Source organism: Neorhizobium sp. T6_25 (assembly GCF_002968555.1).
Taxonomy (GTDB): domain Bacteria; phylum Pseudomonadota; class Alphaproteobacteria; order Rhizobiales; family Rhizobiaceae; genus Neorhizobium.
The window spans coordinates 1-228360 of sequence record NZ_PVBL01000008.1 but is presented as its reverse complement, the minus strand read 5'-3'; the positions used below and the strand labels follow the sequence as shown (position 1 = coordinate 228360).

The 228360-nt window shown below is 62.5% G+C and carries 217 protein-coding genes, 2 tRNA genes, 1 pseudogene and 1 riboswitch (1 of these 221 only partly in view); of the genes and pseudogenes, 109 read left to right on the top strand and 111 right to left on the bottom strand.

What is annotated here, in order from left to right:
* From C5L10_RS13740 to C5L10_RS13715, 6 genes are all read left to right on the top strand, one after another.
* A protein-coding gene (locus C5L10_RS13740; protein ID WP_105430117.1) for a DUF930 domain-containing protein crosses the window boundary here: on the top strand, positions 1–150 show its end. 981 nt of this gene lie to the left of the window's left edge; only the last 150 of its 1131 coding nucleotides appear in the window; its start codon lies off the left edge, out of view; the stop codon is at positions 148–150.
* A 102-nt stretch (positions 151–252) separates the two neighbouring features.
* Positions 253–1293, top strand: a complete 1041-nt coding sequence (locus C5L10_RS13735) for a zinc-dependent alcohol dehydrogenase family protein (protein ID WP_105400562.1) — start codon at positions 253–255, stop codon at positions 1291–1293.
* 115 nt (positions 1294–1408) lie between these two features.
* Positions 1409–1807: a DUF427 domain-containing protein gene (locus C5L10_RS13730; protein ID WP_105430116.1), complete on the top strand. Its 399-nt coding sequence runs from the start codon at positions 1409–1411 to the stop codon at positions 1805–1807.
* A gap of 149 nt (positions 1808–1956) precedes the next feature.
* Complete coding sequence (locus C5L10_RS13725; protein ID WP_105430115.1) at positions 1957–2310, top strand: DUF1428 domain-containing protein; 354 nt, start codon at positions 1957–1959, stop codon at positions 2308–2310.
* Positions 2311–2391: 81 nt separating this feature from the next.
* Entirely contained in the window at positions 2392–2814 is a 423-nt protein-coding gene (locus C5L10_RS13720; protein ID WP_105430114.1) for a secondary thiamine-phosphate synthase enzyme YjbQ, read from the top strand.
* A gap of 154 nt (positions 2815–2968) precedes the next feature.
* Positions 2969–3325, top strand: a complete 357-nt coding sequence (locus C5L10_RS13715) for a hypothetical protein (protein ID WP_105430113.1) — start codon at positions 2969–2971, stop codon at positions 3323–3325.
* A 166-nt stretch (positions 3326–3491) separates the two neighbouring features.
* On the opposite strand, the gene C5L10_RS13710 is transcribed toward C5L10_RS13715, so the two are convergent.
* A complete protein-coding gene (locus C5L10_RS13710; RefSeq protein WP_105430112.1) occupies positions 3492–4241 on the bottom strand; it encodes an SIMPL domain-containing protein in 750 nt (249 codons plus the stop codon).
* A 240-nt stretch (positions 4242–4481) separates the two neighbouring features.
* Between C5L10_RS13710 and C5L10_RS13705 the strand changes: the two genes are divergently transcribed.
* Positions 4482–4557: transfer RNA gene (locus tag C5L10_RS13705), tRNA-Ile, on the top strand.
* 24 nt (positions 4558–4581) lie between these two features.
* Here C5L10_RS13705 and C5L10_RS13700 read toward each other — a convergent pair.
* The gene (locus C5L10_RS13700; RefSeq protein ID WP_105430111.1) at positions 4582–5718 is read right to left on the bottom strand and encodes an acyltransferase; all 1137 of its coding nucleotides are present in this window, start codon (positions 5716–5718) and stop codon (positions 4582–4584) included.
* Between the two features lie 201 nt (positions 5719–5919).
* Between C5L10_RS13700 and C5L10_RS13695 the strand changes: the two genes are divergently transcribed.
* From C5L10_RS13695 to C5L10_RS13640, 12 genes are all read left to right on the top strand, one after another.
* Positions 5920–6270 carry a helix-turn-helix transcriptional regulator gene (locus C5L10_RS13695; protein WP_105430169.1) on the top strand — a complete coding sequence of 117 codons (351 nt, stop codon included), beginning with the start codon at positions 5920–5922 and terminating at the stop codon, positions 6268–6270.
* 105 nt (positions 6271–6375) lie between these two features.
* Entirely contained in the window at positions 6376–6885 is a 510-nt protein-coding gene (locus tag C5L10_RS13690; RefSeq protein WP_105430110.1) for an arsenate reductase ArsC, read from the top strand.
* Complete coding sequence (locus C5L10_RS13685; RefSeq protein WP_105430109.1) at positions 6882–7586, top strand: MIP/aquaporin family protein; 705 nt, start codon at positions 6882–6884, stop codon at positions 7584–7586. Before C5L10_RS13690 ends, C5L10_RS13685 begins: the two co-directional genes overlap by 4 nt.
* Before the next feature lie 2 nt (positions 7587–7588).
* A complete protein-coding gene (arsC, locus tag C5L10_RS13680; RefSeq protein WP_205837051.1) occupies positions 7589–8014 on the top strand; it encodes an arsenate reductase (glutaredoxin) in 426 nt (141 codons plus the stop codon).
* Between the two features lie 98 nt (positions 8015–8112).
* Positions 8113–8433 carry a helix-turn-helix transcriptional regulator gene (locus C5L10_RS13675; protein WP_105430108.1) on the top strand — a complete coding sequence of 107 codons (321 nt, stop codon included), beginning with the start codon at positions 8113–8115 and terminating at the stop codon, positions 8431–8433.
* A gap of 56 nt (positions 8434–8489) precedes the next feature.
* Positions 8490–9884, top strand: a complete 1395-nt coding sequence (locus tag C5L10_RS13670; RefSeq protein WP_105430107.1) for an NAD(P)-binding domain-containing protein — start codon at positions 8490–8492, stop codon at positions 9882–9884.
* Positions 9881–11104 carry an arsenite efflux MFS transporter ArsK gene (gene arsK, locus C5L10_RS13665; RefSeq protein ID WP_105430106.1) on the top strand — a complete coding sequence of 408 codons (1224 nt, stop codon included), beginning with the start codon at positions 9881–9883 and terminating at the stop codon, positions 11102–11104. Before C5L10_RS13670 ends, arsK begins: the two co-directional genes overlap by 4 nt.
* Before the next feature lie 134 nt (positions 11105–11238).
* Complete coding sequence (coxB, locus tag C5L10_RS13660; RefSeq protein WP_105430167.1) at positions 11239–12306, top strand: cytochrome c oxidase subunit II; 1068 nt, start codon at positions 11239–11241, stop codon at positions 12304–12306.
* The gene (ctaD, locus tag C5L10_RS13655; RefSeq protein WP_105430105.1) at positions 12303–14819 is read left to right on the top strand and encodes a cytochrome c oxidase subunit I; all 2517 of its coding nucleotides are present in this window, start codon (positions 12303–12305) and stop codon (positions 14817–14819) included. Before coxB ends, ctaD begins: the two co-directional genes overlap by 4 nt.
* Entirely contained in the window at positions 14816–15199 is a 384-nt protein-coding gene (locus C5L10_RS13650; RefSeq protein WP_105430104.1) for a hypothetical protein, read from the top strand. The genes ctaD and C5L10_RS13650 overlap by 4 nt, the downstream gene beginning before the upstream one ends.
* Positions 15196–15819, top strand: coding sequence for a cytochrome c oxidase assembly protein (locus C5L10_RS13645; protein ID WP_105430103.1), 624 nt, complete (start codon positions 15196–15198; stop codon positions 15817–15819). Before C5L10_RS13650 ends, C5L10_RS13645 begins: the two co-directional genes overlap by 4 nt.
* A gap of 228 nt (positions 15820–16047) precedes the next feature.
* On the top strand, positions 16048–18102 hold the full coding sequence (locus tag C5L10_RS13640; RefSeq protein ID WP_105430102.1) for a response regulator: 2055 nt from the start codon (positions 16048–16050) through the stop codon (positions 18100–18102).
* 22 nt (positions 18103–18124) lie between these two features.
* Here C5L10_RS13640 and rfbA read toward each other — a convergent pair whose 3' ends face one another.
* The 5 genes from rfbA to C5L10_RS13615 form a co-directional block, all read right to left on the bottom strand.
* Positions 18125–19030 (bottom strand): glucose-1-phosphate thymidylyltransferase RfbA, encoded by a 906-nt coding sequence (gene rfbA, locus C5L10_RS13635; RefSeq protein ID WP_105430101.1) that lies wholly within the window; start codon positions 19028–19030, stop codon positions 18125–18127.
* A 4-nt stretch (positions 19031–19034) separates the two neighbouring features.
* Positions 19035–19964, bottom strand: a complete 930-nt coding sequence (gene rfbD / locus C5L10_RS13630; protein WP_105430100.1) for a dTDP-4-dehydrorhamnose reductase — start codon at positions 19962–19964, stop codon at positions 19035–19037.
* Positions 19961–21019, bottom strand: a complete 1059-nt coding sequence (rfbB, locus tag C5L10_RS13625) for a dTDP-glucose 4,6-dehydratase (RefSeq protein WP_105430099.1) — start codon at positions 21017–21019, stop codon at positions 19961–19963. The genes rfbD and rfbB overlap by 4 nt, the downstream gene beginning before the upstream one ends.
* Positions 21020–21046: 27 nt before the next feature.
* Positions 21047–21643, bottom strand: coding sequence for a dTDP-4-dehydrorhamnose 3,5-epimerase (gene rfbC, locus C5L10_RS13620; RefSeq protein ID WP_105430098.1), 597 nt, complete (start codon positions 21641–21643; stop codon positions 21047–21049).
* 233 nt (positions 21644–21876) lie between these two features.
* A complete protein-coding gene (locus C5L10_RS13615) occupies positions 21877–22803 on the bottom strand; it encodes an acyl-CoA desaturase (RefSeq protein WP_371411938.1) in 927 nt (308 codons plus the stop codon).
* Positions 22804–22967: 164 nt separating this feature from the next.
* Here C5L10_RS13615 and C5L10_RS13610 point away from each other — a divergent pair, with 164 nt between their 5' ends.
* Together C5L10_RS13610 and C5L10_RS13605 are read left to right on the top strand one after the other, a co-directional pair.
* Complete coding sequence (locus tag C5L10_RS13610; RefSeq protein ID WP_371411939.1) at positions 22968–23327, top strand: metalloregulator ArsR/SmtB family transcription factor; 360 nt, start codon at positions 22968–22970, stop codon at positions 23325–23327.
* Between the two features lie 17 nt (positions 23328–23344).
* Positions 23345–23665 (top strand): annotated as a pseudogene (locus C5L10_RS13605) (integrase core domain-containing protein); the annotation flags it as partial.
* Positions 23666–23702: 37 nt separating this feature from the next.
* On the opposite strand, the gene C5L10_RS13600 reads toward C5L10_RS13605, so the two are convergent.
* Both C5L10_RS13600 and C5L10_RS13595 read right to left on the bottom strand, forming a co-directional pair.
* A tRNA-Gln gene (locus C5L10_RS13600) sits at positions 23703–23776 on the bottom strand.
* Positions 23777–23944: 168 nt separating this feature from the next.
* Complete coding sequence (locus C5L10_RS13595) at positions 23945–25837, bottom strand: PBP1A family penicillin-binding protein (protein WP_105430165.1); 1893 nt, start codon at positions 25835–25837, stop codon at positions 23945–23947.
* A 650-nt stretch (positions 25838–26487) separates the two neighbouring features.
* On the opposite strand from C5L10_RS13595, the gene C5L10_RS13590 reads away from it, so the two are divergent.
* Positions 26488–26742, top strand: a complete 255-nt coding sequence (locus tag C5L10_RS13590; protein ID WP_105430096.1) for a DUF982 domain-containing protein — start codon at positions 26488–26490, stop codon at positions 26740–26742.
* 49 nt (positions 26743–26791) lie between these two features.
* Here C5L10_RS13590 and C5L10_RS13585 read toward each other — a convergent pair whose 3' ends face one another.
* Both C5L10_RS13585 and C5L10_RS13580 read right to left on the bottom strand, forming a co-directional pair.
* Entirely contained in the window at positions 26792–27877 is a 1086-nt protein-coding gene (locus tag C5L10_RS13585) for an ornithine cyclodeaminase (RefSeq protein ID WP_105430164.1), read from the bottom strand.
* A gap of 73 nt (positions 27878–27950) precedes the next feature.
* A complete protein-coding gene (locus C5L10_RS13580) occupies positions 27951–28187 on the bottom strand; it encodes a BrnA antitoxin family protein (RefSeq protein ID WP_105430163.1) in 237 nt (78 codons plus the stop codon).
* Positions 28188–28504: 317 nt separating this feature from the next.
* Here C5L10_RS13580 and C5L10_RS13575 point away from each other — a divergent pair, with 317 nt between their 5' ends.
* From C5L10_RS13575 to C5L10_RS13485, 19 genes are all read left to right on the top strand, one after another.
* Positions 28505–28891, top strand: coding sequence for a RidA family protein (locus C5L10_RS13575; protein ID WP_046668564.1), 387 nt, complete (start codon positions 28505–28507; stop codon positions 28889–28891).
* A gap of 148 nt (positions 28892–29039) precedes the next feature.
* Positions 29040–29186 carry a DUF1127 domain-containing protein gene (locus C5L10_RS13570; protein ID WP_080951260.1) on the top strand — a complete coding sequence of 49 codons (147 nt, stop codon included), beginning with the start codon at positions 29040–29042 and terminating at the stop codon, positions 29184–29186.
* Between the two features lie 734 nt (positions 29187–29920).
* On the top strand, positions 29921–30649 hold the full coding sequence (gene minC / locus C5L10_RS13565; RefSeq protein WP_105430095.1) for a septum site-determining protein MinC: 729 nt from the start codon (positions 29921–29923) through the stop codon (positions 30647–30649).
* A gap of 31 nt (positions 30650–30680) precedes the next feature.
* Entirely contained in the window at positions 30681–31496 is an 816-nt protein-coding gene (minD, locus tag C5L10_RS13560; protein WP_046668566.1) for a septum site-determining protein MinD, read from the top strand.
* Positions 31493–31753 (top strand): cell division topological specificity factor MinE, encoded by a 261-nt coding sequence (gene minE, locus C5L10_RS13555; protein WP_046625576.1) that lies wholly within the window; start codon positions 31493–31495, stop codon positions 31751–31753. The genes minD and minE overlap by 4 nt, the downstream gene beginning before the upstream one ends.
* 151 nt (positions 31754–31904) lie before the next feature.
* On the top strand, positions 31905–32888 hold the full coding sequence (locus C5L10_RS13550; protein ID WP_172717023.1) for a LysR family transcriptional regulator: 984 nt from the start codon (positions 31905–31907) through the stop codon (positions 32886–32888).
* Between the two features lie 141 nt (positions 32889–33029).
* Positions 33030–34544 carry a class I adenylate-forming enzyme family protein gene (locus tag C5L10_RS13545; RefSeq protein WP_105430093.1) on the top strand — a complete coding sequence of 505 codons (1515 nt, stop codon included), beginning with the start codon at positions 33030–33032 and terminating at the stop codon, positions 34542–34544.
* 22 nt (positions 34545–34566) lie between these two features.
* Complete coding sequence (locus tag C5L10_RS13540; RefSeq protein WP_105430162.1) at positions 34567–35382, top strand: creatininase family protein; 816 nt, start codon at positions 34567–34569, stop codon at positions 35380–35382.
* A 4-nt stretch (positions 35383–35386) separates the two neighbouring features.
* Entirely contained in the window at positions 35387–37018 is a 1632-nt protein-coding gene (locus C5L10_RS13535; RefSeq protein ID WP_245447996.1) for a CocE/NonD family hydrolase, read from the top strand.
* Positions 37008–38033 (top strand): ABC transporter ATP-binding protein, encoded by a 1026-nt coding sequence (locus C5L10_RS13530; RefSeq protein WP_105430092.1) that lies wholly within the window; start codon positions 37008–37010, stop codon positions 38031–38033. Before C5L10_RS13535 ends, C5L10_RS13530 begins: the two co-directional genes overlap by 11 nt.
* A 22-nt stretch (positions 38034–38055) precedes the next feature.
* Positions 38056–39105, top strand: coding sequence for a PotD/PotF family extracellular solute-binding protein (locus C5L10_RS13525; protein ID WP_046603953.1), 1050 nt, complete (start codon positions 38056–38058; stop codon positions 39103–39105).
* Positions 39102–40790 carry an ABC transporter permease subunit gene (locus C5L10_RS13520; RefSeq protein ID WP_105430091.1) on the top strand — a complete coding sequence of 563 codons (1689 nt, stop codon included), beginning with the start codon at positions 39102–39104 and terminating at the stop codon, positions 40788–40790. Before C5L10_RS13525 ends, C5L10_RS13520 begins: the two co-directional genes overlap by 4 nt.
* A gap of 63 nt (positions 40791–40853) precedes the next feature.
* A riboswitch (TPP riboswitch) is annotated at positions 40854–40957 on the top strand.
* Positions 40958–41092: 135 nt separating this feature from the next.
* Positions 41093–41875 carry an ABC transporter permease gene (locus C5L10_RS13515; protein WP_105430090.1) on the top strand — a complete coding sequence of 261 codons (783 nt, stop codon included), beginning with the start codon at positions 41093–41095 and terminating at the stop codon, positions 41873–41875.
* A complete protein-coding gene (locus tag C5L10_RS13510) occupies positions 41872–42816 on the top strand; it encodes an ABC transporter substrate-binding protein (protein ID WP_172717022.1) in 945 nt (314 codons plus the stop codon). Before C5L10_RS13515 ends, C5L10_RS13510 begins: the two co-directional genes overlap by 4 nt.
* Before the next feature lie 97 nt (positions 42817–42913).
* On the top strand, positions 42914–43816 hold the full coding sequence (locus tag C5L10_RS13505) for a hypothetical protein (protein WP_105430089.1): 903 nt from the start codon (positions 42914–42916) through the stop codon (positions 43814–43816).
* A 68-nt stretch (positions 43817–43884) separates the two neighbouring features.
* Positions 43885–44856, top strand: coding sequence for a quinolinate synthase NadA (nadA, locus tag C5L10_RS13500; RefSeq protein WP_105430088.1), 972 nt, complete (start codon positions 43885–43887; stop codon positions 44854–44856).
* Positions 44853–46394 (top strand): L-aspartate oxidase, encoded by a 1542-nt coding sequence (locus tag C5L10_RS13495; RefSeq protein ID WP_105430087.1) that lies wholly within the window; start codon positions 44853–44855, stop codon positions 46392–46394. The genes nadA and C5L10_RS13495 overlap by 4 nt, the downstream gene beginning before the upstream one ends.
* A 1-nt stretch (position 46395) precedes the next feature.
* Positions 46396–47253 (top strand): carboxylating nicotinate-nucleotide diphosphorylase, encoded by an 858-nt coding sequence (nadC, locus tag C5L10_RS13490; protein ID WP_105430086.1) that lies wholly within the window; start codon positions 46396–46398, stop codon positions 47251–47253.
* 87 nt (positions 47254–47340) lie between these two features.
* A complete protein-coding gene (locus C5L10_RS13485; protein ID WP_105430085.1) occupies positions 47341–48738 on the top strand; it encodes a M20/M25/M40 family metallo-hydrolase in 1398 nt (465 codons plus the stop codon).
* Between the two features lie 15 nt (positions 48739–48753).
* Here the strand turns inward: C5L10_RS13485 and C5L10_RS13480 are convergent, their stop codons facing one another.
* Positions 48754–50556 (bottom strand): adenine deaminase, encoded by a 1803-nt coding sequence (locus tag C5L10_RS13480; protein ID WP_105430084.1) that lies wholly within the window; start codon positions 50554–50556, stop codon positions 48754–48756.
* Between C5L10_RS13480 and C5L10_RS33635 the strand changes: the two genes are divergently transcribed.
* Together C5L10_RS33635 and fdxA are read left to right on the top strand one after the other, a co-directional pair.
* A complete protein-coding gene (locus C5L10_RS33635; protein WP_172717021.1) occupies positions 50555–50716 on the top strand; it encodes a hypothetical protein in 162 nt (53 codons plus the stop codon). The genes C5L10_RS13480 and C5L10_RS33635 overlap by 2 nt on opposite strands.
* 32 nt (positions 50717–50748) lie before the next feature.
* Complete coding sequence (fdxA, locus tag C5L10_RS13475; RefSeq protein WP_105430083.1) at positions 50749–51087, top strand: ferredoxin; 339 nt, start codon at positions 50749–50751, stop codon at positions 51085–51087.
* Here fdxA and C5L10_RS13470 read toward each other — a convergent pair.
* The 8 genes from C5L10_RS13470 to C5L10_RS13435 are packed head-to-tail and all read right to left on the bottom strand — an operon-like array spanning position 51084 to position 59468.
* A complete protein-coding gene (locus C5L10_RS13470) occupies positions 51084–52487 on the bottom strand; it encodes an amidohydrolase family protein (RefSeq protein WP_245447995.1) in 1404 nt (467 codons plus the stop codon). The genes fdxA and C5L10_RS13470 overlap by 4 nt on opposite strands.
* Positions 52484–53407: a LysR family transcriptional regulator gene (locus tag C5L10_RS13465; protein WP_105430158.1), complete on the bottom strand. Its 924-nt coding sequence runs from the start codon at positions 53405–53407 to the stop codon at positions 52484–52486. The genes C5L10_RS13470 and C5L10_RS13465 overlap by 4 nt, the downstream gene beginning before the upstream one ends.
* Positions 53408–53442: 35 nt before the next feature.
* Entirely contained in the window at positions 53443–54219 is a 777-nt protein-coding gene (locus C5L10_RS13460; protein WP_105430082.1) for an enoyl-CoA hydratase-related protein, read from the bottom strand.
* Positions 54216–55373 (bottom strand): CaiB/BaiF CoA-transferase family protein, encoded by a 1158-nt coding sequence (locus tag C5L10_RS13455; RefSeq protein WP_105430081.1) that lies wholly within the window; start codon positions 55371–55373, stop codon positions 54216–54218. The genes C5L10_RS13460 and C5L10_RS13455 overlap by 4 nt, the downstream gene beginning before the upstream one ends.
* The gene (locus C5L10_RS13450) at positions 55370–56728 is read right to left on the bottom strand and encodes an FAD-dependent oxidoreductase (RefSeq protein WP_105430080.1); all 1359 of its coding nucleotides are present in this window, start codon (positions 56726–56728) and stop codon (positions 55370–55372) included. Before C5L10_RS13450 ends, C5L10_RS13455 begins: the two co-directional genes overlap by 4 nt.
* Positions 56729–56782: 54 nt before the next feature.
* Positions 56783–57616: an ABC transporter permease gene (locus C5L10_RS13445; RefSeq protein WP_205837050.1), complete on the bottom strand. Its 834-nt coding sequence runs from the start codon at positions 57614–57616 to the stop codon at positions 56783–56785.
* Positions 57613–58407 carry an ABC transporter ATP-binding protein gene (locus tag C5L10_RS13440; protein WP_245447993.1) on the bottom strand — a complete coding sequence of 265 codons (795 nt, stop codon included), beginning with the start codon at positions 58405–58407 and terminating at the stop codon, positions 57613–57615. The genes C5L10_RS13445 and C5L10_RS13440 overlap by 4 nt, the downstream gene beginning before the upstream one ends.
* Before the next feature lie 26 nt (positions 58408–58433).
* On the bottom strand, positions 58434–59468 hold the full coding sequence (locus tag C5L10_RS13435; RefSeq protein WP_105430077.1) for an ABC transporter substrate-binding protein: 1035 nt from the start codon (positions 59466–59468) through the stop codon (positions 58434–58436).
* Between the two features lie 365 nt (positions 59469–59833).
* On the opposite strand from C5L10_RS13435, the gene C5L10_RS13430 reads away from it, so the two are divergent.
* Entirely contained in the window at positions 59834–60262 is a 429-nt protein-coding gene (locus C5L10_RS13430; protein ID WP_046633205.1) for a helix-turn-helix domain-containing protein, read from the top strand.
* 15 nt (positions 60263–60277) lie between these two features.
* Here C5L10_RS13430 and C5L10_RS13425 read toward each other — a convergent pair whose 3' ends face one another.
* The 14 genes from C5L10_RS13425 to C5L10_RS13370 all read right to left on the bottom strand — a co-directional run bounded on the left by C5L10_RS13425 (position 60278) and on the right by C5L10_RS13370 (position 74117).
* A complete protein-coding gene (locus C5L10_RS13425) occupies positions 60278–60526 on the bottom strand; it encodes a hypothetical protein (RefSeq protein WP_105430076.1) in 249 nt (82 codons plus the stop codon).
* The gene (locus tag C5L10_RS13420) at positions 60523–61263 is read right to left on the bottom strand and encodes a TfuA-like protein (protein ID WP_105430075.1); all 741 of its coding nucleotides are present in this window, start codon (positions 61261–61263) and stop codon (positions 60523–60525) included. Before C5L10_RS13420 ends, C5L10_RS13425 begins: the two co-directional genes overlap by 4 nt.
* Positions 61260–62531, bottom strand: coding sequence for a YcaO-like family protein (locus C5L10_RS13415; protein ID WP_172717020.1), 1272 nt, complete (start codon positions 62529–62531; stop codon positions 61260–61262). Before C5L10_RS13415 ends, C5L10_RS13420 begins: the two co-directional genes overlap by 4 nt.
* A 271-nt stretch (positions 62532–62802) precedes the next feature.
* Positions 62803–62958 (bottom strand): hypothetical protein, encoded by a 156-nt coding sequence (locus C5L10_RS33630; RefSeq protein ID WP_172717019.1) that lies wholly within the window; start codon positions 62956–62958, stop codon positions 62803–62805.
* 94 nt (positions 62959–63052) lie between these two features.
* Positions 63053–64993, bottom strand: a complete 1941-nt coding sequence (locus tag C5L10_RS13410) for a BTAD domain-containing putative transcriptional regulator (RefSeq protein ID WP_105430073.1) — start codon at positions 64991–64993, stop codon at positions 63053–63055.
* A gap of 247 nt (positions 64994–65240) precedes the next feature.
* Complete coding sequence (locus C5L10_RS33625; RefSeq protein WP_172717018.1) at positions 65241–65390, bottom strand: hypothetical protein; 150 nt, start codon at positions 65388–65390, stop codon at positions 65241–65243.
* Between the two features lie 177 nt (positions 65391–65567).
* Positions 65568–66431, bottom strand: coding sequence for a carbohydrate ABC transporter permease (locus C5L10_RS13405; RefSeq protein WP_105430072.1), 864 nt, complete (start codon positions 66429–66431; stop codon positions 65568–65570).
* Positions 66428–67348, bottom strand: coding sequence for a carbohydrate ABC transporter permease (locus tag C5L10_RS13400; RefSeq protein ID WP_046633215.1), 921 nt, complete (start codon positions 67346–67348; stop codon positions 66428–66430). The genes C5L10_RS13405 and C5L10_RS13400 overlap by 4 nt, the downstream gene beginning before the upstream one ends.
* A 61-nt stretch (positions 67349–67409) precedes the next feature.
* Positions 67410–68648, bottom strand: a complete 1239-nt coding sequence (locus C5L10_RS13395) for an extracellular solute-binding protein (RefSeq protein ID WP_105430071.1) — start codon at positions 68646–68648, stop codon at positions 67410–67412.
* Between the two features lie 44 nt (positions 68649–68692).
* Positions 68693–69763 (bottom strand): ABC transporter ATP-binding protein, encoded by a 1071-nt coding sequence (locus C5L10_RS13390; RefSeq protein WP_105430070.1) that lies wholly within the window; start codon positions 69761–69763, stop codon positions 68693–68695.
* A gap of 18 nt (positions 69764–69781) precedes the next feature.
* Positions 69782–70399, bottom strand: a complete 618-nt coding sequence (locus C5L10_RS13385; RefSeq protein ID WP_105430069.1) for an HAD family hydrolase — start codon at positions 70397–70399, stop codon at positions 69782–69784.
* A 703-nt stretch (positions 70400–71102) separates the two neighbouring features.
* Positions 71103–71882, bottom strand: coding sequence for an ATP-binding cassette domain-containing protein (locus C5L10_RS13380; RefSeq protein WP_046668590.1), 780 nt, complete (start codon positions 71880–71882; stop codon positions 71103–71105).
* A gap of 2 nt (positions 71883–71884) precedes the next feature.
* The gene (locus C5L10_RS13375; RefSeq protein WP_046668591.1) at positions 71885–72949 is read right to left on the bottom strand and encodes an ABC transporter permease; all 1065 of its coding nucleotides are present in this window, start codon (positions 72947–72949) and stop codon (positions 71885–71887) included.
* Positions 72950–73091: 142 nt separating this feature from the next.
* Complete coding sequence (locus tag C5L10_RS13370; RefSeq protein WP_046603982.1) at positions 73092–74117, bottom strand: sugar ABC transporter substrate-binding protein; 1026 nt, start codon at positions 74115–74117, stop codon at positions 73092–73094.
* A 329-nt stretch (positions 74118–74446) separates the two neighbouring features.
* On the opposite strand from C5L10_RS13370, the gene C5L10_RS13365 reads away from it, so the two are divergent.
* Positions 74447–75691 carry an ROK family transcriptional regulator gene (locus C5L10_RS13365; RefSeq protein ID WP_105430068.1) on the top strand — a complete coding sequence of 415 codons (1245 nt, stop codon included), beginning with the start codon at positions 74447–74449 and terminating at the stop codon, positions 75689–75691.
* A gap of 27 nt (positions 75692–75718) precedes the next feature.
* On the opposite strand, the gene C5L10_RS13360 is transcribed toward C5L10_RS13365, so the two are convergent.
* Together C5L10_RS13360 and araD are read right to left on the bottom strand one after the other, a co-directional pair.
* On the bottom strand, positions 75719–76444 hold the full coding sequence (locus C5L10_RS13360) for a ribonuclease activity regulator RraA (protein WP_105430067.1): 726 nt from the start codon (positions 76442–76444) through the stop codon (positions 75719–75721).
* A 24-nt stretch (positions 76445–76468) separates the two neighbouring features.
* Positions 76469–78199, bottom strand: a complete 1731-nt coding sequence (gene araD / locus C5L10_RS13355) for an L-arabinonate dehydratase (protein WP_105430066.1) — start codon at positions 78197–78199, stop codon at positions 76469–76471.
* A 164-nt stretch (positions 78200–78363) separates the two neighbouring features.
* Here araD and C5L10_RS13350 point away from each other — a divergent pair, with 164 nt between their 5' ends.
* The 5 genes from C5L10_RS13350 (at position 78364) to C5L10_RS13330 (ending at position 83078) form a co-directional block, all read left to right on the top strand.
* Entirely contained in the window at positions 78364–79041 is a 678-nt protein-coding gene (locus C5L10_RS13350) for a GntR family transcriptional regulator (protein WP_105430065.1), read from the top strand.
* 190 nt (positions 79042–79231) lie between these two features.
* Positions 79232–80143, top strand: a complete 912-nt coding sequence (locus C5L10_RS13345) for an ABC transporter substrate-binding protein (RefSeq protein WP_105430064.1) — start codon at positions 79232–79234, stop codon at positions 80141–80143.
* Positions 80144–80236: 93 nt separating this feature from the next.
* Positions 80237–81403, top strand: a complete 1167-nt coding sequence (locus C5L10_RS13340; protein WP_105430063.1) for an ABC transporter permease — start codon at positions 80237–80239, stop codon at positions 81401–81403.
* Positions 81400–82338 carry an ABC transporter ATP-binding protein gene (locus C5L10_RS13335; RefSeq protein ID WP_046668598.1) on the top strand — a complete coding sequence of 313 codons (939 nt, stop codon included), beginning with the start codon at positions 81400–81402 and terminating at the stop codon, positions 82336–82338. The genes C5L10_RS13340 and C5L10_RS13335 overlap by 4 nt, the downstream gene beginning before the upstream one ends.
* A complete protein-coding gene (locus tag C5L10_RS13330) occupies positions 82335–83078 on the top strand; it encodes an ABC transporter permease (RefSeq protein ID WP_105430062.1) in 744 nt (247 codons plus the stop codon). The genes C5L10_RS13335 and C5L10_RS13330 overlap by 4 nt, the downstream gene beginning before the upstream one ends.
* On the opposite strand, the gene C5L10_RS13325 is transcribed toward C5L10_RS13330, so the two are convergent.
* From C5L10_RS13325 to murA, 10 genes are all read right to left on the bottom strand, one after another.
* Positions 83075–83995: a DMT family transporter gene (locus C5L10_RS13325; protein WP_105430061.1), complete on the bottom strand. Its 921-nt coding sequence runs from the start codon at positions 83993–83995 to the stop codon at positions 83075–83077. The genes C5L10_RS13330 and C5L10_RS13325 overlap by 4 nt on opposite strands.
* Before the next feature lie 49 nt (positions 83996–84044).
* Positions 84045–85160 carry an anhydro-N-acetylmuramic acid kinase gene (locus C5L10_RS13320; RefSeq protein ID WP_105430060.1) on the bottom strand — a complete coding sequence of 372 codons (1116 nt, stop codon included), beginning with the start codon at positions 85158–85160 and terminating at the stop codon, positions 84045–84047.
* A 10-nt stretch (positions 85161–85170) separates the two neighbouring features.
* Positions 85171–86196, bottom strand: coding sequence for a serine hydrolase (locus tag C5L10_RS13315; protein WP_105430059.1), 1026 nt, complete (start codon positions 86194–86196; stop codon positions 85171–85173).
* Between the two features lie 12 nt (positions 86197–86208).
* Positions 86209–87954: an ABC transporter ATP-binding protein gene (locus C5L10_RS13310; RefSeq protein ID WP_105430058.1), complete on the bottom strand. Its 1746-nt coding sequence runs from the start codon at positions 87952–87954 to the stop codon at positions 86209–86211.
* Positions 87951–88790, bottom strand: coding sequence for an ABC transporter permease (locus C5L10_RS13305; RefSeq protein ID WP_205837049.1), 840 nt, complete (start codon positions 88788–88790; stop codon positions 87951–87953). Before C5L10_RS13305 ends, C5L10_RS13310 begins: the two co-directional genes overlap by 4 nt.
* Positions 88790–89752, bottom strand: coding sequence for an ABC transporter permease (locus C5L10_RS13300; RefSeq protein ID WP_046668605.1), 963 nt, complete (start codon positions 89750–89752; stop codon positions 88790–88792). Before C5L10_RS13300 ends, C5L10_RS13305 begins: the two co-directional genes overlap by 1 nt.
* 41 nt (positions 89753–89793) lie before the next feature.
* Entirely contained in the window at positions 89794–91314 is a 1521-nt protein-coding gene (locus tag C5L10_RS13295) for an ABC transporter substrate-binding protein (RefSeq protein ID WP_105430056.1), read from the bottom strand.
* 78 nt (positions 91315–91392) lie between these two features.
* Positions 91393–92316 carry an N-acetylmuramic acid 6-phosphate etherase gene (murQ, locus tag C5L10_RS13290; protein WP_046633822.1) on the bottom strand — a complete coding sequence of 308 codons (924 nt, stop codon included), beginning with the start codon at positions 92314–92316 and terminating at the stop codon, positions 91393–91395.
* Positions 92317–92499: 183 nt separating this feature from the next.
* On the bottom strand, positions 92500–93384 hold the full coding sequence (locus C5L10_RS13285; RefSeq protein ID WP_105430055.1) for an N-acetylglucosamine kinase: 885 nt from the start codon (positions 93382–93384) through the stop codon (positions 92500–92502).
* Entirely contained in the window at positions 93381–94637 is a 1257-nt protein-coding gene (murA, locus tag C5L10_RS13280; RefSeq protein WP_105430054.1) for a UDP-N-acetylglucosamine 1-carboxyvinyltransferase, read from the bottom strand. The genes C5L10_RS13285 and murA overlap by 4 nt, the downstream gene beginning before the upstream one ends.
* Before the next feature lie 228 nt (positions 94638–94865).
* Here murA and C5L10_RS13275 point away from each other — a divergent pair, with 228 nt between their 5' ends.
* Positions 94866–95717 (top strand): MurR/RpiR family transcriptional regulator, encoded by an 852-nt coding sequence (locus C5L10_RS13275; RefSeq protein WP_038543847.1) that lies wholly within the window; start codon positions 94866–94868, stop codon positions 95715–95717.
* A gap of 9 nt (positions 95718–95726) precedes the next feature.
* Here C5L10_RS13275 and C5L10_RS13270 read toward each other — a convergent pair whose 3' ends face one another.
* The 5 genes from C5L10_RS13270 to C5L10_RS33620 form a co-directional block, all read right to left on the bottom strand.
* The gene (locus C5L10_RS13270) at positions 95727–96377 is read right to left on the bottom strand and encodes a class I SAM-dependent methyltransferase (protein ID WP_105430053.1); all 651 of its coding nucleotides are present in this window, start codon (positions 96375–96377) and stop codon (positions 95727–95729) included.
* A 94-nt stretch (positions 96378–96471) separates the two neighbouring features.
* Positions 96472–97092: a 2-dehydro-3-deoxy-6-phosphogalactonate aldolase gene (locus C5L10_RS13265; protein ID WP_105430052.1), complete on the bottom strand. Its 621-nt coding sequence runs from the start codon at positions 97090–97092 to the stop codon at positions 96472–96474.
* A gap of 12 nt (positions 97093–97104) precedes the next feature.
* Positions 97105–98034, bottom strand: a complete 930-nt coding sequence (locus tag C5L10_RS13260) for a 2-dehydro-3-deoxygalactonokinase (RefSeq protein WP_105430051.1) — start codon at positions 98032–98034, stop codon at positions 97105–97107.
* A gap of 2 nt (positions 98035–98036) precedes the next feature.
* Complete coding sequence (locus tag C5L10_RS13255; protein WP_105430050.1) at positions 98037–98960, bottom strand: 2-dehydro-3-deoxygalactonokinase; 924 nt, start codon at positions 98958–98960, stop codon at positions 98037–98039.
* A gap of 12 nt (positions 98961–98972) precedes the next feature.
* The gene (locus tag C5L10_RS33620; RefSeq protein WP_172717017.1) at positions 98973–100124 is read right to left on the bottom strand and encodes a mandelate racemase/muconate lactonizing enzyme family protein; all 1152 of its coding nucleotides are present in this window, start codon (positions 100122–100124) and stop codon (positions 98973–98975) included.
* 142 nt (positions 100125–100266) lie between these two features.
* Here C5L10_RS33620 and C5L10_RS13235 point away from each other — a divergent pair, with 142 nt between their 5' ends.
* The 8 genes from C5L10_RS13235 (at position 100267) to C5L10_RS13200 (ending at position 109317) form a co-directional block, all read left to right on the top strand.
* A complete protein-coding gene (locus C5L10_RS13235; protein ID WP_172717016.1) occupies positions 100267–101991 on the top strand; it encodes an SMP-30/gluconolactonase/LRE family protein in 1725 nt (574 codons plus the stop codon).
* Between the two features lie 17 nt (positions 101992–102008).
* A complete protein-coding gene (locus tag C5L10_RS13230; protein WP_105430046.1) occupies positions 102009–103103 on the top strand; it encodes an ABC transporter ATP-binding protein in 1095 nt (364 codons plus the stop codon).
* On the top strand, positions 103100–103906 hold the full coding sequence (locus C5L10_RS13225; protein ID WP_105430045.1) for an SDR family NAD(P)-dependent oxidoreductase: 807 nt from the start codon (positions 103100–103102) through the stop codon (positions 103904–103906). The genes C5L10_RS13230 and C5L10_RS13225 overlap by 4 nt, the downstream gene beginning before the upstream one ends.
* A gap of 85 nt (positions 103907–103991) precedes the next feature.
* Positions 103992–105263, top strand: a complete 1272-nt coding sequence (locus C5L10_RS13220) for an ABC transporter substrate-binding protein (protein WP_105430044.1) — start codon at positions 103992–103994, stop codon at positions 105261–105263.
* A 183-nt stretch (positions 105264–105446) separates the two neighbouring features.
* Complete coding sequence (locus C5L10_RS13215) at positions 105447–106379, top strand: carbohydrate ABC transporter permease (protein ID WP_105400640.1); 933 nt, start codon at positions 105447–105449, stop codon at positions 106377–106379.
* A gap of 1 nt (position 106380) precedes the next feature.
* A complete protein-coding gene (locus C5L10_RS13210; RefSeq protein WP_105430042.1) occupies positions 106381–107217 on the top strand; it encodes a carbohydrate ABC transporter permease in 837 nt (278 codons plus the stop codon).
* Entirely contained in the window at positions 107214–108125 is a 912-nt protein-coding gene (locus C5L10_RS13205) for a dihydrodipicolinate synthase family protein (RefSeq protein ID WP_105430041.1), read from the top strand. Before C5L10_RS13210 ends, C5L10_RS13205 begins: the two co-directional genes overlap by 4 nt.
* A gap of 10 nt (positions 108126–108135) precedes the next feature.
* The gene (locus C5L10_RS13200) at positions 108136–109317 is read left to right on the top strand and encodes a mandelate racemase/muconate lactonizing enzyme family protein (protein ID WP_105430040.1); all 1182 of its coding nucleotides are present in this window, start codon (positions 108136–108138) and stop codon (positions 109315–109317) included.
* Between the two features lie 66 nt (positions 109318–109383).
* Here the strand turns inward: C5L10_RS13200 and C5L10_RS13195 are convergent, their stop codons facing one another.
* Complete coding sequence (locus tag C5L10_RS13195; RefSeq protein ID WP_105430039.1) at positions 109384–110043, bottom strand: SGNH/GDSL hydrolase family protein; 660 nt, start codon at positions 110041–110043, stop codon at positions 109384–109386.
* 107 nt (positions 110044–110150) lie between these two features.
* On the opposite strand from C5L10_RS13195, the gene C5L10_RS13190 reads away from it, so the two are divergent.
* From C5L10_RS13190 to msrA, 8 genes are all read left to right on the top strand, one after another.
* Positions 110151–111182: a LacI family DNA-binding transcriptional regulator gene (locus C5L10_RS13190; protein ID WP_105430038.1), complete on the top strand. Its 1032-nt coding sequence runs from the start codon at positions 110151–110153 to the stop codon at positions 111180–111182.
* Between the two features lie 14 nt (positions 111183–111196).
* Positions 111197–112798, top strand: a complete 1602-nt coding sequence (locus C5L10_RS13185; protein WP_105430157.1) for an FAD-dependent oxidoreductase — start codon at positions 111197–111199, stop codon at positions 112796–112798.
* A gap of 49 nt (positions 112799–112847) precedes the next feature.
* On the top strand, positions 112848–114131 hold the full coding sequence (locus tag C5L10_RS13180) for a sugar ABC transporter substrate-binding protein (protein ID WP_105430037.1): 1284 nt from the start codon (positions 112848–112850) through the stop codon (positions 114129–114131).
* A gap of 11 nt (positions 114132–114142) precedes the next feature.
* Positions 114143–115075 carry a carbohydrate ABC transporter permease gene (locus tag C5L10_RS13175; protein WP_105430036.1) on the top strand — a complete coding sequence of 311 codons (933 nt, stop codon included), beginning with the start codon at positions 114143–114145 and terminating at the stop codon, positions 115073–115075.
* The gene (locus C5L10_RS13170; RefSeq protein WP_105430035.1) at positions 115065–115907 is read left to right on the top strand and encodes a carbohydrate ABC transporter permease; all 843 of its coding nucleotides are present in this window, start codon (positions 115065–115067) and stop codon (positions 115905–115907) included. Before C5L10_RS13175 ends, C5L10_RS13170 begins: the two co-directional genes overlap by 11 nt.
* A gap of 49 nt (positions 115908–115956) precedes the next feature.
* Complete coding sequence (locus C5L10_RS13165) at positions 115957–117009, top strand: ABC transporter ATP-binding protein (protein WP_105430034.1); 1053 nt, start codon at positions 115957–115959, stop codon at positions 117007–117009.
* An 8-nt stretch (positions 117010–117017) separates the two neighbouring features.
* A complete protein-coding gene (locus C5L10_RS13160; RefSeq protein WP_105430033.1) occupies positions 117018–117710 on the top strand; it encodes a hypothetical protein in 693 nt (230 codons plus the stop codon).
* Between the two features lie 74 nt (positions 117711–117784).
* Positions 117785–118306, top strand: a complete 522-nt coding sequence (msrA, locus tag C5L10_RS13155) for a peptide-methionine (S)-S-oxide reductase MsrA (RefSeq protein WP_046625719.1) — start codon at positions 117785–117787, stop codon at positions 118304–118306.
* A gap of 60 nt (positions 118307–118366) precedes the next feature.
* Here the strand turns inward: msrA and C5L10_RS13150 are convergent, their stop codons facing one another.
* The 8 genes from C5L10_RS13150 to C5L10_RS13115 all read right to left on the bottom strand — a co-directional run bounded on the left by C5L10_RS13150 (position 118367) and on the right by C5L10_RS13115 (position 126551).
* Positions 118367–119800, bottom strand: coding sequence for an aldehyde dehydrogenase family protein (locus C5L10_RS13150; RefSeq protein ID WP_105430032.1), 1434 nt, complete (start codon positions 119798–119800; stop codon positions 118367–118369).
* A gap of 69 nt (positions 119801–119869) precedes the next feature.
* Positions 119870–121150 carry a TRAP transporter large permease gene (locus tag C5L10_RS13145; protein WP_105430031.1) on the bottom strand — a complete coding sequence of 427 codons (1281 nt, stop codon included), beginning with the start codon at positions 121148–121150 and terminating at the stop codon, positions 119870–119872.
* Positions 121150–121671, bottom strand: coding sequence for a TRAP transporter small permease (locus tag C5L10_RS13140; RefSeq protein ID WP_105416586.1), 522 nt, complete (start codon positions 121669–121671; stop codon positions 121150–121152). Before C5L10_RS13140 ends, C5L10_RS13145 begins: the two co-directional genes overlap by 1 nt.
* A gap of 84 nt (positions 121672–121755) precedes the next feature.
* Positions 121756–122727, bottom strand: a complete 972-nt coding sequence (locus C5L10_RS13135; protein ID WP_037083453.1) for a TRAP transporter substrate-binding protein — start codon at positions 122725–122727, stop codon at positions 121756–121758.
* A gap of 82 nt (positions 122728–122809) precedes the next feature.
* Positions 122810–123676 carry an amidohydrolase family protein gene (locus tag C5L10_RS13130; protein WP_105430030.1) on the bottom strand — a complete coding sequence of 289 codons (867 nt, stop codon included), beginning with the start codon at positions 123674–123676 and terminating at the stop codon, positions 122810–122812.
* Positions 123676–124812, bottom strand: a complete 1137-nt coding sequence (locus C5L10_RS13125) for a mandelate racemase/muconate lactonizing enzyme family protein (protein ID WP_105430029.1) — start codon at positions 124810–124812, stop codon at positions 123676–123678. Before C5L10_RS13125 ends, C5L10_RS13130 begins: the two co-directional genes overlap by 1 nt.
* Before the next feature lie 3 nt (positions 124813–124815).
* Entirely contained in the window at positions 124816–125721 is a 906-nt protein-coding gene (gene kdgD / locus C5L10_RS13120; protein ID WP_105430156.1) for a 5-dehydro-4-deoxyglucarate dehydratase, read from the bottom strand.
* 77 nt (positions 125722–125798) lie between these two features.
* Positions 125799–126551 carry a FadR/GntR family transcriptional regulator gene (locus C5L10_RS13115; protein WP_105400657.1) on the bottom strand — a complete coding sequence of 251 codons (753 nt, stop codon included), beginning with the start codon at positions 126549–126551 and terminating at the stop codon, positions 125799–125801.
* A 205-nt stretch (positions 126552–126756) separates the two neighbouring features.
* Here C5L10_RS13115 and C5L10_RS13110 point away from each other — a divergent pair, with 205 nt between their 5' ends.
* Positions 126757–127551 carry an NAD(P)-dependent oxidoreductase gene (locus C5L10_RS13110; RefSeq protein WP_105424188.1) on the top strand — a complete coding sequence of 265 codons (795 nt, stop codon included), beginning with the start codon at positions 126757–126759 and terminating at the stop codon, positions 127549–127551.
* A 99-nt stretch (positions 127552–127650) separates the two neighbouring features.
* Entirely contained in the window at positions 127651–128622 is a 972-nt protein-coding gene (locus C5L10_RS13105) for a S1C family serine protease (RefSeq protein WP_105430028.1), read from the top strand.
* A 37-nt stretch (positions 128623–128659) separates the two neighbouring features.
* Here the strand turns inward: C5L10_RS13105 and C5L10_RS13100 are convergent, their stop codons facing one another.
* From C5L10_RS13100 to C5L10_RS13070, 7 genes are all read right to left on the bottom strand, one after another.
* On the bottom strand, positions 128660–129412 hold the full coding sequence (locus tag C5L10_RS13100; RefSeq protein ID WP_105430027.1) for a tyrosine-protein phosphatase: 753 nt from the start codon (positions 129410–129412) through the stop codon (positions 128660–128662).
* 1 nt (position 129413) lies between these two features.
* A complete protein-coding gene (locus C5L10_RS13095; protein WP_105430026.1) occupies positions 129414–130277 on the bottom strand; it encodes a carbohydrate ABC transporter permease in 864 nt (287 codons plus the stop codon).
* Positions 130267–131217, bottom strand: coding sequence for a carbohydrate ABC transporter permease (locus C5L10_RS13090; protein ID WP_105430025.1), 951 nt, complete (start codon positions 131215–131217; stop codon positions 130267–130269). The genes C5L10_RS13095 and C5L10_RS13090 overlap by 11 nt, the downstream gene beginning before the upstream one ends.
* A gap of 81 nt (positions 131218–131298) precedes the next feature.
* Positions 131299–132606, bottom strand: a complete 1308-nt coding sequence (locus C5L10_RS13085; RefSeq protein WP_105430024.1) for an ABC transporter substrate-binding protein — start codon at positions 132604–132606, stop codon at positions 131299–131301.
* Positions 132607–132628: 22 nt separating this feature from the next.
* Positions 132629–133471, bottom strand: coding sequence for a metallophosphoesterase (locus tag C5L10_RS13080; RefSeq protein WP_105430023.1), 843 nt, complete (start codon positions 133469–133471; stop codon positions 132629–132631).
* 95 nt (positions 133472–133566) lie between these two features.
* Positions 133567–134202 carry a TetR family transcriptional regulator gene (locus C5L10_RS13075; RefSeq protein WP_105430022.1) on the bottom strand — a complete coding sequence of 212 codons (636 nt, stop codon included), beginning with the start codon at positions 134200–134202 and terminating at the stop codon, positions 133567–133569.
* Positions 134203–134268: 66 nt separating this feature from the next.
* Positions 134269–134586: a hypothetical protein gene (locus C5L10_RS13070; protein ID WP_046633313.1), complete on the bottom strand. Its 318-nt coding sequence runs from the start codon at positions 134584–134586 to the stop codon at positions 134269–134271.
* 213 nt (positions 134587–134799) lie between these two features.
* Between C5L10_RS13070 and C5L10_RS13065 the strand changes: the two genes are divergently transcribed.
* On the top strand, positions 134800–135384 hold the full coding sequence (locus C5L10_RS13065) for a DUF922 domain-containing Zn-dependent protease (protein WP_046633315.1): 585 nt from the start codon (positions 134800–134802) through the stop codon (positions 135382–135384).
* Between the two features lie 51 nt (positions 135385–135435).
* Here the strand turns inward: C5L10_RS13065 and C5L10_RS13060 are convergent, their stop codons facing one another.
* Positions 135436–136341, bottom strand: coding sequence for a DMT family transporter (locus tag C5L10_RS13060; protein WP_105430021.1), 906 nt, complete (start codon positions 136339–136341; stop codon positions 135436–135438).
* A 103-nt stretch (positions 136342–136444) separates the two neighbouring features.
* Between C5L10_RS13060 and C5L10_RS13055 the strand changes: the two genes are divergently transcribed.
* Positions 136445–137374, top strand: coding sequence for a LysR substrate-binding domain-containing protein (locus C5L10_RS13055; protein ID WP_105430020.1), 930 nt, complete (start codon positions 136445–136447; stop codon positions 137372–137374).
* Between the two features lie 67 nt (positions 137375–137441).
* Positions 137442–137759 carry a hypothetical protein gene (locus tag C5L10_RS13050; RefSeq protein WP_105430019.1) on the top strand — a complete coding sequence of 106 codons (318 nt, stop codon included), beginning with the start codon at positions 137442–137444 and terminating at the stop codon, positions 137757–137759.
* A gap of 51 nt (positions 137760–137810) precedes the next feature.
* Here the strand turns inward: C5L10_RS13050 and C5L10_RS13045 are convergent, their stop codons facing one another.
* The 5 genes from C5L10_RS13045 to C5L10_RS13025 form a co-directional block, all read right to left on the bottom strand.
* Positions 137811–138695, bottom strand: a complete 885-nt coding sequence (locus tag C5L10_RS13045) for a polysaccharide deacetylase (protein WP_105430018.1) — start codon at positions 138693–138695, stop codon at positions 137811–137813.
* A 16-nt stretch (positions 138696–138711) separates the two neighbouring features.
* On the bottom strand, positions 138712–140427 hold the full coding sequence (locus tag C5L10_RS13040) for an ABC transporter ATP-binding protein (protein WP_105430017.1): 1716 nt from the start codon (positions 140425–140427) through the stop codon (positions 138712–138714).
* Positions 140424–141299: an ABC transporter permease gene (locus tag C5L10_RS13035; protein ID WP_046667477.1), complete on the bottom strand. Its 876-nt coding sequence runs from the start codon at positions 141297–141299 to the stop codon at positions 140424–140426. The genes C5L10_RS13040 and C5L10_RS13035 overlap by 4 nt, the downstream gene beginning before the upstream one ends.
* Entirely contained in the window at positions 141299–142270 is a 972-nt protein-coding gene (locus C5L10_RS13030; RefSeq protein WP_105430016.1) for an ABC transporter permease, read from the bottom strand. Before C5L10_RS13030 ends, C5L10_RS13035 begins: the two co-directional genes overlap by 1 nt.
* Positions 142271–142346: 76 nt before the next feature.
* The gene (locus C5L10_RS13025; RefSeq protein WP_105430015.1) at positions 142347–143048 is read right to left on the bottom strand and encodes a creatininase family protein; all 702 of its coding nucleotides are present in this window, start codon (positions 143046–143048) and stop codon (positions 142347–142349) included.
* Between the two features lie 204 nt (positions 143049–143252).
* On the opposite strand from C5L10_RS13025, the gene C5L10_RS13020 reads away from it, so the two are divergent.
* The 3 genes from C5L10_RS13020 (at position 143253) to C5L10_RS13010 (ending at position 146438) form a co-directional block, all read left to right on the top strand.
* Positions 143253–143813, top strand: a complete 561-nt coding sequence (locus C5L10_RS13020; RefSeq protein ID WP_046633332.1) for a MarR family winged helix-turn-helix transcriptional regulator — start codon at positions 143253–143255, stop codon at positions 143811–143813.
* On the top strand, positions 143810–145402 hold the full coding sequence (locus C5L10_RS13015) for an ABC transporter substrate-binding protein (RefSeq protein ID WP_105430014.1): 1593 nt from the start codon (positions 143810–143812) through the stop codon (positions 145400–145402). The genes C5L10_RS13020 and C5L10_RS13015 overlap by 4 nt, the downstream gene beginning before the upstream one ends.
* Before the next feature lie 85 nt (positions 145403–145487).
* Positions 145488–146438: an isoaspartyl peptidase/L-asparaginase family protein gene (locus C5L10_RS13010; RefSeq protein WP_105430013.1), complete on the top strand. Its 951-nt coding sequence runs from the start codon at positions 145488–145490 to the stop codon at positions 146436–146438.
* Between the two features lie 72 nt (positions 146439–146510).
* Here C5L10_RS13010 and hppD read toward each other — a convergent pair whose 3' ends face one another.
* On the bottom strand, positions 146511–147626 hold the full coding sequence (hppD, locus tag C5L10_RS13005; protein ID WP_105430012.1) for a 4-hydroxyphenylpyruvate dioxygenase: 1116 nt from the start codon (positions 147624–147626) through the stop codon (positions 146511–146513).
* A 124-nt stretch (positions 147627–147750) separates the two neighbouring features.
* Here hppD and C5L10_RS13000 point away from each other — a divergent pair, with 124 nt between their 5' ends.
* Complete coding sequence (locus C5L10_RS13000; protein WP_105430011.1) at positions 147751–148275, top strand: Lrp/AsnC family transcriptional regulator; 525 nt, start codon at positions 147751–147753, stop codon at positions 148273–148275.
* Here C5L10_RS13000 and C5L10_RS12995 read toward each other — a convergent pair.
* Positions 148226–148702: a MarR family winged helix-turn-helix transcriptional regulator gene (locus tag C5L10_RS12995; protein ID WP_105430010.1), complete on the bottom strand. Its 477-nt coding sequence runs from the start codon at positions 148700–148702 to the stop codon at positions 148226–148228. The two genes, C5L10_RS13000 and C5L10_RS12995, sit on opposite strands and share 50 nt — an antisense overlap.
* 145 nt (positions 148703–148847) lie before the next feature.
* On the opposite strand from C5L10_RS12995, the gene hmgA reads away from it, so the two are divergent.
* The 3 genes from hmgA (at position 148848) to maiA (ending at position 151884) form a co-directional block, all read left to right on the top strand.
* Positions 148848–150146 (top strand): homogentisate 1,2-dioxygenase, encoded by a 1299-nt coding sequence (hmgA, locus tag C5L10_RS12990; RefSeq protein WP_245447998.1) that lies wholly within the window; start codon positions 148848–148850, stop codon positions 150144–150146.
* 86 nt (positions 150147–150232) lie between these two features.
* A complete protein-coding gene (locus tag C5L10_RS12985; protein ID WP_105430009.1) occupies positions 150233–151252 on the top strand; it encodes a fumarylacetoacetate hydrolase family protein in 1020 nt (339 codons plus the stop codon).
* Positions 151249–151884, top strand: coding sequence for a maleylacetoacetate isomerase (gene maiA, locus C5L10_RS12980; RefSeq protein ID WP_105430008.1), 636 nt, complete (start codon positions 151249–151251; stop codon positions 151882–151884). The genes C5L10_RS12985 and maiA overlap by 4 nt, the downstream gene beginning before the upstream one ends.
* Here maiA and C5L10_RS12975 read toward each other — a convergent pair.
* On the bottom strand, positions 151881–152519 hold the full coding sequence (locus C5L10_RS12975; protein WP_046608629.1) for a TetR family transcriptional regulator: 639 nt from the start codon (positions 152517–152519) through the stop codon (positions 151881–151883). The genes maiA and C5L10_RS12975 overlap by 4 nt on opposite strands.
* Positions 152520–152814: 295 nt before the next feature.
* On the opposite strand from C5L10_RS12975, the gene C5L10_RS12970 reads away from it, so the two are divergent.
* The 5 genes from C5L10_RS12970 to C5L10_RS12950 all read left to right on the top strand — a co-directional run bounded on the left by C5L10_RS12970 (position 152815) and on the right by C5L10_RS12950 (position 157990).
* Positions 152815–153378, top strand: a complete 564-nt coding sequence (locus tag C5L10_RS12970; RefSeq protein ID WP_046667488.1) for a TRAP transporter small permease — start codon at positions 152815–152817, stop codon at positions 153376–153378.
* Positions 153379–153388: 10 nt separating this feature from the next.
* Positions 153389–154669: a TRAP transporter large permease gene (locus C5L10_RS12965; RefSeq protein ID WP_046633353.1), complete on the top strand. Its 1281-nt coding sequence runs from the start codon at positions 153389–153391 to the stop codon at positions 154667–154669.
* 69 nt (positions 154670–154738) lie between these two features.
* Positions 154739–155752, top strand: a complete 1014-nt coding sequence (locus tag C5L10_RS12960; protein ID WP_105430007.1) for a TRAP transporter substrate-binding protein — start codon at positions 154739–154741, stop codon at positions 155750–155752.
* Positions 155753–155813: 61 nt separating this feature from the next.
* A complete protein-coding gene (locus C5L10_RS12955; RefSeq protein WP_105430006.1) occupies positions 155814–156674 on the top strand; it encodes a shikimate dehydrogenase in 861 nt (286 codons plus the stop codon).
* A 167-nt stretch (positions 156675–156841) separates the two neighbouring features.
* Positions 156842–157990 (top strand): M20 family metallopeptidase, encoded by a 1149-nt coding sequence (locus C5L10_RS12950; protein ID WP_105430005.1) that lies wholly within the window; start codon positions 156842–156844, stop codon positions 157988–157990.
* Positions 157991–157996: 6 nt separating this feature from the next.
* Here the strand turns inward: C5L10_RS12950 and C5L10_RS12945 are convergent, their stop codons facing one another.
* From C5L10_RS12945 to ytfQ, 5 genes are all read right to left on the bottom strand, one after another.
* On the bottom strand, positions 157997–158740 hold the full coding sequence (locus tag C5L10_RS12945) for a FadR/GntR family transcriptional regulator (protein ID WP_105430004.1): 744 nt from the start codon (positions 158738–158740) through the stop codon (positions 157997–157999).
* The gene (gene yjfF, locus C5L10_RS12940; protein ID WP_105430003.1) at positions 158741–159727 is read right to left on the bottom strand and encodes a galactofuranose ABC transporter, permease protein YjfF; all 987 of its coding nucleotides are present in this window, start codon (positions 159725–159727) and stop codon (positions 158741–158743) included. It abuts the gene before it with no gap.
* On the bottom strand, positions 159724–160773 hold the full coding sequence (locus C5L10_RS12935) for an ABC transporter permease (protein WP_105430002.1): 1050 nt from the start codon (positions 160771–160773) through the stop codon (positions 159724–159726). The genes yjfF and C5L10_RS12935 overlap by 4 nt, the downstream gene beginning before the upstream one ends.
* Positions 160770–162296: a sugar ABC transporter ATP-binding protein gene (locus tag C5L10_RS12930; protein ID WP_105430001.1), complete on the bottom strand. Its 1527-nt coding sequence runs from the start codon at positions 162294–162296 to the stop codon at positions 160770–160772. Before C5L10_RS12930 ends, C5L10_RS12935 begins: the two co-directional genes overlap by 4 nt.
* Before the next feature lie 107 nt (positions 162297–162403).
* Positions 162404–163363: a galactofuranose ABC transporter, galactofuranose-binding protein YtfQ gene (ytfQ, locus tag C5L10_RS12925; RefSeq protein WP_046608637.1), complete on the bottom strand. Its 960-nt coding sequence runs from the start codon at positions 163361–163363 to the stop codon at positions 162404–162406.
* A 328-nt stretch (positions 163364–163691) separates the two neighbouring features.
* Here ytfQ and araD1 point away from each other — a divergent pair, with 328 nt between their 5' ends.
* The 6 genes from araD1 (at position 163692) to mmsB (ending at position 171418) form a co-directional block, all read left to right on the top strand.
* Positions 163692–164684: an AraD1 family protein gene (araD1, locus tag C5L10_RS12920; protein WP_105430000.1), complete on the top strand. Its 993-nt coding sequence runs from the start codon at positions 163692–163694 to the stop codon at positions 164682–164684.
* Positions 164685–164691: 7 nt separating this feature from the next.
* Complete coding sequence (locus C5L10_RS12915) at positions 164692–165618, top strand: Gfo/Idh/MocA family protein (protein ID WP_105429999.1); 927 nt, start codon at positions 164692–164694, stop codon at positions 165616–165618.
* 2 nt (positions 165619–165620) lie between these two features.
* The gene (locus C5L10_RS12910) at positions 165621–167465 is read left to right on the top strand and encodes an IlvD/Edd family dehydratase (protein ID WP_105430154.1); all 1845 of its coding nucleotides are present in this window, start codon (positions 165621–165623) and stop codon (positions 167463–167465) included.
* Positions 167466–167580: 115 nt separating this feature from the next.
* Positions 167581–168612 (top strand): multiple monosaccharide ABC transporter substrate-binding protein, encoded by a 1032-nt coding sequence (gene chvE / locus C5L10_RS12905; RefSeq protein ID WP_245282809.1) that lies wholly within the window; start codon positions 167581–167583, stop codon positions 168610–168612.
* A gap of 56 nt (positions 168613–168668) precedes the next feature.
* Positions 168669–170228 carry a multiple monosaccharide ABC transporter ATP-binding protein gene (mmsA, locus tag C5L10_RS12900; RefSeq protein WP_105429998.1) on the top strand — a complete coding sequence of 520 codons (1560 nt, stop codon included), beginning with the start codon at positions 168669–168671 and terminating at the stop codon, positions 170226–170228.
* Positions 170228–171418 (top strand): multiple monosaccharide ABC transporter permease, encoded by a 1191-nt coding sequence (gene mmsB / locus C5L10_RS12895; protein WP_105429997.1) that lies wholly within the window; start codon positions 170228–170230, stop codon positions 171416–171418. The genes mmsA and mmsB overlap by 1 nt, the downstream gene beginning before the upstream one ends.
* Positions 171419–171554: 136 nt before the next feature.
* Here the strand turns inward: mmsB and C5L10_RS12890 are convergent, their stop codons facing one another.
* Positions 171555–173453: an ABC transporter ATP-binding protein gene (locus tag C5L10_RS12890; RefSeq protein WP_105429996.1), complete on the bottom strand. Its 1899-nt coding sequence runs from the start codon at positions 173451–173453 to the stop codon at positions 171555–171557.
* Between the two features lie 10 nt (positions 173454–173463).
* Positions 173464–175317: an ABC transporter ATP-binding protein gene (locus C5L10_RS12885; protein ID WP_205837048.1), complete on the bottom strand. Its 1854-nt coding sequence runs from the start codon at positions 175315–175317 to the stop codon at positions 173464–173466.
* A gap of 342 nt (positions 175318–175659) precedes the next feature.
* On the opposite strand from C5L10_RS12885, the gene C5L10_RS12880 reads away from it, so the two are divergent.
* A complete protein-coding gene (locus C5L10_RS12880) occupies positions 175660–177216 on the top strand; it encodes a VOC family protein (protein ID WP_105429995.1) in 1557 nt (518 codons plus the stop codon).
* On the opposite strand, the gene C5L10_RS12875 is transcribed toward C5L10_RS12880, so the two are convergent.
* From C5L10_RS12875 to C5L10_RS12845, 7 genes are all read right to left on the bottom strand, one after another.
* A complete protein-coding gene (locus C5L10_RS12875; RefSeq protein WP_105429994.1) occupies positions 177217–178308 on the bottom strand; it encodes an alanine--glyoxylate aminotransferase family protein in 1092 nt (363 codons plus the stop codon).
* Positions 178298–179095, bottom strand: a complete 798-nt coding sequence (locus tag C5L10_RS12870; protein ID WP_105429993.1) for an ABC transporter ATP-binding protein — start codon at positions 179093–179095, stop codon at positions 178298–178300. Before C5L10_RS12870 ends, C5L10_RS12875 begins: the two co-directional genes overlap by 11 nt.
* Positions 179092–179874 carry an ABC transporter ATP-binding protein gene (locus C5L10_RS12865; protein WP_105429992.1) on the bottom strand — a complete coding sequence of 261 codons (783 nt, stop codon included), beginning with the start codon at positions 179872–179874 and terminating at the stop codon, positions 179092–179094. The genes C5L10_RS12870 and C5L10_RS12865 overlap by 4 nt, the downstream gene beginning before the upstream one ends.
* The gene (locus C5L10_RS12860) at positions 179871–180701 is read right to left on the bottom strand and encodes an ABC transporter permease (protein WP_105429991.1); all 831 of its coding nucleotides are present in this window, start codon (positions 180699–180701) and stop codon (positions 179871–179873) included. The genes C5L10_RS12865 and C5L10_RS12860 overlap by 4 nt, the downstream gene beginning before the upstream one ends.
* A 10-nt stretch (positions 180702–180711) precedes the next feature.
* Entirely contained in the window at positions 180712–181701 is a 990-nt protein-coding gene (locus tag C5L10_RS12855) for an ABC transporter permease (RefSeq protein WP_105429990.1), read from the bottom strand.
* Between the two features lie 40 nt (positions 181702–181741).
* Complete coding sequence (locus C5L10_RS12850; RefSeq protein ID WP_105429989.1) at positions 181742–183346, bottom strand: ABC transporter substrate-binding protein; 1605 nt, start codon at positions 183344–183346, stop codon at positions 181742–181744.
* A gap of 147 nt (positions 183347–183493) precedes the next feature.
* Entirely contained in the window at positions 183494–184066 is a 573-nt protein-coding gene (locus tag C5L10_RS12845) for a TetR/AcrR family transcriptional regulator (protein WP_105429988.1), read from the bottom strand.
* Positions 184067–184155: 89 nt separating this feature from the next.
* Between C5L10_RS12845 and fabF the strand changes: the two genes are divergently transcribed.
* Both fabF and C5L10_RS12835 read left to right on the top strand, forming a co-directional pair.
* Positions 184156–185445, top strand: a complete 1290-nt coding sequence (gene fabF, locus C5L10_RS12840; RefSeq protein ID WP_105429987.1) for a beta-ketoacyl-ACP synthase II — start codon at positions 184156–184158, stop codon at positions 185443–185445.
* 11 nt (positions 185446–185456) lie between these two features.
* Entirely contained in the window at positions 185457–186638 is a 1182-nt protein-coding gene (locus tag C5L10_RS12835; protein WP_105429986.1) for a thiolase family protein, read from the top strand.
* A gap of 81 nt (positions 186639–186719) precedes the next feature.
* On the opposite strand, the gene C5L10_RS12830 is transcribed toward C5L10_RS12835, so the two are convergent.
* From C5L10_RS12830 to C5L10_RS12800, 7 genes are all read right to left on the bottom strand, one after another.
* Positions 186720–187739: an extracellular solute-binding protein gene (locus tag C5L10_RS12830; RefSeq protein ID WP_105429985.1), complete on the bottom strand. Its 1020-nt coding sequence runs from the start codon at positions 187737–187739 to the stop codon at positions 186720–186722.
* 34 nt (positions 187740–187773) lie between these two features.
* Positions 187774–188187, bottom strand: a complete 414-nt coding sequence (locus C5L10_RS12825; protein WP_037083330.1) for a Rieske (2Fe-2S) protein — start codon at positions 188185–188187, stop codon at positions 187774–187776.
* A 2-nt stretch (positions 188188–188189) separates the two neighbouring features.
* Positions 188190–189296 (bottom strand): amidohydrolase family protein, encoded by a 1107-nt coding sequence (locus C5L10_RS12820; RefSeq protein ID WP_105429984.1) that lies wholly within the window; start codon positions 189294–189296, stop codon positions 188190–188192.
* Positions 189293–190417 (bottom strand): amidohydrolase family protein, encoded by a 1125-nt coding sequence (locus C5L10_RS12815; protein ID WP_105429983.1) that lies wholly within the window; start codon positions 190415–190417, stop codon positions 189293–189295. The genes C5L10_RS12820 and C5L10_RS12815 overlap by 4 nt, the downstream gene beginning before the upstream one ends.
* A gap of 16 nt (positions 190418–190433) precedes the next feature.
* Positions 190434–191555, bottom strand: a complete 1122-nt coding sequence (locus C5L10_RS12810; protein ID WP_105429982.1) for an amidohydrolase family protein — start codon at positions 191553–191555, stop codon at positions 190434–190436.
* A 3-nt stretch (positions 191556–191558) separates the two neighbouring features.
* Positions 191559–192638, bottom strand: a complete 1080-nt coding sequence (locus C5L10_RS12805) for an amidohydrolase family protein (RefSeq protein ID WP_105429981.1) — start codon at positions 192636–192638, stop codon at positions 191559–191561.
* 236 nt (positions 192639–192874) lie between these two features.
* On the bottom strand, positions 192875–193780 hold the full coding sequence (locus tag C5L10_RS12800; protein WP_046633401.1) for a LysR family transcriptional regulator: 906 nt from the start codon (positions 193778–193780) through the stop codon (positions 192875–192877).
* Positions 193781–194294: 514 nt separating this feature from the next.
* Between C5L10_RS12800 and C5L10_RS12795 the strand changes: the two genes are divergently transcribed.
* The 5 genes from C5L10_RS12795 (at position 194295) to C5L10_RS12775 (ending at position 201174) form a co-directional block, all read left to right on the top strand.
* Positions 194295–195374, top strand: coding sequence for an ABC transporter substrate-binding protein (locus C5L10_RS12795; protein ID WP_172717015.1), 1080 nt, complete (start codon positions 194295–194297; stop codon positions 195372–195374).
* A 74-nt stretch (positions 195375–195448) separates the two neighbouring features.
* Positions 195449–197215, top strand: a complete 1767-nt coding sequence (locus tag C5L10_RS12790) for an iron ABC transporter permease (RefSeq protein WP_245447992.1) — start codon at positions 195449–195451, stop codon at positions 197213–197215.
* 87 nt (positions 197216–197302) lie between these two features.
* Positions 197303–198397 carry an ABC transporter ATP-binding protein gene (locus tag C5L10_RS12785; RefSeq protein ID WP_105429979.1) on the top strand — a complete coding sequence of 365 codons (1095 nt, stop codon included), beginning with the start codon at positions 197303–197305 and terminating at the stop codon, positions 198395–198397.
* 135 nt (positions 198398–198532) lie between these two features.
* Positions 198533–199348, top strand: coding sequence for a GntR family transcriptional regulator (locus C5L10_RS12780; RefSeq protein ID WP_105429978.1), 816 nt, complete (start codon positions 198533–198535; stop codon positions 199346–199348).
* Positions 199349–199767: 419 nt separating this feature from the next.
* Positions 199768–201174 carry an aminomethyltransferase family protein gene (locus C5L10_RS12775; RefSeq protein WP_038543673.1) on the top strand — a complete coding sequence of 469 codons (1407 nt, stop codon included), beginning with the start codon at positions 199768–199770 and terminating at the stop codon, positions 201172–201174.
* A gap of 87 nt (positions 201175–201261) precedes the next feature.
* Here C5L10_RS12775 and C5L10_RS12770 read toward each other — a convergent pair whose 3' ends face one another.
* Positions 201262–202650: an FAD-binding oxidoreductase gene (locus C5L10_RS12770; RefSeq protein ID WP_105429977.1), complete on the bottom strand. Its 1389-nt coding sequence runs from the start codon at positions 202648–202650 to the stop codon at positions 201262–201264.
* A gap of 445 nt (positions 202651–203095) precedes the next feature.
* Between C5L10_RS12770 and C5L10_RS12765 the strand changes: the two genes are divergently transcribed.
* The 5 genes from C5L10_RS12765 to C5L10_RS12745 all read left to right on the top strand — a co-directional run bounded on the left by C5L10_RS12765 (position 203096) and on the right by C5L10_RS12745 (position 206714).
* Complete coding sequence (locus tag C5L10_RS12765; RefSeq protein ID WP_105429976.1) at positions 203096–203275, top strand: hypothetical protein; 180 nt, start codon at positions 203096–203098, stop codon at positions 203273–203275.
* An 88-nt stretch (positions 203276–203363) separates the two neighbouring features.
* Positions 203364–204383: a TRAP transporter substrate-binding protein gene (locus tag C5L10_RS12760; protein WP_105429975.1), complete on the top strand. Its 1020-nt coding sequence runs from the start codon at positions 203364–203366 to the stop codon at positions 204381–204383.
* Between the two features lie 74 nt (positions 204384–204457).
* Positions 204458–204958 carry a TRAP transporter small permease gene (locus tag C5L10_RS12755; RefSeq protein ID WP_105429974.1) on the top strand — a complete coding sequence of 167 codons (501 nt, stop codon included), beginning with the start codon at positions 204458–204460 and terminating at the stop codon, positions 204956–204958.
* A complete protein-coding gene (locus C5L10_RS12750; RefSeq protein WP_105429973.1) occupies positions 204955–206250 on the top strand; it encodes a TRAP transporter large permease in 1296 nt (431 codons plus the stop codon). The genes C5L10_RS12755 and C5L10_RS12750 overlap by 4 nt, the downstream gene beginning before the upstream one ends.
* A 5-nt stretch (positions 206251–206255) precedes the next feature.
* Positions 206256–206714: a DUF3237 domain-containing protein gene (locus C5L10_RS12745; protein ID WP_105429972.1), complete on the top strand. Its 459-nt coding sequence runs from the start codon at positions 206256–206258 to the stop codon at positions 206712–206714.
* A gap of 74 nt (positions 206715–206788) precedes the next feature.
* Here the strand turns inward: C5L10_RS12745 and mdlC are convergent, their stop codons facing one another.
* Complete coding sequence (gene mdlC / locus C5L10_RS34825; protein ID WP_205837047.1) at positions 206789–209872, bottom strand: benzoylformate decarboxylase; 3084 nt, start codon at positions 209870–209872, stop codon at positions 206789–206791.
* Between the two features lie 138 nt (positions 209873–210010).
* Between mdlC and C5L10_RS12730 the strand changes: the two genes are divergently transcribed.
* On the top strand, positions 210011–210910 hold the full coding sequence (locus tag C5L10_RS12730; protein ID WP_172717014.1) for a LysR family transcriptional regulator: 900 nt from the start codon (positions 210011–210013) through the stop codon (positions 210908–210910).
* A 20-nt stretch (positions 210911–210930) separates the two neighbouring features.
* Here the strand turns inward: C5L10_RS12730 and C5L10_RS12725 are convergent, their stop codons facing one another.
* The 9 genes from C5L10_RS12725 to C5L10_RS12685 all read right to left on the bottom strand — a co-directional run bounded on the left by C5L10_RS12725 (position 210931) and on the right by C5L10_RS12685 (position 219581).
* Entirely contained in the window at positions 210931–211116 is a 186-nt protein-coding gene (locus C5L10_RS12725) for a hypothetical protein (protein ID WP_105429970.1), read from the bottom strand.
* Between the two features lie 100 nt (positions 211117–211216).
* On the bottom strand, positions 211217–213055 hold the full coding sequence (atzF, locus tag C5L10_RS12720; RefSeq protein ID WP_105429969.1) for an allophanate hydrolase: 1839 nt from the start codon (positions 213053–213055) through the stop codon (positions 211217–211219).
* The gene (locus tag C5L10_RS12715; RefSeq protein WP_038587764.1) at positions 213052–213405 is read right to left on the bottom strand and encodes a cupin domain-containing protein; all 354 of its coding nucleotides are present in this window, start codon (positions 213403–213405) and stop codon (positions 213052–213054) included. Before C5L10_RS12715 ends, atzF begins: the two co-directional genes overlap by 4 nt.
* Positions 213398–214081, bottom strand: coding sequence for a cysteine hydrolase family protein (locus C5L10_RS12710; RefSeq protein ID WP_105429968.1), 684 nt, complete (start codon positions 214079–214081; stop codon positions 213398–213400). Before C5L10_RS12710 ends, C5L10_RS12715 begins: the two co-directional genes overlap by 8 nt.
* The gene (locus tag C5L10_RS12705; RefSeq protein WP_105429967.1) at positions 214081–215634 is read right to left on the bottom strand and encodes an ABC transporter ATP-binding protein; all 1554 of its coding nucleotides are present in this window, start codon (positions 215632–215634) and stop codon (positions 214081–214083) included. The genes C5L10_RS12710 and C5L10_RS12705 overlap by 1 nt, the downstream gene beginning before the upstream one ends.
* Positions 215631–216347, bottom strand: a complete 717-nt coding sequence (locus C5L10_RS12700) for a cysteine hydrolase family protein (RefSeq protein WP_105429966.1) — start codon at positions 216345–216347, stop codon at positions 215631–215633. The genes C5L10_RS12705 and C5L10_RS12700 overlap by 4 nt, the downstream gene beginning before the upstream one ends.
* Positions 216348–216373: 26 nt before the next feature.
* Entirely contained in the window at positions 216374–217300 is a 927-nt protein-coding gene (locus tag C5L10_RS12695; RefSeq protein ID WP_105429965.1) for an ABC transporter permease, read from the bottom strand.
* The gene (locus C5L10_RS12690; protein WP_105429964.1) at positions 217300–218430 is read right to left on the bottom strand and encodes an ABC transporter permease; all 1131 of its coding nucleotides are present in this window, start codon (positions 218428–218430) and stop codon (positions 217300–217302) included. Before C5L10_RS12690 ends, C5L10_RS12695 begins: the two co-directional genes overlap by 1 nt.
* 23 nt (positions 218431–218453) lie before the next feature.
* Positions 218454–219581 (bottom strand): BMP family ABC transporter substrate-binding protein, encoded by a 1128-nt coding sequence (locus C5L10_RS12685; RefSeq protein ID WP_046667531.1) that lies wholly within the window; start codon positions 219579–219581, stop codon positions 218454–218456.
* 339 nt (positions 219582–219920) lie between these two features.
* On the opposite strand from C5L10_RS12685, the gene C5L10_RS12680 reads away from it, so the two are divergent.
* Positions 219921–220595 (top strand): GntR family transcriptional regulator, encoded by a 675-nt coding sequence (locus tag C5L10_RS12680; RefSeq protein ID WP_105429963.1) that lies wholly within the window; start codon positions 219921–219923, stop codon positions 220593–220595.
* Positions 220596–220842: 247 nt separating this feature from the next.
* On the opposite strand, the gene C5L10_RS12675 is transcribed toward C5L10_RS12680, so the two are convergent.
* From C5L10_RS12675 to C5L10_RS12665, 3 genes are all read right to left on the bottom strand, one after another.
* On the bottom strand, positions 220843–221430 hold the full coding sequence (locus C5L10_RS12675; RefSeq protein ID WP_105429962.1) for a hypothetical protein: 588 nt from the start codon (positions 221428–221430) through the stop codon (positions 220843–220845).
* 293 nt (positions 221431–221723) lie between these two features.
* Positions 221724–223169 carry a M81 family metallopeptidase gene (locus C5L10_RS12670; RefSeq protein ID WP_105429961.1) on the bottom strand — a complete coding sequence of 482 codons (1446 nt, stop codon included), beginning with the start codon at positions 223167–223169 and terminating at the stop codon, positions 221724–221726.
* A gap of 9 nt (positions 223170–223178) precedes the next feature.
* Positions 223179–224321, bottom strand: coding sequence for an ROK family transcriptional regulator (locus C5L10_RS12665; protein WP_245447991.1), 1143 nt, complete (start codon positions 224319–224321; stop codon positions 223179–223181).
* Between the two features lie 135 nt (positions 224322–224456).
* Here C5L10_RS12665 and C5L10_RS12660 point away from each other — a divergent pair, with 135 nt between their 5' ends.
* The 4 genes from C5L10_RS12660 to C5L10_RS12645 form a co-directional block, all read left to right on the top strand.
* Positions 224457–225992 (top strand): ABC transporter substrate-binding protein, encoded by a 1536-nt coding sequence (locus tag C5L10_RS12660; protein WP_105429960.1) that lies wholly within the window; start codon positions 224457–224459, stop codon positions 225990–225992.
* Positions 225993–226078: 86 nt separating this feature from the next.
* A complete protein-coding gene (locus C5L10_RS12655; protein WP_105430149.1) occupies positions 226079–226999 on the top strand; it encodes an ABC transporter permease in 921 nt (306 codons plus the stop codon).
* Positions 226999–227865: an ABC transporter permease gene (locus C5L10_RS12650; RefSeq protein WP_105429959.1), complete on the top strand. Its 867-nt coding sequence runs from the start codon at positions 226999–227001 to the stop codon at positions 227863–227865. The genes C5L10_RS12655 and C5L10_RS12650 overlap by 1 nt, the downstream gene beginning before the upstream one ends.
* Positions 227862–228360: ROK family protein (locus tag C5L10_RS12645; RefSeq protein ID WP_172717013.1), on the top strand; the 499-nt coding region annotated here is incomplete at its 3' end. The genes C5L10_RS12650 and C5L10_RS12645, both read left to right, overlap by 4 nt.

The following is a 228360-nucleotide window of genomic DNA, read 5'->3' as shown; positions in this document are numbered from 1 at the left end:
AATGTTGGCTTTTCCGCTAACAATCAATGGTATGACTTGAGCTTTCGCTGCGTGATCGATGAGGGTGCTACCAAGGTTGTGTCCTTTGCTTTCAAGGTAGGCGCTCCAGTTCCGCGAAGCCAATGGCGTGCACGCGGGTTCCCGGAATGACTATCGGCTGATCCGCAAATGTGACTTGGGTAGGGTTTCACCCTTGGTTGACCCGCGAGCCGCGTCGACTATGCTGCGGCCACATTCAAGATGAGGCCTGCCATGAAAGCCATGTTTTACGATGCCTTTGAAAAGGCGCCGGAAATCCGCAATGTCCCCGATCCGGAGCCGACATTTGACGGTGTCGTGGTCAAGGTCGGCGCGAGCGGGCTCTGCCGCAGCGACTGGCATGGCTGGATGGGGCATGACCCGGATATAAAGCTGCCGCATGTGCCGGGACATGAACTGGCCGGCAAGGTGGTGGCGACCGGCAAGGGCGTCATGCGCTTCAAGATCGGCGACCGGGTGACGGTGCCGTTCGTCTCGGGCTGCGGCCATTGTTCGGAATGCCATTCCGGCAACCAGCAGGTCTGCCCCAACCAGTTCCAGCCGGGCTTTACCCATTGGGGTTCGTTTGCGGAATATGTGGCGATCGATTATGCCGATACCAACCTCGTGCACCTGCCCGAGGAGATCGACGATGCGACGGCGGCGAGCCTCGGCTGCCGGTTCGCCACCTCCTTCCGCGCGGTTGCTGACCAGGCCCGCACCGGGCCTGGCGATTGGGTCGCGGTGCATGGCTGCGGCGGCGTCGGCCTGTCGGCGATCATGATCGCCACGGCGCTTGGAGCGAACGCGATCGGCATCGATCTTTCCGAAGACAAGCTTGCATTCGCCCGCCAATGCGGTGCGGTCGCAACCATCAATGCGAGCACGGTTGCCGATGTGGTCGAGGCGGTTCGCGAGATCACCGGGGGTGGCGCGCATGTGTCGATCGATGCGCTCGGCCATCCGGTCACCTGCTTCAATTCGATCAAGAACCTCCGCCGCCGCGGCCGGCACGTGCAGGTCGGGCTGATGCTCGGCGAGCATGCCACGCCCTCGATCCCGATGGCCCAGGTAATCGGCCATGAGCTTGAAATCTACGGCAGCCACGGCATGCAGGCCTGGCGCTACGACGCCATGCTCGCCATGCTGAAGGCCGGCAAGATGAAGCCGCAGCAGCTGATCGCCAAACGGATCAGCCTCGAAGAAGCGGTGCCGGGGCTGATGACGCTCGACAGATCCGAAACGCCCGGCATCAGCGTGATCACCACGTTCTGACGGGCGACGCGGCGATTGTTCGCCGTCGATGGCCGGAGCATTCCGCTTCGGCCGCTTGGTGGCAGTTTGGGGCGCCCTATATCCGACACATGCGTCGAACCCGAAAGGACGAACCATGAATGTCAGGGCACAGAAAATTCCAGGGCCGGATCACCCGATTGCCGTTGCGCACAATCCGGCGCGGGTGGTGGTGAAGCTCGGCGGCAAGGTGATCGCCGACAGCGTCAATTCGCTCACCTTGCGCGAGTCCTCCTATCCGCCGGTCCATTATATCCCGCGCAAGGATGTGGATATGTCGCTCCTGGAGCGGACCGACCACCAGAGCTATTGCCCGTATAAGGGAGAGGCTTCCTATTTCAGTATTCCGGCTGGCGGCGAGCGTTCCAGGAATGCCGTCTGGTCCTACGAAAGCCCTTACGAAGCCATCTCCGGAATCAAGGAGCATGTCGCCTTCTATCCGGACCGGGTCGACTCCATCGAGGAGCTTGGCGCGCCTGAAGCGGGTCAGTTCTGACAGGTGGATGGGGCGGTCGAGCGTGTGCTTGCCGCCCTTCGGAGCTTTGCGGGTGAAAGCCCTGGAGGGTAAGAAAAAGCCGGCGTACTTGTCGGCTTTGCTTTCCCTCCCACGTCCTTGGGGTGTTGACCCAACCAAGGAGGAAAATCATGCCCTATGTCGACGGGTTTATTCTTGCCGTGCCCAAGGCCAATCTCGAACGCTACAAGGACATGGCGCGCCTTGCCGGCGCCGTGTGGATGGAAAACGGCGCGTTGTCCTATGTGGAATGCTTGGGCGACGACGTGCCCTATGGAGAGCTCACCTCCTTTCCGCGGGCGGTGCAGGCGAAGGAGGACGAGATCGTCATCTTCTCCTGGATCACCTACGAAAGCCGGGCCCGCCGGGACGAGATCAATGCGAGGGTGATGAAGGACGAGCGGTTCTCCGGAAACGAGTGGACGCAGGTCTTCGACGGCAAACGGATGATCTTCGGCGGCTTCGAGCCGTTCCTGACATTGTAGCCGGCCGGTGATAGGAGTGCGGTCTCCCTGCCGGTGCTTCTATTTCTGTTGCCGGCACCTTCGCCGACAAAGGACACGCCCATGCCCCAGACCGTGATCTCGATTTCCACAAGCGGCCAGGGGCTCTACGAATTCACCGACGCGGCGCAGGACTTTTTGCGCCGCACGCAGGTGGGCGAGGGGTTGCTCACCGTGTTCGTGCGTCATACGTCCTGCTCCCTGATCATCCAGGAAAATGCCGATCCGGATGTCTGCCGCGACCTGAAGACCTTCTTCTCCCGGCTGGTGCCGCCGACCACCGATCCCGACATGCGCTGGGTCACCCACACGACCGAAGGGCCAGACGACATGCCGGCGCATATCAAGGCGGCGCTGACCGCCGTTTCGCTCGGCATTCCCGTCAGGGACGGACGGTTGGCGCTCGGCACCTGGCAAGGCATCTACCTCTTCGAACATCGCGATCATCCGCATGTCCGCCAGGTCGTGCTGCATCTTTCGCCGTGACCTTTTGGCTAGGAGCGACAGATGAATACCGGCTGAATGACCGGTTAGGATGTTGTTCAGACCCCTTGGGCTAGGGTCGCGCCAATCGCTCGGAAAGGCGAGAGCAACAACCTTTGGGGCCGCAGAACCTGGCCCGGATTTCGGAGAACATTCTATGACCAGCATGATCGTCAAAGCCGGCGTCGCCGCCCTCATCGCGTTCACCGGCCTTTCCGCAACGGCCCCGACGGCTGCTGCCGCCGGCTCGGACTTCGCCATCCAGGTGCAGTATCGCGACCGTGATCGCGATTGGCGTCCGGATCGCGGCGGTGATCGTGACTGGCGTCCGGATCGCGGTCCGCGCGGTTGCTCTCCCTGGCTGGCAGAAGAAAAGGCAAGCCGGATGGGCCTGCGCCGCGCCCGCGTCGTGGATGCCGGCCGCCGCGTCGTGATCGTTGCCGGCTTCGGCCGCCGCGGCCCCGACCGCATCGTCTTCGCCAACGAGCGCGGCTGCCCGGTCATTCGCCGCTAGGCTTACCCGAAGACCCCTTCCGTCTCCATCGCCCGTTGACGGAGGACAAGCGCCCCCACCAGGTCTGACGATCTGGTGGGGGCGTTTTATTTTTTGCCTTATTTGCGGGCGAGGGAGGGCCGGGCGCCATTGGGGAGGGCGTCCGGCTTTGTTCAACAGCCCGTAATTATTGCTCGAGGGCAAAGGTGACGTTGACGGTCACCGTATAGGTGTTTTCGCCGCCGGCGACCGGAACCGCTTCGGCGGCCATGTCCTTGGCCATCGCCATGCGCATCATCTGCTGGGGTACGGGGCGCATGGAGTTCTCGCTGATTTCCAGGATCCGGCCAAGCTTGACGCCGGCCGCGTCCGTCAGCGTCCTTGCCTTGGCGAGCGCCTCGGCGACCGCCTTCTTGCGCGCCTCGGTCATCACGTCGTCGGGCTTGTCGTTGGTAAAGGCGATCTGGCCGCCCTGGTTGACGCCGAGTTTCACCGAGCGGTCGATGAGGCCGCCGAGCTTTTGGAGATCGCGGACCTTGAGGGTGAGCGTGTTGGACACCTCATAGCCGATCACCTGCGGCGGCTCGATGACGCCACCCTTCGGATCGGGGTGGCGGTATTGCGGATAGATCGAGAAATTGCTGGTCTGAATATCGCGATCGGCGATGCCGTCGCTCTTTATGGCCGAAAGCACATCCTTCATGGCGGCGCTGCTGGCCGAAAGTGCGGCTTCCGCGGTCTTGCCGTTGCGAACCACCGAGAGCGTCAGGACGGCCATGTCGGGCGCCACCGAGGCCTGGCCCTCGCCGAGCACATTGATGACCGGTTCGCGGGGGCGGATATCCTGGGCCAGGACCTGGCCCGCGGAAGAGACGGCGACCGCACCGGCAAATGCGGCTGCAAGGACGAGACGTGACGACGAAAGCGCAACGCGCATGGATGTTCTCTCCGATCTGTCAGGGCGGGGGAATGCTGTTCCTGGACCCGCCCGTCATGTTCCGTCTGCCGCGCGAACCCGCCGAAACGGGAATCGGCTCGGCCTGTTCGCGCCAGACGAGCCTACCTGCCGGTTGATTGTGAAGCTATTGCGGCAACGGCTTGTAGCATCTCGTGAATTGCGTTAGAGCGGACCTCGATGTGACGGCGGACCATTGCGCCCCACTTCTGCCGGATCGGCGGGCCTGTAGCTCAATGGTTAGAGCCGGCGGCTCATAACCGCTTGGTTGGGGGTTCGAGTCCCTCCGGGCCCACCATTTTATTGAATTTCCAAGGGTGGGCTAGGCGGCTGCCATCGCGCGCTTGCGAGTTAGGGCTTTACCTAGCGCCTGACCGGGGATCTCAATCCATCTGTATCCAATCGCAGCAATCAGATATGTGACCGGCACGGTGATCGCCAGCGCGGTAGCCCATCGGGCCGGGTTTGACATCGGATGGTTCGCGATAAGATACGCGATAACTGGTTGCATCACGAGAAGGTGGGCGAGGTAGGCGCCAAACGAGAGCTCGCCGAGCAGATGGAAGAACCTGTTCCCAAGTAAGCTACTGATCTTCGACAGCGGCGGCCTGAGTGGTTGCCACACCACACGATGATGAAGGAGAAGGAAGAACACTCCGACAATCGCCAGCCGCGCACCGTGATGTATTACGCCCATTGCGCCGCCGATCGGGATCAACATAAGCGCCGCCGACAGAGCGGCGGCTAACCAGACACGCTTCGCGTCCGCGCCGAGAACACTTGCCATCAAAATTCCGACCGCGAAGACATGCATCTTCAAAGGCAAGAATGCAGGCATTGGGAAGCGATATCCAAGCGCATAGGAAATCACCGCAGCAGCCAGACCGGCGAACACAACAGCACCCATGCCCACAAAGAGGTTCAAACGTTTGATGACGAGCATCACAAACGGAAGCACGAAATAGAACTGCATTTCGAGGCCGATACTCCAATCAGGGAGCGCAGTTCGATATGCATATCCCGGTATGGCGCCGAACGCGAATGTCAGATGCGCCACCCAATTCCAGAAGCTTTGATCGAGGTAACGCCCTGCCGGCTGCACCGGAACAGAGTTGTAAGCGTCGATCATTACCCGCGCTTCGTAGATCGCGGGGCCGAGGGCCATCGCAAAAATCAGCATGATGTAATAGAGCGGCGCGATCCTAAAAAAGCGGCGCAGCCAAAATGTTCGCCACGTGGATGGTAGCTCCCATGGTTCCTTCGCTTCCCGCAGCCGATAATGAAACACCATCAAGAAGCCAGAAAGGACAATGAAGAGATCTACGCCAAGGTCCGGATCACCGATTAAAGGCACCCGGAACCGGGTCAACAGGTGCGCATGACCTATCAAAACCCATAGCGCCGCGATACCTCGCAATCCATCCAGGCACTCAATGCGGTTTGGCGCAGTTTCGGTCATTAGGTTGCCTCCGATCGAAATGCAGTATTCGTGCACCATCTAGACGATTACAGCAACCGGATGATCCAACGAGTGTGAGAGTTAAGATCACAGGGTACTTGCGGATTTTGGTTATGCCAGGACGCCACCACCGGTGGTCCTCTTGCAAACACCGCCTCACTGGAGTATCCCTGATTCAATATTTCAAGGATTGTATGAATGTTGAATCAACAGCAAGCTCTGGGGGCGTTTGGTGCTCTCTCGCAAGAAACGCGACTGCACATTGTCCGGATGCTGGTCGTCGCCGGCCCCGAGGGCATGGCCGCAGGTTTGATTGCTGAGCGGGCAGGGGTGTCGCCGTCCAATATTTCGTTTCATCTCAAGGAGCTCGAACACTCGGGCCTGATCCTCCAGCAGCGTGAATCGCGCTCGATCATTTACAGGGCGAATATCGAGGTCCTGGGCGATTTGGTGCGCTTCCTGATGGAGGACTGCTGTGCCGGCCATCCGGAAATTTGCGCTCCCGCCGTGGAGGTTGCCGCCTGCTGCGCTCCCGCTGCGGTGAAGGCATGACGGCTCGAAATCGCCCGTGCCGTCGTCCTTGGCGATCGGTCCGGAGCATCTGAAGCGGAAAACAGAAACGAGCCAGTCGGAACAACGTCACCAGGGACAATCGTCATGTCTGATCGCACCTACAACGTCCTCTTTCTCTGCACCGGGAACTCCGCCCGTTCCATCATCGCGGAGGCCGTCCTCAACAGGGTCGGCCAGGGCAGGTTCAAGGCCTATTCGGCCGGCTCCCAGCCGAAAGGCGAGGTCCATCCTTACACGCTACAGCTCCTGAAGACCCTGAACCACGATACCAGCTTCGCCCGCTCGAAGAACTGGGAGGAGTTCGCGGCTCCGGGCGCTCCGCAGATGGACTTCGTGTTTACCGTCTGCGACAACGCCGCCAACGAGGCGCGCCCGGTTTGGCCGGGCCAGCCGATGACTGCCCACTGGGGCGTTCCCGATCCCGCCGCCGCCGAGGGGACCGAAGCCGAAAAGCACTTCGCTTTCGATGACACATACAGGATGCTCAACAACCGCCTCTCGATCTTCACCAGTCTGCCGATGACAAGCCTCGACAAGCTGGCACTCCAGAAACGGCTGGACGAGATCGGCCGCAATTCCCAGAAGGCCGAATGAGCGTGGCCGTCGATCTTGGACGCCGTCTGGTCGCGGAGGCCCTCGGCACCGCAATCCTCGTCGCAACCGTCGTCGGTTCGGGCATCATGGCGGATCGCCTCACCGACGATACGGCCATGTCCCTGCTGGGCAATACGATACCGACCGGAGCAATCCTGTTCGTGCTGATCACGATCCTCGGTCCGATCTCGGGCGCGCACTTCAATCCCGTCGTGACAATGGTTTTCGCCGTGCGTCGGGAGTTGAAGGTCTCTGCGGTTGCTCCGTACATCCTGGCACAGATAGCGGGCGGCGTGTCCGGAACGATGGTCGCTCATGCGATGTTCGACCTTTCGCTCCTCCAAATGTCTGGAACGATCCGTACGGGATCGGCTCAATGGATCGCGGAAGCGGTCGCGACTTTCGGTTTGCTGCTGACCATTCTCGGCGGCTTGCGCTTCAGGGTCGATGCAATCCCTCTGCTGGTGGGTCTCTATATAACGGCAGCCTACTGGTTCACCGCATCCACATCCTTCGCCAATCCGGCGGTCGCCATTGCACGGAGCATCACCGATACTTTCTCCGGCATTCGCCCCACCGATCTGCCGGGTTTCATCGTTGCCCAGATCCTCGGAGCGCTCGTCGCCGCCGCTCTGGCTGGATGGCTATTTGCCGAGCGCCGCAACGAAGTTCCCCCTATCATTGCTCAAGGAGCCGACTGATCATGGACGTCACCATCTATCACAACCCCGCCTGCGGGACCTCCCGGAATACTCTGGAGCTGATCCAGCACGCCGGCGTCGAGCCAACGGTAATCGAGTATCTGAAAAACCCGCCGACCCGCGAGCAGCTCGTCCGGATGATCGCTGACGCCGGATTGACCGTCCGCCAGGCGATCCGGGAAAAGGGTACACCCTACATGGAACTTGGCCTCGACAATCCGGAGCTGACCGACGACCAGCTTCTCGACGCGATGCTGAAGGACCCGATCCTGATCAATCGCCCGTTCGTCGTCACGCCGATGGGTACGCGCCTGTCGAGGCCGTCCGAGCTGGTCCTAGATGTCCTGCCTGCGGACGCGTTCAAGGGGCCGTTCACAAAGGAAGACGGCGAACGCGTCCTCGACGACGAAGGAAAGCGTATTGCCTGAAACCTTTCCTGCAGGGTCAAGCTGCAATCGATCTGACATATTTCGATGATTGTGGAAATAGCCTTGACCACTACGGCTTTCACCGCTACCCTATTTCCATGAACATCGAAAAAGCCGCATCTCAGCTGGAAGCCCTCGGCAACGTCACCCGCCTCCAGATCTACCGTGCCCTGGTTCGCGCGGGCGAGGAAGGTCTTCCCGTGGGGCGTCTTCAGGAGAAGCTCGAGATCCCGGGGTCAACCCTCTCCCACCATCTGAAGCGTCTGGTTGACACCGGGCTGGTCGTTCAGGACCGCCAGGCGACGACGCTGATCTGTACCGCCAACTACAACCACATGAATGCGCTGATCGGCTACCTCGTCGACGAGTGCTGCGCCGACCAGGGATGCGACGGGCCAAGGTCCAAGGTCGTTGCCTGATTGCATTTTTTTACATGCTAATTTCGAAGTTTCCAGAAATATAGGTGGAGATCAAAATGAGGTCGAATGACATGTTTCCCGTTGCGGTAGTCGGCGCAGGCCCGGTCGGGCTGGCGGCGGCGGCAAGGCTGCTTGAAGCTGGCATGACGCCGGTCATTTTCGAAAGGGGAAATTCCGTCGGGACCGCGCTTCTTGAGTGGGGCCACGTCCGGGTGTTCTCGCCCTGGAAGTACAATATCGATGACGCCGCTCGGCGACTGCTGGAGAGCAACGCCTGGGCCGTTCCTTCGCCTGACTACCTGCCGACCGGGCGTGAGATCGTCGATGACTACCTGCTGCCTCTGTCGCGCGTTCCGGCCATCGAGCAGGCGATAAAGCTCGGCGCGACCGTCACGGCCATCGCCCGCCGGGGCCTGGACAAGATTTCCTCCGGGGGCCGTTCGGAGGCGCCGTTCGCAATCCGATACCGGGACGGCGAGGGAGAACACGAGGTCGTCGCGCGGGCAGTGATCGATGCCTCCGGCACATGGACACAACCGAACCCGATGGGCGTAAACGGCATTCCGGTTCTTGGCGAGAGCGCAGGTGGGCCGGTTTCCTACGGCATTCCGGATGTTATCGGGGCTAGGCATTCGGACTTCGTGGGCAAGCGTACGCTCGTGGTGGGAAGCGGCCATTCGGCGATCTATGTCGCCCTTGCGCTGCTGGAGCTTCAGCAGGCCAACCCGTCTACCGAAATCCACTGGGCGCTTCGCAATCACGGCGTCGCCAAGCTGCTGGGCGGCGGGTTGAACGACCAGCTGCCAGAGCGGGGCGCCCTCGGTCTTGCTGCGAAGAAGGCGATGGACGCGGGAAAGCTCAAGATGCTCACGTCCTTTTCGGCAAGCGGCATCACCAGGAGAAATGACAAGGTCGTCGTGACCGCGATGGCCGATGGGGAGGCGATCGAACTGGAGTTGGATCAGGTCGTCGTCGCTACCGGGTTTCGCCCAGACTTCTCGTTCCTGAGGGAGCTGCGGCTGAGCGTCGATCCGGCGGTCGAGGCGCCGCCGGCACTGGCTCCTCTTATCGACCCGAACCTTCATTCCTGTGGCACCGTCCGCCCGCACGGGGTCGACGAGCTGTCGCATCCGGAAAAGGACTTCTACATCGTGGGATCGAAGTCTTACGGCCGGGCACCGACCTTCCTGATGAGGACCGGTTACGAGCAGGTGCGGTCTGTCGTCGCGGAACTTGCTGGTGATCATGCCGCCGCGCGACGTGTCGAACTCGTGCTTCCCGACACAGGCGTCTGCGCCGCTACTCCCCGGATCTCGACGTCTTCGGGATGTTGCGGAGGTCCGGCCCCTGATACGGTAGATGCATGTTGTGTCGCTGACGCCGAAGCCAAATCCGAAGGCAGGATTGGCTGCGGCTGCGGCCAGACAACGGTCGAGACCGAGCACGCATGATGCCCAACGAACAGAAGTTGCCGCTCTGGGCCCTGATTGGCCTTGGAGCCTCGCAGAACATCGGCTACGGCACACTTTATTATGCCTTCAGTATTCTGGTTCCGGAGATTGCCCGCGACGTCGGGCGATCGGAACAGTGGGTGTTCGGAGCGTTTTCGATCGCATTGCTGGCCGGCAGCCTCGCCGCTCCGCTTTTGGGAACCCTTGCCGACCGGATTGGCGCGGGACGCCTGATGGCCGCAGGGTCGCTGCTGGCCGCCGCCTGCCTGGTGATGATGTCCGTTTCGTCGGGGCCGCTGACCTTTGCCGTTTCGCTGGCGCTGACGGAAGTGGTTTCCGTTGCGGTCCTCTACGCGACGGCTTTCACCGCCATCGTGCAGGCGGGAGGAAAGAAGGCCCAGACCTCGATCGTTCACCTGACACTGATGGCCGGGTTCGCGTCGTCGATGTTCTGGCCCCTGACTTCCTGGATGCACGGTTTCCTGTCGTGGCGTGAAATCTACATGGTCTTCGCGGCCATGAACCTGGCCGTCTGCTTTCCCGTCCACCTCGCCCTGGCGCGTCTGACGACCAGTGCCGTGTCCGCGTCCAAAGCGACATCTCCGACGGCCGCGCCGGCCCGCGCAGTTGCAAACAGGAACCTGCTGTTCTTCCTGATGTTGTTCGGCTTCGCCATCGAAGGATATGCGTTGTCCGCCATCCTCGTTCACATGGTCCCGCTGACCCAGGCGCTGGGTATGGGAGCCGCGGGCCTCGTCGTCGCCTCTCTGTTCGGCCCTTCGCAGGTGGCCAGTCGCCTGATCAACCTGGTCTTCGGCCGCGAGTTGCCGCAAAGATGGCTGGCGGTGATCGCCACGGCGCTGATCCCGTCCGGCCTGGCGATCCTCATGTTGACGACGCCATCCGTCCCCGGTGCCATCCTGTTCGCCGTCTGCTTCGGACTTGGTTCCGGATTGACAAGCATCGTGAGCGGTACCCTGCCGCTGGAGTTGTTCGGCAAGGCCGGCTACGGCAGCCGCATGGGGTGGGTGACGTCGGCCAAGCAGATGATGTCCGCCGTCGCTCCGCTCGCGATGTCGATCTTGCTGGCGGGCATAGGTGTCGTGCCATCGATCTGGTGGACAGTCGTGATCGGGACGATTGCGGCCGCAGCGTTTCTGGGAATTGTCATGACAATCCAGCTGGGTTCACGGGCGTCCATCCCGGAGGCCTCCGGTTGATGATTCCTGGCCCTGCGCCAAGGGCCGGGGATTTCGGTTAGGCCCGCTCCGTTTTTACTCGGAACAAAGCCATGGGTCGTGCGTTCCGGCCCAATGTCTGGCTGACGGCCGATGGCGCGATGGGTGCTTGCCGAATGGATGATGACCGCTTGACCGGCGCTGGCCGGCCAATCCGATCAGGACGAGACATCGGCCGGGACGGCATTTCGGGCAGCTATCGGCCGGCAATTCGGGCAACCACCTTCATTCCTCTTCTCTTGCCGCTCCTGGCGTCGTGTTCCGGCGTCCAGTCGGCGCTCGATCCGGCTGGCCGCGAGGCGAGCGAAGTCGCCAACCTGTTTTTCGTCATGCTGATCGGCGGCTTGGTCATCTGGGCGGGTGTCGTCGGCCTGCTGTTCCATGCGGCGCGCAAGCGCAGACCCTATTCGGAAAAGGAGGCGGGGCAGATCATCCTCTGGGGTGGGGCCGTTTTCCCGACGGTATCCCTCGCAGCCCTGCTTTCTTATGCCGTCTGGCTGATGCCCAACATCCGGCCTTGGTTCGGTGAGGGTGTGGGCGTTGGCCGTGTGGAGGTGACAGGCGAGCAGTTCTGGTGGCGGGTGCGCTATCTCGACGAGGGCGGCGCGGTCGCTTTCGAAACGGCCAATGAGGTGCGCGTACCGGTCGGGGAGCGCGTCGTCTTCTTGCTGAATTCGCCCGATGTCATCCATTCCTTCTGGATACCGGTGCTCGGCGGCAAGATGGACATGATACCTGGTCGTGAAAACCGCCTGACGCTGCAGGCGGAAAAGCCCGGTACCTATCGGGGCGTCTGCGCCGAGTTCTGCGGTGCCAGCCACGCGTTGATGGCTTTCACCGTCCATGCGATGGAACCGGAGGCGTACGAGGCTTGGGTCGCTGCGCGTCGCCAAGCGTCCGGCGGACAGGATAAAGAGGGATTGGCGCTCTTCCTTCGCCACGGTTGTGCCGCCTGCCACGCCATTTCCGGTACGGAGGCGAGGGGGACGATCGGTCCCGATCTGACCGCTTTCGGCGAGCGCGGTTCTGTGGGAGCGGGCACGCTTCCCAATGGAGAGGAGCAAGTCGCCCGCTTCATACGCGATCCCGGCAAGGTCAAGCCGGAGGCCCGCATGCCGCACTTCTCCATGTTGGAGGAGGCGGAGATCGAGCGGATAGCTGCCTACCTGAAGGGGCTCAGATGACCAAGGAGCTCGGCAATTTTTCGCCGGAAGAGCGGGCGGCGCAGGAGGAACGGCTCCGCAAGGTATGGGAGACGCCGAAGGGGATCCGCTACTGGACGTCTGTCAACAACAGCGAGATCGGGCTGTGGTACGGCGTCACCGCCTTTGCCTTCATGCTGTTCGCCGGCCTGCTCGGGCTCTTGATGCGCCTGCAACTGGCGGTGCCGCAGAACGACTTCATCTCTGCCGAACTCTTCAACCAGGCGTTCACGCTGCATGGCACGGTGATGATGTTCCTGTTCGCGGTGCCGATCTTCGAAGCCGTTGCGATCTTCCTGCTGCCGTCGATGCTGGGCGCCCGGGAGCTGCCGTTCCCGCGATTGTCCGCCTTCGGCTTCTGGAGTTTTCTGATCGGCGGCGTCTTCGTTTGCGGGTCGATCTTCTTCAACGCCGCGCCGAACGCCGGCTGGTTCATGTATCCGCCGCTTGCGACCGACGACGAATATGCCGGTATCGGTGCGGATATCTGGCTGCTCGGCCTCTCGTTCATCGAGGTGGCGTCGATCGCCGCTGCAGTCGAGATCATCGTGGGCATCATGAAATGCCGGGCGCCCGGCATGCGCGTCAACCTGATGCCGATGTTCGCCTGGTACCTGCTGATCGTCGCGGGCATGATCCTGTTCGCCTTTCCGCCGCTGATTGCCGGCGACATCCTGTTCGAGATGGAGCGGATGTTCGACTGGCCGTTCTTCGACGCGAGGCGAGGCGGCGATCCGCTGCTTTGGCAGCACCTGTTCTGGATCTTCGGCCACCCGGAAGTCTACATCATCTTCCTGCCCGCGATCGCGCTGATGGCGATGATCGTGCCGACCTTTTCGCAGCGGCCGATCGTCGGTTATTCCTGGATCGTGCTGGCCGCCGTCGGCACGGGTTTCTTGAGCTTCGGGCTCTGGGTGCACCACATGTTCGCAACCGGCCTGCCGCAGATCTCGCTCGCCTTCTTTTCGGCGGCGTCGGAGGCGGTGGCGATCCCGACCGGGGTGCAGATCTTCGTGTTCATCGCCACCATGCTCGCCGGCCGGGTGATCTTTTCGGTACCGATGCTGTTCGGGGCAGGCGGGCTGATCATCTTCGTGATCGGCGGGCTGACGGGCGTCATGGTGGCGCTCGTACCGTTCGACTGGCAGGCGCATGATACCTATTTCGTCGTCGCCCACCTGCACTACGTGCTGATCGGCGGCATGCTGTTTCCGGTCGTCGCCGGCATCTATTACTACTTTCCGTTCGTAACGGGCAGGAAGCTCAGCGATGCCTGGGGCAGGGCGGCTTTCTGGCTGATGTTTGCCGGTTTCAACACCGCCTTCTTCCCCATGCACTTCTCCGGCCTGCGCGGGATGCCGCGACGGGTCTTCACCTATCCGGAAGATATTGGCTGGGACTGGTTCAACCTCATCTCGACCATCGGCGCCTTCGTCTTCGCCGCCGGTGTCGCGACCTTCGTCATCGACATCTTTCGCCCGAAACAGCAACCGGAAGGGCGCGATCTCAACCCCTGGAATTCCGGGACGCTCGAATGGACCAATGATCCGGCGGAAAGCTGGGGCATGCGCTCGGTACCGATCATCACCAGCCGATACCCGCTCTGGGACCAGCCGAACCTGCAAGCGGATATCGAGGCCGGGCGCTTCTATCTGCCGGACGCCAAGTCCGGCAAGCGCGAGACGCTGGTGACCTCCGTTCTGGACGCGAAGCCGATCCTGTGCCTGCGGGTCGGCGGTGTCTCCTACGTGACGATCATCGCGGCAATCGCGCTCGGCGGCGTGTTCATAGCCCTGACCTTCAAATTGTGGATCACCACGATCGTCTTTGCGATCATCACCTTCATGGCTGTCATTCACTGGCTCTGGAACGGAACAGCGCCGATCCCGGAGGCACCGGAGATCGATGTCGGGCTAGGCGAGAAACTGCCGATCTATGTCTCCGGCCCGGCTTCGGTCGGTTGGTGGGCGATGTTCATCACCATGGTCGGCGACGGCACGGCGTTCGCGAGCCTGATCTTCGGCTATTTCTTCTACTGGACCATCCATGACGACTTCACCACGATCGCCAATGGACCGGGCGTCCTGTGGCCGATGGCGGCGCTGGTGCTTTACGTCATCGCCTGGGTGCTGACGCTGCTGGCGCGCGAACTCAACGAGAAGGGCCCAACGGGTGCGCGGCTGGCGCTCATCGCCGCCTTTGCCGTTTCGATCGCGGCCTCGTTTGCAGGCCTTGCCGGTCCCTATCTGCACGGCATGGACCCGACCTCACATGTCTATCCGGCCATCGTCTGGATCGTCGCAATCTGGACAGTGACGCATGGCATAGTCGGCGCGATCATGCAGGGCTATTGTCTCGCGCGCAGCATCGCCGGACGGATGACTGCGGAATACGACCAGGATATCCGCAACGTGGCACTCTACTGGCACTTCATGGCCTTTACCGCCGTCGTCACCTTCGCGGTCCTCGGCCTGTTTCCTTTGGTGAACACATGAAGAGCTTCATTCCGCGCGAGGTTGAGACCCTCTGGACCCTGTTCACCGCCCCGACCGTCTGGGCGCTGCATTTCCTTGTCTGTTACGCGACGGTGGCAGTCTTCTGCGCCAAGGGCCTCGCCTCCGAGATATCGTTCGATACGGTGCGGGTCGGGCTCGGCGTGGTAACGGTGCTGGCGCTGGCGATGATCGTGCTGTCGGCCTGGCTTGCCTGGCGGCAATGGGGTTTCGGCTCCGACGACCCGCCGCACGACGAGGCTACCCGCAACGCCCGGACCTTGTTCCAAGGGTTCGCGACGCTGCTGCTGTCAGGCCTGAGCTTTGCCGCCGTCCTCTACATGGCCATTCCGATGATCTTCATCGCGGGGTGCCAGCCATGAGGAAGACGGCGCTGATCACCGGCGTTATTCTACTGTTTGTCCTGTGGACCGTCCTCCCACTTGCCGACCGGGCGTCCTTCACGGTGCACATGATTGCCCATATGGGCGTCGTGGCGGGTGCTGCGCCGTTGATTGCGATCGGCCTTTCCGGAATGCGCTTCGACTTTTTGTCCAACCTGCCCTGGTTTACGCCGCTCACCGCTTCGCTGATCGAATTATTCGCCGTGTGGATCTGGCATATTCCCGCCCTCCGGGCCCTGTCCGAAACCTGGTCTCTCATTGCTGTGCTGGAGCAACTCATCTTTCTCGGCGCAGGTCTCGCTCTCTGGCTCTCCTGCCTCGGTGGAGCGACGACGGGCAGGGAGGAGCGGCGGCTTGCCGGAACATTCGGTCTGCTCTTTACCTCCATGCACATGACGCTGCTTGGCGCGCTGTTGGCGCTTTCGCCGCGTTCGCTTTACGGCGATGGCGAAGTGAGTTGCCTCGGCGTGATTTTGTCCGCTGCGGTGGACCAGCAGGCCGGTGGCGTTGTCATGCTTTTGGTCGGCGCCGCAGTCTATTTGGCCGGTGGCGTGGCGCTGTTGGCCCGCACGCTGAACGCGCCGCTGCCGGATCGGTGAGTCGGGGCGTAGAGATGGACGTCTTCCCGCTCTGTCGAGCCGTCGTCGTGCGTGGAAAAGGAGAAGGAAAGCGCAGCCGGCGGTTGGCATTGCTGTGGGAATGACGCTGATCGGTGCAATCTCCCCAGCTATTTGGCGCGACCCTGGCCCTCCGGCCGAAGTTGGCGTTGCAAGTTTCAGGCTCCGGCCTATTTGATGGAGCGTGGACAACGGATATCGGAGTGTCAGTTGAATCAAGCCAGGCCAGCGCTCCTCCTCGTCACTGCGTCGCTGATCCCGCTCATCATTCTCGCCGCCGTGATGGGTAGGTTCTTCATTCAGGAACAGCAGAACGCGCTCGACGCCGACATTCGCAGCAAAGCGACGATCATGGCCGCGACGCTTCAGCGGGAGCTTAAAAGTCAGATTCAGCTTCTGTCCGTCGTTGCGGATTCGCCCCGGCTCGATCCGCCGATCCCCCGTTCCGCCTTCGCCGAGACCGCTCGGCGCCTGCGCGAAAGGGTGCCTGAATGGGAGCAGATTCGGATATCGGACGAGAAAGGCGAGGTCGTGCTGTCCTCGCCGGCGCTCGACGGTGCGGCCGAGAAACAGGTCGTGGATGTGGAGAGCCACCGGACCCTGGTTCGCACGGGCGCCGCTGTGATCGGCAATGTTTCAATCGGGCCTCGCGGGCAGGCGGCCTTCGCCGTGAGGGTTCCGATCCAGAGGAACGACAAACTGCGAGCCATTCTGTCGGTCGTCATCCGCCCGACGATCGTGACAAACCTCCTCTACGCCAATGGGCTCCCGGAAAGCTGGGCGGCCTGGATCGTCGACGGCCAGGATCGCCTTGTCGCTTCCACCGGCGCTCCCGCGCTTGCCGGCAATGCTGCAAGCGAGTTCGCAAGCTTTTCCGGAACGGATTTTGGCCTGGCGACGCTCAAGAACGGGCTGGAGGTACGGGTTGCCGAAGTAGCACTTGGGGAAACCCCGTGGCGGGTGAGGGTGGGCCTGCCGGTTGCGGAATACGACAGGCTGGCACGCAAGGCGACATTGCTGCTCGCGGCAGCCAGCTGTTTCACGCTGCTGCTCTCGGGTTCGGCTGCATTTCTCTTCCACCGAGAAATTCGCGCAAGGAACCGCGAACGCGAAAGCATCGCCAACTGGCAGCGCATGGATGCGCTTGGAAAGCTGACGGGCCAGGCAGCGCATGATTTCAACAACCTGCTCATGGTGTTTCAATCGGGTGTCGAGGGCATCAAGAGGAGGCGGAACGACGAGCAGCGGGTGACCCAGCTCCTTTCGCACATGAGCGAGGGAGTAACGAGAGGAAAGGCGATCACGCAACGACTGCTGTCGTTCTCGAGGCGCTCCAATCAGGGCGCCGGACATGTCGAGCTGGACATCAAACTCGCCGAATTGAGACCGCTGCTGCGGCAGGCCATCGATGACACGATCGTCATGGCCATCAATGTTCCGGACGACATCTGGCCCGTTCACGTCGATCCCGCGGGATTGGAAAACGCGCTGATCAATTTCCTTACCAATGCGCGCGAGGCAATGGGCAGCGGTGGTCAAGTGACGATTTCGGCAAGGAATGTCCTCGATGGCGCTGCGGAAGATCCGACGCTTCAAGGACAGTTCGTTGCCTTGACGATCGCAGACACCGGAACAGGCGTCGCATCCGAGCATCTGGGGCGGGTGTTCGAGCCATTTTTTTCCACGAAGAAGAACGGCGGACCGGGGCTCGGGCTAACCCAGGTCCACAGTTTCGCCAAGGGCAACGGCGGTGCCGTAAGGGTCGCGAGCGTGGCCGGCCATGGCAGCGCCTTCACGCTGCTTCTTCCCCGGTCGAACGAGCAGCGCGTTGCGCGCGAGCCCGCAAAGCCGGCGGTAAATCTTCCGGCCAGGCTTCTGATCGTGGACGATACCCCATCCTCTCTGGAATCGGTGCGCCTGGCCCTGGAAGGACTTGTTTCCACGATCTTCGTGGCGACAGGCGGCATCGAGGCAATCGAGGTTCTGGAACGTCACCCCGATATCGAGGCGGTGATCAGCGACATCATGATGCCGGGAATGTCCGGCATCGAGCTTGCCGAGGAGATACGCCGGAAGAACTCGCACCTGCCGGTTGTTCTGATGACCGGCTACAGCGACAAGCTGGAGGCCGGCACGGAGGTCGGCTGTCCGGTTGTGGCAAAACCGTTCAAGATCGAAGACCTGGCCGCTTCACTGGAGGCGGCGAAAACATCGACGGAACAGTCGACAAACGTCGTGCGCCTGGAGATCCCGGCGAAAAACTGACGGGCGTCGACGACGCTTCAGTCTACCCGACCAAGCTGAGCGGCTTATGGACCTGCGACGGAATGGGATCCAGAAGCCCGGTTAGATATCGCCCATAGGCGCTCTTCCCATATTGCTTGGCGAGGCATTCGAGCTGATCAGCGTCGATAAAGTTCTGGTGATAGGCAATCTCCTCGGGGCAGGAAATCTTGAACCCTTGTCGGCGTTCAAGCGTCGATACGAATTCGGATGCTTCAAGGAGGCTGTCGGGCGTGCCGGTGTCGAGCCAGGCATAACCGCGCCCCATCATCTCGACATGGAGCTTCCCGCGATCGAGATAGGCCCTGTTGACGTCGGTAATCTCCAGTTCGCCTCTGGCGGACGGCCTCAGGTTGGCCGCGATCTCGATGACGTCCTTGTCATAGAAATAGAGGCCTGTGACGGCCCAGCTGGAGCGGGGGTGTTCCGGTTTCTCTTCGATCGAAGCTGCCTTCATCTGCTTGTCGAACTCGACCACGCCGTAACGCTGCGGGTCGTTGACGTGGTAGGCAAAAACCGTGGCGCCGCTCTCGCGCGCCATCGCGCTTTTGAAGAGGTCGGTGATGCCATGGCCGAAGAAGATGTTGTCGCCCAGGACCAGGCAGGACGAATTGGAGCCGATGAAATCGGCGCCGATAATATAGGCTTGCGCAAGACCGTCAGGCGAGGGCTGTTCCGCATAGGATAACGAGAGGCCCCATTTGGAACCGTCGCCCAACAGCTGCTGGAAATTCGGCATGTCCTTTGGCGTCGATATGATCAGGATGTCGCGGATTCCCGCGAGCATCAGCGTCGACAGCGGATAATAGATCATCGGCTTGTCATAGATCGGCATGAGCTGTTTTGACAGCACCTGCGTCATCGGGTGTAACCGCGTGCCGCTGCCGCCGGCGAGAATAATCCCCTTCATCCACTCACCTCCCGTATTCTCTGTTTTCAAGGTCAACCGGCTGCAGAACGCGCCTGACGACGTTTGCCACTGAGCCCCGCCAATCGGGCATGACGATGCCGTGGCGCCTGTACAACTTCGAGCAGTCCAGCTGTGAATTGGCCGGTCGCCGAGCCGGCGTCGGATAGGCGCTGGTGGGGATGCGGACGACCCTTGCCGAAGGCCCGCCATTCGCGCCCGAAATTCTGAAGATCTCGTCTGCGAAGTCCGCCCAAGTCGCCGCGCCCGTCCCCGCCATATGAAAGACGCCGCGCAAGGCAGGATTGTTCGAAGCCAGCAGGTTTTGCCCGACCACCATGATGGCCTCGGCGATATCGGTTGCCGAGGTCGGGTTGCCGATCTGATCGTCGACGACCTGCACCTCTTCCCTTGTCTCGGCGGCCTTCAGCATCGTGCGCAGGAAGTTCCGGCTGAACGGGCTGTAGATCCAGGCGGTGCGAAGGATGGCATGATCTTCGGTTGCTGCAGCGACGTTCCGCTCACCCACCAATTTGTCGCGGCCATAGACGCCAAGCGGTGCGACCAGATCGGATTCGACATAAGGGGAAAGCTTGCTGCCGTCGAAGACATAGTCTGTGGACAGATGAACGATCGGGACCTGCAGCGTTTTTGCGACCCGCGCCAGTTCCGCCGGGCCTGCAGCGTTGACGGCAAAAGCCGTTGCCCTGTCGATTTCGGCCTGATCGACACCTGTGAAGGCAGCCGCGGAGACGATCAGGTCGGGACGAGCGGCCTCGACGGTCGCCGCGATGGTCTCCGGGCTGGCCAGATCGAGTTCAGGGCGGCCGAGCGGAATAATCTCGACCTCGTTTTGCCCGATCGCGTTTTCGATGAGGGATTGGACGACCTGTCCCTTAAGCCCGGTTACCACGTATCGCCTGGGTTCGCGCATCATCCAGCCCCGGCCTTGAGGAGCCCGAGGCGGCTGCCGTCGTATCCCTTTCGGAGCGGCGCCCACCACCATTCGCTATCGAGATACCAGCGCACCGTCTTTTCGATGCCGGTCTCGAAGCTCTCCTTTGCCCTCCAGCCCAGTTCCGTTTCGAGCTTGGTCGCGTCGATCGCATAACGTTCATCATGCCCGGGCCGGTCGGCGACGAACTGGATCAGGTTTTCATGGGGGCGTCCCATTGCCTGCAGATCGTCGAGGATCGCGCAGATCCGCTTCACGACGTCGATATTGCTGCGCTCGTTCCGGCCTCCGACATTGTAGGTTTCTCCAACCCTGCCTCGCTCGGCGATGAGATCCAGCGCCCGAGCGTGATCCTCCACATAAAGCCAGTCGCGGATGTTGGTCCCGTTTCCATAAACCGGCAGGGGCTTGCCCTCCAGCGCGTTCAGGATAGTCAGCGGAATGAGTTTTTCGGGGAAGTGGTAAGGCCCGTAATTGTTCGAGCAGTTGGAGACGATGACCGGCATGCCGTAAGTTCGGGCCCATGCCTTGGCGAGATGGTCCGATGCTGCTTTCGATGCCGAATAGGGCGAGCTCGGATCGTAGGGCGTTGTTTCCGAGAACGCCCCCTCCGCTCCGAGGGAACCGTAGACCTCGTCGGTCGAGACATGCAGGAAGCGGAAGCGGCTTCGGTCCTGGGGAAGAAGTGCCTGCCAATATGCTCGTGCGCATTCGAGCATGGTGAAAGAGCCGAGTATGTTGGTTTCAACGAATTGCCGTGCGCCGAGGATGGAGCGGTCGACATGGCTTTCGGCTGCCAGATGCATCACCCGGTCAGGCCTGAACGTCGACATCGCGGAAGCAATCGCGGCGGCATCGCATATGTCGATCTTGAGAAACCGGTAGGACGGCTTGCCCTCGACCGACCTCAGCGAGCTCAACGTGCCGGCATAGGTCAGTTTGTCGATGTTGAGGACCTCGTATCCCTTTTCGAGCACGAGGTGGCGGATTACCGCCGATCCGATGAAACCTGCCCCACCCGTTACAAGCACGCGCATGCTGTCGACTACCCCTAAAAATTCTGATCACAGGCTGCGGCTGCGTTTGCCGAATTCGTCGTTGACGGCGTAAATAAAGTTGGATTGAAGCTCGGAGAGCTTAGGCTGCCCCGGGTCCTTCTCAGACAGGATTGCCTTGTCTGCGGCGACTGGCCATTCGATCCCAAGCTCCGGATCGTTCCAAAGCAGGCCGCGTTCGTGTTCGGCGCTGTAATAGTCAGTCACTTTGTAGGTGATGATCGTATCCGCCGTCAGCGTGCAAAACCCATGGGCGAAACCCGGCGGCAGCCAAAGCTGGAGGGCATTTTCGGCCGACAGTTCCACCGCCACGAACTTCCCGTAGGTCGGCGATCCGATACGGATATCAACCGCCACATCCAGGAGCGCGCCGCTCGAACACGACACGAGTTTACCTTGTGCATGAGGATGGATCTGAAAGTGCAGACCACGAACAGTTCCCGCCTCTGACGAGTAAGACCGGTTGTCCTGAACAAACGTGAAAGAACCGACTTCTGATTCAAAGAGGCTCTTCCGAAACGTTTCCATGAAATAGCCTCGAGGATCGCCGATTTTCTTCGACGCTAAAAGAAGTACATCTTCAATGATCGTACTCTCGAAGCGCACAAATCCCTCACGATCCTGAAATTCCGGCTATCAAGTTATAAAGCCATACTGATATTCTGAGCGCAATTCGGATGCGGCTCATCAGATGGGCGATGGGATAGTCAATTAGCGGTAGGCTGAGGGCTACGCCCCGTTCTCCTGGTTACCCGGAGGATTGCTGTTCTCATCAGAACAATGAGGCTCGCAGCCAGTTCTGATTTGGCCGAGTGTATCCTCAGCCAAGGCGGCTAAATCTAGGCTCCTGCTTCAGGCACGCGTTGCAGCCCGTCGCGAGCCTGCGTGTTCTCGGGCAGCTTCACCTCGTCGGCGAGTCCGAGTGCCATGAGAGCCTTGATGAAGGTCCAGCCGAGGTCGATCTGGCCATCTTCTAGGCCGAGGCGTGCGGATTGTGGGAAAGCGTGGTGATTGCCATGGAAGGCTTCGCCAAATGTGATCAGCCCGTAGGCGGGCAAATTGTAGCCCTGGACCGCAACGTCCTTGACGCTCCAACCCTGATGGCCACGGCGGTGAGCGAAGTGGCCGATCAGCCAATGGCCGGTAAGCGAGACAGAGACGCGCACCGCGATCCCCCATACCACCCAGTTCCAGCCGCCGATGGCGAAGAAGAGTACGGCCCATGGCAACTGTTGCGCCATCCACGTTCGTTCGAGGAATTGGTAGAACCGGTCCCCGCTGACAGCTTTCTCCATGACGAAGGTGGGCGGATGTTGCAGTTTCACCGCACAATGCATCTGCCACCAGGCATCGACGAGGAACGAGCGGCGATGGGCATGTAGCGGGTGGCAATCGCGCTGACGCTGTGCCCAGTCGCGGATGTCGTGCGCATAGATCATGCCGAACGGCCCGGCCATGCCGACCAGCGTGCCCAGATAGACAAGAATGTATTCTACCGCCTTGCTGGTATGAAACGAGCGATGAATGAGCAGGCGATGCATGCCAACCGAATGACCGGCGCAGATGGTGATTGCCGTGGAGATCACGAAGAGTGCTAAGGCGTCCCAGCTGAAAGTCAGCGGGCCGAGAGCCGATGCGATCAATGTCAGCATGCCGGTCCAGATCGATTTCTCCGGCACCCAAACCACTTCGCCATCGGTAGCGCTGCTTTTAGGTGCGGAAATCATGCGTTCGGTAGAAAGGGTCTGCTTCGCTACAGTAGACATTGCCAATTCCAGGCTTTGCGTCGCCCACGCCTTGCAAAGCCGCAGACGGAGAGATATTTAGTTAATAAGCTAAATACTTATTCCTCAATTTAGGCATTTAGGCAATGACCTAAATGGTTATGTTTCCGAGGTTGGTCGTGGTGGAGCAGAAGTCGAACGAGCCAATGGAAGAAGCGTTGAGCTCGAATGGTTCGTTACAGAGCGTCTTCGAGGCACTGGCCTCAGCGCCGCGCCGGCGCATCCTGGCCTATCTGGCACATACGTCGCTGACCGCGGGAGAAATCGCGTCGCGCTTCGACATGTCTAAGCCTTCGATCTCCCAGCATCTCGGCGTGCTGGAGAATGCCGGCCTGATCGCCAAGAAGCGACAAGGCCAGTTCATCCACTATTCGATCGTCCCCAACAATCTCGCCAACACGCTGAACGGCTTCGTGCAAGAAGTCTGCCCAATCGCGCGCCCCATCAAGAGGGAAAGCCGAGAGATCGCAGATGCAAAGACCGGTCCGGAGGAAGGAAGCGAGTAGCGCCGGCGCGTTTTTCCAGGATAAAAGCGGATCCGGGATTTCCGAAGCTCGGCGAGGGCCGCCACGAACGCATGCATCTGACATTGAAGCTGGAAACCACCAAGCCGGCCGGCGCCAATTTCCTGCAGCAGCAGGCCCGCTTTGACGACTTCGTGGAGGAATTCAACACAGAGCGGCCGCACCAAGCCCTTGACATGGCTTGCCCGGCAGAGCGCTACCGTATCTGGCTCGCAAGCTTCATGGACTACGATCTGGGATACTTCGATGACGAGACACGCAGGCTCGAACCACCGCAGAACCCTTTCGGCTCAAAAGTGTTACCTATGTCTCAGGAATAAACCGTAACCCATGTGTCCAGGACGGACCACAATTAATTGGCTGGGGCGCCTGGATTCGAACCAGGGATGACGGTACCAAAAACCGTTGCCTTACCGCTTGGCGACGCCCCACCATGATGGCGGCGATGGTGCCGCTCAGGGAATGCGAGTTGCTCTAGCAAAGCTTCATTCGCCGGGCAATCACAGAGCGGTCGTTTTTTGTTAAATCTCATACTTTCGTGCGGCTCTGGAAATTTACTCGAGGGCGGTGGGCCGTCGCTCTGCGCCCTCGAGTGCCGTTCACCTTTCGCAAAGCCTGCGCTCACCGCGAAAAGGTTGATAGGTGCAGTCGGAGGCACGGAAAGATCGGTAGCTGCGGGAGCAGGCGTTGATGTTGCAGGAGGGCGCGGTCCCCGGCTCGCCTGCCGCCAGCCCCTTGTCCAGATCGAAATCAGGAGCGGGCTCGGCCATCGCCGCGCGGATGAAGTCCCGCCAGATCCGAGCCGGAAGCGAGCCGCCCGTCACGCCTTTCATCGGCGTGTCGTCGTCATTCCCGACCCAGACGCCGACGACCAGCGGCTCGGTGAAACCGACAAACCAGGCATCGCGATTGTTCTGGCTGGTGCCTGTCTTGCCGGCGGCGAACGTGCCGGGATCTGCGTCGCGGCCCGTGCCGCGTTCGACGACGAGCTGCAGCAGGCCAAGGAGGTCGGACTGGTAGGGTGACAGATCGATCGAAGGCGCTGTCTTTTTGCCCACCCTGAAGGCCTGCGATTGGCCCGCCGCCTGAAAATCGATAATGCCCCAAGGTTCGACCGGTGCTTTCCCGAGACGAACCGATGCATAGGCGCTGGTGAGATCGAGGAGATTGGTCTCAGAAGTGCCGAGCGCGAGGGATGGCGTCGGCGCGAGCGGCGTGTCGATGCCGAGTTCCTTGGCGGCCGCGATGACGTTGTCGAGCCCGACTTCCTGCGCCAGGGCGACGGTTGCGGCATTCAACGACCGGGCGAAAGCTTCCGCCAATGTCACCCAGCCCCGGTAACCGCCGCCGGAGTTTTCGGGCGACCAGCCGTCGATCTCGATCGGGGCGTCGAGGACGCGGTCGGAAAGGGTCAGTCCTTTTTTCAAGGCCGCGTAATAAACGAACAGCTTGAACGTGGAGCCGGGCTGTCGCATCGCCGTGACGGCGCGGTTGAACTGGCTCGTCTTGTAGTCGCGCCCGCCGACCATGGCGACGACCGCGCCTTCGGGTGTCATCGCCACCAGCGCCGCCTGGCTTGCACCGAGCGTCTTTCCGTCTTCGCCCAGAGCCTGTGCAACAACCCTTTCGGCAATGCGCTGCAGGCGGGGCACGAGCGTGGTGCGGACCGTCGTCGATCCCGGCGAGGTGCCGGCGATCTCGCTTGCCTGCGGCGATATCCAATCGGCAAACCAGCTTCCCGAGCGGGGCGTCGGTGTGGTCGGGCGAAGTTTGCCGAACTTCGCCTTGGCGGCCGCGGCTTCGTCGGGCGTCAGCTTGCCATTGGCGACCATTGCGGCAAGCACCGTCGCCGTTCGCTGGCGGGCGCCTTCGAAATTGGCGATGGGGTTCAGCTGGCTCGGCGCCTTCAGGAGACCGGCGAGCATGGCAGACTCCGAGACGTCGAGGTCTCCGATGTCCTTGTTGAAGTAGATCCGCGCGGCGGCCGGCATTCCGGTAGCACCGGAACCGAGGTAAGTCGCGTTTAGATACCGTGTCAGGATTTCATGCTTGCCGAGCTTCCATTCGAGCCAGAATGCAACGACCACCTCCTGGATCTTCCGCTTCAGCGTTCGGTCGCTTTCCAGATATTGCACCTTGATCAGTTGCTGGGTGATCGTGCTTCCGCCCTGGGCGACAGAGCCCGCCTGAAAATTCCGGATCAGCGCACGGCCGATACCCTTCGGATCGATACCGTAATGGCTCATGAACCGCCTGTCCTCGATCGACAGGACAGCCTGGATGAGGGACTGCGGAAATTGATCGTAAGCGGCATACGGCCCCTGATAGGGACCCTGACGGACAAGCGGCGCGCCATCCGCCGTTTCCAGGACGATGACCGGCTTCAGCGTGCCGGCGGCAATCTCCCGCCATGGCACGTCCTTCAATGCCCATGTCAGAACGCCCGCCATGACAAGGACGCAGGCGAAGGATGCGAGTGCGGCAACCGTCATCCACGACCACCGCCTGGACGGCCGGTCCTGCGGTGAAAAGCGCCGCCGATGCCGCCAGGCCTTTATTTGGGAAAGGGCTTTGCTGCGGAAGGCTGAAAAGCGCTCCGCCGTTCCGGATGTCGGATTTGGTTCTTGCTCTTTCGGCCTTGCGTATTTCTCCCGAAGAGCGGCAGCGGCGTTCCTTATCCAGAGGGAGGCTGATTGCCAGGACGTTCCGAGATCGTGGCGGAGCGCGGCCAGCAATTCACGGATGGCCCGTCCGCTTTGCCCGAAAGCCGGAGCGGAATTGTCGCCCGCTTTCGGCTCGTCCGGAGGTTTGCCCGGATGCGAGCGTTCGTCGGGACGGTCGTCCGTTTCCGGCGCGCCTTCCGGTACCGCCTCTCTGTCAGTCACGCGCGCAGGCTCGCTGGGGGCATGTTCATCCGGGTTCTTGGAGCTGTCCTCAGGGCGGGTCATTCACTGCGTGGCTGTTGGATTTTGAAAAGGGAACTAGTGCATCATAGCGCAAAAGGAAGATGCTGTGGCGCCCGTCGGTGGTCACAAGCAGTGACGCTCTACTCCCAATGAGGTAAGTCAGGTCAAATAGATAGGCGGCGGAAGCCGTGCCACACTCCGATCTGCAAGGTTTGGCATGCAGGCGGAGGAAATGCATGAAAAAACGGGTGAAAAGCGATCCGAACTGGCCGGAGCCGGTGGTCGTAGCGGTCGGGCGACGGTCTCCGGAGATTATTCGAACGCCTGCGGAGGCCTTGATCTATCTCACCAACAAATGGCCGGCGGCGCGCAACGAACGCTACAGAGCGGCGACCGAGGTCTGCTCCGCGGCGCTGCGCAGACAGATAGACGCGTCGGCTGCACGTGAGACGTTTCTATCCGCCGCGCTCGAGGCGGGAATGCTCCAATAAGCCTGCTGGGCGTGACCGGCATGAAATCCGGTGCGCCCGCGTCGCATGGTTATCCGTTCGGGATCGAGTTCCGCATCGTGGCTTTCCGCGAGACTTCGCGCCGGAGCAGCATGCCGAAGAGGTCGCGCGGCTCGTCGGGGTCTGCGAGGAGGTCGAGATTTTCATAAAGGCCGGTGCCGGCGAGTTTGTCGCGGATATAACGAAGCGCCGAAAAATCCTCGGTCGCAAAACCGACGCTGTCGAACAGCGTCACCTGAGCGCTGCCCGTCCTGCCTGTCGTTAGACCGGAAATCACCTGCCAGAGTTCGGTGACAGGATAGTCCGCCGGCATTTGCTGGATTTCGCCTTCGACGCGGGTCTGCGGCGGATATTCAACGAAGATGTCCGAGCGCAGCAGGATATCCTTGTGAAGCTCGGTCTTGCCGGGGCAGTCGCCTCCGACGGCATTGATGTGGACACCCGGTCCGACCATGTTGTCGGTGAGGATGGTGGCGTTCTGCTTGTCTGCCGTCGCGGTGGTGATCACATGGGCACCCTCGACGGCCTCCTGAGAGGACTGGCATCGGATGATTTCAAAGCCCATCCCGGAAAGATTTTTGGCGCATCGTTCCGTGGCATGCGGGTCGATATCGTAGAGCCGCAGCTTATTGATACCGACCAGTGCCTTGAAGGCGATCGCCTGGAACTCGCTCTGCGCGCCATTGCCGATGATCGCCATGCAATCGGCGCCTTCCGGCACCAGATATTTGGCCGCCACGGCAGAGGTCGCCGCGGTGCGCAGTGCCGTCAGGATGGTCATCTCCGAAATGAGGAGCGGATAGCCGCTGTCGACATCGGAGAGCACCCCGAAGGCCGTCACGGTCTGGCGGCCGGTGCGGGTATTCTTGGGGTGACCGTTGACATATTTGAAGCCATAGAGCGTGCCGTCGCTGGTCGGCATCAGCTCGATCACGCCTTCCTGCGAGTGGGAGGCGATACGCGGCACCTTGTCGAACGCCTCCCAACGGCGGAAATCCGCCTCGATATAGGCCGAAAGCTCCGTGAGGAAATTTTCCACGCCGACGTTCAGGACGAGGTCCATCATGTTCTCGACGCTGATGAACGGCACGATGTTCAGGTTTGGCAAAGCTGGCATGGTCGGCTCCTTAGAAGAGATCATATACTTTTCAGGCAACGCACGCCATGCATGCCATAGCAGCCCCCGTCACTCACCCCTTGTCGTTCATCGCTTCACGGAGCGCATCGTTGATGCGATCCTGCCAGCCGGGGCCGTCCTCCTGAAAATAGGCGAGCACGTCGCTGTCGAGCTTCAGGGACACAAGTTCCTTGACGTTCGGCGGCGCGCGCCGCTCGACCGCGGGAGCGGGGGTGGTCTTCTTGGCCGGCGCAAACAGGGCCTCTGCGGCATCGAGCGGATTGACGGGCCGGCGCGGGGGACGTGTCATGATCATCTCCGTAGAAAGGGAAGGGATCCGTCGCAGTTGTTTCTGCCTGCAGACGCGGCTCCCGCCTCGAACTATCAGCAAGCATGGCGAAATAGCAACCGCCGAGCAGGGAACGACCCGCCGGTGCTCGGTCCCGATGCCGGCCGAGACCTTGACGATCGAACCGGGTGGCGTCTATCTCGCTCCGAAAGCTCATTCCCGTCATTCGAACACATCAGCGGAGGACGCGCTTCATATCCCGATCCTCTTCGGTTCGGGCAGCCCCGCGGCACGTGTGCACCATCTCGTTCACCGTTCAAAAACAGTACAGGCTTGTCATGATCCAGGACTTCTCTTCCATCATCCAGCGTTTCGGTGTCGGCAGCCGTGGAAGTTCGGCTGTCGTGCACCAAGGCACCGGCTATTTCGCGGTAACGCCCCAGTCGCCCTATGACGGGGATCTGAGCGTTGCTGAGCAGACCCGGCAGTTGTTGGCCAAGGCTGAAGCGCGGCTTGCCGAGATCGGCAGCGCCAAGCAGGGCCTGATCTTCTGCGCCATCATGCTCGCCGACATGGACGGTTATGCCGAAATGAACGAGGTCTGGGACGCCTGGGTTTCGGGAATGGCTCCGCCCGCCCGGGCCTGTTTCGAGGCGCGGCTCGCCAATCCCGCCCTCAAGGTCGAGATGATCATGGTGTGCGCTGCGGTATCGGCCGAGGCGTAGTCTCAGGATCGATGCACATTATGCATGGGTGACCTGAAGTATTGTTGCTTTTCCAGGCAGTTGCGAGCGCCTATATCACGGTCATCGAACGACGCCGGAGCCAAGTACGGATGCTGACGTCAGACAGTCTCAGGAAAGGGACCCGATCATGAACGTAGCACGCTCTTTCAACAACTGGCGCAAGTATCGCCAGACCGTCTCAGAACTCGGCCGCATGACCAGCCGCGAACTGCAGGACCTCGGCATCGACCGCGCCGACATCCGCAACGTCGCCCGCGCAGCCAGCGCTCGCTGACCGCAATATCTCTGCCGGATTTTGCATGACGCCCGCCATTGCCGCGGGCGTTTTTGCGTCCAACACCTGCCGTGGTCCTGGTCTCTTCCGGCTCCACGTTCCGGTATGCGTTTTTCGTATAGCTGCACTGCAACATAATGGGTATCAATCGAGCCGGACGGGTGTATAGTCATACTTATCGAAGCGATGCACCTCCTCCCGCAGAGCTTCGTGTTATCAGGCGGCCCACTCCTCCTCCCAGGGACGTCTGTAGGAACGGCGGCACTCCTCCTCCCAGCCGCTGTTCGGTTCTTTTCGGAAAGCCTGCCGCACCTCCTCCCGCGGCAGGCTTTTTCGTTTTGGGGCTGAGGTTTTCCGAAATTCAAGTTGCGCACGTTCGGTCGCGTCCGCCCGGTGCGGTATCCGGCGACGCCTGCCGGAAACGTCCTTCGAGTCGCAGGAAGCCGCCCTGCGGTTTCTCATGGCGAGACCGAATCCCATGTAGCGGCCCAGAATCACAGCCGTTACCGAACCACCAGAAGAGATGGTTCGTATGCTGCGCGCGGTCGTTTTGGCGTGCCCTTTTCTTCTCGCGCCCTGCATTTTCCTCATCGCGAAGCCGATGTCCGCCGAGGCGAGCTTGATGGAGAGGAAGATCGTAACGATCGGTTAAAACCAGGCTCTTTGCGGGGCATCCGTTTACCCTTTGTTAACCATGTCGGCGCTAGAAATCAGTCAACGATTTCTTTACGCAGATGACCAAAATGCTAACAGACGCTCGCTCTATCCGCATCAAGGGCCGCTCTTTTCTGGCGGTTGTCCTCGCCCCTGATCTTCCCTTCGACGACTGGCTCATCCGGCTGGATGACCTTGCGGCACGTTCCGCGGGTTTCTTTCTGGGCCGGCCTGTCGTGCTCGACGTGACCGATCTGCCGATCGACCGCGCCCAGCTGAAGGATCTCATCACCGAATTGGCCGGACGCAACGTCAATATCATGGGCATCGAGGGCGGTCGTCCTTCGATCCTCGGTCCCGGCATGCCTCCGGCACTTAAAGGTGGCCGGCCGGTCTCAGACGAGGCCGTCGCAAAGGAGCCGATCATCGATCTGCGCAACGGCGAGCCGAAGCCGGTCGCGCCGGAGGTTCGGTCCGCGTTGCAGTCGATTGTCATCCGTGAGCCGGTCCGTTCCGGCCAGTCGGTCATCTTTCCGGAAGGCGACGTGACGATCATCGGCTCGGTCGCTTCCGGTGCCGAAATTATCGCCGGCGGATCGGTGCATATCTACGGGACCCTGCGTGGCCGGGCCATGGCGGGATCGCTTGGAAACGCGTCGGCGCGCATCTTCTGCCGCAAGCTCGAAGCCGAGCTGGTGGCAATCGACGGCATCTACAAGATGGCGGAAGACATGGCCCCGGGCCTTCGCGGACAGTCAGTCCAGCTTTGGCTTGAAGGGGATTCGATCATTGCAGAGAAACTTATTTGAGCCGAAGCCGGCCAGCAAACAGGAGAGCAAGATGGGGAAAGTCATCGTAGTCACTTCAGGCAAGGGCGGGGTTGGCAAGACGACCTCGACTGCCGCATTGGGAGCGGCTCTGGCGCAGCGAAACGAACGGGTTGTAGTCGTCGATTTTGACGTCGGGCTGCGCAACCTCGACCTGGTGATGGGTGCCGAGCGCAGGGTCGTTTACGACCTGATCAACGTCATTCAGGGTGAAGCCAAGCTCACGCAGGCGCTGATCCGCGACAAGCGGCTGGAGACGCTGTACCTGCTGCCGGCCTCGCAGACGCGCGACAAGGACAATCTGACACCCGAGGGTGTGGAGCGGGTCATTACCGAGCTGAAGCGGGTGTTCGACTGGGTCATCTGCGACAGCCCGGCCGGGATCGAAAGCGGCGCCACGCTCGCCATGCGCCACGCCGACATGGCGGTGGTGGTTACCAATCCGGAAGTCTCGTCGGTTCGCGACTCGGACCGTATCATCGGCCTGCTCGACTCGAAGACGATGAAGGCAGAGCGCGGCGAGCGTATGGAGAAGCACCTGCTTCTGACGCGCTACGACGCCAACCGCGCGGAGCGGGGCGACATGCTGAAGGTCGAGGACGTGCTGGAAATCCTGTCCATCCCGTTGCTCGGCATCATCCCGGAGAGCATGGACGTGCTGCGTGCCTCCAATATCGGTTCGCCCGTCACTCTGGCAGACGCCCGCAGCGCTCCGGCCATGGCCTATTTCGATGCCGCACGCCGGCTTGCAGGAGAAGTTCTGCCGATCACGATCCCCGGGGAAAAGCGGGGGATATTCGGCAAGATCTTCGCACGGAGGGCCGCATGACTATATTCAATCTTTTCCGCAAACAGCGCTCCGCTCCGACTGCGCGTGAACGCCTGCAAGTGCTTCTCGCCCACGAGCGCTCGTCGAGCGGCTCGGACCTCGTATCCTTGCTTCGCGAGGAGATTCTTGCGGTGATCGCCAAGCATGTGCAGGTCGACAGCGACAAGGTGCAGGTCAAGATGGACCGTGACGAGAACGTCACGATCCTCGAGATCGACGTCGAGATTCCGTTGGGTGCCGTCAGCCAGGCGGCCTGAGCCGGCAGACTCCACCGGGTCATGAGTTTCGAAACGCGGACAATCCGGTTGTCCGCGTTTCGTGTTTCGCGCCTGCTTGCGCGAACGAAGACGGCCTGCTTGGCACGTCGCTTGCTTCGTAAAACGGTTGCCCCTGCAAAAGGAAACGGCCGTGTACGCGAACATAAATCCCTCCATCGACGTCAGGTTGCTGCGCACCACCTATCTGCTGCTGAGGGAGCGCAATGTCTCCAAAGTCGCGGTGCTGCTCGGACACAGCCAGCCGGCGGTCAGCGCCTGCCTGAAGAAGGCGCGGGAAATCTTCTCCGATCCGCTTCTGGTGCGCAGCGGCCAGAAACTGGTGCTCACCGAGCGCGGCGAAGAGGTGATGACCTCGATCGCGGCCATGCTCGAAGGTCTGCTGGACACGCTGAACCGCAGCAGCCAGTTCGATCCCGGCATGGTCCACAGCCGGATGCGGATCGCCGCGGTCAATTGTTTCGGCACCTTCCTCATTCCGCCGATCGCCACCAGCATCCGGCGCGAAGCGCCCGGCATATCGGTCGACTTTTTTGCGCCCTCCGAGCAGAGCGATCTCATCGAGGATCTGGGGTCTGGTCGGGTGGACATGGTAATCGGCAACTGGCCGGCGCCGCAGCAGAGCCTGAAGTCGAGCACGCTCCTGCATTGCGAGATTGCCTGCGTGGTCCAGAAGTCGACCCCCCTGGCGAGGCGCGGCCGCCTTCTTCTCGAGGACTATCTCGATGCTGACCACGTCTCGCCGACGCCGGGCTCGAATGCGGTCTACAGCCCGATCGATGGGCGACTCGCGCAGCTCGGGATGCGCCGCCGCATCGCCATGTCTGTTCCCGAATACGCGCTGATCCCGGCAATTCTTGCCGAAACCGACCTGATCTTTACGACGGCGCGACCCTATGCCGAATATATCGTCGCGAATGCTCCGGCCAACCATCTGCAACTCGTCGAGGCACCGAGGGAATTCGACCAGATGAACCTCTACCTTCTATGGCACGAGCGGGCCCATAACAGCGGCGCCAACCGGTGGCTGCGCAATGTCATCCGCACCGTCGCGCGGCGCTTCGACCAGACGCTTCATCCGGTTCCGTCCGAAATGCCGCTGCGGGCGGTGTCCTGAGCCGATCGAGTATAAGCAAACGGATATACCCGCTATCGACGGTCGCGGCATTCACCCGCGGACAAAATTTGCCCATGCTGCAGGCAGGATTTACATCTGCCAAAGAATTGAGCAGGCAGATTTAGCGCCGGGGAATTTCGAATGCTGATGCACACACTTCTCGTGGATGGCGCCAATCGCGATCCAGACCACGCTTGTTTCCACTGGGTCGATCGCGACAGGAGCCTGACCTATGCCGGGGCAGTCGAAGCGATGGAGCGCGCTGCGGGCGCATTGCATAGTCTCGGGGTCAGGCCCGGCGACCGAGTGACGATCTTTGCCCACAATGGCATGGACTACCTGACGACGATGCTGGGCTGCTGGCGGCTCGGGGCGATTTCAGCTCTCGTAAACGTCAAGTTCGCCGACGAACTTGCCTATTATTTCGGCGATCACCAGCCGACTGCGGTCGTTTATACCCATGACAAACATGAACAGGTCAGCGCCGCGGCCGCCGGCGTGCCGACGGTCCGGGCATTGATCTGCATGGACGGGCCGCAGCCGGGCGCTCACTCTCTGCCGGAATTGATGGCGGCTGCCCTGCCGGTGCCCGCCGATCCGGGCAACGAAGATGCGATTGCCCATCTTTCCTATACGTCCGGGACTACCGGCAAACCGAAGGGCGCCTGCCTCAAGCATGAGCCGACGGTGAGGGCGACCCGCTGCATCGCCGAGCGGCTGCAGATCACTGCGGACGACGTTTCGTTCGGCCCAAGCGCCTTGTCGAGCTCCTATCAACTAGTGGGAAATCTTCTGCCGCAGCTGTCGCGCGGCGCGGCGATCAACGTGATGGGCCGTTGGACGCAGGAGGCCGGTTTCGATGCACTCGAAGCTCGCGGGGCGACCATGCTGATCGCCAATCCGCCTATCCTGACCGATGTGCTCAACGAGGCCGCCATCCGCGGCCATGCACCGGCGAAGCTGCGCATGAGCATGTCGGGCGGCGGACCGGTTCCACCGGTTCTCAAGGCCGGCTGGCTGGAAAAGCTGACGCTGCCATTGGTCGAAAGCTACGGCCAGTCCGAGCTGGGCGGTTTCGTGGCGCTCGGTTTCCCGAAGCTCGATAGCGCCGACATCGAGACCCGTCGTGCAGGCATGCCGCTGCCGGACAAGGAGGTGCGCATCCTCAATTCCGACGGTTCCGAACTTCCCTGCGGTTCGGTCGGCGAGATTGCGCTTCGCGGCGGTTTCATGTGGGGTTACTGGGGCAAGCCCGAAAAGACCGCCGAGACGTTGCGTGGCGGCTGGCTGTGGACCGGTGATATCGGCACGATCGACCGGCACGGCTTTGTCACCATGATGGGACGTCGCTCCGAGCTTCTCGAGGTCGGCGGCAAGACCTGGTATCCGCGCGATGTGGAAGAGGCGCTATCGACGGTCGCCGGCATCGAGCAGGCGGCAGTGGTCGGCGTCCCGGATCCGACCATGAAGACGCGGCCGGTCGCCTTCGTGCAGGCCGCCGCGCCCATCGACGGGGAGGCCGCCAAGGCGCAGATCGCAGCGACGCTTCCCTACGACCTCTCCGTGATGACGGTGATCTCGCTCGCAGAGCTGCCCATGACCCCCACCGGCAAGATCGCCAAGGCGGAGCTGGCGGCACGCGCCGCCGCGGCCTGACACTGAAACCGAGGATATGTCGATGAAGCTGAAATCGCATTGGTGGTGGGATCATACCGCAAAGGACTTCTCCGAGTTCGAGATGGAGAGGTTCGTTGCGATCCTGCCGATCGCCGCCGTCGAGCAGCACGGGCCACACCTTCCGGTCCGCGTCGATGCCGCGATCAATGCCGGCGTCGTCGCCCGCACGGTCGAGCTGATGGAAGACGACCTGCCGGTTCTGGTGCTGCCGATGATGCCTGTCGGCAAGTCGGTCGAGCACACCGCCTATCCGGGGACACTGACCTTCAACTACGACACGCTCGCCAAAATGTGGTTCGAGCTCGGAGAGAGCGTCCATCGCGCCGGCTGCCGCAAGATCATCTTCGTCAATTCGCATGGCGGCCAGCCGCAGGTGATGGACATCGTCTGCCGCGAGCTGCGCATCAAGCTCGACATGTTCGCCGTCAGCGCCTGGGCGAGTGCCGGCGCTGATTTCTCCGACCTGTTCAGCGCCCACGAGATGAAGCACGGCATTCACGGCGGCGAAGCGGAGACCAGCGCGATGCTGCATCTGCATTGCGAGCTGATCGACATGCAGTACGCCGAGGATTTCGTGCCCGTCTCCGTGGAGCTCGAAGCGGCCGGCGGGTTGCTGATGCCGGAAGGTCGGATCGGTTACGGCTGGCAGACCCAGGACGTGCAGCCCTCCGGCGCCTGCGGCAATGCGGCTGCAGGCGATGCCGAACGCGGCCGGCTCTATGTCGAGCGCAGCGCCGCCAATCTCCTGAAGCTGATCAGGGAAGTGCTGGATTTCCCGCTCGACCGGATCACTTCCAAAACCATGTACAAGGGGTGATGGCTTGACGATCCCACGCGCACCATACGGCGTTGCAGGCCCCGAAAGGGGCGAGCTTCTGCTCGATGATGGCGTCGTGCTGGTGTCGGATATCTATCGTCCGCAAGGGGAGGGCAGGTTCCCGGTGCTGCTGATGCGCCAACCCTATGGACGTGCCATTGCCTCGACATTGGTGCTCGCGCACCCCTCCTGGTACGCCGCGCATGGCTATATCGTGGTGATCCAGGATGTGCGCGGCTGCGGCGATTCCGGCGGCCTCTTCGAGGCCTTCGTCAGCGAGGTCGCGGATGGGGCTCGCACGCTGGAATGGGCGGCCAAATTGCCCGGAAGCAACGGCAAGCTCGGTCTCTACGGCTTCAGTTACCAGGCGGTGACACAATATTTTGCCATTGCCGGCAAGGGAAGTGTGCGGCCGGATGCGATTGCGCCTGCCATGGGCTCCTGGATGCCACGCGACGACTGGGCCTATGAGGGCGACGCCTTCCGGCTCGGGCTCAATGCCGGCTGGGCGGCGCAGATGGCGCGGCTGACGGCGGCGCGGCGGGAGGATGCCGGGACCTTTTCTGCCCTCGGCGGCGCGGCAGATGATGTGGCCCTTCGAGACCTGCTCGTCTCCCGGTCCGACATATCGCATCTCGCCAAATGGGTGGCGGACGAGAGCGACTATTGGGACGCGGTTTCACCCGGCGGGCTGCTGGCCGACGATCTCCTCGATATTCCGGTTCTCCATACCGGTGGCTGGGCCGACTTCTTGCTTCATGGAACCTGGGCCGCCGATGCAGCCTTTCGGCGGAAACATCCGGAGAGTTCACATCTGGTGATCGGCCCTTGGGCGCATGCGCCGTGGAACCGGGCATGCGGTGCCACCGACATGGGGCAGGGGGCGGAATTCTCGGTCGATCGCGCCCAATTGACCTTCTTCGATTTCTATCTCAAGGGGCTTGGCGCGCGGCCGCAGCCGGTGCGGCTGTTCGACATGGGGCGGCGCTGCTGGCTCCATCTCGCCGTCTGCCCGGCGGCCGGCGAAACCGCTTTCTTCCTCTCCTCGTCGGGTCTCGGCGCTGCCATGGTCAGCGACGGTAGCCTTTCGACGGAGAGCGGCTTGGCGTCTCGCGATACATTCGTCCACGACCCCACGCGCCCGACGGCGCTTGTCGGTGGTCATCTCGGGACGCCGGCCGGTTTTGCCGATCGCAGCGGCCACGACAACCGCGCCGACGTTGCCGTCTACACAAGCGCGCCCTTCGAAGCGGCGAGGTCCTATATCGGGAAAGCCTTTGCCGAGATCGAGGTCGAGACGCAGTCCGAAGGTTTCGATCTCTGCGCGACATTGTCGCTCGTCAGCCCGTCTGGAGAGGCGAGGGTGCTCAGTACCGCTTATGCCCGCCTCGTCGGCGGCCGGCGGATTTTGGCACGCGTCAGCCTGCGCCCGGTCTGCGTCACCGTGCTGGAAGGTTTCGCGTTGCGGCTTTCGCTGCAGGGCGCCGGCGTGCCGGTCTTCGAAGTTCATCCCGGCGACGGGCCGTTCGCGTCCGTGCCCGAAATGGCGCGGCGACCGATCACCATTTCCATCTGCCATGGCGGGACGACGCGTTCCCGCCTGATCATGCCCGAGGCTCTCGACCATGTCGCATAAGCACTACCTGACGCTCGACAATATCACGGCCACCTACGGCGATTCCGTCGCCGTCAGCGGCCTCACGATCGAGGTCGCCAAGGGCGAGCTTCTGTCGCTGCTCGGGCCGTCCGGCTGCGGCAAGACGACGACGCTCCGGATGATCGCCGGTTTCGTACAGCCGTCGGAAGGGCGCGTCATCCTCAACGGCGAGGACATCAGCAAGCGGCCCGTCCATACACGCAATATCGGCGTCGTCTTCCAGTCCTACGCGCTGTTCCCGCACCTGACGGCGCTCGACAATGTCGGTTTCGGCCTGCGCATGCGCCATGTCGGCAAGGCGGAATGCCGCGCCCGCGCTGCCGCGGCACTCGATACGGTCGGGCTCGGGGCCTATTACGACCGTTATCCCGGCCAGCTTTCCGGCGGCCAGCAGCAGCGCGTGGCGCTTGCCCGTGCGCTGGTGATCGAGCCGGATGTGCTCCTCCTCGACGAGCCGCTTTCCAATCTCGACGCCCATCTGCGCGCCGACATGCGCACCGAAATCCGCACGCTGCAGCAGCGGCTTGGCATCACCACCGTCTTCGTCACCCATGACCAGCAGGAAGCGCTTGCGATGTCGGACCGCGTCGCGGTGATGAACAAGGGCCTGCTGGCCGAGATCGGCACGCCGGTCGCATTGTGCGACCGGCCGCATTCGCCATTTACCGCCTCCTTCCTCGGCGCCCGCACGGTGATCGAGGGGAAGACTGAGAACGGTCTGTTCTCCGCTCCGGGGCTCACCTGTGAGGGCGCACCTTCCGGCGCTACCCGCCTCGTTCTGCGTGCGTCGCGGCTCAGGCTCTCGGACGGGCCAGGGCCGCTCAATGTCTCTGGCACGCTCGTCAATGCAGCCTTCCTCGGCGACACCTACGAAGCCGATATCCAATCCGCATGCGGCACGATCCGCCTGATCGTGCCTTCGGATATGCCGCCTCCGCCCCTCGGGACGCCGTGCAGCATCCAGACCCAGCCGGGTGGCGCCACATTCATCTGACCGAAAAAAGGGGAACCAAGACATGAACGTCTCGCGTCGTACATTCAACAAGCTCATCGCCGGTGCCGGTCTCGCCGCACCGTTCCACATCATCCGTCCCGCATCCGCGCAGGAGCCCAAGAAGGGCGACGAACTGGTCGTCGGCATCTGGGGCGGCGCGCAGGAAAAGATCGTCAGGGAACATGTCGAGAAGCCGCTCGTCGAGAAATACGGCTGCAAGATCAGCTACGTTCTCGGCGGTACCGGCGACCGCCGTGCCCGCGCCTATGCCGAGCGCGGCCGTCCGAGCTTCGACGTCCTCTACCTGAACATCTTCGAAAGCCGCCAGGCCGTGAAGGACGGCGTGACCCAGGCGCCGACGCCCGCCGTCAAGAACTTCGAGGCGCTCTATCCGAGTGCGCGAAAGGGCGGCTACGGCGTTGCCTTCAACCCCTGCACGATCGTCTACGACAAGACCAAGGCGTCGAAGCCGATCACCTCCTGGAAGGACATGTGGAACCCGGAATGGAAGGGCCGCATCGCCTGGCCGGATGGTCTGGGCGCCGAAGGCATTTCCGCGCTGATGATGGCCGCCCGCGTCTGGGGCGGAGACGAGAAGAACGCCGACATCGCCTTCGAAAAGGTCAAGGAACTGAAGCCGTTCGCAGCGATCCAGGGCAGCCAGGCGCAGCTCTTCGAGATGTTCGACCAGAAGCTCGCCGATCTTTCGGTCGAATTCGGCAGCTTCACCCAGTCTTATGTCGAAACGCGCAATCCCAATATAGCGATCGCCAAGCCAGTCGAGGGGCAGGCGCTTTCGATGAACGTCGCCTGCATCACCGAAGGCACGAAGAACCAGAAGCTCGCCGAGGAATGGATCAACCTGCACCTCTCCGAACCCTGCATGCTCGCCTACGCGCGCCAGATCTACTACTCGCCGACCGTCAGCAACATCACGGTCCCGGACGACATCAAGTCTAAGCTCGTGCTCGGCGATGCCGATGTCGCCAAGCTCGTCGACTTCGATTGGGACGTGATCAATGCCAGCCGGGCCAAATGGCAGGCGAAATACGATCGGGAGATCGCGGGATGAACCGTTGGATCGGACCGGCGCTTGCAGCGCCGGTCAGCCTTTGGCTGCTTCTGTCCTTCGCGGCGCCGATGTTCGTGGTACTCGTGCTCTCCCTGCACGAGTATCCCGATCCTTTCGGCCCGCTGTTCATAACGCCGTCGATCGCGCAGTTTCGGGATATCGTCTCGGACGGCTTCTATTTCGGCGTGGTCTCCGAAACCATCCTGCTCGGCCTCGGAGTGACCGTCATCACCGCGCTTCTCGGTTATCCGCTCGCTCACTGGCTGGCGCGGATGCCGGCAAAATACCGCGCGGCCGCGTTCGCCGTCATCCTCATTCCGCTGCTGACCAATGTCGTGGTGCGCTCGCTCGGCATCATTCTCCTGCTGGCACCCGAAGGGCTGATCAATTCGGTCACCGGCCTCATCGGAATTCCGCCGGCGAGATACATGCTGTTCACCCACGGCGCGGTCGCCGTCGCATTGGCGCAGGTCTTCCTGCCGTTCATGGTGCTGGCGCTCTACGACAACCTGCAGAACACTTCGCCGCGCGTTCATGAGGCGGCGCAGAGCCTTGGCGCTTCCCCCGCGGTCCGGTTCCTCACCGTCGACCTGCCGCTGTCGCTGCCCGGCCTTCGCTCCGGGGCCGTCATCGTTTTCCTGATGGCGACCACGGCCTACGTTTCCGCCTCGCTGCTCGGCGGAAAGAAGGTCTGGACCACCGGCATGCTGGTGCTGCAGGAGGCGATCAAGAACCTCAATGCGCCGCTTGCCGCAGCACTTGCGATCATCATGACCGTCACCGGTCTCGCGTTTGCGGCGCTCTGCGCCTACTCGCTCAATCGCCTGATGCCGTGGCTGAAGGGCAAGCCCAGCAATCCCTGGAGCATTCCGCGTTGGCTGGTGCCGATCATCAACATTTTCGGGCCGATCGTCTCGAAGCTGCTGCTCGCCACCTCGCTGCTGCTCCTGCTGCTGCCGTTGGTGCTCGTGTGCATCCAGAGTTTCAACGACGTGCCGCAGGCGACCGCATCCGGCTTCCGCGGCTTCACGCTGAAATGGTACGAAGCGGTGTTCTTCGCCGGAACCTATGCGGACGCCTTCTGGGTGTCGGTGAAGCTCGCCGTCACCTCGATGCTGGTGGCGCTTTCGCTCTCGCTGCCGGCAGCTTTCGCGCTCGCCCGTTATCCGTTCAAGGGCCGTTCTGCGCTTCTGACGTTCTGGTTGCTACCGATGTCGCTGCCGCATGTGGCGATCGGCGTCGGCATGCTCAGGCTGCTGCAGATCTACCTGATCATCCCGCCCTTCCTCGGCCTCGTGGCGATCCACGTGATCGTCATCCTGCCGTTTGCGATCACGCTTCTGACCACCTCGGTCATGGGGCTCGACCAGGCGCAGGAAGAGGCGGCGGCGAGCCTCGGGGCAAGCCCGGCGCGGCGGTTCTTCCTGATCATCATGCCGGGCCTGGCGCCGGGACTGTTTGCGGCCGGCATCGTCGGCTTCCTCCTGAGCTTCGGCGAGGTGACGGTGACGAGTTTCCTGACCACCGCCCGCCTGACGACGCTTCCGGTCCGCATCTACTCCGAATCGACCTTCAGCCTGGAGCCGACCGCGCATGCGATCTCCGCCGTGCTGATCGTCTTCACGGTCATTGCGCTGGTGCTGGTGGGCAGGGTGGTTCGCCTCGACAGGCTCTACGCACGCTGAATTGGAAACGGTAGCGGGCTGGCCGGCCCGCTTGACAGGCATACTGAAAACCGACAGTTATCGTCCTATTCCGAGGGGAGCATCTTGACGATGCTGAGATGGCGCTGAGCCGGACCCTTGAACCTGATCCGGGTCATGCCGGCGTAGGAACGGAAATAGGCGTCATCCGACGATACTTTCTCTTCTCCGCTTCACCTGGGTCTCCGTGATTGACTGATCTGGAGATCGACCGATGACATCCATTCTTCCCGTTGTCCCGAGAGGGTGTCCGGTCCCGGCGTGCAGGTTCGGCGCGTAGCATCATGCGCGCGTCCCATGCGGTCATCGGCCTCGTCCTGCTTGTCGCCCTCTGGCAAGCGGGCGTCTGGCTGTTTGCTCCGCCTCGCTACATTCTGCCGTCTCCGATTGCCGTCGCTTCCGCCTTCGGGCGGCAGCCGGGTTTCCTGCTGCAGAACAGCCTCGTCACGCTGACGGAAATCGCGCTGGGCCTCGCGATCGGCGCAGGCCTCGGCATCGCCACGGCCTTCGGCGTCGCCGCGTTGCCGCGGCTTGGTCGTCTCGTCTGGCCGATGGTGCTGATCCTGCAGGCCTTTCCCGTCTTCGTGCTGGCGCCGATCCTGGTTCTCTGGCTGGGTTTCGGCCTCGCCTCGAAAGTGGCGATGACGACGATCATCATCTTCTTTCCGGTCGCCTCCGCCTTTGCCGACGGTCTTCGCCGCACCGACCAGGAAATCCTCGACGCCGTCTCGCTGGAGGGCGCGAACCACTGGCAGACGCTGGTGTCGATGCGCGTGCCGCTGGCGATCCCGAGCCTGGTCTCAGGGCTCCGGGTTGCTGCCCCGCTTGCGCCGCTTGGGGCCGTGGTCGGCGAATGGGTGGGCGCGTCCGGCGGGCTCGGCTTCGTGATGGTCCAGGCCAATGCCCGCATGCAGACCGACACGGTGTTCGCGGCGATGACCATACTGGCAATCCTCACTCTTATTCTAAGGCTTCTTATCGACCGGCTGACCGCCGGGCTCGCCCCGTGGGCCAGCGAAGCCGACCCTTCATCTTCATCCGCATCAGGGAGTTCCGTCCGATCATGATCCGTATCCTCACTGCGTCCTTCATCGCGCTGGCCAGCCTTGCCACCCCGATCTCTGCGCAGGCCGCCGACAAGCTCAGCGTGCTGCTCGAATGGTTCGTCAATCCGGACCACGCACCGATGGTCATCGCCAAGCAGCGCGGGCTGTTTGCCGATGCCAATCTCGACGTCGAGCTTATCCCGCCGTCCGATGCCTCCGCGGTGCCGCGGCTGGTTTCGGCCGGCCAGGCGGATATCGGCATCCACTACCAGCCCAATCTCTATCTCGACCATGAGGCGGGCCTGCCGCTCGTGCGGTTCGGCACGCTGGTCGAGACGCCCTTGAACACGGTCACGGTTCTGGCGGACGGGCCGATCAAGAGCCTCAAGGACCTGAAGGGCAAGAAGGTCGGCTTTTCCGTCACCGGCTTCGAGGATGCGATGCTGAAGCGCATGCTGGCCTCCGAAGGGCTTTCGAACGCTGACGTGGAACTGATCAACGTCAATTTTTCGCTGTCACCGTCGCTGATCGGCGGCAAGGTGGATGCGACGCTCGGCGGGTTCCGCAATTTCGAGCTGACCCAGATGAAGATCGAGGGCCATCCGGGTCGCTCGTTTTTCCCGGAAGAGCACGGGGTTCCGGCCTATGACGAGCTGATCTTCGTCACCCGCCGCGATTCTGCCGCCGACAACCGGCTGCCGCGCTTTCTGCACGCCGTCGAGCAGGCTTCGATCTACATCACCAACCATCCGCAGGAGGCTTGGCAGCTGTTTGTCAAGGCCTATCCCAACCTCGACGATGAGTTGAACCGCACCGCGTTCTTCGACACGCTGCCGCGCTTTGCCAAGCGTCCGGCCGCACTCGACCAAGGCCGTTACCAGCGCTTCGCCGCCTTCATGCAGGAAATGGGACTGATCAAGACCGTGCCGCCGATCGGGGACCTCGCGGTCGAAATCAAGTAGGCCAAGCTGCTGATATTGTTTGATTTGAGCGCCGGGGTTCGCGTAACGTGATTTCCATGCCAGATAGGCATCGCACGTTACGTACCCCGGAGTTTGCTTGACCATCGGACTTGCCCATGCGGAACTGATCGCGGTTCTGTCCGCCGTCACCGGCGACGAGCCGCGCGTGATGACGGTTCGCTCCGGCGATGCGCTGCCATCCGGGCCCTTCGAGTTTGGGCACAGGAGCCTGCAGGCCGGGCTTCGCGAATGGGTGGGGGATCAGACGGGCCATCCGCTCGGTTATCTCGAACAGCTCTATACCTTCGCCGACCGCGACCGGACCCATGAGGATGCCGAGGGGCGGACGATCTCGATCAGTTATCTCGGCCTTGTCCGCGAGCAGGCCGCGCCCGGTGCCGGAAAACCCGGTTGGCATGGCTGGTACGAATATTTCCCCTGGGAAGACCATCGCGGGGGGAGGCCAGAGATTCTGGCCGCCATCACCGGCCGCCTGCAGGATTGGGTTGCGGCGGAAACTGCGCGGCGCGAACACCGCCGGCGCCGCGTCGATTTTGCCTTCGGCCTCGACGGCGCCGCCTGGAACGAGGATCTCGGCCTGCAGCGTTACGAACTGATGTACGAGGCGGGGCTCGTTGCCGAGGCGGGCTGCTCGCCGGCCAAAAGTTTCGGGCGTTCGATGTTTGCCGACCACCGCCGCATCCTGGCGACCGGGATCGCGCGGCTGCGCGCCAAGATCAAGTACCGCCCGGTGGTCTTCGAATTGATGCCGGAGAGTTTTACGCTGTCGCAGTTGCAGCGCACCGTCGAGGCACTGGCTGGCCTGACGCTGCACAAGCCGAATTTCCGCCGGCTGATCGACCAGCAGGAGCTGATCGAGGAAACCGGCGAGGCGACCAGCGAAACCGGCGGGAGACCGGCCAAGCTTTTCCGCTACCGCCATGCGGTCCTCGAAGAGCGCGCGCTTTCCGGTTCGAAACTTCCGCTTTCACGTAATTGACATAAACTCTAAACGAGAATATGTCTCTGCGCCGGATATACTCACTTCGAGTATAAAAGGAGCAGCTGATGAATTCTCCGCTTTCGGTTTCCCAGCTTTACGATCGTGTCAGCCGTGTCATCCCCAAGGCCGAGTGGATGAGCTACGAGGCGGATGTCGCAGCGATCCTTGAGTTGAAGCGCACTCGCAACGCCGTCATCCTCGCTCACAATTACCAAACGCCGGAAATCTTCCATGGCGTCGCGGATATCGTCGGTGACAGTCTGGCGCTCGCCCGCAAGGCGATCGAGGTGGATGCGGATGTCATCGTGCTCGCCGGCGTGCATTTCATGGCGGAGACGGCAAAGCTGCTCAACCCCGGAAAGACCGTGCTGATCCCTGACATGGAGGCGGGCTGTTCGCTGGCGGATTCGATCACGCCCGAGGACATCGCGCTGCTGCGGCAGGCGCATCCGGGCGTGCCGATCATCACCTACGTGAACACTTCGGCGGCGGTGAAGGCGGCATCCGATATTTGCTGCACCTCCGGCAATGCCAAGCAGGTGGTGGAATCGCTCGGCGTTCCGAAAGTGCTGATGATCCCGGACGAATACCTGGCGCAGAACGTGGCGCGGGAAACCAATGTCGAGATCATCGCCTGGCACGGCCATTGCGAGGTGCACGAGCTGTTCAATGCGCAGGACGTCCGCGATCTGCGCGAGGCGCATCCGGGCGTCGTGGTACTGGCGCATCCGGAATGCCCGCCGGAGGTGGTGGCCGAGGCCGATTTTGCCGGTTCGACTGCCGTCATGTCCGATTATGTCGGCCAAAAGAAGCCGGCTCGCGTCGTGCTTCTGACGGAGTGCTCGATGAGTGACAATGTCGCCGTGCATCATCCGGATGTGGAATTCGTGCGGCCCTGCAATCTCTGCCCGCACATGAAGCGCATCACGCTGTCCAACATCCGCAAGGCGCTGGAGGAAAACCGGCACGAGGTGACTGTCGATCCGTCGATCGCGGTTGCCGCCCGCCGCGCGGTCGAGAGGATGCTCGCCATATGACCGAGATCCTCGACCATCTCGCCGGCCGTGTCGCGATCGTCGGCAGCGGTCTGGCGGGGCTGGTGACGGCGTTGACCTTGGCGCCGCAGCCCGTCGTGCTGATCACCCGCGCCGCCCTGGGTGCGGAAACGTCGAGTGCCTGGGCGCAGGGCGGCATTGCCGCAAGCTTGGGCGCTGACGACAGCGCGGACCTGCATCTGGCGGATACGCTTGCCGCCGGTGACGGACTTTGTGATCCGGCAGTCGCCGATTCGATCCTGAAGGAAGCTCCGAACGCCATCGCCATCCTGGAAAAATTCGGCGTGCGTTTCGACCGGGCAGAGGACGGTTCGCTTTCGCTCGGCCTAGAGGCCGCCCATTCGCGCCGCCGTATCGTGCATGTGGCGGGCGACGGATCGGGTGCGGCGATCGTCCGGGCTCTGGTCGAGGCCGTTTCCAGGACACCGTCGGTCACGGTGCTTGATGGTGTCGAGGTTCGTCGGCTTTTGACGAATGGCGACGCAGTGCCCGGCCTGCTCTGCGCGGCGGCCGCCGGCGCGGTTATCTTGCCGACCGCGCGGGTGGTTCTGGCGACCGGCGGTCTCGGCGGGTTGTATGACGCGACCACCAACCCCACCGGCAATTTCGGTCAGGGCGTGATGCTTGCGGCACGGGCGGGCGCGCTGCTTGCGGATATGGAATTCGTGCAGTTCCACCCGACGGCACTGGATTCGCAGCGCCGGCCGCTGGCGCTGGTCAGCGAGGCGGTGCGCGGCGAGGGCGCGGTGCTGGTCAACGAAAGGGGCGAGCGTTTTCTCGCCCGCGAACCGGGCGCGGAACTTGCCGCGCGCGATATAGTGGCGCGTGCCATCAGTGCCGAGATCGCCCGCGGCGGACGCGTCTTTCTCGATGCGCGGCCGGCGCTCGGAAGCGGGTTTTCACGCCGCTTCCCGGCGATCGACGCGCTCTGCCGGGAAGCGAGCGTCGATCCGAATTCCGACCTCATCCCGGTTCGTCCCGCTGTTCATTACCACATGGGCGGGGTAGCGACGGACGCAAATGGCCGCAGTTCTGTCCCGGGTCTCTGGGTGGTCGGCGAGGCGGCTTCGACCGGTCTCCACGGCGCCAACCGGCTGGCCAGCAACTCGCTTCTGGAAGCGGCCGTGATGGGCATGCGGGCCGCGCGGGATCTCTCGGCGACCTCTGCCGGAACGATTCATCAGATCGCCGATGCCGAATTGCCGGTGCCGGCGGATATTTCCGCCGTGCGGCCGATCGTGTCGCGACATCTCGGCGTCCTCAGAAACGCCGGTGCCATTCATGGTGCGATCGCAAGCCTGTTGCCGCTCGTCGAAAGCGAAGGATCGGCCGCCGATCCGGCGATCGTGGCGCTGCTGATCGCCGTCTTCGCGTCGCTGCGACAGGAATCCCGCGGCGCGCATGCCCGCACCGATTTCCCGTTGAAGCTTGCCTATGCGGAACGGCGGCAGTTGCGCCTTGCCGATGCGCTGGACATCGCCCGCGCGACCGCTTCCCATCCCCTTGCCCGGAGTGCCTGACATGATCCTTGCCGCCCTTCCGCGACTTCTCGTCGAACCGCCTGTGCGCGCTGCACTTCTGGAAGACCTCGGCCTTGCCGGCGACGTCACGTCCACGGCGGTCATTCCGGCTGGTCATCGCTCGACCGTTGTCATGGCGGCTCGTAAAGCCGGGGTCATCGCTGGGCTGGATGCGGCCGAGCTCGCCTTCCAGCTCGTCGATCCGAAGATCGTCATGACGCGCCACGTAGAAGATGGCGGGGCGGTGAAGCCCGGCGATGTGATCGCCACGATCGAAGGCCCGTCCCGCGGGCTTCTGACCGGCGAGCGAACGGCACTGAATTTCCTGGGCCATCTCTCCGGCATCGCCAGCGTCACGGCCGGCATCGTTGCGGCGATCGCGGGCACCAGGGCCTCCGTCGTCTGCACCCGCAAGACGACGCCGGGGCTTCGGGCGCTGGAGAAATACGCGGTACGCGCCGGCGGCGGCATGAACCATCGTTTTGCGCTCTATGACGCCGTGCTGATCAAGGACAATCATGTGGCGATCGCCGGCGGCATAACCGAAGCCATCGGCCGCGCCAAGGCGGGTGTCGGGCATATGGTCAAGATCGAGGTGGAGGTGGATACGCTCGACCAGCTTCACGAAGCCATGCAGGTCGGTGTCGATGCGGTGTTGCTCGACAACATGACCCCGGAGCAGCTTCGCGAAGCGGTCGGCATCGTCGCCGGCCGGGCGATCACCGAGGCGTCAGGCGGGATCACGCCGGCGACGGCCGCCGCCGTGGCCGCATCGGGCGTCGACCTGCTCTCCGTCGGCTGGATCACCCACAGCGCACCGACGCTGGATATCGGGCTCGATTTCCGGTCTGCAAATTAGGCGACCGACAGCGCCAGAGGCTTCCGGTGTCGTTGAAAACAATGGTACATCCTTGATCCGGAACACCGGACGGGCAAGGAGTGCAAGATGCCGAGAATACCCGAAGACCAGATCGACGCCGTGCTGGCTCTTGTCGATGCGGATATCGACGAGAGCCTCGCACGCCTCTTCGACCTGATCCGTATTCCGAGCATTTCGACCGACCCCGGCTATCGCGATCAGTGCAAGGCGGCGGCCGAGTGGCTTAGCCGCGACCTCGCCTCGTTCGGGTTCGATGCGTCCGTCAGGCCGACGACCGGCCATCCGATGGTCGTCGCGCACCAGAAGGATGCGGCCGGGCCGCATCTGCTGTTCTACGGACATTACGACGTGCAGCCGGTCGATCCGCTGGCGCTCTGGACCAGCGATCCGTTCGAGCCGCGGCTGGAGCCGTTGCCGAACGGCGATACCGCGATCGTCGCGCGCGGCGCCTCAGACGACAAGGGGCAGATGATGACCTTCGTCGAAGCCTGCCGCGACTGGAAGGCGGTGACCGGCAAGCTGCCGGTGCAGGTCAGCATCCTTTTCGAAGGCGAGGAGGAGGCAGGCAGCCCGAGCCTCGCGCCGTTCCTCGATGCCACCGCGGAAGAGCTGAAGGCCGACATGGTCTATGTCTGCGATACCGACATGTGGGACCGCGAGACGCCGGCCGTCACCACCATGCTGCGCGGGCTCTACAGCACCGAGGTCGAGATTACCTGCGCCGACCGGGACCTGCATTCCGGCATGTTCGGCAATGCCGCCCGCAACGCGCTGCAGGTACTATCGGATGTCGTGGCGAGCCTCAGGACGCCGGACGGCGGCGTGGCGGTCAAGGGTTTCTACGATGGCGTCAAGGAACTGCCGGAGGCGATCAAGGCGCAGTGGCAGCGGCTGCCGTTCGACGAGAAGGGTTTTCTTGCCGATATCGGGCTCGCGATCCCGGCGGGCGAGGCGGGCCGGTCCATCCTCGAACAGGTCTGGGCGCGGCCGAGCTGCGAGATCAACGGCATGAGCGGCGGCTATACCGGCGAAGGTTTCAAGACAGTCATCCCGGCCAAGGCGACCGCCAAGATCTCGTTTCGGCTGGTCGATGGCCAGGTTCCGGAGAAGATCCGCGATGCCTTCAAGGCGCATGTTCAGGCGCGCATCCCGGCGGATTGTTCGGTGACGTTCAATGATTTTGGCCTGGCGCCGGCGACCGTCATGCCGATCGAAAGCCCGTTCCTGACGAAGACGCTTGCGGCGCTTTCCACCGAATGGGAATGCGAGGCCGCACTTGCCGGGACCGGCGGCTCGATCCCGATCATCGGTGAGTTCAAGCGCCGGCTCGGCTGTGACGCGCTGCTTGTCGGCTTCGCCCGCTTCGACAACCGCGTTCACAGCCCGAACGAGAAATACGACCTGTCGAGCTTCCACAAGGGCATCCGCTCCTGGGTCCGCATTCTTGCCGAGCTTGCTGAGTGATCCTGCCGCCGCCGCTCAGGCTTTTTCGAAGAGCGGCGAGATCATCATTTCCGGCACGAGCACAAGTCCCTTGTCGGTGATGCGGATTTCCGGGATGACCGACAGCGGGATGAGGTTGAAGCCCATATAGGCGATGGTGCAGCCGGCCTTTTCCCATTCGAGCTTGAGGGCCTTCACCTCGTCTGCGACCTCGTGGACGCGTTTGTCGGAGAGCAGGCCGGCGATCGGCAGCGGCACCATTGCGGTGACCTTGCCGTCCATGACGACGCAGACGCCGCCCTGTTTTTCCTCGATCGCATCCAGCGCCAACTGCATGTCGAGCTCATTCGTGCCGGCGACGATGATGTTGTGGCTGTCATGACCGACGGAGGAGGCGACGGCGCCCTTTTTCAGGCCGAAACCGTTCAGCAGCCCGTGCGCGACATTGCCGGACGATTTGCCGTGCCGCTCGACGACGGTGACGAAGCAGAGGTCGTGGCGGTCGAAATGCGCCTGCCAGTGGTCGGCAGGTTCGAGCGTCACAGTCACATGGCCGAGCGTGATGCCGGGAAGCTCGGTGCGGATCGTATGGGTAACGACGGTATCAACGGGAAGGTCGGGTGCCAGTTTCAGGTTCTTCGGCAGCTTGACTGTATGGTAGGCGGCTTCCGGATAACGATAGGGTTTTGAAAGCGCTTCACCCAGGATTGGCGTAATCTTGCGGTTGTCGACCACCAGTTCGCCGCCGTACCAGGTGCTGACCGGTTTCAGGTCGTCGGTCAGAAGCACGAGGTCCGCTCTCCGTCCGCCCCCCATGCCGCCGATCTCGCCTTCCATGCCGAAACGGGTCGCGCCGTGCAGCGAGCCCATCGCCCAGGCCTGTTCCGGCGCCATGCCGGCCTTGACCGCTTCGCGCGTCACCCAGTCGAGCCCGAAGGCGAGCAGGTCCTCGGCGTCGCGATCGTCGGTGCAGACGGCGACGCGTTTATGCGAGGCGCCGAGTTCGGTGATCGTCTTAATCGCATGCGGCAGGGAATGCCAAGGCGTTGTCGGCGGACCGCCGCGCAGGAAGAGCCAGACGCCCGCTTCGAGCAGGTCGTCGGCGATGTCGCGGTCGATCGCCTCATGGGTATCGGTGACGCCGGACGCGGCATAGGCCGCGACGAATTCCCGGCCGTAGACGTGGCCGGAAACCGGCCGGCCGCGCTGGAGCGCTGCGGCAAGGATCGCATGGCTGCGCTCGTCGCCCATGGCGACGGGGACGAAATCCATCTTTTCGCCGAGCGCCACCGCTTCCGGCCATTTGTCGAAGAGCGCGGCGATCTTGGCGGGCGTCAGGTCGCCGCCGGCGGTTTCGAGCTGCGGCGAGGTGGCTGGCACGGTGCTCGGCACGGTGAGGAAGATCGACAGCGGTGCCTGGCGCGCATCTTCCAGCATCGCCTCGACGCCCGCGACGTCCATGACATTGCCGATCTCGTGGCTGTCGCAGAAGATCGTCGTCGTCCCATTGAGGAGTGCCGCCTCGGCATAGGCGCAGGCGGTCACCATCGAGGATTCGATATGGATATGCGGATCGACGAGTCCGGGCGCGATGATGCGGCCTTTGGCGTCGTAGAGCCTTGCGGTTCCATTCCTGTAGCTGCCGGCCGGCTTCACGGCGGCGATACGGCCACCCGAGACCCAGACCTCGCGACCGTCGAGAATGCGCTCCGAATAGGTGGACAGCACGCGCGCACCCTGGATGACCAGATCGGGGTCGCGACGGGCCGAGGCGACATCGGCGAGACGGCGGGTCATGGTTGACAGGGGCTGGACGGAGAACCGGGTGAGGGCGGTCATGAAAACCTCATTTCAAGGACTGAAAAGAACTGGCGGGATTGTAGGGAAAGCCGCCAGAGCAAGTAAGCATCAATCGGGAGAGAAACATCCGAGCGTTGCCGAAATTCGAACTCTTGCGGCGAAATATGCTGCTTTTCAGCAACGCCAAGGTTTGGGATAGTGCTGGGGATGCAATGAGAGGCAAACGATCAGATGGCCTATATCATCAGCGAACCCTGTATCGACGTGAAGGACGGCGCCTGCACCGCGGCATGTCCCGTCGACTGCATCTACGAGGGCGGGCGGATGTTCTATATCCATCCGGACGAATGCATCAATTGTGGCCTCTGTCTCTCCATCTGTCCGGTCGATGCCATCGCCTACGACGAGGAGGCGACCGAAGCGCAGATGGCGTTCATCCCGGTCAATCGGGATTATTTCGGAGCCGAGGTCACCGGGCTGGGATCACCCGGCGGCTGGGACAAAAGTCGGACGCGGAACATCGATCACCCGGTGGTGACATCGGCGCCCGTGCGCGAGGCGGCTCACTAAGTGTTGCTCCAGCTTCCATAATAGGCGCGGGTGGCGGCGCTCAGCTTGCCGCATCTTTCCCGCTCGATGGTCAGGCGCGGCAGGTCGGCCTTGGCCTGGGCCAGCAGTTCCTTTCGGGCCGCATCGAAATCGACGTTCACAAGCCTGCCGTCCCGCATGATCGGCCGGCCGGCGACATAGACCGCCTTGGCATGCGCGGCTGACATGCGGTTGAGGAGCACCTCTGCCTCGTCGAGATCGTCGAAGACGCTGTCGGCGATCAGGGCTTCGTAGTCGACGACCGTAAAGTCCTCGCCGAGCGGGGCGTTGACGACGCTCGCGCCGGTTTTGATTGCCGCGTCGAATATATCGGTAGCCGTAAAGCTTCGTTCGAGCTCTCGTCCGCCATGCAGGAAATAGAGAAGCCGCATCTCGCGCCAGAGATCCTGGTCGTCGTCGAAGGCGCTGCCGTCCAGCCCGATGCCGAAGCGCAGGCCGCGTTTGACGGCATCCGCCAGCGGCGCGGTGCCGGAGCGCAGGCGCAGATTGGCGGAGGGATTGGAGACGAGCTGGACGCCGCGTTCGGCCAGTAATTCGTATTCGTCCGGCCGGAGCTGCACGCCGTGTGCAACGGCAAGGCGCGGCGAGAGGAAGCCGATGTCGTCGAGATAACGGACGATGCCCTGTGGAAAGCGGCGGTCCAGCCATGCCCTTTGCCGCGGGCTTTCGAGCAGATGCATGTGGATGCGGCGGTTGTTGGCGGCGGAGGCCTCGGCGATCGTTTCGAGCAAGGCGTTCGAGCACCATTGCGGGCCAATTGGGCCGTATTGAACGTCGACTAGCGGATTGGAATTGGCCGCGGCAACGGCATCGGCGGCGGCGAGCTGATCGCGGAACGGAGCATAGCGTGGGGCGAGGGGAGAAAGAGCCTCCCAGTCCGCCGGGCTCAGGAATGGCTTCAGCCTTTCGGGACCGCCGTCATAGGCCCAGGCGTCGTGGTCGAGAAGCGGGCAGGAGAGGCCGAGCCGGATTCCAACATCCTTTGCGGCGCGGATCACCTCCAGGGCCTCGTCGACCATGCGGGCCGCATTGAGGGAATTGTGGCAGTGGATGGTCGCGGCGACGCCCGTCTTTGCGAGGCGCCCGAAGGCCACGAGGGCTTCGAGATAGGCATCGGTACGAGGGCGCAGCCGCATGGTCGGAATCCAGGTTTCCAGCGCATCGTCGAGGCTGCCGAAATCGAGCGTGCGGATGCCGTAGCCATGGTCATGGGCGTTGACCGGCATCGGCATGAGAAGATCGCCGGGGACGAGGGGGATGGCGGAGGCCAGAATGGGAAGGGCGGTCTGCATCGCCTCGCCGCGCACGGCCTTTTGATGGCCGGGGTGCTGCAGGAAGCACTTGTCTTCGTTCGATGTCACCGCCTGATGACCTCCGCAATCTGGTTGCTGAATTTTTCGAGATCGACGCTGAGTGCCTCGATGACTGCCTCCGTAGCGTGGGTGAGCTGACGGTTGTGGGGCGCGACGATGCCGACCTCCATGTTCTGCAGGCGGGAGCCTGCGATCGGCAGGGCGACTACATCGCCGGCTTTCAGCTCTTTCAGGAGGCCGAGCGGCGTGAAGAAGGCGACGCCTTCGCCGGACAGGATCAGCGGCTTCAGCATCATCTGGTTGTTGGTGGCGACAAGCGTGCGGCCGACGCGGTCGAGCGAGGCGAGTTCGACGGCAATCATCGAGCTCATCACCTCGTTGTCGAGCTGCAACAGCAGCTTGAACTGAGCGCATTCCTGCAGAGTGGCGCTTTTCTGGCGGGCCAGCGGATGGTGTTTTGCGACCATCACCATCAGCGGCATGCGCACGCCGTGGACCAGCTTGATGTCGTGCGGCCGGGCGAGGTCGAAAGTGATGCCGATATCGCAGTCGCCGTCGGCGACGAAATGAAAAATGTTGTTGAAGTTGTCGGCGCGGATGCGGAAATCGACGGCCGGGTTCTTGTGGTGAAAGCCGGCGACGAATTCCGGCATGAACTGGACGGCCAGGCTGTCGAGGCAGGCGATGTGGACGCGGCCGGTGCGTTTGCCCTGCAGGTCGCCGAGATCCGATTTCATGATCTCATAGTGATGAATAGTCTCCTTGGCGTGCTTCAGCACCACCTTGCCGGCGGAGGTGAGGCGGAGGCCATCGGAGAACCGTTCGAACAGCGGCGTGCCGAGCTCGTCCTCAAGCTTGCGGATTTGACGGCTGACGGCGGAGGTCGCCACATGCAGCTCTTCGGAGGCCTTTCGGATCGAGCCGGCGCGCGCGACTTCGACGAAATATTTCAGGATACTGGCGTGCATATTCATCCCCCAAGATCCTGAAATTCATACCATACCTACCGGCCCTGCCAAACCGGAGCGCGCTTTTCGCGGAAGGCCGTCACACCTTCGACGGCGTCCTCGCTCTGCAGCGCACGGATGAGCGCGGGGGTGCGCAATCCCTGAGCTTCCGAGGGGCTGAGATGGCCGGTGCGGTTGACCGTCTGCTTGATCGCCTTCAGCGACAGCGGGGCACAGGCGACGATATCACCCACCCATCTGTCGACGGCTGCATCAAGCGCATCGAAGGGCACGGTCTCGTTGACGATGCCGAAGCCCTGCATTTCGGCGGCGGTAAACTGCCGGCCGGTCAGCATCACGGCCATGGCAAGGTTGTACGGGATTTTCCGCTGCAGGAGCACCATGCCACCGTCGAGCGGCATGCGGCCGACGCGCGCTTCCGGCAGCCCGAATTTCGCGGTGTCGGCGGCGATCACGATGTCGCAGCCGAGCACCATCTCGAAGCCGCCGCCGAGCGCGTAGCCGTTGACGCGGGCGATCACCGGCACGTCCAGCGATTTGCGGAAGGCGAGGCCGCCGAACCCGTTGCTGCGGCTTTCCGCCCAGTATTCCAGACCGCTCTTGGTGGCGCCGCCCTTGAGGTCGGCGCCGGTGCAGAAGGCTTTCTGGCCGCTACCGGTTAGGACCACGCAGGAAATGTCGTCGCGGGATTCGATCTCCGACCAGATCGCGTCGAGTTCCCTTTCGGTCGCGGCATCGACGGCGTTCATGCGGTCCGGACGGTCGAGCGTGACCCGCGCTACCCGGTTCTCGACGGAAAATCCGACGGTCATGCCGCGTCTCCGCGGCGCGCGTCTAAGGAGGCGAGGATTTCAGCATTGTGCTGACCGAGGCTCGGCGGTGCGATGCGCACCGAGACGGGTGCCGCGGACATGTCGATGGGAGACCCGATGAGGCGGATCGGCCCGGCGGCCGTTTCACCCGCTTCGAGGATCATCTTGTTGATGACCGTCTGCGGGTCCTGCAGCGCTTCGGCGAGGTTGCGCACCGGCGCGCAGAGGATATCGACCTCCTCCAGGCGCTTCAGCCAATGGGCATTGCTGTTCCTGGCAAAGTTCGCGCGGAAGATCTCCTGCAGTTCCGGGCGATGCGCCATCTGGGAATCGAAGTCCTTGTAGCGCGGCTGGGCGGAGAGATCCTCGATTTCGAGCGCGTTGCAGATGTCCTGCAGCGGGTTCTGCTTGAAGGCGCCGACCATGACGATCGCGCCGTCAGTCGTGTCGAAGACGCCGGTCAACGGGAAGGCGCCCCAGTTCAGGTCCTTCTCGCGCATCATGTGCGCGGCACCTTCCTGCATCTGCATGGCGAGCATGGAATTGTAGAGGCTGACGGCAACCTGCTGGCCTTCACCGGTCTTTTCCCGATGCAGCAGCGCCAGCAGGATGCCCTGGACGAGGTGCATGCCGGCGGAATAGTCAGCGAGCGGTGTGGCGTAGATCGAGGTCGGATGGGCGCTGTCGGACTTGCGGCGCATGACGCCGGAAAGCGCCTGGGCGAGAATATCCTGGCCGCCCTTGTGCTGGTAGGGGCCGGTGAGGCCGAAGCCGGTGCCGACGGCGTAGATCAGCCGCTTGTTGATCTTCTTCAGGTCGTCGTAGCCGAAGCCCATGCGTTCCATCACGCCGGGGCGGAAGTTGTTGACCACCACGTCGGCGCCCGCGATCAGGGCGAGCACGGCGTCGCGGGCTTCGGTGAGCTTCAGGTCGAGCGCCAGGCTCTTCTTGTTGCGGTTCAGCGAGCAGAAGACCGGGTTGTTGAGGCCGTCCGGATCGGAGCCGAGCGACCAGCGCGACAGGTCGCCGATCTTGGCCTTCTCGATCTTGATGACTTCGGCGCCGTAGTCGGCGAGCGTCTGGGTGCAGCAGGGTCCGAGCATGACCTGCGTGAAATCGATCACGCGGATGCCGTCGAGGGGTAGAGAATTCATTCCGCAGCCTCCAGGAATGTTGCATTGTCGGAGGGCACGTCGCCGGGATCGGCACCCTGGGCCCGCATCTGTTTCTGGATAGCCCGAACATCGGCTTTCCGTACGGTGGTTCCGGCATTGAGCGCCACGACGGCGGCAACGCCTGCGGCCTCGCCCATCGCCATGCAGGGCGGGATTTCGCGGCTCGACTTCTGCGCCTGCGGTGTCGCCGAGTAGTGACGTCCGGCGACGATCAGCTGGTCGACCTCGCGCGGCAGCATCGAGCGGTAGGGCGTGTAATAGTCGCGGCCGCGGCAGACGGTGTCGGAGAAGTGGATGCGGTTCATCACATCGTCCTTGGTGACCACGTATTCGCCTTCGAGAAGTCGCGTCTGGCGCACGCCGGTCTGGGGCGCGAAATCGACCACATAGGCCTTCTCGAAGCCGGGCATCTTTTCACGGGTGAAATCGAGCAGGCGGGCGATACGGTTGCGGCCTTCGATTTCCGCCTTGGTGAGGTCCTCGGTCTTGAGGCCGGAGAGGTTCGGCATATGCGGGCAGTTGAGCCAGACGACGCCGGGCAGCGGGGTCTTCAGCCACCAGAAGGACCAGCAGCCGCCGATCAGGCGTTTTGCCTCGTGGTCGATCTTCTTGAAGGCTTCCGGCTCCTCGAATTCGAAACGCTCGGCAGCGTCCGTATCGACGCCGCCCCAGCGGGAGACGGTGGTCAGGATGAAGTTGGATTCCACATGCGAGGCGCCGGCGGATGCCGCGACATCGAGGTCGCCTGTCGTGTCGATGACGACGTCGCCGAGGATCGCTTCCATGCCGGACTTGGTCTGGCAGATGACGCCCTTGATGGTCTTGCCTTCCATGATCGCGGAGGAGAACCAGCTGTGGGTCCGAAGCTTGACGCCGGCTTCGGTCAGCACGTCATAGGAGGCACGCTTGAAACCGTCCGGATCGAAAGCGGCGGAAAAGCAGATCGGGTGCGGCATGGACTGGGTGTGGAAATCGAACAGGCCCCAGCGCGCCCAGCGCCGCCAGGCCTCCGGCGTCTCGCGGATGTCGAGTTCGCGGTCGCGGCCGGTCGGGGTGACGCAAAGGTCCCATTTCTTCATCCGCTCGATCATCTCCATGCAGATGCCCTGCACGGTGATTTCGAGGTTGTTGATCATGTCGTCGAGCACCAGGACCATGCCGCCGGCGGCGAGACCGCCGACATAGGGGTAGCGCTCGAGGAGGGTCACCTTGGCGCCATTGCGGGCTGCGGACACGGCGGCGGAAATGCCCGCCGGCCCCCCACCGACGACGACCACATCGGAACGGTCGACCACTGCGACGTTGCGCGCCGCCTGAAGAATTGTCTGTTGCATTGGTTCAAACTCCCAAAAAGTTGGGCTGAGGACGGTTGGCTCGGTGTGTTGGGCTCAGTGCGATCCGGCCGGCTTCCAGCGGATCATCCGGGCTTCGATCACCGAGACGATGAAGAACAGGACGACGGCAAGGACCGCAGCGATCACGACGGTTGCGTAGAGCAGGGGCGACCGGAAATTGTAGGTCGCCTCGATGATCAGAGCGCCGAGGCCGAAGCTCGAGCCGATCCATTCGGCGACGATGGCGCCCATGACGCTGCTGGTCGCGGCAATCTTCAGCGCCGCAAACAGGAACGGCATCGAACTCGGTAGCCGCACCTTCCAGAGGATTTCCGTGTTGCTGGCAGACAGCACCCGCATCAGGTCGAGCATGGCGGGGCTGGCGGATTTCAGGCCCTGGACCATGTTGACCAAAGTCGGGAAGAAGCAGATCAGCCCGGCGATGATGATCTTTGGTGCAAGCCCGTTGCCGAAGATCAGGACGAGGATCGGGGCGAGCGCAATGATCGGGATCGCCTTGATGAACACGGCGATCGGATAGAAGGCCTTTTCCGCCGTCGCGCTGTGGACGAACCAGATCGCCAGAAGGATGGCGACGAGATTGCCGAAGACGAAGCCGAGGAATGCCTCGAGGATCGTCGGCAGCATGTTGGTCCAGAGGATCCCGGCGTTGTCGCGGAAGGCATAGGCGACGTCGACCGGGCTCGGGGCCATGAAGGTCGGTATCTTGAAGAACCAGACGACGAACTGCCAGAGGACCACGAGCCCGACGGCGGCTGCGATCGCCGGCATATGTTTGACGAGCACGCCGGCTGTCGCATCGAGAAGCGCGATCTTGCGATCGGGGGCGGCGGCCGTCTTGGTGGTGGAGGAAACGACGTGGCTCACAGGCATTCCTCCAGAAGGCGGCGCAGATGCGCGGTGACGCCGATGAACTCGACGGTGTCACGCACGGCAAGCGAACGCGGGAAGGGGAGATCGACCTTCATGAACTCCTTGACGCGGCCCGGATGGGCCTGAAGCATCAGCACGTTCTGGCCGAGGAAGGCTGCTTCCGGGATCGAATGGGTAACGAACAGGATCGTCGTTCCGGTTTCCTGCCAGACGCGCAGCAGTTCCTCGTTCAGACGGTCGCGGGTGATTTCGTCGAGCGCCCCGAAAGGCTCGTCCATCAGAAGGATGCGCGGCCGCGTGATCAGCGCCCGGGCGATCGCCACGCGCTGGCGCATGCCGCCCGAGAGCTCGTGAGGGAGCGAATTTTCGCGCCCCTTCAGCCCAACCATGGCCAGCAGCTCATGCGGGTCCGCATGGTCGCCGGTTTGGGCGTGTTTTCCGACTTCCAGCGGCAGGCGGACATTGTCGAGTACGTTCCGCCAGGGAAGCAGCGTCGCATCCTGGAAAACGAAGGCGAAGTCGCGGCTCTGGCGAGCCTCCTGCGGGCTCCGACCAAAGACGGAAATCGAACCGTCGCTGATGTGGACGAGATCCGCCACGCATCTGAGCAGGGTCGATTTTCCGCAGCCGGAGGGGCCGAGCATGGTGACGAAGGCGCCTTCCGGTATGTCCACGGAAACATCGGAAAGGGCCGTGAATTCGTTGTTCCTGTCGCCGAACCGGACGGAGAGGTTTCGGATCGAAACCGCCGTGGCTGCCGGTTCTGTCAGGGGAACGTTCGGCATCAACTTCGCCGTTCCTAACATGGCTATCACCCCACCTGTTTGCGGATGTCGCTGGTGGCTTCGAGGATGGAGAAGTTCGCGACGTCGTCGACCGTCGGAACCGTCCCCTTGAACTGCTTGAGATCGGCATAGGCCTTGATCTGCGCCGCCCAGTTTTCACGCGACATGGTACCCCAGCCCGATGCCTTGGTGGTGGCGCCGAAGGAGAAGTCGACGCACGGGACCACGGCCTTCATTTCGCTTGCCTTGTCGAGGATCGGATAGGCCTCGCAGAGCATCTCGACCGCTTCCTTCTGGTTGTTGCGGACATAACCCCAGCCCTTGGCGGCGGCGCGGGTGAAACGTTCGAGAACATCGGAGTGTTTGGCGATCTGGTCGTCGGTCGTGTAGTAGACGTTGGCATAAAGCTGCAGGCCGCTGTCCCAGAGCATCATGTCGACCCGGTTGTCGCCAAGCACATCGAGAGCATTGACGTTGGTCAGCCAGCCGGTGACTGCATCGGCCTGGCCGGTGATCAGCTGGTTCATGTCCGAACCCATGTTGACCATCTTGACCTGGTCCTCGGCGATGCCGTTCTGGGCGAGAAGCGCGCGCAGCAGGATGAAGGCGGTCGGCTGGGTGGCGATCGTCTTGCCGATCATGTCCTTCGGGGTCTTGATTGCCTTGTTCTTCAGCGAGAAATAGGTGAAGGGGTGCTTCTGGTAGCCGGACAGGAAGGCCTTGACCGGCAGGCCTGCCGAACGCGCCAGCATGACGGATGGGCTGGAGGAAATCTGGCCGGTTGCGGACTGGCCGGATGCGACGCCCGCGACGCCATCGACGCTCGGTCCGCCGGGGACGATTTCAAGCTCGATGCCCTGTTCCTGGAAAAAACCCTTCTTCATGGCGGCGACTTCACCGAGCAGGCCGTTGGAAGCAAGCCAGCCGAGCTGCATCCGCACCTTGGCCACATCCTTGGCGTTGCCGGCTCGGATCCCGAGGAAGCTGGAGGTGGCGGCAAGCCCACCCAAGGCCGCGGCATTGGAGATAAAGCGGCGGCGATTCAGTGTGAAATTAGACATAGCGTTCCCCTGTTGGCCGTTTGGCCTGATACATTTTCGCTTGACTTCGCCGGTCTCAGTTGCCGGATTGAGGAGAGGATGGCGCAATGTCGCGTTCTAATAAAGAACAATAATTCGCATATTTGGTTGCCGAAAAGGCAACGCAGGATTCGCGGCGATTCCATGGAGTTGGCAATCGTCAAGTATGTCGCCCGAGCCGAAGCCTCGATATAGGGCCGAAGACTTCGCAAAGGCCTGATTCATGGTGAACGTTTACTTAATTATCCACTCAAGATAGAAAATGCTTGCAGGGGTACTCGGCAACCTATCGATGATAGGATACAAATAACACCTATGTATCCTAGCGCCGGAGAGATGGTCCTGCAGTGAGCAAAGCACCGAATGCCGCCGACAGAGAGGTTGGAAAGCGGATCCGCCTCTACAGGCGAGAGAAAAAACTTACCCAGCCGCAACTTGCCCACCACGTGGGCATCACGTCTCAGCAGCTTCAGAAATATGAAAACGGCATCAACCGGATTGCAGTTGGCAAGCTGGTGGAGATCGCAACTGCGCTGAAGGTCGAGATGGTGGCGTTCTTCGACCGCATCCCGACAGTCGAGCCGTCGAACGACAACCAGCTCGAAGACCCGCAATTCGATTTCACGCATGAAGCGCTGCTGATGAGCATGGCATTCATGAGCATTACGAAGCCGGTTTTGCGCAAACGCATACTGGAACTGGTTCAGGCGGTTGCCACCAAGGAATTCGAGGCGGAAGCGCTTTTTGCCGAGATCGAAAGACAACCGGCCCAGTGATCGGTCCCTGACGATTTAAGGCCTGGGACCGTCCTCATCGAGGGCCAGCTTCGTCTTGCTGCGGAATATCGCATTCAGCTTCACGCTCCGCTCGTTTTCGGGGCTGACGCCTTCCCAATCGAGCGAGAGTTGAAGAAGTGCCATGTTCGTCAGGTGGACGACCGTGGAGAGCTGAAGCGATTCCGCTTCCTTGTTGACCGCAGAAAGCATGCGGAACAGGCGGGCGTATTCATCGCTGGCGACGTCATTTGCGAGATCAATCATTTCATGGATCCTTGCGCCGAGTCGACCTCGTCGCGCAGTTTTTCCCAATGGGCGGTCTGTGCGAACGTCCATTTGGAGTGTTTGTTGGTACTGCTGATGCCGTTTAGCCAGACGAGGACGGCTCTCGCATCCTCACGCTTCAATTCCACCTGGTGGCGTTTGATGTCGTGAAGGATCACTGCACTGCGCTGAGGATCGTTGAAATCGCATCGTTCGAGAATGGCCTGATAGGTCCGCTCGGTGTAGTGCATGAAATTGGCGGCGAGGAAAAATCTCTCCCGCTCGGCAGCCGAGATGAGCCCCATCCGCCCAAGCTTGCGGATTGTCGCCTCGTAGTCGACGCGCGGCACCGAGAGAGGCATCCAGCCGAGCTCCTCGGGGCCATGGATCAGTGCGACAGCTTCGTCGTCGATCAACCGGCCGGCGGCATAATCGGAATATATCCTGCCGATGCCGACCATTCCGAATGCCTCGCATTCGGCGGCGCGCAATGCTCCCATGCTCGCGCCGCCGCCGACGGAGACGTCGCAGCTCAGCGCATAGAGAATCTCCTTGTGCCATACGGAGGCGGACTCGCCGAAATAACCGTCGATCAGCGCGATCGCCTTGGCGCCGTCCTCGACCGCCTTCAGAATATCGCCGCGCGCCGCAGGCCCGCGGAAGGTCAGCGAGGGAAATCGTTGCTTCATCTGGCGGGTCGAAGACCCGAGGCTTGGTCCGACAAAAACGACTTTCAATGCCGTGACCTCCTTATGGCGTTTGCAGCACGGATACCGAGCTGCAAATATTGGCCTGAAAGTTCAACTTCCAAGCCGGGAACGACGACGCGGACGACCGAAACAGGGAGCCCGGCATCCTGCATGGGAACCGCAACGACCTGCCGGATGCCGGCAAGCTTCAGCCGACCAAGGATGTGATCGATCGTGCCGTTGATGGAGTGGCGGGTTGCGTCAAGCTCGCGATACTGGACCGGGCGCCTGTCCAGCGACGACAGGGCGACCAGGCGGCTGAGAGCGTTGTCCCCCCGCATATGCTGATAGATGCGGGGCGAAAAGTCGTCGCGGCTGCCGGCAATAGCAGTCAGGCGGCTCTGCGCAGCCTCGGTGATGGCGCGCAGCATTGCGCGTACCGGATCGGGATGGCAGCCGCAGCCGCCGCAGATCTGGCTCCAGCGCGGATCTGACCGCTTGGCCATGGAGTCCGGGATCAGCACCGCCAGGAATGCCGGAACCTGGAGATCCGTCGTCATGTCGAGGAGGAGGAGCTGTATGCCCGCATTGCGAAGGCGGCTGACCATGAGGTCGAGCACGGCATCCTCGACGCTGGTGGGATCGACGAGGCAGGCGTCCAGTTCCTGCTCGGATTTGAGCTGGACAAGGGTCCAGGCATCGCGCTCGACGAGTTCGCACAGCCCGTGCAGGAGTGCCTCGGCATGGGTGTTTCCGGATGCGAGGCCGTCGCTGGACTGCTCGAACCCGGCCGGCCGTTCGCCTCGGTGATCCATTCCGGCCAGCCACCACGGCACCATGACCTGATTGCCGGAGAGGATGTCGAGGCCCGTGACCCAGGGTATCTGGCCGTCGCCGATTTCGGATGGCACGCATCGTGCGGTCGAATGAAGGTCGATCATCCCCGCTGCGGAGCCCGCAACGTCGTTGACGGTCGCCCAGGTGAGCGATGCCGGTTCGATTTCCGCGACCCGCGTCTCCAAGGCCTCCATGGCGGCCGAGGTGCGCGCCGCATCGGCATCCACGCCTTTGCCCTGGAAAACGGAAAGAGTGTGGCTGTTCGGCCGTGTCGCAAAGGCGACGGGAATGCCGACCCGGTCGAGGCCGGTCAGGAAGCCGACCCGGGTAATGCCGAGATCCCGGAAAAACGGGCTGATCGCGTCGAAGGTTTCCGCCGGCGAGACGCGCCGATCATGATACGTGCTGAAACCCTGCTCCCGCTGCGTCAGGGAGGCTGCGAATGTCTGGATCGTCTGTGTCGATGACTGGATCTGCATCATCATTTCCGGCGGCCGAATTTCAAGGGACCCTGACCTCGAACGAGATTGGGCGGGCGACTGCCGGGTCTGCAAAAGCGGTTGCGGTGCCGAACTCATGCCGTCGAATCGTCCTCTCCAAGGGTCTCTAGTGCAGAAGAAACCAAAGGCACCGTGACTTGGGCGTGACAGGCTTGTTTAGCGGGCTTGTGTGGCTATTTGAACGATCTTTTGCTGGCCGGCTCGTGGTCAAGCCCAAGGCAGCCGTCGGCCCCTTGGGCTTCCAGGCTCATTACTGGTATCTCATGGCATGCGTGACCTGAGAGAGCGCGTTCGGCGCAATTTCGGTCCGGCCGCCAAGTACGGCTTCGGCAGCGGCGGAAAACCGCAGCGTCGGGGCAGAGGCAGTGGTTTCAACCGGCTTGGAGGTCTTGAACTTCGTTTCCATGCTTTCTCTCCGCTAATAGGCAGCGTGTGCTGCGTGCATAGAGAAAGGACCACATCGGGTGTTATTCCAGCGTGACAGGCATTTTCACGCCTGTTTACGGCAGCCCGGCGAGCCGGAGGCCATGAATGAGAAGCTCGGCATGGGCCGGGTTGCGGTCCGGCACGAAGTAACGGATGTCCTCGCTGCGGAAGTCCGGGAAATTTTCCCTGACGATCGCGGCATATTTACGCGCGGCGGGCATGTCGCCAGCCATCGCGTGACTGGCGGCAAGCAACCGCGCGGTGGCGTGCTTGGTGCGGACCGGGTCGATAGTATCGATCGCTTTCGAATATTCCTGGCGCACGTAATAGGTGGAGCCGAGGATCCAGTAGTAATGATCCGGTGGCAGCGGGTTCAGCTTGAAGGCCGCGAGCCCGAGATCGAGAGCCTTATCCAGGTCGCCCGCATGCGACAGCGCGTCCGAATAATCGACCAACACGTCAGCATCGCTCGGATTGAGGTTCTGAGCCTCCTGAAAAAGATCCAGGCTTTCATCGAAACGCCGACGATAAAGCGAGATGAAGCCCAGCTCGCGGAAGGCACGACCGCTGCCGGGATCGAGATCGCGGGATGCCCGCGCGGATTGATTGGCCACATCCAGCAACTCATTGTCCTTCATGCCGCGAACCAGCCATTCCATGCCCAGCGAGCGTGAAATTCCGGCATGCGCCGGCGAAAAACTGTCACACCGCCTGACCGCCGATTTGAACCATTTGCGCGCCTGGCGCAGATGCTGCAGGTCGGTGCCGGACAGATAGCGCTTTCCCTCGAGATAGAGGCGGTAGGCCGAGGGATCGACGTCATCGAGGGACCTGGCGATTTCATGCCGTTCGATGACATCGGTCAGCGACATCGAAATACGCCGCGCCAGCTGGCTGAAAGACGCTCTCATCTGCTGGACGTCGAGCGGCAGGTTGATGGCCCAGAGCACCTCGCCGGTGCCGACCCTCGTCAGCCTGCAGGTCGCAAAAATCTCGTCGCCTTCGCCCTGGATCGTCACGAAGACGGAATAGTCGAACTGAAGGTCGCTAAGGGCCGATTGGCCCTGATTTGGATTGGTGGATCGATTGAGCAGTTCAAAGCTCGTATGGGCGGCGATGATCTTGAAGACACGCTGATGGCTGAGGCCGATCGTGACGTCTTCCAAAAGAGCCCTGCCGAGGCGCTGGACCAACGCATCCTGGACGATCGTCTCGGGGGGAAGGATAACCACGCGCGGCTGTGCCGGCATGACACCCTTTGGGCGTTCCTCCGCTTCGGGCGTGCGGTCGGAGCCGGGGCGGCTGAGGATGCCGAGTTCGTGGGCGAGCCCAATCGTCTCCGGTGTGGGGGGCGTACCGTAATCGGCCCTGAGCTGGTCCCGGCATCGGCTATAGGCCTGGCGGGCGGCGGCGAAGTCACCATGGGCGACATGATACTTCATCAACGCTCGCGCGGCGCCTTCATGGGAAGCATCCAGCTCGATCAGGCGGTTGGCAAGCAAGGGCAGTGACGGGGACTGCCGGTGGGACGATATCGCCAGCAGGCTTTCGATGTGGCTCGATCGCCAGTCCCCGACCTTGCGCCGTGCGTCCAACAACCAGTCTTCCGCGCCGCCGGTCGGAGCCTCCACGGCTTCGAGCAGTTCGCCTCGAACGAGGTCCCAGTCCTCTTCCCTTAGGGGGCCAGGCTCCATCAGCGCGAGGAGATCGATGTCGGACCGATCGCAATCAAGCCTCAGCGCTTCTTCGTCGGTCACAAGGATGGCAGGGGCATCCGCACCGACAGCCTTGGCGATGCGTGCCAAAAGCTGACGCAGGCTGTTTGCGCGCTTCTCCGCGTCGTGGGAAGGCCAGAGAAGTCGCCGTATCGTTTCGCGGTCGACCGTCAATCTGGGTGCCATCGCAACGACGGCAAAGAGAAAATACGCCTTTTCCGGCAACGCGATGCTCGCGCCGTCCAACTCAAGCGAAGGGCGACCGAGCAACCGGATTTTGAGCGTCGTATTTTCGAGCATTCTGTTGTTGTTCGGAACTACGAGTTGTTGTCAGAAATATGTATCGATAAGGGGACTGTATGTACATGCATTTCTTGAGACTGTTGGAATAGTAAGATACAGCTATCGCGAGCTTCGTCAAACCGGCTTTTATCGCATTGGTCGAATCGTGTTCCTATTCCCTCTTCAGTTGAAGGTGGCGCAGTGGAAGCAATACCGAAAACGGCGTATCCCAAATACCCGCGCCGGTTCAGCCAGGAAACCGGTATTACGTCGGGTTTCCAAGGAATTGGAAATACCCCCAGGCGAGAACAAGGCACACGATCACGGCTGCAACGACCGCCAACTTGCGCAGCAGCGGATTCGGCTCTCGCGGCGGTGGTTCCGGGCGTCGGAATTTGATGATGTTGTCGTTCATGGATCTGCTTTTACCGCTGAACGTCTTGAACCGCTATGGGGTTGCGATTGTTTTGTGGTGTTGTGGGTGCGATCAGCGTCCGAGACGGGCATAACAGCACGTCGATCCGCACTCAACTTACCATACTCTCGGCAATCCCTTCGTTCACACGCCATTCCGGCGCGGTCCTTTGCCGGCCTACTTCACCGCGCCCGCCGTCATGCCGTTGATGAACTGGCGCGACAGGATGATGTAGACGATGATGATCGGAGCCGAGGAGAGCAGAAGTCCCGCAAACAGCACGCCCCAATCGGTCGTATATTCGCCCATGAAGGTCGTCAGACCCTGCGGCAGGGTCTTCAGGTCGTCCTTCTGGATGAAGATCAGCGGGAAGAAGAAGTCGTTCCAGATCGGCACGACGTTCTGGATGCCGGCGATCACCATGGCAGGCCTGACCAGCGGCAGCATGATAGACCACATGATCCGCGGCTCGCTGGCACCGTCCATGCGGGCCGCGTCCTCCAGCTCGTTCGGAAGCGTGGCGATGAAGCCGGTCATGATGAAGACGGTGGTCGGCAGGCCCATAGCCACATAGATGACGATCAGCGACAGCTGGGTATTGAGGATGCCGAGATCACGCATCAGGATGAAGAGCGGGATGATCGCGAGCTTCAGGGGAAGCGTCAGCCCGGCCAGGAAGAACATCAGCACGAAACTCGAGCCCCGGAACTTGTAGCGACCGATCGCATAGGCCGCCATCGTCCCGAGCGTCAGGATCACGACGATGGACGCACCGGTGACGATCACCGAATTCAGGAAATAGCGCAGGAAGTTGGTCTGGCTCCAGATCTTGGTGATGTTGGCGACGTTGGAAAAATCCGGGATCGAGAATGGCGACTGGAAGATGTGCGCATTCGTCTTGAACGCCGCAAACAGCATGATGACGATGGGAGCGAGCATCACCACTGTGTTCAGGATCAGGATGATCTGGATCAGCCCATCCTTGCCGAGCGTGGCGAGCATGCCGCGCCGATCGTAATAGCTTTGCGAAGCGGTGCTCATAACTGGATTTCCCTGGCCCGCAGCTTGAAGGTGATGACGCCGGCGACAAGGGCGATGAAGACGAAGATCAACACGGCAAGCGCGCTGCCGGCGCCGAAATCCTGACCCGAGCCGGATTGGTCACCGAAGGCGGTGCGATAGAAATAGAGTCCGAGGACGTCCGTCGCCTTATGTGGCGAGCCATCGACACCGACCATGATGTAAGGCAGTTCGAACCAGTTGAACGAGCCCACGAAAAGCAGCGTGAAGACGACGGTTGCGCTGGGCGCCACCAGCGGCCAGACGACCTTGCGGATCTTCACCCATTCGCTTTCGGTCTCCATGCGCACTGCATCCAGGATTTCGCTCGGGATTCGCTGCATCCCGGCGAGGAAAACGAGGGTCGGGAAGCCGACCATGTGCCAGGCATTGGCGATGATCAGTGCCCAGAGCGCCGTCGTACCCTGGCCGAGCCAGGGCTGGGCAAGCCCACCGAGGCCGGTGCCGCGCAGCGAGATGTTCACGACGCCAAAGAGCGGGTGCAGAAAGAGTTTCCAGAGGAAGCCGACGATGATGGTCGACAGTACGACCGGAAGGAAAACTGCGATCCGATGGAAGGCGGCGCCCGGGAGTTCGCGCCACAGGCAGTAGGCGAGCACGAAACCGACGCCGTTCTGCAACACCATCAGCGCGAAGAAAACCAGCACGTTGTGCGTGAATGCATTCAACGTCCAGTCCGCATAGGGCTGTGTGAACAGGACCCTGTAGAAATTTGCGAAGCCGACGAACTCGCCCCGCGCCAACCCGTGCCATTGGAAGAAGGCATAAGCAAATGCGGAGATGATGGGATAGACGACGAACAGGGCGACGAAGGCGAGCGGCGGCACGATCAGCGCCGTGATCCATAGACGTCGCGCCACGAGAGGCGATCCGGGCATCACAATTCTCTTTGGTTGGAAAATATGGGGAACGGCCGCTGTCCGGCCGCTCCCCTTTCGATTATTTCTTGAACGGTGCGTACCAGGCGGCGAGGCCGGTCGTCAGGTTCTTGCCGACCTCTTCAGGGGTTGCCTTACCGCCGAACAGCTTCTGGATTTCGCCCTGCAGCAGGACGGAACCGGACGGTTCACCGTACCGGAAATGCACCAGCATGATGTAGGGGATGGAGTGCTTGTTGAGTTCGGCGACTTCAGCCAGCAGCGGGTCCTTGAAGTTTACGCCCGGCACAGCCGAGATATTGTTCAGGTCGTCGGCGAACATCTGGCCAAATTCCTGGCTGGCGAGGAAGTTGACGAACTTCAGCGCCGCTTCCTTCTTGGTGGTCTTGGCGTTGACCGCATAACCACCATCGAAATATTGGGCGACCAGCTTTTCGTCACCGGCCTTCAGGCCCGGCATCGCAAAGATGCCCATTTTGATTGCTGGGTTCTGCTTCTTGAAGTTCGAAAGCTCGTAGGAGCCACCGACGAACATGCCGGCCATGCCGGATGCGAAGAGTTGCTGCGACGAAGCGTAGTCGAGACCGATAAAGCCGTCAGGGAAATATTTGGTGATTTCCTTGAGCTTGGTGAGCGCCTCGATGTAACGCTTGTCTGTGAAATCGGCTTTGCCGGCCATCAGATCGTCATAGAAGCCCCGGCCCATCACGGTGGAGGCGATGCCGCCGACCATGACCTCGTTCTGCCAGGCCGTCGCCGTGCCGTTGCCGAACGGCATAATGCCGGCCGCCTTCAGCTTTTCGGAAGCCTTGACGAGTTCGTCAAAGGTTTCCGGCTCCTTTAGACCATTCTTGTCGAAGATGTCCTTGTTGTAGATCACCAGCATCGTCTGGCTGGCGAAGGGCACCGCGTAGGTGATCTTGCTCGAGCGGACGGTCTCAGCGGCGACGGCGGCCGGTGCGAATTTCTCAAGCGCGGGAACGTTGGTCTTGTCGAGCGGCAGCAGATAGCCGGCGTTCGCGACGTTTTCCAGGCCGCCATAGGCACGGGCAAACATCAGGTCCGGTCCCGAACCGCCGGCAAGGGCGGTCGACAGGATGGTGTTGTAGTTCGTCGCTTCGAACGTCTCGAACTTGACGGTGATGCCCGGGTTCTTCGTCTCGAAAGCGGAGATAAATTTCTGGTACTGGGCCTTATCTTCCTGGCGCCAGCTCCAGAAGGTCAATTCCTGCGCCATTGCCGGCAAAGCCGTCGCCAGGGCTCCGAGCGCTATTATCGTGCTGCTAACTAGCTTTTTCATCTGGTTCCATCCTCTTGGTATTTATTAGGAGACGAAAAGTGCTCTCAGGCCGCCAACCTCTCCCTCGTTGCGCGGCTGAAATAGTGGATTTGCTCCGAAGCGACCGTGATGACGACCGGCGTATCTGGAGGCAGGTCGACCGAGGCCGAGGACCGGATGCCGACTAGCGTGCCGTCGCCGAGGCGCACATATACATACGTGTTCTCGCCCAGATATTCGGTGTAGACGACGCTGCCTTTAAAGCCCTCGGTACTCACGTCCGTGGAGATCGTCATCGCATCCGGCCGGACGCCGATGACCAGATCCCGTTCGTCGGAATGGGGGAGGCGGAAGGCGCTGACCGCACCTGATCCGGCGAGCGCCAGATGATTGCCGTTTCGCTCGACATCGAGAAGCGACATGCGTGGCGAGCCGATGAAGGTCGCAACGAACGTGTTCGCCGGCCTCTCGTAGAGTTCTCGCGGGCTGCCGAACTGCTCCACGTTGCCATTGTTCATGACGACGATCCGGTCGGCAAGCGTCATGGCTTCGACCTGGTCGTGGGTGACGTATATGGTGGTGCCGCCGATTTCCCGGTGGAGCCTTGCGATTTCCAGGCGTACGTCGGAGCGTAGCGCCGCATCCAGGTTGGAAAGCGGCTCGTCGAGAAGCAGGACTTTGGGCTTTCTGACCAGCGCGCGGCCGATCGCGACGCGCTGGCGCTGGCCGCCGGAAAGCTCGCGGGGCTTGCGCTTCAACAGCGGGTCGAGCCGCAGCATCTTGGAGGCTTCGTCGATGCGCTTTTCGACTTCGTCCTTTTCGAGGCCCATCAGCCGTGCGCCAAAAGCCATGTTCTCGTAGACATCCATATGCGGATAGAGAGCATAGGACTGGAAGACCATGGCGATGCCGCGGCGTGAGGGAGCGACGTCGTTCATCCGGCGGTCGTCGAGGTGAAACTCACCGGAGCTGATCGTGTCGAGGCCGGCGATCAATCGCAGCAGCGTGGATTTTCCGCATCCCGACGGGCCGACGAAAACGACGAACTCCCTGTCGGAAATCTCGAGGTCGATCCCGTGCAGCACGTCGACGGATTTGAAGCTTTTCTTGATGCCGCTGAGGGTCATTCGAGCCATGCCGAAACTCCGTACTCGTCAATTCAAAGTCTGCTCGGCGGCGAGCGCCATGAGCAATTTAGCCGTTTCAACCGAATCGCGATGGACGATGCAATGCTGCCATCCGACTTCGCGAGCCGACAGGACATTTTCCTCTATGTCGTCGATGAAGAAGACGTCCTTTTCCGAACATCCTTCCGCCTGCGATACTGACTCAAAAATCACGCGGTCCGGTTTCTCAAGGCCCATTTCATGGGAAAGGTATTCGCGGTCGAAATAACCGGCGCCCAGAAGGTTCTCGCTGATATGGCGCCAATGGATCGCCTGATTGTTGCTGAGGCAAACGACGCGATGGTTTTCCCGGAGCCTGCGGACAAACGCGATGAACTCATGAAAACCTTCGGCAACATAGGCATGCTCGGCTTCGTAGATGCTTTCGTGCGGCACATCGAATACCCTAGTCAGCGCCTGCACGTAGTCGCTTTCCGTGGACCGCCCGAGGCGGAAATCGCGGAAGATCGCTTCCGGAACGTCGCCGTACCGTAGGGAAGGGCCTGCACCGCCAGGTTTCGAAACCGCGCGGTCGCGGGAAGCCGGATCGAGCTTCACGAATACTCCGCCAATATCAAAAATGAAGAGTTTTTCGCGTTTCTTCATGAGCCGGTTCCAGCACCACTCCCCACCCCTTAAGTGTTAACAACCTATTAGATAATTCCGTCCTGTCAATTAAGTATGGAATTTTTTATTCGTATCGAATGTTTTCAACAAGCTGGCGCCGCCTTCGCTTCATTTCGATGGCGGATCTACTATGGGGATTGGTGCGGGATGTAATGAGTTACAGGCGATAAGGCCTTAGAAATACGCCTGATCTGCGGGTGGGCCGGTCATCCGGCGACAGCGATGTCGCGAAGCATAATGGAATATAAAATTCGTCTTATTTTCGCTGTTGGGAATTTTCTATCGTAATCGTTTTGGTCACATGGGTCGCCGATCGAACGACCGGCGGGAAGACCGATATCGTTCGGGTGATCGGCGTCATCCTTCGATGCAGTCAAGAATGGCAGGAGGTTGATTGTGTTGAGGACCGGCGCTGCTCGGATATTACCGGCAGGAAGGTCGCCTGGTGTTTGTGGCAGACGTCGGGGTTGAGAATGCCTATACCATGCCTGGACCCAGTACAGTCGGGCCGGCCGGGGGAACGGCTGCTCCTCAAGGTCCGCAGCACAATGCTGTCGTATTCCACCGCGAGCGGCCCGCGGTGGGAGAGGGTGACGAGATATAATAAGTTATCCGATCGCCTGTATCTCTTGGACCAGGCGACCGGAGGACGGCTCCGACCGGAGCTTGATCGGGGCGATCGTTACGCCGCGACGGGCTGGGCGGGGGCCTTGGCGCCGGTCATGAAGGCGACCGCGTCGGACATCGTGTATTCCTTCGGATCGATCACGGTCAGCCGTCGTCCAAGCCGATGAATATGAATTCGGTCGGCCACTTCGAACACATGCGGCATGTTGTGCGAGATGAGCACGATCGGGATGCCGCGCGAGCGCACGTCGAGGATGAGTTCCAGAACTTTCCGGCTTTCCTTGACGCCGAGCGCGGCGGTTGGTTCGTCGAGAATGATGACCTTGGAGCCGAACGCTGCGGCACGTGCCACGGCGACGCCCTGGCGCTGGCCGCCCGACAGGGTCTCGACGGCCTGGTTGATGTTCTGGATCGTCATCAGCCCGAGTTCCGTAAGCTTGTCTCGCGCCTGCTTTTCCATCGTCGGCCGGTCGAGCATGCGGAACCACTGTCCGAGCACGCCCCGCTTGCGGATTTCGCGACCGAGAAACATGTTGTCGGCGATCGAGAGCGCGGGGGAGAGCGCGAGGTTCTGGTAGACGGTTTCGATGCCGGCGTCGCGGGCTTCGAGCGGCGACTTGAAATTCACCGGCCGGCCTTCGAGCGTGATCTCGCCCTCGTCGGGCCGTACCGCGCCGGAGATCGCCTTGATTAGCGAGGACTTGCCGGCGCCGTTGTCGCCGATGACGGCGAGGATTTCGCCGGGGTAGAGATCGAAGTCGGCGTTGTCGAGAGCAGTGACGCGTCCGTAACGCTTGACCAGGCCGCGGGCTGTGAGAATGGGTTCGACGCTCATGATTACACCGAGACCTTTCTGATCCACTGATCGATTGCGACGGCAGCGATGATGAGCCAGCCGGTCAGCATGACTTTCCATTGGGGATCGGCGCCGAGCATGTTGAGACCCATTGACATGACGCCGACGAGCATGGCGCCGAACAGCGTGCCGAGGATGGAACCGCGGCCGCCGAAGAGCGAGATGCCGCCGATCACCGTGGCGGTGATCGCTTGAAGGTTGAAGTCGGTCACAGCCGAGGAAGGCGAGATCGAGCCGTTGCGGCCGATCGATACCCAGGCGGCGAAGGCGGCGATGACCCCCGCGATCGTATAGACGCTGAGCAGAACCTTGCGGGTCTGGATGCCGGAGAGTTTTGCAGCTTCCGGGTCGTCACCGACGGCGTAGACATGCCTTCCCCAGGCCGTATGGTTGAGGATGTACCAGAGCACCGCCACCAGCAGGACCATGGCGATGACGCCAAGCGTCAGGATGGCGCTGCCTATCCTGAAATTGAGCGCGAAGAGATGGAGGAGCGGGGCCTTTTCGTCCACGTCGGTGTCGCGGATCGTCTCATTGGCGGAATAGATGAAATTCGTCGCCATGATGATGTTCCAGGAGCCGAGCGTCACGATGAACGGCGGCAGCCGCATGACTGCAACAAGGAACCCGTTGAAAAAGCCGCAGGCGCCGCCGGTGATCAGGCCAACGAGGATCGCGATGCCGGTGGGCATGCCGTAGGTCACGGCGAAATTGCCCATGATGACAGCCGATATCACCATCACCACCCCGATCGAGAGATCGATGCCGGCGGTGAGGATGATCAGGGTCTGGGCAGCGCCGAGAATGCCGACCACCGCGATTTGCTGGAGGATCAGCGTCAGCGTGTAGGACGAGAAGAACCGCCCGCCGATGGCGACGCCGAAGATGATGATGGACAGGATCAGCACGATCAGCGGCACGGCAGCAGGTGTCGAGTGCAGAAAATGCTGCGCGCGTTTTAAGAGAGAGACGTCCTGGCTCTCGAACGAGGCAACGCTCTTGTCGCTGCCGTCGAGAACACGCTCGAATTCCTGGGTTTCGCTCATGTTTCCTCCTCCGCGCGCCGAATGCGCAGGAACCGTCCGTTGAGTTTGACCGGTCTTCGCCGGTTGTTCCCCAGCGGTGTATCATTGGGTCGAAAATGGCCGGGGATATCAACCCCGGCCGGGATGGGCTAAATGGTGAGGATCAACCCCAGCACTTGGCCGTACCTTCCTTGACGTCGATCGACTTGACGCCGGGGACCGGCTTGTCGGTGACGAGCGCAACGCCGGTGTCGAAGAAGGACTTGCCTTCGGTCGGCTTCGGCTTTTCCTTGGTGTCGGCGAACTTCTTGATCGCCTCGATGCCGAGCGATGCCATCAGCAGCGGATATTGCTGCGAGGTGGCGCCGATCACGCCTTCCTTGACCGACTTGACGCCCGGGCAACCGCCGTCCACCGAGACGATCAACACGTTCTTTTCCATGCCGACGGCCTTCAGTGCCTGGTAGGCGCCGACGGCGGAGGGCTCGTTGATCGTGTGGATGACGTTGATGCCGGAATTCTTCTGGAGAAGATTTTCCATGGCCTTGCGGCCGCCTTCCTCGTTGCCATTGGTCACGTCGTGGCCGACGATGCGCTTGTCGGTTTCGTCACCGATCTTGTCTGGGTTCTTCGGATCGATGCCAAAGCCGATCATGAAGCCCTGGTCGCGCAGCACGTCGACCGTCGGCTGATCCGGGGTCAGATCAAGGAAGCCGACCTTGGCATCCTTGGCCTTGTCGCCCATGGTTTCCTTTGCCCACTGGCCGATCAGCTTGCCGGCGAGAAGGTTGTCGGTCGCGAACGTGGCATCGGCGGCACTGATCGGATCGAGCGGGGTGTCGAGCGCGATGACCAGAACGCCGGCGTCGCGGGCCTTCTTGACGGTCGGCACGATGCCCTTGGTGTCGGATGCGGTGATCAGAATGCCCTTGGCGCCGTCGGCGACGCAGCTTTCGATGGCTGCAACCTGGCTTTCGCTGTCACCGTCGATCTTGCCGGCATAGGATTTCAGCGTCACGCCGAGTTCCTTGGCCTTGGCCGTCGCACCTTCCTTCATCTTGACGAAGAAGGGGTTGGTGTCGGTCTTGGTGATCAGGCAGGCGGATACGCCTGCGGCCTCCGCAGGAGCGGAAAACGCAACGCCCAGGACAAGGGCGCCGAATGCGGCGGACAATACGGATTTCTTCATGGTCTCCTCCCAGAGTTAAGACTTGTCCGCCATGCGGACCAACGTTCACGCGTAATAAATGGGCACCGGTGCCACCGAGTTCGACAGGCGTCTCCTCCAAGCCGTCCTGTGCCCTTACACCCTAATTAAGAACGAGTTGAAATAGCCTGTCAATAATTAATTCCGATTGAATTATTTATTTCTCGTGCCATAGTTTGCCGAAGTGGAGGTTCAGAATCTGGCGATCTGTGTGCGGTGTACCTTGGGGTTTAACTCGGGATATCAGAGGGATACCCTTCATTCCCGAATGAGGTGCTTCCGTCGATTCCACGCTTCTGGGAGGAAGAGCCATGTCAGTTTCAGATAGCGTGGCGCAAGGCCATGCGCTGCTGGGCAATTTCACCGGCGGCTCAAATCAGGTGCGGGTCAGGGCCTATAACGAGCGGCTCGTGCTTTCGCTGGTGCGGCTGAACGGCTCCATGTCGAAGGCGGATATCACCCGGCGCAGCGGGCTTTCGGCCCAGACCGTCTCGGTCATCATGCGGGCGCTCGAAAAGGACGGCCTTCTGTTGCGCGGTGAACCGGTGCGCGGCCGGGTGGGGCAGCCTTCGGTGCCGATGCGTCTCAATCCGGACGCGGTCTATTCGTTTGGCGTGAAGATCGGCCGGCGTAGCGCCGACCTGGTCCTGATGGATTTCGTCGGGCGCATCCGGCTGCAATATCACGAATCCTACGCCTATCCGCTTCCCGGAAAGATCATCGAGATCATCACGTCCGGCATTGCGCGGCTCGAAGGCCAGCTGACCGAGGTGCAGCGCGGCCGCATCGCCGGGATCGGCATCGCCGCGCCATTCGAACTCTGGAACTGGGCCGAGGAGGTGGGTGCGCCGCAAGGGGCGATGGAGGTCTGGCGCGGGTTCGATCTGCAGGCGGAAATCGCAGGCAAGGTCCAGCACGCGGTCTATCTGCAGAACGACGCGACAAGCGCCTGCGGCGCCGAACTGGTATTCGGCGTTGGCCCCTCCTATCCGGATTTCGTGTATTTCTTCATCGGATCGTTCATCGGCGGCGGGATCGTTCTGAATTCGGCGATCTTTTCCGGCCGGACCGGGACCGCGGGCGCTGTCGGGCCGCTTCCCGTGCGAAGCGGCGATGGCGAGACACGCCAATTGCTCGACATCGCCTCGATCTTCGTTCTCGAGAATCTCCTGAAAGAGCGGAACCTCGATCCACAGCCGCTCTGGTATTCCGCAGACGACTGGATCGATTTCGGCGAGCCGCTCGATCTGTGGATCCGGCAAACCGCGGATGCGCTTGCCCAGGCGATCGTTGCGGCAGCCTCGATCATCGATTTCGGCGCGGCCGTGATCGACGGCGGCTTTCCGGCCTGGGTCAGGCAACGGATCGTCGCCTCGACCATCGAAGCGGTGACGCGGCTCGACCTTCAGGGTGTCATCATTCCCGATATCATCGAGGGAATGGTCGGCTCCCAGGCGCGGGCGATCGGCGGGGCGAGCCTGCCGATCTTTGCCAAATACCTGTCCGACCAGAACGTGCTTTTCAAGGACCTGCGCGAAACGGCGGCAGGTTCATAGGCAGTTGGATATCGGCCAGGCGTCGCCTCAGCGGCCCTTGGCCTGACGCCAGCGGGCGAAGTCGGCTTTGCTCTCTTCCTTCGTCGCCGGGTAGAGGCCGATGATCGAGCGGCCGTTCAGGACTTCCTCGGTCACGAAATCCTCAAACGCAGTCATTTCGATCACCTCATCGGCGATTTCGTCGGCGATATGCGCCGGGATGATGACCACTCCCTCGTTGTCGCCGACCACCACGTCGCCCGGCCAGACGGCGACGTCGCCACAACCGATGGGTACGTTGATGTCGAGTGCCTGGTGCAGGGTGAGGTTGGTCGGGGCGGAGGGGCGGTTGTGGTAGGCGCGGATGCCGAGTTCGGCGATCTCCGGACTATCGCGAAAACCGCCATCGGTGACGACGCCGGCGACACCGCGCACCATCAGGCGCGATACGAGAATAGAGCCGGCGGAGGCCGCGCGGGGATCCTTGCGGCTGTCCATGACCATGACATGGCCGGGTGGGCACTGCTCGACGGCGGCGCGCTGCGGATGCTCCGGGTTCTGAAACACCGAGAGCGGGTTCAGGTCTTCGCGCGCCGGGATGTAGCGCAGCGTGAAGGCCTGGCCGACCATGTTCTTAGGTTTCTGGGAAAGCGGCCGGACATCCTGGATGAACTGGTTGCGCAGGCCGCGCTTGAAGAGCGCGGTGCAGATCGTCGCGCAGCTGACGCCCGCGTATTTCTGGCGTGTGGTGTCGGAAAGAATGTAATCGGTCATAGGGTTCCACTCAGACATGTCGGGTCAGAAAATCTCGGGCTCGCCGGCGGTGGCGCCGAACTCCCGTTCGAGAAAGTCGAAGTCGCAGCCTTCGTTGGCCTGCTTGATGTGCTTGGTAAACATCCAGCCGTAACCGCGTTCGTATTTGTCGGCAGGCGCCACCCATTCGGCGCGGCGCCTGGCGAGCGTGGCTTCGTCCACCAGCATATCGATCGAGCGGTTCGGCAGGTCGACGCGGATGATATCGCCGGTGCGTACCAGCGATAGCGGGCCGCCGATATGGGCTTCAGGCGCCACGTGCAGGATACAGGCGCCGTAGCTCGTGCCGGACATGCGGGCATCGGAAATGCGCAGCATGTCGCGGAAACCTTGTTTCAGGATCTTCTTCGGGATCGGCAGCATGCCCCATTCCGGCATGCCGGGACCGCCTTTGGGTCCGGCGTTGCGCAGAATCAGCACGTGATCGGCGGTGACGTCGAGGTCCTCGCGGTCGATCATCGCCTTCATTTCCGGATAACTGTCGAAGACGAGGGCAGGGCCTTCGTGGACCCGCAGCCGCGGCTCGCAGGCGGAAGGCTTCATGACGCAGCCGTCCGGCGCGAGGTTGCCCTTGAGGACCGCCAGCGATCCCTCATGATAGATCGGGTTCGACAAGGGGCGGATGACGTCGCTGTTGTAGACTTCGGCGCCTTTCAGCGTCTCGCCGAGTGGGAAACCGCTGACGGTCATGGCGTCGAGTTTCAGGAGGTCCTTGATCTCCGACATCAGCGCGCGCAGGCCGCCGGCGTAATAGAAGTCTTCCATCAGGTATTTGTCACCCGACGGGCGGATGTTGGCGACGACAGGTGTCGTGCGGCCTGCCTTGTCGAGATCGTCGAGCGTCAGCGGCACGCCGGCACGGCGAGCCATCGACAGGAGATGTACGACCGCATTGGTGGAACAGCCTGTCGCCATGGCGACCGTCGTTGCATTGTGGACAGCATCCGGGGTGATGATCTTGTCAGGCGTCAACTCGTCCCAGACCATTTCGACGATCCGGCGGCCGCAGCGCGTGCTCATCCGTATGTGGTTGACGTCGGCGGCGGGAATGGAACTGGCACCGGGGAGGGTGAGGCCGAGCGCTTCGGCGATGGCGGTCATGGTGCTTGCGGTGCCGAAAGTCATGCAATGGCCGTAGGAGCGGGCAATGCCTTCCTCGACGCCGGTCCATTGTTCTTCGGAAATCGTGCCGGCGCGGCGCTCGTCCCAGTATTTCCAGGCATCCGAGCCGGAGCCCAACCATTCGCCCTTGTAGTTGCCGCGCAGCATCGGGCCGGCGGGCAGGAAGATCATCGGGAAACCGGCGCTGATGGCGCCCATGACGAGGGCAGGGGTGGTCTTGTCGCAGCCGCCCATCAGCACTGCCCCGTCGACTGGATGGGCGCGCAAAAGTTCCTCGGCCTCCATGGCGAGGAAGTTGCGATAGAGCATCGATGTTGGCTTCAGCGCACTTTCCGACAGCGACTGGACCGGCAGTTCGACCGGGAAGCCGCCCGCCTGCAGCACGCCGCGCTTCACGTGTTCGACGCGATCCCTGAAATGGGCGTGGCAGGCGTTGAGGTCGGACCAGGTATTGAGGATGGCGATGATCGGCTTCTTGCCCCAATCCTTCTCGTCATAACCCATCTGCATCATGCGGGAGCGGTGTCCCGACGAACGGAGATCATCCGGCGCGAACCAACGGGCGCTACGGAGATCGGCTGCTTCCTTAGTCATGCTTGCTCTTCCAGAAATCCTGCCATCGTTCCGGGATCGATTCTGTTGCGATCCCAGGGACGGAGCTCCTCCCGCCCGACGCCAACTTAAACACGCTCGTTTTAAATTGATATATCAAATTTCAGCTGCTAGATCGGCGAAAGGAATTAAGGTGGAGGACGCGGATGGGAAGCGACAACGCGCTTCTGCCAGTGGCGCCGGTTTTTCTGAAAAGCCTGCGCGACCACGTTTACGGGCTGGTACGCGATGCCATACTTTCCGGGCGGCTGAAGAGCGGCGAGAAGCTGAACGAGCGCCATCTGGCCGGCCAGCTCGGCATAAGCACGACACCGCTGAAGGAGGCTTTGCGCGTGCTTGAGGCCGAAGGGCTGGTACGGTCGGAGCCTCGCCGCGGGATTTATGTCACCTTCAATGCCGGCCAGGCGGAAGAGATGATGCTGGCGCGTGCAGCACTCGAGAGCATGATTGCTCGCCAGGCCGCCAAGCGGGCGAAGGATGAGGACGTGGCCCTGATGCGCGAGCTCATCGTCGAGATGCGGGCCGGCCTCGAGACGGTGGACGTGCTGCAGCTCATCGCTCTCAACGAGCGCTTCCACAACGTCATCCATGAAGCATCCGGTTGCGGCTATCTGCGTCGCCTGCAGGGCGGCCAGAGCATCTACACTCATACCGCCCGTCTCAGCGTGCTGTCGGAAGAGCGGGAGCGCTTTCTGGCGGTCGAGGAGCATGAGGCCATTGCCCATGCGATCGCTGACCGCGATCCCGATCTCGCCGAGCGCCTGATGCGAGATCACGTCATTCGCTCGGGCGAGAAACATCTGATCCGCGTGTCTCAAGCGTGAAGTCAGCAGCGGCCACAGATCTTATGAGCTAGGTCGATCGGCGTGTAAAAATGCACCGCACAAAATATTGCCCGGCGCGCCCTTCCAGAACTCGCACATTCCACAAGTCGCCCTACATAAGGTTGGCTTTTATGTGTTCCAAGCCAAGTCAAACGAGGTGGTGACTGGCGATCCGGAGGGAAATTCTGTCATGTCTTTGAAAAAGAAGCTTTTAGGCCTAGCATTCGCGCTTGGTGTTTCGGCCACCATGGCGAGTGCCCAGGTCGTCGTCTCGTCCAAGATCGATACCGAAGGCGGCGTGCTGGGCAATATCATCCTTGCCATGCTGAAGGCGAACAACATCCAGGCTACCGATCGCATCCAGCTCGGAGCGACGCCGGTCGTGCGCAAGGCGATGACCGCCGGCGAAATCGACATCTATCCGGAATATACCGGCAACGGCGCCTTCTTCTTCGAGAAGGGCGACGATCCGGCCTGGAAGGACCCGAAAAAAGCCTATGAAGCGGTCAAGAAGCTCGATTACGACGCCAACAAGATCGTCTGGCTGACGCCGTCTTCGGCCAATAACACCTGGGCGATCGCGGTGCGCAAGGACGTTGCCGATGCCAACAAGCTGAAGACGCTGACCGACTTCGGCAAATATGTCGCCGGCGGCGGCAAGATCGTGCTGGCGGCCTCCTCCGAATTCGTCAATTCGGCCGCCGCCTTGCCGGCCTTCCAGACCACCTACGGCTTCAAGCTGAAGCCCGACCAGCTGATCACGCTCTCGGGCGGCGATACGGCGGCAACCATCGGTGCGGCCGCCAATCAGACCAACAATGCCAATGCCGCCATGGTCTACGGTACCGATGGCGGTATCGCGCCCTCCGGGCTCGTTGTTCTCGAAGACGACAAGGGCGTCCAGCCGGTCTACCAGCCGACTCCGATCATCCGCGAAGAGGTGCTCAAGAAGAACCCGACCATCGAGGCGGTGCTGAAGCCGGTCTTCGCCAAGCTCGATCTCGTCACGCTGCAGGACCTCAACGGTCGCGTGCAGGTGGGTGGCGAACCGGCCAAGGCGGTTGCCGAGGATTTTCTCAAGAAAAACGGCTTCCTGAAGTAATTCCTTTTTGGACCGGTTTCGTGTCAACATGGGCCGGGCGCTCCAGCGTCCGGCTTTTTCATCGGTCGCAGGTTGCTTATAGGCAGGGACGGTTTGAGAGTTCAGTTCGATAAGCTCGGCGTCGTCATCACCCTTCTCGCCGCCTACGGCGCGCTCTGGGCGTCGTTTGCGACGCTCAAGCCCAATCGGATCGTACAGGGCCAGGCGGAGGCGATGCTTCAGTCACTGCCGGCTTGGGCGGGCTGGGGCCTTGTCGTGGTTCTGGTTCTTGCAACCGCCGCTGCGCTCTTTCGCACTTCCCCTTGGATAAAGCTGCTTGCAGCCGTCGCGGCGCTCGCGGCGCTGACACTTTCGATCGGCTACGCCGCGACATTCCTGACGCCGGCCGGCAATACCTATGCCCGCGTCTCGCCCGCCTCGGGCTTCTGGATACTGCTGTTCGCCTTTGCGCTTCTGGCTGCCGATGCGATCACGCGGCTCGATCCGCCGCCGGCGGTGCGGGTGCTGTTTCTGGTCCTGGCCGCGGCGGCGATTGGCACGCTGCTGATGTCGGGAAGCTGGAACGGGCTGTCGATCATGAAGGAATATTCCGGCCGCGCCGACGTCTTCTGGGTCGAGGCGGGCAAACATGTGGAACTGGCGCTTGGCTCGCTGTTTGCTGCCGTCCTGGTGGGGTTGCCGCTCGGCATCCTCTGTCATCGCGTGGCGCCGCTGAGGGATGGCGTACTCAACACGCTGAACCTCGTTCAGACCATCCCGTCGATCGCGCTTTTCGGCCTGTTGATCGCGCCGCTCGGCTGGGTCGCCGTCAATGTGCCGGGCGCTGCGGCGATCGGCATCCGCGGCATCGGGGGAGCGCCGGCCTTTGTCGCGCTGTTTCTCTATTCGCTGCTGCCTGTCGTCGCCAACACCGTTGTCGGGCTTGCGGGCGTGCCGCGCGCGGCAAACGACGCCGCCCGCGGCATCGGCATGACCGGTCGGCAGCGGCTGTTCAAGATCGAGTTCCCGCTGGCGCTGCCGGTGATCCTGACCGCGATCCGCATCGTGCTCGTCCAGAATATCGGCATGGCGACGATTGCCGCGCTGATCGGCGGCGGCGGTTTCGGCGTCTTCGTCTTCCAGGGTATCGGCCAGACCGCCATGGACCTTGTCCTGCTCGGCGCCGTGCCGACTGTGGCGCTCGCCTTTGCCTCGGCCGTCGTCCTCGACGCGCTGATCGAAATGAACTCCCGCGTCCCCAACGGAGCCAGATCCGCATGATCGAGATCGACGCCATCACCAAGCGCTACGACGGTATCGCCGTCGTCGACAATGTCTCGATGGTGATCGAGCCGCGCACCGTCACGGTCGTCGTCGGCACGTCCGGTTCGGGCAAGACGACGCTGATCCGGATGATCAACCGGCTGGTGGAAGCGACCGAAGGGGCCATCCGGCTCGATGGCGAGGACAACCGGTCCATACCGGGCTACGAGTTGCGGCGCCGGATCGGCTACGCAATTCAGGGCCATGGGCTTTTCCCGCATCGGACGGTGGCCCAGAACATAGCGACGGTGCCAGGCCTGCTCGGCTGGACCAAGGCCCGCACCGACGCAAAGGTCGAGGAACTGCTGACGCTCTTCCAGCTCGAGCCGAAGACGTTCGGGCCACGTTATCCGCACGAACTCTCCGGCGGCCAGCAGCAGCGCGTCGGGGTGGCACGGGCGCTTGCCGCCGAACCGAACGTGCTGTTGATGGACGAGCCCTTCGGGGCGCTCGATCCGATCATCCGGGCCAAGGCGCAGGAGGACCTGCTGGCGATCCAGAGATATTTCGGCACGACGATCGTGCTCGTCACCCATGACATGAACGAGGCTTTCCATCTCGCTGACAAGATTGCCGTGATGGACAAGGGCAGGGTGGTGCAATACGGGCCGCCTGCCGAACTCGTCCGTGCTCCGGCCACGCCCTTCGTCGAGACGCTGATTGGCGATGCGGAACGGCCGTTCCGGCTGCTTTCGATCGCCAAGACCGGAGCGGCGGCGGAGCCCGGCGAGGCGGAGGGCGAGCCGATCCGCGAGGACAGAAGCCAGCAGGAAGCGCTTGCCGATCTCATCTGGAGCGGCAGGGATGCGCTTCCGGTCATCTCCAGGAGCGGTGCTCCGATGGGGCGGGTGACGCTTGACGCGATCCTCAAGCGCGCCGCGAGGCCGCGATGAGGGCTTGGGTGCCGACCATCCTGCGCAGCCTTCTGCTTCTCGTGCTGATCGCCTTCCTGGTATCACCGGGCAGTTTCGAGCCGCTGCTGAAGCCGCTCGTGCAGCCGAACGCGCCGGCGATCTACAATCAGGGTAGCCTGCTCAGCCTGACGCTACTGCATCTGCGGACGGTCTTGATCGCGACATTGGCGGCGACGATCATCGCCGTGCTGCTGGCGATCCTCGTCACCCGGCCGTTCGGGGCGGAGTTCCTGGCGCTTTCCCGCAGCCTCGTCAATATCGGCCAGACGTTTCCGCCGGTTGCGGTTCTGGCGCTTGCCGTCCCGGCTGTCGGCTTCGGCGAGAAGCCGACGCTGATCGCGCTGTTTCTCTATGGGCTTCTGCCGATCTTTGAAAATACGCTGACCGCGCTCACCAATCTGCCGCGATCGGTGATGGAGGCGGCGCGTGGTTCCGGCATGACACCTCTCCAGCGGCTCATTCAGGTCGAGCTGCCGCTCTCCTTGCCGGTGGTCGTCGCCGGCATCAGGCTTTCGGTGGTGATCAGTCTCGCCACGGCCACGATCGGTTCGACGGTCGCGGCAAAGACCCTCGGCGAAGTGATCATTGCCGGACTGCAGTCCAACAACCTCGCCTTCGTGCTGCAGGGCGGACTGATCGTCGGCGCGCTGGCCGTGTTGATCTATGATGGGCTCTCGGCGATTGAAGCCATGATCGCCCGCCGGACGGGTACCGCCTAGCCGTGGCTGGAATCGGTCGGCACGACCGGTTCGACATCCTGTTTCAGGTTGCCGCGATGGAAGATGAACAGTCCGGCGATGACGATGATGCCGGCGCCTGTCAACGTCTGGACATCCGGGAAATCGCCGAAGAAAATCCAGCCGAGCACGATCGCCCAGAGCAGCAGCGTATATTGCAGCGGCGCCAGCACCGAGGCGGGCGCCAGTTTCAGCGAGCGGGTGATCAGCAGATGCGCGCAGCAGGAGACGATGCCGAGCAGCAGAAGGGCAAGCAGCTCGCCGGTATTGAACGGGCTCCAGTTGCCCACGGTTAGAAACGCACCGGCCACGAGGCAGGCTAGCGTCTGCCAGGTGACGAGCGTCGCATCCGGGGTCGAGCGCAGCGTGCGGTTCAGCACCAGCGTCAGCGCGAAGGAAAGACTGCCGATCAGCCCGAAGATCGAGGGCAATGACAGCATTTCCGAGGAGGGACGAAGGGCGATCACCACACCGATGAAGCCGATCAGGACGGCGAGCCAGCGCCGCCACCCGATGCGCTCGCCGAGCAGGAAATGCGACAGGGCCGCCACATAGATCGGCCCGGCCATGTAAAAGGTCATGACGTCGGCGAGCGGCATGTAGGCGACGGCGGCGTAGAAGAGGCCGGTGTCTGCGGTCGCCAGAACGATGCGCAGCACATGCAGCGATGGCTTCTCGACCTTGTAGAGCGCCGAAATCGGCTGGCGGGCGAGCATCGGGCCGAGCACGAAAAAGGCGCCGATCGACCGGATCAGCAGAACCTGACCGACCGAAAAGCTCGCCACCAGCCATTTGCCCATGGCATCGTTGAGGGCAAACATGAAATCGCCGAGCAGCATCAGCAGTATGCCTGCCAGTACCGCATTGCCCGCTATCGCCGAGGCCGCTCTCTTGTTCATGCTGCGCGAGCGCTCCCGACTCTGATCCTGCAATTTCGAAAGCCGGGACTTACCCGGCGAGCCTGCCACCTTGCAAGGGCCTTGGTGCACCGGTGGTTGTGGGAAAACTGATCGGCAGGCCGCGCAACACGCGAACCGCCAGGAACGCGAAGCACTCGGCCTCGACCGCGTCGCCCCGCCAGCCGAGCGTATCGGCGGAAACGGCCTTCACGCCGGCACGGCTTTCGAGCATCGACATGATCGTCGGGTTGTGACGGCCGCCGCCGCTGACGATCAGCCGTTTCGGCCGGTGCGGCAGCAGGTCGAGCGCCTTGCCGACCGCAGATGCGGTGAAGGCCGAAAGGGTTGCTGCGCCGGTGGCGTCGTCGAGACCGTCCGCCATGGCAGCGGTGAAATCGAAACGATCGAGCGATTTCGGGTAGGGCGCCGTGAGATAGGGATGATCGAGAAGCTTTGCGAGGCGTTCCTCGTCGACCTTGCCGGAGGCGCCGAGCGCCCCGTTGCGGTCCATCTCGCCAAGGCCGCGTGCCTTGATGAAGTCGTTGAGCGGCGCATTGGCCGGGCCGGTGTCGAAGGCGATCATCAGGTCCTTGCCGTCCCACCAGGTGACGTTGGCGACACCGCCGAGATTGAGCACGGCCGTATCGCCGCCGGTATCGACGCCGCGCAGCAGAGCCGAATGATAGGCAGCGGCAAGCGGCGCGCCCTGGCCGCCGGCCCGCACGTCCGCCGAGCGGAAGTCGTAGGCGACCTTGGTGCCGAGGATCGAGGCCATCAGCTCGCCATCGCCAAGTTGGCGGGTGTCGCCGAGCCTGTCTTTGGTGGGTGCCCGGTGCAGCACACTCTGGCCGTGGAAACCGACGATGCCGATATCGGCCATGGTCAGCCCCGTGCTTTCGACCAGTTCACTGACGGCGTAGGACTGCGCCGTTGTCAGCGCCTGTTCGGCCTCGCGGAAGATTGCCGGATCGGGTCCTTCGAAATTCCAGACGCGGGCCTGAGCGAGCGTTTCCTCCAGGAGGGTGCGGATTTCCGGCGGGTAGGGGGCGAGCGTATAGGCGCCAAACGTGTCGATCGTCTCGCCGTCCGTCTTCAGGAGCGCCACGTCGATATTGCCGTCGAGGACGGTTCCGGTCATCAGGCCGACAGCCCAGATTGGCTCCATGATCAGCTCCTCAGGTTTGGTTGACGAGATTGCAGACCGCCTGCCGCAGGGCCAAGATGCCGCTGTCGAAATGGCGGGTCGGATGGATGCGGTTGGTGAGCAGGGTCACGGCACGACCCTTGTCGAAGTCGATCAGCAGACTTGTGCCGGTAAAGCCGGTATGGCCGATCGTTCCGGGACCGCACAGGCTTCCGCCCCACCAGTCGGTAAAGGGATGCTCCCAGCCATGGGTGCGGCGATTGGAGAGCGGCGCGCGCATCAGCGCTATCGCATTCCTGGACGCCCCGGTGCCGTCGAGCAGGCTTTCGGCGAAATCCAGAACCGACTTTACCGTGCCGAACAGGCCCGCGTGGCCGGAACCCTGCAGCGCCGAGCAATTTTCGTCGTGCGCTTCGCCCGACAGGATCCGCTGCCGCCAGGCGCAGTCTTCGGTCGCGGCCGATTGTTCCGGATCGGCGGACCAGGCGAAGCCCGGACCGGGATCGAGGTCGCGGATCGTCTTCTTCGCCAGCCGTTCGAGCGCGAAACCGAGCAGGATGAAGTTGATGTCGGAATAGACCAGCGGACCGGCTTTCCATTCCCGCTGCAGGATGAAGGCGCGCAGCAGATCCGGATCGCGGCCATACGTATAGATGGGCTCCACGCCCGGAAACGGCGTCTGGTGGCCGAGGCATTGGCGGAAGGTGACCTTCCGCTCCCAGGCCTCAACGTTGTATTGGCGCAGGTCCGGCAGCAGCGAGGTGAGCGGCGCGTCGAGATCGATCGTGCCGTCGTCGGCGAGCTTCAGGATGCGCGTCGTGGTGAAGATCACCTTGGTGAGCGAGGCGAGATCGAACCAGGTGTCCTCGGTCATCGGACGTTCAATCGGAACGACTTGCGCCGAGCCGGTCGCGCGGGTCATGCGCCCGTGTTTCAGGTCGACGATGCCGAGCACGCCGCCCGGAATGCGCCTGTCGGCGATGGACTGTTCGAGCGGGGCGAAGGCCCGCTCGAACACGGCGACAAGTTCGGGACTGGCGGAAGCTTTGTCTTTCATGTCGTTACATCCTCAGGCTTCCGTCCGCGCCCGGTGATCCGGTCCACAGGACTGCCATTCGGCGGGCGGCGGCTCGAAACCCGGTGGTCGAACCAGAGACGGGACCTGGCGCGTATCGAGTTCGAAATGTTGGTTGCGGCGCTCGATGCTCGGCACGGCGGAAATCAGCCGCTTGGTGTAGGAATGCCGCGGGTTGGACAGAACTGAGGCAGCATTGCCGATCTCGACGATCTGACCCGCATAAAGCACCGCGATGCGATGGGCGATACGTTCGACGACCGCCATGTCGTGCGAAACGAAAAGATAGGCGAGACCGTATTCGTGCTGCAGATCGACCAGCAGTTCCAGCACCTTGGCCTGCACCGAGACGTCTAGCGCCGAAACCGCCTCGTCGAGCACGACGATCGACGGATTGAGCATCAGCGCGCGGGCGATGCAGAGGCGCTGGCGCTGGCCGCCGGAGAACTCGTGCGGGTAGCGCAGGAGGCTGTTTTCGGGCAGGCCGACCCGCTTCAGCAGTGCCACCATTTTTGCCCGCGTTTCCGCGTCGATCCGGCCGCCGGCGGCGATCACCGGTTCCGCAAGGATGCTGTCGATCCGCAGGCGCGGATTGAGCGAGGCGTAAGGGTTCTGGAAGACCATCTGCACGGAGGGATCGCTTCCGTCGACGATCGTCCCGTTGTTTGCGGAGAAGCTGCCGCGGGTGGGCTTCACAAGCCCCAAGATGGCGCGGGCGGTGGTCGACTTGCCGGAGCCGCTTTCGCCGACGATCGCCAGCGTTTCGCCCGGCATCAGGTCGAAGCCGACATTCTCGACCGCATGGACCGAGCCAGGCGAACGGCTGAGAATCCTGCCGGCGACCTTGAAGCGCACGGTCAATCCATCGACCTTCAGCGCGGGCACGATCGCCTCGGATTCTTGGCGGCTGAAATCGGAACGGGCGGCGCGGCCGGATTCGAAATGCGGCACGGCGCTGAGCAGATGCTGGGTATAGGGGTGTTTCGGCTGGTCGAGGACGTCGCCGAGCGGTCCCTGCTCGACCGCTTCGCCGGCCTGCATGACCATGACCTTGTCGGCAATGCCGGCGACGAGGCCGATGTCATGGGTGATGAAGATCATCCCCATGTCGGTCTCACGCTTCAATTCGCCGAGCAGCGCCATGATCTGCGCCTGGACGGTGACGTCGAGCGCGGTCGTTGGCTCGTCGGCGATCAGCAGGCGCGGATTGCAGGCAAGCGCCATGGCGATCATGACGCGCTGGAGCATGCCGCCGGAAAGCTGGTTCGGCGTGTATTTGAGGCGCCGCGCGGCATCCGGGATGCGCACCCGATCGAGCGCGTCCTTGGCGGCAGCCGTCGCCTGACGCCCGGTCAGCCCGCGATGCAGGCGAAACGATTCCTCGATCTGGCGGCCGATCGTCAGCACAGGGTTGAGCGAGGTCATCGGTTCCTGGAAGATCATGCCGATCTCGGAACCGCGGATTTTTTCGAGCACCGGCTCTTCAGCTTTTGTGATGTCGAGCACGCTGCCATCGGCTCGTTTCAGGGTGATCGAACCGCCGATGATCCGGCCGCCGCCGAAATCGACGAGACGGTTGATGGAGAGCGCCGTGACTGATTTGCCGGAGCCGCTTTCGCCGACGATCGCCAGCGTCTCGCCGGCGTCGAGGTCGAAGCTGACGCCCTTGACGATCTCGTTCTGCTTCGGATCACGCCCGAAGCCGACCCGGAGACCGGATACCGAGAGAAGCGATGTCATGGCGCGGACCTCCGCGTCTTGGGGTCGAGAATATCGCGCAAGGCGTCACCGAGCAGGTTGAAGCCGAGAATGCTGATCATGATGGCGACGGCCGGGAAGATCAGCAGCCAGGGCGCGTTTTCCATCAGGTTACGGCTGTCGGCGAGCATCAGGCCAAGCGAGGAGGCCGGCGGCTGGGTGCCAAGGCCGAGGAAGCTCAGGCCGGCCTCGGTCAGCAGCGACCAGGCGAGCGCCAGCGTCACCTGAACGGTCAGTGGTGCCACGAGATTGAGGAGCAGGTGCCGGGTCAGGATATACCTACGGCTGGAGCCGAAGGTGCGGGCGGCATCGACGAATTCGCGAGCCTTGATCGAGAGCGCCGGGCCGCGCACCACGCGGGTAAAGATCGGCGTGTAGACGATGGCGATCGCAGCCACGCTCGTCCAGGTGCCGGGGCCGACAACGGCGATGATCAGGAGCGCGAGCAGGATAGCCGGGAAAGCAAGCAGCACGTCCATGATGCGCATGACGAGGCCATCCCAGGCCTTGCCGAACCAGGCGGCGGTCAGGCCGAGCACGGTTCCGGCGAGCGTCGCCAGCGCCACCGAGCAGAAGGCGACGAGGAAGGACTGGCCGATGCCGTTCATCAGCCGGCTGGCGACATCGCGGCCGAACAGGTCCGTGCCCATCCAGTAGGCCGCGTTCGGCGCATGCAGCCTGTCGATGCGGAACTGCTGCAGCGGATTGTGAGGTGTGATGCCGGACATGCCGAGCAGCGCGACGACCACATAGATCACGACGATCGTACCGCCGATCCTGCCGCTGGAATGGCTGAAAATTGCGCGCAGCATCGACATCAGTTGCCCTCACCGAGCCGGATGCGCGGATCAAGCGTCACATAGGCGAGATCGACGAGCAGGTTGACCACCATGAAGTTGAAGGCAATGAACAGCACGCAGCCCTGCACCAGCGCATAATCGCGCTGCAGGATCGCTTCGAGCACCAGTCGGCCGAGGCCGGGCAGGGCGTAGATCTGTTCGACCAGCACGGCGCCGCCGAGCAGATAGCCGAATTCGACGCCGCTCAAGGTGACCACCGGGATCAGTGCGTTGGGCAGGGCATGGCGCCAGATGACGCTGCGTTTCGGCACGCCCTTGGAGCGGGCGGTGCGGACATAGTCGTCGGAGAGGACATCCAGCATGGCGGAGCGCGAGATGCGGGTGACGGAGGCGGCGAAGGCGAAACCGAGCGTGATCGCCGGCAGGATCATCTGGCCGAGATTGCGGAAGGGATCGGTCAGGAACGGCGTGAACTCGCCCATGGCCGGCAGGATGCCGAAACCGGCCGACAGCGCATAGATGATCAGCAGGCCGACGACGAAATTAGGTGTCGACTGGCCGATCATCGCGAAGATGCGTACCGCTAGATCGGACATTCTTTCGTTGCGGGTGGCGGCGAACACACCGGCCGGCAGGCCGACCAGAAGTGCCACGCACATGGACATCAACGCGAGCTGCAGCGTCAGCGGAAAACGTTCGAGGATGATGGTGAGAGCCGGCTTGCCGTGGATGACGGAAATGCCGAGATCGCCCTGGAGGACCCCGAGAAGCCAACTCCAGTATTGCACCAGGATCGGCTTGTCGATGCCGAAATAGGCCGAGAGCGCCGCTCTCTGTGCCGGCGTCAGCAGGCCGGCTTCGGTGCCGAGCATCGCGGTGATCGCGTCACCCGGCACCAATCGAATTGCGACGAACACGAGGATGGAGACCCCGAGCATCACGAGCGGAAACGTCAACAGCCGTCGCGCCAGGTAACTCATTCGCCCACCAACCTCGTATCCGTACCGTCAATCCTACGCGCTTACTGCAACGTGACCTTGCTCAGGCCGAACAGCGAGCCTTCCGGCGTCGGCACAAAGCCCTGCACGTTCTTCTGCTGTGCCGTGTAGCTGTAGGACGTGTAGAGCCAGGCCCAGGGCGCGACTTCGACGAGGTGCTTTTCGAAGTCGGCGAAGATGACCTTGCGCTTGGCAGGGTCGGTCTCGACGCGGCCCTTCTGCATCAGGCTGTCGAGCGTGTCGTCGATGTAGTTGGTGACCTTCTGCAGGTTGCCGGTCTTGGTCCAGTAGCGGTTATACATGGAGTAGGGATCGGCACGGCCGCCGTTCAGCGCCACCGCCATGTCGAAATCGCCCTTCAGCCAGGCGTCGACATAGACGTTGAGCTCCATCATCTTGATGTTGAGCTTGACGCCGATCTCGGCGAGCTGGGACTGGAGGACCTGCGCTTCGGCGGCGGCGGTCGCGGGTTCGCCATTGGCGGCGATCACGGTCGCGGTAAAGCCGTTCGCAAAACCCGCGTCAGCCATCAGCTTCTTTGCCTTTGCGATATCCTGCTTGTAGCAGAACAGCGCGCTGGCGTCGGACGTGTAACCGGGCATGGTCAGCGGACCGGTGACCTTGCCTTCGCCGACCGAAGCCGTGTCGAGCACGTCCTTGCGGTCGATGGCGCAGGAGATTGCCTGGCGCACGGCGAGCACGTCCATCGGCTTGCGGGACGGGTTCATCTGCAGGACGTGGTAGGCGAGAACTGGGGTGCGGTTGAGCACCAGACTGGCTTCCTTCGGCACCAGCGTGGCGACCAGCGGGTCGTTGATCAGCGCGAAGTCGACCTGCTTGGTGCGCAGCGCCGCAAGGATCGCGGTCTCGTCCGGCAGAACGCTGATGTCGATGCCGTCGATCGCGATCTTGCCGCCGGCCCAATCCTTGTTGGCGGAGAGCGTTTCCTTGGAATTCGGCTCCCATCTGTCGAGCTTGAACGGGCCGGTACCGAGCGCCTTGGTGCCAATGGTGCCGGCAGCGATTTCAGCGGCTGGTACGATGGCGGCGTTGATGCTCGCCATGGCGGTCAGGAGCGGCACGTCCGGCTGCGACAGCTTGAAGACGACGGTCGTCTGGTCCGGGGTCTCGATCGAGGCGATCGACAGGAAGTTGGCGCGCGCGGCGGCGGCGGTCTTTTCGTCGAGAAGGCGCTCGAACGAGGCCTTCACGTCGGCTGCCGTCACCGGCTTGCCGTCCTGGAATTTTGCGTTCGGGTTAAGCTTGAAGGTCAGTTGCTTGGCGTCGGCCGCAAATTCCCAGGACGCTGCGACGGCCGGGACGATCTGCAGGTCCTTGTTGAGGCGGACGAGCGGCTCGTAGATCAGTTCCAGCAGGCGGATCGAGGAAAATGCAGTCTGCTTGTGCGGATCAAGCCCGGTCGCATCCTGCTTCCAGGCCATTTTCAGCGACGCCGCCGATGCCGGCGAGGCGATCGCGGTGGCGCCGATGGTGACGGCCAGCGCAAGGCCGGACAGCAGTTTAGTCGAAAGATGTCTTCCCATTTTTATTCTCCCTCTTTTGATATCTGTTCGTCGTCTCGACCCAGCCACATTCGAGCAGCGGCCCGTCATTCAGCAGCTTTACGCTGTCTTCCCATCAATTGCCTTGCGGAGGAAGCCTCCGGCATCGTCGAGCGCCACGCGCGCCGTATCGACATCCATTCCCGTCAGCGCGATCAGGATCGCCAGTTTGACGTCGTTGCCGGTGAGGTCAAGCACGCGGCGCGCCTCTTCCGTCGTGCAGCCGGTCGCCTGCATGACGATGCGGGCGGCGCGGGCGACGAGCTTCTGATTGCTGGCATGCAGGTCGACCATCAGGTTCTGGTAGCTCTTGCCGATGCGGATCATGCTCGCCGTGGTCAGCATGTTGAGCACGAGCTTCTGGGCCGTACCGGACTTCAGCCGCGTCGAGCCGGTGAGGATTTCCGGGCCGACCACCGGCGAGATGGCAATATCGGCAATGTCGGCGATGACGGCATCGGGATTGCAGGAGAGGGCGACCGTCTTCGCTCCAAGCCCCTTGGCATAATTCAAGGCACCGATGACGTAGGGAGTGCGGCCGCTGACGGCGATGCCGACAACGACGTCGTCGGCGGTCAGGCCGATGTCGACGAGATCCTGCTGGCCCTGTTCCGGGCTGTCCTCGGCGCCTTCGACGGCGTGCTGCAGGGCGTGGCTGCCGCCGGCGATCAGGCCGACGACCATGCCTTCCGGGACGCTGAAAGTCGGGGGGCATTCGGAAGCATCGAGCACGCCGAGGCGGCCGCTGGTGCCGGCGCCGATGTAGACAAGCCGGGCTCCCTTCTGGAAAGCGCGAACGATTTCTTCCACGGCCTCGGCGATCTGCGGGATCACCTTCTCGACGGCTGCGGGAACGCCCTGATCTTCCTCGTTGATCTCGCGCAGGACATCGACTGTCGGCAGCAGATCGATATCCATGGAGCGGGGATTGCGGTCTTCCGAAACCAGTCTTTCCAGTTCGGATATCAGCCGTTCGTCGCTCATGACCCTGCCTTCGAGATCGGAGTGCGGTGCAGCGCTTCGCAGGATCGGCGTCATACGATGTTGCTCCTCACCCTTTGTTACCCTTTCCTCAAAGGATTAGGATCATCCATTCCATGAGTCAATGGAAAATTGGAATATATTATTCCATATCGCCCAGCCTTTTTCAGGAGGCAGGATCGTTGTTCAGGAGGCTTTGACAGCTTGGCGGGCGAGGATGATCGCGCCTGAGACGGCATCGCCGTCGGCGGGCTTCAGGCGGCGGCGGACGTCGGGCGCCAGCCAGGCCTCAAGCGGGCTCGACAGGCCGCCGAGCAGGGTAACGCGCGGAGCGCCTTGATCGAACAGCGTGCGGACCAGCGTGTCGATCTGCTCGGCAGCACTTTGGACGATGCGGCGGCCGGCGGAATCGCCCTGGTCCGCATGCCGCATCACCATCGGCGCAAGCGAGGCATAGTCCGTGGCAGACGAACGATCCATCCAGGCTATGGCTTCGAAAGGATCGTTCTGGAAGCGCTGCATGACTTCGATCAGCAGAGCGGTTTTTTCGATCCGCCCGTCATGCGCGCGAAGCGCCAGCTGCACGGCTTTGAGCCCGAGATCTGCGCCGCTGCCTTCATCGGAAATGGGAAATCCGTAACCGCCGACGCGCAGGCTGCGGCCTTCTGCAAAACCGAGACCGATCGAGCCGGTGCCGGCGATGACGATCGCGCCGTCGCGGCCGGAATGGGCGCCGAGGCAGGCGCCCATTCCGTCGCTGACGAAATCAATGCTGGCGAACGGGTGCGGGATCGCCTTCAAGGCCTCGACAGACCCCTTGCGGCCGGTGCCGGCAAGCCCGATGCCCACATGGGTGCGGCCTATCTCGTCGGACCCGAACCCGGCTTCGTCGAAGGCGGCATTGAACGCGCGCGAGATCGAGGCCCAGGCCTGTTCGATGCCGAGCCGCGTCGTTGCAGGGCCGGAAAGACCTTGTCCAAGAACGGAGCCGGATTTGTCCTCGATACGGGCGCGGCAGCCGGTACCGCCGCCATCGACACCCAGGAAAAAGCGTTCGGTTCGGGCTGTCATGAGCTGATCCGCTCGATATCGGCTCCGCATTGGCCAAGCTTGCGGTCGAGTTGTTCGTAACCGCGGTCGAGGTGGTAGACGCGGTTGATGGTCGTCTCGCCTGACGAGACCAGCCCGGCGAGTACCAGCGAGACGGAGGCGCGCAGATCCGTGGCCATCACTTGCGCGCCCTTCAACGGCGCGCCGCCGCGCACCAATGCGGTGGTGCCTTGTAGTGCAATATTGGCGCCGAGGCGCATCAGCTCCGGCACGTGCATGAAACGGCTTTCGAAGACGGTTTCGCGGATCAGCGAAGCGCCTTCGGCACAGGCGGCGAGCGCCATGAACTGCGCCTGGAGGTCGGTCGGGAAACCCGGATAGGGTTCGGTGGTGATATCGGTCGCCCTTAGAGGGCCTTCGCGAGAAACGACAAGGCCGCGATCGCTCGGCCAGATGCTGACGCCCATCGCCTCCAGCACCTGCACGATGGAGGCCATGTTTTCCAGCCGTGCGTTGGTGAGTTCCAGCATGCCGCCGGTGATGGCGGCTGCCACGGCGTAGGTTCCGGCTTCGATGCGGTCGGGAATGCCGTGATGTTTCGCCGGCTGCCAGGTGGTGGAGCCCTGGACCAGGATGCGGTGGGTGCCGGCGCCTTCGATGCGTGCGCCCATGGCGATCAGGCAGGCGGCGAGATCGGCGACTTCGGGTTCGCGGGCGGCGTTGAGGATCTCGGTTTCGCCCCTGGCGGCGGTGGCGGCCATCATCGCCGTCTCCGTGGCACCGACGGAGGGGGAGGGAAGCACGATGCGGCCGCCTTTCAATCCGCCCGATGCCGAAGCGACGATCAGGCCGTTCTCGATGTCGATGTCCGCCCCCAACGCGGCGAGCGCCTTGATATGCATGTCGACCGGACGCGCACCAATGGCGCAGCCGCCCGGCAGAGATACGCGTGCCTGGCCGAAGCGGGCGAGCAGTGGCGCGAGGACGAGCACGGTGGCGCGCATCTTGCGAACGGTGTCGTAGGAGGTCTCCTTCGAGACGATTGCCTTGGCATCGACGATGGTGGAATGGCCGGTGCGGGTGACGGCGGCGCCATGCAGCTCGACGACCCCCAGCATGTTTTCCACATCGCTGACCTGTGGCAGATTGGTGAGTTCGACCGGGTAGGGGCTGAGCAGCGTCGCCGCGATCTGCGGGAGCGCCGCGTTTTTCGCCCCGGCAATGGTGACGGCTCCCTGGAGCCGATGACCGCCGACGATCCGTAATCTGTCCATGGCGAAACCTGTCGAAGAGGTGCGGTGAATCTCAAATCAATCTGCGCTTCCTCGAAACTAAACCACGGCGCGTCTCTGTCAATCATTCGGAATTTTTTATTCCTTTGTGCGGCATTATCTGCGATAATCCATCCTCGGCTCGGGAATGGAAACGCTGTTGCGGAGGACCGTTGCGGTGATATCCTCCACCCGACCCAAGGCCGTATCGCGGAGCTTCCGAAGGAACGCATGTCAGTCTTAAAGAAGATCAACGCGCAGCTCGAGGATATGGCACCGGCAGACCGGGAGATCGGCCAGTTCATCCTCGACAATCCGGACCAGATGCTGCGGCTTTCCTCGGCGGCGCTTGCGGCCGAGACGGGGCGCAGCCAGTCGAGCGTCGTAAAATTCAGCCAGAAGCTGGGTTTTGCCGGATACCAGGAGCTGAAACTCGCCGTCAGCGAGGCGAAGGCGCAGGAATGGCACGCGCCTCCCGGCATGATCCACGGCTCGATCGAGGTCGGTGACAGTTATCTGACGATCCTGCAGAAGCTGATCGGCAGCAAGATGCTGTCCATGCAGCAGACGCTTGCGGTCAACAACGAGCAGGAGATCGAGCGGGCTCTGACGGCTCTCAACGATGCGCGACGTATCCATATGGCCGGGGTCGGGGCATCGTCGCTGGTCGCCCGCGATTTTTCCTACAAGCTGATGAAGCTCGGGCGCAACGTGCTGCATGACAGCGACAGCCATGTGCAGATGGCGAACGTCTCGACGCTCAACAGCCAGGACGTGCTGCTGGCACTTTCCTATTCCGGCACCAGTTTCGAGACGCTGAGGATCGCCGAACTGGCGCGCCAGCGCGGCGCGACGGTGATCGCCATTACCGGTCTCAACGGCAATCCGCTGATGCAGGCGGCGGATATCCGACTTTATACGGTCGCGGACGAGGAGCGGGTGCGCTCGTCCTCCATCACCGCGCGCGATGCCCAGCTGATGCTGACGGACTTGCTGTTCATCCTGCTTGTCCAACGCCAGCCGGATGCCAATGAATACGTCCACAACAGCGAACTTGCGGTCTCGGTCCTGAAGGCCAAGTGATCCGCGAGTTCACGCGGCCATGCGATGCTTCAGGCGCATGACCTTGAAGAAGCCATTCGGGAACACGCGACGGATTTCCGCCACCTCGAAATCGCCTCGGCGCTTCGCCCATTCGACAATCCGGGCGATTCGGAAGGACGAGCTCCAGCCAACCCGGTGTACCAGTGGCGCTACGGCTTCCTCGATCGCCCCTTGCAGACCGCGCCCGTCGCCGAGCTTGCTCGCAACGATGATCTCGCCGCCCGGACGTAACACGCGGGCGCACTCGTCAAGAGCACGTTCGGGATCCGGGATCAGCGTGATGACGAAGGGCAGGCAGACGGCGTCGAACGAACGATCGGCAAATTCGAGATTGTGCGCGTCCATGACATGCAGCGACTGAACGTGGGCGAGCCCGGCGCGCGCGACCTTCTCGCGCGCCTTGGCGATCATGTGTTCAGAAAGATCGATGCCGGTGACCCGGCAATGGTTCGGGTAATAGGGCAATACGAGCCCGGTGCCGACGCCGACTTCGAGAATGTCTCGTCCGGCTTCGGCAGCGAGCTTTGCAACGGTGCGATGCCCGTCGCGTAGCAAGCCTCGATAGACCCGGTCATAGACCGGCGCCCATCGTTCATACACTTTCTGCTGATGTTCGGCGCTGTTGCGGATAGCTGCCAAGATCGTCCCCTCCGGTTTGCCGCGAATTGGGCTGAAACTCAGGACGAAAACGATAGTTCCGCTTCACGACGGTTTTGCGACGTGGTTTTAGACGTCAGAGGGCACGCATCGCCTCGATGAATTCTCTCGCCTTTTGCCCGATGGAGGCGATGTCGGCACCCGGTTTGTAAAGGGAGGAACCGATGCCGAAACCGGCTGTGCCGGCCTGCGCGTAGACAGCCATATTCTCGGGCGTAACACCGCCGACTGCGAGTACCGGGATATCCTTCGGCAGTACCGCCTTCCATGCCTTGATGACATAGGGCGGGATCGCTTCCGCCGGAAAGGCCTTGATGCCGCTGGCGCCGGCCTCGATCGCCGCGAAGGCTTCCGTCGGGGTTGCGACGCCCGGCAGGCTCACCATGCCGGCCGCGCGGCTGGCCTTGATGACCTCGACATTGGCGTTCGGGGAGATGATCACCTTCGCGCCTGTCGCGGCGACATCGGCGACCTGCGCAGGTGTCAGTACGGTGCCGGCCCCGATCAGTGCCTGGTCTCCGAAACGTTTGACCAGCTTTTCGATGCTCTTCAGCGGGTCGGGGGAATTCAGCGGGACTTCGATGATCCGCCAGCCGGCCTCGACCAGTACCTCGCCGACGCTTTCAGCCTCCTCCGGCTTGATACCGCGCAGGATGGCAACGAGATTGCATGCTTTGAGCGCCTCTTCGAAGGTCATCTCGAAACTCCTTTATTGCGCGGCTTCGGCCGCGATCAGCATGATGCCGCGTTTCGCGGCGTTTTCCGGAGCGGGTTCGACCGTCAGGCCGAACAGGGGCGCGATCCGGCCGTAGCGGCTGTTGAGCACGTTGTTGCCGACGATGCCGATCGTATCGCCGTTCTTGAACCAGCCTGCAGCGCGGGCCTGGCGGAATTCCGAGCCAATGACGAGGCCGGAGACGTAATCGAGTATATCCTCGGGCTTCAATTTGCCGTCGAGAATGCCGGTGCGGGCGCTGAAGATCGCCGACAGGAAGGCATCGGCGGCCGCCGAATCGCTCGCTGCGAATTCCGCCCCGCGATCGAAACTCTGCCAGTCCGGCTCGGCGCCCGGCTGCGGCTCGAGAGCCTTGGCGATGAAAGAATGTTTGGTCAGAAGCGAAAATACCTCGCCGGTCGCGTAGGTCTGGAAACCGTCGATCCGGTTGTCCTTGACCCGTGCCCATTTGCTATGGGTGCCGGGCAGGACCAGGGTGCGGTCGCGCTCGAGGCCGTAGCCGACGATCTGGGTTTCCTCGCCGCGCATCACATCCGGAAAAGGCCTGGCGGCCGGATCGCGCATGCCGGGCAGGAAAGTGATGACGGCGCCGTTCTGAAGAGCGAGTTTGCGTGTGCCGGCGGCAAGCTCGGCGATCCCGCCGGGCGTGTCCACATAGGGTACTTCGACCCAGCCGTTGCGGCTGGTGATCATGCCGCTTGCCAGAACGGGCAGGGGGCCATGCGCCGAAAACCACTCGCCCACCGTTTCCATCAACGCCTGCTCGAAGGCGCCGTTCTTGACGAACTGGATGCCGCCGCTCGACGTATCGCGGGTGTCGAGCGTTTCGCCTGTTTCCGAAACAAGCATGGCGCGCAGCGAACTCGTTCCCCAATCGAGGATGATCGAGGTGGGTCTTGGCATGGTCACATTTCTCCCGAAGCGGCTTTCGCCCCTTCGATAGCCCGTGACGTATCACCCTGTCGAGAGGCGAGCCGGCGGAAACCGGCGGCGATGTCGGGCGTGACGAGATTTGTCTGCGCCCCGAAGATCTCGAGCGCCGTCTTGTAACGCTCGGCGAGCGCGGCGTGACCGACGATATTGATTTTCCTCGGTTTGTCCTGCCCAAGCGCTTCCGAAATTTCCGCGCCGATCATCAGGCCGGTCAGGTAGTCGGCGATCTCTTCCGGCGCCAGACGGTCGAACAGGACCAGGCTGCGCGCTGAAAAGACGCGGGCGAGGATGCGGCCAGGCAGGGTGTTCTCTTCGTAGGCCGTCCGGACGCCGCGGCGAAATGCCTCCGGACGCTCCTCGTAGATTGCCGGGATAAGGCGCGAGACAAGCGAATCCTTCTTGAGCAGATTGAGGATTTCCCCCGACATGTAGGTGGTGATTGCGGTGATGCGACCGCCTTCCATCGTCACCCATTTGGCATGAGGACCGGGCAGCACGAAGATGCCGTCGGTTTCCGTGAGGCTGAAGAGCGACATTTCCTCGCCGCGCATCACGTCGGGCAAGGGTTTGGTCTGGGCGATGCCGGGCAGGAAGATCAGCGGCGGCAGGCCTTCGACTTCATGCGTAACCGCCTGGGCCAACAAATCCGCAGGCCCAGCCGGCACCGGGGCAAAGGGGGTTTCGATCCAGCCGTTGCGACTGGTGATCATGCCGGAAAACAGGATTTTTTCGGCCCTGTCGATCCACCCGCCCAGCTCCTCGCGGAGCGCGGTCTCGAAACCGCCGGCTGCGACCTTGGTCGTGCCGCGGTCGCTCTTCTTTTCGCCATGCACCGTGTCGTCGTCGAGAAGCAGCGCATGGAAGGCGGCGGAGGTCCATTCGATTGCAATATACATGGGGGAATAATCCTAATAGGCGGGTTTGACCGGGAACCAGTCCTTGCGCTCCGTGTCGAGATAAGCGCCGGCAATGCCGGGCACGCGGTATTTTTCGAGCATTTCGATATCTACCTCGACGCCGAGGCCCGGCCCTTCCGGCACCTCGAAGCGGCCATCCTTCAGAACCGGTGGATTGGGCGAGATATCGCCGCCGAGATAGGCGCGCTCGGTATCGATGGCGATCGACATGTTGGGAAGCGATGCCGCGAGATGGATATAGGCCGATTGCGACAGGGCCAGTTCCGCGCCGGAATGCAGCGTCACCGGGATGCCGACCGCTTCGCAGATGGCCGCGGCCTTGATCGTCTGCCACAGGCCGCCGGCCTCGTGCGGGTCGAGCAGTACGACGTCGGCTGCATTGGCGCGGATGATGTTTCCGACATCGGACAGCGTATAGGCGCTTTCGTCGAGCGCGATCGGCACCGTTGAGCGGGCAACGAGCGCCGCATGGCCGGCGAGATCGTCGAGCTCCAGCGGTTGTTCCACATAGGCCGGATCGAAGGCTCTCAGTTTTTCGAGCTGGCGTTTTGCGGTCGCCGGGTTCCAGGCGCCGTTGACGTCGAGCCGCAACGGGTGGCCGCCGATCACCTTTCGCGAGGCCTCGGCGAGCGTGATATCGCTCCTTTCGTCGAAGCCGATCTTCACCTTGAAGGTCGTATAACCGAGGTCGAGGAAGCGCTTCAGGCGTTCCGAAAGGCCTTTGGGGTCGTTGGTGAAGAGATAGGCGGCGGCTTCGACATCCTTGCGCCAGCGGCCGCCCCACATGGCATAAAGCGGTAGCTTCGCCTGTTTGCCGAGCGCATCCCACATTGCCATTTCCATGGCGCAGATCGCCATCACCGCAGCGCGTTTGTGGTGGTAGAAGCCGGCGCCGAGCACATGGCGGTGGAAACGTTCCGCATCCGCGACCGGGTAGCCGATTGCGAGGGGGGCGACGACATCGGCGAAGACTGCGGGCACATTGGCGATCAGCGAAATGGTCTCGCCCCAGCCGATGATCCCGGCATCCGTCTCGATGCGGCAGATCAGCCGGGTCGTGCCGATTCGCCGCCCGGAACCCCAGAGAATGTCCTCGGTGAACGGCATACGGACCAGCCAATGGTCCACTTTGGTGATGCGCAAGATATCCTCCCATGGCCGGCAACTTCCCTGCCGCTTCAGTTTCGCTGTTGACATGGAACTTAGTTCCAAGATAACTCTCTTGGCAAGAGCGAGGCGGCGTGCTGTGGGAGCGGCATCAAAAATCGTCGTCCAGGGAGAGGGCATGGCCAAGGTACAATTGGAAGCGATCGACAAGGATGTCGCCAATGATACGGGCGGCGTGCCGGGTGTTCAGGCGCTGACGCGCGGCATCCAGATCATCGATGCCGTGGCGGCGGAAGCCCGCGGCCTGCGCTTCACCGAACTGCTCGACCAGACTCAATTGCCGAAGGGCACGCTGCACCGGCTGCTGCAGGCGCTCGTCGACGAGCGGCTGCTCCACTTCGATACCCGCGACCAGGTCTACCGGCTGGCGCCGCGGCTGTTCCAATGGGCACACAAGGTGTGGGACAATTTCGATCTGCGCGGCGCGGCCGAACCGGAACTGGCGCGACTTCGCGACCTGACGGGCGAGGCGATCCGCCTCGGCGTGCTCGACGGCGGCAGCATCCTTTACATCGACCAGCGGGAAGTGCCGCAACCGCTGCGCCTCAACAACGGCGTCGGCTCGCGCGCAGCACCGCATGCCAGCGGCCTCGGCAAGGCGATCCTGGCGCATCTGTCGCTCGAAAAACGCCGCGCGCTGCTCGACGGCATCGAACTGGAACGGCTGACCCCGAACACGATTGTCAACGCCGAGGAACTCAGCCGCCAGCTCGATCTCACCAAGGCGCGTGGTTATGCCGTCTCGGTCGACGAGCAGCATATCGGCATTTCCTCGGTCGCAGCACCCGTCCTCAACCATCGCGGCGAACCGATGGGCGCGATCGGCATTATCGGCCCGTCATTCCGCCTGCCGGTCGATCGGCTGCACGCTTTCGGTCGCGACGTCATCGAGGCGGCGCGCCGCACATCCGGCAATTTTGGAGAGTTTCCCATGTCGCTTGCGGTCAAGCCGCGTCCTCTCGGCCCCGATCGCGCCGACGTGCGCTGCGTCATTCCGGCAAGCACGTTTCTCGGCGAGGGTCCGCACTGGTCGCCGGAGCACAAGAAGCTCTATTTCGTCGATATCCTGGCGCCCGCTGTCCATACCGGCGATCCAGCCAAGGGCACCTATACATCGATGCAGGTGCCGGAACTGATTGGCTTCGTGATCCCTCGTTCCCGTGGCGGTTTCGTTGCCGCCATGCATGGCGAGATCCGCGGCATCGATCTCTCGACCGGCGACATCACGACGATCTCGCGGCCGGAGGCCGACCGTCCCGGCAATCGCTTCAACGACGGCAAATGCGACCGTCGCGGCAGGCTTTGGGCCGGTACGCTCGCGATCGACACGACGCCGGACCAGGGGCGGCTCTGGAGGATCGATCCGGACGGTCGCTCGCGGGAGATGGATCGCGGTTTCCACGTCTCGAACGGGCTTGGCTGGAGCCCGGACGACCGTACCTTCTACTTTACCGATACCAACCGGCAGACGGTCTATGCCTACGATTTCGATATCGAAAGCGGCGAGGTCGCCAACCGGCGTGTGTTCATTACGGTGCCGGAAGCCGAGGGCAAGCCGGACGGCATGACGGTCGATGCGGAAGGTTTCGTCTGGATCGCCCATTGGGACGGCTGGTGCGTTACCCGCTACGATCCGCAGGGCAAGGTGGAGCGGGTGATCAACCTGCCGATCCCGCGCCCGACAAGCTGCGTCTTCGGCGGTGCCGACATGCAGACCCTGTTCGTGACATCCGCCCGCATCCGGCTTTCGGCAGCCCAGCTTTCCGAAGCGCCGCTCTCCGGCAGCGTGTTTTCCATCGATACCGGCATCAAGGGCCAGGCAGCCCAGATGTTCGCGGGCTGAGACATCAAGAGACACCCATGGCCAAGCTTGAACTCAAAGACATCCGTAAATCCTTCGGTTCGGCAGAGGTGCTGAAGGGCATCGACCTCACGGTCGAAGACGGCGAATTCGTCGCCTTCGTCGGGCCGTCGGGCTGCGGAAAATCGACGCTGTTGCGGCTCATCTGCGGGCTCGACGAAATCACCTCGGGCAAGATGGCGATCGACGGCGAGTTGGTGAACGACGTGCCGCCGGCCAGGCGCGGTATTGCCATGGTCTTCCAGTCCTATGCGCTCTATCCGCACATGACGGTTGCCGAGAACATGGGTTATGCGCTCAGGCTTGCCGGCACGCCAAAGTCGGAAATCAACAGCCGTGTCACCCAGGCCGCCAAGAAACTGCGCATCGATACCTATCTGGAGCGCAAGCCCCGCCAGCTCTCGGGTGGCCAGCGCCAGCGCGTCGCGATCGGCCGCGCCATCGTTCGCGAACCGCGTATCTTCCTGTTCGACGAGCCGCTTTCCAACCTCGACGCCTCGCTGCGCGTGGAAATGCGCATCGAGATCGCCCGCATGAAGGACACGCTCGGGACCACGATGGTCTATGTCACCCACGACCAGATCGAGGCGATGACGCTGGCCGACAAGATCGTGGTGCTGAATTCCGGCCGCGTCGAGCAGATCGGTTCGCCGCTCGATCTCTACAACAAGCCGGTGAACCGCTTTGTTGCGGGCTTCATCGGCTCACCGCGCATGAATTTCCTGAGCCTCGGCGCCAGAAAGGGCGAGGGCGCGTTCACTGTCCCGGGCGGCGAAGTCCGCTTGCCGCGCGACCTGTCTTCAGCGCCGGCTGAGATCGGTATCCGGCCGGAACATGTGGAACTGGTGAGCCGTGGCGCCCCGGATTCGCTCGCTGGGACCGTCACCATGACCGAACATCTCGGCAGCGACACCTACGCTTACGTTGCGCTCGAAGGCTCCGAGGAGATGGTCGTCGTGCGGCTTTCCGGCGACCGGGCCGTCAAGCGCGGGGAACCGATCGGCGTGCATGTCGATCCGGCCATGATCCACGTCTTTTCCGCTGATGGCCTGTCACTGGCTTCGGCGCGTCCAGTCGCCCTGGAGGCCGCATGAGCATCCATCCGGAACTCACCGCAAAGGTCCAGGTCGAGGCCGCGAAGTATCCGAGCCTCGAGGGCAGGGGCGTGCTGGTCACCGGCGGCGGATCGGGCATCGGAGCCTCGCTGGTCGAGCATTTTTGTGCCCAGGGCTGCAAGGTCGGGTTCCTCGACCTTAATGCCAATGTCGCCGACGAGACGGCCGCGGTAGTCGCGAGAAAGACCGGCAACAAGCCGTTCCATGGTACCGCGGACCTGCGCGACATCGACGCCCTGAAGGAGGGGATCGAGGCGCTGCGATCCGAAATCGGACCGATCCGGGTGCTCGTCAACAATGCCGGCAATGACGATCGCATGCCGCTCGAAGACGTGACGCCGGACTATTGGGACGAGCGTTTCCAGACCAACCTGCGCCATCAGTTCTTCGCCGTCCAGGCCGTCGTGCCGGAAATGGCGGAGGCCGGCGGCGGGTCGATCATCAACATGGGCTCGATCTCCTGGATGCGCGGTGCGGCCGGGCTGATCTTCTATACGACCGCCAAATCCGCCGTCATGGGCATGACCAAGTCGCTCGCCCGCGAACTGGGGACACGCAATATCCGCGTCAACTCGATCGCTCCCGGCTGGGTGCTGACAGAGCGCCAGGTGGAGCGCGCCAAGCGCGTCTACCAGGGCAAGTTTTCCGAATACCTCGAGGTCCAGTGCCTCAAGGAGCATCTGCTGCCGCCCGATATCGCCCGCATGGCGCTGTTCCTGGCGGCAGACGATTCCCGCCTCATCACGTCACAGACATTCATCGTCGATGGAGGCGTCGTCTAACGAAGGCAAGGCGGATACGGCGCTCGCCGCCTGACCTTTTTCGGGTTGAAACAGAGTTCCATCATCATCGTTTCGGGAGGATCTGATGAACACCTTTACCAGACTGATCGGCACCGCCGCCGTCGCGCTTGCGCTCGGCTCGGGTGCCGCCAAGGCAGCCGATCTGAGCTTCATGAGCTTCACGTACGCGGAAGAAGCCAACAAGGCGATCGTCCAGGGCGTCCTGGACAATTTTCAGAAAACCGAGAAGCTGACGGTCGAGCCGCTCGGCTTTGCCTGGGGCGACATGCAGAAGAACATCTTCCTGCGCGCCCGGTCGAAGACCCTGCCCGATGTCGCCCAGCTTTCCGAACGCTGGCTGCCGACTTTCGCGAGCCTCGATAACCTCGTCGACCTGAACACGGTCTACGGCAAGGACAAGCTTCAAGCGGCTTTCGCGCCGGATGCGCTCGCCATGGGCAATATCAATGGCAAGCAGCTTGCGCTGCCGCTTCTGTCCGGTTCGATCGGCATGGTGGCCAACAAGGAAGTGCTCGCGAAGGCCGGCATCAATGACGCGCCGAAGACCGTCGACGACTTCAAGAAAGCTCTGATCTCGGTGCGCGACAAGGTGCCCAACTCGGTGCCGTACTCCATGGCGACCAAAAACAATGGCTCGATCCTGATCGACTTCATGGTCTGGAACTGGGTGCATGGCGGCCGGATCATCGACGACGCCGGCAAGGTCGTCGTCGACAGCCGGCAGAGCCGCGATGCGCTCGGCTTCATGGTCGGCCTGCTGAAGGACCGCCTGGCCGCTCCTGAAATAGACCGCCCGGATTCGCGCCGCCTGCTGGCGCAAGGCGCTTCGGCCTTCTATCTCGACGCCCCGCAGACCCGGACTTTCCTGCGGGATTTCTCCGGCAAAGGCCAAGCCTTCGATGCCAACGTGCTGCCGATGCCGACACCTGTGCTGAAGGCTGGCGACAAGTCCGTTTCCGTCCAGTGGGGACATCTGCTCGTGCAGTTCGCCGCCGGCGGCAAGGCCAAGGCTGACGATCCGGCCGACAAGTTCCTGACCTACATCATTTCCGACAAGGTGCAGACGGACCTTCCGTTGAAGATGAGCGCGCTGCCGGTCACCAAGTCCGCCCGCGCGGCGGTGGCCGACGACGCCTATCTCAAGAACTGGTCGGCCGCGACGGGTGACGCCCGCCGCAACGAAGTCGGCATCTGGTCCAATGCCGCCGACCTCACCAACATCATCGGCGAGGAAGTGCAGGGCGCGCTGCTCGGCCAGAAGTCTGGGGACGATGCCATCAAGTCCATGCAGGCTCGGCTGACGACCAGCATGGAGAAGGCGAAGAAGTCGGAATAGGTCGGTCGAGGCTCCCCCTCATCCGCCTGCCGGCACCTTCTCCCCGAGGGGAGAAGGGATATGCCGCGCCGTCGCCGTCCCTCCTCTCCCCAGCGGGGAGAGGGTGGCCGAGCGCAGCGGAGGCCGGGTGAGGGGGCGTGCTCCGTGGCTGCTGGCATAATGATATCTACAGGAAATGAACCCATGGCCGTGATCGAAAACAATGTCGGTGCCTATCCGGTCTCGCCGCATGCGAACCGCGGGGGCCTGAAAGCGGGGCAGAACCGCATCGGGCTGCTTCTGCTGCTGCCGGCGGCGATCGCCTTTGCTGCGGTGATCCTCTATCCGTTTCTGTCGGCGCTTGGCCTGTCGCTGTTCGAATACACCGTCGAGATGATGGAGCCGCGTTTCATCGGCTTCGAGAATTTTTATAAGATCGCATCGGATCCCGATGTCTGGGTGGCGTTCTGGACGACGGCCATCTATGTGGTGTTGACGACAACGGGCACGCTGGTCGCCGGTCTCGGCTGGGCGTTGATCATGAACCAGCCGTTTGCCGGCCGCGCGGTGTTGCGGTCGCTGTCGCTGCTGCCCTGGGTGCTGCCCTCGACGGTCAGCGCCTTCATCTGGGGCTGGATCTTCAATTCCCGCTACGGCGTGCTGAACGCCTTCCTGATGGAGCTTGGCCTGATCGACTACCCGCAGGCCTGGTTGTCGACGCCTGAAGGCGCCATGCTCGCGGTGGTGCTGACCAAGATCTGGCTCTCCATCCCGCTTTTCATGTCCTTTTTCCTGGCCGGCCTGCAGAACCTCGACAAGGAGCAGATCGATGCCGCCCGCGTCGACGGCGCCGGCAACTGGGCGGTGCTGCGCGACCATATCCTGCCGCATCTGCGACCGGTCCTGATGATCGTCGTGGTTCTCGGCGTGATCGGCAATCTGCAGCAGTTCGATACGATCTATGCGCTGACCGGTGGCGGTCCGGTGCGGGCGACGACGGTTCTGTCCGTCGAGGTCTATCGCCGCGCTTTCGAGCAGTGGGATATCGGCTTTGCCTCCGCCGTCGGCGTGCTCTGGGTCGCGGCGCTCCTGCCGCCTGCCTTCCTCTATCTGCGCATGCTGGTGAAAGGAAACTGAGATGTTCGACCTTTCCTCCCGTCAGGCAAAAATGGTCTTCTTTGCCGCCCTTGCTGTGATCGGCTTCTTCCTGTTCTTCCCGCTCTACTGGCTGGTGATCTCGTCCCTGAAGGCGAATGCCGAGCTCTACCGGGTCGTGCCGACGCCGTTTCCGACCATGCCGAGCCTTGAGCATTTCATCCGGGCGCTGACCACCGGCAAACTGCCGATGTACCTGATGAACAGCCTGATCACCTCGACCTGCAGCGCCGCGCTGGTCACCCTTCTGGCGCTCTATGCCGGCTTCAGCTTCGCCAAATACCGCTATTTCGGCCGCCAACCGGTGATGTTGTTCATGCTCTCGGCGCAGATGTTCCCGTTCGGCCTGCTGCTGATCTCCATCTATCCGCTGATGAGCGAACTGAACCTGCTCGACACAAGGCCGGGACTGATCCTCAGCTACATCGTCTTTGCGCTGCCGGTCTCGACCTACATGCTCTATAGCTACTTTACCCAGGTGCCGGACGAGCTGATCGATGCGGCGCGGGCGGATGGCGCGAGCGATCTCAGGATCTTCCACACGATCGTCATCCCGATCTCGATCCCGCCTATCGTCACGGTCTTTCTCTATTCCTTCATGTGGTCGTGGAACGACCTTCTCTATTCGATGACGCTGATCGTCTCGGACGAGAAGCGCACGATCGGGCCGGGCCTGCTTCTCACCTATCTCAACGAGGTCAATTCCGACTGGGGCGGCGCCATGGCGGCATCGCTGATCGCGTCTGCACCCATCGTCGTGGCCTTTATGTTCCTCCAACGCTATTTCATTCAGGGCGTCACCGCCGGAGCAGTCAAATGAGCAAGATCCTTGCCGGGGCTTTCCCCGTTCTTCCCACACCGTTCCGTGACGACGGATCGATCGACGAGGCGGATTTCCGGTCGATCATCGACTTCGCGCTGAAGAGCAACGTGGACGGCGTCGTGTATCCTGGTGTCGCCAGCGAGGTGGACACGCTGACGCCGGAGGAGCGCAGGCGGCAGGTGGAACTGCTGGCGGAGCGGATCGGCGGGCGCATCCCGATCATCATCGGCGCCAGCGATCCGGATCCGATGGCTGCGGCTAGACACGTGGCGCAGGCAGCCGAGATCGGGGCAGGCGCGGCCATGGTGATGGCGCCGTTGTCGCTCGGTAACGACATTGCCGCCCAGACTGCTTATTTCAAGCAAGTCGCTGCCAATGCCGGCGTGCCGATCATGTTGCAGAACCAGCCGAAGCCGATCGGCGCGGGCCTGACGCCGGAAGAGGTGGCGGCCGTTGCCAATGCCGTGCCGGAAATCCGCTACGTCAAGGAAGAGACTGCGCCCTGCGGCCAGCATCTGACCCGGATCAAGGCGGCGGCCAACGGTTCGCTCGACGCGATCTTCGGCGGTGCCGGCGGGCGATATGTCACCGACGAACTGGCGCGCGGTGCGGCCGGCACCATGCCCGCCGCCGAGCTTGCCGATATCCACGCTCAGATGATTCATGCCTGGCAGAAGGGCGATGTCGCGACGACGCGAAAACTCTACAACGTCTCGCTGCCGCTTCTGAATTTCCAGGCGATCTTTCGCATGCATATGACCAAGGAAGTGCTGCGCCGGCGCGGTGTCATCAAGCACACGTTCGTCCGCGGCAAGGGGCCGAAATTCGACGAGGGCGATGCCAAGGAACTGGCGTTGCTTCTGGCCGAAGCCGATCTGCCCTATACCAATCACAAGCCGAACTGAGCTGGAACCCATGCCGAAAAACGTCGTCGATGCGATCGTCTCGGTCGAGACCTTCATCATCTCCATTCCCCGCGAGGTGCCCTATCTCGGACCGCTGAAGGAAGGTGAGGCGATCAACGCGCGCGGTTACCTGATCCGCAAGGGCAACCGCACCATCTATCCCTCGACCGACATGACACTGCTGATCAAGGTCACCGGCGAGAGCGGCAAGGTCGGCTGGGGCGAGTGTTATGGGATCGTCGCGCCGGAGGCGACCAAGGCGATCATCGACGACGTGCTCGGCCCCGTTATCATCGGCCGCGATCCGGGCGATGCGGCGGTCATCCACGAGGACCTCTACGACCTGATGCGGGTACGGGGTTTCTTCGGCGGCTATTATCTCGACGCGCTGGCAGGCGTCGACATCGCGCTCTGGGATTTGACCGGCAAGAACCTAAACGTGCCTGTCTCGACGCTGCTCGGCGGGCGGCGGCATGATACGATCCGCGCCTATGTCTCCGGCCTGCCGAAAGCGGCGCTGAAGGAGCGTTGCGATCTGGCCGTCCATTGGGTCGGCAAGGGCTACAAGGGCATCAAGTTCGCGGCGGTGGTCTCCGAGGAGGATATCGTCAAGGAAATGGCGGCTCTGCGCGAAGCGGTCGGCCCCGATATCGACCTGATGGTCGACCTGCACTGGAAATTCGAGGCGGGCGAGGCGATCCGCATCATCCGCCGCCTGGAACCCTACAATCTCTATTTTGCCGAGGCGCCGGTGCAGCCGGAAAACCTGGAAGGCCAGGCGCGGGTGGCGGCCGGCATCGGCGTGCCGCTGGCGCTCGGCGAGGAGCTGCGCACCACCTATGAATACAGGCCGCGCTTCGAAAAACGGGCAATGAGCATCGTGCAGCCGGAAATGGGCCACACGGGCATCACCGAATTCATCCGCATCGGCCAGATGGCGCAGGCCTTTCACATGAACATCATGCCGCACGCCTCGATCAGCGTCGGCATTTTCATGGCGGCGAGCCTGCAGGCGTCGTCGGCGCTGCAGAACGTGCCCTATCACGAATACCAGCACTCGATCTTCGACCGGAACCTTACCTATACGAAGGGCGACATGGCTTCGGGCGAGGGCACCTATGTGGTGCCGACCGGTACCGGTCTCGGCGTCGAGCCGAAGGAAGAAGTGTTCGAGTTTGTCGTCAGGCGGTGACAGGGGCGAACGCCGTAACCGCTGAAAGGCTCGTCGTCGCATGGAGGCGCCGGCGGTCAGAGATCGTCACCGAGCGGCATCCCTGAACGTTTCGAAGATCACCCGGTGGCCGGCATCGTTGGGGTGGGTGATGTCGGGCGAGGCGAGGAGGCCGTCGCCATGCTCCATCATCCGTTCGTAGACCGGGGCATAGAAAACCGAAAATTGCCGGGCAAGCTCGCGGACCGCTTCCACATAACGCTCGAAACCCTCGCGGGTCTGGCCGGTGAACCCTGCACTTCCAACCGAAAATCCGACATCCGGAATATAAGGTGGGCTGCCGATCGCGATCCTTTGCCCATGCCCGGCAGCGATCAGCGCCTTCAGGATACGACTATAATCCCGCACGAAGCCTGCGACACTCATGGTCTCGGGAGCCGCCGTGTAGCGGCCGTCATTGTAGCCGTAGAGGATCAGGATCGCGTCCTCGTGCGGCCGATCAAGAAGTGCTTGAACAAACCTCCCGACACCGTTGTTCGACCTCGGCTTTCCATCGACAAGCTTTGAGCCCTGCAGCACCGTTCCCGGGATGGCGTGATTGCGGATTGGGAAGCCTTCGACCGCACTGGCAAACAGTGCCGGCCAGGCAAGTTCGGCCCGCGAGGCGTTGAAGCCGGCGGTGATGCTGTCGCCGAATACGCGGGTGCCGGAAATTTCCAGCGATTTCAAATGCTCCGCAAACCTCATCAACTTTTCCTTCATTTTCCCGCTTGACAGCCGCCGCCATAATCTTGTTTATACGTATTAGCTGCTAATACGCATTAGCAGTCAAGCGGAGAGAGGGAGGATGTTGCGTGGCTGCGCCTAAGCGTTTGACTCAGCACGACATTGCGAAACTGGCCGGCGTCAGCCAGGCGACCGTTTCGCTTGTGCTGAACGGCGCGCCAACAGCTCTGGCGCGTATTCCGCAGGAGACCCGCGAGCGCGTCCAGCAGGTCATCCGCACCACCGGCTACGTTGCCGATCCGATTGCGCGCCGGATGGCGAAGGGACTGAACCGCATTCTCGGCGTGTTCACCTACGAGCCGGCCTTTCCGAGCGCCCAAGCGGACTTCTTCACGCCCTTCCTGCTCGGCATCGAGGAAGAGGCGCAGATCCAGAATTACGACCTTCTGCTCCTGACCGGCGCAGGCGTCGGGCAGGATCGAAAAATCTTTGCCGATGGCAATCGCTTGAGGATCGCCGATGGCTGCCTCGTGCTCGGCCGCGAATTCGACCGCACTGAGCTGACGCGGCTGGTATCCGGCGACTATCCGTTCGTGGCGATCGGTCGACGCGAGGACGCCGGCGGGCCGGTTCCCTATGTCGGCGGCGATTATGCGAACGGCACGCGGGCGCTCGTCGAGAAGGCAAGGGCGCTCGGGCATTCGAAGCTTGCCTATATCGGCCCGCCGGGACCGGCGGAATCGACTGCCGATCGGTGGTCGGGCTTCGACGGAGCCCTCGGCAACGGTCTCGAGCTTGTCCTGCGTATCGAAACGGTGGGACGTGCGGCAGACGAGATACTGGACGCTCTTTTCGGCAGCGGTGCGACCGTCGCCTTCTTCGTCGAGCTCGCCGATGCGGTGCGCGTCGAGGCGGCTGCCCGCGCACGCGGCCTGTCCATTCCCGGTGACTTTTCCGCCGTCGTGCTAGGCAGCCATATCCGCGCCGAACGCAGCCATGTGCAGTTCACCGCCTTCGACATCCCCCGCGAGGAGATGGGCCGGCAGGCGACTGCGATGCTGGTGCGCCGCATCGAGAGCGGCGATGCCGGCAGCCAAATTCTTCTGACCTGTGAACCGGTCGAGGGGGAAACCCTTGGACCCGCAAAAAGACGGACATGATCAACGTGACAGAGATGCATACGGATATTCTGGTGGTAGGCGGCGGTCTTGGCGGCGTTGCGGCAGCACTTGGTGCATGTCGGGCCGGCCGCAGCGTGATCATGACCGAGGAGTTCGACTGGATCGGCGGCCAGCTGACCAGCCAGGCGGTGCCTTCCGACGAACATACCTGGGTCGAGCAATTCGGCATCACCCGCTCTTACCGAAAGCTGCGTAGCGGCATCCGCCAGTATTACCGTGACCACTATCCGTTGACCGAGGGCGCACGCGCCTGGGGTGACCTCAATCCCGGTGCCGGCTGGGTCAGCCGCATCTGCGCCGAACCGCGCGTCAGTCTCGCCGTCATGGAAGCGATGCTGATGCCTTATCGCGGCGCCGGCAAGCTGAAGGTGCTGCAGCCCTATCGCCCGGTCGCTGCCGATGTCGACGGGGATACGGTGCGTTCCGTTACCGTTCGGCATCGCGACACGGGACGGGAGATCAGCATCTCCGCCGCCTATATCCTCGATGCAACGGAACTCGGCGATCTGCTGCCGATAACCGGCACGGAATATGTGAAGGGCTTCGAGGCCCAGTCCGACACCGGCGAGCCGAGTGCGCCATCTGAAACGCAGCCGGACAATGTCCAGGCCGTGTCGATCTGCTTTGCGATCGATCACGTCGACGGCGACCAGACGATCGACAAGCCGGAAAATTACGACTACTGGCGCGCGTACCAGCCGCATTTCTGGGGCGGCCCTTTGCTCGGCTTCACCGCCCCGCATCCGCGCACGCTGGATTTCACCACCCGCTCGTTCACGCCCAATCCGAATGACGATCCGCTCGCCGTCGATGCCGACCAGCGCAAGGGCGGCGGCGACGAGAACCTGTGGATCTTCCGGCGCATCGCGGCGCGCAACAACTTCGTGGCCGGCGCCTACGCCTCAGACATCTGCCTCGTGAACTGGCCGATGATCGACTACATGGAAGGCACGATCATCGACCTTTCCGAAGAGGACAAGGCAAAGCAGCTGAAATCGGCTGCCGACCTCTCCTATTCGCTGTTCTACTGGCTGCAGACCGAAGCGCCGCGCGTCGATGGCGGCCAGGGTTTTCCGGGGCTTCGCCTGCGCGGAGACGTTACCGGCACCGAACACGGGCTGGCCATGGCTCCCTATATCCGCGAGAGCCGCCGCATCAAGCCGGTTACCCGCATCGTCGAGCAGGACCTGTCCTATTCGGTGCGGGGCGAAAAGGGCGCGGTCAACTACCGCGACAGCATCGGCATCGGCATGTACCGGATCGATCTGCATCCCTCGACCGGCGGCGACAACTATATCGACGTGCCGTCCTGCCCGTTCGAGATCCCGCTCGGCGCATTGCTGCCGCAACGGGTGAAGAACCTCATTCCGGCCGGCAAGAATATCGGCACGACCCACATCACCAACGGCAGCTACCGGCTGCATCCGGTCGAATGGAATATCGGCGAAGTCGCCGGCATGCTCGCGGCGCATTGCCTCGACAAAAATCTCACGCCGCATCAGGTCCAGGAAAACGACGAGAAGCTCCAGAATTTCCAGAGAGAGCTGACCCGTGAAGGCATCGAAATGCGCTGGCCGGACGTCGCCGCTTATTAGGACGGCCAGGAGCCTGTCTATCAAACCAATCTTTGGAGGAGGAACGGGAATGAACTATTACAAGGCATTGAAATCGGCGGTCGCCGCAATCGCGGTTGCCGTGCCGCTCGGCATTTCGCCCGTGGGGAGCGGCATCGCCAACGCCCAGGACGCGGTCAACCTGCGCATGACCATCTGGAGCGCCAACGAGGCGCATCTGAAGCTGTTCAGCGACATTGCTGCCGGCTTCAAAGAAGACCATCCGAACGTGACGGTGACCTATGAGTCGCTGCCCTTCGATACCTATACGACGGCGCTGACGACCCAGATCGCCGGCGGCAATGCGCCTGACATGGCCTGGATCTTCGAGACCGCCGCCTATGACTTCGTCAATTCCGGCGCGCTCTATCCGCTGACGGACACGCTCAAGGCCACCAAGGGCTATAATGCAGAAGAACTGAGCGCCACGGCCGCCGAGCGCTGGACCAAGGACGGCAAGCTGTTTGCCTATCCGTTCTCGACCTCGCCGTTTGCGATGTTCGTCAACAACGACCTCATCAAGGCTTCCGGCGCCAAGACGCCGGCGGAAATGATCGCAGCCAACCAGTGGACATGGGACAACGCCATCGCCACCGCATCCACCGTTGGCAAGACCGGCAAGGGCGGCCTGATCGTCCGCGACTTCAACTACCAGATCTGGCAGAACCTCGCCTCCGTCTGGAACGGTTGGGGCGCTTCGCCCTGGAGCGCCGACGGCAAGACCTGCACGATGACCGAGAAGCCGATGGTCGACGCGCTGACCTTCATTCACAACGCCGTCTTCAAGAACAAGGCGATGCCGGGTCCCGGCGAAAGCGTCGACTTCTTCGCCGGCAATGCGGCAATGACGATCACCCAGATCAGCCGCGCCTCGCTGCTGCCGAAGGACAAGCCGTTCGCCTGGGATCTCGTGCCGCTGCCGAAGGGGCCGGCCGGCAATTATGCGCTGATCGGTCAGGCGGGTGTCGGCGTCATGCAGTCGGGCAAGAACGCCAAGACGGCGGCCGAATTCGTCGCCTATATGACGAACCCGGAAAACTCGGCCAAGCTGAGCCAGTTCTTCCCCTCGGCTCGCAAGTCGCTGCTGAACGCCGAAGTGCTGAAGAAGACCAATCCGCTGCTGAGCCAGGAGCAGATCGACAAGGTCGTGATCTCGGGCATTGCCACCGGCAAGGTCATTCCGGGCCATACGGGCTTTGCACAGATCCAGCAGGTGGTTCGTTCGGGCCTCGACGCCGTCTGGCGTCCGGATGCGAATATCCCGGCAGCCCTCCAGCAGATCTGCGGCCAGATCGGCCCGCTTCTGAAGCGCTAAGGGGATAGCCCATGGCTGTCGTGCAGCAAACCGCCCGTCCGGAAGGTCGTTCCTCATCGTCGTTCTGGACGGTCGCGCGGCGCGACAGCCTCGCCGGGTTTCTCTTCATCGCCCCGCAACTGATCGGGATCACGCTTTTCGTGCTGATCCCGCTCTGCCTCGTCTTCTGGTATTCGCTGCACGAGTGGAACGTGCTCGCCAATACCTTCACCTATACCGGCCTTGCGAACTACCAGATGCTTCTCGAAGACACGAGCCTGCCTTCGGTGCTCGGGGCGACGGCGATCTTTTCCGCTGGGCTGGTGATCTTCAACCTGACCCTGGCACTGCTGCTTGCGGTGCTGCTCAACCAGAAGCTCGCCGGCATCACCATCTTCCGCACGCTGTTCTTCTCGCCGGTCGTCGTGTCGCTGGTCGCCTGGACGATCGTCTGGGGTTTCCTGCTGCAGAAGAACGGCGGCATCAACGGCGTGCTGCTCGTCTTCGGCATCGACGGGCCGAACTGGCTGCGCGAACCGGTAACGGCGATGATCTCGGTCATCGTGGTGCAGGTGTTCAAGAATGTCGGCCTCAACATGATCCTGTTCCTCGCCGCTCTCCAGGGCGTGCCGAACGAGCTCTACGAGGCGGCCCGCATCGACGGCGCACCGCGCTTCAAGCAGTTCCGTCGCATCACCCTGCCGCTGATCAGCCCGACCATTCTTTTGACCTCGATCATCACCATCGTCGGTTCGCTGCAGGTGTTCGCGCAGATCGCGGTGCTGACGCAAGGCGGGCCGGGCCTGACCACCACGGTGCTCGTCTATTATCTCTACCAGCAGGCCTTCCAGTTCCATTTCTTCGGCTACGGCTCGACGCTGTCGATCATGCTGTTCGTGATTGTCGCCGTGCTCACCTTCGCCCAGTGGCAGATGCGCAAGAGGATCGTTTTTTATGAAAGCTGAGCTCTCTCCGCGCAGACAAGTGTTTCTCTACGGCCTGCTCTGCGTTCTCCTGATCCCCTTCGTCTTTCCGACCTGGTGGATGGTGACGTCGTCGGTAAAGCCGATCAGCGACATTTTTGCCTTTCCGCCGCAGCTCCTGCCGGAAAGCTACGACTGGACGACCTATTCGAAGGTCTTCGAATTGCAGCCCTTCGTGAAGCAGTACTGGAATTCGGCCTATATCGCCGCACTGGTGACGATCGGCACGATGGTCGTGTCCTCCATGGCAGGTTATGCCTTCGCGCGCATCAAGTTTCCGTTCGCCAATGCGATCTTCATGGTCGTGCTGCTCGGGCTCCTGATCCCATCGGAAGTGACGATCGTGCCGCTTTTCCAGATGTTTCTGAAGGCGGGCATGGTCAATACCCATTGGCCGCTGATCCTAGTGCCGATCTTCGGTGCGCCGAGCGTGTTCGCGACATTCGTGATGCGGCAGTTCTTCATTGCGCTGCCCGTCGAGCTCGAAGAGGCGGCGCGGGTCGATGGCCTCGGACGCTTCAAGATTTTTTGCAAGATCGCCTTGCCGCTTGCAAGGCCGGCGCTTGCGTCGGTGGCGATCTTCACCTTCCTGCATTCCTGGAATCTCTACCTGGAACCGATCGTGTTCCTGTCGAGTGCCGACAAATTCACGCTGCCGCAGGCGCTGACGCAATATACGGACGCCTATGGCGGGCCGATGTGGAACATCCAGCTTGCCGCCGCGACCCTGACGGCGCTGCCCGTTCTCATCGTCTTCATCATCGCGCAGAAGCAATTCGTCGAAGGGCTCGCGCATACCGGCCTTAAGGGTTGAAAAACTCACCTTTTGAAACACTGGGGCTGAAGAAACGGAAATCTGATTGATGGCTGAAGTTACCCTTTCCAATGTCCGCAAGAGCTATGGCGCCGTCGACATCATCCACGGCATCGACCTCGGCATCACCGACGGCGAGTTCGTGGTGCTGGTCGGCCCGTCCGGCTGCGGCAAGTCCACCCTGCTCAGAATGGTCGCCGGGCTGGAGACAATTACCGGCGGCGAGGTGAATATCGGCGGGCGGGTGGTCAACGATCTCGACCCCAAGGACCGCGACATCGCCATGGTCTTCCAGAACTATGCGCTTTATCCGCATATGACGGTCGCGACCAATATGGGATTCTCGCTGGAACACCGCGGCGGCAGCAAGGCGGAGATCGCCGAACGGGTGAAATGGGCAGCCGACATTCTCGGCCTCGCGCCGCTGCTCGACCGCTATCCCCGCCAGCTTTCCGGCGGCCAGCGCCAGCGCGTCGCGATGGGCCGGGCGATCGTGCGCGATCCCAAGGTGTTCCTGTTCGATGAGCCGCTTTCCAATCTTGACGCGAAACTGCGCGTCGTCATGCGCGGCGAGATCAAAAGCCTGCACCAGAGGCTGAAGACCACGACGATTTACGTCACCCACGATCAGGTCGAGGCGATGACCATGGCCGACAAGATCGTCGTGCTGAACGGCGGCCGGGTCGAGCAGATCGGCGCACCGCTCGACCTTTACGACCGGCCGGCCAACCAGTTCGTGGCGGGCTTCATCGGCTCGCCGTCGATGAATTTTTTGACCGGCACGATTACGCCTGAAGGTTTCTCCGCGCCCGGTATTTTGCTGCCGCTGCCCGAGGCAGCGCACGGGCACAAGGACCGAAAGATGGTCTACGGCATTCGTCCCGAACATTTTGCCCTGGACGACAGCGGCGTGCCGGCGGAAATCGTGCTGGTCGAGCCGATGGGGTCCGAGACGCAGGTGACGATGAAGCTTGGCGAGACACTGGTGACCGGCGTGTTTCGCGAACGGGTATCGTTGTCGCCGGGAGCGACGATCCGGGTGCGGCCGGAACTCGGCAATGTCCATCTCTTCGCCGCCGATGGCGGCCAGCGTCTGAACTGAGGGCCGTCATGCCGAACTATCCCGAAACCAGGCTCACCAAGGCGCTGCGCGGTGGCGAACTCCCGGTCATCGTCTCGCTCGCCCGGCACGACCTCGATCTTGCCAAGGCGGCGATCGGGGCAGGGGCCTTTGCGATCAAGGTGCATCTCAACGCCTATCACCGCGCGACCGGCACGACATTCGGCAGTTTTGCCGAGGAACGGCCGTTTTTCGAGACGCTGGCGCCGCTCGGGGTGCCGCTGCTAGTAATGGCCGGCCAGGAGACGGTGCCGGCGCCCGACGAGCTCGATGCCTTGGCGGATCTTGGTTTTGAAGGGTTCAATGTCTATTTCGACCATCTTCGGCCGCATCTGCTGCAGTCGAAGCTCCGCCCGATCCCGGCGCTCGGCGAGAAAAGCACTGACGAGGACCTGAAGACCATCGTCGCCATTCCCGGCGCCATGATGGAGGCGTCCGTCGCGTCGTTTGCCGATTACGGCAAGCCGCTCAACGAGACCGATCTTGACCGCTACAGGGAAATCACCTCGAAGGCCGGCATTCCGGTCATCGCGCCGAGCCAGAAGCGTTTCGTGGCCGGCGATATGGCAAGGCTGAAGGCGGCCGGCATTGCTGCGCCGCTGCTCGGTGTCATCGTCACCGGTACGACGCCGAAGAGCCTGGAGGAGGCGGTGCGTCCGATCGCCGAGGCGACAACTGGCTGAGTGGTGGCGATGGATTGAATTTCTTCCGTCGGATCGCCATTTTAGGTGCAAATCCAAAACCGAAGGAGGAAAGCATGACGACGTCTACCGAACGGGCCGTTCTGGCCGGGGGTTGTTTCTGGGGCATGCAGGACCTGATCCGGCGTCTGCCCGGCGTGGTTTCGACCCGCGTCGGCTATAGCGGCGGCGACGTGCCGAACGCGACCTACCGCAATCACGGCACCCATGCCGAAGCGATCGAGATCATCTTCGATCCGGCCAAGACCAGCTATCGCGATATCCTTGAATTCTTCTTCCAGATCCATGATCCGTCGACCAAGAACCGCCAGGGCAACGATATCGGCATGAGCTATCGTTCCGCGATCTATTACGAGAACGACGAGCAGAAACGCGTCGCCGAAGACACGATCGCCGATGTCAACGCATCGGGCCTATGGCCGGGCAAGGTGGTGACGGAAGTGGAGCCGGTTGGTGATTTCTGGCAGGCAGAACCGGAGCATCAGGATTACCTGGAGCGTTATCCGAACGGCTATACCTGCCATTTCCCGCGTCCGAACTGGAAGCTGCCGAAGCGTGCCAGCGTTGCTGCCGAATAAGCTGTCTTGATTTCCGAATTGAAGGCGCTGCCATCTCGAGATGGCAGCGCCTTTTTTTGTTTAGGCGAGCGTGTAGGCGGTCTTCACCACGGTGAAGAACTCGGCGGCATACTTGCCCTGCTCGCGCGGCCCGAAGGACGAAGCCTTACGGCCGCCGAACGGCACGTGGAAATCGACGCCGGCGGTCGGGAGGTTGACCATCACCATGCCTGCCTCGGAGTTGCGCTTGAAATGCGTCGCATGCTTGAGGCTGGTGGTGGCGATGCCGGCCGACAGGCCGAACGGTGTGTCGTTGGCCGTTGCCAGCGCTTCCTCGTAGTTCTTCACCCGGATGACGGAAGCGACCGGTCCGAAGATTTCCTCGCGCGAAATCCGCATCTGGTTGGTCGCTTCGGTGAACAGCGTCGGCTGCAGATAGAAGCCGGGCGTGTCGCGCTTCACGAGTTCGCCGCCGAAGGCGAGCTTGGCGCCCTCGTTCTTGCCGATCTCGATATAGTCGGTGTCCTGCTTCAGCTGCTTGTCGTCGACGACCGGGCCCATATGGCTGCCGGCCTTCATGGCGTTGTCGACGTTGATCGTCTTCAGCTTCTCGGTGAGTGCTGCGACGAACTTGTCGTGGATGCCTTCCGTCACGATCAGGCGCGAGGAGGCGGTGCAACGCTGGCCGGTCGAGAAGAAGCCCGAATTGGCGGCCGCTTCGACGGCGACGTTGAGGTCCGCGTCGTCGAGGACGATCATCGGGTTCTTGCCGCCCATTTCGAGCTGGAACTTGCGGTTATGCTCGATCGAAGCGAGCGCAACGCGCTTGCCGGTGCCGGTGGAGCCGGTAAACGTGATGCCGGCGAGATCCGGGCTGTCGAGCATGGCCTGACCGACGACCGAGCCGCGGCCCATGACGAGGTTCAGGACGCCCTTCGGCAGGCCGGCGCGGTGGAGGATGTCGACGATCGCCCAGCCGCAGCCAGGTACGAGATCGGCAGGCTTGAAGACGACGGTGTTGCCGTAGCAGAGCGCCGGCGCGATCTTCCATGCGGGGATGGCGATCGGGAAATTCCACGGCGTGATGATACCAATGACGCCGAGCGGTTCGCGGGTGATCTCGACGCCGATATTCGGACGGGCAGACGGCACCAGTTCGCCGGTCAGGCGCAGCGCTTCGCCGGCGAAGAAATCAAAAATCTGGGCGGCGCGGATGACTTCGCCGGTCGCTTCGGGAAGGATCTTGCCTTCCTCGCGGGCGAGAAGCGCGCCGAGTTCGTCCTTGCGGGCGAGGATTTCGTCGGAGGCCTTTCTGAGGATGGCGTGGCGTTCGAGGATGCCGGAACGCGACCAGGCGGGGAATGCTGCCTTTGCTGCGGCGATCGCCTGTTTGGCGTCTTCGGCGCTGCCCTGGGCATACATGCCCACGACATCATTCGTGTCGGACGGGTTGATGTTCTTCGAGGCGTCCGAGCCGACCCATTCGCCGGCGATCAGGTTCTGGTAGATGGTCATGGACCTCTCCTTTCATGTGAAAGGCCCCGCCATGGCGGCGGGACCGTCAGATAGAGCTTGTTCAGTCGCTTACCTGAAAACGCTTGGCAGCCAGAGCGACAGGGCAGGGATGTAAGTCACGAGCAGCAATACTGCGATGCTGGCTCCGAAGAAAGGCCAGATTGTGCGCATCGCTTCACGTATCGTGATGCCGCCGACCGCGCAACTGACGAAGAGCACGGTTCCGACCGGCGGTGTGTTGAGGCCGATGCCGGCGTTGAGGATCATGATGACGCCGAAATGGACCGGATCGATGCCGAATGCCTTGACGACGGGGAGCAGGATCGGCGTCGAGATGATGACCATCGGCGCCATGTCCATGAACGTGCCGAGGACCAGCAGGATGACGTTGATCATCAGGAGAACGATGATCGGATTGTCCGACACCGCGCTGATTGCCGCGATGATCAGCGTCTGGACCTGCAGGAATGCCATCAGCCAGCCGAACGCGGCCGCGGTGCCGATGACCAGCAGCACCATGGCGGTGGTGCGCACGGCACCCATGACGGCCTCGACGAAACCTTCCCAGTTCAGCTCTCGATAGACGAGCATCGCAACGAGGAAAGCGTAGATGACAGCAATGCAGGAGCTTTCCGTTGCCGTGAACACGCCGGAGCGGACGCCGCCGAAGATGATGGCGATCAGAAGGATGCCCGGCAGCGAAGCCAGCAGGTAATAACCGACGCGGGCGAAGCCCGGGAAGGGGTCGGCCGGATAACCGCGTTTTACGGCAACCCACCAGGCGGTGAACATCAGCGCTCCGGCGAGCAGCAGGCCGGGAACGATGCCGGCGGTGAAGAGGTCGGCGACGGAGACGTTGCCGCCGGCTGCGATCGAATAGAGGATCATGTTGTGCGAGGGCGGGATCATCAGCGCGATGATGGCGGCGTTGGCCGTCACGTTGACTGCATAGTCCCTGTCGTAACCGCGCGCAGCCATTTGCGGGATCATCAATCCGCCGACGGCCGACGCGTCCGCCACGGCCGAACCCGAGATGCCGCCGAACAGCGTCGATGCGACGACGTTGACCTGGCCGAGACCACCGCGCATATGGCCGACAAGGCCTGCGGCGAAACGGATCAGCCTCTGCGCGATGCCGCCGCGCACCATCAGGTCGCCGGCGAAGATGAAGAACGGGATCGCCATCATGGCGAAGACGTTCATGCCGGAATTCAGCTGCTGGAAGACGACGATCGGCGGCAGGCCCATGTAGAGGACCGTCGCGAAGGAGGCGATGCCGAGGCAGAAGGCGATCGGCATGCCGACCAGCATGAGGAATGTGAACGAACCGAAAAGAATGGCGTAGGCCATTACGCAGCCTCCTGCACGAGTACGTCGGCAGCAACTTCCTCGCCGATGGCGACGTCGACGAAGCGCTCCAGAGCGAAAAGGGAGATCATGGCGCCGCCGACGATCATCGGGAAGAAATCGGTGCCGCCCGGCCAGCCGAGAACGGGAATGGTGGCCGACCAGGTACCCATGGCCAGCAGCGTCGAATAATAGGCCATGCCAATGCCGAAGAGCACGATCAGGCCCAGGCTCAGGAGGTCCATAGCCTTCTGGATTGCCGGCGGCATGACGTAGCGAACGATATCGAGCCCGAGATGCACGCTCTCACGCACGCCGACGGCGGCTCCGAGCATGATGAACCAGGACATCAGATAGAGCGACAGCGGCTCGGACCAGCTCGGCGAGTCGTTCAGGACATAACGCCCGAACACCTGCCAGCCGACGATGAGGGTCATGGCGATCATGCCGATGCCGGAGATATAAAGTGATATGCGGCTAAGCCCGCCCAGATAGGGCTTTATGGCCAGCATGAATTTTCTCATGATCCTGTCCTCTTCGCGGCAGCAAGGCTGCCGGATATGCAAGAAAAAACCGGCCCTCTTGGCGAGGGCCGGTTTTCGGTCGGCTTACTTGACGGCCTGGATCTGTTCCAGCAGGGCCTTCTGCTTCGGATCGGTGACGAACTTGTCATAGACCGGCTTCATGACGGCTGAGAACTCGTCCTTGTTGACCTTGATGACGTTGGCGCCACCGGCACGAACCTTGGCCTCCGAGGACTTTTCGCGGGCAGTCCAGAGTTCGCGCATCTTGACGACCGAGTCCTTGGCGGCCTGGCGGAAGATCTTCTGGTCTTCCGGCGTCAGCTTGTCCCAGGAGATCTTGGACATGACCAGGATTTCCGGGTTCAGCGAATGTTCGGTCAGCGTATAGTTCTTGGCGATCTCGTAGTGGCGGGCGGATTCATAGGAAGGCCAGTTGTTTTCCGCGCCGTCGACCACGCCGGTTTCGAGCGAGGAATAGACTTCGCCCATCGGCATCGGCGTCGGGTTGGCGCCGAAGGCCTGCATCATGGCGATCCAGAGGTCCGACTGCTGGACGCGGATCTTCATGCCCTTCAGGTCGGCAAGCTTGGTGATCGGCTTCTTGGTCGTGTAGAAGGAGCGCGCGCCGGAATCGTAATAGGCAAGGCCGATCAGGCCATGCGGTTCGAAGGCCTTCAGGATTTCGTCGCCGATCGGGCCGTCGACGACCTTGTGCATGTGCTCGGTCGAGCGGAACAGGAAGGGCAGGCCGAGAACGGTGGTCTGCGGTACGAGGTTGTTGAACGGTGCAGCATTGACGCGGTTCATGTCGATGACGCCGAAACGGGTCTGCTCGATCGTGTCCTTTTCACCGCCCAGTACCGAGTTGTTCATCACCTGAATCTTGATGCGGCCGTTGGTGCGCTGGGAGACCAGTTCGCCCATGTATTTGACGGCATCAACGGTCGGATAACCGTCCGGATGGATGTCGGCGGAACGCAGGGTAACCTGTGCATTGGCGGCCGTCGCGCCGAGCGCGAGGCCGAAGGCAAGGCCGAGCAATTTCGTGAGTTTCATGTTGTCCTCCTCTGTGTGAGCGCCGGAGCCTCCACGCCCCGGTCGTTGAATTTATCAGTCTTCCTCAGGCCTCCCGTGCCGTTTATCGGGCGGGCAGGCCGTAAAGTTCTTCGGGGTTTTTCACGAGTGCGAGCTCGCGTGCCGCATCGTCCGGCAACCAGCCGAGCACGGTATCGGTCAGCGCCGCGTCATCCGGATAGTCGGCCTGTTCGCGGGCGAGGTTATGCGGCCAGTTGGTGCCCCAAACGATGCGTTCCGGTGCATATCTGGCGATTTCCCGGGCGACCGCGGCGACATCGGCATAGTCCGGACCGCCGGCCTTCGAGGATTCGTAGACGCCGGCAAACTTGAACCAGCACCTGCCGCCGTCGATGAGGCGCTTGACGGCATCGACTTGCGGACTATCGGGCGTGACGCCGGCGAAGAACTTGCCGTGGTGATCGAAGACCCAGCGGGACTTCAGGTTCTTCAGGCGCTCTTCGTGGTCGAGAATGTTGCTGCCGTCGAACTGGACGGCGACCATCCAGTTGCGGGACGCAGCCTTGGCGTCGACGGCTTCGAGTTCCGACAGGTTCACCGCGCCTCCCGGCAGGTCCATGATGCGGGCGCCGACATTGCCGGCTGCTAGGAGGTTATCCAGTTCGGCTTCCGACGTGGTGCTATCGATCACGCAGACGCCACGGGCAACCGAACCGAATTCCGCAAGGCAGGCGTTGAGATTGGAATTGTCGCGCTGCTGGGCATTGCCCTGGGTGACGATGACCCGATCGATGCCGATCCAGCGCATGAACTGGAGATACTGGGCCGGTGTCGGCAAATCTCCAGCCGGAAGGCCCGGGCCGCCGGGCAGAGAGGGAAAACCCGGCAGATAAGCATGCATCTGAGTGTCGATCGCGCCCTTGGGCAGTTTGGTCTTGGGGGGCGTGCCGGAAAGGGTGCGGACGAGCATCAGATGTCTCCCATGCGGAATTCTTTGAGCGCATCGCGGTTGATCTCGATGCCGAGGCCTGGGCCGTTCGGGATCTGCACCACGCCGCGCTCGTGTTCGATCGGGGTTTTGATCACCGCCTGACGGAACGGGTTGTGGGTACGGTCGAATTCGAGGATCGGTTCGATCGGATTGACCCGAACCGGGCTCGGGATCATCGCCGCCATGAACTGCAATGCGGCGGCGATATGGACAGCGGTGCCCCAGACATGCGGCACGACGCGGATGCCGTGTAGGGCTGCCATGTCGGCAACGCGCTTGGCTTCGGTAAAACCACCGACGCCGGCAAGGTCGGGCTGCAGGATATCGACGGCGCGGGTTTCCACCGGCTCGCGCATGCCCCAGCGGCTGTGCCAGGTCTCGCCGCCGGCGACGGGGATCGGCTGGTGGGCGCGGACTTCGCGATAGGCGGCGAGCTGTTCCGGCACGACCGGTTCTTCGAACCAGTCGATGTTGAGCTCGGCAGCCGCCTGGCCGAATTTGATTGCCTCGATGGCGTCGTAACCATGGTTGGCGTCGACCATCAGCCGCATGTCGGGGCCGACGGCGTCGCGCACCGCGCGGATGACCCGCAGATCCTCCTCAACGCCGAAGCCGATCTTGATCTTGCTGGCGTGAAAACCCTGTTGCCAATAACCGGCGACGTCGGTCGCATTGTCCTCGACGCGGTCGACGCCGTCGCGCTTGAAGCTGCCGGTCGCATAGGCCTTGACGCTCTCGCGAAAACGTCCGCCGAGCAGGATCGAGACCGGCACGCCGAAATGCTTGCCCTTGATATCCCAGAGCGCGATGTCGATGCCGGACAGTGCCGTGACGGCAAGGCCGCGCTGGCCCTGGTCGCGCAGGGCGTTATAGAGCCGCGCCCAGATCTTTTCGGTTTCGAGCGGATTTTCGCCGACCAGCCAGTTCGCGTAGGCAGCGACCACGGCTGCATTCGGCCGGGCCGGGCCGAGGCATTCGCCCCAGCCGATCGTGCCGTCGTCGCACTCGATCTCGACGAGCACATGGGCGCGGCGATCGAAGCGCATCGAGGCGCTTTCGAAGGCGACGTCGAGCCTGTGTTCGAGGAGATGGGTGCGGACGGACGCGATCTTCATGGATTAGCGCTTCCAGGGGCCGATGAGCTTCAGGAGCATCTCTTCTTCTTCCGCCGTCAGGTCGTCGAGCGGCGGACGTACCTTGCCGGCGTCGAAACCCTGCAGGCGCACACCGGCCTTGATGGCCGAGACGGCATAACCCTTGCGGCGATTGCGGATGGCCATGAAGGGATAGAAGAAGTCCTTGAGGATTTCCTCGCAGCGGGCACGGTTGCCTGCGCGCAGCGACTTGTAGAAGTCGACCGCAAGACCCGGCACGAAGTTGAAGACCGCCGACGAATAAGTGGTGAAGCCGGCGCCGAGATAGGCTTCGGCGAAAAGTTCGGCGGTCGGCATGCCGCCGAGATACATCAGCCGGTCGCCCATCGTGGCGGTGATCTGTCGGACAAGCCCGATATCGCCGCTGCCGTCCTTGAAGCCGATCAGGTTCGGGCACTCGTCGCAGAGGCGCTTCAGCGTGTCGACCGACAGGATCGAGTTGTCGCGGTTATAGACCATGACACCGATGCCGACCGACTGGCAGATGCGCTTCACATGCTGGTAAAGGCCTTCCTGCGGCGCATCGATCATGTAATGCGGCAGCAGCAGGATGCCATCGGCGCCGGCCTTTTCGACCGCGCGGGCCATTTCCACGCCCACATGGGTGCCGAAACCGCAGCCGGAGACGATCGCGGTCTTGCCGGCGGCTTCCTTGGCGGCCGACACGATGCCGGGGACTTCATTGGGGGACAGCGAGAAGAATTCGCCCGTGCCGCCGGCGGCAAACAGGACCGGTGCATCGAAGCCCGACAGCCATTCCACATGGCGGCGATAGCTTTCCGGCTGGAACTCGCCTTCCGCGTCGAAATGGGTGACGGGAAAGGACAGCAGGCCGGCACCAAGTGCAACCTTGATTTCTTCAGGCGTCATCATTCAGAAAATTCCTTTGTAAGCGTCTCCTCCAGACAAAAATTGTCGTACAGGTCGCCTCGACTTGTGTCAACAAGTCATCTTACAGATTCGCGCAACTCCCGGAGGAGGGTGCGATAGCGCAGCTGCGCGCCCCGCAGATGCCGGCGCATCGCGTCGCGGGCGCGTTCCTCGTCGCCGTCGGAAATCGCCACGACGATCGCGTTGTGCTCCTCGTCGAGCAGCTTGATATAGGCAGCCTGATCAGCCTCCGAATCGTCCGGGCGCAGGGCTGCGCGCGGGATCAGGCTGCGGCCGATCATGGTCAGGAATTCGCGGAAACGGGGATTGTTGGTGGCTTCGGCAATGGCAAGGTGCAGCGCGAAATCCGCCTCGCTGGTTGGTTTTGCGGCCTCGAGACAGGCGCGGACCGCATAGTGGCGATCGAGAATGACTTCTTCCTGCGCGGGCGAGCGGCGAAGTGCGGCAAGTCCCGCGGCCTCGACTTCTACCGCGGTTCTAAGCTCCAGGAGCTCGATCATCGAGGATACGCGGGCAAGATCGATATTCGAGAGGGAGAGCATGACCGGCTGCACGTTGCGCGACGGCTCCAGCACGAAGACGCCGGCGCCCTGACGCGCTTCCACCAACCGGTCGGCGCGCAGCGATGCGATCGCCTCGCGCACCACGGTGCGGCTGACGCCATGCGCCTCGGTCAGCTGCGCTTCGCTCGGCAGGCGTGAGCCCGGAGGGAACTGGCCTGCCGCAATCGCCTGGCGCAGCGTTTCTCCGAGGCGGGAAACAAGCGTCCTCGATCCCTTGCCGGTATCGAGTCTGGTTTCAACGCTCATTCGTTCCTCCCTGCGCAGCGGCGCATCACAATATCGCGTCAACCCATATGTCAAGTCGAGCGCCACTCCGAACCCGCTCCAACTTATTGACCACGTTTCATCAACATGTATGATAAGTGTCGACGCTTGTCACGAACAAGTTGGCCGACAGACTGGCCATCACTGGATTGCCGCGGCCAATGCGCCGCTTTCGGAGGATGATTTCTTGAAAAGACTTTTGATCACCGGTGCCGGCGGCGGCCTCGGACGCGCCATGCGCTCGCGTCTCGCCGGTTTTGCCGAAACGCTTCGCCTCTCCGATATCGTCGATCTCGGCCCAGCCGGTCCCAATGAAGAAACGGTCGTCTGCGACCTCGGAGATGCCGACGCGGTCATGAAGCTGGTCGAAGGCTGCGACGGTATCCTGCATCTCGGCGGGGTTTCGGTCGAGGACAAGTTTTCGAAGATACTCAACGCCAACCTGCTCGGCCTCTACAATCTCTATGAGGCCGCCCGTGCACATGGCCAGCCGCGTATCCTGTTCGCCAGCTCCAACCATGTGGTCGGTTTCTACCGCCAGGACGAGCACATCGACGTCAAGGCTCCGATGAAGCCGGATGGTCTCTACGGCGTTTCGAAATGCTTCGGCGAGGCTCTGGCGCGCATGTATTTCGAGAAATTCGGCCAGGAGACGGCGCTCGTCAGGATCGGCAGCTGCTTCGAAAAGCCGATCAACCACCGCATGCTGTCCGGCTGGATGTCCTATGACGACTTCGCGTCGCTGATCGACTGCGTCTTCCGCGCGCCGATGCTCGGCTGCCCGATCATCTGGGGCATTTCCGACAATGACAGCAAGTGGTGGGACAATTCCCACGCGTCCTATCTCGGCTGGAAGCCCAAGGACAATGCCGAACGCTTCCGCGCCGAGCTCGATGCCAAGGGGCGTCCGGAACCGACGTCCCCGGCCGCCGTCTACCAGGGCGGCATGTTCACACAGGACCCGATCTTCGCGGAGGACTGAGCCCGCACGGCGGGTTCTTGTTTCCGCCTTTTAGGCCCACCACATCAGCTTCTTCTACAACCTTCCCTTTTCCGGGAAGGTGTTTTCCGGAGTTCTGTGATGGGATTTATCGATATCAATCCTCCCGTCCCCGAAGATAGCGTGCTTCTCGACGCCTATTCGGAGACGGTTGCCGGCGCGGTCGACCGCGTCGGTCCTGCCGTCAGCCGCATCGAGCGGCTCGGCGGGGTTGCTGGCCAAGGCGGACACGGGTCGGGCTTTGCGATTTCGCCCGACGGCCTGATCATCACCAACCACCACGTCGTTTCCGACGCCAAGACCGTCCGTATCCGCAGTGCCAATGGTGCTGTCGGGCAGGGCAGCGTGCTCGGTCGCGATGCCGACACGGATATCGCGCTGGTGCGTGCCGACATGGACGTGCAGGCCTGGGCACGGCTCGGCGATTCCCAGAAACTGCGGCGTGGCCATATCGCGATCGCGATCGGCAACCCGCTCGGTTTCGACTGGTCGGTGACATCAGGCGTCGTTTCGGCTTTGGGTCGCTCGATGCGGTCGTCCACCGGCAGACTGATCGATGACGTCGTACAGACGGATGCGGCACTCAATCCGGGCAATTCCGGCGGCCCGCTGGTATCGGCCTCGGGCGAGGTGGTCGGCGTCAATACGGCGGTCATCCGCGGCGCACAGGGCATCGCCTTTGCGGTTGCCTCCAACACGGCCAATTTCGTCGTCTCGGAGATCCTGCGCTTCGGCCATGTGCGGCGTGCCTTTATCGGCATCGTCGTCGATACGACAGCGCTGCCGCGCCGCGTCGCGGTGAAGGCCGGCATGACGCAGGAGACGACGGTGCGCATCCGCCGCATCGATCTCGGCAGCCCGGCCGACCAGGCGGGGTTGAAGGAGGGCGATTTCATCCTGGCCATCGACGGCCAGCCCGTCGGTGGCGCCGATGATCTGATCCGTCTGCTGGACGGGACGCGGATCGGCAAGGAGACGCCGATCTCCGTCTACGACCTCGACTCGCGGATCGTCGACCGCGTGCTGGTTCCAGCCGCACGGCCGCAGAGCTGAGCATGCTGTTTCTCTTCAGGTCCTCGTCCTCGAGGTCCTAAGCCAGCCGGTAGCGAAGTCTTTCCCGTGCGGTTTCATCGAGGCCGAGCGAAGAGAGATAGGCCTCGATGCCGCCGTGGCGATAGCGGATATGGTCCAGTGCCTGCCGCATGCTGCGCGGTTCCGAGGCAAGAACGATATCGACCAGCTCGGGCGAAGTGCCGCGGCCGAGGGTGCGGTCCCTGAGGCGCGCGATCAGCGGCCCGGAAATGGTCGCCGTCAGAGCATAGTCTTCAACGATGGTTGCCTCATCGACGCCGGCATTGGCAAGCAGCAGTGCCGAGATCACGCCGGTGCGGTCCTTGCCGGCGCTGCAATGGAAGAGCACCGCTCCGTCCGGCGCGTCGGCGATGGTCTTCAGGACTTCGGCAATCGCCGGCTGGCAGTCGTCGATCGCCTGGCAATAACGATCGCCCATGTCGAAGCTCAAGACGGCATTCGCCATCATCTCGACTGGTGCAAGCGCCGAAAACACCGGCGTGTTGTGGTAGCGCACCTTGGCATGGCCGGTGAATGGGTTGGCTTCGGCGGCGATCTCGTGGGCATTGCGCAGGTCGATGACGGTGGTCAGCCCATTGTCCAGCAAGGTATCGATATCGGCCTCGCTCAGGCGATGCAATGCGTCGCCGCGCAGGATCGAGCGCCAGCGGGTCAGGCCGCCATGTGCGGTCTGGTAACCGCCGAGGTCGCGGACATTGTGGGCGCCTTCCAGCGCGATCAGGCGTTCATGCGCGTTTTCTGGGGCAAACATATCAGCGGATTCCGGATTTCATGAAGGATTCGATGACGTGGCGCTGCAGGACCAGATAGATGATCAGGATCGGCAGGCTGGCGAGTGCGGCGGCCGCCATCAGCGGCCCCCAGAGATTGCCCTCCTGGGTCATGAACATCTGCAGGCCGATCTGGACGACCGAGTTTTCCGGCTTTCGCGACAGCAGCAGCGGCCAGAAATACTCGTTCCAGGCGGAGATGAAGGCGATGATCGACAGGGAGGCGATCGGAGCGCCCATGTTCGGCACCACGATCTGCCAGAGGATCTTCCAGCTTCTGGCTCCGTCGATGCGCGCCGCTTCGAGGATCTCGGTCGGGAAGGAGCGCATCGCGTTATAGAGGAGCAGGATCGCGAAGGCGTGCGCCGCATTCGGCACGATGAGACCGGTCAGCGTATCCAGAAGACCGAGCCGCGAAGCGAGCACGTAGTTGGGGATCATCGTGACCTGGAACGGCACCAGCCAGGAGAGCGCGATAAGGCCGTGGATGACGCCGGAAAGGCGCATGCGCCAGCGCACCAGCGCATAGGCCGCGAACAGGCCGGTCACGACCTGCAGCAGGGCGGTCGCTGCGGATACGATCGTGGTGTTGATCAGCATGCCGATCATCGGAATGCGGGTCAGCACGAAGACATAGTTTTCCAGCGACGGATTGCTGGGCCAGAGCGAGGTGGAGAAGATCTCGTTTTCCGGCCGAAGAGAGGTGACGATCATCCAGTAGATCGGAAAGATCGACAGGAAGGACAGAAGGATCATCACCGCATGCACCGCAAGCCGGCGGGCATTGCCGGACTTTGGACCGCCGGAAGTGAGCGCGGTGCTGTCGGGGGAGGCATCAGTTATCATAGATCGCAAACCTCTTGGTCAGCCACATGCATCCTGCCGCGATGACCGCAAAACCGGCAAAGGCGATCATACCGGCCGCCGAGCTCCAGCCGGCGGACATGGTCTGGAAACCGTATTCCCAGAGCAGGTAGAAGATGTTGGTGGTCGATTTCAGCGGGCCGCCATTGGTGAGCACGTTGATATAGGCAAAGCTCCACTGCGCCCCGAACAGGATCGTCATCATCGACAGAAGCAGGATGGTCGGCGACAGCAGCGGCAGGCGGATGTCGCGGATGATCCCCCAGCGGCTGGCGCCGTCGATGCGCGCCGCCTCGATATAGGAGGAATTGATGCCGGCATTGGCGGCGGAAAACAGGAGGGTGGAAAAGCCGATCAGCTTCCAGCCGGTGATCCAGGTCAACGTCGCGAGCGCGTAATTCGGGTCGGTCAGGAAGCCGATGCGGCCGAGACCGATCGTCTCCAGGCCGAGCGTGACCAGCCCCTGATCCTCGTTGAGCAGCCAGCGCCAGAGGATAGCGGCAACCACGGGCGCGACGATCATCGGCACGAAGATCAGCGCGCGGTAGATCGTGCGGGCGCGGCCTTCGAGATCCTGGGTCCAGATCGCCACGAAAAGGGGAATGATCACCGACATCGGGAAGAGGCCGAGAATGTAGAAAAGCGTGTTCCAGAGGGCGGCGCGCATCTCGGGCAGGGCGAAGAGGCGCTGGTAGTTGGTCAGACCCACATAGCGCTGCGGCGAGGTCGGCAGCATGTTCCACTGGTAGAAGGAGAGCTGGAACGCCTCGACCAGCGGCACATAGGTCCACATCATCAGGAGGCAGAGCGCCGGCGCGAGATAGAGCCAGGGCTGCACGGTGAATGTGCCGCGCTGGCGGGCAGCCGTGGGCGCGCGGGCAAGGGTGAGCGGTCTTGCGAGATCGGCCTGGATATCGGTCATGAAATTTTCCCGAAAGGACCCCGAGGGGACAACGACGCCGGACGGGAAAAGCGAGACCCGCCCGGCATCTCCTCGTGACGGTTACGGCATCAGGCCCTGGCCCTGGTCCTGGGCGGCTTTCAGAGTTGCGATCGGATCGCCCTTGCCGAAGACAGCTTCGCGCACCGAGTCCATCATCATCTTCTCGACCTGCCGGTAGTTGGGACCGGGGAAGGCGACATTGGCGGTAAGACGGTTCAGCTGTTCCAGGTTGGCGCGGAACATCGGGTTCTCCTTGACCCACGGGCCGAGGTAGTTCGGGTCGTCGACGATATCGAGACGCAGCGGCAGGTAGCCGATCTTGCTGGTGATGATCGTGTAGGCTTCCTTGCTCGTCAGGTACTTCAGGAGCTCGTAGGCCGCACGCTGCTTGGCCGGATCCTTGCTGAAGACGAACAGGGCGCTGCCGGAATTGGTCGGGGCTGTCGGCTTTTCGCCGAAGGACGGCATAGGGGCGATACGCAGATCGAACTTGCCCTGGGCGGCCTTCTTGTAGGAGCCAAGCACCGCAGTCGTATAGACGAACATGCCGAGATTGCCCGCTGCAAACGTGTCGGAACCGCTGGCCGGATCGATCCTGGCATGAGCGCCGCTATCGACCATGTCGCGCAGCATCTTGACGGCCTCGGCGGCATTCTTGTCCGCGTAAGTGAGCTTGTTGCCGTCGCGCACCCTGCCGCCGTTCGACATGACGATCGCCTGGTAGACGAAGGTGCCGTCGCTCGGGCCGTAGGCGCCCGGGAAGAAGCCGTTCTTGCCGATCTTTTCCTTGATCGCCTTGCCGGCGATGTTGACGTCGGCCCAGGTCTTCGGCGGGTTGTTCGGGTCCAGACCTGCCAGCTTGAAGAGGTCACCGTTGTAATAGAGGACAGGCGTCGAGAAGGTGTAGGCGAGACCGTAGGTCTTGCCGTCGACCTTGCCGAGTTCGAGACCCTTCGGGATCATGCCGGCGAGATGCTCTTTCAGTTCCGCCGGCTTCACCATGTCCTCGAGCGCGTTGCCGCCGAGGTCGCTGGCGATGAAGATCAGGTCGCGGAAGGTGAGCTGGGCGACGTCCGGCTGTTTGCCGGCGACAATATCGGCCTGGACGCGGTTGATGATCTCGTTCGAGGGAACGGCGATCGTCTCGACCTTCACGTTGGGGAATTTCTTCTCGAAACCGGCAATCAGTTCCCGCGTGGCATCGGCGCCGGCGCTCGCAGAAGCGAGGTTGTAATTGTAGAAGCTGATCGTCACCGGCTTGTCGACCGTGGCGGGCATTTCGGCGAGGGCGCCGACCGGGAGGCCAAGAGGCAACATCGAGGCGGCGGTGAGCGTCGCCATCAGCTTGAGCGTGGTTCTGCGCAGCATTTTGCGTGTCTCCGGATGAGGGTTATTCGGCGGCGACGGGCATTGCCCGAGCCATCAGAAGTTCCAGCGGATAGGTATTGAGTTCGGCGCGGTCGGACGGCAACGGCACGAAGGCCATGGTGAGGCCGGACGGGCGGATGGTGCCGATCCCGAAGGACGTGCCGCGCACCATGCGCAGGATGTCGGTGCGCAGGATGTCGGTCGCGGCGTGCTGGCCGGTGCCGACGACGACCGGAATGCCGTGCCAGACCGAGACGCGGTCGTGATGGATATGGCCGCTCAGAATGCCGATGATATTGCGGCCCTTCAGCAGTTCGCGGAAACGCTCCGACTGCGGAAAGTGGATCGTCCGCCAATGGGCGGCATCGGCCTCTTCGCCGAGCGCCGGCGGGTGGTGGACGACGATCAGCTTCGGCAGCTCTGAATGGCTGTCGAGCGTCGAGGCGAGCCAGTCGAACTGTTCCGGATCGATCGTGCCGCCGATCAGGCCGGGCGTCGTCGAGTCGATGGTGACGATGTGGATGCCGTCGATGATCGTGTCGTGGTCGTAGGGTGCATCCGGATCGTCGGTCTCGATGCCCATGCCCTCGTAGAAGCCGGGGCGGGTGTCGTGATTGCCGAGCGCGTAGATGACCGGAACATCGATCCTGGCGTCGATAATGTCCTTCAGCCGACGAAAACTTTCCGCATCGCCGCGATTGGTGAGATCGCCGCTGGCGATGACGAATTGCGGCTTCGGCGTCACGGTCGCGACGAGATCGAGCACCTGATGCAGCGTCTCGGTCGTGTCGCTGTGCAGATGGCTGTCATCGGCGGTGCCGATGTGCAGGTCGGTCAGATGGATGAATGTCGTTTCGCGTCGCACCGGATGCCTCCATGGATGACGGTTTCGTCAGGGGGACCGTTAGAAGGGGTTTGTTTCCTGGTCGTGACGGATTTCGAATGCCGTTCGAAACCGGTTCAGCGGCGGAACATCGGCGCGATCACCTCGACCATGCGGGCGATGACGATGTCCGGATCATCGAGGTCGATGCCGTAATTGGTCAGCACTTGCGTACGCGACCGGGAGCGGGTGACCTGCGAGCGGATGCCGAGCGCGCAATTGAGCCGCCAGCCGATGTCCACCTCGTCGAGCCAGGGCGAGATCCGCTTCAGATGCGGGACGAAAGCTCGGTGATGTTCGACGTTATCGATGATGCGGCGGTAGTGCGGTGCGCGTTCCCGGTGGGTCTTCGCCATCGAGGTGAAATGCGACAGGACCGGATAGCTGGAGGTCGGGTCGAGGCTCCAGCGGATCGAGGGACCGACCAAAGCTGCGATGACTTCATCGAGATCGGGCGGATCGGGCGCCCGCCGGTCGACGGCTTTGCGGAGCAAGCTCAATCGTTCTGCATTGAGCCGCCGATAGACACGCTCTGCGACCGCTGCCACAAGTTCTTCCTGGGAGCCGAAATGGTAGCTGATGGCGGAAGGGGTCGCATGCGCCTCGATGGCGATCCGCCGGGCGGTCAGATCCTCGAAAGCTTCGGCTTCGCAAAGCAGATGCTCGCAGGCATCCATGAGCCTCATGGCTGTGAGATTGGCGCGGCCGTGCATGAACTCACCCTCGACAACCGCAGTCTAGGCAGATTTTGTGTAGGGCGGATGACAGCAGGCGGCCGACTAGGCCAGGTCCGCGCGGGCCGTTTCCTTGTCGAGCGGCCGGGCGAAAGGCACGGGCCAGCTGTCCCTTTCGTCATCTCCATCCTCGCCGTCCCGGAACTCGTCCATGCGGTGCTTGATGGCCAGCGCATAGATCGTATCCAGAATGTTCCGGTCACGCAGGTGCGGATCGCTCAACCCGAGCAGAGCCGCCCTGACGATCTTCTTGCTCGACGTCTTCGGGCAGCGTTTGGTGACAAATTTAAACAATGCCTCGTCAGTCAGACCTTCCATGGCGCCGTCGACCAGCGCCTCGTAGACCTTTCGCTTTTCTCCCATTGAACTCTCCAGCACCAAATCAGAACGTCTTGTCACGCAACTGTCATCATTCATTTCGAGGGAAATATGGCAAGGGGCGGGAACCAAAGTTGTAATGTATAGCGTTCACTGAAACATATCTGGCCAGTTGAAACTGCGGCGTCGTCTCCCTAGTTTCGCGGCGTTCGAAGCGGGAGGATACGGGTGAGGATAGGTGCAGGAATTCTCCGGGCGATGATTTGTCTCGTCCTGGTGCCGATGAATGTATCGGCGCAGAGCCAATGGCAGCCGGTGGAGCAGATCCAGACCTATCCCGTCACCGGCGATTCCGGCGTCGATCTCTACGCTTCCATCGGACAGCGCGGCCCCAAGGTCGGCAAGGAAGTGCGCGCCATCGCCCACACCAATTTCAAGCTGACCTGGACCCGCGATTACCGGCCGCAGCCTGATGGTGCCTGCACGCTGGTTTCGGCGCGGCCGAAGCTGATCATCACCTACACGTTGCCCAAGCCTGCATCGGCGCTTGCTCCCGACCTGAAGAAGAAATGGGATGTCTTCATCGCCGGCGTCTACAAGCACGAACTGGTCCACGGGGTGATCATCACCGACATGGTGAAGGAGATCGAGCGGGTGAGCGTGGGTCTCAGCGTCGCCAACGACCCGAAATGCACGAAAATCAGGACGGAACTGACGGCCAAGCTCGGCGAGATTTCGAAGGCGCAGCAGAAGCGCAGCAACGATTATGACCGGATGGAGATGAGCGAGGGCGGCAATGTCCACCAGCTCATTCTCCAATTCGTGAACGGCGCCGGTAAATAGGGCGCCGCTCGCATTGCTTCATTCGCAGTTTACCGGATCGCGGCGGCTCACCTATCTCCTGCGCATGACGTTGACGACGAGCACGCCGACGATCGCCATGATGCCGCCGATCGCGCCGATCAGGGTGGGCACTTCGCCGAGCCAGAGGAAACCGATCAGGGTTGCGGTCGGAGGAACGCCGTAAAGGAAATTGGAGGCTCGGGCTGCCGACAGGCGCTTCAGGGCTATTGCCCAGGTGACGTAACCGATCACCGTCGGGAAGAGCACGAGATAGGCGATGCCCCAATTTACCTCGGCAGGGGCGGCGGCGAGCGCCTGCAGGGCCGACGGAACGGTCGGCAGCAGCGGAATGGAGCCGATCAGCATCAGCCAGGCCGTGACGGCCAATGCGGGCATGCGGCCGAGGATCGGCTTCTGCAGCACGCTGGCAATCGCGGAGCAGAGGGCGGCGCCGAGGATGAGGATCGCGTTCGGATCGAGATCGAAGCCATCCTCGCCGGAGGCCGCGATCAGCGCCACGCCGGCAAAGGAGATCGCCGTTCCGACCCAGCCCCAGCGGCCGAACCGCTCGCCGAGCGCGAAAATGGCGATGAGTGCAGTGAAGACCGGCATGGTGTTGATGATGAAGCTCGCCGGACCTGCCGCGACCGTCCGTTCGCCCATGTTGAGGAGAACGGCATAGGCTGCGATGAAGAGCACTGCCGCGACGACGAGGCGGAGGATATCGCCCTTGGCCGGAAGAGCTGGCCGGGCAATTGCGAGATAGAAGACCGCGATCAAGGCGGCCGGAACATATCGTGCCGCGGCAAGCTCGATCGGCGTCAGCGGCCCGAGGCAGATCCGGATGACGACGAATGACGAGGCCCAGAAAACGATGGTTACCAGGATCGCCAGGAAGGCGATCACATCAAATCCCTGTCTTTCATCCGTTCCCGTACTCATGGCGACCGTGCTCATCTCTTTGCCCCTCAAAACTTGAAGTCAGGCAAAACTTGAAGTTAGGATTTAGCGCCTCTCATCCATGCTTGAAAAGCAACGCAATCGATGATCATATGTGCGTATGGTTCACTGCTCGCAGACTTTGCCGCCACTTGATACGCTCGAGACCTTCGCGCGGGCCGCGCGTCTCGGATCGTTTTCGGCAGCGGCGGAAGAGGGCGGCGTCACCCATGGCGCGGTCTCCCGGCAGATATCCCGGCTGGAGCGCTGGATGGGCGTGCGGCTTTTCTCTCGCGAGGCCCGCGGCGTGACGCTGACACCGGAAGGCACGCGGTTTTTCGCCCGCGCGGAGGAAGCGCTGGCCCTGCTCGGAGATACTGACGAGCGGTGGCTGCCACGCCGCAACAAGACGGTCGTCCGGCTTTCGGTGACGCCGTCGGTCGCCTCGCTCTGGTTGTTTTCGCGGCTGCCGAAGCTGGAGGCCAGCGATATCCACTTGGAAGTGATCCTGGAACATCGGCTGGCGGACTTCAGCGAGGGCATCGACCTGGCGATCCGTTGCGGCAAGGGGCCATGGGCCGGCGTGCGCAGCCTGCCGCTCTGGCAGGAGAAACTCGTGCCGATCGCCGCTCCGGCGGTGGCCGAACGTCTCGGCGGCCGCACCGATGCAAAATCACTGCTCGAATTGCCGATCCTGCACGATTCCAATGTCGAGGCCTGGCGGCGCTGGCTTGCCGTCGAGAGTGTCGATTACGTGCCGCGCGGGCAGGACCGGCGGTTCGAGGATTATAACCTGGTGATCGACGCCTGCGCGCATGGCCTCGGGATTGCGCTTGCCCGGCCGCCGCTTGCCGACGCCGCGCTTGCCTCCGGCCGGATCGTCGTCGTGTCCGACAGGACCATCGATCACCACGTCGCCTTCCACCTGATCCGCCCGAACGACGCGATGAAAGCTTCTGCCGCCGAGTTTGCCCGGCGTTTCCTGCAGGAGGCCGGGCTCGACGAAACGGCGATCGCAGCCTTCATCGCGCCCGGACGGGGAAAGGGTTAGCGCCGTCCTATTGGCAATTGCCGCTCCGGCTCTAGTTGCTTCGAAAATTGGACATGAGGAGCGTTCCATGAGCACACAGGCGACGATTGCAAGGATCTGGCGAGGGCGTACACGTACCTCGATTGCCGACGAATACGAGGCCTACCTGCTCGAGGCGGGCGTTCCGCCGCTCGTCAAGACAGCGCTTGCGGTCCAGCTTTTCCGGGAGGACCTCGGCGACGAAACGGAGTTCGTGACGACCTCCTACTGGCCCGACTTCGAGTCCATGGCAGCCTTTACCGGCGGCGACCCGAACAAGGTGCATCATCTCGATCGCGATCCGCATTATCTGGTTGAGCTGCCGGAGCGGGTGGCGATCATGAAAATCCTCATCGATCGGCGCTGAGGCGCATCGGATCGATTGGAAACCGCCGAGTGGATGTACCTTGCGGCAACCTCACTCGCCGCCATTCTCCCTGGCGAAGCGGGCAATATCGGCATGGGTGGCAAACCAGACGCCCTCGTGGCCCTGGATGTGCCTGATCAAATCCTCCAGCACGAAGATGCGCGAGCGGTAACCGGACACATGCGGGTGCATGGTCAAAAGGAACAGCCCGCCTTCGATATAGGCGCGGTCGAACTCCCGCTTGAAGATGTCGAGCACGGAGGTCGGCGGGGTGTAGGGGCGGAGCGCGGTAAACCGGTTCATGTTGAAATAGACGGCGTCATCGCGGATCCATTCGACCGGCAGTTCGACAATGCCGGTCGGCTCGCCGTCCTCGACCAGTTCGTAAGGATCGTCGTCGGCCATCAGCGAGGAATCATAGATCAGCCCGAGTTCACGCTCGATCTTCAGCGTCTCGTGCGAGAAATCCCAGGAGGGCGTGCGCATGCCGACCGGGCGGATGCCGGTGATCTTTTCGAGCGTGTCGGCGGCGCGGAAATGCAGTTCCCGTTCCTTGTCGGCCGGAACCTTGGTGTTCACCTCGTGGATCCAGCCATGCAGGCCGATCTCGTGGCCCTCGGCGATGACCCGCCGCTGTTCATCCGGGTAGAGGAGGGCTGCGACCGCGGGTACGAAGAAGGTCGCCGGGACATCGGCGTTCTTCAGCGTTTCGAGGATGCGCGGCACGCCCATGCGGTTGCCGTATTGCCCCTGGGACAGGCGACCGATCGATTCGCCGCCGTCGCGAAGTTCGTTGGTCTCATGGTCGCTGTCGAACGAAAGGGCGACCGCACAGCGGGCTCCACCCTTCCAGGTTTTCGGCTTCAGCGAGCGGCCGGCGCGCACCTTGTTGACCTTGCCGCGCCAGGTGGCCTCGTCCCATTCCCAGGGTTCCATATCCTGTTCTCCCTTTTTATTCGGCCGCCTCCGGCAGGACCGGCACGGCCGCGAGCAGCCGCTTGGTGTAATCGTGCTGCGGATCGGCATAGATCGTAGAGGCCACGCCTTCCTCGACGATTTTGCCGCGATACATGATCGCGACGCGGTCGCAGAGATGCCGGACAACGGACAGGTCGTGGCTGATGAAGAGCAGCGACAGGTCGAGTTCGGCGCGCAGGCGGATCAACAGGTTGATGATCTGCGCCTGGATCGACACGTCGAGCGAGGCGACCGGCTCGTCGCAGACGACCACATCCGGCTGCATGGCGAGCGCGCGGGCGATCGCGATGCGCTGCCGCTGGCCGCCGGAGAACTGGTGCGGGAAACGGTTGGCAAAGGTCGGATCGAGCCCGACCGCGGCCAGCCATTCCCCGACATAGACGGACGCTTCGGCCCGGGTGACAAGCTTATGGGCGAGCGGGCCTTCGGCGATGATATCGCCGATCCGCATGCGGCCGTTCAGCGAGGCAAACGGATCCTGGAAGATCGTCTGGATGCGAGTGGTGATTTTTCGCGCATTGCGGCCGTCGCTCATGACGGGCTTGCCGTTGAGGCGGATCGTGCCCGAGGTAGGGACCGTAATGCCGGCGGCCATGCGGCCGAGGGTCGATTTGCCGGAACCGGATTCGCCGACGAGGCCGAGCACTTCGCCGCGCTTCAACGTGATCGAGACGCCATCGACCGCCTGCACGACCGGCAGCGGCTGGGAAATGCCGGACTTGATCGCCAGGTTCCGGAACAGGCCGGCCGGCTTTTCGAAGCGCTTCATCGCGTTGTCGATGACCAGATAGGGGCTGCCGAGCGGCGGCAGGTTCAATGTCGCCGACTTGCGCGGCGGCGGGGCCGCATCGGCAATGCCGCTGCCGCGCAGCAGCAATTGGCCGGGCTTGGCGCGTGAGGGTAGCGCGTCGAGCAGCGCCTTGGTGTAGTCGTGCTGCGGGCGGGTGAGCACGCCGAGCGCCGGGCCGATCTCGACGATATTGCCGAACCTCATCACTGCGACGCGGTCGGCGATCGACGAGACGATCGCGAGATCATGGCTGATCCAGATCAGCGCGGTGCCGAGGTCGGCCACCAATTCTTTCATCTCGGCAAGGATTTCCGCCTGGATCGACACGTCGAGCGCCGTCGTCGGTTCGTCGCAGATGATCAGTTTCGGCCGGTGAAGCAGGGCGATGGCGATCGCCACGCGCTGGCGCATGCCGCCGGAAAACTGATGCGGGAAAAAATCCACCTTTCGTTCCGGCTCGCTGATCCGGACCTGGGCGAGCGCCTTGATCGCTCTTTCCCGTGCGTCAGCTCCGCTGATGTTCTCGTGCGCTTCGAGCGCCAGCCTGATCTGTGTGCCGATACTCAGGACCGGGTTCAAGGTCATCATCGGGTCCTGGAAGACCATCGAAATGGTCTTGCCGCGGATGGCGCGCAGTTCGTGGGCGGGCAGGCCGATCAGCTCGCGGCCCTCGAGCCTGATCGAACCCTCGACGATGCGGCCGGGTTCGTCGATCAGGCCGATGATCGAGAAGCCGGTGATCGACTTGCCGGAACCGGATTCTCCGACGAGGCCGAGCACTTCTCCCGGTGCCAGCGAAAACGAGACGCCGTCGACTGCCTTGATCTCGCCGCGTCCGCTCGGGAACCAGGTCTTGAGGTTGGTGACTTCGAGAAGCGGAGCACTCGTCGTTTCAGTCATCGGCGGAGCCTCGGATTGAGCTGGTCGCGGATCTGGTCGCCGACGAGGTTGAGCGAGACGATGAACAGGATCAGCGCCACGCCGGGATAGATCGAGATCCAGTAGCGGCCGGAAAGCAGATACTGGAAGCCGTTGGCGATCAGCATGCCGAGCGAAGGTTCGGTCGGCGGCAGGCCGACGCCCAGGAAGGAGAGGGTGGCTTCCAGCGAAATGGCGCTCGCCACCTGCACCGTCGCGACGACGATCAGCGGCGGCAGCGAGTTCGGCAGGATGTGCTTGACGACGACGCGCCAGGGTGACAGCGGGATCGAGAGCGCGGCCTCGACATAGTCCTTCTGTCTTTCGGCCGATGCCGCGCCATGGGCAGTGCGAGCGAAATAGGCGTACTGCGCAAAGATCAGCGCCATGATCAGCTGATAGCGCCCTTGGCCGAGAAGGGCCGCGATGACGAAAGCGAGCAGGATTGCCGGGAAGGAAAGCTGTAGATCCACGATACGCATGGCAAGGCTCTCGAAACGGCCGCCGATATAGGCGGCCGAGCAGCCGACGACCGCGCCGATGACGAAGGCGATGCCGCCAGCGATCACGCCCATCTGCAGGGAGATGCGAAGCCCGTAGATGATCGCCGACAGGAGGTCGCGGCCTTGCGAGTCCGTGCCGAGCCAATGGGTGTAACCGCCGGTGCCGACATAACCCGGCGCTCGCCGGGCATCGCGCAGCACCAGGCTGGTCAGGTCGTACGGATCCTGAGGGGTGACCAGCGGCGCGACGATCGCGGTTAGGACGATCAGCAGGACGACGATCGCGGCGCCCGTCGCGACCTTGTTGCGGAAGAATTCCTCGAGGAAACGGCCAAGCAGAGTATCGCGCATCAGGCACGGCCCTTTCGCAGGCGCGGATCGAGCAGCGCGTAGGTCAGATCGACGATCAGGTTGATGACGATGAACAGGAAGGCGACGAGCATCAGGTAGGCGACCATGACCGGCCGGTCGAGCGAGGTGATGCTGTCGATGATCAGCTTGCCGAGGCCGGGCCAGGAAAAGATGGTTTCGGTGACGACCGCAAAGGCGAGGGTCGAGCCGAGTTCCAGACCGAAGACGGTGACGAGCGGAATGGAGATCAGGCGAAGCACATGGCGGCTCAGCACCGTGAACTCAGACAGGCCGGCGGCCCGGGCGAATTTCACCGTGTCGCTCAGCATCAGTTCGCGGGTGCCGGCGCGGGCGAGGCGGATCATCAAGGAGAACTTGAAGAGCGCCAGGTTCAGCGCCGGCAGCACGAGATGCGAAAGCCCGTCGCCGGTCAAGAAGCTGAAATCGACGCCGAGCAGGCTGACCGTCTCACCGCGTCCGCCGGCCGGCATACAGCCGCATTGCACGGCAAAAACCATGATCAGCATCAGGCCGAACCAGAAGGTCGGCACCGAGAAACCGAGGATCGAGATCGCCATGATGGCACGGGAAATCAGGCTATGCGGCCGGTAGCCGGCATACATGCCGATCGGGATGCCGACGAGGCTGGCAAATAGAACGGCCGCCAGCGTCAGTTCCAGCGTCGCCGGCAGACGAGTGAGAATGAGTTGGCTGACCGGTATACTGTAGACAAGCGAGCGGCCGAAATCACCTTCGATCAGCCGGCCGAGAAAAGCGAAATATTGCCGCCACAGTGGCTGGTCCAGCCCATACTGGGCGATTACCGCAGCGCGGATGTCCTGCGTCGCATCCGGCGAGATCAGCACGTCGATGGGATTGCCGACGGCATAGACGCCGCAGAAGACGAGTGCCGACATCGCAATGACGACGATGGCCGCCTGCCACAGGCGTTGCAAGACGAAACCTAACATATATTCCCCTGTTCTTGTCCCCAGGCCCGTCTTCTGCGGGTTTCGTAGGGTGAGGCGTCCCGAGGCTGCCTCGCCGTCAGTGCCAGTCGTTTTCGAGAAGATCGCGGGTTTCGGCGACCGCCACATCCCAGATCGCCAGCATGTCCTCGTCGGGGCGCTGGTAGAGGCCGTGATAGTTTCCGTCCCCGAGGAGTTTCCGCTTGCTGCCCGCACCGACCTGGGCAAGGCCGGCGAAATCCACTTTCGGCTTGGCACCCGTCGGCTGACGCTGGTCTTTCGTGCGGGTCCAAGGGAAGTTTTCCATCCAGGAGGCGTGCGAGGCGGCTGGATCGATCTCCTGAACCTTTGCCCAGGTTTTGGGCGCCCGCCACCAGTCATGGAATTTCACAGAGGCATCAGGATGCGCATTCAGCCATTCGGAGATGACGGCGGTTGCCGGCGTGTTGCCGCCGTGGCCGTTGACGATCAGGATGCGGCGGAAGCCGGAACGGTGGATGCTATCCATCAAGTCGCGGATCACGCCGATATAGGTGGAGAGCGTCAACGTCAGCGTGCCGGGAAAGGTCGCAAACGACGAGGCAAGGCCATAAGGCACGACAGGGAAAACCGGGATGCCGAGCGGCTCGGCCGCGTCGAGCGAAATCTTTTCGGCAAGGATCATGTCGGTCGCGAGGCTGAGATAGGCGTGCTGCTCGACGCTGCCGATCGGGAGCACGCAGCGGTCGTCTTCCGCCGCCCGTTCCTCCACCTGCATCCAGTTCATATCCGCGATCTTCATGAAATCTCCATGCGATGCGCGTGCCGCGCAAAAACTAATCACAATCTCGCACAAAAGCACAAAAATTGTGCCTTGACAGGCGCTGGACCGATCAAATGCAAAGTTCCATACGGAACTAAAAAAAGAGATTGACAGCCAAATAAGCTATCGTCAAGTTCCATACGGAACAAAATCCAGGCCCAGATTTTGCAGGAGCTGACGGCATTGCAATTGGAAATCTCATCCTTCGATGCGCTCCTCAGGCAGGGCGGCAAGGCCGCGGCCGGCAGTCATGGCGTCGATGATCTGGTTTCCGTGAAGCTGTGGCAGAACCCCTGCTGGCTTTCGTTCCGCATCAATTTCCTGGCGCTGCAGTTCAACGAGCCGATCTATCGCTGGATCGAAAAAGAGTATGGGCTGGCCCGGCCGGAATTCGTTGTTCTCTATTCGCTCGGCCTTTCGAACGGCCTGACGGCGAGCGCTATCAGCAGCTCCTCGGGTTTCCCGAAGAATACGATGAGCCGGGCGATCCAGAAGCTGATCGACAAGAACATCATCCGGCGCGAGGTCGATGCGGCGGATCTTCGAAGCTTCGTCCTGTTCATCACGGACGAAGGAAAGCGCATCGTCGATCAAGCCATGCAGCCGATGGTGGAGCGCGAAAAGGTCATGCTGTCGGGGCTGACGCCTGCCGAAAAGCTGATGCTCTCCGAGCTGCTGGCGAAAGTCGTCGTGGACTCACCCAACTGGCCCCCAATGATAAATATAGAGGAGAACGAAGAATGACTATTCTCAAGACATTCCGCACAGCGGCTCTCGCCGCCGTACTGCTCGGCAGCGTTTCGGGTGCTGCACTTGCCGCCGACCTGATGATCGGCGTGCGCGCCGGGCCACTATCCGTCGATCCGCATTTCACCGCCGCCGGCACCCACGCCGAAGCGGTCAAGCATATCTACGACTCGCTGGTGAAATCCGGCAACAACCTCGAACTCGAGCCTGGGCTTGCGACCAGCTGGACCGCCATCGACAATACGACCTGGGAGTTCAAGCTCCGCCCGGGCGTCAAATTCCACGACGGCTCCGACTTCACCGCCGAGGATGTGAAGTTTTCGATCGAGCGCATCCCGGCGGTCACCGGCCCGAACCCGACCACCATTTATGTGCGCCGCGTCCGAGGCGTCGAGATCGTCGATCCGTTGACGATCCGCATCAAGACCGATGGTGCCGCGCCGAACCTGCCGAACGACTTCATCCGCCTGTTCGTCGTGTCGCACACCGCTGCCAAGGACTTTTCCGCCAATGCCGACAAGGCTTCGGAGGGTTTCAATTCCGGCAAAGCGGCGATCGGCACCGGTCCCTACAAGTTCGTCTCCTGGACGCCGAAGGAGCAGCTCGTGCTGCAGAAGTTCGACGGCTACTGGGGCGAAAAGGAGCCCTGGGACAAGGTGACCCGCAAGGAAATCCCCAACGACGCGGCCCGCGTTGCGCAGCTGAAAGCCGGCCAGGTCGACCTCATCTCGCGTATCCCGGCTTCCGACGTCCCGACGCTGGAGAAGGATACCAAGCTCACCGTCGTGCGCCAGAACAGTGTCTACCTCTTCAATATCGCCTTCGACTTCCGCGAGAAGCCGCCGCAGGTGAGCGCCAAGGACGGCTCGCCGCTGCCCAAGAACCCCTTCCTCGACCCCAAGGTGCGCGAAGCGTTCGATCTTGCGATCGACCGCGAAACGATCACCGAGATCGCCATGGAGGGCATGGGCACCGTTCAGTCGCAACTCGTGACGCCGAACATCTTCGGCTGGAATCCCAACGTCAAATCCACCAAAGCCGATCCGGCAAAGGCCAAGAAGCTGCTTGCCGAAGCGGGATATCCGAACGGCTTCAAGGTGACCTTCTCCTTCACCAACGACCGCCTGCCGGGCGACAAGGATGTCGGCACGACGATCGCCCAGATGCTGACCGCTGTCGGCATCCAGGCGGAGGCGAACGCGCAGCCGGGTGCCGTCTTCTTCCCGGCCAATACGCGCGGCGACTATTCGATGGCGATGTCCGGCTGGGGCACGCTGACGGGTGAATCGAACTACACGCTGTCGTCGCTTGCCCACAGCAACGACTCGGCGACCAAGCTCGGTGCCTTCAACCTGCGCGGTTATGTCAATAAGACGATGGACAAGCTGATCGAAGACGCCGCCGTCGAGATGGACCCCAAGAAGCGTGAAAAGTTCCTGATGGATGCCAATGCCCTGGTTTCGACCGATCGGCCCTATCTGGCGATCGCCTCGACCGTCTCGGCCTGGGGCATGAAGAAGGGCATCACCATCGTTCCCCGTTCCGACGAGGATACGCTGGCAATGAACATCCGCCCGGCGAAATAAGCCATCCCAACCTGCGATCTACCGGCCGGGCATCTCGCCCGGCCGTTTTTCCGAAAACTTCAAGTTCGGACGGGGAGAAGGACCGATGGGAAAGATTGCGCTGGCGATCCACGGCGGCTGCGGCGTCATGGCAAAGCTCGACCTGAGCGACGAGGAATGGGCGGCCGCCCGGGTCGATCTCGGACGGGCGCTGAAAGCCGGCTGGGAAGTCCTGACGGCAGGCGGTGCGGCGCTCGACGCGGTGCAGGCGGCCGTGGTTGTCATGGAGGATTCTCCGCATTTCAACGCCGGTTACGGCGCGGCGCTCAACACCAACGGCAAACATGAGCTCGACGCTTCGATCATGGACGGGCGCACGCTCGAAGCCGGCGCAGTGACGCTGGTTCGGCGTATCCGCAATCCGATCAAGGCGGCTCGCAAGATCATGGAAAACGGCGATGCAATCCTGCTTGGCGGCGATGCGGCCGACGATTTCGCCCGCGAGGCGGGGCTCGATATGGTCGAGCCGGACTATTTCACCACCGAGCGCCGCGTCAAGGCGCTGGCGGCGATGAAGGCGCATGCCGCTGCGGGCACAGCGGCGAAAGCCAGCGAGTCGGAAAAGCACGGCACGGTCGGTGCGGTGGCGCTCGACAGCGCCGGGCATCTGGCGGCGGCGACCTCGACCGGCGGCTACAACAACAAGCCGGAAGGCCGGATCGGCGACACCCCGATCATCGGCGCCGGAACTTACGCGCGGGACGGCGCCTGCGCCGTTTCCGGCACCGGCAAGGGTGAATATTTCATGCGTTATGCCGTTGGCCATGAAGTGGCTGCCCGCGTCTCCTATCTCGGCGAGAGCGTTGAGAAGGCGGCCGCAAAGGTCATCCAGGAGGACCTGAAGCAGCACGATATCGGCGCGGGGCTGGTGGCGGTCGGCGCCGATGGCTCGATCACCGCGCCTTACAATACCGACGGCATGTTCCGCGGCTGGGTGACGCCGGAGGGCGAATTCCACGTCGCCACCCATGGCGAGGTATTCTCGATCAAACCCTGAACCGGCAGAGCTTCCCGCACGAAAAGCCCGGCGGGATGACCGCCGGACCCCGCGCCCTCCGGAGCCGCTCTTTTATTCGGCGGCTTGCTGCGGCTTCAATACGCCGCGGCGGATCTGGTCTTCTTCGATGGATTCGAAGAGGGCGCGGAAATTGCCTTCACCAAATCCTTCGTCGCCCTTGCGCTGGATGAACTCGAAAAAGATCGGACCGATCACCGTCTTCGAGAAGATCTGCAGCAGGATCTTGGTCGTGCCGCCATCGACCACGCCTTCGCCATCGATCAGGATGCCGTGTTTCTTCATGCGGTCGATCGGTTCGTCGTGGTCGTGCACGCGGGCGCCGGATTTTTCATAATAGGTGTCCGGCGGGCCGGGCATGAACTTGAGCCCGTTTTCGGCGAGCTTGTCGGTCGCTTCGTAGATGCCGTCTGTGCCGACCGCGATGTGCTGGATGCCTTCGCCCTTGTATTTCTTCAGGAATTCCTCGATCTGGCTGGTCTCGTCCTTGGACTCGTTCAGCGGGATGCGGATCTTGCCGCAGGGCGAGGTGATTGCCCGGCTCATCAGGCCGGTGATGCGGCCGTCGATGTTGAAAAAGTGGATCTGCTTGAAATTGAAGAGCTCGCGGTAGAAGTCCCACCACTTGTCCATGTTGCCGCGATAGACATTGTGGGTCAGGTGGTCGAGGTAATAGAAACCGACGCCTTCGGGCCTGGGGTTGCGTGTCTCCAGCCATTCGAATTCGGCCTCATAGGCCGACCCCTTCTCGCCGTAGGTCTCGATGAAATAGAGAAGCGAACCGCCGATGCCGACGATGGCCGGGACGTCGAGCGTCTTGTCCTTGCCTTCATAGGGCGTTGCACCCTTGGCGACTGCGTGGTCGAAGGCATGTTTGGCATCGACCACGCGCCAGGCCATGGCCGGCGCGCAGGGGCCGTGTTCATCGACGAAGCGCATTGCATGGCTGCCCGGCTCGGCATTGACGATGTAATTGATGTCGCCCTGGCGCCAGACGGTGATGTTCTTCGTCCTGTGCTTTGCCACCGGCTCGTAGCCCATGCGGGTGAACAGCTCTTCCAGCTTCTGCGGCTCCGGATGGGCGAATTCGACGAATTCGAAACCGTCGGTCCCTGCCGGGTTATCGGCGGTAATCTCAGAAACCGGTGCGTCGTGCGGGAAAGGACCCATGGCAAACTCCTCCTGTCATTCAATCATCATGATGATGCAGGGGAGGCGCATTGTGCTTGCAATTTTGGCGATGTTCTGGTCGATTTGTGCATGAAATGTGCGGACATGAGGAGTTTCGTGCACGATGGATGCGCTGGACGGATATGACCTGAAGATATTGAGCCATCTACAGACCGACGGACGGCTGACCAATAACGAATTGTCGGAACTCGTCGCGCTTTCGCCGTCGCAATGTTCGCGCCGCCGGGCGCGGCTTGAAGGCGAGGGGTTCATCCAGACCTATCGGGCACATCTCAACCGCCAGAAGCTCGGCCTCGACCTCCTGGTGGTGATCGCCGTGACGCTCGCCACCCATAACCGCGACAATGCCAAGCGCTTCGCGCGCCTCGTCGAGGACCTGCCGGAAGTGCTGGAATGTTTCTCGCTGACCGGCGAGATGGATTATCACCTGAAGGTGGTGACCCGTGATCTCGCGGGCCTCTCCCATTTCGTCAACGACATACTGTTGCCGCACGAGAGCGTGCAGCATGTCAAAACATCGATCGTTCTCAGCGTGTTGAAGGATTTTGGTGGGATTCCGATTCAAAAACCCGCAAGGCTTAAAGATCGTCCGGCTCCGGCGGTTTCCCGTTGCCCGAGTGGCGGATGACCTGCTCGATTGCGGCAAGGCCGGTCGATAAAGCCTCGATGCCGCTCTCGCCGATTTCCGCCTCCAGTTCGGCCTGATAGCGGCGGGCGAGCTCGATCAGCTCCCGGTAGGCCAGCTCTCCGGCCGCGGTCAGTTCCAGATGCTCGACCCGGCGGTCTGCCTCGTCCTGGCTGCGCTTTAGCCAGCGGCGCTGTTCGAGCGCGAAGACGGCGCGGCTGACCTTGGTCTTGTGCATGCTGGAATGACTGCCGACAGCTTTCGAGGTCATGCGGCCCGAACTGCCGAGCGCAGCCAGTGTGCGCCATTCCGGCCGTGTCAGGCCGTATCTCGCCTTGTAATGGGCGGCAAAACGCAGACCCACGAATTCGGCGGCGCGGTTGAGCCTGTAGGGGAGGAACTGTCCGAGTTCGAAACTATCTGTCGGCATGACGTTGATCGGGCGTTGATGGTTACAAAAATAATGGTTACGTTTACAACCATATCGTCATCATGGGAGGAAACAAGCCATGCTGGACAAGATCGATCCGAACGCCACGCAGTTTACCGGGGCGAATGCCGAAACGCTCGCCTATATGTCGGGCTTCGGCAACGATTTCGAAACCGAGAGCCTGCCGGGCGCCCTGCCGCAGGGGCAGAACAGCCCGCAGAAATGCAATTACGGGCTTTATGCGGAACAGCTCTCCGGCTCGCCTTTCACGGCGCCGCGCGGCACCAACGAGCGTTCATGGCTCTATCGTATCCGCCCGAGCGTGCGCCACACCGGCCGGTTCAGGAAGATCGACTATCCGCTGTGGAAGACGGCACCTCACATCGCCGAACATTCGCTGGCGCTCGGCCAGCTCCGCTGGAGCCCGGTGCCGGCGCCGACGGAGAAGCTGAACTTCCTCGAAGGCATCCGCACGATGACGACGGCGGGCGATGCGCTCTCCCAGTCAGGCATGGCGGCGCATGTCTATGTTTTTAACACCGACATGGTGGACGACTATTTCTTCAATGCCGACGGCGAGATGATGATCGTGCCGGAGACGGGCTCGATCCGCGTCTTCACCGAACTCGGCAAGATGGACCTGGAGCCTTCGGAGATCTGCATCATCCCGCGTGGCACGATGTTCAAGGTGACCCGGCTCGGCGAGGAAAAAGTCTGGCGCGGGTATATCTGCGAGAATTACGGCGCCAAGTTCACGCTGCCGGATCGCGGGCCGATCGGCGCCAACTGCCTTGCCAATCCGCGCGATTTCAAGACGCCGGTGGCGGCCTATGAGGACAAGGAGACGCCCTGCCGCGTGCAGGTGAAATGGTGCGGTTCCTTCCATCTGACCGAGATCGGCCATTCGCCGCTCGACGTGGTCGCCTGGCACGGCAATTACGCACCGTACAAATACGACCTGCGCACCTTCTCGCCGGTCGGCGCCATCCTCTTCGACCATCCGGATCCGTCGATCTTCACGGTTCTGACCGCTCCCTCGGGAGAGGAGGGAACCGCCAATGTCGATTTCGTGATTTTTCCGCCGCGCTGGCTGGTGGCCGAGCACACGTTCCGGCCGCCCTGGTACCATCGCAACATCATGAGCGAGTTCATGGGCCTGATCTGCGGTCGCTACGATGCCAAGGAGGAGGGTTTCGTGCCGGGTGGCATGAGCCTGCACAACATGATGCTGCCGCACGGGCCGGATTTCACCGGTTTCGAGAAGGCCTCGAATGGTGAGCTGAAACCCGTCAAGCTCGACAACACCATGGCCTTCATGTTCGAGACCCGTTTCCCGCAGCAGCTCACCAAATTCGCGGCCGAACTGGAGACGCTGCAGGACAATTACGTGGATTGCTGGTCAGGCCTCGAGCGAAAGTTCGACGGTACGCCGGGGATCAAGTAAGGCGGCGCGACATAACGGTTGCCTTCTTGCGCGATCTCCACACATTCTGGGAGCAATACCAACGATAAAACGGGAAACACTCATTCATGAAGCTCGCGACACTGAAGGACTCCACCCGCGACGGCCGCCTGGTCGTCGTCTCGAAAGACCTCACCCAGTGCTCGGAGGTCGGTCATATCGCCCGCACCCTCCAGGCCGCGCTCGACGACTGGGCCTATGTCGGTCCGCGGCTTGAACGGGTCGCGGAGGGTATCGAGACCGGTTCGCAGCCGACCATCCGTTTTCATGAACATGATGCGGCATCGCCGCTGCCGCGTGCCTACCAGTGGGCGGACGGATCGGCTTACGTCAACCACGTCGAGCTGGTGCGCCGGGCGCGCAATGCGGACATGCCGGAGAGCTTCTGGACCGATCCGCTGATCTACCAGGGCGGGTCCGACAGTTTCCTCGGGCCTCGCGATCCGATCCTGCTCGAAAATGAAGCCTGGGGCGCTGATATGGAGGGCGAGGTCGCGGTGATCCTCGGCGACGTGCCCATGGGCGCGTCCGTGGATGAGGCGCGGGAGGCGATCCGTCTCGTGCTTCTCGTCAACGACGTATCTCTGCGCGGGCTGATCCCATCCGAACTCGCCAAGGGTTTCGGCTTCTTCCAGTCGAAACCGTCCTCCGCTTTTTCTCCGGTCGCGGTCACGCCCGATGAGCTTGGTTCGGCCTGGGACGGCGGCAAGCTTTCCCTGCCGCTCAAAGTCGATCTGAACGGCAAGCCTTTCGGCCGGGCCAATGCCGGCGTCGACATGACCTTCGATTTCCCGCAGTTGATCGCCCATGCGGCGAAGACGCGGCCGCTGATCGCCGGCACGATCATCGGTTCGGGCACGGTCTCCAACAAGCTCGACGGAGGTCCCGGCAAGCCGGTTGCCGATGGCGGAGCCGGTTATTCCTGCATCGCCGAAATCCGCACCATCGAGACGATCAACTTCGGCGTTCCGAAGACGCCTTTCCTGCATTTCGGAGATACGGTGCGGATCGAGATGAAGGACGACAAGGGGCATTCGATCTTCGGTGCGATCGAACAGACCGTGACGAGATACGAGAAGGCAGGATGAGCGATACGGTCCTCTACGATTACTGGCGGTCCTCGGCGAGCTATCGGCTGAGGATCGCCCTCAACATGGCGGCCGAAACATTCCGCACGGTTCCGGTCGATATCCTCGCCAAGGAGCACAGGTCGCAGGAACATCTCGCCCGCAACCCGCAGGGGCTGGTGCCGGTGCTGGAAATCGACGGCCACAGTTTTACCCAGTCGCTGGCGGTGATCGAATATCTCGACGAGACGCGCGGCGGCGCCTTCCTGCCGGGCGATTCCGTCGGGCGGCAGCGGGTGAGGGCGCTTTCCTATGTCATCGCCATGGAAATCCATCCGGTCTGCAACACGCACGTTGTCGGCCATGTCTTATCGCTGACCGGCGGTGGCGACGACGCCCGGCCGGCCTGGATGCAGAAGTTCATCGGGGAAGGGCTTGCTGCCTTCGAGATACTGCTTAATTCCCCTTCGACCGGCACATTCTGTCACGGCGACCGGCCTGGGATGGCGGATATCTGCCTCGTGCCGCAGGTCTACAACGCGCGCCGATGGAGCGTCGATCTTTCGGCCTGCCCGAAACTTGTCGACATCGCCGACCGCTGCGCCGAACTGAAACCGTTCGCCAACGCCCATCCCGACAAGGCTGCTCGCTAAGTCTTCAGGTAGCTGATCACCGCGTCGGCGATCATGCCCTTGTGACGCTCCATGGTCGCCGGTTCTGAAAGGTCGCGGCGGAAGATCGTTCCGAACGTATAACGGTTGGAGACGCGGAAGAAGCAGAAGGCACTGATCAGCATGTGAATGTCGATCGGGTCGGCTTTCCGGGCAAATACACCGGCCGCGACGCCGCGATCAAGGATCGCCGCAATGGTCTCGATGACCGAGACGTTCAGGTCGCGGATCGCCTCGGACCGCAGCATATGTGCGGCGTGGTGGATGTTCTCGATGCTGACTAGCCGGACGAATTCCGGATTGGCCTCGTCATGTTCGAAGGTTGTCGAGATCAGCACCCGCAGCGCCTGTTCCGGGGGCAGGTTGGAAAGCTGAAGATCCTCTTCCAGCGTGCGGATCTTGCGGTAGGCCCGCTCGAGAACGGCGAGATAGAGCCCCTCTTTGCTGCCGAAATAATAATAGATCATCCGTTTCGAGGTGCGGGTCTTCTCCGCGATCGCATCGACGCGGCCGCCGGCAAGGCCATGGGTCGTGAATTCCTCCGTCGCCACATCCAGGATGTCTTCCTGGGTGCGCTGCGGATCGTTTTTCCTGCCGTTTTCGCGTTTCGCCGCCATCCCCGAATCCGCCTTCACCGTTTTGTCCGCCATGCTCACAGAAACAGGCCTTGTGGACAACTGATTGTCCACATCGAATTTTCGCATTTGTTCCAAAGTCATAACGGGCCTGTGTGAGGCTTTCAATAGATGGCGCTTGACATACGCACTAGTTCGTACATTTTATCCGGATTGCCGGTCGATCCCTGAGGAGGCGGTCCCGGCGGAGGTTATCTTGTCAAAGGACCGAGTGGGCAGCCGCATCAGCGGTGGCCCTTGTCGACATCCGGTGACGGAAGCCTTGGGAGGACCGGAAGTGACACGAATAATCGATTTCTATTTCTTCGCGCTGAAGGTCGTCATCGCCCTGCTTCTGGCAGGCATGGTGGTGCTTGTCTTCGGCAATGTCGTGCTGCGTTATGCCTTCAACCAGGGGATCACCGTTTCGGAAGAGCTGTCGCGGGTCTTCTTCATCTGGCTGACGTTTCTCGGTGGCGTCGTTGCGATGCGCGAACACGGCCACCTCGGTGTCGATTCGCTCCTGAAGCGGTTGCCGCCGACAAGTGCCAGGATCGCCGTGCTGATGGGACAGGGGCTGATGCTCGTCGCCACCTGGCTGTTGATCAGCGGAAGTTGGACGCAGACATTGATCAATCTGCCCGCCACCATGCCGGCAACCGGCATTTCGATGGGCTGGTTCTACGGCGCCGGCCTCGCCTTCGGGGTTCCGACCTTCCTCATCATCCTCTGGGACGCCTTCCAGGTTGCCACCGGCCGCATCGATATCGCAACTGCCCAACTGGTGCGCGATAGCGAGGAGGAAGTGGCTCTCGACCATCATCCGGAAGCCGCGGTTGCCGCCGGCGTCACCAAGGCCTGAGGAGAGACCGATGACGCTCACTATTTTCCTCGGCGCCCTTCTCGGCCCCATGGCACTCGGCGTGCCGATCGCGTTTGCGCTCATCCTCAGTGGCGTGGCGCTGATGATGTACATGGACATCTTCGACGCCCAGATCGTCGCACAGAATGTGCTGAACGGCGCCGACAGCTTTCCGCTGATGGCCGTTCCCTTCTTCCTGCTTGCCGGCGAGGTGATGAATACCGGCGGCCTGTCGAAGCGTATCGTCAATCTCGCCATGGCGCTGGTCGGCCACGTGCGCGGTGGTCTCGGCTTCGTGGCGATCTTCGCCGCCTGCGTGTTGTCGAGCCTTTCGGGTTCGGCGGTGGCGGATGCCGCCGCGCTCGGCGCGCTTCTTTATCCGATGATGATCAAATCGGGCCATGATCCGGCGCGGACCGGCGGACTGCTGGCATCGGCTTCGGTCATCGGGCCGATCATCCCGCCTTCGATCGGCTTCATCCTCTATGGCGTCATCGGCGGCGTCTCGATCACCAAGCTCTTCCTCGCCGGCATCGTTCCCGGCCTGCTGATCGCGCTGGCGCTCTGCATCACCTGGCTGATCGTCGCCCGCAAGGAGCAGTTCGAACTGCCTCCGAGACAGAGCCGCGAGGTGCGCGTCAAGGCGCTCGTCGACAGCATCTGGGCGCTGATGCTGCCGGTGATCATCATCGTCGGACTGAAGTTCGGCGTGTTCACGCCGACCGAAGCCGGCGTCGTCGCCGCCGTCTATTCCCTGTTCGTCTCGATGGTCGTTTATCGCGAGCTTGCGCCGTCCGAACTCTTCAACGTCTTCGTGGCGGCGGCGAAGATCACCGCTGTCGTGATGTTCCTGGTCGCCTGTGCCGCGGTTTCGGCCTGGCTGATCACGGTTGCGGACGTACCCGGCGATCTCGTCGCGCTGCTGGAGCCGCTGATGGACAACCAGACGCTGCTGCTGCTCGCGATCATGGTGCTGATCGTCCTGGTCGGTACCGCGATGGACATGACGCCGACCATTCTGGTGATGACGCCGGTGCTTATGCCGATCATCAAGCAGGCGGGCATCGATCCGGTCTATTTCGGCGTGCTTTTTATCATCAACAACTCGATCGGCCTGATCACGCCGCCGGTGGGCACTGTGCTCAACGTCATCTGCGGGGTCTCCAAGCTGTCCATGGAAGACCTGATGAAGGGCGTGATGCCCTTCCTGATCGCCGAACTGATCGTTCTCTTCCTTCTCGTCCTCTTCCCGCAACTGGTGACCGTGCCGGTCGCCTGGTTCGGGCGCTGAGCCGGGAAGCTTCTGCCAACTGCATATCAACCGGCCGTGGGGGACCCCGGCCATCAATGGGAGGAAAGCATGTTCAACACGATGATGAAACTGGCGCTCGGGATCGCCTTGCCGGTGATGCTGTTTGCCGGCACGGCGTCCGCCGAAGTCCGCGCGCATACGCTGAAGTTTGCAGCCGCCAACAACAAGGGCCATCCGCAGGTCACCGGCATGGAAAAATTCGCCGAGATCGTCAAGGCGAAGAGCGGCGGCAAGATCGAGGTCAAGCTGTTTCCGGGCGGCGTGCTCGGCGGCGACGTGCAGACCGTCTCCGCGCTGCAGGGCGGCGTGGTCGAGATGCTGGTGCTGAATGCCGGCATCCTGTCGAGCAACGTCAAGGCGTTCGGCGCCGTCGACCTGCCGTTCCTGTTCAACAGCGGGGAAGAAGCGGACAAGGTCATGGACGGCGCCTTCGGCAAGAGCCTTTCCGAAAAGCTGCCGGCGACCGGCCTCGTCGGTCTCGCCTATTGGGAACTCGGCTTCCGCAACCTCACCAACAATCGCCGCGCGGTCACCAAGCTCGAAGACATCAAGGGCCTGAAGATCCGCACGCTGCAGTCGCCGATCCCGATCGAGCTGTTCAACAGCCTCGGCGCCAACGCGGTGCCGCTCCCTTATACGGAACTCTACACCGCGCTTGAAACCGGAACGGTCGACGGCCAGGAAAATCCGTTTGCCAACATCATCAACGCCAAGTTCTACGAAGTGCAGAAGTACCTGACGGTCACCCGTCACCAGTACAATCCGCAGATCGTGCTGGTCAGCAAGAAGTTCTGGGACGGCCTCAACGACGAGGAGAAGGGCATTCTCCAGTCGGCCGCGACCGAAGCCCGTGATTTCCAGCGCAAGGTTTCCCGCGAAGCGGACGCCAAGGCGCTCGACGAGATCAAGAAGACCGGCATGCAGGTCACCGAACTCAACGCCGCTGAAACCCAGAAGATCCGCGATGCCGTGAAGCCGCTGATCGAGAAGTTCAGCGCCGATGTGGGTGCCGATACCGTTTCGCTGCTCTTCAAGGAACTGGACGCCGTCCGCAAGAAGTAACATCCGCGCCGGCCCGTCTTCCGGCGGGCCGGCTCTTCCACCGAAACGAGGCGCGATACCCATGGCCGAGACATTGCTGAAACCCTTGAAGGCCGGGCTGATCGGCGCCGGCATCCAGGCCTCGCTGACGCCGGCCATGCATATGAAGGAAGGCGCAGCCCAAGGCTTCCGCTACGAATATGAGCTGATCGATCTCAGTCTGCTCGGCCTGACGCCCAGCAGCCTGCCGGATCTCCTGGACGATGCGGAAGCACGCGGCCTGATTGGCCTCAACATCACCCACCCCTGCAAGCAGCTGGTCATTCCCTATCTCGACGACCTCTCCGACGAGGCGAGGGCGCTCGGCGCCGTCAACACGGTGGTGCTCAAGGACGGCAAGCGTTTTGGCCACAATACCGACTGGTGGGGTTTCGCCGAAAGTTTCCGGCGCGGTCTGCCGAGCGCCGATCTGAGCGCAGCGGTTCAGATCGGCGCCGGTGGCGCAGGGGTCGCGACGGCCTACGCGATCCTGTCCCTCGGTCTCAAGGCACTCACGGTATTCGATCGCGAGCCTGATCGGGCCGAGCAGCTTGCTCAAACGATGTCGACACTCTTTCCGGACGCCTCGATCCAGGCATCATCAGATATCGTTTCGGCGATGCAGGAGGTCTCGGGCATCATCCATGCAACGCCGACCGGCATGGCAAAATATCCGGGCCTGCCGCTGCCGCCGGGACTTCTCCAGCCGCATCACTGGGTCGCGGAGATCGTCTATTTCCCGCTCGAGACCGAGCTGCTGAGCGTTGCCAGGCAACGCGGCTGCCGGGTGCTGAACGGCGGCGGCATGGCCGTCTTCCAGGCCGTCGGCGCCTTTCAGCTTTTCACCGGCCGGGAGCCGGATGCCGCCCGCATGCTCCAGCATTTCGAGGCACTGACAGTCTGACGGAAAATCTTCCGGCCCTGCTCGTCACATAGTGCCCATCTGGGGCGCCTGCGATTTTTGCCGGTCATCTCGGCAGTGGGTCTGGCGATCCTGGCTTGGCCGACTATAGTGGCCGGGCCGCACTTCTGCGGCATCATCCCCGCCGAAGAACGCCCAGGGTTATTGCCATGACGCTTGCCATTTCCGCCAAAGACATCGACGACAAGGCTCTTATCGACGAGTTGAAGCAGTGGGTCGAGATCGAGACTCCGACGCCGAACGCCGCGGCTGTCAATGTATTGGCGGATCGGGTCGAGGCGATCGGCAAGGCGGCCGGTCTGGAGACGGAGCGAGTACCGGGCACGCTCGGTTTCGGCGATATCCTGGCGATCCGCTCGCCGCGCCCGGCCGGCAGCAACGAAAAGACCGTTTTGATTTTGGCGCATCTCGATACCGTGCACGCGGTCGGCGTGATCGACAACCAGCTGCCGCTGCGTCAGGAGGGGGACAAACTCTATGGCCCCGGCATCTACGACATGAAGTCCGGCGCGCTGATGGCGCTCGAGGCGATGAAGCTCGCAGTCAGGCACGGCAGCAGGATGCCGATCGACCTGATTTTCGTGCCCGACGAGGAGATGGGAAGCCTGTCGTCGCGCGCTTTCATGGAAGAGGCGGCTAAGAATGCAGGTTATGCACTGGTGGTGGAACCTGCCCGCGACGGCGGCAAGATCGTTGTCGCCCGCAAAGGGGTCGCAATGTACGATGTCACCGTGCGGGGGCATGCCTCGCATGCCGGTACAAGGCCGCAGGATGGCCGCAGTGCCATTCGCGCCGCCGCCCGGCTGGTTCTGGAGCTTGAGGCGCTCAACGACACCGAGCGCGGCGTTACCGTCACGGTCGGGACGATCCAGGGCGGGACGGGCCGCAATACCGTGCCGGCGGAATGCCGCCTGCAGGTTGACGTTCGTGTTCCCGACGATGTGATCGCCAGGGAGATCACCGGCAAGATCGAGGCGATGAAGCCTGTCGATCCGGATATCACCTTCGAAATCGACGGCCAGATGAACCGTCCGCCCTTCGCGCAGTCGGATGAAGGCAGGCGTCTTTTCGACGTGGCGGCAGAGATCGCCGACGGTCTCGGCATCGCGCTGGAAGGAATGACGACGGGCGGCGGCTCGGACGGCAATTTCACGGCAGCGCTCGGCGTGCCGACGCTCGACGGGCTCGGTGCAGACGGTGCCGGCGCCCATACGTTCAACGAGCATATCTTCGTCAGCAGCGTTGCGCCGCGCACCGCCCTGCTCGCCAACCTGATGATCTCGCTGGAAGCGAGATAACCTGTCTCAGGCCGGCAGGGTCACTTCGAACGAGTTGGCGATGCGGATCTTGCCGACCTCGATGACGTGCCGCATGGCGGAGATCGCCCTGTCAGGATCACGCGAGGCGACCGCATGGGCGATCCTCAGGTGGTTGGTGGCGACCTCGTCTATCTTTTCCGGCGAGGCGGCCGGCGAGGAGAGCTGGAACGAAATGGCAAGCGCCGCCTCGATCAGCGCGCTCGCCGAGCGCATGAACGGATTGCCCGACATGCGAGCGATGGCGAGGTGGAATTCAAGGTCCACCTTGGCGATGGTTTCCGGCGTATGGGAGAGATCGTCGAATCTCGCGGCAATCGCGTAGAGCGCGACGATATCGTCGCTGGAGGCGCGTAGGGATGCTGCCGCGGCCGCGGCCGGTTCCAGCGCCATGCGCATCTCGGCAAGGTGTTCGATGAATTCGAAATCGAGCCCGGATTCGAACCTCCAACCCAAGACGTCAGAATCGAAGAAGTTCCAGCTCGCCTTGTCGAGCACGCGGGTGCCGACCTTGGCCTTGGCTTCGACCAGCCTTTTGGCGGCGAGCGTCTTCATGGATTCCCGCAACACCGTGCGGGACACGCCGAAACGGGCCGAAAGCTCGGTGTCGCCGGGCAGCAGGGAGCCTTCCGGGATCTTGCCGGAAACGATCCCCCGGCCGAGCTCCGCCACCACATGCGCGTGGTTGCTGCGGCGCTTTCGCCCACTGATCGTCGTTTCCAGAAGTCCCACTCAGATCTCCTTCAGCCGGCCCTCGGCCAGTCGCCGGTTTGAATACCAGATGATTCCGCGCTGCAATACAATGAAGACGAAGAGCAGGATGCCAATGACGATTTTCGTCCACCACGACGACAGCGTGCCGTCGAAGACGATGTAGGTCTGGATCAAGCCCTGGATCAAAATACCGATGAATGTTCCCGCGACCAGGCCAACGCCGCCGGTCAGCAGCGTGCCGCCGATGACGACGGCCGCGATCGCATCGAGTTCGACGCCGACCGTCGCCAGCGAATAACCGGACGAGGTATAGAGGGTGTAGGCAATGCCAGCGAGGCCCGAGAGGAAGCCGGACAGCGCATAGATGCCGACCGTCGTGGAGCCGACGGGGACACCCATCAGCTCGGCCGACTGCTCGCTACCGCCGATCGCATAGACATTGGCGCCAAAGCGGGTGCGAGCCGCGACGAAGGCGCCGACGACGAACACCAGCAGCATCAGCATGGCAAGCGTGGTCAGACGGCCGCCGCCCGGGAAGCGGAAGTAGAAGCCTTGGATCGTGTCGATCATCTCGTGGCTGATCGGCACGGATTCCGTCGAGATCAGGTAGGCAGCACCGCGGGCCAAAAACATGCCGGCGAGCGTCACCACGAAGGGCGGAATGCCGAGATAACGGATCATCGCTCCCATCAGGCTGCCGAAAAGGGTCGAGATGACCAGGACGGCCGCAAAGGCGATCAGCGGATGAACGCCGAGGGAGCCGACCAGGACAGCGACGAAAACGCTGGTAAAGGCGATCACCGAGCCGATCGACAGATCGATGCCGCCCGACAGGATGACGAAGGTCATGCCGACCGCGGCAATACCGAGAAAGGCGTTGTCGGTCAGAAGGTTGCCGATGACGCGCATCGACAGCATGTTCGGAAACTGCAGCACGCAGAGGGCATAGGCGATGACGAAGATGCCGAGCGTGGTGACGAAGGGCAGGTTGCGGGTATGGATCATCGAACCGTTCCTTCCGCCTTATGGGATGTCTCGCGGGATACCGTCTCGCCCTTGCGCCGCGAGGCCTTGACGAAGCCGAACAGCGCCATGATCGCCGGCGACTGCAGGGTCAGGACGACGATGATGATGCCGGCCTTGATGATCAGGTTGAATTCCGGCGGAAAACCCGAAACGAGGATGCCCGTGTTGATCGACTGGATGATCAGCGCGCCGATCAGTGATGCGGTGATGGAAAACCGTCCGCCGTTCAGCGAGGTGCCGCCGATGACGACGGCGAGGATGGCGTCGAGCTCCAGCCAGAGACCGGCATTGTTTGCATCGGCGCCGCGGATATCGGCAGTGACGATCAGGCCGGCGATGGCGGCGCAGATGCCGGAGATCGCATAGACGAAGAACAGCAGGAAACGGGCGCGCACGCCGGCAAGGGTCGCGGCGCGGCGGTTGATGCCGGTTGCCTCGATCAGGAACCCGAGTGCGGAGCGGCGCACCAGCAGGCCGATGATCAGTGCCGCGCAGATCCAGATGAGGATCGGGATCGGCATGCCGCCGAGCGAACCGGAGCCGAGCGCCGCGAAGCTGTCGTTGTTGAAGGTGAGGATGACGCCCTCGGTGATCAGCTGGGCGATGCCGCGGCCGGCCACCATCAGGATCAGCGTGGCGATGATCGGCTGGATATCGAGGAGGGCGACCAGAATGCCGTTCCACAGGCCGCAGAGGAGGCCGACGCCGAGCGAGATCAGGATCACGACCGGCAGCGGATAATCGTGTGCGATCAGCGTCGCGGCCACCGCGCCGCAGATGGCGATCACGGCGCCGATCGAGAGATCGATGCCGCGGGTGGCGATGACCAGCGTCATACCGATCGTCAGCAGCGCGACGGGGGCGGCGCGCACCAGGATGTCGATCAGGCTGCCGTAGAGGCGGCCGTTCTGGAAGGAGACGTTGAGGAAGCCCGGCGCAACCGCCGTGATCAGAGCGAGGATGACCGCAAGCGCGATGATCTGAGGTGCCAGTCGTTTCAGCCGGCGGGTGAGGCGGTTGGTCATGCGGCCTCCGTGCGGGCAGGAGCGGCGATCGCCTGGATGATGTTGTCCGCTGTCACCTGGTCGCCCTTGAGCTCGGCAATATGCTTGCGGTCGGAAAGCACGATGACGCGGTGGGCGATGGCAGTCAGTTCCTCCAGTTCCGAGGAGATAACGACCAGCGACATGCCGTCGGCGCAGAGTTTTTCGATCATTTTCAGGATTTCCGCATGCGCGCCGATATCGATGCCGCGCGTCGGTTCGTCGAGGATCAGCAGACGAGGCCCGGTTGCCAGCCAGCGGGCGAGGATCGCCTTCTGCTGGTTGCCGCCGGAGAGGAATTTCATCTGCCTGTTGGCATCGGCCGGCCGGATATCCAGCGACTTGATGAAACTTTCGGCAAGGGCTGCCTTTTCCCGCGAGGAGATCGGTTTTGCCCAGCCCTGGCGGGCCTGCACCGCAAGCGCGATATTATCCGCGACGGAAAAATCGCCGATAATTCCATCCGTCTTGCGCTCTTCGGGACAGAAGCCGAAGCCGCTGGCAATCGCCGCTTCCGGAGATGAGAGGGTGATCTGCCGGTTGTCGACGGTCGCCATGCCGCTGTCGGCGCGGTCGATGCCGAAGAGCAGGAAGGCGGTCTCGGTGCGGCCGGAACCGAGCAGGCCCGCAACGCCAACCACTTCGCCGGGCCGGATGTCCAGATCGAAAGGTGCAACGCTGCCGCGCTTGCCGTAACCCGAGAAGCGGATCGGCGCTTCGGCGGTCGAGGCGATGGTTTCTTCCTGCGCCTGATGCTCGCGGGTAATATGCTGCAGCTCGCGGCCGAGCATCATCGAGATCAGCTCCAGCCGCGGCAGTTCGGCGAGCTTGCGGGTGCCGACGAGCCGGCCGTTGCGCAAAACCGTGACACGGTCGGCGACCGCATAAACCTGGTTGAGGAAATGGGTGATGATGATGATGCCGAGGCCTTCCTCGCGCAGCCGGCGCAGGACGACAAACAACATCTCCACCTCGTGGGCGTCGAGGCTGGCGGTCGGCTCGTCGAGCACCAAGACCTTGCCGGACAGATCGACGGCGCGGGCGATGGCGACAAGCTGGCGGACGGCAACGGAATAGGACGAGAGCAGGGCGTCGACATCGATATCGAGGCCGTAGCGTTCGAGAAGCGCCTTCGAGCGGCGGCGCATTTCGCGGCGGTCGATCAGGCCGAAACGGCGCGGCTGGCGGCCGAGGAAGAGGTTTTCAGCGACCGTCAGGTTTTCGAGGAGATTGACCTCCTGGTAGACGGTGCCGATGCCGAGGCCTTGCGCCTCCGCGACGCTGGCCGGCGTCACCTCCGCGCCGTCGAGGCGCATGGTGCCGTGATCGCGGCTGTAGACCCCGGTCAGGATCTTGATCAGAGTCGATTTACCGGCGCCGTTTTCGCCGAGCAGCGCATGGATTTCGCCGCGCTCGAGCGTGAAATCGACGGCGTCGAGCGCCGTGATGCCGAGGAAGGCCTTGCCGATGCCCCGGGCTTCCAAAAGTGAGTTTGTATCCGACATGCCTAAAGTCCCGCGTCTATCGAAGAACCGGAACGGCGAGGTGCACCGCTCCGGTTGCTGAGTTGCCCGGCTCTAAGGGGTATGAGGTGGAGCCGGGCGGCGGGAGGTCAGTAACCGAGGCCCTTCTTGGCTTCGTAGACCTTCATCGGGTCATCCTTGGCGGTATAGAGCTTCGATTCCGTCTGGATCCACTTCGGCGGGGCCTTCTTGTCCTTCAGATAGGCGTTGAGGGCATCGAAGGCGGGGCCGGCCATATTCGGCGTCAGCTCGACCGTCGCATTGGCTTCGCCCTTGGCCATCGCCTGGAAGATATCCGGCACGGCATCGATCGAGACGACCTTGATGTCGGTACCGGGCTTCAGGCCGGCTTCCTTGATCGCCTGGATGGCGCCGACGGCCATGTCGTCGTTATGGGCATAGACCGCGCAGATATCCTTGCCGCCGCCTTCAGCCTTGATGAAGCTTTCCATGACTTCCTTGCCCTTGGTGCGGGTGAAGTCGCCGGTCTGCGAGCGGGCAATCTTGATGTTGGAATGGCCGGTGATCGCCTGTTCGAAACCCTTCTTGCGGTTAATGGCCGGCGAAGAACCGGTCGTGCCCTGAAGTTCCACGACCTTGCAGGTCTTGGAGCCGATTTCCTTGACCAGCCAGTCGCCGGCGACCTTGCCTTCGAACACCTGGTCGGAGGTGACGGCCGTCAGGTAGAGGTCCTTCGGTGCGTCGATGTCGCGGTCAAGCAGGATGACCGGGATTTTCTCTTCCTTGGCTTCCTTGAGAACCGCATCCCAGCCGGTGGCGACCACCGGTGCGATGAAGATCGCGTCGACCTTTTGGGCGATGAAGCCACGGATCGCCTTGATCTGGTTTTCCTGCTTCTGCTGCGCGTCGGCGAATTTCAGGGTAACGCCGCGTTTTTCGGCTTCCTGCTTGGTGACCGTGGTTTCGGCGGCGCGCCAGCCGGATTCGGATCCGATCTGCGAGAAACCGACTGTAAGGGACGCGGCGGAAACGCCGGATGCCAACGATAGGGTAAGAGCGGCTACAGCTGCCGCGAGAGCTCTTTTCATCCTAAATCCTCCCAGAGATGATAAAGCGAACTGACGGCTCAAGGATTGGCATATAATATTACTTTTTCAAGCGCTATTTTTGAAGAAATTGCGAAAAAGGCGGTATCCTGCCACTTTCGAGGGCAACAATCGATTGAATCCTAGGGATAAATGGCATTCTTAAAAAGATCTGGATTGCCGGAAGCGGTTTTCCTCCTCCTTGACAAGCCCGATGCCAATCCAATAGTCGTATTAATGACTACATCGGGCCTGATGGTTCTGATGGGAGGAGTGGCGTGGCGGCAGGAGACGCCATGTTGGTATTGGAAGCATTTGGGTGATTAAATCGATGTTGCGGGTTCTTCAGGTCTTGGATGGCGCTGGTGCGTCTATTGTTGTCGCGTGGGATGGCGAAGGTGCTGCCCGTGCGGTGAACGGCGTTTCGTCTACCTATGATCTCGCCTGCCAGGCGATTGCCGCCGGCCAGACATTGGCTCAGCGGATCGAAGCGGCCGGTCTCGGCGATGTCGTCGACCTCGAAAAGGCCGCGGGCGAGGGGCGCCTTGGCCTGCCGATCACCCATCCGGACCCGGCGCATTTCATCGTCGCCGGCACCGGTTTGACGCATCTCGGCTCGGCAGACGGTCGCGACAAGATGCACAAGGCGGCACAGGCGACGGAAAAGCCGACCGATTCGATGCGCATGTTCCTGATGGGCGTCGAAGGCGGCAAGCCGAGACCCGGCGAGGCCGGCGTGCAGCCGGAATGGTTCTACAAGGGCAACGGCTCGCAGCTTCGCGCCACCGGCAGCGATCTGGTATCGCCGGCCTTCGCGCTCGATGGCGGCGAGGAGCCGGAACTGGCGGGCATCTATCTCATCGGTCCGGACGGCACGCCCTTCCGGCTGGGTTTCTGTCTCGCCAACGAATTTTCCGACCATGTGACCGAGAAGGGCAACTATCTCTGGCTCGCCCATTCCAAGCTGCGCCAGGCGGCCCTCGGCGCTGAACTTCTGGTCGGCGACCTGCCGGATCACGTGGAAGGCACATCACGTGTGCGGCGCGGCGACGAGGTGATCTTCGAAAAGCCGTTCCTCTCGGGCGAGGCGAACATGTCGCACACGATCGCCAACCTCGAACACCATAATTTCAAATACGATATCTTCCGCCAGCCGGGCGATCTGCATGTCCATTTCTTCGGAACGGCGACGCTGTCGTTCTCCGAGGGGATCAAGACGGAGCCGGGCGACGTTTTCGAGATTTCCGCGGCTCCTTTCAAACTGCCGCTCGTCAACCGGCTGACTGTCGCGGCGGATGCGCCCGTGACGATCAAGAAGCTCTGAGGCGGCCATGGCTCCCATCCGCGTCGCCATCGTCGGGCTTGGAAAGATCGCAAGGGATCAGCATCTCGGCGCGATCGAAGCAACCGACGGCATCGAACTCGTGGCCGTCGCCAGCCGTCACGCCAAGCTCGACGACATCGCCTGTTTCCATGAGATCGGCGATCTGCTCGCTTCGGACGTCAAGTTCGACGCTGTTTCTCTCTGTACGCCGCCCGTCGGGCGCTTCGAGCAGGCCAAGGCGGCACTCGATGCCGGCAAGCATGTGATGCTCGAAAAGCCGCCGGGTGCGACGCTTTCGGAAGTCTACGCGCTGGAGAAGCTCGCCGGGGAAAAAGGCGTCTCGCTGTTTTCAACCTGGCATTCGCGGGCTGCCGCTGCCGTCGAGCCGGCGCGGGCGCTGCTTGCCAAGCGCAGGATCCGCAGCGTTGCGGTGGAATGGAAGGAAGACGTCCGCCACTGGCATCCCGGTCAGGCCTGGATCTGGGAGCCGGGTGGCCTCGGCGTCTTCGATCCCGGCATCAATGCGCTGTCGATCGTCACGCGCATCCTGCCGGAGAGCTTTCATCTCACCCGTTCCGAATTGACCTTCCCGGCCAACCGGGCGGCGCCGATCGCGGCAAGCCTCTCTTTCGAGACCGATGGCGGAGTTCCGGTCTCGGCCGAGTTCGACTGGCGCCAGACCGGGCCGCAGACCTGGGATATCCGCGTCGAGACCGACGAGGGGCCGATCGTTCTGACCCATGGCGGCAGCCGGCTTTTCGTCGATGGCAAAAGCGCGATCGTCGAGGAAGACAGGGAATACCGCAATCTCTATCGTGATTTCGTGACGCTGGCGGCAGAAAGCCGCAGCGATACCGATTTCTCGCCGCTGGTGCATGTCGCCGATGCCTTTATGCTGGGCCGGCGCATTCAAACAGACGTATTTGAGGACTGATGATGACCAATTCTGAAAACGTAACCTCGAACGAGATCGCCGAAACCGACCAGCGCCGACAGGAGGTCCGCAAGCTCCGCTCGCGCGCGTGGTTCGATAACCCGTCGAATGTGGACATGACGGCGCTCTATCTCGAGCGCTACATGAATTTCGGTCTCAGCCAGGCCGAACTGCAGTCCGACCGGCCGATCATCGGCATTGCCCAGACGGGTTCGGATCTTTCGCCGTGCAATCGGCATCATCTGGAACTGGCACATCGTCTGCGCGAGGGTATCCGCGAGGCAGGCGGCATCGCCATCGAATTCCCGGTCCATCCCATCCAGGAAACGGGCAAGCGCCCGACCGCCGGCCTTGACCGCAACCTTGCCTATCTCGGCCTCGTGGAAGTGCTTTACGGCTATCCGCTCGATGGCGTCGTTTTGACGATCGGCTGCGACAAGACCACGCCGGCCTGTCTGATGGCGGCGGCCACCGTCAACATTCCGGCGATCGCGCTGTCGGTCGGTCCGATGCTGAACGGCTGGTTCCGTGGCGAGCGCACCGGCTCCGGCACCATCGTCTGGAAGGCTCGCGAGCTGCTGGCCAAGGGCGAGATCGACTATGCTGGCTTCGTGAAGCTCGTTGCCTCCTCGGCGCCGTCCACCGGCTATTGCAACACGATGGGCACGGCGACGACGATGAACTCGCTCGCGGAAGCGCTGGGCATGCAGCTTCCGGGCTCTGCCGCGATCCCGGCGCCCTATCGCGACCGGCAGGAAGTCTCCTACCTGACCGGGCTTCGCATCGTCGAGATGGTCAAGGAAGACCTGAAGCCTTCCGAGATCCTGACCAAGGAAGCCTTCATCAACGCCATCCGCGTCAATTCGGCGATCGGCGGTTCGACCAACGCGCCGATCCACCTGAACGCGCTCGCCCGGCATATCGGCGTGGAGCTCACCGTCGACGACTGGCAGACCTATGGCGAGGAAGTGCCGCTGCTCGTCAACCTGCAGCCGGCCGGCGAATATCTCGGCGAGGACTACTATCACGCGGGCGGCGTGCCTGCAGTCGTCAACCAGCTGATGACCCAGGGCCTCATCCATGAGGACGCTATGACGGTCAACGGCAAGACGATCGGCGAGAACTGCCGTGGCGCCATCATCGAAGACGAGAAGGTCATCCGCCGCTACGACGAGCCTTTGAAGGCCCATGCGGGCTTCCGGGTGCTGCGCGGCAACCTGTTCTCTTCGGCGATCATGAAGACCAGCGTCATCTCGCCGGAATTCCGTCAGCGTTATCTTTCCAACCCGAACGATCCGGAAGCCTTCGAAGGCAGGGCGGTCGTGTTCGACGGGCCGGAGGATTATCATCACCGGATCGACGATCCGTCGCTCGAAATCGACGCGCATACGGTCCTGTTCATGCGCGGCGCCGGCCCGATCGGGTATCCGGGCGCTGCCGAAGTCGTCAACATGCGCGCGCCGGACTATCTCCTGAAGCAGGGCATCTCGTCGCTCGCCTGCATCGGCGACGGCCGCCAGTCGGGAACGTCGGGCAGCCCGTCGATCCTCAATGCCTCGCCGGAAGCAGCAGCCGGTGGCGGTCTCGCCATCCTGCGGACCGGCGACCGCGTGCGCATCGATGTTGGTCGCGGCACCGCGGACATCCTGATCTCCGACGAGGAGATGGCGGAGCGCCGCAAGGCACTCGAAGCGGCGGGGGGCTACCAGTACCCGAAGCATCAGACACCCTGGCAGGAAATCCAGCGCAACTATGTCGGACAGCTCGAAACCGGCGCAGTGCTGGAGCCGGCCGTCAAATACCAGCGGATTGCCCAGACCAACGGCATTCCGCGCGACAATCACTGACCGTTTCGGTCCCAGGGCGGCGGAGGCCGCCCTTAGATAAATTGGCGGCTCGAAGGGAGCCGCTCCAAAGGAGGAGTAATCCATGCGAATGTTCAAATATCTCGCGACCGCGGCCATGTTGGCCGGTCTGGTCGTCGCGGCTCCGGCCAGCGCACAGGAAAAGGGTCTCGTCGGCGTCGCCATGCCGACCAAGTCTTCCGCCCGCTGGATCGCGGACGGCGACAACATGGTCAAGGTTCTGAAAGAGCGCGGTTACAAGACCGATCTTCAGTACGCTGAAGACGATATCCCGAACCAGCTCGCGCAGATCGAAAACATGATCACCAAGGGCGCCAAGGTTCTCGTCATCGCCTCGATCGACGGCACGACGCTTTCCGACGTGCTGCAGCAGGCCGCCGACCAGAAGATCAAAGTCATCGCCTATGACCGCCTGATCCGCGATACCCCGAACGTCAGCTACTACGCCACCTTCGACAATTTCCAGGTCGGCGTTCAGCAGGCTACTTCGCTGGTGAAGGGCCTCAAGGCCGACACCGAAAAGGGCCCGTTCAACATCGAACTCTTCGGCGGTTCGCCGGACGACAACAACGCCTTCTTCTTCTACAACGGCGCGATGAGCGTGCTTCAGCCGCTGATCGACAAGGGCGTGCTGAAGGTCGGCAGCGGCCAGGTCGGCATGGACAAGGTCGCGACGCTGCGCTGGGATCCGGCAACCGCCCAGTCCCGCATGGACGCAATCCTCTCGTCGACCTATTCCGGCAAGAAGCTGGACGGCGTTCTGTCTCCCTATGACGGCATCTCGATCGGTATCCTGTCGTCGCTGAAGGGCGTCGGTTACGGTTCCGGCGGTCAGGCGATGCCGATCGTTACCGGCCAGGACGCAGAAGTCCCGTCCGTCAAGTCGATCATTGCCGGCGAGCAGTCTTCGACGATCTTCAAGGACACGCGCGATCTTGCCAAGGTCACCGTCGACATGGTCGATGCTGCGATGAGCGGCAAGGAGCCTGTTGTCAACGATACCAAGACCTATGACAACGGCAAGAAGGTCGTTCCGTCATACCTCCTGAAGCCGGTCGTGGTTGACAAGACCAACTGGAAGCAGGTTCTGGTGGATGGCGGTTACTACAAAGAATCGCAGCTTAAGTAAGCCTTTTAATCCGCGCGGTGGTATTCTGCCGCGCGGACCTTTTTTTCGGAGTGATCATGCTCGATCCCGTTCAGCTTGCCGAAAAGCCACCCATCCTCGAGATGCGGGCGATTTCGAAGAGCTTTGGCGCCGTAAAGGCGCTTTCCGATGTCAGCTTCGCCGTTCAGGAGGGTGAGATCCATGCCCTCGTCGGTGAAAACGGCGCTGGCAAATCGACCCTCATGAAAGTGCTTTCCGGCGTTTATCCGCACGGTTCCTACGAGGGTTCCATCTTTTTCGGGGGTGAGGAGCGGCATTTCCGCGACATCAACGATTCCGAAAAGCTCGGCATCATCATCATCCATCAGGAACTGGCACTCATTCCGTTGATGTCGATCGCGGAAAACATCTTCCTGACCAATCCCCCGGCAAGCCGCGGGGTGATCGACCGAAGCGAACGGCACAAGCGCACCCAAGCATTGCTTGCAAAGGTGGGGCTTACGGAACAGCCGGACACGCTGATCACTAATATCGGCGTCGGCAAGCAGCAGCTGGTCGAAATCGCCAAGGCGCTGTCCAAGGACGTGCGGCTGTTGATCCTCGACGAGCCGACCGCGTCGCTCAACGAGACCGACAGTGCCGCGCTTTTGGAACTGCTCAAGGAATTCCGCCGCAACGGCATTACCTCGATCATGATCTCGCACAAGCTCAACGAGATTTCCGAGGTTGCCGACCGCATCACCGTGCTGCGCGACGGCCGCACCGTCGGCACGCTGGACTGCCATGCCGGTCCCGTCGACGAAGACGAGATCGTGCGCCGTATGGTCGATCGCGATCTGGAAAGCCGCTATCCGAAGCGTGAACCAAAGATCGGCGACATCATCTTCGAAGTCGAGAACTGGTCCGCCTATCATCCGATGCACTCGGACCGGCAGGTGGTGAAGAACGTCTCGCTGAAGGTGCGGTCAGGCGAGGTCGTGGGCATTTCCGGCCTGATGGGCGCCGGGCGCACCGAATTCGCCATGAGCCTGTTCGGCCGGTCCTGGGGGCGCCACGTCACCGGCACCGCCAAGCTGCACGGCAAGGAACTCGACCTTTCCGACGTCCACAAGGCGATCAAGGCCGGCCTTGCCTACGTGACCGAGGACCGCAAGCAGCTCGGGCTGGTTCTCTCGGAGGATATCCGCAAGAACGTCTCGCTCGCCCATCTCGGCGGCGTTTCTTCCCGCGGCGTCATCGACGACATCGCAGAGATGAAGGTGGCGCAGGAATTCCGGGGCCGGATGCGCATCCGCAGCCACAACGTCTACCAGGAGACCGGCAAGCTGTCCGGCGGCAACCAGCAGAAAGTGGTATTGTCGAAATGGCTGTTCACCGGTCCCGACGTGCTCATTCTCGACGAGCCGACGCGTGGTATCGATGTCGGCGCGAAATATGAAATCTACACGATCATCAACGAACTCGCCGATGCGGGCAAGGCGGTGATCGTGATCTCGTCGGAGATGCCCGAGCTGATCGGCATCTGCGACCGTATCGTGGTGATGCACGAAGGTGCGTTTGTCGGCGAAGTGGCCGGCGAGGAAGCCACGCAGGAAAATATCATGCGCGCCATCATGCGGCGCAAAGGGAGAGAATAATGAGTACTCCGCAGGAAACGATATCGGCGCCTCAGAGCGTGGGCGGTTTTCTGAAGGACAATCTGCGCGATTTCGGCATGCTGATCTCGCTGGTCGTGATCGTCATCTTCTTCCAGATCGCCACGGAAGGCGTGCTCCTGAGGCCGCTCAACGTCACCAACATCGTGTTGCAGAACTCCTATATCGTCATCATGGCGCTCGGCATGCTGATGGTGATCGTCACCGGCCATATCGACCTGTCGGTCGGTTCGGTCGCGGGCTTCATCGGCGGTTTTGCCGGGTTGCTGATGGTTCAGTGGGGTATCAATTTCGCCGTCGTCATCGTCATCAGCCTTGCCGTCGGCGGCTTGATCGGGGCGACCCAGGGCTATTTCGTCGCCTATTTCAAGATACCGTCTTTCATCGTCACATTGGCGGGCATGCTGGTCTTCCGCGGACTGATGATCGCCATCCTCGGCAGCCAGGCAATCGGTCCTTTCCCGCCGATTTTCCAGAAGCTTTCGTCCGGTTACGTCGTCGAGCTGATCTCGTCGACCGGCGGCCTCTACATCACCTCGTTCCTGCTCGGGCTGGTGCTTGCGGTCATCCTCATCGTGCAGAATTTCTCAAGCCGCAAGCGGCGCGTCTCGCATGGCGTCGAGACGGAGCCGTTCGGCTTCTTCGTGGCCAAGAACCTGCTGATCCTCGCCGGCGTCGGTTACATCGCCTTCCTGATCTCGTCGCATCGCGGCATGCCGAACGTGCTGATCATCATGGCGGTGCTGATCGCCGCCTATAGCTTCCTCACCACCCGCACGGTGATCGGCAGGCAGATCTATGCGGTCGGCGGCAACGCCCGTGCAGCCGAGCTTTCCGGCATCAAGACGACGCGGCTGGTGTTCCTCACCTTCGTGAACATGGGCGTGCTTGCGGCTCTCGGCGGCCTCGTCGTCGCCGCACGGCTGAACAGCGCCACGCCGAAGGCCGGTACCGGCTTCGAACTGGACGTCATCGCGGCCTGCTTCATTGGCGGCGCATCCGCCTATGGCGGCGTCGGCAAGGTGACGGGTGCTGTCATCGGCGCCTTCCTGATGGGCGTGATGAACAACGGCATGTCGATCCTCGGCATCGGCATCGACTACCAGCAGGTGATCAAGGGCCTGGTTCTGCTCGGCGCCGTCTGCGTCGACGTCTACAACCAGCGCCGCTGAGACCCGCGGGTCCTTCAAGATTGCCCGATTAAGCTCGAAAGCCCGGATGCGTCAGACGCATCCGGGCTTTTTTTGCGTTGGCCCTACAAATCGCGACGGCTCCGGAGAGGACGGGTGGAACGCCCTAAAATCGGTTTCATGTCGCCTGCTCGGTCCCGGCCTCTTCGATGACATCCTCCGGGATATCGTCGAAGGACGAGTAGTTGAGGTTGTAGAGCTTCGAATAGAGCTTCTTGTTCTTCATCAGCTCGCGGTGATTGCCGCTCTCGATCAACTCGCCGTTCTGCAGCACGATGATGCGGTCGGCCTCGCGGATGGTTGCAAGGCGATGGGCGATGACGAGGCCGGTGCGTCCTTCGAGCAGCTTTACGAGCGCCTTCTGGATCAGCATTTCGGTATAGCTGTCGATATTGGCGGTCGCCTCGTCGAGCACCAGGATTTTCGCGTCCGCCACAAGCGCGCGGGCAAAGCTCAGAAGCTGGCGCTGGCCGAGGGAGAGATTGCCGCCGCGTTGGCCAAGGATGCTTTCGTAACCCTCCGGCATGCGCATGATGAAGTCGTGGGCGCCGACTGCCTTGGCAGCCTCGATCACCTGTTCCCGTGTCGCGTCCGTCTTGTGGTAGCGGATGTTCTCGAACACCGTTCCGGTGAACAGGAACGGCTCCTGCAGCACCATGGCGATCTGTCGGCCGAGTGATTCCTGCGTCAGGTCGCGCACGTCGTGACCGCCGACCAGAACCTGGCCCTGCTGCACGTCGTAGAAACGGTGGATCAGCGACATGCAGCTCGACTTGCCCGAACCCGTCGGGCCGACCAGCGCGACCGTTTCGCCCGGGTTCACCTTGAAGCTCACGTGTTTCAGGACCGGGTGCTTGGGATTGTAGCCGAAGACCACGTCCTTGAACTCGACCGAGCCGTCCATGTCCGCTGTGAGAACCTGGGCGTTCGGGGCATCCTGGACGTCGACCGGCACGTCCAGCACTTCGGTCAGGCGCTGGCCGGATGCCATGGCGCGCTGCATCACCGAATATTGCAGCGTCAGCGACCGGATCGGGTCGAAGAAGCGCTGGATGTAGAACAGGAAGGCGACCATGACGCCGACATCGAGCGCCTGGTTGAGCACGCGGGCGCCGCCGACCACGACGACCAGCGCCATCGCAAGGCCAGTCAGCGAGTCGACGATCGGCACCATCACCTGGGCGTATTTCGCCGCGTTCAGATGCGTGTTTAGGTTGGCGCGGGCCTTGTCGTCATAGAGCATGAAGTTGACGCTCTGGCGGTCCATGCTCTGGACGGCGCGCACGCCGTGGATGGCTTCGGCAAGCGCACCGTTGGCGATCGAGTTGGTTTCGTGCGCGGCCATGAAGGATTTTCGCGCTCGCGGCAGCCAGAACAGGCGGACGACGAAGAGGACGGGCAGGGCGCAGAGCGTCAGCAGGCCGAGCTTGAAATCGAGCGTCAGCATCACGAAGACGATGCCGAACAAAAGGGTGATATCGCCGACCGAGAGAACCGAGGTTTCGAGGAATTCCTGCATGGAGTTGACGTCGCCCTGCAGGCGCGACATCAGGCGGCCGACCTCCGTCTTGTCCATCCAGGAGAGCGAGACGCGCTGCAGATGCGTGAACATCGCCTTGCGGATATCGAAGAGCACGTCTTCGGCGACGCCGCCGACCAGCGTTTCCTGGGCATAGCTGGCGCCGAAATTGATGACGATCGCCACGAGAAAGGCAACGATCGACCAGATCAATATCGACTGGCTGTCGCTGCCCGCCTGCATGCCATGGTCGATCGCGTAACGGATGATCAGCGGGATGAGGAGCTGCATGGCCGTGAAGGTCAGCACCGCTAACACGGCCCAATAGATCTTTGTGCGGTAGGGCCGCACGAAACCCCAGATGCGCCTGACGATGTTGCTGTCGAAGACCTTGCCGAAGATTTCCTCTTCGATGCGATGCGAGCCGACCACCGCGCGGGGCGGGCGCCTGCCGTCGTCGCGAACGTCGGAGCGTTCGGTTTCCAGTTCCTCGGCCATATATCCTCCCTCAGGCGCTGAGCGCGTCGTCGCCCGGACGTACCTGCAGATCGTAAAGCGCCTTGTAGCGGCCGCCGAGCGCCAGCAGCTCGTCATGCGTTCCGCTTTCGATGATGCGGCCTTCTTCCATGAACAGGATCCGGTCGGCATGCATCAGCGAACTCAGGCGATGGGCGACGATGATCGTCACCCGGTCGGCCGCATATCTGCGCATTGCGGTGCGGATGCGCTGTTCGGTGCCGGCGTCGATCGCCGCCGTCGAATCGTCGAACACCATCACCGCCGGGCGCAGCATCAGCGCACGGGCGATCGACAGGCGCTGCCGCTGCCCGCCGGATAGCGAGACGCCGCGTTCGCCGACCACGGTGCCGTAACCGGTCGGCAGGCCGAGCACGTAGTTGTGCAGCTGGGCGCTTTCGCTGGCGCGCTCGATGCGGCCTTCCTTCGCCCACGGGTCGCCGTAGGCGATGTTGTTCTCGATCGTCGTGGTGAACAGAAAGCTGTCTTGCTGGACCACGGCCACCGACCGGCGCAGCGATTGCAGCGTGGCGCTGTGGATGTCCTGGCCGTCGATGGTGATCCTGCCGCCCGTCGCATCGTAGAAACGCGGTATCAGGTGGGCCATGGTCGATTTGCCGCTGCCGGGCGGGCCGACGATGCCGATCGTCTCGCCGCGCTTGGCCTCGAAGGACACGCCGGTCAGGACCTGATGTTTCTCGGCGCCCGGATAGGCGAAATCGACATTCTCGAACCGCAGCGTGCCGTCGGTGACCTTCAGCTCCTTGGCGTCCTTCTCGTCCTTGATGGCGATATCGAGGTCGAGCAGTTCGAACAGGCGCGCACCGCAGGTGGAGGCGCGGGCAAAGGCGTTGACCATCAGGCCGAGCTGGCGAACCGGCATCTGCAGGATGGTCATGAAGGTGAGGAAGGAGGTGAGCGTACCGACGGTCATCTCGCCGGCCATTACCTTGGTACCGCCGACCCAGAGAACGAGGCCCATGGAGGCGAAGAAGGACAGTGTCATGGCGCTGGTATTGGCAACCCGGATGCCGACGCGCTGATGCGCCAGCGACACCGCGCTCTTCGATGCCGTGTCGAACTTTTCGAGCTCGTGGTCCTGGGCGGCGAAGGCACGCACGACGCGGATGCCGCCGAGGTTTTCCTCCATCACGCGGGTCAGAACCGAAAGCCGTTCCTGGAGGTCGAGCCAGGTGGCGCGCAGCCGGAGCTGCGTCACCGACGAACGCCAGCCGACGAAAGGCACGAAGCTCAGGGCCAGCAGTCCGAGCACCACGTCGGTCGACAGCAGAAGATAGGCGCCGATGCCGATCAGCACGGTCAGCAGGACCATGCGTACCAGCGCGGTCGAGAAATACATGCGCACGCCTTCGAGGTCGAGCAGCCCGACGGTGATCAGGTCGCCCGAATGCATGCTGTCGTGGAAGCTGAAGGAGAGCCGCTGGATCTTTTCGTAACAGGCAAGCCGGAGGCGATAGCCCATATGGTGGCCGACCGCTTCACTGTAGTAGTTCTGGAACAGGGTGAAAACGCCGCGGAGCACGCTGGCGCCGAGGAGCAGCAGGGCAGTCGTCAGAAGCGCATCCTGAGCCGCCTGGCCGGCATCGCCCCCGGTCAGCGCCACCTGCGTGTGGTCCACCGCCTGCCCGAGCAGCCGCGGGATCATCAGCTGGAAGGCGCAGGCGATCAGGGTCGCGCCGATCGCGAAGCTCGATTGCCACGGATGACGGAAGGCCATGACGGTAATGCGGGTCAGTATCGAGAAGCCTTTGCCCCAACCTGCCGCATTCACCAGCGCCAACGAAGCCGACGGCTTCGCGACGCGAACTGTTGCATCGCTGCTCACGGGTTTATTCCAAAAATGAATTACAGAGCCGGAAAATATCCGGAAAGACGGCCATTATGAGATGAAGATTCGGGATCTCGATCTAGCCTGCATAATGGTGCTGAATCAGTCAACCGATTTGGACCAAAAACCGAGCCCCATGTGGTGAATTTTTGACCTGTGTGGCGCCTGAATTTTCAGCAACGAGCCTGCCGGTATTCCGGTGCCTGAGCATGCGGATGCGGGAGGAAAACGTCCATCAGGATGTTGACCGCGGTTTCTTTTGTCTCCGTGCATATCGCAAGGTCGGTTCCGTGCTGATATCGTCGCGCCGTAACTCAATAGAAAAGGTTCGGCTTTCGCATGACCAGCGGCCTGCATCACATCACCGCCATCACCCGTAAGATCCAGGCGAATGTCGATTTCTACGCGGGCTTTCTCGGCCTCCGGCTCGTTAAGAGGACGGCCGGCTTCGAGGATGCCCGCCAGCTTCATCTCTTCTACGGCGATGGGGCTGCGACACCCGGTTCGCTGGTGACCTTCCTCGCCTGGGAGGATGGCTCGCTCGGGCGCGTCGGGCATGGCGCGCCGAGCGAGATCAGTTTTGCGATTGCGCCGGAGGCAATCGGTTTCTGGCTGACGCGGGCGCTGCAGTTCAACGTCAAGTTTTCCGGCCCGGCCCAGGAGTTCGGCGAACCGGTGCTGCGACTGACCGACCCCGACGGCATCATCGTCAAGCTCGTCGGCGTCGAGGACACGACGCCTTGGGTCTGGTGGAGCGGCGGCGGCATAACCGAGGCGGATGCGATCCGAAAAATCCATGGTGCGACGATCCTTGCCGAAAAGCCGGAGCAGACGGCGGAATTTCTAACACGGCACATGGGCCTCAGGCTCGGGCCGAAGGACGGCAATATCCAGCGGCTGGTGTCGGATGCGCGAGATATCGTCGATGTCCGCGATGCCGGCGGTTTCTGGACTGCGGCACCCGGCACTGGCACGATCGACCATATCGCCTTTCGCGCCGTCGATCGGCCCGAGGTCGAGGCGGTGCATGCGAAATTGCTGGCGGAGGATGCCGGCGAGATGAACATGCATGACCGGCATTATTTCCACTCCCTCTATGTTCGCGAGCCGTCCGGCACGCTGATCGAACTGGCGACGGACGGGCCGGGTTTCACGGCCGACGAGCCGGTTGAAACGCTGGGGTCCGAGCTGTTCATCCCAGCGCATTTCAAGGAAGACCACGATGTCCTGCGTGTGATGCTGCCGCAGTTCGGCCTGCCGGGCGAGGAGCGCGTCACCTATCGCGACCTGCCTTTTGTGCACCGCATCCACATGCCGGAGAGCTGGGACGGTTCGACGCTGGTGCTGCTGCACGGCAGCGGCGGCAATGAAACGACCATGCTGCCCTTCGGACGCAAGGCGGCTCCGAACGCCATGCTGATCGGGATGCGCGGGCGGTCGACGGACGAGGGGCATCCGCGATATTTCCGTCGTTTCACGGAGACGACGTTCGATCAGAAGGAGATCGTCTCGGAAGCGGAGGCCTTCGTCGCCTTCGTGGAGGAACTGGGCCCAGCCTATGGCGTCGATCCGGCGCGGACGGCCTTTGCCGGCTGGTCCAACGGCGGCAACATGATCGGCGCGGTGATGCAGCTTCATCCGGAGCTGATCCGCAGAGCGATCCTGCTGCGGTCGATGAACTGCCTGGAGGATCGGCCGGCAGTCGATCTTTCCGGCACGCAGGTCCTGTCGCTCAGCGCGACCGACGATTTTTACGGGTCGCTAGCCCGGGAGCTCGAAGAGCGGCTTCTCGCTGACGGAGCGGAACTTACCGCCAAGACGCTCGATGCCAACCACGGGATCGGTACCGAGGACGAGATGATCGCCCGTGACTGGCTGATGGAAAAAGGCTTCTGATCAATCGCCGTAATGCAGCGTGATCGCATCGACGGCGGCGGATATATCTGCCTTGAACCCCCTCCGGCGAAGCGCCATGCCATAGGCCGTCAGGTTACCGAGCACAATATCGAAACGGGCGCGCTGGCCGGTATGGTTGAGCCGGATCAGCCGTTCTGCGCCGGGACCGACACCGGCGGAAAGTTCGATGCCGCGCGGAGCGACCGAGAGCACGGCGGTTGGATCGGCTGCGGCCGGAAGCCTGGCCGCCGTCACCAGGTTCGAACCATGCAAGGCACCGACCCAGAGTTCGCCGCCCATGGCAGCGAGTGCCGCGCGGGTCGCCCGGGCGGCGCGGACATGCCGGGCGACGATCGCATCGATGCCCTCCGCCTCGACGCGATCGAGGGCGGCTTCGAGCGCGAAAAATTCCAACGGTGCGGTGGTGCCGGATAACGCGCCGCGGCCGGTTTCGAGCCAGGCTTTCTGGTCGATAAGCGAGAGAATGGAATCCCTTGGCGCCCCTTGTTCAGAAATCAGTTTCCAGGCGGCAGGGCTGACGGAGAGCGCCGAAACCCCGGCCGGTCCCGCCAGCGCCTTCTGAGGGCCGATGACGGCGATGTCGATGCCGAGTTCGTCGATGCCAAGTGCATGGCCGCCGATCGAGGCGACCGCGTCCACCACCGTGACGATGCCGCGCGAGCGGGCGAGCGCTATGATCTCCTCCAGCGGGTTGCGGATGCCGCTTGCCGACTCCGCATGGACGAGGGCCAGGACCTTGATGTCCGGATGTGCATTCAGCGCCGCCTCGACCACTTCCAGCCCGATCGGACGGGCGGGCTCTGCAGCCAGATCGACGACCTCGGCGCCGCCGCGCCTGAGCCAGGTGCCGAACCAGCCGCCATACATGCTGGTGACGATGTTGATCGCCTTGAGGCCGGGGCGGGCGAGGCTGAGGGCGGCCGCTTCCAGCGCGACGACCGCCTCCGCCTGGATCAGCAGGACGTCGTTTCGGGTCTTCAGGATCTTGGCTATCCGGTCGGCGATGGCAGCGTAACGCGAAGTGGGGAAGGGCGGGGCGTCGTTCAGCGGGTTCCAGCGGTCAAACGTCATGGGAGGGTCCTTCCGTTGGTTCTGTCAAAAGTCGCGGCACGGCGTTGATCAGGGCCCTGGCTGCAGGCGATTGCGGGTTTTCGATCACCTGCCGCATCGGCCCGGTCTCGACCAGCCGCCCGGTTTCCATGACGGCGATCCGGTGCGAGACGGCGCGCAGGACGGCGAGATCGTGCGAGACGAAAAGATAGCTGATGCTGCGCTCTTCTTGTAGCTCGACCAGCAGTTCGAGGATCTTGCCTCGGATCGAGACGTCCAGCGCCGATACCGCCTCGTCGAGCACGATCAGCGACGGTTTTGTGGCGATGGCACGGGCAATGGCGATACGCTGCCGCTGACCGCCAGAAACCTCGCGGATCGAGCGTTCGGCATAGTTCGCGGGCAGGCCGACGCGATCGAGCAGCGCTGCGATTTCTTGTCTGCGCTCAGCTTTTGGCACTATGCCGTGGATACGCAATGGATCATCCAGGACCGAGGCGACGGTCGCGCGCGGATTGAAGGCGCCCAGTACGTCCTGAAACACCATCTGCATCCTGGCGCGGCGATGGCGGAGATTGGCGCCGGACAGCGAAAGCCAATCCTCGCCTTCGAACCGGATCGAACCGGCGTCGGCCGGCAGCAGCCGCATCAGGATTCGGGCGAGGGTGGATTTCCCGCTGCCCGAGGCGCCGACCAGGCCGAGCGTCTCGCCGGGTCCAAGCGTCAGTGAAACATCGCTGACCGCCACGACTTCACGGCCGCCGGACGAAAAACGCTTCGAGAGATTTTCGATCGCGAGCAGCGTCACGGCGTTGCCTCCCGAATGAGCGGAGGCGTCGTGAGATCCCGGTGGCTGGCGATCAGGGTTTTCGTGTAGGCCTCCTTGGGGAAGGCTAGGACATTTCCAGTCAGGCCCGATTCCACCAGCCTCCCGTCCTTGAAGATTGCCACCCGGTTCGCAAACCCAGAAGCCAGCGCGATGTCATGGGTGATGAAGATCAGCGTCATGCCGGCCTCGCGAACCAGTTCGTCGAGCAGCGAGACGATCTCGGCCTGCACGACCATGTCGAGCGCACTGGTCGCCTCGTCAGCAATCAGGATGCCGGGCTTGGCGGCAAGGGCGGAGGCAATCGCCACGCGCTGCCGCTGGCCGCCGGAAAGCGGATGCGGAAAGGCTTTCATCGCCTTGTCCGGCTCCGGAATGCGGACACGCTCCAGCATTTTTAGCGCATGGGCATAGGCCTCTCTCCAGGGCAAGCGGAGATGCCGACGGGCACCTTCGGCCACCTGTTCGCCGACGCTGAGCACCGGGTTCAGGCTGGAGGAAGGGTCCTGGAAAACGAAGCCGAGATCGCGGCCGGGCAAAGGTGGCAGGCCGGAGGACCAGCGCATCTCGCCCGCCAGTTTCGCACCCGGCGGCAAGAGGCCGGCCAAGGCGCGGGCGAGCGTGCTTTTACCGGAACCGCTTTCGCCGATGATCGCCAGCCGCTCGCCGGCGGCAATGTCGAGGTCGATATGATCCAGCGCCGGCAGTGTCTGGCCGCGATAGGTGACCGAGAGGTTTCTGATCTGGCACAACCTGCTCATGGCTCCAGCCTCCGGCCGCCAAGCGCCTTGGTCAGGCCTTCGCTGAAGAGGTAGACGCCGACGACGGTCACCACCAGCGCGATGCCAGGGAAGATCGATAGCGACGGCGAGGAGCGCAGGATATTGCGGCCTTCGGCGATCATCGAGCCCCAGGTGACGACGTTCGGATCGCCGAGGCCGAGGAAGGAAAGGGCGGCTTCGGTGAGGATCGCTGCCGCGACGATGATCGCGGACAGCGCCAGCACCGGCGGCAGGGCGTTGGGCAGGATTTCCCGGAAGGCGATTTCTGCCGGATGCATGCCGATCACCCGGGCGGAGGCAACATAATCCCGCTCGCGGATGGAGAGCACCTGCGCCCGCGTCAGCCGCGCCGGATCGGCCCAGGCGCCGAGCGCGATCGCCAGCACCACGACCGGCACCGAGGCGCCGATGACGCTGACGAAGGCGAGCGCCAGCAGGAAGCTCGGGACGATCTGGAAGGCATCGACGACGCGCATCAGCCCCTCGTCGACCAGGCCGCCGGCAAAGCCGGCCGTCAGCCCGACGCATAGGCCGATGGCAATCGCCGCCAGCGCCGCCGCAAGGCCGACCGCCAGCGACGTGCGGGTTCCGTGGATTATGCCGGCCAGCACGTCGCGACCGAGCCGGTCTGTGCCGAGCGGAAAAGCGGGGTCGGTGAAGGGCGGCAACAGCGCCCGGCCGGCAATGCGCAGCGGATCGCCGGGGGAGAGCATCGGCGCGAACAATGCCACGAGCACCAGACCCGCCAGGATGCCGAGCCCGATCACGCCTTCCGGCGTCCGGACGAGATCGCGTAGGAGCCTCATGCACGCCCTCTCATGAATTGGGCTCCGAGGCACCGACGCGGGGGTCGAGCGCTGCATAGACGAGATCGACGAGAAGATTGACGCAGATGACCAGCACGGCGCTGACGACGATGATGCCCATCAGCAGCGGCGCATCGCGGCCGCTGACCGCCTCCTGCGCCAGCCGGCCGAAGCCTGGAATGGCAAAGATGCTCTCGATGACGACGCTGCCCCCGAGCATGGCGGCCGACTGCAGGCCGAGCATGGTGACGAGCGGCAGAGCCGCGTTGCGCGCCACATGGCGCAGAACGATGCGGCTGCGGGACAGCCCCTTGGAGCGGGCGAACAGCACGAAATCCAGCGTCCAGGCTTCGGCCATGCCGGAGCGCATCACCCGCAGGAACAGCGCCATGTAGATCAGCGCCAGGGCGCCGACCGGCAGGATGAGGTGCCGGGCGATATCGATGGCGCGGGCAAGGCCAACCTTGCCGGAAGCGATGGTCTCGATGCCGGAGGTCGGCAGCCAGCGGAGCTGCACCGCAAAGACGATGCTGAAAACCAGGCCGAGCCAGAAGCTGGGGATCGCGTAAAGAATGAGGGAACCGGTCGAAAGCGCTCTATCTATTATGCTTTCAGGCTTTGCGCCGGCAACGATCCCGAGTGCGGAGCCCAACCCGAAGGAAAGCGCCGTGGCGCTGCCCATCAGCAGCAGCGTGTTTGGCAGGCGCTCAAGAATGAGGTCGAGAACCGGCCGCCCGAAGGCGACGGACCAACCAAGGTCGAGCTTCGCCAGCGAGGAGACGTAGAGCCAGAGCCGGGCGAGCACCGACTGGTCGAGGCCATAGGCCTGACGCAACGACTGGGCGACGGTGGCGTCGCCGCCACCGATCGACAGGAGATAGGCATCCACCGCATCGCCGGAGGCGGATTCGAGCAGGAGGAAGGTCAGGACGACGACGATCAGCAGCACCGGGATGCTGCTGATCGCGCGACGTCGGATCAATCGAATGGCACGGTTCACGCCGGAGAGCGCCTCTGAATCGGATGGACCTTGAAGACTATCACGATTTCAGCGCTATATCCGACCAGTTCGATACGGCCCAGCGCGGATTGTTGGAGACGTTCAGCACCGTATCGCGCGCCACAGTAATGAAGCCCCATTCGGCGACGTTGATCAGCGGCAGGTCGGTGGCGACGATCTTCTGGAACTGCTTGTAGAGTTCCGTGCGGACCGCGGTGTCGACCGTTTCCGCAGCCTTGGCGATGATGCCGTCGATATCCTTGTTCTCGTAGCCGCCCTGGTTGGAGAAGGGCACGCCGGCCGGGATGCCGGACCGGACGAGGATGGTCGTCGAGATCGCCGGGTCGCCGCGGAAGACCGGCGGGCCGATGGCGAGATCGAAATCGTGATCCGTGTAGACCGCCTTCTGGTGCGCCGCCGAATCCGCATTGATGAGCTGTGCATCGATGCCGACTGCCGCGAGCGCCTGGCGCAGGTAGTCGCCGAACTGCTTGGTCTCGTTGAAATAGGGCGCCGGGCGCAGTTTCAGCGAGAAACGGGTGCCATTGGCGCCTTTCTTGTAGCCGGCTTCGTCGAGCAGCGCATTCGCCTTGGCGGTGTCGAAAGCGTAGGTCGGCACGCTGGCATCATAGAATTCCGGCGCATTCTTCGGCACCGGGCCGGTGGAGGCAGCGGCGTAACCGAGGAAGATCGTGTCGACGACGAATTTCTTGTCGATCGCATGGGCGATCGCCTGGCGCACCTTGACGTCACCGAGCTCCTTGCGGCGATGGTTGATCTCGACCACGAGCTGGTAGGTGAGCGCCTCATAGCCCTTGGAGATGACCTTGATGCCCGGCACCTTGGAGATGCGGGCGAGATCGGTGAGCGGCACGGCCGAGAAGGCTGCAAGCTGGATTTCCTCCGCTTCCAGTGCGGCACCTGCGCCGGCGCGATCCGGCAGGACTCGGAAGATGATCTCGTCGAGCTTCGGTTCGCCCTTGCCCCAGTAGTCGGCGTTCTTGGTCAGGCGGTAATATTCGCCCGGCTTGTATTCGGTGAACTTGAACGGACCGGTGCCGACCAGCTTCACGTTGGCCGGGTTGGTGGCGATGTCGGTGCCTTCATAGAGATGTTTCGGCACGACGCTGCTGACCACCGGCAAGGCGTTGCGGATGAGCTGCAGCGGTGTCGGCTTGGAGAACTTGAAGACCGCGGTTGTCGCGTCCGGTGTCTCGACCGCTTCGAGATTGGCGAAGACGAGGCGGCCGAGGTTCTGCAGCGGCTTCCAGATGCTGAGCGCCGAATAGGCGACGTCGGCGGAGGTGAACGGCTTGCCGTCATGCCATTTCACGCCCTCGCGCAGCTTGAAAGTGACCGACTTGCCATCGGCCGAGCCTTCCCAGGAGGTTGCGAGGCGCGGCGCCAAGCCGTCCTTACCGTCGAACGAGGCTTCGGCGAGCGGCTCGACCACCTTGCTCGCGATGAAGAACACGCCGTTGGAGGCGACGATCGCCGGGTTGAGGTTTTTAGGTTCGGAATCTGCCGCGACCACCAGCCGGTTGCCGGCACCTTGAGCAAGGGCGAAAGTCGGTAAAGCTGTCGAGGCGAGCAGTGTGCCGCCCGCCTGCAGAAGGGTCCGTCGGGATAGGGTGGCGATCGTCATTGCTCTCTCCTGCATCCAGCCATTTTTCAGCATATTGCCAGCGAAATGTGCGGTCGCACAGGCAGGAAATTCCTCTGCGGGGCATTCGGGAACAAATTCTTGAACGCGCAGGGATGGAAGGTGAATTTTCCATTGCGCCGTAAAGGCTTAGTGCCGGGTCTCCAGCTTGTCGCGGAGGGTGGCGAGGATCTCCTCCGCGAGCGGCGTGTCGCCGACCGCGCGGGCGAGCGTCATCCCGCCGACCATCTGGGACAGGATGACGATCGACTTGCGGCGCCGATCCTCGTCGCCCTCGCCATCGACGATCTCCTGCAGCAGCTGGAGGTGGTTTTCGATGCCTTCGGCGAACACGGATTGCACCGCTTCGCCCTGCCGGGAGGCGTCGGCGCAGAGAGAGGCGAGAGTGCAGCCCTTGGCCTTGAAGATCAGGTTGGGCCGGGACAGATACATGCTTGCGATCGCCTTGAGGGCCTTTTCGCGTGTATGTCCGATCGTCTGCCGCCAGTTCGCGGCGTTGAGCGCAAGCGCCTCGCGCGTCGCCTCGGCTGCCAGATCCACCTTGGATTTGAACTGGCCGTAAAATCCCCCATGGGTCAGGCCCGCCGCCTTCATCAGGTCGGCGATGCCGATGCCGTCAAAGCCATATTCGCGGAACAGTTCGCCCGCTTTCAACACCACGCGGGCGCGGTTCTCCTCGGCTTCCTGGCGGCTCACCTTCATCGTCTTCTCCTTCGAACACCTTGACACTTATATTCTGATCGTCATTTAAAGGAGATAAATGACGATCAAAATTTAAATCGAGGTGAAACATGCCGGCAAGACCGAGCGACAGAATAGTGATCACCGGCATGGGCATGGTATCGCCTCTCGCCAGCGGCGTGGAGGCCACCTGGAAACGCCTGATCGAGGGCCGTTCCGGCCTGCGCAGGCTTTCCGACGAGATGGTACCGGATATCGACGCCAAGGTCGGCGGTGTGGTGCCCGGCATCGACGAGGACGAGTTCGGTTTCGATATCGACCTTGCGGTGCCGCACAAGGAGCGCAAGAAGATGGACCGATTCATCGCATTTGCGCTCGAAGCCTCACGGCAGGCGATGGAGCAGTCCGGCTGGGTCGCCGACACCGACGACAAGCAAGACCGCACCGCGACGATCATCGCCTCCGGCATCGGCGGGTTCCATTCGATCGCCGAGGCTGTGCGCACGGTGGACGCCCGCGGTGCCGGCCGGCTTTCGCCCTTCACGGTCCCGTCCTTCCTCGTCAACCTCGCGGCCGGTCATGTCTCCATCCGCTACGGTTTCAAGGGACCGATCGGCGCGCCGGTGACGGCTTGCGCGGCAAGCGTCCAGGCGATCGGCGACGGCGTGCGGATGATCAGGAGCGGCGAAGTCGACGTGGCGCTCTGCGGCGGCACCGAGGCCTGCATCAACCGCGTGGCGCTTGGCGGATTTGCCGCAGCACGTGGTCTCTCCACCGCCTTCAACGATACGCCTGAAAAGGCGTCGCGGCCGTTCGATGCGGCGCGCGACGGTTTCGTCATGGGCGAGGGCGCTGGCATCGTCGTCGTCGAGACGCTCGAACATGCGCTTGCGCGTGGTGCGACCCCGCTGGTCGAAGTGGTCGGTTACGGCACCAGCGCCGATGCCTATCACCTGACCGCTGGTCCGGCCGATGGTTCCGGGGCGAAAAGGGCGGTCCAGCGGGCGCTGCAGATGGCAGGCCTTCAACCCGACGCGATCGGTTATCTCAACGCGCATGCCACATCGACCCCGGTGGGTGACGCGGGCGAGCTTGCGGCGATCAAATCCGTCTTCGGCACCAGCAACGGCCCGGCGATCTCCTCGACCAAATCGGCGACCGGCCATCTGCTGGGTGCGGCCGGCGGGCTCGAGGCAATCATCACCGCGCTTGCGCTGCGCGACGGCATATTGCCGCCGACCCTCAATCTCGAAGATCCCGATCCGCTCTCCGAAGGGCTCGATCTCATCGGACCGCAGGCCCGTCACGCAGAGGTCGAATACGCGCTGTCCAACGGCTTCGGTTTCGGCGGCGTCAATGCCAGCGTCATCCTGCGCCGCTTCGACGAAAACGCAATCTAGGGGGAACCGCGATGTCCGAAGTCGTCATCGTCCAGCCGGTGCGCACCGCGATCGGCAAATACAACGGCTCGCTCGCCGGCATACCGGCGGTCGATCTCGGTGCTGCGGTCATCCGCGAGACGATCGCGCGCTCCGGCCTCAGCACCGCCGAGGTGGCCTCGGTCACCATGGGCAATGTCGTCCAGGCCGGCAACAAAATGAACCCGGCGCGGCAGGCGGCGATCCACGGCGGCCTGCCGGTCTCGGTGCCGGCAGTCACGGTCAACCGCGTCTGCGGTTCGGGCGCGGAAGCGATCGCCAGCGCGGCCAAGGACATCTGGCTCGGCCATGCCAGGGCCGCCATTGCTGGCGGCATGGAGAACATGGACCGCGCGCCCTACCTGATGAGCGGCGGCCGCTGGGGTTATCGCATGGGCCATGCGGAAATTTTCGACAGCATGCTGCTCGACGGCCTTCACGATGCGTTTTCGGACCGACATTCCGGCTGGCATACCGAAGACATGATCACATCGCAGCAGATCAGCCGTGCGGACCAGGATCGCTGGGCGGCGCGTTCGCAGCAGCGGTTCAGCACGGCGCAAGCAGAGGGCAAGTTCGCGCCGGAAATCGTTGGCATCGAACTTCCGGTGAAGGGTGGCGTGAAGAGTTTTGCCGCCGACGAAACGCCAAGGCCGGATACCACGATAGAGGCGCTTGCCAAGCTGAAACCGGCCTTCCGCGACGAGGGCACGATCACCGCCGGCAATGCGCCGGGCCTCAACAGCGGCGCGGCGGCGATGATCGTCGCCGACCGGGCGTTTGCCGAAGGTGAGGGCCTGCGCCCGATGGCGCGGCTGGTGTCCTATGGCGTTGCCGCCGTCGAACCCGGCATGTTCGCGCTCGCGCCGATCCCGGCCGTCAATCAGGCGCTGGAGCGCGCCGGCTGGACGATCGGCGATATCGAGCGGATCGAGATCAACGAGGCCTATGCGGCGGTGCCTCTCGCGGTCCTCAAGGGGCTCGCCCTGCCGGAGGATATCGCCAATGTCGAAGGCGGGGCGGTGGCGCACGGCCACCCGATCGGCGCGACCGGCGCGATCCTGACGACGCGGCTTCTCCATTCGATGCAGCGCGACGGCCTGAAGCGCGGTGTCGTCACGCTCTGCATCGGCGGCGGCCAGGGCATCGCGCTTGCGTTGGAGATGATCCGATAGGAGCAGCAAAAAGCGCGGCAAGAGGGATTGCCGCGCTTTCCGTCTATCCAGGCAGAGAGGACCTTAGGGTCTTGGAGACCCTTACGGATAGATTTTCTTGGCCAGATCCATCATCGGGCCGTATTCGTTCATCTCGCGGGTGCCGAGCAGCTTGGCCCCGGCGAAGCGCTTGGATTCCGGGTCGAGCTGGTCTTCCACACCCTTGGCGACCGGCAGCATCCAGGCCTTGGCGTAGGTGACCTGCGATTCCATGTCGAGGAAGTGGTTGATGAACAGTTTTGATGCGTTCGGATGCGGCGCGTTCTTCATCATCGCGAAATGGATCGAGACGTAGGGCGCCCCTTCCGGCGGCACGATCACCTTGATCGGCAGGCCCTTCAGGTCGTTGGCGAATGCGAACATCTGCGGAATGTAGACGGGATATTCGCCCCGGGCGACACGCTTGGCGTCATTGCGCAGATCGCGGCTGAAGACCGGCTTGTTCTCGGCGAGCTTCTCGTTGAACGCCTGGCCGAGGGCCTTGTGGAAGACGACGAACATCGTGCCGCCGGAACCGAGCGGGCGCATGTCGTCGGAGAGGATCTTGCCCTTCCATTTCGGGTCGGCAAGGTCCTTCCAGCTTTTCGGCTCATCTTCCGGCTTGACCAGGCTGGTGTTGACCAGGATGCCATAGGCCTGCAGGAAACCCGGCACGTGGGTGTCGGTGATCTCCTTTCTCATGTCCTCGCGGATATTGGCGACGTTGGGGATGGTTCCGAGCGGCTGGACGAGGGTCCCCTGGGTGACGCCGGTCTCGATCGAGTTCGCCGAATGCATCTGGATATCGGCGATGAAACGGCCGGCGGCCTGTTCGGCGCGCAGGCGCTCGGTCAGTTCGCTGGCGCGCAGGTCGAGGGACTCGACCTTGATGCCGTATTTCTTCTGAAAGCTTTCGACGACGGCGAGAAAGTTCGGGGCGCCGAGCTGCGAATTGTAGACGGTGACGGTGCCTTCCTTCTTGGCGGCTTCCACCACCTTGTTCCAGTCGGCATCCTGCGCAAGCGCCGGGCTACAGAGCATCGCGCCGAGCATGAGCGCGGCCAATTTGGTGATGAGCGACATTTTTCCTCCCGAGATATTCGCTTGTGAAAAGGTTTCAGATCTCGACGATCACGTAGTCCTCGTCGATGGAGACCGGAAAGGTTTCGGCCTGGTAGGGGCCTTCGGCAAGCGCGCCGCCCTTGGCGACGCTCACGTCGAAACTCTTGACGCGGGTGCGCGCCGGATCGCACCAGGACTTGCCGGTGCGGATATCGAATTCCCAGCCGTGCCAGGGGCACCGGACGAGTTCGCCATGGCGCGTCATGCGGTATTTGCCGGGCTCGTCCGACTCGGCGAGGCCGACAACCTGGCCGCGGCAGAGATCGGCGCCCTCGTGCGGGCAGCGGTTGGCAATGGCGAAAAACTCGCCCTTGACGTTGAAAAGGGCGATGTCGCGGCCGGCGACCTTCACCAGCTTGGACTTACCGACTTCGAGTTCATCGACCTTGGCGATTACGTGACGGGCCATGCTCAGTTCAATCCATAGAAGTTGATAGCGTTTCCGGCGAAGATCGCCGCTTTTTCGGCCGCCGACAGCGGCACCTTGAAGGCGTAACGAGGGTCGTCGAAATCCCAGTGGGGATAGTCGGTCGAGAACATCAGCCGGTCGGTGCCGATCCAGTTCAACGTGTCGGTGAGGTTCCTGGCCGGGTTCGGCTCTTCCATCGGCTGGGTGGTGAACCAGATGTTGGCCTTGAGGTATTCCGAGGGCGGCCGCTTCACGTGCGGAACCTCGTCGCGCATCGCAGCCCAGGCCTTGTCCATGCGCCAGCCGAAGGCCGGTACCCAAGAGAAGCCGCCTTCGACGAAGGAGATTTTCAGGTCCGGAAACTGCTCGAAGACGCCCTCGAAGATCAGGCTAGATATCACCGACTGCATGGTCTGCACCTGGCTGTGGTGCTCCTCGATGTAATAGGACGGCCAGCCGGCGCCGGTCGCCTGATGCCCGCCGACGCCGCCGACATGCAGGGAGATCGGCAGGCCGTGGCTGACGGCCGCTTCGAAGATCGGCCAGTGGCGGCGTTTCCCGAGCGGCTCGATCGAGCGCGGTGGCAGGAGGACCTGCACGAAACGCTTATCGGAGGCGCGGCGGTTGATCTCGGCGACGGCGCTTTGCGGGTCTTCCTGGGTGGCGATGATCGAGCCGCGCAGGCGCGGTTCCGGCTCCAGGAATTTGCCGACCTGCCAGTCGTTGATGGCGGTGGCGATGGCGGTGGCGAAATTCGGATGGCGCTGGCCGCTGGCGTTGAAGCGCAGCGGCACGAGCACGCCGATATCGATGCCGAGCCCGTCGAGATGCTGTTCGCGCAGGAAGGCTAGGTCGGAACCCGGGGGACCACCTGCCGGCGGCCAGCTGTCTACGCGCGAGACCTCCGGCACCATGCGCGGATGCGACAGCGTTTCGGACAGTCCCTGGCGGGTATGGCCGCCATAGGTTGCGAGATGATCCCGCCAGCGCTGCGACAGATAGGGATGTATCTCCGCCGGCGTCTTCATCGACGGATGAATGTCGCAGTCGATCAGATTGTACTTGGTCTTCGCCTCGACCGGGCGTTCCAGCGTTTGGGTTTCGGTCATCGTGCGGCCTCCTTCTCAAAATCCGCGGCGATCCGCGGATAGGTGGCGAGCGGGTTGTCGATCAGGATCTTCTTCGTCAGTGTCTCGCCGAACCTGGCCGAGAGCGCCTTGGTGCCTTCGAACTGCGCGTGCGGGTAGTCGGTCGAAAACAGCAGGATGTCGTCGCAGTCGATGTGGTCGAGCGTGCGGGCGAGCGCATCGGTTTCGAGCGGCGCTTCGACCGGCTGCAGCGTGAAGCGGACATGCCGCTTGACGATGTCGCTCGGCTGTTCGGTGACCCACGGTGTTTCGGCGCGTACGCCGCGCCAGGTCTTGTCGGCCCGCCAGAAGAACGACGGCAGCCAGGTGAAGCCGCTTTCGGCGAACACGACCTTGAGGTCCGGCACTTTGTGAAAGACGCCTTCGGCGATGAGGCTGAGGAGCTGGCTTTCGAAGATCGAGGCTTGAGCCACATAGGCCTCGACGAAGAAGCTCGGCCAGCCGGTAGCGGTCGGCGCATGGCGGTTGCTGCCGCCGGCGTGGATACAGAGCGGCAGCCTGTTGCGGGCGGCGGCCTCGTAGATTGGCCAGTAGCGGCGCCGCCCGAGCGGCTCGTCGTTCTGGGCGAGGATCATCACCTGCACGAAACGCGGGTCGGCCGCGCGTTTCTCGATCTCGGTGACCGCGAGTTCCGCGTTCTGGGCCGAGACGATGATCGAGCCGCGCAGGCGCGGCTCCTTGTCGAGCCATTCCCGCGCCAGCCACTCGTTGACGGCGCCGCAGAGCGCCGCGGCCATGTCGTCCGAATGCATGATTATCGAGCCGTGCAGCACGTTGCAGATCGCCAGCCGCGTCCCGAACGGATCGAGCGCCTGGGTGCGGACTGCCTCCAGCGTATCGCCGGCAAAACCGCTTGCCGCCTTCCAGTCAGGACGGACATTGATCGGCGCACGGGGAGGTGACGCCGTCATCGCCAGACTCATCCGATCGACGCCGCGCATGATAAAAGTTTCGCGCCAGTATTCGTCGAGGTAGGGCAGCAGCGTCGCGGTCGCCGGCGGGGCCGGATGCAGATCGCAGTCGATGCCGCCGATGGTCGACAGTCCAGGCTCGTTGCCCAGCGATCTCACCATTTCATTCATGTGAGCACTCCCATGGTCAGGGCAGGCGGTAGACGCGCTTTGCGTTATCGCGAAAGATCTGCGCGCGCTCCGTCGGCGACAGCGGCACCTTGAAGGCGTAGCGTGGGTCGTCGAAATCCCAATGCGGATAATCGGTCGAGAACATCAGCCGATCGGTGCCGACCCAGCGCAGCGTGTCGAGCAGGTGGCGGTTGTTTTCCGGCTCCTCGATCGGCTGGGTGGTGAACCAGACGTTCTCGCGGATATATTCGGACGGCGGCCGTTTCACATGCGGCACTTCCGAGCGCATCCGCTCCCACTGCTTGTCGAGCCGCCACATCAGCGGTGCCGCCCAGGCGAAGCCGCCTTCGACGACGATCAGCTTCAGCTTCGGGAACCGTTCGAAGACGCCTTCGAAGACCATGCTGGTGACGACGCTCTGCAGGCTGTGCGAGAAGGCGTAGTGCTCCTCGATATAGAAATCCAGCCAGCCGGCGCCGCTATTGGCGTGCTGGCCGTAGGCGGCCGAATGCATGCCGATCGGCATGTCGTAATGTTCGGCGGCCTCGTAGATCGGCCAGTAGCGGCGACGTCCCGCCGGCTCTACGGTGCGCGGCGGAATCGCGATCTGGGCGAAACTCCGGTCGCCGATACGCGCCTCGATTTCGGCAAGAGCCGCCGGCACGTCTTCCTGGGTGACGGAGATCGAGGCTTTGAGGCGCGGCTCCGGGCCTGTCCATTTGTCGAGCTGCCAGTCGTTGACGGCAGCGCACATGGCAGCGCCGAGTTCCTGGTTCAGCGTCGAGGAACCGGCGGCGAGCGGCTGCAGGATGCCGTATTCGATGCCGAGCGGATCGAGCAGCTGCTCCTGCAGATAGGCAAGGTCGGAGGCCGGCGGTCCGCCGTTCGGCGGCCAGGCGTCGCGGCGCATCCCGTTGCCGGGCGTCATGCGTGGGTAGGGCAGGGTGCCGACCACCGGATTGGCACTGCGCTGGCCATAGTCGGCCAGATGGTCGCGCCAGCGGACGGGCAGGAATTTCGCAAGTTCGGCGGGCGAACCGAAGGCGGGATGTATGTCGCAATCGACGATCCCGAGCTTGGCTTCGGCCCCCTTATCCTTTTCCAGAGTGGTGTCCTTGTCCAGAACGGCCTGGTTCATGGCTTAGTCCTCCAGTCGCGAATAGGTGGCGAGCGCGTTCTCCCGAACCAGCCGGTCGATCAGCCGTTCCGGGAAACCGGGGGGAATCGCGGCCTCGCCTTCGAATTGCGCATGCGGATAGTCGGTCGAGAACAACAGCATGTCGTCGCAATCGAGATGCTCGATGATGCGTTCCAGCTCGGCGGGGTCGCGCGGCGCGTCGAAGGGCTGGGTCGTCATGCGGATCTGGCGTCGGACGAGCGCTGACGGCGGTTCCTTGACCCACGGGATCTCGATGCGGGCGCCGCGCCAGTCCTTGCTCATCCGCCACATCTGGCCGGGCAGCCAGGAGACGCCGGATTCGATCAGCACGATCTTCATGTCGGGGAACTTGCCGAGCACGCCTTCGGAAACGAAACTGCCGACCTGGGCTGCAAAACCCTGGACCTGGTGGACGTAATCCTCGGCGAGATAGGAGAGGAAACCGCTCTGGCTCGGCGCGTGGCGGTAGGCGCTGCCGGCATGCACGCCGAGCGCAAAACCATGGCGCTGGGCGGCCTCGTAGACCGGCCAATAGATGCGGCGGCCGAGCGGCATCTCGCCCATGCAGAGCGTCAGCACCTGCACGAAACGCTTGTCATCGGCGAAACGCTCGATCTCCTCGACGGCGGCTTCCGGGTTCTGCATCGGCAGGACGAGCGAGGCGCGCAGGCGCGGGTCGCGGTCGAGCCATTCCGTCTTCAGCCAGTCGTTGGTGGCGCGGCAGACGGCGGTCGCAAGATAGGGATCGTAGATCGCGTGCACGGCGGTGACGCAGTTGAGGATCGCGTATTTGAGACCGTAGGGATCGAGCAGGTTTTTCCGCAGCTTTTCGACGCCCTTACCCTCCGTCGCCTTCCAGTCCTCCCGGAAGAACGGCTTGGTGCGGGTCGGGAAATTGGTGAGCTCGAGACGGTCGACATCGCGCGTCGTGACGATCTCGCGCCAGTAGTCGTCGAAATAGGGAAGAAGATCCTCTCGCCCCGGCGCGTCCGGATGAACGTCACAATCGATCGCGCCCAATTGCGAAAGCACAGGGCGCTGCTGGGTCACAGCAGTATCCACCGCTTAAAACCTCCCTTGTCTGTCGGCCCGGCCGCTCGTTTCGCGGCGAACCTGAACCTCACTCCCGGGCGGCGTGTCGAAACGACGGCACCCTCGCATCAGCGATGCGTTTCCTCGATTTGGGAGGGTAAGCGGCACGGGGAGCCAAGAGAATATGCTTTTTCATCGTAGCGGCTTTCTCGATTCGAGAAAGCCAATCGGCTTTCAGTTTTTCTCCTGGAGCAAAGGCGTGGCGCTCACGCTGCTCGATCACCTGGAACGAGAGCTGCGTGCATATGGATGCGCAGCCATTCCATCAGCGCACGCACGGTCGGTTTCCGCGCCTGGGTCTGGGGGATGAGCGCCTTCAGCCAGAGTTCCGCCACCGGATAGTCGGGCAGGAGCTCGATCAGCTTGCCGGTCCGGATCGATTCTTCCGCCACGTAATTCGCCACCATGGCGACGCCACGGCCCCGTAGCGCCAGGTCGTGCAGGATCTGGGTATCGTTGGCGCTGAAGGAGGAGCGCACCTCGACATCGATCGGGCCGCCGGGGCTGCGGAAGGACCAGGTCGAACCCGTCGCGTGGAACGTCAGGCAGATGTGATTGACCAGATCGCGCGGATGTTTGGGCAGGCCGCGGTTTTCGAGATAGTCGGGAGCGGCGCAGAGTTTCCGCGGATAGGGGCAGAGCGGTTCGTCGACGACGTTGGAATAGGAGGCGGGCAGGGCGCCGAGCGCGATGTCGTATCCTTCTTCCGCCGGATTGACGGAGCGATCGACCAGGGCAAGATCCATGGTGACGTTCGGGTTCTCCTGCTGGAAATCGCTCAGGATGCGAGCGAGGAAGGCGATCGTCACCGTCGTCGGCGCCTTTATCCTCAAATGTCCCTCGATCCGCTGGGCGACGGCCGCCGCTCCGCTGATCGCATCGTCGATCTCCTTGACCAGGGATTGGTAGCGGGGCAGGTAGCGCTCGCCGATCTCCGTCAGGATGATCTGGCGGGTCGAGCGGACGAAGAGTTTCACCCGCATCTGGTCTTCCAGCCGGCTGATGCGTTTGGTCACGACCGAGGGTGCTACGCCGAGATGACGGCCGGCCGCCGAAAAGCTTCCGGACCGGGCAACCGCCAGAAACGTGCGGATATTGATAAGCGTATCCAATGTCTTAGGTCTCCCATGCCGCCCTGTCGGGCAGCCCTCCGCGTAAACGGTAACACAATTCATCTTTCTATTTTCGAGAAAAGTGAATGTAAAAAAATGGTGCTTTTCCCCTGCACGGGAAAAGGTCAATCTAACAGAAGAGGGAATTCCGGTGCCGGGCGGCATCGCCGCGACCGGCAGGGAGAGCCGGCGCAGATCGGAGTTCAGATAAAGGGAGTTTGCAGTTGGCCAAGGCCGATCCTGTCCGAACTGAAGGTCTGAACGCTCCGCATCATGCGGTGCTTATCAGGGACCTTGTCAATCGCACGGTGCGCGCCAGATCGTTTCTGGAACATCGGTGAGCGATCGGGATTGAGCCGGGGTTTTGGGCCCGGTTGCAGCTGCTCGGGAAAACGCCACCGCTTGCGGTGAAAAGGGAGATCGCGGTCGATGACCGCAGAAATTTTGAGCGTCGAGTGCCGGGATCGGGTCCCGGGCGCGATGCTCGATCGTCGGTTCCAGGGAGGAGAGACTCGTGACGACAAACACATCCATGACTTCGGTCATTCAGAAGGCTTCGGCCATTCAAAAATGGTCGCGCCGGATTTTCATGGCGGCTGCGGGCAGCCTTGCCATCTCGGCGGCGGCCGGCCTTCCTGCCTTCGCGCAGGATGCCGAGTGGCAGAAGGTGATCGACGCGGGCAAGAAGGAGGGCTCGCTCGTCCTCTATACAGCGCTCGTCGGCCAGCCGAGCACCAAGCAGATCGCCGAGGCCTTCACCAAGCAATACGGGATTTCCGTCGAGGTGCTTGAAGCGCGCGCCTCCGAGATCCGCGAGCGCGTCCGCGTCGAGCAGGCCGCCGGCCGCTTCGCCGCCGACGTGATGTTCACCAGCGAAGGGCAGACCATGCTCTACGACAAGGAGGACAAGTCCGTCGATCCGCTGCCGGCGACCCCGAATTCTCAAAAGATCGGCGACAAGTTCAAGCTCAAGGTGCCGATGGCCTCGGTCATGACCATTCCCTACGGGATCATGATCAATACCGGCCTCGTGAAGCCTGCGGACGAGCCGAAGAGCTGGAAAGACATTGCCGATCCCAAGTGGCAGGGCAAGATCCTGTCCGACGACCCGCGCGCGATCGGTGCCGGTTACCTCTGGTTCTTCTCGACCCATGACAAGATCGGCGAAGACTATTTGAGGAAGGTCGCGAGCCAGAAGCTCGTCTTCACCCGCGACCAGCGCGAATCGCAGCGCCGTACCGCACGCGGCGAATATTCGATCTACATGCCGGTCATCATGACCGATTTCTCGGATCTGAAGGGGCTGCCGGTCAAGTTCATCATTCCGGAGGAGGGCGTTCCCTACGTTCTTTACGGCAACGTCATGCTCAAGAAGGCTCCGCACCCGAACGCCGCCAAGCTCTATCTCGACTTCATGCAGAGCCCGGTCGTGCAGAAAATCTATGCGAGCCTCGGCTACGGTCCCGTCCTTCCCGGCATGACCGAGGGGCTGCCGGCGGACGTCAAGGCGATTTCCGAAGCCAAGCTCTACGGCACCACGGACACGACCCGCCAGAACGAGATGCTGGCCAAGTCCAAGGACATCTTCAAGTAAGCCTCCCAGGCCGCCGCCGGTCCGATGTTCGGGCCGGCGGTGCCGTTCTTCATACCCGGAGCCGCGAGGATCCCATGACGATTATCCACAATCGCCCCCTAGACGACATCGCCGAAACCGCGCCGACGATCGCCGGCAATGCTTTCACGCGCGCCTTTTCGGGCGGATCGCTGTGGCGTCTGATCGGCATGCTGGTGCTGATCCTGATCCTCGGCTTCCTGACGATCTATCCGCTCGCCATGCTGCTCTACGGTAGCCTGCATTCCACGCCGCCCGGCATGGCCGGCGAGTTCAATCTGAACGGCTACCGGTCGATCATGACCACCCAGAACCTCATCGTTCTGGCCAACACGATCGGCATATCGCTTGCCAAAACCATACCGTCGCTGACGATCGCGGTGTTTCTCGCCTGGATTGTCGCGCGCACCGACACGCCGTTCCGGGGCACGCTGGAAGTGCTGATCACGCTGCCGTTCTTCATTCCGCCGATCCTGACCGCCATGGCCTGGGGCATGCTCGCCAACCCGCAGGTGGGCGTCATCAACATGGTCTGGCGCTGGCTGACCGGTGGTACCGATCCGCTCGTCAACATCTATTCCTATGGCGGCGTCATCTGGCACATGTGCCAGTATTCGATCCCGTTCCTTTTCCTTTTCATGGTCGACGCCTTCCGGGCGATGGACCCGTCGCTCGAGGAATCGAGCCGCATGTGCGGCGCCTCGCGCTGGACGACCTTCCGCAAGATCACCCTGCTCCTGATGCTGCCGGTGCTGACCAGTTCCTTCATGCTGAGCTTCATCAAGGGCATCGAGACCTTCGAGTCGGCGCTGTTCTTCGGTCTGCCCGCGGGCATCAAGGTGATCACCACCGACATCTACGAGTCGATCAACCACCGCGCCACGCCCGACTACCAGTACGCGACGTCGCTTTCCTTCGCGATCATGGGGCTGATGTTCCTGCTCGTCATCTGGCAGTGGTGGATGCTGCGCGGCAAGAGTTTCCAGACCGTCACGGGCAAGGGGTTTCGCCCGAGCGTCATGGAACTCGGCCCCTGGCGCTGGGTCACCTTCGCCTTCTGTGTGCTGTTCTTCTTCATCACGGTGGTGTTGCCGATCGGACAGCTGATGCTCGGCTCGTTCTTCCGCTTCTTCGGCTTCTACACCTATGACATGCTGACCCTGGAACACTACAGGTCCGTCTTCGCCAACAGCGAATTCTGGCGGGCGGTCCGCAATACGATGGTGCTCGGTCTGCTCGGCGCCACCGCGACCATGGCGCTCGGCGCGATTGTCGCCTACATCTCGGTGCGAACCCGCTGGCGCGGACGCAACCTGATCGACAGCATGGCCTGGCTTCCCTGGATGATGCCGGGCATGGTGCTCGGTGTCGGTTTCCTCTGGGCGTTTGCGATGCTGCCCGGCCCGATCCCGATCTATGGCACCATCTGGGCGCTGCTGCTTGCCTATATCGCGCTCGGCACGCCGGTCTCCGTGCGGGTGATGACCGGCGCCTATCACCAGCTTTCCTATGACCTCGAAGAATGCTCGCGCGTTCACGGCGCAAGCTGGTTCCAAACCATGTGGCGGATCATGGTGGCGCTTGCCTGGCCGGCCTTTGCCGTCGGCTGGGTGCTGACCTTCTTCGGCATCATGCGCGAGCTGTCGGCGTCGATCCTTCTCTATTCGGTGGGGTCGGAAACACTGGCGGTCGTGCTGATGAAACTGTGGGCCAACGGCAATGCCGAACAGGTGAGCGTCATCGGCCTGATGATGATGCTTCTGGTCATCGTATTCCGCTGGGTCCAACTCAGCTTCATCAAGGCCCGCATCAGCAAGCTCTAGGCTTCAGGCCCGGCGGCTGCGGCCGCCGGTCGATTTTTGGTTGTCGTTTAAGCGGATCCTGGCATCCGCTCCGAAAGGAAGAGAAATATGGCTTCGGTGACGCTCGAAAACGTGAGCCGCATGTATGGCGCGATAACTGCCGTGGACAACGTGAACCTGAAGATCAAGAGCGGCGAGTTTGTCACGCTGCTCGGGCCGTCGGGCTGCGGCAAGACGACGACGCTGCGCATGGTGGCGGGCCTCGAGAAGAATACCGGCGGCCGCATCGCGATCGGCGACAATGTCGTCTCGGATTCGGAGAAGGGCTATTTCGTGCCCTCCGAACGCCGCCGCCTCGGCATGGTCTTCCAGTCCTATGCGATCTGGCCGCATATGACGGTGTTCGACAACGTCGCCTATCCGTTGCGCATCCGCCGTCGGCCGGAGAAGGAAATCAACGATCGCGTCATGAACGCACTGCGTCTCGTCGAGATGGAGCAATATGCCGAGCGTCCGTCGCCGGCGCTCTCCGGCGGCCAGCAGCAACGCGTGGCGATCGCCCGTGCGCTCGTGTTCGAGCCGGAAGTGCTGCTGCTCGACGAGCCGCTTTCCAACCTCGACGCGCGCCTGCGCACCCAGATGGGCGACGATTTCCGCGCCCTGCAGCAGCGCCTGAAGATCACCGCGCTTTACGTCACCCACGACCAGGCGGAAGCCATGGCGCTGTCCGACCGCGTGGTCGTCATGCATGGCGGCAAGATTCTGCAGGTCGGCGCGCCGGAGGAAATCTACCGCCGGCCGGAAAACCGCCAGGTGGCTGCCTTCTTCGGAACGCCCAATCTCCTGAACGCGACGGTCAAGGACTGCCGCCCGAACGGCGGGCAATATTACAAGCTCTCGGTCGAAGGCCAGGGCTGGTCCGGCGACTGTCATGCGGCAACCGAAATGCCGAAGGGCGCGGATGTCACGGTGATGGTTCGGCCGGAAAACCTGCATGTCCGGGACGCCGGCCAGGTGAACGGCGATCTTTCATGGTCGGGCGAGGTTTCGCAGGCGATCTTCCGCGGCTCCCACCGCTCGATCATGGTCAAGACCCCGGCGCAGACCCTGCATGTCGAGGCCTCGTCGCTTTCCCATGTCGATATCGGCCGCCCGGTCACGGTTGCTGCACCCGTGGAGGCTGCCTGGGCCGTAAGGAACTGATCGGTCCGGGCTCAGGCCTCCAATAGGGAAAACTTGCGTTTTGTCGCAGATATTCAATATTGAAGCGATGTTCCCGCCGGTTTGTCTTCGTCCGGCGCGATCCGCATTTCGATATGGCGCAGGTGAGGCCCAAGCATGACCACAGGCACCCGAACTCAGAATCCTCCCGGGCCTGAGAAGCAGGAGACCCGCCAGCAGCACGTGATCGACAAGCTGAGGACCTGGGCGAGCGACGGCACGATCGATCCGCGCAAGAAACTCTCCGAATCAGGGCTTGCCGAGGCGCTCGGCGTGTCGCGCACGCCGATCCGGCATGCGCTGGCGGTGCTCGTCGAAGAAGGCGTGCTGCAACGGGTCGGCGCCCGAGGCTACCGTGTCCGGGCCTACAAGGTTGCAGACGTGATCGAGGCGATCGAGCTACGCTCGATGATCGAAGGTTATGCCGCCAAGAAGATTGCCAGCGAGGGCCCGTCGCCGACGCTCTTGGCCGAACTCAAGGATTGCCTGCGGGAAGGTGACGATATCTTCGAGAACGGCGGCATCGACGATCCGGTCAACGAGGAGCGTTATGCGGCGATGAACCTGCGTTTCCACACGCTGATCATCGAGGCCGGCGGGGGAAACCTGCTGCACCAGCTCACCAGCCTTTTCGACCGCGTGCCGTTCGGCGCGCCGGATTCGATCCGCTTCGACAACATCACCCGCAAGGAGCGGGCGCAGCACCTGCATTATGCGCACTGGCAGCACCACCACATGGTCTCGGCGCTGATCGCCCGCGACGGTGCCCGTGCCGAAAGCCTTTTTCGCGAGCATGGGGAAGGCGTGAAGATCAGCCTCGGCATCAGCAAGGGGCTTTTCGCGATCGATGGTTCGCGCATCCTGCCGATCTTCGACCTCGACAGTCCGGCCGGTCATATCAATGGCCTGATGCAAGACGAAATCGAGGATTAGGCCCACGTACCGGCGGTAGGGGATTCCCAGTTTGGGATCCCAAGTTACCAAATTCCCCGTTAAAGAGCGGCAATCCGGATCCGTTTGGTTTTTCCGCACTGCATCAATTTTCACCAATATATTATAGAAACGGCGCAATTCTAATGGGCCGTCGCGGCGCTTTTCGTCGGTCGGCCCAATATGGGTATTGTATCCCAAAAATGATTGCTCTATGAATTGCTCGGACCGGGAGGAAGGCCTCGATTTCCGCCAAGCCGTCGAGGCGAGGCTCGAGAACCGGGCTTGTTAGGGAGGAGATGGCGGGAGGAGACCGCTGACCCTCAATTGCACGAGACATCTTGAGAGGATGCATATCGTATCCGGAACCGGCCTTGCCGGCGGGCGGCATGCAGGAGAACAACCGAGGGAAGGTTAAGACAATGCCGAAGAATCTGACCCAGATCCTGAAAGAAAAGGGTAATACTGTCGAGATGCTGCGCAATTCGCGCATCGGCATGTATATCTATCCGGTCGTCGCACCGGAGTTTTCGAACTGGCGCACCGAGCAGATGGCCTGGCGCCATTCGGCAGTCCTGTTCGACCAGTCCCACCACATGGACGAACTGATCGTCGAAGGCCCGGACGCATCCAGGTTCCTGGAAAGCCTGGCGATCAACAGCTTTGCCAATTTCGGCGTCGATCGCGCCAAGCATTACGTTCCGGTGACGCCTGCCGGACACGTCATCGGCGACATGATCATCTTCCGCGAACGTGACGACAAGTTCGTGCTCGTCGGCCGTGCGCCGACCGCCAACTGGCTGCGCTACAACGCTTCGCTCGGCAAGCACGACGTCAAGCTCACCCACGACCCGCGTTCGCCTTCGCGCCCGGACGGCAAGGAAGTCAATCGCGTTCACTACCGCTTCCAGATCCAGGGGCCGGACGCTCCGAAGATCTTTGAAAAGATGAATGGCGGCCCGATCCCCGACATCAAGTTCTTCCATGTCGACTGGATCAATATCGGTTCCAAGAAGGTCCAGGCCCTGCGCCACGGCATGGCCGGCGCTCCCGGTCTCGAAGTCTGGGGTCCCTATGCCGAGAAGGACGAGGTCCGCGAGATCATCGTCAAGGCCGCAAAGGATGCCGGCGTCGACCTCTACCTCGTCGGGGCGCGCGCCTATTCCACCAACACGCTGGAATCCGGCTGGATTCCGTCGCCGCTGCCGGGCATCTACACCGGCGCCGAACTGCAGGGTTATCGCGACTGGCTGACGGAAGACAGCTATGAAGCGACCGGCTCGATCGGCGGCAGCCTCGTCTCCGACAATATCGAAGACTATTACGTCAATCCGTACGAACTCGGTTACGGCATCTACATCAAGTTCGACCACGACTTCGTCGGCCGCGAAGCGCTGGAAAAGATGAAGGGTCAGCCGCAGCGCAAGAAGGTCACCTTCGAGTGGAACGCGGAAGACGTGATGAAGGTCATCGCCTCGAACTTCGTTCCCGGCGGCGAGGCCTACAAGTGGATCGACCTGCCGCAGCCGAACTATGCGTCTTCGAGTGCCGACAGGATCATGCATGGCGACAAGGTCGTCGGCATGTCGATGTTCAACGGCTACAGCTACAACGAACGCTGCATGCTATCGCTCGGCGTCGTCGATGCCGACGTCCAGGAAGGCGACGTCCTGACGCTGATCTGGGGCGAACCGAACGGCGGCACGGGCAAGACGTCGATCGAAAAGGGCCACAAACAGGCCGAAATCCGCGTCCGCGTCTCGCCGACCCCCTATGCCGCCGAAGCCCGGGAAAACTATGCCGAAAGCTGGCGCACCAAGAAGGTCTGAAGTCCTCCAGGATGTTGTACGAGAACGGCGCCTCCGGGCGCCGTTTTTGCGTTTTGGGGGCGACGGGAGGGACAGTTGCCCCTGTTTTTAGCCAGCATCCCCCATCTTGCCCGGGTTCATGATCCCCAGCGGATCGAGCGCCGCCTTGATCTTCTTCATCACGTCCACCGCCTTGCCGTGTTCGCGGCGCATGAACTTGAGCTTGGCGATGCCGATGCCGTGTTCGCCGCTGGCCGTGCCGCCGACGGCGAGCGCCCGTTCGACGACGCGATCGGCCATCTCGTCGGCTTTCTTAAGATGCTCCGGATTGTTCGGATCGATCAGGTAGGCGGTGTGGAAATTGCCGTCGCCGACATGGCCGATGATCTGGCCCGTCAGCGAGGAGGCGTCGATGTCCGCGCGCGCTGCGACGATGCTCTCTGCCAGCCTGGAGATCGGCACGCAGATATCGCCGGTATAGAGCTCAAAGCCCGGAATGATCGCCTTGGTCGCCCAGAAAAGGTCGTGGCGAGCCTGCCAGAGTTTTGCCCGCTCGTCGGCATCGGCCGTCCAGCGGAAGGAGATCGCATTGTGGCCCTTGGTGATCTCTTCGACGAGCTTCGCCTGTTCCTCGACCCAGGCGGACGTGCCGTGGAATTCGAAAAACAGCGTCGGGGCGACCGGCATATCCAGCTTGGAATAGTTGTTGACGCTGGCGATCGCCACTTCGTCCAGAAACTCCACGCGGGCGATCGGAATACCATATTGCACCGCCTCGATCACCGCTTCGACGGCATTGGCGACAGTCGGGAAAGGACAGAAGGCAACCGACACGGCTTCCGGAATGGGATGCAGGCGGACGGTGAGTTCGGTAATCACGCCAAGCGTGCCTTCGGAGCCGACGAAGAGATGCGTCAGGTCGTAGCCCGACGAGGATTTTCTGGCCCGCGAGCCGGTCTGGATCGCCTCGCCATCGGGTGTCACCACCCGGAGAGCCAGCACGTTTTCGCGCATCGTGCCGTAGCGGACCGAAGTGGTGCCGCTGCCGCGCGTCGACGCCATGCCGCCGATCGAGGCGTCGGCGCCGGGATCGACCGAGAACATTAGGCCGGTTTCGCGCAGGTCGACATTGAGCTGCTTGCGGGTGACGCCGGGCTGGACAACGGCCAGCAGGTCCTCGGGCCGGATTTCGAGGATCCTGTTCATCTCGCGGGTATCGAGCGAGATGCCGCCGCGGATCGGGATCGTATGGCCTTCCATCGCGGACCCCGCACCGAAGGGCACGACCGGTACGCCATGCGCAGCACAGGCAGAAACGATCGCCCGGACCTCTTCTTCGGTGCGCGGAAAGGCGACGGCATCGGGCAGGTGAGGGGTGAGCCGCGACGTGTCATGGCTATGATGCTCCCGGACGGAAGCCGAGGTCACCAGCCTGTCGCCGAGAATGCCTTTGAGTTTCGCAATCGTCTGACCGACCGGCGTGACGAGATCATCCATTTTTTCTTCCTCCCTGATGCCGCAATGATGACTTGAATAATCGTGCCCCTCGATCCGGTACGGATCCAAAGCAACCAGGGCCGAAAATCCTGGCGCGTCCCGGCGTTTCCGTGAACGGTTTTGGACGCCGATACCGTATCCCAACCGGTCGGCCGGCAGCTTCTACCGGCCGAACATTCCCTCCTTCAGATCAGGGTCTCCCAGCCCCGCCTTGTTACCCCATTCTTCCTGCCGTGTATGCATGAAGTGCTGTCGCGAAATTCTAGACGGTTTGAACCGCGGTTGAAGTGCCTATCTGAAAAATCTCAGGGGCCCTGACTTTTTGTATCCCAAAGCGAAATGGAAGCTTGTTGTTTCAGCATGGATGTGTTGAAATTCGAACGTTCGGGTAGGCGATGTCGGGAGGACGGCGTCACCTTGGGAGACCGGGCATGGGAGGAAATCGATGTATACACCACTGGCCGGAACAGTTGCATCTGCCACAGACGCGGCGGGTTCGGTTTCGGCTGCGGAAATGACGCGCGGCCGCGTCGTCGCCGACCTTTCGCCGGCCGTTTTTATGGGCGCCGCAATTGCGTCTCGTCACGAAATTTCCAACGACTTCGGCGATCTGCCCGGGACTTGAACTCTCCTGGTGGGTTGACCGCGATATTCGCTGGCCGCAGCGGGGAGGGAGCCCCGCCGGCCTCTGATCTCAAAGGGAGGAGAAACACATGAAACTGAAGGCATTGCTCGCTTCGGCCTGCCTCGCGGCGCTGATTGCACCCGCTCACGCCGCCGACGTGGAACTGACATTGTCGCACTGGGTCCCCGCCACCCATGCGCTGCAGCCGGGCGGGATGGAGCCTTGGGCGAAATCGATCAAGGAAGCGTCCGGCGGGCGCATCAACATCACCATATACCCCGCCTCTCAGCTCGGTGCCGCACCCGATCATTACGACATGGCGCGCGACGGCATCGTCGATATCGGCTTCATCAATCCGGGTTATCAGCCGGGGCGCTTCCCGATCATCGCGGCGGGCGAAATTCCCTTCCTGATCGCCAATGCCAAGGGCGGGTCGCGGGCGCTCGACGAATGGTATGGGCAGTACGCCCAGAAGGAAATGAAGGACGTCTACGTTTGCATGGTGCATCTGCATGATCCGGGAACGCTGCACGGCGTCAAGGGACCGATCCAGGTTCCTGCCGACCTGAAGGGCAAGAACATCCGCCCGGCGCACGCGACCATGGCCCGCATGGTGAGCTCGCTCGGGGCCGCATCGGTGCAGGTGCCGGCGGGCGAAATGCGCGAGCTGATCTCCAAGGGCGGTGCCGACATGACCGCCTCGCCCTGGAACTCGATCTATACGTTCGGTCTGCAGGACGTGACCAAGCATCATCTCGACCTGCCGTTCTACGCCACAACCTTTGCCTTCGTGATGAACAAGGCCAAGATCGAAGGGCTTTCCGCCGCCGACCGCAAGGTGATCGACGATCACTGCACCCCCGAATGGGCCGAGAAGATGGCCAGCAAATGGGCCGATGCGGAAGCGGCCGGGCGCCAGAAGATGATCGATGCGGGCGGCCACACCCTCTACAAGCCGACCCCGGACGAGGTGGGCCTCTGGAAAAAGGCGACAGGTTCGCTGCAGGGCGAATGGGAGACTGCAGCCACCAAGGCCGGCATAGACGCGAAGGCAGCCTGGGCGAGCCTGCAGGAGACGCTCAAGAAATACGGCGCCGACGTGAAATAACCCGTGCGGGACCATTGGCAGGCGGGTGCTGTCGCGGCGCCCGCCCTTTTCCATCCGTTCATCGAGTGCTGTCCATGAACCGCTATCTGGAACGCTTCAGCGACGTGGTCGATCTTGTAGCAGGCATCCTGCTGGGGCTGTGTACCATCCTGATCGTCGCTTCCACCGTTGGCCGCTATGTTCTGGCGTGGCCGATCCCCGACTCCTTCGATATCTCGCGCTATCTGATCGGCGCCTGCATCATGTGGGGCCTGGCGTCGCTCGGTTATCGCGGCGGGCACATCGCGGTCGACCTGCTCTACGAGCCGATGGGGCCGCGGGGGCGCCGCGTCCTCAATTTCATCGCCTGGGCGCTGCTCCTCGTCTTCACGGCCATGCTCGCCTACATGATGTTCTTCCGCCTCGCCAGCGCCTATCGGAGCAATGAAGCGACGTTCGATCTGCGCATCCCCGTCTGGCCGTTGATCGGGCTGATCTGGCTCGGCTGCGCATCGGCCGTCGTCACCACCGCGATCTCGCCTTTCGTTCGGCGCGAACCTGAAGATATCGATCCGCTTGAGGGCCATGGTGTATGAATACCGCTGATCTCGTCGCTATCGGCGGCTTTGTCGCCATGTTCGTGCTCATGGGCCTGCGCGTTCCGCTCGGCGTTTCGATGGGGCTGGTCGGCATATTCGGCTTTGCCGCCATGCGCGGCATGTCGCCGGCGCTCAACCTGCTGACGACATCGCCGATCCGCGTCATTACCGACTTCAACCTGACGCTCGTGCCGTTCTTCATCCTGATGGGGGCCTTTGCCACCAATTCCGGCATGTCGCGGGAATTGTTCAGGACGGGCAATGCCTGGCTCGGACAGTTCCGGGGAGGACTCGCCCTCTCAACGATCGGCGCCTGCGCCGGATTTGCGGCGATCTGCGGCAGTTCGATTGCGACCGCCGCGACGATGACCCGCATCGCGCTGCCCGAGATGCGCAAGGCGAAATACGCCGATGCCACCTCGACCGGCGTTATCGCCGCAGGCGGCACACTCGGCATCCTGATCCCGCCTTCGGTGATCATGGTCGTCTACGCCTTTCTGACGGAGACGGATGTCGCGCAGCTGCTGATGGCCGGCATCATCCCCGGCATCATGGCGACCTTCATGTACATGGCGACGGTGCTGATCGCCCATGGCAAGCGGTTGCCGCCCGGAAAGCCGTTCGAGCTGAGGGAAGCTCTCGCATCGCTTCGGGACGTCTGGGCCGTCATGCTTCTTTTCATTTCCGTCATCGGGGTCATCTATCTCGGTATCGCAACCGCGACGGAAGCGGCGGCGGTCGGGGCCCTGATGACCATGGTCATCGGCGTGTTGCGCGGCCGGCTAAACTATCGGTCCATCATGGCCAGCCTCGTGGAGTCGCTCCGGACGTCGGTTTCGCTGTTCAGCGTGCTGATCGGCGCCATCCTGTTCGGCTATTTCCTGGCGATCACGCAGTCGCCGCAGAAGCTGACGGCACTGCTGGTCGGAATGGATCTCGGGCCATATGGGACGCTGACGCTGATCCTGGTCATTTTCCTGATCGCCGGGGCTTTGATGGACGAGATGGCGATGATCATCCTGCTCGTGCCGATCGTCTTCCCGGTCATCAGCCATCTTGGCTTCGACCCCGTCTGGTTCGGCATCATCATCGTCGTCGCCTGCCAGCTCGGCATGATCATGCCGCCTGTCGGCATCAATGTCTTCGTGATCAATTCGATTGCGAAGGACGTGAAGATCACCACGATCTACGGCGGCGTCATGCCTTTCATTCTCAACGATATCATCCGGCTTTTCCTGCTGGTGGCGTTCCCGGTGATCTCGCTCTGGCTGCCGCAAACGATGAGATAACGCACATGATGGCACCAAGCCTCAGACAGCTTTGCGAAATCCGCGCCGAACTCGGCACGCCGATCGAGAAGGGAGGCGGCCCGGGCGGCCGCTGGCGGATCATCCCGATCATCGGCGGCGTGGTCGAAGGGGAGCGCCTTTCCGGGCGCGTCCTCAATCTCGGCGCGGACTGGCAGAGCGTCTATGATGCCGGTTACGCGGAACTCGACACGCGTTACGTGATCGAGACCCATGACGGGGCGATGATCGACATCCGCAATTTCGGTTTCAGGCACGGGCCGCCGGACGTGCTGGCAAGGCTGGCGGCGGGCGAGACGGTCGATCCGGCGCTCTATTACATGCGCACGACGCCGCGCCTGCAGACCGGCGACCCGAGATACGCCTGGCTCAACCACACCATGTTCATCGGCACCGGCGAGCGTTTGGCAAATGCGGTCAGGATCGGCGTTTTCGAAGTGCTGTGATCCACCGGACATTTCAAAACAAGAAGGCCGCCGGATCATGAACCCGGCGGCCTTTCTGTTTGGCCTCTATGGCCTCAGGCCATGTGGATCGTCTTGACCTCAAAGTAGTTTTCGAGGCCTTCGGGACCACCCTCGCGGCCAATGCCGGACTGCTTGAAACCGCCGAAGGGATGATGGATGTCGACGATCATGCCGTTGACCGTCACGCTGCCGGTCCGCATGCGGCGGGCAAAGGCATAACCTCGCTCCGGATCGGAGCTGAAGACCGCGCCGGACAGGCCGTAGGTGCTGTCGTTGGCGATCTTCGCCGCTTCGTCATCGTCCTTGTAGCTGATGATCGAGACGACCGGGCCGAAGATTTCCTCCTGGGCGATCTTCATGTCCATCGTCACGTCGGTGAAGACGGTCGGCTCGATGAAATAGCCCTTGTCGAGACCGGCCGGGCGGCCGCCGCCGCAGGCAACCGTCGCACCGCCTGCGCGGCCGGCAGCGATATAACCTTCGACGCGGGCAAGCTGGCGGGCCATGGTGAGCGGGCCCATCTGGGTGGTCGGATCGGCTGGGTCGCCGACCTTGATGTTCTTCACTGCGCCGACATAGAGGTCGATGAATTCCTGTTTGCGGGACTCCGGCACCAGGATGCGGGTCAGCGAGAAGCAGACCTGCCCGGTGATCGGCATGGAATAGACCATCAGCGCCGGCAGCGCCTTTGCGAAGTCGGCGTCGTCGAGAAGCACGGCTGCGGACTTGCCGCCGAGTTCGAGGCTGACGCGGGTCAGGCGGTCGGCGCAGGCGGCAGCGATCGTCTTGCCGGCAATCGTCGAACCGGTGAACGACACCTTGTCGATGCCCTTGTGGCGCACGAGATAATCGCCGCCTTCGCGGCCGGCCGGCACCAAGTTGAAGACGCCCTTCGGAATGCCTGCCTGCTCGATGCATTCGGCGAGCAGATAGGCGTCCAGCGGAGTTTCCGGTGAGGGCTTGGCGACAATCGTGCAGCCGGCGGCAAGCGCTGCCGAGACCTTGTAGTTCAGCAGCACCATCGGCGCATTCCACGGGGTGATCGCGGCGCAGACGCCGACTGGCTCACGCACGACGCGGACTTCGCCGCCATCGGCGCGCTTGCGCTGATCGACGAACTCGTCGTTCTCGATCAGGCCGGCATAATAGTTGTAGAGGCCCGGGTTCTGGCCGACCAGCTTCTTGGTCAGGAAGATCGGCGCGCCGACCTGGGTCGTCCAGGCATTGGCGATCTCGTCGAGGCGTGCGGTCAACAGGTCTGCGACCTTGCGCAGGTAACCGGCGCGTTCCTTGAAGGTCATGCGCGGCCATGGGCCGTTGTCGAAGGCGTCGCGGGCGGCGGCAACGGCCTTGTCGATATCGGCGTTGCTGGCTTCCGGATAGCTCATCAGCACTTCTTCGGTCACCGGCGAGATGACGTCGAGCTTGTTGGTGCCGAGTGGCGCGACCCATTCACCGCCGATGAAGAACTTTTCGGGGGTTTTCAGGACCTGTTCGTTTCTGACAGCGACATTCATTTCAGTCTCCTCCTCGGATAGAATGATTTCCAAAAGCCGCGGCCCCTTCCTCTTGAGAAGGTCCCGCAGGCATGACGACAGCTCGTCGCCGTTTTCGCAGCGAACGGCCTTGCAGCCCTGCGCTTCGGCGATTTGCACGAAATCCATGTGGCCGATGTCGACGCCGTCAATGCGGCCGGAGCCGCTCCGCTCGGCAATCGCCTTCAGCACCTTGTAGCCGCCGTTGTTGAGGATGACGATCATCAGATCGGCATCGTATTCGACGGCGGACCAGATCGACTGGATGGAATAGAGGCTCGATCCGTCGCCGATGACGGCGATGACCGGCTGTTCCGGCTTGGTCAGGGCCGCACCGACCGAGCCGGGCAGGGCATACCCGAGCCCGCCGCTGGCGGTGGCGAAAAAGCCGCCGGGCCGTTCGATCGGGAAGAAGTCATGCAGCGCGTCACGGCCGCTTGGGGCTTCCTCGAAGACGATGCTATCCGGCGAGCGAACGTCGGCGAGCGTCTGGTAGAAGAATTCCTGGGTGATGCCCTTCGGTGTTTTCAGGCGCGGAATGGTGCGGGTCGGTCCGCTCGTTCGTGGCGCACGGCAGCGCAGGCGGTAGACGAGGCTTTCGGTAGCGGCGCGCAGGTTCGAGACCATCGCGTTGCCGACGATCGCGCTCGCGGCCTGGGCCGGGTCGTCGGTGATCAGCCACAGTTCCGCACCTGCCGGGATATCCGGGCCGGAGCCGGCGAAATGATAGGTGAAGGCCGGCGCGCCGAGCACCAGCACGAGATCGGCGCCATGCAGGCAGTTCGCGAGCTTCGGCTGGAAGGCCGGCAGGAAGCCGGCAAACAGAGGATGGCGCTCCGGAAAACTGCAGCGGGACGAAAGCGGGCTCACCCACACCTTCGCCTGCAGGATTTCCGCAAGCCGTACCGTGGCATCCCAGGCATTGTCGATATCGACGCCCGGTCCGACAACGAGCACCGGCTCCTTGGCATCGTTCAGCCGGCGGGCCAGATCGTCGAGCGCCGAGGCTGGGGCGCTGATCACCGTTTCCACGTCGCGGATGGCAATCGGGGCTGCCTGTGCCTGCCAGTCGCTCAACGGAACCGACACCATGACCGGGCCGCGTGGCGCCTGCATCGCCATATAGTAGGCGCGGGCTATCGCTGCCGGCACGTCTTCGGCGCGGGCCGGTTCGCAGGCCCATTTCACATAGGGCTTCGGAAACTCGGTCGGGTTTTCGGCGAACAGGAACGGGTCGTGGGGGAGCAGTTCGCGGCTCTGCTGACCGGTGGTGATGATCAGCGGTGCGCGGTTACGATAGGCCGTGTAGATATTGCCGAGCGCATGGCCGAGGCCGGCGGCGGAATGCAGGTTGACGAAGGCCGGCTTGCGGCTCGTCTGCGCGTAGGCGTCCGCCATCGCAACGACGATCGATTCCTGAAGGCCGAGCACGTAGGAAAAATCCTCCGGCACGTTGACGAACATCGGCAACTCGGTGGAGCCCGGATTGCCGAAAATGCGGTCGATGCCCTTCTGCCTCAGAAAGTCGAAAACCGCCTCGCTTACGGTCTGTCCACGCAGCTTCGTGCTGCTGGACAGGAAATCCAGCGACATCTTGTTCATAGCTTCGAGGCCTCCTCCCGGCCTTTCAGGGCTCCCACCCTGAGCGCATGTCTTGTCGTGGGAAGTGTCGCAGATAGCGCCCTATCTTGGAATTGAAGAATTTCCAATAATCCATTACATCAAGGCATGACTTTGGATGTGCGATCGGCTCAAATCGTTCTGGAATGCGCGCGGCGCGGCAGCCTCGGCGCGGCCGCCACCGCCTTGAACATGACGCAGCCGGCAATCACACGTATGCTGAAGCGGCTGGAGGACAGCTACGGCGTTCCTCTGTTCGAGCGCACCACGCGCGGCGTGGTGCCGACCGTCTTCGGCGACGCGCTGCTTCCCTATGCCAAACTGGTCGTTTCCGAGATCGGCAATGCGACGGACGTGATCCAGCAAATGCGCGGCGCCAGCCGCGGCGTGGTGCGGATCGGCGGGGTGGCGAGCGTCGTCGGCGGTTTCATCATCGCGGTGATCGGGGAGATGCGCAAACAGCATCCGGAAGTGCAGTACCAGGTCATTGAGGATCTTGAGGACCGGGTGCTGGAAGGGCTAAAGGGCGGTACGATCGATATCGCGATTTCGCCGGAGCCCTATCTCGACGACGATATCATCATGGCGACGCCTGATATCATGCATGACACGGTCTCAGTCTTTGCGAGGTCCGATCATCCGATCATCAAACGGGAGCACGTGACGCTCGCGGAAGCGGCAAAGTTTGACTGGGCCATGCCTCCACCGGGCACACCGACCGTCAGGGAGTGGCAGCGGCGGTTCCACGACAATGCGCTGGAGCCGAACGCGCCGTCGATCGTCTCCCGCTCGGTGCCGGTTCTGAAAGCCGCGGTTCTCTCGGAGGCGATGTTCTGCTGGATGCCGCTGCCCCTGGTGCGCGAGGAGGTGGAACGGGGCAACATGGCACGCGTCAACGTGCCCGAACTCGACTGGCAACGGACCTTTCGCGTGTACCGCCGCAAGAAGGGCCTGATGACGCCGCCGACGGTCAACCTGCTGCAATGCATTCGCCGCATCAGCGAGACCTGGTCGATGTAAAGGGCAGGGCGGTTTGCGCTCTACTTCTGCTTGGTACCGGCGCTCTTGCCGTCCGAGCTCTTCGACCTTTCCTCGAAACGGTCGGCGCCCTTGGCGAGGTCCGATCCCTTTTGAGCTTCGACCTTCTTCTCTTCCTTGTGGGTGCTCTGCTTCAGACCGCGTGCGGATTCCCGACCCTTTTCAGTCGGAGCCTGTTCGATACCCATGATTTCTCCTCCAGCGCCTGATTGGCGCAGCAGTCGAACGGGCGGCGCGTGAAGGCGTTCCCGCACATGCGCATCTTTTCCGGATTTGCGTCCCGCGTGATCAGCCGACGTTGCCGACCCGCGGCAGCGATGCGAACTCCTTGAGATAGGCCCGCCAGCCGCCATAGGCGGTGATGTCGAGCGCGCCCTGAAGCGCGAACGGTTCGGCCAGAAACCCCTTGGCCGAAGTGCCGTCCGACAACGTGACGGTGCCGATGCCGAGCGGGGGCGGGATCGCCGCGACGAACAGGCCGAAGCCCGCTGGCGTCAGCTTCCAGACCTCGACCTCGATCTCGCCGCCTTCGCCTTCCGCGACGCGGACCATGCCGGGTTTCGGCGGCACCGTGCCGGCCAGCGCATAAAGCCTGTAGGCGCCGGAGGTTTTCGCCACCCGGGAGAAGGTGCCGTCGAGATCGGTAAGCTGATGGTTGAGCGGCATGCCGGAAAGGTGAGCCCCGACCACGATGACGTCGATCAGGTCGTCGCTGGCGATTGCGACAGGCGTTTCGGATGGTGCGGGAAGCGGCCAGCCGGTGGCGCCGAGCGAAAGGCCGCTCGCCTGGTGAAGGTCGCGGGCGACGGACGCGGTGAGACCGTCGCGACCGAAAGCCGCGAGCAGCGTGACGCTTGCCGGCAGGCCATCGGCGCGGGTGCCGGTCGGCACGGCGATGCCGCACATGTCGAGCAGGTTGACGAAGTTCGTGTAGGTTCCAAGCCGCGAGTTTTCCCGGATCGGCTCCGCATCCAGGTCGGCACGGGTGTAGTGGGTCGGCGCGGTCGGCACGCAGAAGAGATCGACGGAGGCGATCAGCGGCGCCAGCGTCTTTTTGAGCGCCTGCAGCGCATAGAGGCCCTTGAAGGCATCGGCTGCGGAGAGCAATTTGGCGCCGCCATAGATTTTTCGCGTTACCGGGTGGAAGCTTTCCTCCCTGGTGTCGAAGAACGGCTTTACCGCGGCATAACGCTCGGCCACCCAGGCGCCTTCGTAGAGCAGGTTGGCGACCTTGTAGAATTCGCCGAACGGCACTTCGACGATCCGATGTCCAAGCCTTGCGAACATCGATACGGCATCGCCATAGGCTGCCTCCATGACCGTATCGCCGAAGAACTGCAGGTCCGCCTTGGCCGGCACGCCGATCGTCAGCACCGGCGCTGCCGAACCGAAGCCGGTCGCCGGAACGACTCTCGAATACGCATCGGTGTCATCGTATTTCGCGGCGACGGAGAAGACCTTCCAGGCATCGTCCGCAGTCAGCGCGAAGATCGAGACGCAGTCGAGCGTGCGGCAGGCGGGAATGACGCCTGTGGTCGACAGCGCGCCGACGCTCGGCTTCAACCCGACGATATTGTTGAGGCCGGCCGGGATGCGCCCCGAGCCTGCGGTATCGGTGCCCAAAGCAAAGCTGACGATGCCTTGCGCGGTTGCCACAGCCGAACCTGAAGACGAGCCGCCCGGCACGAGCCTCGCGTCGATGGCGTTTTTGGGGATCGGGTAGGGCGAACGGACACCGACCAGACCGGTCGCGAACTGGTCGAGATTGGTCTTGCCGATGACCAGCGCGCCGGCTGCCTTAAGCAGGCCGACCACGGTCGCGTCCTTCTCGGGCATGTAGGCATAGTCCGGGCAGGCGGCCGTAGTCGGCATGCCGGCGACGTCGATATTGTCCTTCACGGCGAAGGGGATGCCGAAGAGCGGTTTTGCCGGATCAAAGGCACCGAGTTTGGCGGCTTCCGCCAGCACCGTCTTCCTGTCGGCCAGATGGATGAAGATGCCGGGATCGTCGACCTCGGCGATCCGTGCAAAAACCGCTTCGACGATCTGCGCGACACTGCCGCCGTCCTGGTAGAATGCGTGAAGCGAGGCGATGTCGAAGGCGGGCGTCTGTTCCGGCAAGCTCATGCCATTTCCTCTTCCAGGATTGTCACCGGCCGGTCCCACTGGATCAGCACGACGCAGCCGGTATCGCTCCAGACGGAGTGTTCGGTGCCGGGCGCATTGACGATATAGCTGCCGCGGCCGTAGTCGCCGGCCTCGTCGGATTGCACGCCCTCGAGCACCAGGATGGTTTCGAGGCCTTCATGGCGGTGGCGGGGAACGCCGGCGCCGGCCTCGTATTTCAGGAGTGCCACGCCCGGCTGGTCGCCCTCGAAGGGGCGGATCCAGTGGATCGTGACCTCGTCGCGGAACGGCTCGAATTCCAAATCTTTCCAGCCGCCTAGCGTCAGGAGTTCGCGGGTTGATTCAGGCATCGGTCATCCCCTTTTGCGCGATCCCGTCCAGAATGTCGTCGACATGGGCGGTCCAGCCGACGATGGCGCCCTGGGCGCGGATCATGGCGATGGCGGCGGCCTTGAACTCGGGAAAATAGCTCTCGGTCGCCTCTTCGGCGAGCAGGCATTCGTAGCCGCGATCGTTCGCCTCCCGCATCGTCGTCTGGACGCAGACTTCCGTTGTCACGCCGGCGAAGACGAGCTGAGTGATGCCCTTCGCCTTCAGAACCTCGCCGAGTTCGGTGGCGTAGAAGGCGCCCTTGCCGGGCTTTTCGATCACCACTTCGCCGTCGATCGGCGCCAGTTCGGAAATGATCGCCGTGCCGGGCTCTCCGGAAATCAGCACACGACCCATAGGGCCGACATCGCCAATCCTCAAGGACGGGTTGCCGCGGTCGCGCTTGGCGGGCGGCAGGTCGGAAAGGTCCGGCTTGTGGCACTCCATCGTGTGGATGACCGGCAGGCCGGCATCGCGAAACCCCTGGATCAAGCGTTTGACGTCCGGCACGATCTTGGTGATGCGGCCAACATCGTTACCGAGGCTGGCGCCAAAACCGCCGGGTTCGGCGAAGTCGCGCTGCATGTCGATGACGATGAGCGCCAGCGCACCTGGTTTCGCCGGGAAGGCGAAGGGTTGTGCCTTGATCTGACCCATCAGTGGTGCCCCGCCATATGGGCGCCGATCACGCCGATATCGGCGGCCCGGATCGGCGTTTCGTAGACCAGCTTGCCTTCCGAGATCACCATGATGCGGTCGGACATTTCCAAGAGTTCGTCGAGGTCTTCCGAGAGCAGCAGCACGGCGGTTCCCGAGTTGCGGGCGCGCATGATGCGGGCGCGGATTTCCGCGACGGCCGAGAAGTCGAGGCCGAAACACGGATTGGAGATGATCAGCAGATCCACATCGCCGGTCAGTTCGCGGGCGAGCACCGCGCGCTGCACGTTGCCGCCGGAAAGGGCTGATATCGGCGAGGAGGATGAGGCGGTCTTCACCTTGAAATCCGAGATCAGCGCGGAGGCGCGCTTCTTCATCTCGCCCTTGTTCAGCCAGATCGCATCCTTGCCGTCACCCTTGAGGTCGAAGGTGCGGAAGGCGAGGTTTTCGCTGACCGTCATCTTTGGCGCGCAGGCGTTCTGGAGGGGTTCTTCGGGGATGAAGCGGACATTGTTCCTGCGGGTCTCGGGGCGGGTCGCGCCGTAGGTCTCGCCGTTGACGGTCACCGTGCCTCGGTCGGTCGGGCGCTGGCCGGCGAGGATCTCGGTCAGTTCCTTCTGGCCATTGCCGGAAATGCCGGCGATACCGACGATCTCGCCGGAACGGACGGTCAGATTGTCGATCTCGATCGTCTTCAGCCCGGAGCGGTCCGGCGCCTTGACCTGTTCGACCTTCAATACCGATTTCGCAGCCTCGGGCACCGGCAGGCGGCTGTCGAGTTCGGCGAGCTTGACGTCGCCGATCATCATTCCCGCCATGTCGGAGGTCGAGAGTTCGCTCACCTTGCCGGTGCCGACCAGCTTGCCGCGGCGCAGGATCGACACCGCGTCGGCGAACTTCGTCACCTCGTGGAACTTGTGGCTGATCATCAGCACCGTCAGTTCGCCGCGCTGGGTCATGCCGCGCACGATGCCGAGCATCTCATCGGCTTCGGCGGGTGTCAGCACCGAGGTCGGTTCGTCGAGCACGAGGAAGGAGCGGCCGAGATAAAGCTGCTTGACGATTTCCAGCTTCTGTTTTTCGCCGGCCGCGAGCTCGCTCACCGGCCGTTCGAGCGGGATCTGGAACGGCATGCGCTCCATGAAGGCGGCGAGATCCTTGCGTTCCTTGGCCCAGTTGATCACCGAGGGCACGGATGTGCGGCTGATCACCAGGTTCTCGGCGCCGGTCAGCGAGGGAACCAGCGTGAAATGCTGGTAGACCATGCCGAGCCCGTAGGTGGCAGCATCCTTCGGCGAGGCGACCGAGACTTCGCGGCCGTCGACCGAGAGCGAGCCTGATGTGGCGTGGTAAAAGCCCATAATGCATTTGACGAGGGTCGACTTGCCGGCGCCGTTTTCGCCGAGCAGCGCGTGGAACGAACCGGCGGGCACGCTGATCGAGACGTTGTCGAGCGCTGTGAAGGAGCCGAAGCGCATGGTCATGCCGAGCGTTTCGATGCCGACTGCCTTGCCGGCCTGGGGTAGGGGCGTATCGCGGACGATGTTGTTCATGGCAGCTGGCTCACGAAGGTAACGGAATTGGAGACGGTACCGAAGACGCCGCCCTGCATCTTGACCATCTTGATGGCGGCGAGGTGGTTGCCATAGTCGGTGGCGCCGCAGCAATCCTCGAGCATCAGGCATTCGAAGCCGCGGTCGTTCGCCTCGCGCATCGTCGTCGAGACGCAGACATCGGTGGTGATGCCGGTCAGCACGATGTTCTCGATGCGCTTCTGGTTGAGGATGAGTTCGAGATCGGTGGCGCAGAACGAGCCCTTGCCCGGCTTGTCGATGATCACTTCGCCTTCGATCGGGTAGAGTTCCGGGATGATGTCCCAGCCGGGCTCGCCGCGCGTGAGGATGCGGCCGCAGGGGCCGGGATCGCCGATGCCGGCGCCGATACGCTGCGAGCGCCAGCGCTTGTTGGCGGGCAGGTCGGCGAGGTCGGGGCGGTGGCCCTCGCGGGTGTGGATGACGTGGTAACCTTTTGCGCGCATGGCGGCGAGGACGCGCTTGATCGGCTCGATCGGCGCCTGCACCAGCGACAGGTCGTAACCCATGTGGTCGACATAACCGCCCTTGCCGCAAAAATCGGTCTGCATGTCGATGATGATGAGGGCGGTGTTCTGAGGTCTCAGGTCGCCGTTATAAGGCCAGGCATAGGGATCGGCGTCAATATAGCTGAGTGTCTGGCCAGCCAGCGCGGTAGGGGAAAGGCTGTTCATCTGGTCTCTCCAATTCGGTTTGCGGCCTATTTCGTCAGCGACAGCGCGCCCGGCGCGCCGGCAAGCGAGCGGGTGGGCGAGGAGGTGGCAATCAGGATGATGAGGGTGAGCACATAAGGCGCCGCGTAAAACAGGTAATAGCCCTGCGTCACGCCGACCGATTGCAGGGCAGGCCCAAGCGCGCCGGCACCGCCGAAGAGCAGGGCGGCGAGAAAGCAGCCGATCGGGTTCCAGCGGGCGAAGATCACCAGCGCCACGGCCATCAACCCTTGCCCGGAGGAAATGCCCTCGTTCCAAGAGCCGGGATAATAGAGCGACAGATAGGCGCCGCCGATCGCCGCCAGCGAACCGCCGGCGGCAGTCGCCAGAAGCCGGACGCGGTCCGGGCTGATGCCCATGGCGCGGGCCGCATCGGTGCTGTCGCCGACGACGCGCAGGATCAAGCCGATGCGGGTGTTCTTGAAGGCCCAGAACAGGAACAGCGCGAGCGCGGCGCCGATGAAGAACAGCACGTTGATGTTAAGGGCCGCCTGCACCTGCGGCACCGCCGACCAGCCGCCGAGCGGGATGGAGGGCAGTTTCGGCGCCACCGGCTGGATGAAGGATTTTCCCAGGAAGAAGGCGAGGCCCAGGCCGAACTGCATCATCGCGATGCCGATGGCGATGTCATTGACCTTGGGCCATTTGCAGATCCAGCCGTGGATCGTGCCGAACAGGGCGCCGGTCGCCATAGCCGCCAGCACGCCTAATGTCGGCGAGCCGGTCATCACAGCCACCGCATAGGCCGTCATGGCACCGAAAACGAGCGTGCCTTCAAGCCCGAGATTGATGCGGCCGGAGCGTTCGGTGATCGTCTCTCCGAGCGAAACGAAGATGAACGGGGTGGAAACGCGGATGGCGCCTGCGAAGATCGCCAGCGGTACGCCCCAAAGGCCGATACCTGTGTCTTCCATCAGTGGCTCCTTTTCCAGAGGTCGGGATTGAAGATCTTGAAGCGACCGTAAAAGGTCTCGCAGAAGAGGATTACGATGAAGAGCGTGCCCTGCAGCACCAGCACGGTCGCGTCCGGCAGGCCCATGCGCCGCTGGATCAGGCCGCCCGACGCGGCGATGCCGCCGAGCAGGATGGCGACCGGGATGATCGCCAGCGGATTGTGGCGCGCCAGGAAGGCGACGAGGATGCCGGTGTAACCGTAGCCGGCGGCGAGCGATGCATTGGCACTGCCCTGGACCGCGGCGACCTCGATCATGCCCGCCAGGCCCGCGAAACCGCCGGCAATCGCGGTGAAGCCGACGATCAGCTTGCCGACAGGCAGGCCCTGGATCTGCGCCGCGCGGACATTGCCGCCGGCGATGCGGGCGGCAAAACCGAAGCTGGTGATCTCGATCAGTACCCAGGAGAGGATGCAGGCGACGACGCCGATGACGAGGCCCCAATGCACGTCCATGCCGGGGATCTGGCCGAGCATGTATTCCTTCGGCAAAGGTCTGGTGGAGGGTTTGTTGAGGCTCGCGGGATCGCGCAGCAGCCCTTCGACGAACTGGTTCATCAGCGCAATCGCGATATAGGCCAGCAGCAGCGAGGAGATCGTTTCATTGACGCCGCGATAGTGGCGCAGGAAGCCGGCAAAGCCGATCCAGATGCCGCCGACCACCATGGCGGCGACACCCATGAAGACGAAGAGCACGATCGGCGGCACGATGCCGACCAAGGGCATGGCGCTAGCCGCCGCCGCGACGCCGCCAAGCACGACCGCGCCTTCCGCGCCGATGATGACGAGGCCGAGCCTCGCCGGCAGCGCGACGCAGAGCGCGGTCAGCAGCAGGGGGGCAGCGCGGGAAAGGCTGTTCTGGATCGAGAACCAGCTTCCGAAACCACCCGTGTACATCAGCTGGAAAAGGGTGACCGGCGACTTGCCGATCGCCAGGATGAAGAGGGAGAAAAGCGCCAGGCCGATCAGGATCGCCACGAGTCCGATCGCCACGGGCTCAGCCCGTCGCGCCAGCCATTCGAGGAGGGGGCGCAGCGAAGCACCGCTCCCCGTTGCTATCGATAGTCCCGGATCGTTCGCTTCGACCGTCATGGCACTTCTCCTTCACCTCGAGATCAGGACGTGGACCCGACGACGCCCTCGACCAGGTAACCCATGCTCTCGAGTTCGATCGCATCCTCGGCAAACGACTTGCCGGCGGTGACGACGACATTGCCCTTGTTGTCCTTGATCGGGCCCTTGAAGACCGAGAACTTGCCGGTCATGATTTCGGCAAGCGTCGCCTCGAACTTCTTGCGACCCTCGGCAGAGACGGCCGGTCCGAGCGGGCTCATCTTGACGAAGCCATCCTTCAGGCCGCCGCGGACGAAATTGCCGAGCTTGCCGCCGCTCTGGGCCGCCTTGATGAAGTTCGTATAGACATTGCCCCAGGCCCATTCGGCGCCGGTCAGGTACTTGTCCTTGGCAAGCGCGCTCTGGTCCGCATGGTAGCCGCAGACGAAGGCGCCGCGACGGGCGGCGGTTTCGACGACGACCTTCGGGCTGTCCACATGGCAGGTGATGACGTCGGCACCCTGGTCGACCAGCGCGTTGGTGGCTTCGGCCTCCTTGACGGCGAGCGACCATTCGCCCGTGAAGATCACCTGGCAGGTGATGGTCGGATCGACCGAACGGGCGCCGAGCAGGAAGGAATTGATGTTCTGGACCACCTGTGGGATGGGCTTGGCGGCGACGAAGCCGATCTTCTTGCTCTTGGTCGCATAGGCCGCGGCTATGCCGTTCAGATACTGGCCCTGGCCGATATAGCCGAAATAGGAGCCGGTATTCATCGGGTTCTTGCCCTCCTGCCAGAGGCCGCCGCAATGGCGGAACTGCGCTTTCGGATATTTCGCGGCCATCGCCAGCATATGAGGGTCGAAATAACCGAAGGAGGTCGGGAAGAGCAGGGTGGCACCGTCGAGGTTGATCATCGACTCCATGGTCTTCTGGACATCGACAGTTTCCGGAACGTTTTCCTCTTCGACCAGCGTGATGCCCGGCATCTTCTTGATGACGGCCGCACCCTCGGCATGCGCCTGGTTGTAGCCATAGTCGTCCTTCGGGCCGACATAGATGAAGCCGACGGTCAGCGCCGTCTGCGCCAAGGCCTGCGAGCCGATCAGGCCGGGGATGGCACCAGCAGCCAGGCCGGCGGCGGAAGCCTGGAGGAAATTGCGGCGGTTCATGGGAAGGAGTTTGGTCATCGGCATGCTCCTTGCGGCTCTGGGCCGGTTTCGAACGGGTACAGTAAAGTGCATGCAATGTATGTGCCAGAACTCAAGCCATTGTTACTGAAAAGAAATTTTATAATCCGAAAACTCCACAACAGAAAGTGCATACAGATTCATCGCATTTTCGCTTAAGAAATAATCAATAGTCATTATTTGTTCAGCAATCCGCCGGAGGAGCAATACGGCAATCGCCGGTGGTGTCTTTTCGAATCAGAAAGCTGAAAATTACCGCTACGTTGGCGGCGTTATTTGACTTATGGAGTCCGGAACGGCATCTGTATGCAAATTGCGAGGTTTAAACAGAATCGTCCCGTGAAGCAGGCTAAGCGCAGAGAAGTCATCCGTACCGGAACCACCGTCGAGCAGATGGTGCGGGCGATTGCCGACATGATCGTCACCGGCGATCTCCTGCCGGGCGAGAAGCTTGACGAGATCTCGCTCGCGTCGCGTTTCGAGGTTTCCCGCACGCCGGTGCGCGAGGCTCTGCGCGAACTCGGCGCCATGGGGCTTGTAGGCCGCGAGCCGAACCGCAGCGCCGTCGTTACCAATGTCACCGAGACCCATCTCCACTCGATGTTCGAGGCGATGGCCGAGCTCGAAGGTATTTGCGCGCGGCTGTCGGCGGAACGGATGACGGTGGACGAACGGCGGGCGCTGGAACTCGACCACCGTGGCTCCATGCGGTTGGTGCATTCAGGCGCGGAAGAGGAATACGCGGCGCACAATACCGAATTCCACACAAGGCTTTATCGCGGCGCCCATAACGACCACGTGTTCGAAATGGTGACCCAGACGCGGGCGCGGCTCGCCCCTTTCCGCCGGGCGCAATTCCGCCTGCCGGGACGCCTTGCCAAATCCTACGAGGAACACGACCAGATCGTCACCGCCATCATCCGCGCCGACGCAGTCGCGGCGGGGCAGGCGGCCTATTCCCACGTAGCGATCGTCAGCGATGCCAGCGCGGTTTTCGCGACGGCTGGGGAGTAGGCAAGGGGTTTTCTCAGGTCGGGTTCAGGCAAGCAACTTTGCAGCAAAAGCCGATTTGATAAGCCTCGTCGCCCCATCAACTCTCACACGTCAGGGGTGGCTCATTCCGTGGCGGGATTCATCTCATGTTGCAATTTCGCTAAGTCCAGAGTCAGCTTTCCGAGCTCCGACAACAATGCCTCTGCGAACTGTACCAACATCAATGAGGCCAAGACACTTTGCGCGTTTCCCTCGGGATCCACCTCGTCTACGTAAGTCGTCGTGTGGGTGATCTTGTCGCGTCGAGAAAACATCCTCGTGTGGCCAGAGGCATTAGGATGGCATCGCTCTGACATCCGCTCAAAGTGAGCCAATACACCCGGAATGATCCGGCCAATTTACCAATCACCGTCATGACGTTTTGCGCTGCGATTTCTGGATATTCGATAACCAGTACCCTACGAGTAGCAAAGGTGCTGCTGTCTAAAATCCCGTTGAGTGCAGCTAAATCCTTGGTTGCTAAATGAGTGACTGTGCGGTCCTTGAGGAGGGATATGGTGGCTACGGTTTCTATGATGGCCCTACCAGCCAAGAAAGTTCCGAGCGCACTTTTGTTATTCCAGCAGATTGCAACAGCGTCGGCCAAATGAACAATACGATGCTGGAGACCTTGGCTATAAACAGCGAGCTTCCATGCCATCTTTGACCTTAGAAATGGTCCGGCAATATTGATCTCGATCGCTCTGCTGTCTGAAAGGCGGCTCACAATTCGATTGATATCGTCCACTGCTCCCTTGTCCTCGGGGGAAAGGCGATCGTCCCATATGAAGCGTGCAGGTTCTTTAAGTTTAGCCATCTTAAAGTTCCTCTAGTTTCATCTCGGCGCGCTAGGATCTGTACCAATATAGTCACCTTTTTCGCCGCTTTGCCATGTTTGCCTCCGCCGCCGAAAAAGGCCTACCGCGCGGGCGAGTGAGCGCCGTGCCGGCGCTTTTCTCAAGCATCGAATGAGCTAGGATTCGCGGATATCCAGGTAATGCCACCTGATCTTGTCAGGCTTTCCGCCTGCCGGGAAGGCTAGGAATTCCTCGTCTTCCCTCCATAAAACGTCGGCGCCGCAAGGCGGCGCCAACCGATTTCAGGGGATGCTCATTCCCGCCCCGCCGACCGCGCCGAAACAAACACCTGCGGTTCGTAGGCAAAATCCTTGTCGAAAGGGTAGGTCGGCTTCAGCTTGCGGTGGCGTTCCAGGCGTTCGACGAACTGGTCGACGACGCCGGGCGACAGGGCCATCAGGTTCGGGTTGGCGATCGGTGCCAGTTCGGGCGAGAGATAGCCCGACTTCACGACGATGATCTTGGCGCCGTTCGGATCGAGGCCGAGGCGGGTGAAATCGGCGATGTAGTGGTAGGGGCGGCGCTTGGCGGAGAGGACCAGTTCGATGCCGCCGATCGCGACGACGGCCTGCCGGTCGGCAAGCTCGGACGTCTCGTGCAGGTACTGCACCTTCACTCTGGCCTGAACCGGCTTGCTGCCGATCGTGTCGAGCGAGGCGCCGATCGGGAGGTCGAGTTCGGCGCCGAAGCCGGCGGCATAACAGGCCTCGGTTGCCGCCTTGTCGGCAATGCCGGCGAAGACGACGCCGGTCGCCTTCTTGTCGATCAGGTCGGCCAGCACTTCGGCGCGGTCACCGACGCCGCCGCCGGTCGGGTTGTCGCCGGATTCGGCGAGCACCACCGGAGCCGTCTTCGATGAGATGGCCTTGTCGACGCATTCCTGGATCGAGCCGGTCTCGCAGCCGAACACGAATTTTTCGCGCGCATCCCAATAGGCCTTGGCGACGCGCCTGGCTTCCCGTTCGAGGACGGCGCGGTCGGTGCCGGTCATGATCGCGGCGGCGGTGCCGCGCGGTTCGTCGGCCCAGACGTAACCGACCATCAGCGAGGCATCCCAGACGCCGTCGATCGCGTCGATTTCCGGCATCATCTCGTAGAGGCTTTTCGCTGGTTCATCGACCGTCGAGGTGCGCTCGCCGGGCAGCACGACCGGGATCGGCGCCCAGAGCAGCACCGGCCTGACGCCGGTCTTCACGCTTTCGACCAGCATTTTTACCGAGCGCCGCATCGTCTCCTCGACGTCGATATGCGGCGCGGTGCGGTAAGTGGAATACATGTCGAGCGCATCAATGATCCGCTGGCTGACATTGCCGTGCAGGTCGTAGCTGGCCGAGACCGTGCAGTCGGGGCCGACCAGGTCGCGGGCGGCGGTGATCCAGTCGCCCTCGGCATCCTCCATGCCCTGCACATACATGGCGCCGTGCATGGCCAGATAGAGACCATCGAGCGGCAGCATAGGTTTCAGTCGGTCGAGGAATTCGGCTTTGAAGCGCTCATAGGTGGAGCGGGAGACCGGGCCGCCGGCAATGGCGCGGCAATGGATGGTCGGCAAAAACTCGGCGTCGTAATCCTTGAGGAAGGCAAAATAGGGGGCTGCCGTCAGCTCCTCGCCGCGGACGACGCGAAAATCCTTTTCCTCGTTGAGGACCGGATTATAGGTGCTGCATTCGATATGGATGCCGCCGACAGCGATGCGCATGGAGAAACCTCAGTTGGAGTTGGGGCCGATCAGGAAATTATGGGCTGCGATGCTGGCGGCACCTCGCGCCCAGACGTCGCCATCGACACGCTTGATGCGGATCGGCGTCTGGCCGGCGTAACGCGGCAGCACGTTGGTTTCGATGGCCTGGTTGACCACCGTGCCGAACAGGCCGTCGAACGAGCCTTCGACATGGGTGATCAGGATCAGGCCGGGGTCGTTGATCTGGATGAGGTTGGCGATCGCCAGTCCCAGCCCCGAGCCGGCGCGGTGCAGGATGCGGATCGCGGCGGCATTGCCGGTCGATGCCTCGTATTCGATATCCGACAGCGAGGTGCATTCGAGCCCTTCGGCGCGCGACATTTCCTTGATCGCCTTCATCGAGGAGACGGTGTCGAGGCAGCCGCGCTTGCCGCAGCGGCAGGGGGAACCGCCAGGCTCGATGGTGCAATGGGCGATCTCGCCGGCGCCGCCGTGATTGCCGCGATAGAGCTTGCCGTCGATGAAATGAGCACAGCCGATGCCGTCGCCGAGCGAGACGACGCTGAAACTCTGGATTTCGCGGGCGCTGCCGAACAGTTTTTCGCTGACGGCGACCGCCTTCGCGTCGTTCTCGATGAAGGTCTCGACGCCGGTACGCTCTCGGATGATTTTTGCCAGCGGCACGTCCTGCCAGTTGAGCAGCGTCGACTGCACGCAGTTCGACTGGGTCTCATCGACGAAGCCGGAGAGGGCGACGCCGATTCCCGAGAGTTTTTTCTTCGCTTCCGAATGGGCTTCGAGCAGGCTCGGCAGGCCCTCGGTGATCGCCTCGGCGATGACCTGCGGATCGCGCGACAGCGGCATCGCCTGGCGGGCGATGATCTTGCCGTTGAGGTCGCAGAGGATCATCGGCGCCGGGTCTTCGAGCAGCGAGATGCCGACGAAAAAGGCGCATTCCGGATGCAGATCGAGCCGGACCGAGGGACGGCCCTGGCCATAGACCGTCTCCGTCTCGTGCAGCACGCCGAGGTCGATCAGGTCGCGGGCAATGCCGCTCATCGCCGCCTTGCTCAGGCCCAGCAGGTTCGCCATCTCGGTCCGGCTGAGCGGACCGGACTCGCTGATGACGCGCACAAGCTGGCGCTGGGAAGAGGTGAGCAGAGCGTTCAAGGCGGCTGTTTTCTGTCTGTGAAGGTGGGTTGACACTAAGTTCAGAAAATGAACAAATCAACGCCAATAAATTATAAAAATGATCTAAGGCGGCAACGACCGCCCTCGTGTCAACAAAACCAAGGGTGAACGACCATGACCATGTTACTGAAAAGTCGCCGTTTCACGCTCGCCTGCGCCGTTGCGGGCAGCCTCGTGTTTCCGATTGCGGCGAATGCCGCGACGCTCAACGTGATGCAGACCGAAGCTCCGCGTTCCATGGATCCGGGCGACCAGACCGCGACCTATACCGCGGCCCTGCTCGATCCGATGTATGAAGGCCTCGTCAAGCGCGATCCCGACCTGTCGCTGAAGCCCGCGCTTGCCACCGAATGGTCGGCAGATGCTTCCGGTCTCGTCTGGACCTTCAAGCTGCGTCCGGGCGTCAAGTTCCATGATGGCACCGCTTTCGATGCCGATGCCGTGGTCAAGAATTTCGCCCGCCACCTCGACACCAAGCGCGGCCTTGCCGCCAGCGGCCGGTTGCGGACCTTCCTCGAAGGCGTCACCGCCGTCGATCCGACGACCGTTCAGTTCAAGCTGAAGACACAGTATCCGGCCTTCCTCGCGCTACTCACGACCGGGCCCTGCCTGATGGTCAGCCCGACCGCCGATGCGGCCGGCACGGTTGGCTCCAAGGCCGTCGGCACCGGTCCCTACAAGTTGCAGGAATACAAGTCCGGCGAATACGTGTTGCAGGCCAAGAACACCGACTGGTGGGGCGGCGCGCCGAAGGGCGAGGACCAGATCAAGTGGACCTGGACGGGCGAGCCTTCGGTCATGAACATGGCCCTGCAGACGGGCGACGCCGACGTGATCAACCCGTTCCCGGCCGCTTTTGCCGCGCAGGTCAAGGCAAACCCCGAGATGAAGCTCTCGACGACCGACGGGTCGGCCGTGTTCTGGGTCTCGCTCAACACCAAGCTGAAGCCGCTCGACGACGTCCGCGTCCGCCAGGCGCTGAACTATGCGACCGACCGGGAAGGCCTCGTCAAGGCGTTCATGAACGGTTATGCGACGCCGGCCAACTCGCCGCTCGCCCCGGTCACTCCCGGTTACGACAAGACGCTCAATCCCTATCCGTACAATATCGAGAAGGCGAAGCAACTCCTGAAGGACGCCGGTTATCCGGACGGTTTCGCGATGTCGACCATCGTGCAGGAGCAGGAGGCCCGGATCGGCGAACTGCTGCAGGCGATGTGGGCCAAGGCCGGCGTCAAGCTGGACGTCCGCAAGATGGAAGGCGGCGTCTGGTCGAAGGCGGCTTTCCAGGATCCGGCCGGCAAGGAGAAGGACAATATCGGTTCGTCGATCGCTTCATGGTCCTCCGGCGTCAACGGCGCCGACCTGCAGTTCCGCCCACTCTATTACTCAAAGAGCGCTTCGCCGGCCGGCGCCAACCTCGGCTTCTTCGCTGACGCAAAGCTTGACGAACTGATCGACAAGGCCGCCTCTACGCTCGACGAAAAGGCGCGCAACGCGATCTATGTCGATGCCCAAAAGCAAGTGAACGACCAAGCTCCGCATGTTCTGCTCTACACCAAGCAGGACCTGTTTGCGACGCGCGCCAGCGTCAAGGGTGCGTGGGTCATTCCGGGCGGGCTGATCGTCGTCAAGGATGCCAAGAAGTAATATCGATAGTACGGCGGATGGAGAATTCCGTCCGCCGTTTCCTTTTATGAAACATGGGGCCGGGAATCGGGCTCCAGGACAGGCGCATGAAAGCCTATATCCTCAAGAAATTGCTGGCTCTGCCGTTGATCCTCGTCGGCGTTTCGCTGCTGGTCTTCGTGGCGATCCGCGCGCTGCCGGGCGATCCGGCGCGGCTGATGGCAGGACCCGAGGCAACCCAGGAGGCGGTCGACAACATGACCGTCCGGCTCGGCCTCGACCGCAGCCTGCCGGCGCAATATGCCTCGTTTGCCTATGGGGCGGTGAGGGGCGATCTCGGTACGTCTATCAAGTCGAAGTTGCCGGTCGTTGCCGAAATCGGCGAACGCCTGCCGTTCACCATCGGGCTGGCGATTACCGCCTATCTGATCGCCATCGGCATCGGCGTGCCGGCCGGGATGATTGCGGCGATCTACCGGCATGGCTGGCCGGACCAGTTCGTGATGATTCTTGCGATTGCCGGCGCCTCGATCGCCAATTTCTGGCTGGCGCTGATGGCGATGAATACATTCTCAGTGCAGCTCGGCTGGCTGCCGCTGCTCGGCGCCAGCTCGTGGAAGAGCTTCATCCTGCCGTCGATCACGCTTGCCGTGCTGCCGACGGCCGTCATCGCCCGCATGACGCGCTCCAGCATGATCGAGGTGATGAGCCAGGATTATATCCGCACCGCCTATGCCAAGGGCGTCCTGCCGAGAAACATCTACTGGAGCCATGCGCTGCGCAATGCACTCATCCCGATCATCACCATCGTGGGCTTGAATTTCGGCAGCCTGATTGGCGGCGCTGTCGTGACCGAATCCGTCTTCAACTGGCCGGGTATCGGACGGTTTCTGGTCGATGCGGTGCGCTACCGGGATTATCCGGTCATCCAGGGCGTGACGCTGGTCGCGGTCACCGGCGTAGTGATGATGAATTTTCTCGCCGAGCTGCTGATCGCTGTCCTCAATCCGAAGATAAGGTTCGACTGATGGCGTCCGTTGACACCGATATCGTACAGCGCCGGCCGGCGCTTCTGCGGGGACTTCGCTGGATGGCGACGCATCGCAGCATCACGCTCGGTGGCCTGTTGATCGGCATCATCGTACTCGCCGCGATCTTCGCGCCGTTGATTGCACCTGCCGACCCTTATGTGCAGGACCTGCTGGCGACCATGGAGCCGCCGTCGTTGGCGCATCCGTTCGGCACCGACGACAACGGTCGCGACATCTTCGCCCGCGTCATCTTCGGGGCGCGGATCTCGCTGCTCGAAGTGGTTCTGGCCGTTGGCCTTGCCGTGCTGGTCGGCGTGCCGCTCGGCATTCTCTCGGGCATGAGCGGCCGTTATGTCGACCAGGCGATCATGTGGACAATGGACATCCTGTTCGCCTTTCCGGGCATCGTGCTCGCCATCCTGATCGTCAGCGTGCTCGGCTCCAGCCTTATCAACCTTTTGATCGCCATTGCCATTTTCTCCGTGCCGGTCTACGCCCGGCTCAGCCGAAACCTGACGCTGGGCCTGAAGCGCATGGACTATGTCGAAGCCGCCGTCTCGCTGGGCATCTCGCGCCGCCGCATCATGAGCCATTACATCCTGCGCAACGCGATCGGACCGATCATCGTGCAGTCGACGCTGACCGCCGGCACGGTCATCCTGTCGGCCGCAAGCCTGTCGTTCCTCGGCCTCGGCGCCCAGCCGCCGCTTCCCGAATGGGGCGCGATGATGAGCGACGGCCGCAACTATCTCGGCCTCAACATCTGGATGTCGCTGTTTCCGGGCGTGGCGATCATGATCACCGTGCTTGGCTTCAACATTTTGGGCGACGGCCTTCGCGATCTTCTGGATCCGCGCAAATGAGCATCGCTGCCCCACCCCGCACGACAGGCCAGCCAGCACTTGGCAGCGCGGGGCTGGCTAAACCGGTCTTCTGCGTCGATATCGGCGGGTCGTTCATGAAATTTGCGGTCTCGCCGGCGCCGGGCGCGCTGGTTCCGCTGGAGAAGGTGGCGACGCCTGCCGCCAACTGGAACGATCTTGCGGCCTCTCTTGCGACGCTTATCGAGCGCAATGCGCAGGCGGGCGATGCGGCTTCGCCGCTGGCGCTGTCGATTGCCGGCCTCATCGATCCTCGGACCGGCGTTGCCACCTCGGCCAATATTCCCTGCATTACCGGGCGACGGATCAGCGACGAGCTCTCGGGCATCCTCGGACGGCCGGTGCTGGCCGCAAACGATGCGGACTGCCTGACGCTCGCCGAGGCCAACGAGGGGGTAGGGCGAGGCCATGCGGTCGTCTTCTGCGCCATCATGGGCACCGGCATCGGCGGGGGGCTCGCGATCGACGGGCGGCTGG

Bases quoted from the DNA above. Each gene is read 5' to 3' on its own strand.
- C5L10_RS13130 (WP_105430030.1), bottom strand. From the start codon at position 123,676: ATGCTCGTCCGCACCCTTTCCGGCACGCCCCCCAAGACCAAACTGCCC.
- C5L10_RS13645 (WP_105430103.1), top strand. From the start codon at position 15,196: ATGAGGAAGACGGCGCTGATCACCGGCGTTATTCTACTGTTTGTCCTG.
- C5L10_RS13045 (WP_105430018.1), bottom strand. From the start codon at position 138,695: ATGGAACCCTGGGAATGGGACGAGGCCACCTGGCGCGGCAAGGTCAAC.
- C5L10_RS13195 (WP_105430039.1), bottom strand. From the start codon at position 110,043: ATGAGGTTTGCGGAGCATTTGAAATCGCTGGAAATTTCCGGCACCCGC.
- C5L10_RS13380 (WP_046668590.1), bottom strand. From the start codon at position 71,882: ATGAGCGTCGAACCCATTCTCACAGCCCGCGGCCTGGTCAAGCGTTAC.
- C5L10_RS13385 (WP_105430069.1), bottom strand. From the start codon at position 70,399: ATGAAGAAACGCGAAAAACTCTTCATTTTTGATATTGGCGGAGTATTC.
- C5L10_RS13220 (WP_105430044.1), top strand. From the start codon at position 103,992: ATGAACACCTTTACCAGACTGATCGGCACCGCCGCCGTCGCGCTTGCG.
- C5L10_RS13140 (WP_105416586.1), bottom strand. From the start codon at position 121,671: ATGAGAAAATTCATGCTGGCCATAAAGCCCTATCTGGGCGGGCTTAGC.
- C5L10_RS12935 (WP_105430002.1), bottom strand. From the start codon at position 160,773: ATGACCAACCGCCTCACCCGCCGGCTGAAACGACTGGCACCTCAGATC.
- C5L10_RS13540 (WP_105430162.1), top strand. From the start codon at position 34,567: ATGAAGCTGAAATCGCATTGGTGGTGGGATCATACCGCAAAGGACTTC.
- C5L10_RS13335 (WP_046668598.1), top strand. From the start codon at position 81,400: ATGATCGAGATCGACGCCATCACCAAGCGCTACGACGGTATCGCCGTC.
- C5L10_RS13545 (WP_105430093.1), top strand. From the start codon at position 33,030: ATGCTGATGCACACACTTCTCGTGGATGGCGCCAATCGCGATCCAGAC.
- C5L10_RS13390 (WP_105430070.1), bottom strand. From the start codon at position 69,763: ATGGCTCGAATGACCCTCAGCGGCATCAAGAAAAGCTTCAAATCCGTC.
- C5L10_RS12975 (WP_046608629.1), bottom strand. From the start codon at position 152,519: ATGGCGGCGAAACGCGAAAACGGCAGGAAAAACGATCCGCAGCGCACC.
- C5L10_RS13175 (WP_105430036.1), top strand. From the start codon at position 114,143: ATGGCTGTCGTGCAGCAAACCGCCCGTCCGGAAGGTCGTTCCTCATCG.
- C5L10_RS13090 (WP_105430025.1), bottom strand. From the start codon at position 131,217: ATGACCGATATCCAGGCCGATCTCGCAAGACCGCTCACCCTTGCCCGC.
- rfbA (WP_105430101.1), bottom strand. From the start codon at position 19,030: ATGAAGGGGATTATTCTCGCCGGCGGCAGCGGCACGCGGTTACACCCG.
- C5L10_RS13715 (WP_105430113.1), top strand. From the start codon at position 2,969: ATGACCAGCATGATCGTCAAAGCCGGCGTCGCCGCCCTCATCGCGTTC.
- C5L10_RS12780 (WP_105429978.1), top strand. From the start codon at position 198,533: ATGACCACAGGCACCCGAACTCAGAATCCTCCCGGGCCTGAGAAGCAG.
- C5L10_RS13025 (WP_105430015.1), bottom strand. From the start codon at position 143,048: ATGAAGATCGCGGATATGAACTGGATGCAGGTGGAGGAACGGGCGGCG.
- C5L10_RS13030 (WP_105430016.1), bottom strand. From the start codon at position 142,270: ATGTTAGGTTTCGTCTTGCAACGCCTGTGGCAGGCGGCCATCGTCGTC.
- yjfF (WP_105430003.1), bottom strand. From the start codon at position 159,727: ATGATCCATACCCGCAACCTGCCCTTCGTCACCACGCTCGGCATCTTC.
- C5L10_RS12960 (WP_105430007.1), top strand. From the start codon at position 154,739: ATGTTCAACACGATGATGAAACTGGCGCTCGGGATCGCCTTGCCGGTG.
- C5L10_RS13210 (WP_105430042.1), top strand. From the start codon at position 106,381: ATGTTCGACCTTTCCTCCCGTCAGGCAAAAATGGTCTTCTTTGCCGCC.
- C5L10_RS13235 (WP_172717016.1), top strand. From the start codon at position 100,267: ATGGCCAAGGTACAATTGGAAGCGATCGACAAGGATGTCGCCAATGAT.
- rfbD (WP_105430100.1), bottom strand. From the start codon at position 19,964: ATGATGCGCGAACCCAGGCGATACGTGGTAACCGGGCTTAAGGGACAG.
- C5L10_RS13205 (WP_105430041.1), top strand. From the start codon at position 107,214: ATGAGCAAGATCCTTGCCGGGGCTTTCCCCGTTCTTCCCACACCGTTC.
- minE (WP_046625576.1), top strand. From the start codon at position 31,493: ATGACTATATTCAATCTTTTCCGCAAACAGCGCTCCGCTCCGACTGCG.
- C5L10_RS13415 (WP_172717020.1), bottom strand. From the start codon at position 62,531: ATGCAGATCCAGTCATCGACACAGACGATCCAGACATTCGCAGCCTCC.
- C5L10_RS12950 (WP_105430005.1), top strand. From the start codon at position 156,842: ATGACGCTTGCCATTTCCGCCAAAGACATCGACGACAAGGCTCTTATC.
- C5L10_RS12760 (WP_105429975.1), top strand. From the start codon at position 203,364: ATGAAACTGAAGGCATTGCTCGCTTCGGCCTGCCTCGCGGCGCTGATT.
- C5L10_RS12685 (WP_046667531.1), bottom strand. From the start codon at position 219,581: ATGACCAAACTCCTTCCCATGAACCGCCGCAATTTCCTCCAGGCTTCC.
- C5L10_RS12835 (WP_105429986.1), top strand. From the start codon at position 185,457: ATGTCCGAAGTCGTCATCGTCCAGCCGGTGCGCACCGCGATCGGCAAA.
- C5L10_RS13065 (WP_046633315.1), top strand. From the start codon at position 134,800: ATGATTTGTCTCGTCCTGGTGCCGATGAATGTATCGGCGCAGAGCCAA.
- C5L10_RS12995 (WP_105430010.1), bottom strand. From the start codon at position 148,702: ATGCCGACAGATAGTTTCGAACTCGGACAGTTCCTCCCCTACAGGCTC.
- mmsB (WP_105429997.1), top strand. From the start codon at position 170,228: ATGAGTACTCCGCAGGAAACGATATCGGCGCCTCAGAGCGTGGGCGGT.
- atzF (WP_105429969.1), bottom strand. From the start codon at position 213,055: ATGAGCTTGCCGGAACAGACGCCCGCCTTCGACATCGCCTCGCTTCAC.
- C5L10_RS13050 (WP_105430019.1), top strand. From the start codon at position 137,442: ATGAGCACACAGGCGACGATTGCAAGGATCTGGCGAGGGCGTACACGT.
- C5L10_RS13150 (WP_105430032.1), bottom strand. From the start codon at position 119,800: ATGACCATCTACCAGAACCTGATCGCCGGCGAATGGGTCGGCTCGGAC.
- C5L10_RS13055 (WP_105430020.1), top strand. From the start codon at position 136,445: ATGGTTCACTGCTCGCAGACTTTGCCGCCACTTGATACGCTCGAGACC.
- C5L10_RS12660 (WP_105429960.1), top strand. From the start codon at position 224,457: ATGACCATGTTACTGAAAAGTCGCCGTTTCACGCTCGCCTGCGCCGTT.
- C5L10_RS13330 (WP_105430062.1), top strand. From the start codon at position 82,335: ATGAGGGCTTGGGTGCCGACCATCCTGCGCAGCCTTCTGCTTCTCGTG.
- ctaD (WP_105430105.1), top strand. From the start codon at position 12,303: ATGACCAAGGAGCTCGGCAATTTTTCGCCGGAAGAGCGGGCGGCGCAG.
- C5L10_RS13135 (WP_037083453.1), bottom strand. From the start codon at position 122,727: ATGAAACTCACGAAATTGCTCGGCCTTGCCTTCGGCCTCGCGCTCGGC.
- C5L10_RS12915 (WP_105429999.1), top strand. From the start codon at position 164,692: ATGGCTCCCATCCGCGTCGCCATCGTCGGGCTTGGAAAGATCGCAAGG.
- C5L10_RS12985 (WP_105430009.1), top strand. From the start codon at position 150,233: ATGAAGCTCGCGACACTGAAGGACTCCACCCGCGACGGCCGCCTGGTC.
- C5L10_RS13040 (WP_105430017.1), bottom strand. From the start codon at position 140,427: ATGACTGAAACGACGAGTGCTCCGCTTCTCGAAGTCACCAACCTCAAG.
- C5L10_RS13725 (WP_105430115.1), top strand. From the start codon at position 1,957: ATGCCCTATGTCGACGGGTTTATTCTTGCCGTGCCCAAGGCCAATCTC.
- coxB (WP_105430167.1), top strand. From the start codon at position 11,239: ATGGATGATGACCGCTTGACCGGCGCTGGCCGGCCAATCCGATCAGGA.
- C5L10_RS13495 (WP_105430087.1), top strand. From the start codon at position 44,853: ATGACCGAGATCCTCGACCATCTCGCCGGCCGTGTCGCGATCGTCGGC.
- C5L10_RS13255 (WP_105430050.1), bottom strand. From the start codon at position 98,960: ATGTATATTGCAATCGAATGGACCTCCGCCGCCTTCCATGCGCTGCTT.
- C5L10_RS12745 (WP_105429972.1), top strand. From the start codon at position 206,256: ATGATGGCACCAAGCCTCAGACAGCTTTGCGAAATCCGCGCCGAACTC.
- C5L10_RS12770 (WP_105429977.1), bottom strand. From the start codon at position 202,650: ATGGATGATCTCGTCACGCCGGTCGGTCAGACGATTGCGAAACTCAAA.
- C5L10_RS13440 (WP_245447993.1), bottom strand. From the start codon at position 58,407: ATGCCGAACGTTCCCCTGACAGAACCGGCAGCCACGGCGGTTTCGATC.
- C5L10_RS13700 (WP_105430111.1), bottom strand. From the start codon at position 5,718: ATGACCGAAACTGCGCCAAACCGCATTGAGTGCCTGGATGGATTGCGA.
- C5L10_RS12930 (WP_105430001.1), bottom strand. From the start codon at position 162,296: ATGTCGGATACAAACTCACTTTTGGAAGCCCGGGGCATCGGCAAGGCC.
- C5L10_RS13595 (WP_105430165.1), bottom strand. From the start codon at position 25,837: ATGACGGTTGCCGCACTCGCATCCTTCGCCTGCGTCCTTGTCATGGCG.
- C5L10_RS13575 (WP_046668564.1), top strand. From the start codon at position 28,505: ATGATCCAGGACTTCTCTTCCATCATCCAGCGTTTCGGTGTCGGCAGC.
- C5L10_RS13405 (WP_105430072.1), bottom strand. From the start codon at position 66,431: ATGAGCACCGCTTCGCAAAGCTATTACGATCGGCGCGGCATGCTCGCC.
- mmsA (WP_105429998.1), top strand. From the start codon at position 168,669: ATGCTCGATCCCGTTCAGCTTGCCGAAAAGCCACCCATCCTCGAGATG.
- C5L10_RS13000 (WP_105430011.1), top strand. From the start codon at position 147,751: ATGGATGCGCTGGACGGATATGACCTGAAGATATTGAGCCATCTACAG.
- C5L10_RS13370 (WP_046603982.1), bottom strand. From the start codon at position 74,117: ATGAAGAAATCCGTATTGTCCGCCGCATTCGGCGCCCTTGTCCTGGGC.
- C5L10_RS13265 (WP_105430052.1), bottom strand. From the start codon at position 97,092: ATGACCTTCGAAGAGGCGCTCAAAGCATGCAATCTCGTTGCCATCCTG.
- C5L10_RS13410 (WP_105430073.1), bottom strand. From the start codon at position 64,993: ATGCTCGAAAATACGACGCTCAAAATCCGGTTGCTCGGTCGCCCTTCG.
- C5L10_RS13615 (WP_371411938.1), bottom strand. From the start codon at position 22,803: ATGTCTACTGTAGCGAAGCAGACCCTTTCTACCGAACGCATGATTTCC.
- fabF (WP_105429987.1), top strand. From the start codon at position 184,156: ATGCCGGCAAGACCGAGCGACAGAATAGTGATCACCGGCATGGGCATG.
- murQ (WP_046633822.1), bottom strand. From the start codon at position 92,316: ATGAGCGACGAACGGCTGATATCCGAACTGGAAAGACTGGTTTCGGAA.
- C5L10_RS13095 (WP_105430026.1), bottom strand. From the start codon at position 130,277: ATGATAACTGATGCCTCCCCCGACAGCACCGCGCTCACTTCCGGCGGT.
- C5L10_RS13580 (WP_105430163.1), bottom strand. From the start codon at position 28,187: ATGACACGTCCCCCGCGCCGGCCCGTCAATCCGCTCGATGCCGCAGAG.
- C5L10_RS13225 (WP_105430045.1), top strand. From the start codon at position 103,100: ATGAGCATCCATCCGGAACTCACCGCAAAGGTCCAGGTCGAGGCCGCG.
- minC (WP_105430095.1), top strand. From the start codon at position 29,921: ATGACCAAAATGCTAACAGACGCTCGCTCTATCCGCATCAAGGGCCGC.
- C5L10_RS12700 (WP_105429966.1), bottom strand. From the start codon at position 216,347: ATGAACAGCCTTTCCCCTACCGCGCTGGCTGGCCAGACACTCAGCTAT.
- C5L10_RS13485 (WP_105430085.1), top strand. From the start codon at position 47,341: ATGCCGAGAATACCCGAAGACCAGATCGACGCCGTGCTGGCTCTTGTC.
- C5L10_RS13070 (WP_046633313.1), bottom strand. From the start codon at position 134,586: ATGGGAGAAAAGCGAAAGGTCTACGAGGCGCTGGTCGACGGCGCCATG.
- nadA (WP_105430088.1), top strand. From the start codon at position 43,885: ATGAATTCTCCGCTTTCGGTTTCCCAGCTTTACGATCGTGTCAGCCGT.
- C5L10_RS13075 (WP_105430022.1), bottom strand. From the start codon at position 134,202: ATGCACGGCCGCGCCAATCTCACAGCCATGAGGCTCATGGATGCCTGC.
- C5L10_RS12755 (WP_105429974.1), top strand. From the start codon at position 204,458: ATGAACCGCTATCTGGAACGCTTCAGCGACGTGGTCGATCTTGTAGCA.
- C5L10_RS12670 (WP_105429961.1), bottom strand. From the start codon at position 223,169: ATGCGCATCGCTGTCGGCGGCATCCATATCGAATGCAGCACCTATAAT.
- C5L10_RS13675 (WP_105430108.1), top strand. From the start codon at position 8,113: ATGAACATCGAAAAAGCCGCATCTCAGCTGGAAGCCCTCGGCAACGTC.
- C5L10_RS13720 (WP_105430114.1), top strand. From the start codon at position 2,392: ATGCCCCAGACCGTGATCTCGATTTCCACAAGCGGCCAGGGGCTCTAC.
- C5L10_RS13730 (WP_105430116.1), top strand. From the start codon at position 1,409: ATGAATGTCAGGGCACAGAAAATTCCAGGGCCGGATCACCCGATTGCC.
- C5L10_RS13310 (WP_105430058.1), bottom strand. From the start codon at position 87,954: ATGACATCGCTTCTCTCGGTATCCGGTCTCCGGGTCGGCTTCGGGCGT.
- hppD (WP_105430012.1), bottom strand. From the start codon at position 147,626: ATGGGTCCTTTCCCGCACGACGCACCGGTTTCTGAGATTACCGCCGAT.
- C5L10_RS13315 (WP_105430059.1), bottom strand. From the start codon at position 86,196: ATGAAAGACAAAGCTTCCGCCAGTCCCGAACTTGTCGCCGTGTTCGAG.
- C5L10_RS13060 (WP_105430021.1), bottom strand. From the start codon at position 136,341: ATGAGCACGGTCGCCATGAGTACGGGAACGGATGAAAGACAGGGATTT.
- C5L10_RS13670 (WP_105430107.1), top strand. From the start codon at position 8,490: ATGAGGTCGAATGACATGTTTCCCGTTGCGGTAGTCGGCGCAGGCCCG.
- arsC (WP_205837051.1), top strand. From the start codon at position 7,589: ATGGACGTCACCATCTATCACAACCCCGCCTGCGGGACCTCCCGGAAT.
- C5L10_RS13125 (WP_105430029.1), bottom strand. From the start codon at position 124,812: ATGAAGATCGCGTCCGTCCGCACCCATCTCCTCGAACACAGGCTCGAC.
- C5L10_RS12650 (WP_105429959.1), top strand. From the start codon at position 226,999: ATGGCGTCCGTTGACACCGATATCGTACAGCGCCGGCCGGCGCTTCTG.
- C5L10_RS13480 (WP_105430084.1), bottom strand. From the start codon at position 50,556: ATGACCGCCCTCACCCGGTTCTCCGTCCAGCCCCTGTCAACCATGACC.
- C5L10_RS13325 (WP_105430061.1), bottom strand. From the start codon at position 83,995: ATGAACAAGAGAGCGGCCTCGGCGATAGCGGGCAATGCGGTACTGGCA.
- C5L10_RS13295 (WP_105430056.1), bottom strand. From the start codon at position 91,314: ATGGGAAGACATCTTTCGACTAAACTGCTGTCCGGCCTTGCGCTGGCC.
- C5L10_RS13435 (WP_105430077.1), bottom strand. From the start codon at position 59,468: ATGTCTAATTTCACACTGAATCGCCGCCGCTTTATCTCCAATGCCGCG.
- C5L10_RS13360 (WP_105430067.1), bottom strand. From the start codon at position 76,444: ATGACCGATTACATTCTTTCCGACACCACACGCCAGAAATACGCGGGC.
- C5L10_RS12690 (WP_105429964.1), bottom strand. From the start codon at position 218,430: ATGACGGTCGAAGCGAACGATCCGGGACTATCGATAGCAACGGGGAGC.
- C5L10_RS12785 (WP_105429979.1), top strand. From the start codon at position 197,303: ATGGCTTCGGTGACGCTCGAAAACGTGAGCCGCATGTATGGCGCGATA.
- C5L10_RS12875 (WP_105429994.1), bottom strand. From the start codon at position 178,308: ATGACGTTTGACCGCTGGAACCCGCTGAACGACGCCCCGCCCTTCCCC.
- C5L10_RS13145 (WP_105430031.1), bottom strand. From the start codon at position 121,150: ATGGCCTACGCCATTCTTTTCGGTTCGTTCACATTCCTCATGCTGGTC.
- C5L10_RS12820 (WP_105429984.1), bottom strand. From the start codon at position 189,296: ATGACCGAAACCCAAACGCTGGAACGCCCGGTCGAGGCGAAGACCAAG.
- nadC (WP_105430086.1), top strand. From the start codon at position 46,396: ATGATCCTTGCCGCCCTTCCGCGACTTCTCGTCGAACCGCCTGTGCGC.
- C5L10_RS13735 (WP_105400562.1), top strand. From the start codon at position 253: ATGAAAGCCATGTTTTACGATGCCTTTGAAAAGGCGCCGGAAATCCGC.
- C5L10_RS13515 (WP_105430090.1), top strand. From the start codon at position 41,093: ATGCGCGCGTCCCATGCGGTCATCGGCCTCGTCCTGCTTGTCGCCCTC.
- C5L10_RS33635 (WP_172717021.1), top strand. From the start codon at position 50,555: ATGAAAACCTCATTTCAAGGACTGAAAAGAACTGGCGGGATTGTAGGG.
- C5L10_RS13015 (WP_105430014.1), top strand. From the start codon at position 143,810: ATGACTATTCTCAAGACATTCCGCACAGCGGCTCTCGCCGCCGTACTG.
- C5L10_RS13200 (WP_105430040.1), top strand. From the start codon at position 108,136: ATGCCGAAAAACGTCGTCGATGCGATCGTCTCGGTCGAGACCTTCATC.
- chvE (WP_245282809.1), top strand. From the start codon at position 167,581: ATGTTGGCCGGTCTGGTCGTCGCGGCTCCGGCCAGCGCACAGGAAAAG.
- C5L10_RS13185 (WP_105430157.1), top strand. From the start codon at position 111,197: ATGCATACGGATATTCTGGTGGTAGGCGGCGGTCTTGGCGGCGTTGCG.
- C5L10_RS13035 (WP_046667477.1), bottom strand. From the start codon at position 141,299: ATGCGCGATACTCTGCTTGGCCGTTTCCTCGAGGAATTCTTCCGCAAC.
- C5L10_RS12775 (WP_038543673.1), top strand. From the start codon at position 199,768: ATGCCGAAGAATCTGACCCAGATCCTGAAAGAAAAGGGTAATACTGTC.
- fdxA (WP_105430083.1), top strand. From the start codon at position 50,749: ATGGCCTATATCATCAGCGAACCCTGTATCGACGTGAAGGACGGCGCC.
- C5L10_RS12830 (WP_105429985.1), bottom strand. From the start codon at position 187,739: ATGTCGCTCATCACCAAATTGGCCGCGCTCATGCTCGGCGCGATGCTC.
- C5L10_RS13650 (WP_105430104.1), top strand. From the start codon at position 14,816: ATGAAGAGCTTCATTCCGCGCGAGGTTGAGACCCTCTGGACCCTGTTC.
- C5L10_RS13395 (WP_105430071.1), bottom strand. From the start codon at position 68,648: ATGAAAAAGCTAGTTAGCAGCACGATAATAGCGCTCGGAGCCCTGGCG.
- murA (WP_105430054.1), bottom strand. From the start codon at position 94,637: ATGGACAGATTACGGATCGTCGGCGGTCATCGGCTCCAGGGAGCCGTC.
- C5L10_RS12705 (WP_105429967.1), bottom strand. From the start codon at position 215,634: ATGAACAACATCGTCCGCGATACGCCCCTACCCCAGGCCGGCAAGGCA.
- C5L10_RS12790 (WP_245447992.1), top strand. From the start codon at position 195,449: ATGACGATTATCCACAATCGCCCCCTAGACGACATCGCCGAAACCGCG.
- C5L10_RS13285 (WP_105430055.1), bottom strand. From the start codon at position 93,384: ATGACAGCCCGAACCGAACGCTTTTTCCTGGGTGTCGATGGCGGCGGT.
- C5L10_RS12860 (WP_105429991.1), bottom strand. From the start codon at position 180,701: ATGAGGCTCCTACGCGATCTCGTCCGGACGCCGGAAGGCGTGATCGGG.
- C5L10_RS13275 (WP_038543847.1), top strand. From the start codon at position 94,866: ATGTCAGTCTTAAAGAAGATCAACGCGCAGCTCGAGGATATGGCACCG.
- C5L10_RS12965 (WP_046633353.1), top strand. From the start codon at position 153,389: ATGACGCTCACTATTTTCCTCGGCGCCCTTCTCGGCCCCATGGCACTC.
- rfbB (WP_105430099.1), bottom strand. From the start codon at position 21,019: ATGCGCGTGCTTGTAACGGGTGGGGCAGGTTTCATCGGATCGGCGGTA.
- C5L10_RS33630 (WP_172717019.1), bottom strand. From the start codon at position 62,958: ATGGAAACGAAGTTCAAGACCTCCAAGCCGGTTGAAACCACTGCCTCT.
- araD (WP_105430066.1), bottom strand. From the start codon at position 78,199: ATGACTAAGGAAGCAGCCGATCTCCGTAGCGCCCGTTGGTTCGCGCCG.
- C5L10_RS13085 (WP_105430024.1), bottom strand. From the start codon at position 132,606: ATGCTGCGCAGAACCACGCTCAAGCTGATGGCGACGCTCACCGCCGCC.
- C5L10_RS13510 (WP_172717022.1), top strand. From the start codon at position 41,872: ATGATCCGTATCCTCACTGCGTCCTTCATCGCGCTGGCCAGCCTTGCC.
- C5L10_RS12695 (WP_105429965.1), bottom strand. From the start codon at position 217,300: ATGGAAGACACAGGTATCGGCCTTTGGGGCGTACCGCTGGCGATCTTC.
- C5L10_RS12750 (WP_105429973.1), top strand. From the start codon at position 204,955: ATGAATACCGCTGATCTCGTCGCTATCGGCGGCTTTGTCGCCATGTTC.
- C5L10_RS12890 (WP_105429996.1), bottom strand. From the start codon at position 173,453: ATGGCCGAGGAACTGGAAACCGAACGCTCCGACGTTCGCGACGACGGC.
- minD (WP_046668566.1), top strand. From the start codon at position 30,681: ATGGGGAAAGTCATCGTAGTCACTTCAGGCAAGGGCGGGGTTGGCAAG.
- C5L10_RS13320 (WP_105430060.1), bottom strand. From the start codon at position 85,160: ATGGAGCCAATCTGGGCTGTCGGCCTGATGACCGGAACCGTCCTCGAC.
- C5L10_RS13305 (WP_205837049.1), bottom strand. From the start codon at position 88,790: ATGTCGATGCTGCGCGCAATTTTCAGCCATTCCAGCGGCAGGATCGGC.
- C5L10_RS13010 (WP_105430013.1), top strand. From the start codon at position 145,488: ATGGGAAAGATTGCGCTGGCGATCCACGGCGGCTGCGGCGTCATGGCA.
- C5L10_RS12880 (WP_105429995.1), top strand. From the start codon at position 175,660: ATGACCAGCGGCCTGCATCACATCACCGCCATCACCCGTAAGATCCAG.
- C5L10_RS13455 (WP_105430081.1), bottom strand. From the start codon at position 55,373: ATGAATTCTCTACCCCTCGACGGCATCCGCGTGATCGATTTCACGCAG.
- mdlC (WP_205837047.1), bottom strand. From the start codon at position 209,872: ATGAACAAGATGTCGCTGGATTTCCTGTCCAGCAGCACGAAGCTGCGT.
- C5L10_RS13170 (WP_105430035.1), top strand. From the start codon at position 115,065: ATGAAAGCTGAGCTCTCTCCGCGCAGACAAGTGTTTCTCTACGGCCTG.
- kdgD (WP_105430156.1), bottom strand. From the start codon at position 125,721: ATGACGCCTGAAGAAATCAAGGTTGCACTTGGTGCCGGCCTGCTGTCC.
- C5L10_RS13610 (WP_371411939.1), top strand. From the start codon at position 22,968: ATGGAAGAAGCGTTGAGCTCGAATGGTTCGTTACAGAGCGTCTTCGAG.
- C5L10_RS13525 (WP_046603953.1), top strand. From the start codon at position 38,056: ATGAACGTCTCGCGTCGTACATTCAACAAGCTCATCGCCGGTGCCGGT.
- C5L10_RS13115 (WP_105400657.1), bottom strand. From the start codon at position 126,551: ATGAGCGTTGAAACCAGACTCGATACCGGCAAGGGATCGAGGACGCTT.
- C5L10_RS13530 (WP_105430092.1), top strand. From the start codon at position 37,008: ATGTCGCATAAGCACTACCTGACGCTCGACAATATCACGGCCACCTAC.
- hmgA (WP_245447998.1), top strand. From the start codon at position 148,848: ATGTCGGGCTTCGGCAACGATTTCGAAACCGAGAGCCTGCCGGGCGCC.
- C5L10_RS33625 (WP_172717018.1), bottom strand. From the start codon at position 65,390: ATGAACGACAACATCATCAAATTCCGACGCCCGGAACCACCGCCGCGA.
- C5L10_RS12850 (WP_105429989.1), bottom strand. From the start codon at position 183,346: ATGACGATCGCCACCCTATCCCGACGGACCCTTCTGCAGGCGGGCGGC.
- C5L10_RS12725 (WP_105429970.1), bottom strand. From the start codon at position 211,116: ATGGGTATCGAACAGGCTCCGACTGAAAAGGGTCGGGAATCCGCACGC.
- C5L10_RS13215 (WP_105400640.1), top strand. From the start codon at position 105,447: ATGGCCGTGATCGAAAACAATGTCGGTGCCTATCCGGTCTCGCCGCAT.
- C5L10_RS12845 (WP_105429988.1), bottom strand. From the start codon at position 184,066: ATGAAGGTGAGCCGCCAGGAAGCCGAGGAGAACCGCGCCCGCGTGGTG.
- C5L10_RS13300 (WP_046668605.1), bottom strand. From the start codon at position 89,752: ATGAGTTACCTGGCGCGACGGCTGTTGACGTTTCCGCTCGTGATGCTC.
- msrA (WP_046625719.1), top strand. From the start codon at position 117,785: ATGACGACGTCTACCGAACGGGCCGTTCTGGCCGGGGGTTGTTTCTGG.
- C5L10_RS13105 (WP_105430028.1), top strand. From the start codon at position 127,651: ATGGGATTTATCGATATCAATCCTCCCGTCCCCGAAGATAGCGTGCTT.
- C5L10_RS13100 (WP_105430027.1), bottom strand. From the start codon at position 129,412: ATGTTTGCCCCAGAAAACGCGCATGAACGCCTGATCGCGCTGGAAGGC.
- C5L10_RS13685 (WP_105430109.1), top strand. From the start codon at position 6,882: ATGAGCGTGGCCGTCGATCTTGGACGCCGTCTGGTCGCGGAGGCCCTC.
- C5L10_RS13460 (WP_105430082.1), bottom strand. From the start codon at position 54,219: ATGACCGTCGGATTTTCCGTCGAGAACCGGGTAGCGCGGGTCACGCTC.
- C5L10_RS13165 (WP_105430034.1), top strand. From the start codon at position 115,957: ATGGCTGAAGTTACCCTTTCCAATGTCCGCAAGAGCTATGGCGCCGTC.
- C5L10_RS13585 (WP_105430164.1), bottom strand. From the start codon at position 27,877: ATGCCAGCTTTGCCAAACCTGAACATCGTGCCGTTCATCAGCGTCGAG.
- C5L10_RS13520 (WP_105430091.1), top strand. From the start codon at position 39,102: ATGAACCGTTGGATCGGACCGGCGCTTGCAGCGCCGGTCAGCCTTTGG.
- C5L10_RS13570 (WP_080951260.1), top strand. From the start codon at position 29,040: ATGAACGTAGCACGCTCTTTCAACAACTGGCGCAAGTATCGCCAGACC.
- C5L10_RS12810 (WP_105429982.1), bottom strand. From the start codon at position 191,555: ATGAACCAGGCCGTTCTGGACAAGGACACCACTCTGGAAAAGGATAAG.
- C5L10_RS12955 (WP_105430006.1), top strand. From the start codon at position 155,814: ATGGCCGAGACATTGCTGAAACCCTTGAAGGCCGGGCTGATCGGCGCC.
- C5L10_RS13465 (WP_105430158.1), bottom strand. From the start codon at position 53,407: ATGCACGCCAGTATCCTGAAATATTTCGTCGAAGTCGCGCGCGCCGGC.
- C5L10_RS12765 (WP_105429976.1), top strand. From the start codon at position 203,096: ATGTATACACCACTGGCCGGAACAGTTGCATCTGCCACAGACGCGGCG.
- C5L10_RS13365 (WP_105430068.1), top strand. From the start codon at position 74,447: ATGTCAGTTTCAGATAGCGTGGCGCAAGGCCATGCGCTGCTGGGCAAT.
- C5L10_RS13345 (WP_105430064.1), top strand. From the start codon at position 79,232: ATGTCTTTGAAAAAGAAGCTTTTAGGCCTAGCATTCGCGCTTGGTGTT.
- C5L10_RS12710 (WP_105429968.1), bottom strand. From the start codon at position 214,081: ATGGGTCAGATCAAGGCACAACCCTTCGCCTTCCCGGCGAAACCAGGT.
- C5L10_RS12815 (WP_105429983.1), bottom strand. From the start codon at position 190,417: ATGAATGAAATGGTGAGATCGCTGGGCAACGAGCCTGGACTGTCGACC.
- C5L10_RS12675 (WP_105429962.1), bottom strand. From the start codon at position 221,430: ATGGCTAAACTTAAAGAACCTGCACGCTTCATATGGGACGATCGCCTT.
- C5L10_RS13425 (WP_105430076.1), bottom strand. From the start codon at position 60,526: ATGATTGATCTCGCAAATGACGTCGCCAGCGATGAATACGCCCGCCTG.
- C5L10_RS12865 (WP_105429992.1), bottom strand. From the start codon at position 179,874: ATGAGCAGGTTGTGCCAGATCAGAAACCTCTCGGTCACCTATCGCGGC.
- C5L10_RS13690 (WP_105430110.1), top strand. From the start codon at position 6,376: ATGTCTGATCGCACCTACAACGTCCTCTTTCTCTGCACCGGGAACTCC.
- arsK (WP_105430106.1), top strand. From the start codon at position 9,881: ATGATGCCCAACGAACAGAAGTTGCCGCTCTGGGCCCTGATTGGCCTT.
- C5L10_RS13160 (WP_105430033.1), top strand. From the start codon at position 117,018: ATGCCGAACTATCCCGAAACCAGGCTCACCAAGGCGCTGCGCGGTGGC.
- C5L10_RS13260 (WP_105430051.1), bottom strand. From the start codon at position 98,034: ATGCCAAGACCCACCTCGATCATCCTCGATTGGGGAACGAGTTCGCTG.
- C5L10_RS13710 (WP_105430112.1), bottom strand. From the start codon at position 4,241: ATGCGCGTTGCGCTTTCGTCGTCACGTCTCGTCCTTGCAGCCGCATTT.
- araD1 (WP_105430000.1), top strand. From the start codon at position 163,692: ATGTTGCGGGTTCTTCAGGTCTTGGATGGCGCTGGTGCGTCTATTGTT.
- C5L10_RS13590 (WP_105430096.1), top strand. From the start codon at position 26,488: ATGAAAAAACGGGTGAAAAGCGATCCGAACTGGCCGGAGCCGGTGGTC.
- C5L10_RS12825 (WP_037083330.1), bottom strand. From the start codon at position 188,187: ATGGCCCGTCACGTAATCGCCAAGGTCGATGAACTCGAAGTCGGTAAG.
- C5L10_RS13375 (WP_046668591.1), bottom strand. From the start codon at position 72,949: ATGAGCGAAACCCAGGAATTCGAGCGTGTTCTCGACGGCAGCGACAAG.
- maiA (WP_105430008.1), top strand. From the start codon at position 151,249: ATGAGCGATACGGTCCTCTACGATTACTGGCGGTCCTCGGCGAGCTAT.
- C5L10_RS13350 (WP_105430065.1), top strand. From the start codon at position 78,364: ATGGGAAGCGACAACGCGCTTCTGCCAGTGGCGCCGGTTTTTCTGAAA.
- ytfQ (WP_046608637.1), bottom strand. From the start codon at position 163,363: ATGAAAAGAGCTCTCGCGGCAGCTGTAGCCGCTCTTACCCTATCGTTG.
- C5L10_RS13400 (WP_046633215.1), bottom strand. From the start codon at position 67,348: ATGCCCGGATCGCCTCTCGTGGCGCGACGTCTATGGATCACGGCGCTG.
- C5L10_RS12715 (WP_038587764.1), bottom strand. From the start codon at position 213,405: ATGCCTGAATCAACCCGCGAACTCCTGACGCTAGGCGGCTGGAAAGAT.
- C5L10_RS13230 (WP_105430046.1), top strand. From the start codon at position 102,009: ATGGCCAAGCTTGAACTCAAAGACATCCGTAAATCCTTCGGTTCGGCA.
- C5L10_RS13450 (WP_105430080.1), bottom strand. From the start codon at position 56,728: ATGCAACAGACAATTCTTCAGGCGGCGCGCAACGTCGCAGTGGTCGAC.
- C5L10_RS12655 (WP_105430149.1), top strand. From the start codon at position 226,079: ATGAAAGCCTATATCCTCAAGAAATTGCTGGCTCTGCCGTTGATCCTC.
- C5L10_RS12910 (WP_105430154.1), top strand. From the start codon at position 165,621: ATGACCAATTCTGAAAACGTAACCTCGAACGAGATCGCCGAAACCGAC.
- C5L10_RS13180 (WP_105430037.1), top strand. From the start codon at position 112,848: ATGAACTATTACAAGGCATTGAAATCGGCGGTCGCCGCAATCGCGGTT.